Consider the following 161526-nt stretch of genomic DNA (forward strand, 5'->3'; position numbering starts at 1 on the left):
TCGTTTGAAGATGGCCGGTTATGACATCAAGGAAACGTTCCCAAAGACGGAACAAATCATCGATGCCATCGAAGAAGCCCCAACGAAGAAGGTTTACCTTGCTGCTACTTACACGGCCATGCTTCAAGTGCGTGCCGTGTTGATGGACAAGGGCTACATCAAGGAGGAGTTCTAATGACGGAATACAAGTTGAATTTAGCACACCTCTATGGTGACTTAATGAACACCTACGGCGATTACGGAAACATTATCGCCCTGCGTTACTATGCCAAGCAAATCGGCGTTGAGATTGATGACCAACTGATTTCGTTGAACGATTCTTTCGACCCGGACGCCTTTGACTTTGTCCTCTTCGGTGGTGGTCAAGATTACGAAGAAACCATCGTGGCAAAGGACCTTGTCGGCAAGAAGGACGGATTGAAGAAGTACATCGAAAACGATGGACCACTTTTGGCTGTCTGTGGTGGTTTTCAACTGCTCGGGCACTACATGGAAATGGCCGACGGTGAACGTGTTGATGGCATCGGGATCATGGACCACTACACCACCAATATGACAAACGATGAAGTGCATGCCGAAAAAGGCAAGCGTTTGACCGGGGACATCGTGATTAAGAACAACGAAACCGGCGAAACCTACCACGGCTTTGAAAACCACCAGGGACGAACGTTCTTAGGTAAGGGTGAGAAAGCCCTTGGGACGGTCACTCAAGGTCAAGGAAACAATGGAATGGATCAAAGCGAAGGGGTTATCTACCACAACGTATACGGTTCATACTTCCACGGTCCTATCTTTACGCGTAACGGTAACTTGGCCAAGCGCGTCTTGGCCACGGCTTTGGAACGCAAGTACCCGGACGTTGACTGGTTTAAGAAGCTCGAAGGCGTTAAAGCCGAAACATTTTAAGTAAATGAAAAAGTCCGCGCCGAGGGCGCGGGCTTTTTGCTTGTCCTAAACGACCTCAATTGTTTGAAAATCTTTTCGGCCGTGGTAAACTATGTACGAAAAGAGGAGAGTTAATCCTCTTCTCGGATAAAGCCGCCCAAGGCGGTGGCAAGTTATAGTGGCGACGGACAACCATCATCACCCGCTAAAGCGAGATGGTTGCCCGTTTTTTTAGTTCTTGTCGTGCAACGACATTAACTTCTTCATGATCCGTTCCATCTTAATGGCCAGGTTTCCCAAGCGCACCAAGGTGTCGTACCAATCCCAAAAATCGGGCATGGCGTTCCTTTCAATCGGAATCATGCCCATGAATTTCTCCATAGGCCTTACCTCCTTTTGTCGGTCAACGCCACCGTCTCGGCTTCTTTATCGCCACCATCATAACGAGTCGTTCAAATAGAACCGACAAAAGAGTCCAAAAATTGTCGATTAGGTCACGATATTGTCCTAACTGACACCTATACAAAAAGTCCGCACCTTGGCGCGGGCTTTTTGCTTGTCCTAAACGACCTCATTTGTTTGAAAATCTTTTCGGCCGTGGTAAACTATGTACGAAAAGAGGAGAGCTAACCCTCTTCTCGGATAAAGCCGCCCAAGGCGGTGGCAAGTGATATTGTTGACGGACAACCATCATCACCCGCTAAAGCGAGATGGTTGCCCGTTTTTTTAGTTCTTGTCGTGCAACGACAGTAACATCTTCATGATTCGATCAAGCTTAATGGCTAGGTTTCCCCAGCGTACCAAGGTGTCGAACCAATCCCAAAAATCGGGCATGGCGTTCCTTTCAATCGGAATCATACCCATGAATTTCTCCATAGGCCTTACCTCCTTTTGTCGGTCAACGCCACCGTCTCGGCTTCTTTATCGCCCCCATGATAACGGGTTGGTCAAATCATTTCGCTAAAACAGATGAAAACTTGTCGATTAGGTCAAGAAAATGGCCCTAACTGACATCCCAAAAAAGACCGCAGTCAACACTGCGGTCTTTTTATTTACAAACTTACTCTGACAAGTGGTAGTAGTAAGTTGAGATTGAAATGTTATCCATTCCTGAAAGCGCGGTACGCAAACGGAAAGATGATTGGTTGTGTAAGATATTTTGCCATGGCTTCTTTGGTACGAACTGAGGAATGATGACCGTAACGGAGTGGTTCACCTTCTCAGACTGCTTAGAAACCTTCTTCACGAAGCCGATGACCGGCTTTACGATTGAACGGTAAGACGTGTGGACGTCAACGTAGCGGACGTCGCCAAAGTCTTCCTTGAACTGCGCTTGAATCTTCGCTTCACGTCCAGGATTCTCATCGAATGAAACGTGCATGGCGACGACTTTGGTAGCGATTGATTGTGCGTAATCAACGGCTTCAGACGTCACGCGGGTCAAGTTTGAAACCAAAACAATGGCCGTTGATCCGTCGTATTGGTGACGAACGGATTCAACGTTGTTCACGTATTGCAAACGCAATTGACGGGCGATGGCTTCGTAGTGGCGGTGAATCTTGAAGAAAAGCGCCAGAACCAAAGGCATGATGACCAAGTATGGCCAAACGTGGGTCAAACGCGTAACGAACAAAACCACCACTAATCCGGCTGACATCGCAGCACCAATGAAGTTGATGATGGACTTAAACCACCAAGCCTTTTCATCATGACGGTTGCGGAACCAGTGAATGATCATACCAGACTGTGACAACGTGAATGGCACGAACACACCGACGGCGTACAACGGAATCAAGTTATCCGTTGAACCGTGGAAGACAATCGTCAAAATGATGGCTCCAATTGAAAGGGACAAGATTCCGTTTGAGTAACCCAAACGATCACCTCGGTCCAAGTAAAGGTGTGGTAAGTACTTGTCACGAGCCAGGTTAACAGCCAACACTGGGAAGGCTGAGAATCCGGTGTTCGCAGCGACGGCCAAAATCAATGCCGTTGCCAACTGAACGAGGTAGAAGAAAATGTTGTGACCACCAAAGGTTTCGGAAGCGATTTGGGCCAAAACCGTTGAGTGGCTGTTTGGTTGGATTCCATACCAGTAGGAAAGGAACGTGATACCGAGGAAGAAGAAGGCCAAGATTCCGGCCATCATCGTCAACGTCGTGGCGGCGTGTTTTTCCTTTGGTTCCTTGAAGTTAGGCACAGCGTTTGAAATGGCTTCAACACCGGTCAATGATGAGGAACCAGATGACAAGGCACGTAGGAAGAAGATGATGGAAAGTCCTGAGAAGTCCGTACCAATCTTTGCTGCCTGGTGGGCCGGAATAGCACCCGTTGCTGCCTGGAAGAGTCCAAATCCAATCGTGATGAACATGACCACGATAAAGAAGTAGACAGGAACCATCAAGAAGTTGGCGGATTCACGCAAACCACGAAGGTTCAACGCCGTCAAAACAATGATGGTGAATAGTGACAACGGCACCGCAAAATGGTAAAGCGCTGGAACGGCGGCCGTAATTGCGTCAGCGGCGGCTGAGGCAGAAACCGCAACCGTCAACATGTAATCGACAAGAAGCGATCCCCCGGCAACAAGCCCAGCCTTTGACCCCCAGTTCTGGCTGGCAACCGTGTAGGCTCCCCCACCGTTTGGGTAGGCTTTAATAATTTGACGGTACGACAAAACGATGGCCGCCAGCAAGACCATGATGATCAAAGCGATTGGCAATTGCAGCCACAAAGCCACTGCCCCGGCAGCAATCAATACAGAAGTAATTGATTCCGTACCATAGGCAACAGATGACAAGGCATCGGATGAAAGCAAGGCCAGGGCCTTGGACTTCGTCAATGACTGACCAGCTGCTTCAGAGGTCTTCAATGGTTTTCCAATAATGACACGTTTAAGGTTACGAAACATGGTTTCTCTCCCGTTTTTCTCTTGATAAGTCTCTATTGTACGCCTTTTATTTGAATAAAAAAAGACCCTAGAAAAGCTTTTAAATCAGCTTTCAAAGGACTCATATTTTCATTTTTCTTTAATCCATTCCAAAGTAATGGAAGAAGCCGAAACCGGACTTATTTAGTCGCTCTTTCAAGCGTTTGTTAAAGGCAACGGGGTTTTGTCGAAAGTCCATCGGGACGGTAATACCGAGCACGCATTCAATCCATCCCACCTGCTTTTCGGAAAGACCGCTCACCAATCCGGGAACAATAACCGCATCGTTTTCTAACTTTTTTCTTAACCCAATCAGCATCTCCGGTTCGAAGAAAATCTGAGTAATGGCAAAGTCCGCCCCGCACTCGTTTCTTTTCTCCCACTCCTCCAACAGCATAGTGGCCGTCCGCCCGGCAGCTTGATTCACGTCGATTGTTGAAGCGAGCGTGATCTCATCACCGGCTGCATCCCGGAGGGCGGAAAGTAACGCCAGTCCAGTGGAAAAACCATCATCCAACCGTCGTTTATCCCCGGTGATGATCAAGAAGTTTGATAGCTCCAGAGCTTTCACGCGCTTCAAGAATTCCAAAACGCCAACAGCCGATATATCCCCGGCACGCAAGTGAACGAGGACCGGCCGCCCAGTAGCCCGCTGCAGATGAGAAGCCGTCTCCAGTAGCTCACAAAAATCTGATTCGCTTTCTCCTTGATTAACGACGGAGAAAAAAGTGGCCTCCATTGCTTTCCGGTCCAGACCATTTTCCAGCAAGGTTTTGACTTTACCTACCGTCAACTCGACTGAAAATCCGTCTAAATCACTGATTTCGTGCGGGTCAATTCGATATTCTACCATCATCTCTTTCCTTTCTTAGTCAACTTTACTCAACTCGACCAATTTATTTTTCTGTGTTAAAATTGAATGCAATTGGAGGTGCTATGATGTACAAACCTGAATCAAACACAAACGAGGAACTCGCCGCATTCATTAAGCAACCGGGACGTAACCTGGTCTTCATGTCAACGGAATGGTGTGGTGATTGCAAGGTCATCAAGCCTTTCGTTCAAGGTCTGAAGGATGAAATCGTCAAGACGTCAAACTGGATGGATGCCGACCGCGACGAAAACCTCGACTGGGCCGCAGAACACGGCTTGAAGGGAATTCCAACCTTTGTCTTATTCGAAGACGGTAAGAAGGTTGACCAAATCGGTCACGGTGAGCGAATCACACCAAACCAAATCAAAGAATGGTACGAAAATACCCTTTCTTAATCTCACCTATTTTAACAAATAAAAAGCAGCTCGCCTCGATATTGAAGCCAGCTGCTTTTTTATTGACCTGTTTAGCGTGAAGAAGCGTCCCAAAAGCAGTCCCACACAAGCACAGCCCCTATTAACACACCGCACTAACACAGCTGCCCACACAAGCCCTTCACTTTCCTTCAAAAAAGCCCGCTCTTTCGAGTGGGCTTCTTTATTAACCGATCGTTATTTTCCAATAAATGCCAACACCTGGTTCGATGGAATGGCAAAGCCCATTCCTTCAATGTTGGTATTTTGAGCAGAAGCGGTAATCTTTGAGGACGCAATGCCGATAACCTGCCCAGATTCGTTGATCAAAGCCCCACCAGAGTTCCCCTGGTTAATGGCGGCATCGGTCTGGATGACGGTAACCTGGTGGTTGTTTGTTTCCGTTGACACTAAGCTACGCTTAGCAGAGGAAACGATTCCCTTGGTCATCGTGGACTGGTAGGCAGCACCCAATGGTGAGCCCAAAGCCATGACGGCTTGTCCCGTTTTCACTTTATCCGAGTCAGCAAACTTCGCCGCTTTCTTGAAATGGCTAGATGAGACGCGAATCAAGGCCAGGTCCTGACTGCTATCTGAACGGATGAGCTTTGCGTTCACCTTGTCACCGTTTGCATCAATCACCTGGATTGATGCGGAATTCTGGATAACGTGTGCGTTCGTGACGATGTCGGCGGACTTCTTGTTAATGTCGACAACCACACCGGATCCTTCGGAAGCCGTGTCGTAACTGCTTTCTTGGGTGCTCTTGTTTTGGCTGTCGAAGGCATCGGCACCATCAGACAGGGAAGCGGATTTCTGAAGGTTTTGAACGGTAACAACGGCGTCCTTCATGTTATCAAAGGCTTGCTTAGCTTTGCTGTTCGACACGTAGGCAACCGGTGCGACCGTGGTAATTCCAGCGGCGTTTGTGTGCGTCGCTTTCGCCAGACGATTCTGGTACCAAGAATTTGGCAATGCACTGGCCATAACAACCGCACCACCGACAACAAAGGCTAGCAGCAAGACAAGCACAATGCGAATGTGGCGCCGCAGCATTGAAATTTCATTCTTCATCATCCACTCCCTTCTTTGTATTTGAATTAAATGGGAAGACTAACCTTAAAGATTGTTCCCTTTGGATGGTTATCACTCACGCTAATTTTACCATTGTGAGCGCTCACTATCCATTCGGCGATGGACAGTCCAAGACCGGTTCCACCAGTCTTTCGGTTTCCCGTTTTGTCTTCGCGGTAGAAACGGTCAAAGATGTGCTTCTTTGCTTCATCTGAGATTCCGCGACCAGTATCAGCCACTTCAATCTGTAACCACTTCTTGTTAACGGAAGCAGAAACGTTGATTTTGTCGCCCTCTTCCGAGTACTTCAAAGCGTTATCCATCAGCAAAACCAAGAGCTGGTGAATCCGCTTTCGATCGATGGAAACCTTCTTGTCAACGTTTACGTCGACCGTCACGTCTTTACCAGAAATTTCACCCATTTCGATGTATGGCGAAAGGGCCGAGCCCAAGAAGGACTTCACGTCGGTCTTTTCCTTTTCAACCTTCGTCATGTTTGAACCGGTCTTGGCCAAGGTCAACATGTTGTTGGTCAAGGAATTGAGTCGCCTAATTTCTGATAGGGATAAGATGACGGCATCGGATTCTTCTCGAATCGTGGACGTCGGTCTTGTCAGTAGGTTCTCGAGCTTTCCTTGAATAACGGTCATCGGTGTCCGAAGTTCGTGGGCAGCGTTGTTAACGAAGTCTTGTTGCTGCTGCCAAGCACGAATAACCGGCTTCATTGACTGTCTTGCGATGTAAAAGGCGAAGAACAGCGCAAAGATGAAGGCAGACAGGAAGGACCAAATCAGCACGTCCTGGAACTTCTTCAGATTGACAACGGTGTCGGTTACATCGACGAAGACATAACCGTAAGCAGCGGATTGCAAACCGTTTTCTCCAGGAGCCAAAACGGTCCCCTTCTTAAACTTAACGGCTTGAATGCGCAGGTAAGTTTCGTTTTTTCGAATGGTCTGTGGTCCTTCTCCCAAATCACTCTGGTTGAAGGTCAGTTTGAACTTCCGAGTCAACACGTTTTTTGTTCCAGTGTTAACCTGGTTTTCAATTTGTTTTCCTGCATCATCAAAGTAGAGCACGTTCCCACGGAACACTTCAGGATCGCGGCCAAAGCCGGCACTATCCTTTCCCATCCCGTTGTTTACCTTATCCGTTGCCTGCTGGTAGTAAGAGACGTACTGGTTGATGACGCGGTCGGAATTATCGTAAATCGTGGATGTGTAAATCCAGAAGATAACCCCGGCGAGGAAAGTAAAGATCACCATTAATCCAAGAGCCAAAGTCGCAAAGTTATCAACTTGCTGTTTGCGATTAATCAGCTTGGTCATCTGGCACCTCTAAGATAAAGCCGATGTTACGAAGCGTCTTGATCAAGCCACCTTGACCAACGGCCTCGAGCTTACGACGGAGGTTGTTCAAGTAGATGTTCACCACGTTAATCGTCGTATCGGAATCAACACCCCAAACGCGATCAAAGATTTGGTCACGGGTTACGATGATGTTCTTGTTTTGACCAAGGTAAGTTAAGATGTCGAATTCTTTTCCGACCAACTTAACGGCCTGACCATGTACGGTCACGCCACGGTTTTCTAAGTTGATGCTTAATTCACCAACGGTCATGGTGTTGTCTTCGGAGTACACACCCGTTCGGCGAAGCAAGGCCTTCACGCGCACAAGCAACTCTTCGCGGTGGAAGGGCTTGGTCAAGTAGTCGTCTGCTCCAACGTTGAAGCCTTCGATTTTGTCGTCGAGGGAAGCCTTCGCCGTCAGAATCAAGACGGGCGTCACCACCTTGGCTTCACGAACCTTTTTGATGATGTCCAATCCGGATTGACCGGGTAACATCAAGTCACAAATAATCAGATCAAAGGGTGATTCCTTGGCCTCAAACTCACCGTCCAAACCGTCTTGAACGGAAGTGACGTCAGCAAAATCCTTCAGTGAATCAACCACGTTGTCCGCCAAGTTCACATCATCTTCGATTAGTAAGATTTTAATTGCCTTTGCCATGTGTACACCTCTTTTGCTAAGCTTTCGCTTTTTAATTCTCTTAAAATTAGCAGGATTAGATTAAGGCTAAATTAAAGCAGAACTTTTAATTTAGCGCAAGGCTAATCTTGAGTGCTTTTTCCACTGCCTTCATAGTAGCACTATCTGGTTCAAGATGGCCAATTCGGTCTCTTAAACGGAGCTTGTCAATCGTTCGCACCTGTTCGCCCAAGATAACGGAGTCCTTCTTAATGATCCCGAGCTCGGAAGGCAGGTTCACGTGCGTTGGTAACTTCGCCTTCATCATCTTTGACGTAATGGCGAGTACGATCGTTGTCGGTGCGTTCTGGTTTCCCCGGTTATTTTGAACAACCAGGACGGGGCGAACACCCCCCTGTTCGGAGCCAATCCCCTGTTTCAAATCTGCAAAGAAGACATCACCTCTTTGCACGTTTTCATAGTCTGCAGCCATGTTATCCTCTTATTTATGTACGGGCCAAGGCCCTTTATTAGTCGACGTCAACCCGTGGCACGCGGCTTGAAATGCCCGTGAGCAATTCGTGCGGAATCGTGTCGCCGTATTCAGCAACGTCTTCGATTTTGATCTCTTTTTCTTGGTCTTTTCCTATAAAAGTCACTTCCGAACCAACGGCAACTGGCTCTCTTAAGGAAATAATGATTTGATCCATCGTGACACGACCGAGAATCTTTTCTTCCTGTTCGTTCACTAAGACGGTCATGCCGGAAAGCGTTCGCTTCAAACCGTCGGCGTAACCAACGGGAATCGTTCCAACCCATTGGTCTTCATTTGCTGTATAGGTTGCCCCGTAAGACAATGATTCGCCCTTTAACAAGCGGTGCACACCCCAGATTTGACCAACCAAAGAACCAACCGGTTCGAGCTCAATTGGGCTCGGACGGTCCGGTAAGGCCGGATTATACCCGTAAAGAACGGATCCAACGCGAATCGTGTCGGTCGGCACCTCATCGTGGTGGTAAAGAGCCGAACCGGAGTTTGCCACGTGGCAGTACTTTTCGGGAATATCGAGTCCCTTCACCATGGCCATGAAGTCGGCCAACTGTTGATCGTAGTATGGCTGGTTGTCTTCATCCGCCGTAGCAAAATGGGTCATCACGCCAGCTAATTCGAAACAGTCCTCTGCACAAACAAAGTTGTACATGGAAGCGAGCTCTGCTCGCGTTTTCGCACCTAAACGACCCATACCCGTATCCACCGCCAAGTGAATCTTCAGAGCCGGGAGTTTCTTATCTTTTTCATCAATCGCTTTCTTTGCAGCAAGCAACCAATCAAAAGAGCCTGCCACTGGCGACAGATTCTTTTCAGCCATCTCGTCGGCCAAGAAGGCGGGCTGAACCCCGAGCAAAATCACATCGCAGTCGTCTGGCAGAGCCGAACGGACACGGACCCCTTCATCAAGTGTCGCAACGGCGAAGTCCTTCACGCCAAGTTCTTGGTTCAGCGTCTTTGCTGCCCAGGTATCGCCATAGCCGTAGGCGTTTGCCTTCACAACGGCGATTAAGCGCTTTGCATTGGCGACTTCCATGACGGCCTTGGCGTTATGCACCAAGGCTTTTTTTGAGCGAAAAAATGCCAGCCCACGGCGCTTTAAGGCTGCACTTGTTCTTGTCATTTCTCTCTTCTCTCCCAGCGTTTCTTTGAAATCTTTTGCCACAAGGACAACTTCTCAATGGTGACAATCGTTGAGACATAGTCACCGGAATGGGTAATGGCAACGGACAATTCGTTCTTCTGGCCTAAAACTTCGATGACTGGTCGGCCCTTGTCATCGTTTAAGATGCAGATATCCTGCCAGGATACAGCCTTTCCAATGCCAGTCCCCAATGCCTTTGAATAAGCCTCCTTTGCTGAAAAGCGTCCGGCCACGAATTCAAGGTAGTGCTTGCCTGAGCGTTTGTTTGCCACTTCAAGCTCTTTTGGGGTTAAAATTGTCGACAAGAAGTTCGGGCGTCGATTCAAAACTGCTTCGATTCGACTAATCGACTCCATGTCGTTTCCAATGCCTATAATCATATTCTTATTTTAACAAAAAAGCACCGACAAGGCATTTATTTCGCCAGTCGGTGCTTTTTTACTTTATTTATTGAAAGTCAGAAACGTTTTGTTCTGAAGGCTTCAAGTTCTGCCAGTCAGTTGACAAGAAGCGATCATTCATTTGGTAGTTAGGTGCTTGGTAGCTACCGGACAAGAATGGGTTCAAGAACTGATCCAAGGCCAACCAACCACGCCATCCAATGTGGATCGTGTCTTGCATGAAGAAGTCTTCTCCTCCACGGCGAGACAAATCGGCGATGTTGTTAAATCCTTGGCTACGCAACTGGTGCTTGATCTTAGAAACAGACTGCTGATACATGTCGTTGTCCAAGCCAGTGTATTCCGTCCAACGCTTGTTAACAGGCGTAATGACGAATTCCACTTCCGTGTCGTTCTTGGCAAAGGTTTCCAATACGGATTGGAAGTAAGCGTACTCAACGGATTGCGTGTAGTCATAAGACTTCTGAACACCCTTCAACGCACCCTTTTCAGGCATGATTCGTGTGCGGTAGAAGGAATTCTTAATATGGAATTCGTTGTTTGTCGTACCCTTTTCACCTTCGTCGTAACCAATTCGGTCCAAAGCATTCTTTGAGTAAACCTTTGGCAACGGACGGTCATCCTTTTGAACTTGGTTCTTGTAGTTTGATGATGAAGAATCAAGTCGTGAGAACAAGGCGTCTTGGCGTGACAAGACTTGGTGCTTTACCTTCAAAGCAGAACGGTCAGTGTTAGATAGTGACTGTCCGTCTGCCACCTTGGTCAACAAGCGGTTGTAGAAGGAGCTGTTTTTAACAATCGATTCCTTCTTCACTTGTTTGGCCATGAACTGGTCGGTTTCAGATGGCGTGTTGCCTTCCAAGTTCAACAACCAGTCCACCACTTGAAGTGGTGAGTAGAAGATATCAAAGGCAGCGTCCGTACCAGTCTTTGTGAACCACTGTGGTGAGATCACGAAGACGGCCTTCTTTTTCTTCAAACCGTTGGGCATTTCTTGCATGTTCAAGAAGTGCACCATTGATTCTGACCCAGCCTTCCCCAACATGAATGGGCGGTAGTTACGGTTGTACTTTTCCGCCAAAACAGATGGGTGGAGAGAGTCAAAGCGAGAAAGTTCTGAAGAACCAAAGAATGGTACGTAGTTGACTTTTTTATCACTGAAGGCTGCGTTTTTAACCGCTTCACCCTTCACAATTTTTGCTGAGAAAGAAACCGAAGCTTCTTTTAAGTCTTTTTGACTGTAATTCGTCAAAGAGAATGGTAGAAAGAAGACCAATGCTAACAAAACAAAGGCTGCAAGCACTGGACCAAAAATCTGCCAGAGTTTTTTCTTGTCAGACATTTTGTCTTATCCCATCAATGATTCTACTTTAGCGATGATCTTGTTTGCAGTGTCCCAGTCTTCACGGTTGAATTCTGAAACTGGAGCTTGGATACCAAAACGGCCTTCCAATTCCAAGAGCAATTCAACAGTGGCCATTGAGTCCAACAAACCTGAGTCAAAAAGGTTTTCGTCCATTTGATCAGCCATGTCTTCGCCGATGATGTTGTTCAATACTTCTAATACGCCTGCTTTTACGTCCATGAGTGTTTCTCCTCTTAAATAGTGTGTTTATACAATCTCGATTTTAACGGTGGAACCAGAATGTGTCCAGGAAGCCACAGAAGACCAAAAAGGTCAAAATGACAAAGTGGAAAGTCAAGACCACAGCAAAAGCTTCCGTGAACTTGTTGTGTGGAATCTTATCCTTGTGCTTTCGCTTGAAGCGAATCCATGCGTCGTTTACCGCCATTCCAGTGGCGTGCATCAAACCGTAAACGATGTAGAACCAAGTCAAGCCGTGCCAGAGTCCCATGGTCAACATGTTAACAAAGTAGGCAATCGTTGAAACGGTGTTACGGTTCTTAATCCACTTGTTCTTCAAGAACAAGAAGACAAAACGCATGAAGACGAAGTCACGGAACCAGAAGGAAAGTGACATGTGCCAGCGATTCCAGAATTCCTTGATGTTCTTTGAGCCGTAAGGCTTGTTGAAGTTGATTGGTGACTCGATTCCCATGACGTATGAAATCGCCAAGGCAAAGAGTGAGTAACCAGCAAAGTCAAAGAACAAGTACATTCCATATGAATAAGCAACCGGAATCAACCACCATGACAAGAGCATGCCGTGGTGGGCGTCAGACATTGCTTGGTTTTGGAAGTATGGGTAAATGATTTCGCCGAAGTAGTAAGACAAGATGAACTTGTATACAAATCCTAAGAACAACTTCTTCGTTGCTTCACCCAAAAGCTCAATGTAACGTGAACGCTCTGGGGCGACGGCCGCATCCTTTGCAAAGCGTGAGTAGCGGTCGATTGGTCCAGAAGACAACGTTGGCATGAAGAGCATGAAGCGCAAGAACATGATTGGGTTGAAGTCGTGGGTCACACCGTCACGTGTTTCGATGATCATTCCAACTGAACGGAAGGTCAAGTAAGAAATTCCGAGGAATCCAAAGAGTGACAACTGTGGCTTAAACAAGCCCGTTCCTGAAATTCGAACCAAAATAATTGGCAGAATGGAAAGGAAGGCTGCCAGGTAAAAGACCCAGGCCTTGTTGGCTTTCTTCCGGTAGGTGATGTATCCCCAAACCAAGAAGAACTGCCAGATGGAATAGCCGATTAAGGCGATTCCTTGATTAATGTAGTGCCCTTCGTCAAAGATTAAGAAGATAAAGGCCAGTGAGACCAGAATTTCATAAGTGACAAAGCGCTTTCCAAAGTACAACCCGATAGCAAGTGGCACGAGAGCGGCCAAGAGGTACAAGAAGTAGGTCGGATCTGCGTAAGGTTGTAAATTAAGCATTGCCATTCACCTCGGCAATCAATCCCTTAAGATCAATCTTACCGTTTTGAGTCAACGGCATTTGTTCACGGTAGATGAAGCGGGATGGCATCATGTAAGGCATGATGATGTCCTTCAAGTCTTCCTTGATGGCATTCGTTAAGTCCATTGGCTTTTCAAAGTCGTTGTCCTTAGGAACAACGATGGCCAAAAGTTGCTTAACATCCCCGTTTTGATCGTAACGTGGAACAGCGGCTGCTTGTTCAACCCATGATGATTGGGTCAAGTGCTGAGCAACTTCTTCCAATTCGATTCGGAAGCCGTGCAACTTGATTTGGAAGTCCATACGTCCCTTGTAGTGCAAGAGTCCGTCTTCATCTTCGAAACACAAGTCACCAGTGCGGTAACCAGGCTCACCGTTTACTTCCAAGAAAGCAGCCTTTGTCTTTTCAGGGTTGTTCAAGTAACCCTTTGAAACAGCTGGTCCAGAAAGAACCAACTCACCGGATTCACCAGTTGGCAAGGTGTTTCCTTCCTTGTCCATGATGGTTGCCTTCATGTCTTCTTTCATGTAACCGATAGGCAACTTGTCGTACTTAGCAAGTACGTCATCCGTAATTTCCAAGGCTGAAACGGCAACGGTTGCTTCCGTTGGACCGTACGTGTTGTAAATCTTTGCTTGTGGGAAGCGTTCACGCAACTTCTTTGAAGTAGCAGAAGTCAACACTTCTCCACAGAACAAGAAGGTCTTCAAATTTGGATAGTTATCCGCGTTGAAGTCTGGTGAAAGCAAAGCCACGTTTGCAAATGATGGTGTTGAAACCCAACGGTCCAATTCCATCTTTGGCAAAGCTTCAAAGAGTTGCTTAAAGTCGTCAGCCACTTCCTTTGGCAAGGCCTTCATAACCCCACCAGCCAATAAAGCGCCGGCCCATGACATAACGGATACGTCAAATGAGAACGGTGTTTGGGCCAAGATGTTTTGACCATCCCCCAAATCGAAGTCGTCAGACAACATCCAATTAATGTAAGAAAGTGCATTCTTGTGTGAAATCTGAACACCCTTTGGCTTACCGGTTGTACCGGAGGTAAAGATGATGTAGTAGTTATCATCTCCCAATACAGGGTGTGTGAGTTCGTAATCCTTACCAGCAGTAAAGGCTTGCTTCAATTCGTCGCCCTGGAAGACAGGAACGGAATCGATGGCCATTGGCAATTCGTCCAATGCAATCACTGCGGCTGGTTGACCGATTTCCAAAATGTTTTCGATTCGGTCATTTGTTGAGTCCTTGTCGACTGGCGCATAGGCGTGACCAGACTTAACAGCTGCCAAGAAGGCGGCAACCATTTCAAATTGGTGACCACCAAAGACCATGATTGGCGCCTTAGGAGCTAAGTTTTGTTCATCTAAGTACGCAGCAAGTGAATCTGAGTAAGCCTTCAATTCACCGTAAGTGTGCGTGTTACCCATTTCGTCATAGGCAATTTTGTCGGGGTTTTCGAGCGCGAAAGCGTCGATATGCTTGTAAATATTTTCAATCATTATTTAAACCTCTTAGAACTCGTTATAAATAAAGTGTCCACCGGTTACACCAGAGTAGCCGTATAAGTATATCAAAAACAACATGATCAAAAAGTAGACCAGGGTTTTCGTGACAAAGGCAACCCAAGGCCTTTTTATGAAGCGTTGAAACATCGCGTCATGCCCCCAAATTCAATCTAATTAGTGTATAATTAGCGGCATAAGCACCACTAAGTTACAGTAAAATACTCCGCCTATTATAGCACAAATTAGATTGCTGTATAGGCGGTCTGATTAGCTCAAGGACAAAGAAGGTACCGATGTTTCAAAGAAGTTTCAAAAAATTGGCCGAGTTGGATTTGACTTTTTCAAAACTACTGCCTGTAAACACTTTATTTGCAGCTTTTAAAAAAATGGTCCCGCTCGTTATTATTAACGTTTACTTACATCTTTTCTTAAAGCTGTTTTTGGATCGAAGCGCGTTGATTCCCGCTGTCTTCCACATTAAGTTACGGCCAATGCCCTTCTACCAAGGAATGCTCTTTTTGACCGCTGCCTTCGACTACTTGGTCATCGCCTTCGTCATGGCTTTGTGGACAAAGAGCTACTTAAATCGGAAGTTACAAGTTTACGGTTATCAAAAAGACGAGCTGCTGCCCGTCTTAATCAACTTCGCTCTGGCGCTATCATACGGCTTTGCAACTTATAGTTACGCCAGCCAGTCAGCCATTCACATCATTATCGTCATCGCGCTCACTTATTTGGCTAACCTCTCTTTTGTTGGACTGACTCGTTTGACTAAGGGAAAGCTCGCCGACTTCGGCTTTGCCTATCTCTTGTGGGGCGCCATCGTTCTTGGCCTCGTTTCCCTCTTATATAGCCACTTGCCAAAGTTGCTGATTTCAAACAGTTATGCGGACTTCTTCTCGCAGACCTTCTTTGCGCACTGGTACGGCCTGTTACTCGCTGCCATTGTCGCCCCAATCCTCTTTGTGCTCGGCTTTGCCGTTCCGATGGATTTAACGGCTGCTTCCATGGATCTTTCCCAAGTAAACAGCAACATGAACGCCGTTTACCAGGCAGTGATGGCCCAGTTACCATACCCAGCAAACCCCTACTCCGTTTTGACAACGGCCGCCATGCTCGGCGGAACGGGAGCGGCTTTGGGATTGGTCATCGTCTTGGTTCTGCAACAAAATAAGAAGACAAGGCGACTCGGTCTCTTTGCTTTCTTACCTGCCATCTTTGATTCATCAAAAATCTTGGCATACGGTTACCCGCTATTTCTACGGCCACTCATGCTCGTTCCAATGATTTTGGCCTCCGTCTTCGGCACGGTGTTCACCACCTGGTTCATTCTAGCCGGATGGGTTCGCCCAACCGTTTTTGCCGTGCCGAACAGCACGCCACACATTCTTCTGTCCTTCTTCGCATCACAGACGCCCTACCGCTCACTAGCGGTGACGCTCATTGTTTTACTCGTGTCGGTACTCATTTACTGGCCATTTGTAAAAGCGGACAAGTTAGGAGGCCAGTATGAATAAGTTGAAAGCTTTAATGAAGAAAACCGTTACTTCTATTCATCGCCTGCCAAAATCCGGCAAAGTCGCCTTAATTTTGGCCATCGCATTCGTGGCCGTTCTTGGTATTCTTGGCCGCATGTGGATGTTAACGGAGCACCAAAACGACCGGGCCATCCAGAAGGCGCGAATGGAACCGGTTATTTTCATCCCGGGTTCTTCAGCAACCATCCGTCGTTTCGACGATTTAATTGATACGTTGAACTCACAGGATAAATCAAACGACAACCACTCGGTTTTGAAGGTTCAGGTCGAAAAAGATGGTTCGCTCACCTATTCCGGTCACTTGACCAAGTCCAACCGACAGCCCTTCATCGTCGTTGGTTTCGTTAATAACGATGATAACTACCCAACCATTCAGGCCGATTCTCAGGCCTTGGGCCGCGTGATGTCTGACCTGCAAAGCAAGTACCACTTCCGTAACTTCTCTTCCATCGGTCACTCAAACGGTGGCTTGATTTGGACGGACTACCTGGAAAACTACTACTCAAGCCAAAGCTTCCACATCCGTACGTTGATGACCTTGGGAACACCATTTAACTTCAACGAATCATCAACAACCAAGAAGACGACGATGTTAAACGACTTCATCGAAGGATCAGATAACCTACCAAAGGATTTGAACGTATACTCCGTTGCCGGATCCGATGACTACACAGACGATGGTACAGTCAATGTCCAGTCGGTCTTGACCGGTAAGTACATCTTCCAAAAGAAGGTGGCCAAGTACACGCAAACCACGGTTTCCGGGGACAACGCTTCCCACTACTGGTTGCCAGAAAACCCCGAGGTCGTGAACTTAATCCGTGAGCTCATTCTTCAAAACAAGGGAAAGAACCCACGAAATAACACCAACAAGTTGAAGGATGAATCCAACAAAAACGATCGTCCAGAGAACTAATCAAGCTCGAAGGGAGGGTTTGACTTTGACAGTAAAAAACAGCGGATGGAAGAAAACCCTTCTTGGTATGGTGCTTTCATTGTTCGTTCTACTGGCGTTCGGGCCATTCGCCTCGGCCGACGACCCGAGTCAGATTAAGCCAGATGGTGAAAACCCGTTCATCACGGACCGAGCCAAAGTACTGACAGCGGATACAAGCCAACTTATTAACCAGCAAAACCAACGGGCGGAAAGTGACGAAAAGCAACCGCAAATCGCCATCTTGACCGTTGATTCGACTGATGGCATGTCGATTGCGGACTTCACCAACGAACTGACGCTTGGGAAAAATTGGAAGGTCGGATCGAAAAAAGAAAACAACGGTATCCTGATTGTCTTTGCCAAAAACGGCGGCCAGAACAAGATTCGCGTGGCCACCGGGACAGGTGCTGAAGCTTACCTGCCCGACGGAAAGATTCACCAGCTCTTCGTCAAGAATCAGGACAATTTGAAGTCCCAGGACATGGCCAAAGTCGACCAAGGGATTCGCCAGCTGATTCAAGACATCGAAGCTTCGTACAACCAAGCCCTTGGTGGTGAAACGGAGAAGAAAAATCCCTTCCAATCAGCGCCCTCAGGATTGATTGCCTTCATTCTCGTCATACTTGCCATTCTGCTCGTGATTGTGATTGTCTTGGTCTTGAAATCATTAGGCCGCTATCAGGGCCAATCTCAGCGCCCCGGTTCTGCAAGACACTCGAGCGGAGCCAGCGGTTTCTTCTGGGGCTGGTTGATTGGTGATTTACTTTCATCCGGAAGCCGGCACAGCTACTATGACGATGACGACGACCACTTCGGTGGTGGCGGTGGCTTCGGCGGAGGCGGCGACTTTGGCGGTGGCGGGTCTGACTTTTGACTTGCTTAACGTAAAAGACTTCCAATAGAATAAACGCGTATCATCATTCAAAAAGAAAAGGAAAATACTATGACTGTGATTAACGAAAACACACCCTTCTACAAGAAGCGCGGTGTTCAGGTAACGGCCGGAATCGTGGCCGTCTTCTTGATCCTCATCATGATGTTCGTTTCATCATCAAACGGATTGAACAAACAAGAACAAAACGTCGATGCGGCAACCGGTGAGATTCAAACCGCCTTGCAAAACCGTGCGGACTTGATTCCAAACCTGGTAAACGCCGTTAAGGGTGCCCAGGGACAAGAATCGGCCATCTACGGTAAGATTGCCGATGCACGTACCCAGTACAACCAGGCTAAGCAGTCATACGACAACGCTTCGAGTCAAGATAAGAAGACCTCTGCCATGCAGGGACAGGACCGTGCCTTTAACTTGATGGTTTCAACCATTCAAGAAAACTACCCGGATTTGAAGTCTTCTGACCAGATGGGGACGTTGATGGCTCAAATTGAAGGGGCAAACAACCGCGTCACTTACGAACGTAAGAAGTACAACCAAGCGGTTCAAGATTACAACAACAAGGTTGTGTCCTTCCCATCATCATTGGTTGCTGGTATGACCGGTCATTCTAAAATGGCTTACTACCAAGCGGACGAAAGTGCACAGAAAAATCCAACGGTTGACTTCAGTAAGTAAGTCAGTACAATTCTAAGAAACCCGCTTTATAGCGGGTTTTTCTAATGCAGTTGAATTAAAAATGAGAAAAAAAGCCCGGACCATCTGGCCCGGGCTTTTCCCATTCTCTCATAAAGAATAATTCTACTTTACTAAAGAAAGCTTAAAAAGGCAAGGAAATTTTAAACGAAAATTAAATAATGCAGGATTAGGAAATTCAACACAATGAGTAAACTCTGCCACTATCAGTTTCTTTTGATTGTAAGTCCCCCATCTGTGCTTAAGTAAACCTAATTTATCTTGCTTATTTTAAAAATTTTAACTTATTCCGAATAGTAATACAAAAAGTGGATTTTTATATAGTAAAATGCTATAATTATTTGTCTAATATTTGACTAATTCATAACAATAAGAACGCTATTGGAGGCTTTTATGAATATTGTAGATTCAATTCAAAAAGTCGTAACCAACGCCTCAATCATCGGTGCCATTGTTGCAACAATCGGTACGATTTTGTTGGGTTACTGGTTGCGCAAGACGGACCGTTTGAAGGAAGGTGCCGTTAAGACGTTGACTGCTGTCACAATGACAGTTGCATTGCCACTCTTGGCTTTCAACTCATTCATGACGCCCTTGAACCAAAAGACTTTGGAACAAGGAATGTCAGTTTTGATCTGGGGATTGTTGATTTACATCATCTTGATCATTACGATGCCTTGGTTGTACGCCAAGTACGGTAAGGACGAAAAGGATGTCTTGGGTGTCTTGACGTCATTTGGTTCAACGACCTTCTTCGGAATGCCAATTGTTGGTGCCGTTTACGGTGCTAAGGGTGTCATGTACGCCTCAATCTTTAACATTGGTTACCGTGTCTTCTTGTACTCATACGCTTACATCAAGATGTCAGGTCAACAATTGAAGGGTGAACACATCAAGAAGATGTTGTTGAACCCAATTGTTATTGCAACCTTCCTCGGACTCTTCTTGTGGTTGGTTCAAAACGCCGCACCACAAGTTGCTGTATCCGTAACGAACGCTACAACTGGAAAGACGGCAATTCAACACGTTGCCTTCTTCCGTTTGGACGCGACGATGCCATACCTCTACTCATGGTTTAAGATTTTGGCTTCATTGGCCTCACCACTTGCCTGGTTGGCCATCGGTGCAAACTTGGCACAAATGTCATTCGGTGAAGCATTGAAGAACAAGACGGCTTGGTACTACTCATTTAACAAGGTCATCATCGTTCCTGTTATCATGATTGTTCTCTTGGTTGTGACGTCATCAATGGGCATCTTGCCAGTTGACCACATCGCTTTGGCAACAATGGTTATTATGATGGCAACGCCAGTTGCGACCGTTGCGGTTAACTACGCAATGGCCTTCAACCGCCAATCATTGATGGCATCAAACACGTCACTTATTTCAACCATCTTCGCGACGGTTGCTATCCCAGTTTGGATCATCATTGTTCAACTCTTGGGTGACATGCCACTCTTCAAATAATCAAATAAACTCTCTCATTTAAGAACTTTCATAGGAGGCCAAAATGGCTTTTAAGATTATCTCTTTTGGAACTCGTGATAACGAAATTTCACACTTTGACGCTTTGAACAAAGAAGGCTTCGAGCTTACTTACAAGGCTGAAAACTTGACCCACGAAAACATCGAACTCGTTAAGGGCTTTGATGGTGTCTTGCTCCGTGCAAACAACGTGGCAGACAAGCAAAACTTGGACCAAATGGCTGAATGGGGCATCAAGTATGTCTTCACTCGTACCGTTGGTTACAACCACATTGATTTGGATGCGGCAAAGGCAAACGGGCAAATCGTTGCTTACGTGCCTGCATACTCACCATACGCCGTTGCTGACTTGGCATTCGGTTTGGGAATCATGCAAAACCGTAACTTGTCTGGGGCCGTTGCGAACTCACAAGAAGGTGACTTCCGTCCAAACCCAGCGTCATTCGTTCCTGAATTCCAAAACTTGACGGTTGGAATCGTTGGTACGGGTAAGATTGGTTTGGCCGAAGCAAAGCTTTGGAAGGGTGTTGGTTCAAAGGTACTCGGTTACGATCCATTCCCTAAGGACGGTATCGAAGATATCTTGACTTACGCTTCTTTGGAAGACTTGCTCAAGGAATCAGACATCGTTTCTTTGCACGTGCCTTACTTCAAGGGTACAAACGACCAGTTCTTTGCTGAAAAGGAACTCAAGATGATGAAGTCATCAGCTGTGTTGGTTAACACTGCCCGTGCTGAAATCACGGACGAAGAAGCCATCATTGAAGCTGTTAAGAACGGCGAAATCAAGGGATTTGCAACGGACGTTATCTCAAACGAACGTGCCTACTTCGGTCAAGTACAACCGGAAGCGGCAAAGGATTCTGCCTCAATCATGGCGCAGTTCCACGCCCTTTATCCTAAGATCGTGTTGACGCCACACATTGGTTCATACACGGAAAACGCTTTGGATGACATGATTTCAATCTCATACCAAAACTTCAAGAACGCCATTGATGGTAACTTTGAACAAAACTTCTTGGTTTCACGAGAAGCTTAAGTTCATCATTTTAAAAGTCGGACCCGAACCGGGTCCGGCTTTTTTATTTTGGCTTTCGCCCTTCCTAAAAAGAAGGCCAAAGATAACGCAAATTTTGTTTGAAAGTACCCCTTTTTGTACGTTACCATGGCTCTACAAGAAACGAACATGCAAGAAAAAAGGAGGATGACACATGGCAAAGACATGGTTTATCACGGGAACATCATCTGGATTCGGTAAGGATTTGGCCATCCGTTTGGCAAAGCAAGGAGACGTGAACGTGGTGGCAACGGCCCGCCGCCCCGAAACACTGTCATACTTGGACGAATTCGACAACGGTCAAATTTTGAAGGCGCAATTGGACGTGACAAAGCCAGAGGAAATCAAGACGGCGGTCGAAGCAGCGATAGACAAGTTCGGTGCCATCGACGTTTTGGATAACAACGCTGGATTGGGCTACTTCTCCACGTTCGAAGAAGGAACGGACGCTGACATCAAGAAGATGTTTGACGTGAACGTCTTTGGTTTGATCAACGTGACGAAGGAAGTGTTGCCAATTATGCGCAAGCAAGACTCAGGAATTATCATGGGCTTGTCATCGGTGCTTGGACAGGTTGGGTTGCCTTCCCTCTCCTACTACGCCGGAACGAAGTTTGCGGTTGAAGGAATGTATGAAGCGCTCCAAAAGGAACTTTCAAAGACCAACATTAAGGTGATGTTGATTGAGCCGTCAGGATTCCGAACGGACTGGGCAGGACGTTCTTCAAATAAGACGTCAACGAAGCTCCCAGAAGTGTACGGCGACGTGCAGGCAGGAATTGATGCGGTGGGTAACGGTGACGAACCAGGTGACCCAAAGAAGGCCGCAGAAATCATCGTGAAGACGGTGGAAAAGGACGAGGAATTGCCATTCCGTTTGCCACTGGGTCAAGCGTCAGTGGAAGGAACGGAAGCGAAGTTGAAGGCTGACTTGGCAGAAATCGAAAAGATGCACGACCAGGCGGTATCAGCGGATTTCCAAGACTAAGATACTGGAAAAACGGCGCCCCACGGGGTCGCCTTCAAAACACCATAAAGGGCGGGCATCACAGCCCACCCTTTCAAAACAAAAAGCACCCCAACCTGGGGTGCTTTTTTTAATCCTTCTTCTATTGTAATTCCTTTTGGTGCTTCACCAAGAAATCGATGAAGTACTGACTGGCAATGGGGAGCGTTTCCTTCTCACGGTAAACGACGGCGACCGGACGTTTCACAGCTGGAACCACCGATTTGGCGACCACGTCAAAATCGGTACGGGAATCCACCAGCTCAGATAGAATGCCAATGCCAAGGTCGGCTTCCACCATGGCCATGATGGTGTAGTCATCTTGAATGCGGTAACGCACATCAGCGTGGGCACCTGCCTTCTCAAAGGCGGCTAAGGGCTCGGAGTAGCCTCCTCCTTCAACAAGGATGAACGGATCGTCTTGGAGCTTTTCGATGGGCACTTCGTCCAACTCGGCAAGAGGGTGATGACTTGGTAAGAAGACTTTCATCTCGGTTTCGTGGAGGACCACTTTGTTGAAGCCATCCCCGTACTCCGAGGTCATCAAACCGAAATCGATTTCACCGCGTTTCAACCAGTCCAAGATCATGCCGAAGTCCCCCTGCTGGAGAACAAACTCAATGTTTGGATACTTCTCTTGGAAAGCTTTAAAAAGTGGTGGGAGCCAGTAACAAGAAACCGACGTGATGGCTCCGATTCGAACGGTTCCCTTGTCGAGTCCCTTCAATGAAGCGGCTCGTTCTTCTAAGGCTTGGTACTGGCGCAGGGCTTGAACGATGTAGGGGTAGAGCTCTTCTCCTTCGGGCGTTAGGCTGACCCCGTTTCTTGAGCGCTTCAAGATTTGAATGCCGAACTCCTTTTCGAGGGCGGCCATCATCTGAGAAACGGATGATTGCGTGTACCCCAAGGTTTCGGCCGCCTTCGTAAAGGACTTAAGCTGTATGATGGTTTCTAAGACAAGTAGACGATTCATCTTATATCACTTTTCCTTATGCATGTATGGTATTTATTAATTTTACTTATCATATCATAGGACTTATGATAAATGTAATCAATAAAGAAGTTTGGAGAAGCTCCTATGGATATATTTAAGAAAGAATCCGTTGCATCATTTATGCAATCCGATTCAAAACTGAAAAAAACACTCCGCACAAAGGACCTGATTGGTTTGGGTATCGGTGCCGTTATCGGTACTGGAATCTTCATCTTGCCAGGTCACGAAGCCGCAACCCACGCTGGACCAGCCGTGGCCATCGCCTTCTTGTTAGCAGCCTTGGTATCTGGTTTGGTTGGAATGGCCTACGCTGAATTCTCATCAGCCATGCCCGTTGCCGGTTCGGCCTACTCATTTGGATCCGTTGTCTTCGGTGAAATTATCGGTTGGATCTTGGGTTGGGCCTTAATCCTGGAATACTTCCTGGCCGTCTCAGCCGAAGCAACCGGATTTGCCGCCTACTTCAACGACAACTTGTTAACGGCAGTTGGTATTCACTTACCAAAGGCATTGCAAGCTGGTCCGATGGAAGGAGGTGTCGTGAACATCACGGCCGTCCTCGTCGTCCTGGTTATCGCCGCCATCATCATGAAGGGTTCCGCCCTCTCAACGAAGGTTGAAAACTTTGCCGTTGTGGTCAAGGTTGCCATCATCATCTTATTTATTGCTGTTGGTGTCTTCTACATTAAGTCCGATAACTACGTACCGTTCTACCCATCACAGTTCCACGGTACACCGTTCGGCATGGGTGGTATCTTAACCGCCGCCGCAACTGTGTTCTTCGCTTTCATCGGATTCGATGCCTTGGCAGCCAACTCAGCTGAAACAATCAACCCAGGTAAGACGGTTGTCCGTGGTGTCTTGGGAACGGTTGCCATCGCCGTTGTGCTTTACGTGGCCTTCTCATTTGTTTTGACTGGAATTGTTCACTACTCAAAGCTTGGTGTTGATGACCCAGCAGCCTTCGCGCTTCAAGTTATCCACTTGAACATGTTCAACAAGCTCATCACGGTCGGTGCCCTCTTTGGTATCTTCACAGCCATGATGACAATGTTTATCGGTGGTTCACGACTTGTCTACGCATTAGGACGTGACGGTCTTCTTCCAAAGGCAATGGGTACGGTTTCAGAAAAGTACCACGTGCCAGAAAAGGCCATTATCGTGGCAACAATTGTTCAGGCCTTCTTCGCTGGAATGGTTCCTCTTTCACAACTGGCATCACTGATTAACGCCGGAACGTTGATTGCCTTCGCCTTCATCTCATTCGGTGTCATCAAGCTCCGCCGTCGAAAGGATATCAAAAACGACGGCTTCAAGATGCCTTGGTACCCATTCCTCCCAATCGTGGCTGGACTTTGCTCCGTTGGATTCATCTTCATGCTTCCAGCCGTGACAAAGATCTCAGTTACGATTTGGTTGGCCATCGGTTTGCTGTTCTACTTCACCTACGGTGTCCACCACTCAAAGCTTCAACAAAAGAAGTAATTTTAATAAATATTCCCCCTGTAAAAGTCGCCCCCGGACCAGTCCGGAGGCGGCTTTTTATATTTTAATCTTCACTTGATTCTCATTTAATTTTAATATAGACATACCAATCTACAATAAGTCTCAATCAAATAAAGGAGGCTTATCTTTTGAAAAAATTATCTTTCAAAAAGCCTGACTGGTATCTAACCAGTATTCTCCTTCTCGCCGCCTTCTTGTACGGCTGGGGAATCTGGGATGCCGGTTCTGCTAACTCATATTACACCGCTGCCATCACCTCGATGACTCAGTCATGGCATAACTTCTGGTACGGAGCATTCGATCCTGCTGGATTCATCACCGTTGATAAGCCACCCATCGCTCTCTGGTTCATGGCCATTTCGGCTAAGATTTTCGGTATCCAAGGTTGGTCAATCGTCCTCCCTTCCGTTCTAGCTGGAATTGGTTCCGTCTACTTACTCTACCGTCTTATCAAACCACGCTTTGGACTATGGGCAGGCCGAACGGCGGCCTTGGTCATGACCATCACTCCGACGGTCGTCGCAAACTCAAGAACCAACAACATGGATGCCATCTTGGTCTTCTTCCTTCTCTTGGCGGTTTTTACGTTAACGCGAGCGGTCAAAAAAAGAAGCTTGTGGCTCGTCTTTCTCGCGTTTGCCACTATTGGAATTGCTTTTAACATTAAGATGCTGCAGGCCTTCATGGTTCTGCCAGCAATGCTCTTCTACTACTGGATTGCGAGCCGGAAAACGTTCAAGAAGAAAACGGTTGGTCTTCTAACCGCCATCGTTTCCTTAACCCTCTTCACGGTGGCTTACCCAGTGGCGGTTGATTCCGTTTCATCAAATAACCGACCTTACATCGGCTCTTCACAGAGCAACTCGCTCTTGGAATTAGCCTTCGGTTATAACGGAACGGAGCGCTTACTTGGTCAAACTTCTGGAACTGGTGGTACTTTCGGAGGCATGGGAAAGAATAACCAAAAAACGAAGCAAAACCAAGCGCCAACTGGTGGCCAACCAGGCAACCAAAGTAAGAACGCCACAAAGCAAGTAACGACAAATAACCAAAACACAACAAATAACAACGGCGCACCAACGCCGAAAACGAAAAACTCGACTAAGCAATCATCTGGAAACGGCGCACAAACGCCGCCATCCGGATCAGGAAAGAATAACCAAACGCCACCTTCTGGCTCAAAGAACGGGCAACCAACACCGCCTTCTGGCTCTGGAAAAAAGAAGAGTATGAAACAGCCGGGTGGTCGAGGTAAGAATGGCCCAACCGGTGGCGGAAATTCCGCCTTTGCCATTGGAAGTGCCGGTCCGTTCCGACTCTTCCAGTCAGACCTTGGTTCTCAAATTGGATGGTTCTTACCATTCGCCTTCCTAGGTATGGGAACGGGTCTTTGGGCCTTCCGAAAGAAAGGTAACAAGTGGTACCAGCTTTCAGAAAAGCAAAAGGACGTCATCCTCTGGTCCGGTTGGTTCGTACCAGTTTATGGCTTCTTCTCGGTGGCTTCCTTCTTCCACCCTTACTACACCATCATGTTAGCGCCAGCCATTGCTGCATTGACTGCTATTTCAGTCGCTGCAACGGCTAAGGTTGTTAAGGAAGGTTCTGATAAGGAAAAGATCGTTGCCAAGGTTCTTCTAGCCCTCACCATCATTGGTACGGGCGCCCTTCAAGCTTACTACGCATGGTCAACAACACCGGTCGTTGCCATTCTCGTGTTGGTATTGAGTATCGTATCGGCTTTGCTATTCTTCCTCAAAATAAGCTTTGGTAAGCAAGCAGCCATCATGACCACGGTGACGAGTCTCGCCATTCTTTCAGGATTCTGGGCACTCACACCAACCCTTTCACACAACTCGGCAGCCATTCCCGCTGCTAGTCCAAGCCTCCTCAGTCAGAAGGGTTCTTCTGACATGGGCGGTCAGGTCGACTCAGCCCTTCTTTCTTACACAAAAAAGAACCAGGGATCTGCGAAGTACCTCTTTGCAACAACGGATTCCAACTCCGCTTCCGGATACATCATCAAATCAAAGAAGGCCGTGATGGCCATCGGTGGTTACAACGGAACGGATCCAACGATGACACTTTCCCAATTTAAGAAACTCGTAAAAAGTGGTCAATTGCGTTACTTCGTTGTTGGAAATACGAAGTCTTCAACGGGTAACGTGGCTAAGATTCTCTCCTGGGTTCAAGAAAACGGAACGAAGGTGAGCTACTCAACAAAGAACAACACATCGACTAATAGCAAGCAACAAGGGCCTGAATTTGGTGGCCAAAGCGGCAACCAAACCCTCTACGACCTTTCGTCTCTTGCAAACTAAGAACAATGAAAGGAGCACTTTATGAACTCTAAAAAACCTGTCTTAGCGCTAATTCTTCCTGCTTTCAATGAAGATGAAGCACTCTTAAAAACCGTTACAAAGCTCCGCCAAATCAAAATGGATTTAATTGAAAGACAAAAAGTAAACGCTGCTTCTTTCATATTAATTGTCGACGACGGATCAAAGGATGACACTTATGAAATCATGACCCGTCTCTATGAATCCAGCCAGGACATTCGAACGGTTAAGTTGTCCAGGAATTTCGGACACCAAAACGCCTTGATGGCTGGCCTAAAAGAGGCGATTAAGGTATCGGATTTAACGATTACTTTAGACGCTGACCTGCAGGACAACCCGGATGTTATTAGTCAAATGGTGGAGTGCTACCTGGAAGGAAAAGACATTGTCTATGCGGTTCGCTCAAACCGAGAAAGTGACTCTTGGTTCAAAAAGAATTCAGCCAATGCTTTCTACCGTGTTGCTTCATGGCTCGGTGTTGAGCTCATACCAAACCACGCCGATTTCCGCTTGATGTCAAAAAGAGCCGTCGAAGCGCTCCTTAAGTTGCCCGAACGAAATCTCTTCTTGAGGGCAATGGTGCCACGCGTCGGTTTCCCGTCGGATACCGTTTCCTACGTTCGGTCCAAACGCCAAGCTGGTGAATCAAAGTATCCACTCAAAAAAATGCTTTCATTTGCGGTCGACGGCATCACGTCGTTTTCGGTAAAACCACTTCAACTCCTCTTCTACCTAGGTATCCTCATTTCTTCCGTTGCCGGAATTGAAATCACCTACACGCTCCTCGAAAAAGCCTTTGGTGATCCAACGGCTGGTTGGTCCTCACTCATGATTTCCATCTGGTTGCTCGGCGGTCTCAACTTAACGGCTTTTGGAATTATCGGGACCTACATCGGAAAAATCTTTACAGAAACCAAGAGGCGTCCCCTCTTCTTCATCGAAGAAGAACACATCGAAACAAAAAGCACGCAGCGTTTCCAAGTGAAACAAGCACAATAGTGCTTTTGCCACATTCCACGGAATGTGGTTTTTTTATTATCTTTCATGGCACAAAAAAAAGCTTCTCATTCGAGAAGCTCTGAACCATTAGGGCTTTAGTTCGACTAAGGCCTCTTTTGAATCTTTGATGGCGCTACGGTAAATCGCTTGAGCACATTCTTCCATGTACGCGAGCTTTTTACGATCGTCCTTCATCTCACACATTCCGGTTAAAATGCGTGTTTTTTGTAACTTGATGCCGACGCGACCTAAAATGTCACGTCTCCAATGCGTCACGATGGAACCAAAGCGACGTTGGAAGTAAGCAGGACGGTCTGACGTCAAAAATAAGTCAGCACTCCGTCCCTGCAATAACCCTTCAAGGTTTCGGAAGTTGGGTTGACGGTAGGCAAAGCCCGGCGTCAACACACGGTCCAGCATTCCCTTCAGGACAGACGGTTCTGCTCCCCACCAAATGGGGAAGAAGAAGCAGAGCTTATCAGCCCATGCAATCTTTTGCTGCAGCTTGGTGATGTAATCCATTTCGGGCATCCGAACACGATGTCCATAACGCAAAACGGGGTCAAAATCGGCGATAGCCAAGTCAATGAATTGAACTTGCATGCCTTCTTCAACTAAATGTTCATAGGAATGCATGGCATTCGCATGCGTAAATGACTGATCGTCTGGATGACCTTGAATGATTAAAATGTTCATTGTACGGCTCCTCAATTTTTTTAGGAGCTGCTTGTGTTAATGAAGCTTTAAGCAACTCATCTCAAACAAACCATTTAAATATAGCGTATTGTTACAAATATGTCAAGAGTCAGATTCTCAAAAAGACTGTCATAATAACCTTTTAGACAATTTTCTAATCTTTGTGTATACTTTTGTTATCATTCTAAAACACAAAGGAAGTCTCGCATTATGAGTCAACATTTAAAGATCAAAAATGCATACCGCCTCTTTTTGGTTATCATTGGAACCATCGGGTTGATGGTTAACACGCAGTTTCAAGCATCGTCTCTGCTCTACTACACGACGCTGTCAAACCTCCTTTGCCTGCTGTACTTCGCCTACCTGCTAATTGTTAAGAAGGGTGAAAAGGCTAACTTCAAAGGAGCGGTCACGCTAGCCATCACCGTCACCATGTTGATTTACTGGTGCATTTTGGCTCCCTACAGCTTTAACGTACACGGCTTTACAGAATACTTTGGCGCTTTAATGGTGCACCTCTTCGTTCCACTCATGGTCATCTTGGACTGGGTCTTCTTCGATGAAAAAGGTCGCTTCAGCAAGAAGGCCCCCATCTTCTGGTTAGCCATTCCTTTGACCTACTACGCCTTCACGGTTATCGCCGCGACTTTCAAGGTTGTCTACCCGCTCACCAACACGCACTACCCCTACTACTTCATCGACTCTAACATGTACGGTTGGCCAACGGTCTTCCGAAACGTCATTGTATTAACACTCTTCTTCCTCATTTTAGGTTACGGTTTCTACCGATTGGATAAGAAGCTTGGAAAGAAGTAAAGAAAAAGACGACTCCTTGAAGTCGTCTTTTTTGTGTTTATTTTTCTTGTCCAAAGCGTTGGAGCAACTCCGTCATGTAAGCTGCTGGGCTTTGTCCGAGCAGATCATTCTCCTGCTTTGAGAGCGTGACATTAACATAGTCGTACTCGTCCATCTTTTCGAGGTGGACGGCAAAGGTGCGACTGTACTCACTGTCCTGCTTAATTTTATAGCTCTTAATACTGTCAAAGTCGGATTCGAGGTAGGCGTCTTTTTCGCTTTCATCTAAGATGAAGAGCAAGCGCTGACGTGCCTGATCCACCCAGAGTCCGTCACCCAGGTTAACCGCCTGGTTCTCCTTGAAGTCTGCCAAAACACGGTCCAAGAAGAGTTTCTTGAAAGGCTTCTTCTTTTCGCTTGCTTGCGTATCATCGACATCTTCGTCAACCGAACGTGGTCCTTCGTCTTCAAAGGCCTTCTTCAGCTTTTCCTCACGCTTTTTACGACCGATTCGAGCAAATACCCAGCAGATTAGGATGAAGCCCAGAATCCAGAAAATATGCGTTAAAAGGAATGCCAGAATTAAAATGCCGAGCAAAACTAAAATGATTACTGGCGCCCAAGCGATGAATTCAAAGCAGAGCCAGAAAAATAAGATCATTAGAACAATTAACGATAATAGCAACATTTTCCTTACCTCGTTTCTTAAGGGTAGAGTTTAACACTATCTCTTTTAAAATACTAGCTCCTAAATTGATTCTAATATAGAAGAGGTCTACAATAAAATCGATTGGAGGATTTTATGAAATTTGGAATGCGAACACCATCATTGAAAAAATCTTTTAGTGCCAAAACGACCGGTCGTGCCAATCGAGCCTTGAAGTCTGCCCTTATTCCCGGCTATGGAAAAAAGGGGACGGGGATTTACAAGAACCCGAAGAAGGCCCTGTACAACAAGGTGTACAACAAGACCTCATTTAGCGTAACCGATTTATTTAAATAGAAGATTAAAAAAGCACAACCACTGGTTGTGCTTTTTTTATGGACCTGAGGGGAGTCGAACCCCTGTCCAAACCATCCGCCACATAAGCGTCTACATTCATAGGGCAATCATTGTTACCGCAACCAAAGCAGCCATTGTCCAGAACTTGACTTTGGCCGGGACCTAATTCGATTTAAATCCAATCGCGCAGGCATCGTCATTGAATCGAGCTAACCATTTATAAAAGCAAACTCACCATGTTAGCCTAGCAAGCATGCCCACGAGTCACTGGTTTTTAGGCAGCGACAGCGTAAGAGTTATTGTTTTTTGCAGTTAAATTTCTGCCCGCTTAACGCCCGGACGGCGGAATGCAGCTAATGCTCGTAATAGCCTGTCGAATTCCGGAAACAAGCCCAAAACAAAAAGTGCTGAAGAATGACTCTTCAGCACTAATTATAGCAGATATAAATTAGGCTTTAAACGCCCTTTTATGCCATTTTAGAATGCTCGGTAACGCGCGCGACGGTTGGCGACCAATTCGTCTGGTGCAAGAGCTTGCATCTCACGGATTTCTTCATCCAACTTTGTTTGCATACCAGCAAAAATCTTTTCATGACGGTGGTTTTCAGGAATCACCTGATCAATGACCTTCTTTTCCAAGAGATCAGCAGGCGTAATGCCCATGATACCAGCAGCTTCGTCGGCGCGCTTGGCATCCTTCCACAAGATGGAAGCAAAACCTTCCGGTGACAAGATTGAGTAAGTGGCGTTTTCAAACATCCAAACTTGATCAGATGTTGCCAGAGCCAAAGCACCACCAGAACCACCTTCACCGTAGATAATGGCAATCATTGGGACCGTCAGCTTCATGGATTCAAGGATGGATTGCGCAATGGCATCCCCCTGACCATTTGCTTCCGCATCCTTACCAGGAAAGGCTCCTGGCGTGTTAATAAAGGTGATGATTGGGCGGTTGAACTTTGAAGCTTGTTCCATCAAGCGTTGAGCCTTACGGTATCCCCAGGGCTGTGGTGAACCGTTTCGCTTTGACAATTTGTCATTAATGTCCGTTCCCTTATCGATGGCAATAACCGTTACCGGTTGTCCCTTCAAACGGGCGATTCCACCAATGACTGATTTGTCATCGGCACACAGACGGTCCCCGTGAAATTCGATGAAATCAGTAAAGATACCATTGATTAATTCACGGGCCATGAAGCGGTCTTCACGAGACTTCTTAACAACTTCGGCCGGGTTAACGTCTTTTTTAAACATCGTTTTTACAAACTGAAACATCTTAACCCTCCTGTTGGTGCATGGCAACGATTTTTCCAATCATTTCTGCCATGTCTTGTCGCTTTACAATCTTGTCCACGAATCCGTTTTCAAGCAATGTTTCAACGCGCTGGAAGTCCTTTGGCAACTTTTCATGAATCGTTGATTCAATGACACGGGCACCGGCAAAGCCAACCAAAGCGTGTGGTTCTGCCAAAGTGACATCCCCCTGCATGGCAAAAGAAGCCGTGACACCACCGGTTGTTGGATCGGTCAAAACAACCAAGTACAACAAACCAGCTTCTTGGTGAGCGGCAACCGCGGCTGAAACCTTAGCCATTTGCATCAAGGAATTGATACCTTCTTGCATCCGTGCCCCACCAGAAGCGGTAAAAAGCACGACTGGCAACTTGTTTTCTGTCGCGTGTTCGAAGAGTCGAGTAATCTTTTCACCCGTCTTTGAACCAAGTGATCCCATCATGAAGTAAGAATCCATGATTCCAAGGTCGACTTGTTCTCCGGCAATGCGACCAGATCCAGTCAAAACAGACTCTTTCATATCGGTTTGCTTCTTGGCGCGGTCAAGCTTTGCTTGGTAGCCTGGGAAGTCCGTTTGATCGATGGTCAATTCAGAATCGAATTCAACAAAGTCCGTTGCAAAAAGGGCAACGCGTTCACGGGCCTGCAAACGGAAACCGTAATCACAGTTTGGGCAGACACGGTAGTCACCCAATTCCTTGTTGTAAATTTGCTTACCACAGTATGGGCAAGCTAAGAAGAGACCGTCGGGGATTCGGTCACGAACGGCGTCCGTAACTTTAATTTTGGTATTATCCTTTTTCTTAGAAGAAAACAAATCCATATTGTTTTGGGCTAGGCCCTCTCCCTTCGTTGGTTGGTCCAATGATTTAAAAGAAACGTCTTATTCCGCTTCGTCTGCTGAAAGTGAGGCTTCCCACTTTGGCAAGAACTTGTTTTCCAAGTACTTCGTCGTGAAGACGTCGTTTTTGATTCCTTCGTCTTGCAACAGAGCTAATTGGAAATCCTTTGACGTTGAAACACCGACAACGGTCGTTTCTTCAATAACGCGTTCCAACTTTGCCAAGGCTTCTTCACGAGTATCGTCGTGGGCGATCAATTTGGCAATCATGGAATCGTAGAATGGTTGAATCATATCCCCGTTGTAAAGGGCTGAATCAATACGAACGCCAGGTCCACCGGTGGGCAAGAAGACGAAGTCAATCTTACCAGCAGATGGCGCGAAGTTTGCTTCTGGCTTTTCGGCCGTCAAACGCATTTCAACGGCGTGTCCCTTAATCTTCACGTCTTCTTGCTTAACTGGCAATTCCTCACCAGCGGCAACCAAGACCTGCAAACGAACAAGGTCCAAACCAGTAACCATTTCTGAAACAGGGTGTTCAACCTGAATTCGTGTGTTCATTTCCATGAAGTAGAAGTTACCTTCTTGGTCCTGCAAGAATTCGATTGTTCCTGTGTTTTCGTAATCGATGGCGTTAACGGCCTTCGTCACAACTTCCATCATGTCAGCACGCAAAGCTGGCGTCATGGATGCGGCTGGTGATTCTTCCATCACCTTCTGGTTACGACGTTGCAAGGAACAGTTACGTTCTGGCAAACATACGACGTTTCCAAAGTGGTCACGAACCACTTGCATTTCAATGTGGCGGCAGTCCAACATCACCTTTTCAAGGTACATGTGTTCGTCACCGTAGTTCAACTTTGCTTCGGCCTGGGCGTTTGTAAAGTTTTCTTCTAGCTCTTCATCCTTGAAGATGAATCGCATTCCCTTACCACCACCACCGGCAGCGGCCTTCAACAAAACCGGGTATCCGATTTCATTGGCCACTTCCCGGGCTTCATCAACGTTGTGGATATCGCCGATTGAACCAGGAATAACCGGAACGTTAGCCTTGCGCATCTCAGCGCGAGCGTGTTCCTTGTTTCCCATCAGGTCAATGGTTTCTGGACGGGGTCCGATCCACTTGATGTTGACGTCACCGACCATTTCGGCGAACATGGCGTTTTCTGACAAGAAACCATAACCGGGATGAATGGCTTCAGAACCAGTCAAAACGGCGGCTGAAATCACATTCTTCATGTTGATGTAGGAATCAGCTGGCTTAGGTCCTCCAACACAGATGGCTTCATCAGCAATCTGCACGTGGAGGGAATTCTTATCTGCTGTTGAGTAGATGGCCACCGTCTTGATGCCCATTTCCTTCAACGTCCGGATGATTCGCACTGCGACTTCACCACGGTTTGCTACCAATACTTTTTTGAACATTTTAGTCTCCAACAATAAAGGTGAGTTCTGCGGTTGTTGCCTTCTTACCATTTACCCAGGCGATTCCCTTACCGGATCCAACAGGGCCACGCAAGCGGTCCAAGACCACTTCAAGCTTCACTTGGTCACCAGGGCGAACCATCTTACGGTAACGGGCCTTCTTGATTCCACCGAAGTAAGCGGTCTTTCCCTTGAATTCTGGCATTGAAAGCAGGGCAACGGCGCCGGCTTGGGCGAGTGCTTCAACAGTCAAAGCACCTGGGAAAGTTGGGTTTCCAGGGAAGTGTCCTTGGAAGATTTCCTCGTTGATTGAGATGTTCTTCAAAGCAACACACTTTTCACCAGGAACTAATTCTTCAACCGTGTCCAACATCAACATTGGGTAACGGTGTGGCAAAATTTCTTGAATTTCTTGGGCGTTCATTAAAGACATGTTTTCTCTCCTTTTAATGCCTATGTATGCAAAGTAGGCCTTTGACAACCCACTTTGCGTAACAGCAGGTCATTTCATCCTACTGTTGGACAATTAGTCCGTTGTTACTCGGTAAAGTGGCTTATCGAAGTCAACCACTTCTTCGTTTTCAACCAAGATTTCGGCGATCGTTCCAGTAACGTCCGCCTTGATTTCAGTCATCAACTTCATCGCTTCGATGATGGCGACCGTTTCACCCTTTTCGACGTGGTCCCCCACTGCCTTAAAGTCTGGTTGATCTGGCTTTGGCTTCAAGTAAACCGTACCGACCATTGGTGCCTTGATTTCCTTACCAGCTGCGGGTGCGGCTGGTGCTTCAGATGCAGCAGAAGCTGAAGAATCAGCAGGTGCTGCCGTGTTTGAAGCTGCCGGAGCGGCTTGAGTAGCTGGAGCAGTGGCTGCAGGAGCAACGGGTGCCTGCACGGCTTCGTTCTTAGACAAGTGCAATGAGAAATCACCGTCTGAAATAGCAATATCGCGGAGGGATGACTTTTCCAAGTCCGCCATAAGTTCACGAATTTCTTTTACATTCAAGTTCATCGATTATTCACCTTAAAACTTCTTGAAGATAACGGCAGCGTTGTGACCACCGAAACCGTAGTTTGCTGACATAACGTATTCAGGGGCAACGTTTTGGTTGTCCTTGTTAACCAATTGAATCTTAGCCGTGTGTTCGTCTGGTTCGTCGAATCCAACGTTTTCTGGCAAGATTCCACGGTCGATAGCACCAACAGAAGCAACGGCTTCAACGGCCCCAGCGGCACCGAGCAAGTGACCCGTCATACCCTTGGTTGAAGATACCAAGACCTTCTTTTCACCAAAGACAGAGGCGATGGCTTCCGCTTCACCTGAGTCGTTTGCACCAGTTGCCGTACCGTGGGCATTGATGTATGACATTTGTTCTGGCTTCATGTTGGCGTCTTCCATGGCCAACTTAAAGGCACGGATAGCACCTTCACCATCAGGAGCTGGTGACGTCATGTGGTATGAATCGGCCGTTGCACCGTAACCGACGATTTCGGCCAAGATGTTAGCACCACGAGCTTTTGCGTGTTCCAATGATTCGATAACCAAGATTCCGGCACCTTCACCCATGACGAAACCGTGACGGTTCTTGTCGAATGGCTTTGAAGCTTGCTTAGGGTCTTCTTCCTTTGACAAGGCAGTCAATGAAGCGAAACCGGCGATTCCGATTTCGTTGATCGTGGCTTCGGCACCACCGGTCAACATCACGTCTTCACGTCCGGCCTTGATACGCCAGTAAGCTTCACCAATGGCGTTCGTCGCTGAGGCACAGGCCGTTACGATGGTAAGGTTTGAACCCTTAGCACCGAAGCGAAGGGAAACGTTTCCAGAAACCATGTTAGCAATTGATTCAGGAACGAAAAGTGGTGACACACGTTGTGGTCCCTTTTCGTGCATCTTAATGATTTGTTCTTGGATGGTCGTCAAACCACCAATACCGTTACCCAAGATAACGCCGAAACGGTTTTCGTTTTCGACCTTTGACTTCTTACCTTCATCTTCGTCAGCAAGCAAGCCAGCTTGTTCCATGGCTTGCGTTGCAGCGTCAATGGCGTACTGTGAGAAGAGGTCCAACTTACGTGCGTCTCGCTTTCCAACGCGGGCAGCGGGGTCGAAACCATCAACTTGTCCGGCAACGGAAATACCAGTTTCCGTTGCGTCGAACTTCGTGATTGGCTTAATTCCTGATACTCCTGCAAAAGTGGCATCCAAGAAGCTCTTGGTGTCAATTCCGTTTGGGGCGATTGCACCCATTCCTGTAATTACAACTCGTGTCATCATGTTTCCTTTCGCAAATGCTATTGCATCAATTCTGTTAGATGTACAAACCACCATCAACCGTAATTGTTTGTCCCGTCATGTAGTCGTTTCCGGCTAAGAACAAAGCAACATCGGCGACGTTTTCCACCGTACCGAAACGGGACAATGGGATTTCGTTCAAAATCATTTCCTTGGCCTTGTCTGACAAAGCGTCGGTCATGTCTGAAACGATCATACCAGGGGCGATGGCGTTAACACGGATGTTACGCTTGGCACCTTCCTTGGCGAGGGACTTGGTCATTCCAATAACACCGGCCTTTGAGGCTGAGTAGTTGACTTGACCCGCGTTTCCCATTTGTCCAACAACGGAAGCCATGTTGATAATGACACCGTGCTTTTGACGAATCATCTTCTTAAAGATGGGTTGCGTCACATTGAACGTTCCGTTCAAGTTGGTGTTCACAACGGCGGCGAAGTCTTCCAACTTCATTCCCATTGCTAATTGATCCTTCGTGATTCCGGCGTTGTTGACCAGAATGTCGATTCCTTCAAAGGCTTCTTCTTTGTAGAGGGCCTTCAAGGCTTCTTCGGCAGCTTCACCGTCAGCAATGTCGAATTGCAACGTCTTTGGCGTCTTGTTGAAAGAAGAGATCACTTCTTCTTTCAATGGTGAACGACCGTGCAAGATAATGTTGGCACCGGCGTTATCAAAGGCGTGGGCAATGGCCAAACCGATTCCTCGTGAAGAACCGGTTACGAGAACTGTCTTTCCTGAAAAATCCATGTGTCTTATCCTTCCTTAATTAAAGCAGCGACTTTTTCAAATGATTCGAAGTCTGTAGCAGAGTATCGAGCCACTTCCTTTGGAGCTACCTTGCGGGCAAACTTTGACAAAGTAACGCCGGGTCCGATTTCGATGAGCGTATCGACACCGAGGTCAACCATGTTTTGCAGGCAGTGAGCAAAGTAGGTTGGGGAGACGATTTGCTTTTCGAGCGTGTCGGCCAAGGCGTCTTTAGAAAAGACGTCCTTGGTGGTGTTTGAGAAAACGGGGAACTTTGCTTCCGCAAAGGATTCCCCTTCAAAACGTGAAGCCATCTTTGTGGCTGCTTCTGTAAGCAATGGGGTGTGGAACGCACCTGAAACCGGCAAGGGAACCTGTTTCTTTACGCCCGCTTTTGTCAAAGCTTCGACAGCTGCATCAACGTCTGCTTCTTTTCCACCAATCACCAATTGAGCGAAGGTATTAAAGTTTGCTGGGTAGACTTCCAAGCCCTTGGCCTGCAAGTCCGTGATTGTTTCAACAATCATGTCTTGGTTATCGTCTAAGACGGCGACCATTTTACCGGGGTTTTTGTCCCCTACTTTTTGCATGTATTGCCCACGATCCTTGACCAAGGCAATTGCTTGGTCAAAAGTGAGCATGCCGTTGGCGACTAAGGCCGGGTATTCCCCAAGCGATAGTCCCAAAGCAGCAACTACATTCGTCAATCCTGCTTCAACTAAGCAGGCCGCCAAAGCCGCATCAAAGGCGACGATGGCTGGTTGTGCCCACTTTGTTTGGCTAATCTTTTCTTCATCGTTGAAGACTGCAACAAGGTCGTAGCCTAAAATGTCTGAAGCTTTGTCGATATAAGCCTTAAAAGTTGGCAAATTGTCGTACAGGTCCTGGCCCATTCCGGCCTTTTGTGAACCTTGTCCGTTGAATAGAAGTCCGACTTTCATAGAACCTTCCTTATTACTTTGTTGTGTTTGGAATTCCAAGGATGTCTGTTGCTTGTGCCCAGATGTCTTCAAGGATTTCGGCAACTGGCTTTTCGTCGTTGATCATTCCAGAGATTTGACCGGCCATGAAGGCTCCGCCGTCCTTGTCTCCTTGTTGAACAGCGGCACGAAGTGTACCAGATTCCAACTTTTCAACCGTTTCGTAATCAGGTGCTGGCTTTTGAAGTTCTTCAACTTCGCGCTTCACGTATTCCTTAGCCATCTTGTTCTTCAAGACACGGGCACGTGAACCAGAGATGTTACCAGTGATAATCGTATCGATATCGCGGGCCTTCAAGATCTTCTTCTTGAAGTTTTCGTGGATTTCAGATTCTTTAGCAGTCAAGAAACGAGTTCCCATCTGAATTCCTGAAGCACCAAGCGCCAAGGCTGCGGCAGCTCCACGTCCGTCGGCGATTCCACCGGCGGCGATAACAGGAATGTTAACGGCGTCCACAACTTGTGGAACCAAGGCCATCGTCGTCATTTGACCGATGTGACCACCAGATTCCATTCCTTCTGCGATAACGGCGTCGACACCCTTACGTTCCATCATCTTTGCGAGTGAAGTTGAAGGAACGACTGGCATAACCACGATGCCGGCGGCGTGCAATTCTTCCAAGAATGGTGATGGATCACCGGCTCCCGTGGCAACGACTTTGACACCTTCTTCAAGAATAACGTCGAAGACTTCGCGGATGTGGCGTGACATCAACATCACGTTCACACCGAAAGGCTTGTCCGTTAATTCCTTGGCACGACGTACTTCGCGACGTACGTCTTCTCCGTGCCAGTAACCAGTACCGATGAATCCGAGTCCACCAGCTTCAGAAACGGCGGCTGCCAACACACCGGTTCCTGCCCAAGTCATTCCACCTTCGACGATTGGGTACTTCATCCCCAACTTATCAAAAATAGGATTTTCCAATTTAATTGTCATAATACTACTGCCTTTTCCCTTTATTTTTATGTACGCGGCGACATAGCCGCCTTGAAAGAAGATTACTTCTTGTCAGTTTGTTCCTTGATCTTGTTTACCAAGTCAGCAACAGTTGAAACTTCTTCCGTGTCTTCCAACTTGATGTCAAAGTCGTCTTCCACACGGTTCAAAACTTCGAACAAGTCCAATGAATCGGCATCGATGTCATCCGTCATGTTCGTCGTCATTGAAACTTCTGAGTCTTCCAAATCGAATTGGTCAACCAAAATTTCCTTTACCTTGTCAAAAATTTCTTCTTGTGTCATGAGCACGTTCTCCTATAGGTGATTTCGTATTGCAATACGTTAGATTTTTACGGTGCAGTCTACTACACCGCAATTTAATAATGTTATTCATGTCGAGCAATGCGCATTTGCTCTTTTTAAGTCAAATCTGGATTAGACCTTCCAGATTTGTGCCCCGATGACGAGTCCGCCACCAAAACCAACAAAGGCAACCGTCATACCCGGCTTAACCTTACCATCTCGAACCAATTCATCCAAGAGAATAGCCGGTGAGGCGGCGGAAGTATTTCCGTATTCTTCCATGTTGGTTGGGAACTTTTCCATTGGCTGCCCGAAGTTCTTAGCCATGGATTCAATGATGCGGTGGTTGGCTTGGTGTGCGATGTACAAATCAACATCGTCAGCAGCCACGCCCGCCTTTGCCAAAGCCTTGTCCAAGACCTTTGGCACTTCCCGGGTCGCAAAGGAGTAAACCCCGCGCCCGTCCTGGTGGAAGTAAGGGTCAAGTGGCGAAATTTCACCAGCAAAGGCGTTCTTGTTAGCGAAGCGACCAGTTAAGATGGCTTCACCGCGGTCACCGAAGGCTTGAAGTTCTTCGCCAAGAAGGCCTTTGTCTTCGTCCGTTGACTGAAGCAAGACACCACCAGCCCCGTCTCCGAAGAGAACAGAAACCGTTCGGTCCTTCCAATCGACAAGCTTTGACAAAACTTCGGCTCCGATGAACATCCCCTTCTGGTAGCGGCCAGAAGTAATGAAGGATGAGGCAACGGACATGCCGTAAACAAATCCGGAACATGCCGCGTTCAAATCGAAGGCAAAGGCATTTTCTGCGCCGATGTTTCCTTGAACAATTGCTGAAGTATGTGGTGACAAAGCATCCGGTGACATCGTGGAAACAATGATGAAGTCGAGGTCGTTGGCATCCCAACCGGCTTCTTTTAACAACTTCTTTGCAACGCCGGTTGCCAAGTCAGAAGTGTTTTCGTTGTCGACAACGTGGCGGTTGTGGATTCCCGTTCGGGGGTAGATCCATTCGTCAGAGGTCTCCATCAATTCTGCTAAGTCATCGTTTGAAACAACACGCTCTGGAATTTCGCGAGCGGTCGCTGCAATTTTCATCTTTTCCATAATCTCGTCTTCTTTAATCCGCGAGTAAGTCCTGCAAGTACTTCCGCAAATTCTGTAATGCCTTCTCTAAAATATCAGCTGCTTCATCTGAAAAGCCAGTAAACATTGCTTTTGTCAGTTTCAGGTGAAAGGCTCGGTGCGCACGGAACAATACTCGTCCATGGTGCGTTAAGCCAAGATACACAACGCGTCGATCAGCTTCGGAACGCCTTCTCACAACGTAACCCTTCTCAACCAAGCGATCAATTGCCGTGGTCATTGCTGACGGTGACAAATGAACGGCTTTAGCAACCTGGGAAGCTGTCTTCTTCTCATACATCGAAATCGCGTAGATGGTATGAACATCTTTAACTGTCAAAGCCGAGAAAGGCCCGCTTTTGAGCTGACTCTCCTCGACCCATACAATGTTTGCCAAAAGCTCGATTAAAGCTTGGTTGGCATCTTTCAGATTTACTTTTTCAACTGTCTGATCAGTCTTGTTCATCAGGAGCCACCACAAACATTAGCTCCGCACTCGTTGCGACCTTGCCATCAACTTTGGCCGTTACATTCACAGATCCCATGTTTTCGCGAACCTTACCGAAGGTTACGTGCAACTTCAAAACGTCACCAGGGACAACCATCTTCTTGAACTTGGCATCGTTGATACCAGTCATGTATGCCGTCTTGCCACGGAACTGTGGGGAAGACAAAATCAAGATTGAGGCGGCTTGAGCCAATGATTCGATAATCAAGACACCAGGCATCACAGGGTTACCAGGGAAGTGTCCTTGGAAGAACTGTTCGTTAATCGTCACGTTCTTAACGGCTACGATTGATTCGTCCGGTACCATCTCTTCTACATAATCCATGTAGATGATTGGGTAACGGTTTGGAATCAAATCCATGATTTCAGTGGTTGTTAAAACTGGCATTGCTTGTCCTTTCACTAATCGATACTATCGATTGCTTAAAGTTATATTAGGATAAAAACAGTTTAACAATAAATACTTCGATAGTCAAACTATCTCGCCTTGGAAATAAAAAAAGCCTGTTATATTAGGCTTTCCTTTGCTTTTATAGGTCTAAAATAAGCATTCGTTTCGTCACTTCTTGGTAAAAGTCAGAACCGGACCATTCCATGATTCGTCTGCGATTATAGCCAAGCGCCACGTTGTAAAAGCTTGTTTGTGCAACTTGTTGTTTTTCTGGGTGTAGATGCAAATGACCAGAAATCGAACTTTCCACACCCCATTTAACAAAGTCTCGTCCCAAAAAAGCGGAACCCAAGAAGGCTTTTAAAATCGTCATTTTACTTTTACGGAAAGGAATCTGGTCAACAAATGCCTGAAGTGGGGAAAAGTGATTGACCATCACAACCTTTTGCCCAGCTTTCTTCGCCTCTTCCACCATTGTTTCCATTTCGGCGATAGCTAGCGCCATTCTTTCTTGGTCCGTCATCGGCTGTTTGATCCGCCGGTCATACCAATTTCTCTTCTTAAAAGAAGCAATTTCTTCTATTGTATGTTGGTTTTTATCCATTGAATAATCGTACCAACCATTATGACCAATCAAGCGGTGGGAACCGATGTCCAAATACTTCTTATGCAAGTAGTGTGGATCATCAAAGTCTTCAATCGTTTCAAAGCTTTCACCACTCCCCATCTCATGGTTACCGGCGAGATAAAAAAGGCGTGGTCCGGGTCCGACTTTTACAGCCAGCGTCTGAACAAAATCAGACGTTTTCTCAAGTGAATTAAAGGTGTCACCCGCCAAAATGAGGACGTCGATGGCTTGTCTTTTAATCTCAGCTTCAAAAAGGCCCAGCGCTTTTTCTGGGTCGATTCGGTTCACATCCAAATGTAAGTCTGAGATAAAAGCGACTCGCATAGCATCCCCTTTTCTTTCTATGGGTCAGTATAGCACAGAAAAAAAGAGCAGCCGAAGCTGCTCTTTTTGCATCAATTAGTGATGCTTCTCTGTGAAGAAGTAGGTGATACCAACCAACACCAAAACGATGAATGTGCTGAGTAATCCAGTCTTCACGAAGCGCTTCCTTCCCGTGTTTGGTAAGGTAAGTGGCTTTTGCATGGTCATGTAATCGTTTTTCCGTGTCGATTGGTTCTTACTTGGTGCTACAGATGGCGTGTTATTTTGATTATTGCTTGGTTGTGCTGGCGTGCCAGGATTGACAGGCTTTGCGGGATTAAACGGCTGAGGCTTAGGGGGATTAACCGGTTTGGGCTTAGGAGGATTAACGGGATTTACTGGAACGACTGGCTTATCTGGCTTATCGTGGTGGTAAACAACAGTAATCGTTTCATTCTTGGAGTCAGCCGTTACAGATTGTTCAGGAACCTGGGCGTTTTCCGGATCTTTCTTGAATCCATCGGCCGTCTTATCAGGCGCTGTGAAGGCTGGCCAGTCTTTTGCATCCGATGTCGTCTTCCAACTACCGTAGACGATTTGATTAGTGTATGCATCAAAGTCAGTAGCATCGCGTTCAAACTGAACACTTTGTGTCACACTACCAAGCGGACTGTTATTCTTATCACCGTCAACGAAGTTAATCGTACGAGTAACTGTCCGCTTCGTATCCGCATTATCAGCTGGTGTAACAGGGCGGGTCTGGTGTTGGTAAGTAACGTTAACCGTTTCCCCTGGATCGTTGAACTGCACATCTTTCGTAACAACCGCTTGTTTTTCAACCTTTTGCATACTTGGGTTAATCAATTTTTTACTGCTCAAGTCAGGAACGGCCACTTCGTCAAAGGCACTCGTTCCGCCCACGGGATTTCCGTTCTCTTCAAGCGCGTAAACACCCCAATTATCAACTTTATGAGCCGTTTCATCGTAGGTCGCCCAACGAACTAGATTAATCGACTGAGTAATTGCTGTGGCAACATCAGCACCGTTTGGATTATCAGCATCCTTAAAGTGAATGGTTCGCGTGTAAGTCTTATAAAAGTCACTTTTCTGCAAACCCTGCGGAATGCCCTTCGATGGATCGATGGTTACAACTTGATTTTTAACAACCGGACTCGTTCCCGCGTTAACCATCATCTTTGTGTGGCTAACCACTTTCCCTTTCATCGTGGCGTGAACGGCAATACCGCCGGCCAGAACCAATAAAACGAAAGCTAAAACGGCCCATGTCGCCTTCAGCCCTTCGAAAATTTTCTTTTTAGTAACATCCTTAAGGAAACGATTGTTTTGACGCATCCGTTGCCCCCCCTTTCATCTCTACTCGTTTTTATTATAGCTCTTTCAATTTAAAATGTTTCTAATAAAATGGGGAAGAGCCTTTTTTCTTTTGATTTTTTCAACAAGAATCGATGCGAAAAAGAAAAAAAGAGCAGCCGAAGCTGCTCTTTTATTTAAAATTAGTGGTTCTTCTTAGTAAGAATTGCCAGTGCAAAAGCGCTCACCAAACCTGCAGCAGCGAGAACGAATGGCAACGAAGTCTTAACGTTCTTTGACGTGTTTGGCAAAGTCAATTGACTACCAGCACGCTTTGATTCGTTTGCCTGTGCAGTTGATGTGCCAGCCTGCTGTTCACCATTAAAAGCGGTACTTGGAAGAACGTCATGACCCTTAGGATCAACAGGATTGACCGGGTTTACAGGATTAACTGGATTTACAGGATTGACTGGGTTTACAGGGTTTACAGGGTTAACGGGGTTAACGGGGTTAACGGGGTTTACCGGTCCTGCATGGTGGTAGATAACCGTTTGACTATCATTCTTGGTATCAACGTTAACTGCCTGCTCTGCAATTTGTCCGTTATCAGGATTTGCCTTAAATCCTTCAGCGGTCTTATCAGGCGCCGTGAAGGCAGCCCAATCCGCGTTACCAGACTTCACTGTCCAGTCTCCATAAACCACTTGATTCGTCTTTTCATCAAAGTACTTTGCTTCGCGTTGGAAGGTAACCGTTTGTGTCACATCCCCGAGTGAAGCGTTATTCTTGTCACCGTCTACCAGGTGAATCGTACGCGTCACGTCGCGTGTCGTCTCTGCCTTGTCAGCAGGAGTTACGGCACGATTCTTGTGCTGGTACATGACGTTAACTTGCTCGTCAGGTGCATCAAAGGCGATGTCAGAAGTTTTAATGTCTTCTTCATTTACTTTCGTAACGCTTGGATTAACCAAATTTTCGTTGGTTAAGTCCGGAACAGTCACTTCGTCAAAGGAGCCGGTATCAGCAACAGGCTCACCTTGGTCTTCACGAGACAACGTACCCCAATTAATAACTTTCTGTGTTGTCTTATCGTAAGTTGCCCAACGAACCAAATTCATCTTTTGTACAACTGGTTGTGCGACATCGGGGCCATTTGGATTTTCGGCATCCTTAAAGTGGATCACACGTTGGTATGTTTTGTAGAAATCACTCCTTGAGTAGCCACTTGGAATACCCTGTGCTGGATTAAGTGATTCATTGTCATCTTGAACAGTAGTCGTTTGTCCAGCAACGCTTTGAGTATCAGCGTGAACCGTGCTAGGAGCAATTCCAAATCCAGAACCGCCAAGAATCATCAAACTAGCTAAGGAGGCAACCGCCCACTTCTTACCAATAAGCTGCACTTTCTCACTATTTAAATTATTCTGTAAACGATTGTTGTATAGCATTCGTTGCCTCCTTTCTTTTCTTCAACACTTATTATAACACTTTTGTTTCGAATGTTTCTAATTTATTTAAAAATAAATCGCTTTATTTCGAGTGTATTGGAAATGAAAAAGACACAAAAAAAAGAGCAGCCGAAGCTACTCTTTTGATTAATGATTATACGTTTGCGAAGTGCAACAACGTACGGATCATGTTTGAAGTAAATCCGTATTCGTTATCGTACCATGAAACCGTCTTAACCAATTGCTTGTCGCCAGCTTGGACGATTTGCGTTTGGGTTGCATCGAAAGTAGCACCGTGAGTGTCACCGATAACATCTGATGAAACGATTTCATCTTCGTTGTAACCGAATGAGTCTGATGATGCAGCCTTCATAGCAGCGTTGATTTCTTCAGCAGTAACGTTCTTGTCCAATACTGAAGTCAATTCAGTAACAGATCCGTCAACAACACCAACACGTTGTGCGTGTCCGTCAATCTTACCGCTCAATTCTGGGACAACAAGACCGATGGCCTTAGCAGCACCAGTTGAGTGAGGAATCGTGTTAACTGAAGCCGTACGGTTTGAACGGAACTTCTTTGACTTTGGTCCATCCAAGATCATTTGCGTTGAAGTAAATGCGTGGATAGTCGTCATCGTTGCAACTTGAACACCGAATTGGTCTTGCAATACACGAGCCATTGGGGCCAATGACTGTGTCGTACATGAACCAGCAGAAACGATCTTGTCGTCTGCCTTCAAGATGTCTTGGTTAACACCGTAAACAACAGTAGGAACATCACCGGCTGGGGCTGAGATCAAAACCTTCTTAGCACCTGCATCCAAGTGGGCTTGTGACTTTTCGGCTGAAGTATAGAAACCAGTAGCTTCCAATACGTATTCAACACCGTCGTTCTTAACCCAAGGAATGTTCTTTGCATCGCGTTCTGCGTAAACAGTGTAGTGCTTACCGTTAACGATGATTCCAGTTTCATCAGCAGAAACTTCGGCGTTCAAAGTTCCGTGCGTTGAGTCATACTTCAACAAGTATGCCAACATTGATGGAGACGTCAAATCGTTGATGGCTGCGACTTCAACATCAGCTGCTGAGTCACCCAATTCCAAAATACGACGGAATGCCAAACGACCAATACGACCGAATCCGTTAATACCAATCTTCACAGTCATGTGTGTAGACCTCCAATTAATTTTTTGACCTAAGTCAACACAAACATTATAACACAAATGCGCTCCTATCAGTGTAGCCTGACTGTCATTTTTTATCACAAAGAAAACCGTACCATTTTTATTGATACAGTCCCATTTAGTCGTAATCATGGTAAACTGATAAACAATTAGAAGAAAAAATATTTTTTATATTCTTATTTGGAGGGAAAATGACGGATCAATCGAGCAGAAGAATTACGACTATCGCCGTTCTCGTTGCCCTAAACGTGGCCATCTCTTATTTCATTCACATCCCCGTCCCCGCCACGTCCGGTTTCATCAACCTCGTGGAAGCCGGTGTTCTTTTTGCCGGTCTCTCTTACGGTCGAAAGTCCGGTTTTATTGTCGGTGCTTTATCCGGCGCCCTCTTGGATTTGTTAGCCGGCTATCCGCAGTGGCTTCTCTTCTCCTTTTTAATTCACGGACTTGAAGGTTACATTGCTGGAATCGCTGTTAAAGGAAAGACAAGTAAAAAAATCCTTTTCGCCGTTCTTTCCATTATGATCATGCTGTTGGGTTACACATTAGCCGGTTCCTTCCTATATAATTGGCCGGCCGGGATTGCTTCGATTCCAACAAACACCATTCAAGGGATTGCCGGTGCCTTGGTGGCTTTCTTCTTATTAAAAGCAATCAATCAGTACCAAAAGTGAGTATGGAAAAAGCGACGAAGACGTCGCTTTTTATTTTTAATTTTTTAACGTTTTTGGTTTTCTTACAATTGTGTGTGATAATTGAACTGAATAAACAAGGAGGAAGAACATGTCAACACAATACGATTACGATGTCATTTTCATCGGTGCCGGTCACGGTGCCTTTGATGGGGCGCCTGCTTTAACTGCCGCTGGTAAGTCCGTTGCTTTCATCGAAGAAGACAAAGTTGGTGGAACCTGTCCAAACTGGGGCTGCAACGCCAAGGTTATTTTGGAAGCACCGGCCAAGCTCACGCAGACAGTCAAGCAATCCGACGGTGTCATCGCCGGTGACGCCTACATTGACTGGGAAAAGGCCATGGCACGGAAACAAGAAATCGTGAACATGTTCCCCGGTGCCATTCAGTCCGGCATGGAAGAAGCGGGAATCCACTTCATCTTCGGACACGCTTCATTTAAAGATGAGCACACAGTAACGGTCGATGGTAAGACGGTCACAGCCGATCAATTCGTCATCGCAACTGGTCAACATTCTCACCGATTGGATATTCCCGGAAAAGAGTACCTCCACGACTCAAAGGATTTCTTATCCATTAACCACGTACCTGACAGAATGGTCATCATCGGTGCTGGTTACATCGCTTTAGAAGCCGCTTCCATCATGCAGGCGGCTGGTTCGAAGGTCACGGTTATCATGAAGGGCGACCAAGCTTTGAAAGGCTTTGACCGAGATTATACCAATGAGTTGGTCAAGGCACTGGCTGATCAAGGCGTGCTCTTCATTAAGAATGCCGATGTTCAGGGTGTCGAACAAAACGGCGCCGGTTATACGGTAAGCGCAAGCACCGGTTCATACCCCGCTAATTACATCTTGGATGCGACCGGCCGCGTTCCAAACACGAAAAATCTTGGATTAGAAGGCCTCGGCATTGACTTTGACGAACAGGGAATCGTCGTGAACGGTTATCTCCAAACAACAAAGCCAAACATCTATGCAACGGGTGACGTGGTTAAGAAGGACCAGCCAAAGTTGACGCCAACGGCCACCTTCGAGTCTCAGTATGTGGCTGACCACATTTTGGGTAACGATAACGCTGAAATCAACTACCCTGCTATCGCAACGACTGTCTTTACCACGCCTCGTTTAGCCCAGGCTGGTATCACTTTGGAAGAAGCGAAGGCTAACGAAGATAAGTACACCATCGTTGAACAAAACGTCATGGACGACTGGTACCGTTTGGTTGACTTCGAAAAGACTGGTAAGCGTTCGTTGATTTATAATAAGGACGGTCAACTGGTCGGTGTTATCGAATTATCCGATAAGGCAGAAGACGTTGTAAACGCCTTGTTGCCAGCCATTGAATTTGGTTATACACAAAAGCAGATTAAGCGTTTGGTCACCATCTTCCCATCAATTGGTTACTCAGCTTTGGATAACTTGCAGTAAAACGAAGTTTTATCGACATAAAAAAGGCTAGCGCCGAAAGCGCTAGCCTTTTTATTTAACTCAATTATTCGATTCCTGAACCAGGTTCAACAGCTTCTGGCAAAACCGTCACCGTGACGATGCCGTTCTTTTCAGCTGACAAAACCATTCCTTCAGAGAGTTCTCCGGCCATCTTACGTGGGGCCATGTTGGCAACGATAGCAACCGTCTTTCCAACAAGAACTTCTGGTTCTGGATACCACTTTCGAATTCCAGAAAGAATTTGGCGTGGCTTTTCTGAGCCATCATCCAACGTAAACTTCACGAGCTTCTTTGACTTAGGAAGCAATTCAGCCGCCGTAATCTTAGCTGCCAAAATTTCAACCTTGTCGAAGTCGTCGTATTCGATCAACGCCTTGTGTGTTGCTTCTTCTGTCATCTCGTTATCCTTCTTCTGGGCTTCGTTCTTCTTTGCTTCCTTTGCGGCGCGTCCCTTACCCTTCGTATCCTTTGATACCAATGAGGCGATGAAGGCGACTTCTTCTTCCACATCCAAGCGTGGGAAGATTGGCGTTCCCTTCTTAACGACGGTTCCGCCGGCTGGCAAAGCAGCCATTGAAAGATCATTCAAATCAACACCGGATTCTGGTTCTTCCAAACCGAGTTGTTCGAAGATTTGCTTTGGCGTTTCAACCATGACAGGCTGAAGCAAAGCCCCAACGACGCGCAAAGTTGCGGCCAAGTGGGCCATTACAGATGCCAAAGCTTCTTTGGCGTCGGCGTTTTCGCCCGCAGACTTTGCCAAAACCCAAGGTTCTGTTTCGTCGATGTACTTGTTAGCACGGCGAACGATTGACCAAACGGCTTCAAGTGCGTCAGCGGTATGAACCCCCTGCATGTTTTCTTCGTAAACAGCGATTTGTTCGGCAACCAACTCTTCCAATGAAGAATCGAATTCAGTCACGTCTGAAGTAAAGGCTGGGACAGTTCCGCCTTCGTACTTGTTAATCATGGCAACCGTTCGGTTCAACAAGTTACCAAGGTCGTTTGCCAAGTCATAGTTCACACGGGAAACGAAGTCTTCTGGTGAGAAGACACCGTCGTTTCCAAATGGCATGGCACGGAGCAAGTAGTAACGGACCGCATCCAAACCATAGCGTGACGTCAAGTCTTCAGGGTAAATCACATTTCCCTTTGACTTGGACATCTTACCGTCCTTCATGACGAGCCAGCCGTGTCCGATGATTTCTTTTGGCATGTCCAAACCAAGGGCGTGGAGCATGATTGGCCAATAGATGATGTGGAAACGAACGATTTCCTTACCAACCAATTGAACGGAGGCTGGCCAGAACTTCTGGAGCAAATCGTCGTTGTCTGAACCGTAACCCAAGGCCGTAATATAGTTGGCCAAGGCATCGATCCAAACGTAGATGACGTGCTTTGGATCACCCGGTACAGGAACACCCCAGTCAAATGACGTACGGGTCACGGCCAAGTCTTCCAAACCAGGCAAGATGAAGTTTTGAAGCATTTCGTTCATTCGTGATTCAGGTTGAACGAAATCAGGGTGTGACTTGTAGTAGTCGACCAACCAGTCCGCGTACTTAGACATCTTGAAGAAGTATGTCTCTTCTTGAATCTTCTCCACTTCGTGACCAGATGGCGCCTTACCACCCGTCATGTTACCGTCAGCGTCGCGGTAAACTTCGGCCAACTGTGATTCCGTGAAGTATTCTTCGTCGGAAACCGAGTACCAACCTTCGTACTGCCCCTTGTAGATATCGCCTTGGTCCAAGAGCTTTTGGAAAATCTTTTGAACGGCTTCTTCGTGCTGCTTATCCGTCGTCCGAATAAACTTGTCGTAAGAAATATCCATCAAAGACCAGAGGTCCTTGATATCCTTGGCCATCTTGTCCAAGTATTCCTTTTCGCTCTGCCCAGTGGCAGCAGCTTTCTTTTGAATCTTTTCACCGTGTTCGTCCGTTCCCGTGAGGAAAAAGACGTCTTCACCTAACAAACGGTGGTAACGCGCAGCGGCGTCAGCCAAAACCGTCGTGAAAGTGTTTCCCAATTGCAACTTCCCAGATGGGTAGTAGATGGGGGTCGTAATGTAAAAGTTCTTGTTTTCTGACATATGAGTCCCTTTCTGGCAAATGTGCCGATACCGCCTTTCATTATAGCAAAATGCCGTCCTCCTAACCACTTGCCTTCATATGTAAAAGTCTGACCCGTACCAGCCAACAATTTTTCGCCTTTTGTTCAATAAAGCAACAATACCGGTTTTATTTAATAAACAGAATGTAAAGCCATTATCGCCCATGCCATCGAATTTTTAAGGGATTTTATTGACAAAAAAATACCCCACCGGTACACTTGAGAAAGAATATAAGGAGGCAACTATGAACGCAAACACTAACTTTCACAACCAAATCGCTTTGACTTTCACGGTTTGCTGTTGCCCACCGCTTTTTTAGGGTGGCGTTCATAGGTTAAAAGCCACCCTCGGTCTCTGTCTTTTTCGAGACCATGGGTGGCTTTTTCTATAGGCTCAAACAGTTGAACAGTTAATCAATAGTAGAAAATAATTAAATTGCATTAGGAGCAAAAAAATGAATAAGAAGATCATCATTATCTTGGCCGGCTTGGCCGTTATCATCGCAGGAATCGTCGGTTTCAATAAGTTTGCCGGATCAAAGGATAACGGCATGACCATCAAGAAGAATACGCTGACGGTTGGTGTTGAAGGAACATACGCTCCCTTCTCCTTCCACGATGACAAAGGAAAGTTAACCGGATTCGAAGTTGAAATCGCCGAAGCGCTCGGTAAGAAGATGAACATGAAAACGGAATTCGTCCAAACCAAGTGGGATTCATTGATCGCAGGTTTGAACTCAAAGCGTTACGATGCCGTGATTAACAACATCGGTATTTCAAAGGAACGTGAAGCAAACTACCGCATGTCAACGGCTTACCTTTACCCACGCGCCGCTTTGATCAAGCGTACGGGCGACACGTCATTGAACAATTTGTCAGACATCAAGGGCAAGACGATGGCCCAGTCCGTTACGTCAAACTATGGAAAGCGCGCCAAGGCCGAGGGTGCTAACATCAAGGCCGTTGCTGGAATCATCGAATCAATGAACTTGATTACAACAAACCGTGCCGATGGAACGTTGAACGATCTTGGTTCATTTGAAAACTGGAAGCAATCAAACCCTGACGCCAACGTCGAAGCCGTTGACGTCTCAAAGGAAATGGGTTCAACGCCTGATGGTGTTTTGATGAACAAGGATAACGCTGAACTTCAAAAGAAGATCAATAAGGCAATGAAGGAACTCCGTGAAGATGGCACGCTTTCAAAGCTTTCAAAGAAGTACTTCAACAAGGATTTGACGAAGGAATAATCAGCCCGGTCTTCTTCTGACTTTTATATAGGAAAACAACATGACAGAATTTTTCGACCTGGCAGTTAAGTACCTGCCGGAACTATTCATCACCGCAATCAAATACACGCTGCCACTCGCAGCCATCTCATTCTTCTTCGGATTGATTTTTGCTTCGATGACAGCCCTCATTCGCGTGGCCAAGTTGCCACAAAACGAGTGGGCGGCCGCCTTCTTGCAAATCATGAAGTGGATTGCAAACGTCTACGTCTGGTTCTTCCGTTCAACACCGTTGTTGGTCCAACTCTTCATCGTGTTCTACGGATTGCCAAACGCACACATCGCCTTTTTCCAATCTGCTTGGGTATCAGCCATCACCGTGTTCTCATTGAACACCGGAGCCTATGCCTCCGAAACGATTCGCGCTTCCATCAACTCCGTTCCAGAAGTGCAAAAGCAAGCCGCTGAATCACTCGGAATGACCCGCGCACAAGTATACTGGAACGTGGTCTTGCCACAGGCAGCCCGCATCTCCATCCCGCCGTTGTCCAACTCATTGATTGGTTTGTTGAAGGACACGTCATTGGCATCCGTCATCACGATTGTTGAGATTTTCTACCTCTCACAGCAGATTGCCGCTGCCAACTACAAGGTTTTGTCCATGTACGTCTTAGTCGCCATGGTCTACGCCTTCTTCACGACTATCCTATCAATCGGACAACACTACCTAGAAAAGTACACATCGAGGTTCGCCCAATGATCTCAGTTAAAAACTTAGTGAAGCAATATCCTGATAAAAAGGCCTTGGACGACGTAAGCGTGACTTTCAAGGCGGAAGAAACGACGGCGATCGTCGGTCCTTCTGGTTCTGGTAAATCCACGTTACTCTGGGCCCTTAACCTCTTGGAGCACCCCACATCCGGACAACTTCAAATCGATGATTTGACGGTGGATTTTGAAAAGTCCCTGTCGAACCAGGAAGTTTTGGAACTGCGCCAAAAGACGGCAACGGTCTTCCAGGAAAAAGCCTTGTTTACGCATCTAAACGTTTTGCATAACTTAACTGAAGGACCGGTGAAGGTTCAAAAGAAGTCAAAGCAGGACGCTGAGCAGCAAGCCTTTGACCTCTTGAAGCAGTTCGACATGGAAGAGCTTGCTGATCGTTATCCATACCAATTGTCTGGTGGGCAACAACAGCGTGTGGCCATCCTCCGTGCCTTGGCAATGCAACCAAAGTACTTACTCTTGGATGAACCAACTTCAGCCTTAGATCCTGAATTGGAGGCACAAGTCCTCCGCGTCTTGAAGGACTTGGCTAAGAAGGATACGTCCATGGTTGTGGTCACGCACAACATGGCCTTCGCCGAGCAAGTCGCTGACCAAGTTGTCTTTATCGACGGCGGTAAGGTCGGATACGCAGGTGAAACAGAAGGTTTCTTCCACTCTGACAACGAACGCATCAAGAAATTCTTAGGAGCAATGTCTTTCTAATGGCTAGAAATTATAGTAAGAAAGCCCGGCAACGTAGTTTTAGCGCAACCGTCACCGTACTCATCGTCATGGTGGCGGTTTTGTCGTTTCAACACTTTACGTCACCTGACAACGGCCAAAAAGGAAATAACCAAGCAAACCAAGAAAAGGTTTGGAAGCAAAACCAAAAGGCAGATAAGAAACGGACCAACGTGCAAACCGTTTCTTCTTCCGACCAAGAACTCCTAAACATCAATTGGGACGGAACACTCGATGGTGACATCGTTCACCTGAACGACAACAAGGCCACTTTCTCAGATGCTGAACTGCACCAGACTTTCCCCGGTAACGGAAGCAAGTTAAACCCTACAGACGGCCTCGCCCTATCGCCCTTAGACGAACTTGGCCGTTCGCAACAAGGAAACTTCCTTGCCTCTAAGAAAGCCATGGACAAGGTCACAAAGCGTCCGAGCCAAATCGGTAAGAACGTCCGACCATCCGGCTGGAATCAAGGCGACCACTTCAACGGAACAGCCTGGGTCGGCGGAACGCACTCAAACCCACGCGTGAAACTAGGTGGAAGCGAACAAGCGTTGTGGAATAAGTCCCACATTGTTGGTTACCAGTTCTTCGGTATGCCGACGATGGTGACGGAAAACATGACGACTGGGACGCGTGTCGAAAATGCCTACCCTGGTCAACTTGTTCCGGAAGACGACATTCGCTATGCGCTAAAGGAACACCCAAACATCACCATTCGCGGCCAAGTAACGCCCGTTTATAACGGCAACGAACTCGTACCTCGCGGCGTGCACTACATGGCGAAATCAGTTGAAGACAACGGTCAAACGCTTGATTTGAACTACTGGATTTTCAACGTTCAACCCGGTGTTCAAATTGACTACAACACAGGTGCTTCAAAGATCAATTAACATATAAAAAGAAAAGAGGACTTCGAAATCAATCGAAGTCCTCTTTTTTTGCAATAAAAAAAACGACTACCAGAGTCGTTCTCTCATGAATGCCCTCGGTGGGAGTCGAACCCACACGGTGTTGCCACCACTGGATTTTGAGTCCAGCGCGTCTGCCAATTCCGCCACAAGGGCAGGCATGTTGTTTTTTTCAACTATATAAATATACCAAGGACGACCGTCCCTGTCAACAACATACCGAGAAATTGTTTAATTAATTTGCGGTGGCAAAAATAACCCTAGATTGGTTGCCTGGTCACGTGCTTCCCGTGGTCCATGGCACTGTCTAACAAGTCTGAAAGATGTTCATCCTTTAACATGTAATGCACTTGGCGCCCCGTTTTTTCAATCTGAACCACCTGTTCATCACGCAAACGACGCAATTGGTGCGACAAAACAGACTGCTCAATCTGCAGTTCTTCCCCAAGCTCATTCACTGTGTAGGCCCTATTTGACAACTTATCTAAGATTGCGAGCCGTTTCTCTGATGCCAAAATCTTAAACAATTGTACTAATTCTGCTCTTGTAACTTTATCCATATTTTTATTATAGCAAAATATTCACAAAGTTGTATAGTTGCATTCTAAATTTCGTTAGTTTTTTTAAATAAAAAAAATACCGGACAATGTCCGGTACTTTCTTAAATCTAAATTAGTCTTGAACAACCAATACAGAAATCTTTGCGTTACGTGCAATGTAAGCAGCTTGTGATCCGATTGAACCCCAGAAGCCTTCACGTGAGTGAGCACCAACAACGATAAGGTCAGCGTTCACTTCAGGCGCAATGTTTTCAACCAATGCTTCTCCAGCCTTAACGCTGTCGTCAAACACAGTTTCAACTTGCTTAACGCCTTGTTCTTCAGCGTAAGCCTTGTACTTGTTCAAGTTCTTTTCGATTTCAACACGCTTTTCCTTGATGACATCAAGGTGCAATGCTGAGATAGCTGACAAGTCACCCATTTCCAAGATAGAAGCGATAATCAACTTTGAGTCGTCTTCGCGAGCTTGGTGAATGGCGTTTGCCAAGGCGTTGTAACCTTGTTCAGATTCATCAACACCGACCAAAATAGTCTTAAACTGCTTTGGTGTTACGTTTAATTTCAATTCAGCCATGATAGCCTCCTAATTACTTTCTTATCCTGCGAAGGTGTTCCAAATAAGGAATACGTTGATCAAAGTCAATGCAACGAATGACAACCATCCAGCCCACTTAACCCATGCTGAGTTAGCGTAAGGACCCATAATCTCCTTAGATGAAGTAAAGTAAATCAATGGTGCCATTGAGAATGGCAAGGCAATTGACAAGAATACCTGAGTTGATTCAATCAAGTCATCCATTTGTGCTTCGTTACCACCATAGATAATCGCGATGATCAAAACTGGCGTGATAGCGATACCACGAGTAATCACACGACGAAGCCACATTGGGATACGGAAGTGCAAGAAACCTTCCATGATGATTTCACCGGTAAGCGTACCAGTGATCGTTGAGTTCTGACCAGAAGCTAACAAAGCAACGGCGAACAACGTTGACAATACAGGTGAAGCGATTGCTCCAGCAATGTTCTTGTCGTTCAATGCGTCGTACAATTGGTGGAATCCTGACAATTCTTGGGCGTGACCGAAGAACAAAGCAGCACCAACAATCAACAACATTGAGTTGATGAAGAAGGCCAAAGTCAATTGGATGTTTGAATCCCAAGTCATCAACTTAACGGCTTCCTTCACTTCTGCAGGATTGTCATGGTTAACCTTACGAGTTTGTGCAATTGATGAGTGCAAGTAAAGGTTGTGAGGCATAACCGTGGCACCAATGATACCAGCAGTCAAGAACAATGGGTTGTCCAAACCTTCTGCAGCCTTCAATGACATCGTTTGTGGACGAGGTACGTAGTTACCCATCACAGCTGCCCAGTCAGGCTTTGACAAAATTGTCAAGTAAACAAAGACAACCAAGATGGTGATGATAAAGGTCATAACGATTGCTTCGATCTTACGGAATCCGAACTTCATCAAAAGAAGAAGGATGATAACGTCGAAGGCAGTCAAGAAGACCGTGACCAACAATGGCCAACCGAAAAGCAATGACAAGGCAATGGCACCACCGACAACTTCCGCGATATCCGTTGCAATCAAAGCTAATTCAGTCATGATCCAGAGTGCGTAACGTCCGAACTTGTTCGTACGGTTACCCGTTGCTTGGGCCAAATCTTCTTGCTTAACAATACCAAGCTTTCCAGCCATGTACTGCAAAAGCATGGCGATCAATGATGAGATCAAGATGATTGAAAGCAACAAGTAGTGGTATCCAGCACCACCGGCAATTGATGTAACCCAGTTACCTGGATCCATGTAACCAACGGCAACCAAGGCCCCTGGTCCTGAGAAGGCAAAGAGACGACGCCAGAATGACGCGTTCTTTGGCACTTCGATACTTCCGTTCACTTCTTCAAGTGACTTACCACCCGTGTGCTCAATCAATGAGCGGTGGCTCTTTTCGTTCATGGAATTGTCCATAACTATGTCTCCTTTGGGATTTCTCCTCAGGAGGCCGATTGAAAAAATACGCATAAAAAAGTTCTCAAGCAAAAAAGGCCGGACGAATCCCTAACCAATTGCTCGATTATTCTAATCTAGAAAAGTACACTCTTTACAACGCTAAATAATTTTCATAAAGGATTTCATTCAACTTGGTTGTTGAAAGCTTATGAAAGCTACTTAACTCAATGGCTCTTCCTAAGTCTATTCTCAATATTACACGAGGATTTTCGGAGGTCAAGCGTTATTTTTGTAACAAATTACATGTTTTGTCTAACTTTTAAAGCAAAAAGGCTTGGTAGCAACGACCAAGCCTTTTTTATGATTTAATCTTAATTTAATTTATTTTTTAAATATTTGAACTAAAACCAGAACCATTCTAAACAAATGATATTTATTCGTATTTATTATGGTTAAATAGCATTACAATTTTCATTGTTTTTTTCTGCTTCAACTTGAATGGTGACGTGGTTAATCTCAAAATCATTCTTCAGCGTGTTTTCGATTTCGTCTAATAACTTTTGTCCGTGAGCTTGATTCAAGACATCCTTTTCAAAAGTCAGGTGAACGGTCAGCGCCGTTTCAGTTGTGGACAACGGCCAGATATGCAAATCGTGAAGGGCGATGACACCGGTCTTTGTTGCCAAATAGTTATAAATGGCATCCGCATCGATGGCATCAGGCACGCCGTTGATGGCAAGCGTGACCGTTTCCTTCATGACGGGCCATGCTGATAAGATAATGACCACACCAATAATCAAGGATACGATTGGATCAATGATTTGAATGCCCGTCATCTTGATCAACCAACCAGCGATAATCACACCGATTGAAACGGCAGCATCTGACAGCAAGTGCAAGTATGCCGTCTTCGCGTTTAAGTCCTGATCATGGTGGTGCCCGTGTTCGTCTGGAACACCGGACGCCTTAAACAAAGCGGCCGTGGATAGGTTAACAAAGATACCAATCGTAGCAACGATGGTAATCATCATACCGTTCGTCTGGACGTCTCCCGGGTTAAACAGGTTGTGGAAACCTTCGACAAAGATTGTTCCAACTGCAAAAATCAGTAAAACCGTATTGAAAATGGATGCCAAGATTGAGACATTATGCCAACCATACGTCTTGTTTTTTGTGGCTTGAATCCCGAAAACTAAAACGGCTAACCAAGCGATGACGAGTGACAAAACGTCTGATAAGTTGTGGAAGGCATCGGCGAACAATGCGGTTGAATTCGCCAACTTCGAAAAGACCAGCTCGGACAAAACGAAGATGAGGTTCAAGGAAATCCCCACCAAGTATGGCCGTTGTGCCATTTGTCCGGTTTGATGCACGTGTTCGTGCCCTTCTTCAGCTCTACTTCTTGTTGAGGAGTCTTGTGAATGAGACTTCTCTTCTTGTTTCGACATGTTTTCTTCCTCCTTTTTGTATCATACCTTTTTTCTAAATAAAAAAAAGCCTTTCGGCTTAATTTTTTAATTCACTGAAGAAGTCACCGGCGTCCGTGACGATTTGTTCGACTCCTGAAAGCGAATCCAATTCGACTTTGTTAACGGAGAAAACGGGCACGGATGGATTGGCGTATTCAAGCAAACCAGCAAACGGGTAAACCTTGAAAGAGGTCCCGACGACACAAACTAAATCAGACTGTCGCATCCATTGAATGGCCTCATCCACACGGAATGGCATTTCCCCGTAGAAGGTAATGGCGGGACGGATTTTAGCACCGTCAGCATCGCGGTATAAGGAGTGTTGATACTCAGCTAACGTCTCTTTTTTGCCATCCTTTGGCGTGTAGAGATTGTATAAGGAACCGTGAAAACGAATCAACTGATCATCATTTAAACCAGCTTGGACGTCTAAGTCATCGATGTTTTGTGTGATAACTTTGGCCCGTCCAGACTTGGCAAACGCGGCCATTTTTTTGTGGACAACATTTGCCTTTGCTTCAGGGAAATACAGGTTTTTTTGCATAAAATCGTACTGAATCTCAGGAATCTGATCAAAAGCTTGATCTGACAACAAGTATTCTGGCGCGTAGTCCAGGCCTTGATAGACCCCAGTTTTCGAACGATAGTCCGGGATACCGGAAAGCGTTGAAACCCCCGCTCCAGTCAAAAAGACAATGTTTTTCGCCTTGTCAAAGGCTTCTTGTACGCTTTGCTCGACAACCATTAATTCCCTCCTCATTCCTTACTTCCGCAAAATGTATGGCAACGCCAACTTTTCAAGTAATTCTCGGACAGGAAGTTCGTAGAGTTCCTTGAAGAACTGTGGACGGTCGTCCGGGTTCTTCGGTGGCGCGATAACGAAGGTGTTTTGCTGATCTTGCTTTCCCAACCCAACGTAGGCCTTTTCCTTAGAGGCAAAATCATTCATTTCAGAGTGGAAGACCTCAAAGAGATTCTTCACGGGACCGTTCAACTGACGTTCTGATAATACAGGAGTCAACGTGACATACTGCTTTGCGTTAACAACTGGCAATTCTGCCTTCACGAGGATTTCATCGAGTCCAGCAAACACTCGAACAACAGCCTTTCGAATGGAACGTGAATCCTTCAGGTCTGCGGATACGATGGGATCAGCCAAGGCTTTTGCAGCTGCAAAAGCTTTTGGATAAGTCTTTTGATTCTGGCTATCCATTTTCTTAGCTAGATCCTTTAAGCCATGCTTCTTCATGGTCGTCGTAAAGACGGCAGCGTCAAGCATCGTTAGGATACGGAAGAGGTGTTGCTTATCAACATCGTCTTCTTCTGGATCCAATTCGTCATCGATACCCGCTTGGTAAGCATTGGCGGCACTTTCAGTCATCAGTCCCTGCTTTGCCAATTCATTAAATGAGATGGCGTGAAGAACCGAACGGTGCAAACGCGTCGCGATGTTAACCAACTGCGCGTCCAACCCTTCGTCTTCAAAAGTTAAACCGAAGAAAATTTGTGGCACGATACCGTTCAATGACAAAAGCAAACGAACAAGTTCGTCCCCGATAACGAAGTCTGCTTCGGTCTTATCCGGCACTTCAACTAGCAAACGATCAGCCAAACTTGACTGCTTTGCCCGGTCCAAACGCATCGTTTTGTCTTCTTCATTTCCAACTCGAACCATAACAGTTCCAGGGAAAGTTTGATTCACTTGCTCTAATAAAGTTTCAATTTTGGGTGTCATTTTCAATCGCTCCTAAAATGTCTTCTGCCGTTTTTTGATCAATACGCGGGCTCTTAATTAAGCGATTCGCAACGGTTTGTATATCAGCCCCTGAAGCCCCTGCTTGAACCGCTAGTGTTCTTGCTTGCATCTTCATGTGTCCGGCTTGAATGCCTCGACCTGAGACGGCCTTCAAAGCGGCCAAATTGTTTGCTAATCCCGTGGCGAGCATGACGCTTTTCAGTTCTTCCACCGTCGGATTCCCCAACAGTTCAAGGTTCTTTTTGGCCGTTGGCAGAGCAGCAATCGCCCCACCAAGAACACCGATGTTTAAAGGCATTTCAATTTTTCCAACCAACGTTTCGGCCGTTTCGTCAACCATCCACTTTGAAAGTGAACGGTACTTCCCGTCGCGTGAAGCGTAAGCATGGCCGGCTGCTTCGACGGCGCGGTAATCGTTTCCGGTCGCAAGGACAACGGCCGCTAAACCGTTAAAGATTCCTTTGTTCTCCGTCACGGCACGATCAGGGCTTACTTGGCCAAAAGTCGAAAGCGCGCTTATCTTTTTTGCTGCTTCTAAACCACCAACAGCGGCCACGGGAAGTTTGGTTTCGACCGATACAACGGCGTCGTGTCCGGCGTTTGTGAGAATGGCGCCGACGATGTTTTTCTCATAGGAAGAAAAGAGCATCTTTACAGCCTCTAAAATCGTGTTCATGGCGTTTGCGCCCATCGCCTTACCAGTCTTTACCGTTAGGTTTAAAACAGCACGATGGTCCGTCAAATCTTCCAATTGAACAGCCTCTAATCCATCACCGCGCGAAACCATCGAAGGTTTAGCCTCTTTAGCAGCTTGGAAAATATCGTCGACATGATCAACCACAAAACGATTCAACTCTTCATAATCTACATGATCAAATAGAATTTGCCCACCCAAAACAGGCTCGCCAACTTGGGTAGTTATAAAAGCACTTCCTAGGTTAGTGATGGAAGCACCATTATTTGCAGCCGCAATCACAGAAGGTTCTTCTGTCACCATTGGCACTTGGTATACTTGGCCATCCACTTGAAGATTTCGAAGGATTCCTTCAGGAAGACGGTAATCCGTCACGTAGTTTTCAATTAACTGTTCGGAATCTTTACTCTGATTACAAGCATAAAAAGCCTTGATTGATTCATCTAATCCAAGAGCTTCAAGGCGTTCTTCTGCTGTTAATTGGTAAAACTTCTTGTTCATTCTTCCTTCATTTCTTTTGCAATCAATTCAAAAATGAGACCTTCTCGGACACCTGACTCTGAAAAAATAACGGATGGTGATCTCAAAACACGGGTCAAATTAAGTACTGGAAGAAGCCCCGAGATGATGATGTCCGCACGGTTCTTTTCTAAACCAGCCAAGTGTTCACGCTCTTCACGCGTCATGTGTGAAATCGTATGGAAGATTTCTTTTACGTGTTCTTGGGTAATGGATAGTCCGTGGAGCTGGTCCACTCCACAGCTTGTCCATGCGTTCTTTTCAGCCATTTTTGCGAGTGAACGATTGGCGCCTCCAAGAAGAATAACTGGCCATCCCTCGTACTGTTTTTCAAAGGCTAATTCTTGAAAGCTCTTTTGAATCTTCTCACACGCACGGTGAATGTTTTCTTCCTTGACCTTATCAGCCAATTCGAACTTTTCTGAAAGGTTAACGGCTCCAAAGGGTAGGGAAACCTCAAGTTCTGCCTTTTTATTTTGATAAGGAACAACTTCAACGGATGCCCCGCCAGTGTCCAAAATCACCGCACGTTTCACATCAGGAAGACAATCTAACACACCTAAGAAATCATAGTGCGCTTCTTCTTCACCCGTCAAAATCCTGAGTTCAATCCCAACCTCTTCTCGAACACGGTCTAAGAACTCTTTTTGATTCTTCGCCGTTCGAACAGCAGCAGTCGTGATGCCGTGGATTTCAGTGATGCCATTTTTATCAATCACTGCTTTGTATTTTTTCAACACTTCAATGGTCTTATCCATCTGTGAGACTTGCAAAAGCAGAGTTTCGCCCATCCCTTTAGATAGACGGGTATCCTCTTTTTCGCGGAGCAACTCTCGGTAAGTTCCATCACTATTAAATTGTTCAAGAACTAACCGAGCGGAGTTGCTGCCCAGGTCAATGATTGCAATTTTCTTTTTCTGCATAGTAGCCTCGATGAACGATTATTTTCCAGTATAACATGGAAACAGAGGAATGAAAAAAGCGCCAGAATGGGATTCTGGCACTTTTTCAATTTAGTATTCTAATGTTTCACCGATTTGAGAAAGTGCGCGTTGTGCAATAGCAGTATCCTTTGATGGAACATCACCTGCAAATTGCAAACCTGTCTCACGTTCCTTCAAATCAAGTTGCTTTCGAAGCATGTCGGTGACCCGTTGCTTTTCGCTCTTCTTAACCATTTGGTAAGAAGCATCGTAAGAAATACCAGTACCTTGAAGATGATCAGAAACCAAGTTCTTGGAAGCTGCGCGGTACTTTTGTGCAACCTTAACAATGTCGTTGAATGACAAATCAGTCTGGGCGTTCTTTGAAACCGACTTAATGAATGAAGAATCAAGAAGTGTTTGTGCGCTAACTGCCTTCTTCACCAGAGCCTCAAGAACCAATCGTTGACGTTGTTGTCGTCCATAATCTCCCTGTGGATCGTCATAACGCATCCGTGAGAAGGCCAAAGCTGCCTTACCAGTCAACTTTGTCTTCGAAGCTGACCAAGTAACCCCATTATCGTCGGAGTGTTCCCACTTGGTTGAACCCTTGTGGAAGCGGTAAAGGTCTGGACCATATGCGTGGGCAGTGTCTTGACTGTAAACGAAGTCAAACGGTGCCTTAACAGAAACTCCATCAACCTTGTCTACCAAGGTTTCAAGACCTTCCATGTTAACCAATGCATATGAATCAACTGGAACGTTCAAATAATTTTGAACGGCTTCCATGGTTGCACCAGCTCCTCCGTAAGCAAAAGCGGCGTTCATCTTTTGTGGGAAAGTTTCAGAGTAACCCGGAATAACCGTCATGATATCACGAGGAATGGATACCATCGTTGTTTTCTTTGTCTGAGGGTTAATCGTAACGAGCATCATGGAGTCGGTGAGCCCATTACGGTCACGTCCCAAGTCACCAACGTCCGTTCCCATAAGCAAAATGGAAAATGGCTTTCCACGCGCAATCAAGTTGCTGACATTTCGGGTTTTGTTAAACTTCGCCGTTTTCTGAATGTCATCAATTGAGCTCTTGTACTGGGCGTAAAGGTAAGTTCCCCATCCAGCTACACCCAAAATGATGATCAAAAGAATGGATAGAATCCAGCGCTTTACGCGACTTTTCTTTTTACGGTTTGAACGAACACCATCATAACGTTCTTTTCGTGAAAATTGATTTGGTTCTTGTTCAGACATGAATTACTGCTCTGCTTTCTAACGTATTGTGTTTTACCACTCTCATGTTCTTTATTCTATCATAGGACTTATTAAACAGAAGTTAAAAGCGGACGAAAACGCGTCAACTTAGCAAAAGCTTTACTTTCTTAGGAAAAATGTATAAAAAAAACGACTGCAGAAGCAGTCGCTTTTAAATTTAATTAATTAGAATTAACCAGCGATTCCAACGATCGTACCGTCAACGATTCCGAATCCAACCTTCGTGAATGAACCGTTTATCAACCAGTTGTGGTGTGCAGGTGCTGCAACCATGTTCGTTTCGTTGAACCATGCATCAACAACGGCTGATGGTGAAAAGTCGATAGCAACAACTTCAGGACCAGCAACTTGTTCGAAGTGACCAGTTGGCAAACCACCGTTTGCAACGGCGTTAGCTGCACGACCTTGTGCGACTGAAGCCAATGATGCATCGTATGATACAGGTGCCAAACCGTATGCGGCACGCTTAGCGTTCATCGCATTAATGATCGTTTGAACTGCACCGTTTGAACCAGCTGAGTATGCTGAGTAGTCAACGTTTTGGTTAACTGCGTCATCAGCTTGCGTGTTGTTGTTTGTAACAGCTTCAGTGTTAACGTTGTCTGATGATGCAGCAACATCTTCTTGAGCAGAAGCAGTAGCAGAAGCAGAAGCAACACCGTCAGTTGAAATAACATCACCGATGTAGATCATGTCGGCATCAGCAATGTTGTTGTGTGATACCAATTCTTCAACAGTCGTGTTGTTATCAGCAGCGATTTGTGACAACGTGTCGCCGGCCTTAACCGTTACATCGTTAGCAGAAGCTGAAACGCCAGCACCTGCAAGTGCAGTTGCACCAGCAAGAGTAGCCAAAATTGTCTTAGTCAAGTTATTCTTCATGAGAGACTCTCCGTATTTTTGTTTTATATTGGATATTAGTAGGTTACGCGCCTACGCTCAATCTATATTCCTATTGTAGGATACTGTGTTTACCACAAGATTTCCCGTAGGTTACACTCATATTACAATAAAAGGAAATTTATTGCAACTCAGAAGGTCAATAAAATCGAACCATATGTGAAACCAGCGCCAAATCCGGTCAATAAGACCTTCTTTCCACTCAAATCAACTGAGGAATTTAGTTGGTCAAACGCCATTGCAATACCGGCTGATGATGAATTTCCATATTCCTCAACGTTTGTGATGAACTTAGTCATTGGCTGCTTTAGTGATTCCGAAATTTTTTCAATCATCCGTAAATTCGCCTGATGCAAGATGATGTAATCAACGGAATCCAGCGTCACGTCCTGTTCTTTTAAGAAGTCTTGAATGTGGGTTGGGATGTTACTCGTTACCTCTTCGTAGACCATGCGTCCCTCTTGGACAAACGCATCAATCTGAGGGTAATTATCAGCCGAAAGGCTTGTCAGAGGTGCAATGCGACCGGAGTGCACGACTTTTTCGTCACCCTTTGTGTGCATTTCTTCACCAGCGATAACACCCTCTTCACTCGTTGAAAGTAAGACGGCACCAGCACCATCCCCAAAGAATACCGTAGACGTTCGGTCAGAGAAGTCCATCATCTTTGAGTTAACTTCAGCCGATATAACAAGCCCGTACTTGTAATCACCTGACTTCATGAACTTATCAGCGGTCGCTAATCCGAACACAAAACCCGCGCAGGCGGTTGAAAGGTCAAAGCCCCAAGCCTTTGTTGCACCAATGTTCTTTTGAACAAGGGCAGCTGTTGATGGGGCCAAACCATCTGGTGTAAAGGTGGTCACGATGATGAACCCAACTTCATCCGCTGAAACCCCCGCTCTATCCAAGGCAATCTGAGCTGCTTTTGTCGCCAGGTCAGAGGTGTTTTCCCCCTTCAAGGAAACGCGCCTTGTTTTGATACCGGTGTGGGCGACAATCCATTCATCAGTTGTATCGACAACCTTTGCGAGGTCATCGTTTGTGACAATGTCTTCTGGCACGTAATGGCCAGAGGAAAGAATCTTCGATCCAATCATATTTTTACCTATTTGTTTTATTTATTAATAGAAGACAAACGCTTCCTTTGGCTTGCAAAAAGCGTAACCAGTCTATATAAAACTAACATAAAAACCTCACTCTTTGGTGAGGTTTTTTGAAATCAGATAGAAAAGTCGCTTCCTATCATTAAAGATTTAATTAAGCTTTTTTAAGGTCAGCCAAACGTTTCTTCGTCGCTTCGGCCTTTTCTTGCCAATCAGCTAACTTTTCCTTCTCCTTAGCCACAACAGCTTCGGGAGCAGATGAAACAAACTTTTCGTTTGAAAGCTTTCCGTTTCCACGGGCAACTTCCTTTTCAAACTTAGCCAATTCGCCTTCCAAACGTTCGATTTCAGCATCGATGTCAATCAAACCAGCAAGTGGTACGTAAACTTCTGCACCAGTAATCACTTGTGACATAGCCAAATCAGGCACTTCAACGTTTTCATCAATCGTGAGTGACTTAGGCTTAACGAAGCGGTTAATGTAGTCCGCGTTATCGTTGAAGATGGATACCAAGTTAGCATCCTTGACCTTGATCATCACGTCAATTTCCTTAGACATTGGCGCCTTTGCTTCGGCACGAATGGTACGAACGGCGACAATCAAATCTTGCAAAGACTTAAATGAAGCCGCCGCTTCTTCGTTTGAAAGTTCATCCTTATAAACTGGATAAGCTTGGATACCCAAGTGAGCATCCTTACCAGCTTGTTCTGGCATTTCTTGCCAGATGGCTTCAGCCATGAACGGCATGATTGGTTGGAGCAAACGCAATGTTTGATCCAAGACGTAGGCAAGTGTTTCTTGCACGGCTGTCTTGTCGCCATCCCCGTTCAATGATTCCTTGGTCATTTCAATGTACCAGTCGGCAAAGTCAGACCAGATGAAGTTGTACAAGTCACGTCCGGCTTCACCGAATTCGAACTTGTCAAACATCGCGGTAACATTCTTCACCGTCTTGTTCAAACGGTCCAAGATCCACTTATCAGCAAGGGACAACTTTGATGCATCTGGGATACGGGCGACCGTATCTTCTTCCAAGTTCATGATAACGTAACGGGAAGCGTTCCAAATCTTGTTAATAAAGTTCCAGGCAGCGTCCATCTTTTCGTAAGTAAAGCGGACATCTTGACCTGGCGTTGAACCCGTAGCCAAGAACCAACGCAAGGCATCGGCACCGTACTTTTCGATGACATCCATTGGATCAACACCGTTTCCAAGTGACTTAGACATCTTGCGGCCTTCACCGTCACGAATCAAACCGTGAATCAACACGTTCTTAAATGGACGTTTTCCAGTGAATTCCTTTCCTTGGAACATCATACGAGCAACCCAGAAGAAGATGATGTCATATCCCGTAACCAACGTGTTGGTTGGGTAGTACTTCTTGTAGTCTTCCGCGTTTTCGTTTGGCCAACCCATGGTTGAGAATGGCCAGAGGGCAGATGAGAACCAAGTGTCCAATACGTCTTCGTCACGAACCCAGTCGTCACCAGGCGCTTTCGTCCCAACATAGATTTCTTCTTGGTCCGTTCCCTTGTTCTTGTACCAAGCAGGAATCTGGTGACCCCACCAAAGTTGACGAGAGATAACCCAGTCGCGGATGTTGTCCATCCAGCGGGTGAACGTGTCTTCAAAACGGCCTGGTACGAAGTTGACTTTTTCGTCTTCGTTTTGTTGCATGGCCAAAATTTGCTTAGCCAATGGCTCCATCTTAACGAACCACTGCGTTGAAAGACGTGATTCGATGGCAACACCCGTACGTTCTGAGTGACCAACGGAGTGGACGTATGGCTCGATGCGGAGCATGTCGCCCGCCTCTTCCATGTCCGCTACCATGGCCTTGCGCGCTTCAAAACGGTCCAAGCCTTCGTACTTGCCAGCGTTAGCGTTCATGTGCGCGTCTTCAGTCATCGTGTTGATGCGTTCCAAATCGTGACGGTTACCAACTTGGAAGTCGTTTGGGTCGTGGGCCGGTGTAATCTTCACCATTCCAGTTCCGAAGTCCTTTTCCACGTATTCGTCGGCGATGATTGGAATTTCGCGACCAACGAGCGGCACCTTAACCGTCTTACCAACGATGTCCTTGTAACGTTCGTCAGATGGGTTTACAGCAACAGCAACGTCACCAAAAATCGTTTCTGGACGAGTCGTTGCAATTTCGATGTAGTCCTTACCGTCCAAGGTCGTACCATCCGTGAATGGGTACTTGACGTGGTAGAAGGCCCCTTCATCGTCTTGGTAGATAACTTCGATGTCAGACAAAGCAGTACGAGCCTGTGGATCCCAGTTGATGATGTATTCACCACGGTAGATCAAGCCCTTGTTGTAGAGGTCAACGAAAACCTTGTTAACGGCTTCGTTCAAACCAGAATCCAAGGTGAAACGTTCACGGTCGTAGTCCAATGAAAGTCCCATCTTACCCCATTGTTGCTTGATGGTTGAGGCGTATTCGTTCTTCCAGTCCCAAACTTGTTCCACGAACTTTTCGCGACCCAAGTCGTAACGGGAGATCCCTTCGTCGCGCAAACGTTGTTCAACCTTCGCCTGCGTTGCGATTCCGGCGTGATCCATTCCTGGCAACCAGAGCGTGTCGAATCCCTGCATGCGCTTTTGACGGATAATCATGTCTTGGAGCGTCGTGTCCCAAGCGTGACCCAAGTGCAACTTTCCAGTGACGTTTGGCGGTGGGATAACGATTGAATATGGTTCTGGTTCGTTTCCTTGGATGGCCTTGTTTGCTTCAGGCGCAAAGAGCTTTTCATCCAACCAGTCTTGGTAGCGACCGGCTTCGACCGCTGTTGGGTCGTATTTCGTTGACATGTTTACATCACGCATGCGCTTCTCCTTCTTGTTCCCGGCGGTTTTTATACATAAAAAAACGCGCCCTAATCTTTCGATTAGGACGCTTAACACGTGGTACCACCTAAATTGCGCTCGAGAGACCCGAGCACCACTTCATTATTAACAGTTTTAAACGCTAGCAACCTTCGGCATTAACTCTCCCGCTTTTCACCAAACAGCGGGTCTCTAAAAGTAGCGCTTGCCTACTCCTCTAGTTCACTTAAGTTTACAAAGCTTTTAAAGGTTAGTCAAGCTTTTGTTACTCTGTTAAAAATGCATCGAAAAAAGACTCCTGAAAGCAGGAGTCTTTTATCTACCAATTAACCCAAAGCTGCCTTTGCAGCATCAAATGCCTTTTGCGCAGCATCAACACGTGACTGGGCGGCATCGATTGCTTTTTGCTTATCCGCGTCATTATCGTAGTGAGCCCCTTGTGCTTGTTGCAAACCTGCCTTAGCATTTGACAAAGCACTTTCAGCATTATTAAAGTTTTGTTGCTTTTGGTCCTTCACTTTGTTGGCTTCATCCGTAGCCTTCTTTTGAGCGTCAGAGGCAGCCTTCGCGTTTTCTTCAGCCTTCTTCTTAGCAGCGGCTTCAGATGATTCACGTTCAGCCTTTTCGGCATCCGTTTCTTCATCGGAATCATCATCAGATTCACTCGTTGAGCTTGTCTTGTGCTTCTTTGATGAGTATGAGATGTCAGGCGTTGGAGAATCATCATCCTTGTTTGATGATGAGGCACCGATAGCGTACAAGGCACCACCCAATACGATGATGGCCAAGATCAACCAGAACCACCACTTCTTATAAAAAGGCGTCGCCTTTGCTTCGCGCGCATCATTCTTGCGCTTTGTTGAACGTGAATACATAATTTGTTTCCTTTCTTAATTCAAAATCTTAACGACCAAGTCGATTCAGCAAATCACGAATCTCGTCTCGGTAGTAGATGATAAATCCAGTAAAGACAATTGGCCAAGGTGACTTCGTCACCGCCGCCATCAACAAGTCTCCTAGATACTTGAAGGCATCGTTGAAGATGGAGCCAAAGATAACCCGCAAAGCAATCAAGAATATGATAACGAGCAGAACGGTTTCAAACAAGTTCGTCCAGTTGCCCTGCTTGGCGTCGTCATATGCCTTCTTCGTTGAATCAAGCGCGTTCTTTGCGCTTTCCTGGGCCGTCTTCTTAACGTCTTCAACACGGTCCTTGTTACTTTGTTTTTCAGTCGTTTCTTCTGAAACTTTTTTTTCGTTCTCTGGCTTTGCCATTTACTTGAATTCCTTTCCAAAAATGTTTTTGGTTCTCCTCTATTTTATCAGAATTTCCATAAAACACCAATTAAAGCAAAAAACCAGCCAGGGGGACAGCTGGTTCTTTAAAATATAAAAAACGGCCCAGAGGCCGCTTTTCAACCGGTCTTTTTACCAAACGAACAATCCAACCATTGCGGCTGAGAAGAGCGATACCAAGATACCTGACAAGATCAAGTAACCAACGTTCTTGGCAATCAACTTGCTCTTGTCGTCTGAAACCATTCCCTTGAAGCATCCAACAATCATTCCAACCGTTGAGAAGTTGGCAAATGACGTCAAGAATACCGTCAAAACAGCTGTGTAGTGAGCTGGGAAGTGGGCAACCTTACCCGTTACAGAACCCATGACAACGAATTCGTTTGTAATCAACTTTGTTCCCATCAATTGAGCCATGTCAAATGAGTGGGCCCCGACACCAAGCAACCATGCAAATGGATACATGATGATTCCCAAGATGTGTTCGAGTGACAACCATGGGTTAATACCACCCAAAAGCTTATCAATCATGGCAGCCAAGGCAACGAAGGCAATAACGTTGGCAGCGATGATTAAGATCAACTTACCCGCGTTTAAGATTGAGTCACCCAAGAACGAGAAGAATGGTTCACGTCCTTCCGCAACAACTTCATCCTTCACTTCGTCACCAAGTTCCTTTGAACCTGAATCAACGTTGTCAGCGGCTGGTGTAGCAGGTCCCATCTTAGCAATCGTGTCCTCTTCTTCAGGAACATCAACTGGGTTCAAGATAGCCGTTACAATCAAGGCGTTAATCACGTTGATTGGCACAGCAGTTAAGATGAAACGACCTGGCATCATTTGCGTGTATGATCCAATAACAGAAGCCGTCACACAAGACATTGACATCATGGCCAACGTCAAGTTACGCTTCGCGTTCATGTTCTTCAATTGCAATCCAGAAACGGCCAAGGCTTCCGTGTTACCCAAGAACATCATTTCAATTGAGAAGAAAGATTCGAACTTTGGTTGTCCGGTAATCTTTGACAAACCCTTTCCCAACCACTTAATAATGAATGGCAAGACACCGAAGTAAGTCAGAATGTCAAACAATGGCACAACGAGCAAGATTGGCAACAAAACGTTCGTCATGAACGTTGGTTGTAGGCTTGCACCCGTAAGTGGCTTCAAAGCAAATTCAATTCCGACTGATGCAACGGAAACCAGTTCGTTGAAACCGTTTGCTGCCGCATCGACCATGTCACGCCCGATTGAAAACGACGTCAAGAACCAAGCCAAAACCAAGTTCAATACGGTCATAATTCCAACTGAACGCCACTTAATGGCGGACCGATTCTTTGAGAAAAGGAAGGCAAGTCCAATAAAGACCACCAACCCCAAAACGTTAACTAACAAATACATGTCGTTACCCCCTGTATATCTCCGACACAATTCACAATACTTAAATTATACCATTTGAAAGAATAGTAAAATATAAAAACAAGGGCTATTTTTCGTTAATTAGCCGAACTATTCGATTAAATTTCTTCTAATGTTCGTTTTTGTTTAATAATAACATTTACAAAAGTAAACAACTGTCGGATTTAACAAGACAACTGTTGGATTCAATCGCTATGCTATAATAGGTCCGTTTATCAATTAGATAAACGAATAAACACGGTGCGTTGCTTCCGATGACGGCACTTAAAAAACAATAGGAGAATTCATCATGAATCAAACAAAACACACGCTGGCTCTCACGTTCTCGCCAAAGGCAATCGTGAAGGACCTCGTCACTTTGAACAAAGCAACTTGGACCATGCTAGCCATCATGGTTGGCGCACAGCTTTTGACCTTTATTCTTTCTTCCGACCGTTCTGGTTTGGCCTGGTTAACCTTAGCCACCGGATTAGCCGCGGTCATTAACTTGGCCTTAGTTGACCAAGGAAAACAATCAAACTTTTTCTGGGGGTTGATTTGTACGGCGGCCTGGATGATGGTTGCTTTGCATTCCCGGACTTTCGGAGACGTCTTTGCGCAAGGCTTTGCCTTCCTCATGCAGTTCTCCGGAATCTACTTCTGGTCGAAGTCGCGTAACAACGAAAGGGGTGAGCTTGAGTTCAAGCAGATGACAAAGGCGCTTGCATGGGCGGTATTGGCCGTCACTATCATCACCTACTTAGTGGTTTTGACCATCTCAAAACATCTGAACGGCTTGCAGGTCTACCTCGACTCAGCGGTTTTGCCATTAAATATCATCGGGCAGTTGCTCATGACCTATGGTTACCGCTCCCAGTGGTTTGCCTGGATTGCCGTTGACATCGTGCAAGTGACGGTTTGGACGCAAAACTTTTTTGTGCTCGACGGCTCTTACGCCGTTTCCATGCTCACGTTACAAATTGTGATGTTGATCAACGCTTTGTACGGGGCTTGGTACTGGTACACAAGAGAAATTTAAACACATAAAATAAAAGCCTTTCTTCTTTAGAAAGGCTTTTTTATTTATCGGATATTTTAAGCGCCAGCTTTAACAGCTCGACATCTTTTTCGTATTTCTCCTAAAAGGCAGCCACTTCATTTGCCTATGCCCGACGGCCAATTTCATCTGACTTAATGTTCAAACGCAAGCTGACTGGCAAACGGTTCATCTTTAATCCATCCCCGAAATAAGCGGTGCCAACCAGTGCGCCACCATTCGTGATACGAAGTACCCGCGGTTGGATCCAACAATAACCGCAATCCTCATGAAACGTCCTTCTTTCTTCCATTGTTCTGCGCAAACAATCAGGAACAAAAATAAAGGTTTTTATGGAGGGCGCAGCCGGGATTGAATGGTGCCTTGCAATTGACACATGCTCCCTCTTGGTATTCGATGTAGGTTAGCAAAGTCAAACACGAACCACACAAGACTGGGTGCCCTTCTTTAGTCGAAGATGGGGCAAAGCTGTGGTTGGTTAATTCATCATGACATTTAAAGCAGGCGTAGTATTTTTCACACCGCCCACAAAGCAATCCAGCAATGTCGACGTCTTTGTGGTAATGCGTGCAGGTCCCTTTGGATCCTAAACCAATACCGTGCATGACGACAGGTGAGTTTTTTATCATGGGTCGCCCTTTCATGATCATCAATTAATAGCTAAATGCTTGAAGATAAAATCCTTGCTCCTGCTTAATTTTAACTGGCGCATGATGTAAGCGGTAATTGGCATCCAGTCGAATCATGATTTCGGCACTGCCACCAACACGTTGTTGAATCTTCGCTGCCAATTCAGCTGACATGAAAATCTTCTTTTTTTAAATCAACGTTAATTGTTCTTCTGTTATTTCAACACGTTTTGCTACTTCATCATTCGAAAGTCCGAAATATTCCATTGTTTCTTTCAAAACATCTGCAGCTGAAGTTTCACCAGCATCTGAGAGGACAATTGTATTTTCTTTATTTAACATATCTATCTCCTTATTAATGATAATCGATAACATCGATTAAGTTAACACTCACAATTTTTCGTTCATTTACACTTAGTTTGTCGTCGGAATCATATCCTTCAAAAATCAAACGGTAATTTGGACTAACCGTTACCGCGAAGTAAGCGTTCCCTTTTAGCTTGTGTAAACCAGAGGCTGGCATGTCTCTTAAATCCGCCAACTCATCCGCATAAGCAAACTGTTCCATACGAGATCGAATTTGATTCGAGATTTTCTTTCCATATTCTCTATTACGAAGACGCTCATCTTTGAATATACGAGATAGTTTTTTCTTTTTAAAATAACATTTCACCTCCCCACCTCAAATCTTTTGAATTAAGTTATGAAAGGATGAAGTGCATGGGAAAATATAAGTAAGTCAGTTATAAGGCTTAAGATAGTACAAATCTAAGCACTCTTCATTGTAGTGAGCGCTTATATAGCCCCCGTCCAAGTTCAGCAATAATTTCGTTGAAATTCCAGTTATCCGTTCAAAACTGTAAGCTAATTCTTGTGACATAAAAACTTGCTTATTTAAAAGCTTATCTAGTTCTGCAATCGGGACCGACAAGGCTATGGCCATATCCACTTTACTAACAGAAAAATCATCAATTAATTCTTTAATCAAATCTGCGCCAGACGATAGTTGCTTTGGATCCAATTTTATTTCTAAATCTGTATTCAGCATACATTTCTCCCTGTTCATTGTTTTAAATGCGTCAATTTCTAGGGTCAATATACAACGGTTTCCCGAATGATACTATTTTTTTCACGAAAATATGTCGTTTAGGGCACGCAGTTTTAATTAATAAAAAAGTTCATCATGTCAAAACTTAGAAGATTCGCTTAATTTAAAAATGATAGAATAAATATAAATATTCACACAATGAATCAGGAAGTACATTCTATGCTAAAAACCATTAAATTCTTAAAAAAAGAATCCTTAGGATTCGACACTTATACTTTCTATTTTGAGAAACCTGAACAATTAACATACACCGCTGGGCAATTCGCCCTTTTCATTCAGGGCGGTCTAACCAGGCCCCATCCATTTTCAATTTCTTCGGCTCCCTCCGAGAAATATTTGGCCTTTACGACGAGCATTAAGAGTCAGAGTCGTTTTAAGAAGCGTTTGATGAACCTGACTAAAGGAAACAAGATTTTATTCATTGGACCAATCGGTACAATGAATATCGATTATCAAAAAAAGAACCTCTTTATCGCTCAAGGAATTGGGATAACACCATTTCACGCCATTTTAGAAGAACAAAACAACAAGGGCAGTTTCTCCGAAAACAGCCTAATCCATGTTGCGAAAGGAGACCATCCTTTTAAGAACGTAACAGGCAAATTAGCATCAAAAGCTAGTTATCCAGAATCAAAAGAACAATTTGAAACGGATTTACTTGATCAGTTAGATAATGATGTTTTCTTCATCTCTGGCAGTTCATCCTTTGTATCTGACACTAAGCAGACCCTACTGGAGAACGGAATTCAAGAAGATCAAATTAAAACTGATGTTCTTTTTGGTTACAGGTATTAAAAAAGACGACCATTCTGGTCGTCTTTTCTTTTTATTAATTTTCAGACTAGCCTACAACCAATATCATTGAGGAATATTTTTAAATCATTCCCAACAGCAAAGCCATCACAGCCAATCCTGCCTGTTTGAAGAACAAGCTCGCCTTACCGGAAGAGTACCCACCATAAAGTGCAACCAGTACGATGTAAATCAGAATTGGTGTAACAAGCGATTTTTGAAAAAGAAGACCGTAGAGCATTCCAAAACCGATCAACGCGTTGTACACCCCTTGGTTCTTCAAAAGCAGTTGTACCTTTTCAACCTGAACGTCTTCTTTTGATAGTGAAAACAACGTTGCGGTCTTTTCAGATTTAGGCTCAATGGTTTCTCGATAGAAAATATAAAAGAATTCGATCGCCACAAGGACGTTCAAAACTGTTGTTAATTCAGACATAACTGTCTCCTTTATTTTTTAAACAAAAAGAGGATGACGCAAGCGGGAATCTTTGTCATCCTCTTGTTATAGTGGAGAAGAAGGGATTCGAACCCTCGCACGCTTTAACACGTCTACACCCTTAGCAAGGGCGCCTCTTCAGCCTCTTGAGTACTTCTCCATAACAGATAATACTATACCAGATTATCCGCATGACGGCAAGCATCGCGGGCGGTGCGCCGCCGACTTTTAAAGCCTGAAAAATACGAACTTAACGCGCCACCAGTGACATGATGGACAAGTTAAAGTGGTCCCAGATGCCCTGGTCATCCGCCTTGAAGTCTTCAATCAAGGAATCCTTAATTGGCTTAATAGTTCCGGCCTTTTCCTTGTATACATCAAAGAGTTCGAGGTTGCCCTCGTCGTCCCACTTCACGGTGTAGAAGGTGCCGTCCATGCGGTAGTCCAAAATTTCTTCCAAACCACGCTTCAACGTGCGCTTAATCACCTGATCTTCCGTGACGTTTTCGCCACGGGCGTTCAAAATGGCGACTTGGTCCTTTACTTGTTGATAGTCGTCTGCGACATCCATGCTATCCATCATGACCAGTCTCCTTTTACATGTAAAATCTTTGTCTTTATATTATAATAACTATAACTATTATACTAAGGTGAAAAACATGACACAACTGGTAACTGGCGATGAACAACGGGCCATTGAAACCTACACCATGGATGAAGTTGGTTTGGGTCAGGCCGTCTTAACTGAACGAGCTGCAATGGCGACGATGAATGTCTTAGCGGCCGGAAACTACGACCTCTCCAAAGTCTTAGTTCTTGCTGGACTCGGAAACAACGGATCAGACGGCGTGGCCTTAGCCCGCCTCTTGCACCAGGCAAAGATTCCGGTCACCCTCCAATTCGTTGGAAACGTCAAGCGGGCCAACGATAATGTGAAGGCCCAGCTCAAGGCTGCCGAAGCCTGCGGGGTTGAGCGCGCCGAGAAGTCCGATTTCAAGGAACCATCCTTGATTATCGACGCCATCTTCGGAACGGGCTTAAACGCTGATCTTCCGGATGGTCTCCAAAAGATGGTGAAGGCCGCAAACCACATCGACAACACGGTCGTCGCCTTAGACATCCCAACGGGGATTGACGCGACATCCGGTGAAATACGTGGAGCGGTTCTGAAGGCGTCAACTACCATTGCATTCGGTTTCCAAAAGGTTGGAACAAGCCGTGGCGCCGGCAAGAAGAATTCTGGTCGTATCATCGTCCAAGACATTGGCTTGATAACCCCAGAAAACTTTACCTTCTCAATTAAGTAAACAGACAAAAAGACGAACGGTTTTGCCGTTCGTCTTTTTTATTTGTGGTAAGGCGATCCCTGAGCAATCATATTGGCCCGGTAAATCTGTTCCACAAGCACCAAGCGCATGAGTTGGTGTGGCAGGGTCAGGAGTCCGAAGGACAAAAGCAGGTCAGCCCGCTTCTTAATCTTAGGGTCCAGTCCTAATGATCCACCAATGATAAAAGTCAACGTCCCATGCCCAGCAGTTTTTGCGGCTTCAAGCTTTTGGGATAACTTTTCAGAAGGCAATTGTTTTCCCTCAATGGCTAAGACGACCACGTAGTCGCGTTCACCAATCTTGGCCCAGATGCGTTCCCCTTCCTTAGCCATGATTTCTTCGTTTTCCGCCTCAGACGCTTTGTCTGGGGTTTTCTCGTCTGCAAGCTCCACCTGTTCCACTTTGGCAAAGCGCGACAGACGTTTTACGTACTCGGCAATCCCGTCTTTGAGGTACTTTTCCTTTAATTTTCCAACCGTAATAATCTTTATTTTCATTTAAATTTCAACCTTTCATTTTGGTCTAAGCAGAAAAGTTATCCCCCAAAAACGGACTTATCCACCTAGTTATCCACAGTTATACCCACGTTCTAAGCTATATAAAGGCGCTTCTTGTGCTATTTTACATCTTTATCCACAGGAAATGCTTTTTTCACCCGGTAAAAGTCCAAAAGATATCCAAGTTCACGAATGTTGATTTTAAGCCTTTTATCCCCAAATGTCCAACTTTATCCACAACCTTATCCACACCTGTTGATAAGCACATTTGTTCGCTTCTTTTTTCGTTTAAAATCTTCGGTTTTTTCTAAGTAAAGCGACGAAGAATCGCAATTTTTCGTTTAAGAACTTTATAAAACGAAGATTAAAGACGAACAAGACATACGAGCATCTCTCAATGCATAGATTTTACCCTAAAACAAGCGAACATGCATTCTTTAATTGGTCTAGTCGAAATTCGATTATGGTGATTACTTGACTTTTACAGGAACATAACAACTAAAAAAAGCAGCCGTAAAAACGACTGCTTTTTCTTTAGCGTCCATCCGCCTTCAAGCCTGCTATGTAGGCTTCGAGCGTCAAGTTATGCTTTTTCATGTACTGGGCGTTTTTGACACCCACGTAACGGAAATGCCATGACTCATAATCGATACCCGTCTGCTTAATTTGTTCTTTATCATTTGGGTAACGGAGAATAAATCCGTAATCGGCTGCGTGGTCGATCAACCATTTCTGTGACGCAAAGGTGTCCATCTCTGCTTCGAGGTTTGGATACTTTTCAAAGGCATCGCGTCCAGCCAAGTCGACGGCCAGTCCCGTTTGGTGTTCAGAAGAACCAGGATACTGCACAACCTCAGCGGTCTTCTTTTCCGCTTCAGCATCAGACATCCCCTCCGCCATGTTGTTTTGCTTTACACCAGCAAAGACTTCCTTTTGATACTGGATGGAGCGGTAACCAGAAATCAACTGCGTTTGGTAACCAGCAGCGCGTGCCCCCGACTGGAAGTCCAAGAGCGCTTGCTTAATTCGGGTATCCATTGCAATTCCAGAAACCTGCGTCTTATCGAAGTTAATTTCCTTATCGCGCTTGTTCCACTTATTGACGAGGACCAAATCCCAGTCAGAAGAAGAAACCCCCTTTGGGAGATCCTTTAGTTTCGTTTGAGTTTGCTTGCTACTCTCTGTTTTTCCGCTGCTTTCGTGCCGCTGCGGTTGCATGAAGTAGGATACTGCAAACGACAAGACGAGTGCGAGTAACAAACCACCAAAGGCAATCAACAAATGTTTTTTCTTTTGCGTCATTTCATCCTCCAATGCATAGAAAAAGGACCGGGAATTTCCCGGTCCTTTGAGATGGTCAGTCAGGGGCTCGAACCCTGGACCCACGGATTAAGAGTCCGTTGCTCTACCAACTGAGCTAACTGACCATGATGTCCTTATCAACAAGAATTATAATACCATAGGAACAAGGGAGTGGCAAGCGATTTCCCCATCTTTTTGAGAATTTATTCCAAAATTGGCATTGGTTTTTCCGTCAACGAAGGACGAATCAAAAAAGACCGTTTTTATTTTCAATCAAAACGAAAAAAGCAGACCTTCGCCTGCTTTTTAATCAATTTATTTCTTATCGTTATAACCGTTTGGGTTCTTTTCAACCCAGTTCCAGGCCGTACGGATAATGTCTTCCACGTTATCGTACTTTGGCGCCCAGCCCAAGACTTCGCGGGCAGCAGTTGAATCTGCAACCAAGATGTCCGGATCCCCGGCACGGCGGGGTCCGACTTTGGCTTCAATGTTCACACCAGTGGCCTTACGAGCGGCTTCAACCATTTCCTTCACTGAGAATCCAGTGGCTGAACCAAGGTTGAACTGAGCGGATGGGTTGCCGTTCTTCAAGTAATCCAATGCCAAGATGTGGGCGTCTGCGAGGTCAACAACGTGGACGTAGTCACGCACGTTGAATCCATCAGGCGTATTGTAGTCATCCCCGAACATTTCGATGTAGTCACGCTTACCAGAAGCGGCCTGCAAGATGATTGGGACCAAGTGCGTTTCTGGTCCGTGATCTTCACCAATTGAACCGTCAGGCATTGCACCGGCAACGTTGAAGTAACGAAGCGCAACCCACTTGATGTCGTAGGCTGAATCGGCCCATGCCATCATCTTTTCCATCATCAACTTTGATTCACCGTAAGGGTTGATTGGGTTTTGTGGGTCCGTTTCCTTGATTGGGATGTTAACTGGGTTACCGTAAGTGGCAGCCGTTGATGAGAAGACAATCTTCTTCACGTCGTGTTCCTTCATCACTTCAAGCAAGGTCACCATGCCGGCCGTGTTGTTATCGAAGTACTTCAAAGGTTCCGCAACGGATTCGGGAACGATTGAGAACGCAGCGAAGTGCACAACGGCTTCGATGTCTTCCTTGTCAAAAACTTCAGACAACGCCTTCTTATCACGGATGTCGACTTCATAGAACTTTGCTTCGGGTGCCACCGCCGCACGGTGCCCCTTTACCAAGTTATCGACAACAACAACGTCTCGACCATCCGCCAACAATTGACGAACCATGTGTGAACCAATGTATCCAGCTCCACCCAATACTAATACTGACATTCTTTTATTCCTCACTTAAATGATTATTGCTTATCCCAGCTAATCAAGGCCTCTGCTGAGACCTTCTCACCGTTTCGAATTCGATGCTTCGTTTCATTATCTAACACTTTAGCCTGCGATTCAACCTGGTGGCCGTAGTGCACCTCGTTCTCATAACGGATTGAAAAGCCCGTTGGTTCGTGCTCTTTCAAGAAATCGAGCGGCAAGACGTCTAACATCCACTCCATGTACTTAGAGTTGTTCACGTGCTTGTTCCCGTCAATGTCTAGGAATCGAACTTGATAGTTTCGGTCGAAGTCTGGTTCTTCATCCTTAATCTTAGGGATTCGAACCATCTTTTCAAGACGTTTTTCCTCGTGGCCACCGTATGGCTCCACGAGGTCCAATGGTAGCTTAATCATGCGTCGACTCTCGAGGTCAATTAAGGCCCAGAGCGAATCCATATCGATGATTACTTCACCAGAGGCGTCCTTGAAGTAGAAACCACGGTTAGCAAAGTAGGAGCTCCACTCGCCCGCCTTCGTTTCGATGGTGATGGTTTCACCGAGCTTGGGACGGCGCTTAATGCGCACGTCGTATTGTAAGATAACCCAGCCAAGCCCCCGTTTGTCGGTTTCTTTATAGCCGACATTGAGGTATTCTCCCTGCTTACGTGAGCATAGGATGGCCAGGTTTAACATCATGGAAAGCGACAGCTTTCTTGATAAATCAACCTGGTAGTATTCGATTGGCTGCGTAATTGAAAAAACGTCTGCCATAATTATTCCTCGATTTGATGATAAATTTTGTACACTTCTTGGCGTGCCATGCCCGTGGCCTTCGCCACTTGCTTAATCGCCGTGTTGGGCTTCATCCCACCGTCGACCAACTTTTGAACGGCGGCCTTCGGATCTTCCTCGGCTGCCTGGATGTCGTCTTGCGACTGCCCGTTTGCAACGGGCATCCCCATTGGCGCCTGCTTATCCTTTGATCCTTCGATCAAAACGACGAACTCGCCGCGAACCTCTTCTTGGTCTGCCCATTCGAAGGCTTCCTGAGCTGTTCCACGGAGGAACTCTTCGTAGCGCTTGGTGAGCTCACGTGCCAAAACGACCCTCCGGTCGGCCCCGAGCACTTCCACGACGTTTTCCAAGGTCTTCTTCAAACGGTGGGGCGCTTCGTAGAAGATGATGGTCTCAGGACGCCAGCCGAGCGTGGCTAGCTCTTCTTGCTGTTCCTGCTTCTTTCTAGGCAAAAAACCATGGAAGTAGAAGGGTTGTGGTACGAGACCCGAGGCGATCAAAGCCGTGATTCCGGCTGATGCACCAGGAACGGGAACAACGGGAATACCTGCTTCGATGGCTTGCGCCACGAGTTCTTTTCCAGGATCGGAAATGGATGGCAATCCAGCATCGGACACCTGGGCAATGTTGGTTCCGGCAAGAAGCTTGTTAACCAACTCCGGCGCTTTTTCCTGCCAGTTGTGCTCGTGCAAAGAGGTCTTCTCATTTTTAATCTCAAAGAAGTTCAAGAGCAACTGCGTGTGACGAGTGTCTTCGGCCGCAATCAAATCCACGTCCGTCAGGACTTGGATGGCACGGTTGGACATATCCTGAAGGTTACCGATTGGCGTTCCGACTAAGTAGAGCGTTCCAGTATTCTGTTGTGCAAAGGATTTTTGTGACTGCATCTTATTTCAAAACAATGGCCATTTCGAGGGCTACTTTTTCAAGTTTGGACTGGAAGGAAACTTGGACCTTCTTGAGCTGGTCGAAGACCAGCGTTTTTTCAAGGGCTTTTTGCAGTTGGTCGGTGCTGTAACGCTGTCCAATCTGTTTATAAAAACCGGCAAGTTGTGGGAAGTAAAGCGTCGCGTTCGCCCCGGACTTGTTCATGAAGACATCGCGGGCAAGCTGTTGAATCCAAAGCATAACCTCGTCTTCTTCGGCCTTCTCGCTCACCTTTGGTAACAGGGTGCTTTGCGTGTAGGCCATGACGGACACATCACGTACCATCGCCGTTTCAAACCACTTGAAAACAAGCGGTTGAACATCGTCTTTGAATGCGGCGAGTCCAGCCTGCGCCTTTGCTTCCACTTCCGGCGTTGGTGTCAGGTGAACGACCTGCGCACGCGAAACAATGGTTTGAAGCACGTCTTCGGCGCGGTCGGCCAGTAAAATGATCAACTGCGGACCGGCGGGTTCTTCGATGAACTTCAGCAAGGAGTTCGCAGCGGCCGTCGTCAGCGTTTCCACGCGGTCGATGATAAAGACCTTCACGTCGGATTCTAAGGCGGTCGTCGTCAGCTCCGGAACGATGGCACGAATCTGTGCAATCTTAATGGCTGCTCCTGGTTTTTCAGGTAGCACCGTGACCAAATCTGGATGGTCGAATAGCCCGATTCGCTTGGTGGTGTCCTCGTCGTCTCCGAGCACCATGGAAGCAAAGCGGAGGGCCAAAGCCAGTTTTTCTTCTTCTCCAGCACCAGCTAGAAGGTAGAGGTGGGAACGGCGGTCCTCTTTAACCGCCTGTTCAAACTGTTCGACGTTTTTTGGATAGGACGCTTCTGCTAATTCCAAAAAATCGGCCAACTCAAAGGCGGCCGATTCTTCTTGTTTCGCCTGTTTAATTGTTTTCTTAGCACCAGCCATTAGAAGCGGTAGAAATCGTCGATGGTTTGCGTGAAGACCGTGGCTCCACCAACCTCAACTTCAACTGGGAACGTGGCACCGCGATCCCCTTCAACACCCATTGGTGGCACCATGAACTGCTTACGTTTCTGTGATACTTCCTTGATGATGTCGAGCACTTCTTCGACGCGGTCGTCATCGATGGCGACCAAGAACGTCGTGTTACCAGAACGCAAGAATCCACCAGACGTTGACAAACGAGTGGCCTGAATCTTGTTCTTAACTAATGCGTTCGCCAACTTCGTGGCATCTTTGTCTTGCACAATCGCGTTAATGAGTTTCATGTTTTTACCTCCAATTAGCAGTTAAAATATCTTTTACTTGTTGTAAAACGTCTTCCTTGGACTGGCTCGCGTCCACGACCTTGATGCGGTCGGGATTTTCCTTGGCCAATTCCAGGTAAGTTTCACGAACCTTCTTGTGGAAGGACACTTTTTCGTTGTCCATCCGGTCAATCTTGTCCGTGCGGTTTTGGTGAATCCGCTCAAGACCGATTTCAACGGGTAAATCTAAGTAGATGGTCAGCTCTGGAAGAACTTTCTCACCTTCTGTTTCCCCTTGAATGGCAAAGTCATTGACGGCCATGATGGCGTCTTTACCGAGCCCGCGACCCCCACCTTGATAGGCAAGAGAGGAATCTAAGTAACGGTCCGAAAGGACAATTTTACCGGCCTTTAGGGCGGGCATGATGGTATGCACCACGTGTTCACGCCTTGAAGCGGCAAGAAGAAAGACTTCCGTCCAAGGATCGACTGGTGTTTCTCGGTCCTTTTTCAAGATGTCTCGAACCTCTTCTGCCAACGGATTTCCAGTTCCACCAGGCTCCCGGGTTAAGAGAACGTCTTTTCCAGTGAGCTCTTTCAAAAATGGAATCGCAGCGTTGATGACCGTCGTTTTTCCGGCACCTTCCGGACCTTCAAATGAAATAAAGTTTCGTTGGTTCATCGACTCCCTCACTTCTCTTCCGGATGGAACAACTTTGGCCCGTTTGCCGTCGTTCGACGACGCTTGGCCTCCTTATAGAGATAAGAAAAGCGGGCTTTTTTCAAAGCCGTTTGGGCCTGGACCATGTGACCATTTACCCGGGCGTCGACAAGTGCCGTCTCCGAGTCCTGGGCCTGTAAGTAATCCAGGCGAGCATGGTCGACCTGCTCCAAGAGAATCTGGTCGTACTTGGCCTTTAAATTGTTATGCTTTCTTTCTTTTTTCTTGAAAATCACAGTTCGTTTCGTCCTTCGATTGACTTAATTAACGTTAGTTGATCGGCATAATCGATATCGGATCCAACCGCGAGGCCTGAGGCCAAGCGGGTGACTTTGATATTCGCAGGCTTCACCAAACGGGCGATGTACATGGCCGTGGCCTCACCGTCCGTATTCGCGTTTGTTCCAACGATGACTTCCTTAATTTCATCATCCTTAGATAAACGACGGATTAAAGAAGGCAAGTTAATATCTTCTGGGCCCGTTCCCGCGGACGGTGAAATCACGCCGTTCAAGACGTGGTAAAGGCCGTGGTATTCCTGAGTCTGTTCCATCGCCATAACGTCCTTTGGATTCTGGAGAACCAAAACCACGGAGCGGTCACGGCTCGGATCCTGACAGATGAAGCAAGGATTTTCGTCCCTACTGGTAATGTTACCGCAAATCTCACAAAAAGTAATGGAATCCTTTGCGTTTGAAAGGGCGGAAGAAAAGTTCTTCACGTCCTCTTCATCCATCGACAGGGTGTAGAAGGCCAAACGAGAAGCGGTCTTTGCACCAATCCCTGGCAACTTTGAGTATGAGTCGATTAATTTGGCAATCGGTTCTGGATACTGCATCATCTTCCCTTAGTTTTTCTCTGGTTCAACTCGTACAAGGTCTTCACCGAAGAGATCCTTGGCTTCCTGTACGAGGTCATTTCTTTCTTCCGTCTTAGCAGCTGGTTGTGCTTGGCTTGCCCCAGCTGGCTTAGCAGAAGCAGCGCTTGCTTCTGGCAAAACCGTTGGCGTCAAATCAGACAAGGCAATCTTGACGGTGTTTCCCGCCTTCAAGGCCTTCACGTAATCGGCGCGGTCGTTTTTCCACTCATCTTGGCTACGCAGCACAAGGGTTGCGGGTAGTTCGGCGTCTTGCAAAACTTGGGCCAACTCAGCTTGGAGGTTGCCGTTCTTCAAGGCATTATCCTTCATGGCTGGGTAGTCAAAGGCCAAGACCAAGGCATCCATTGAGGCGGCCACCGGTTCGGCCGTTTGCAAAATGGCCTGTTCCTTAACCGCGAAGTCAGCAACCATGTCCGGCCATGCTGACTGAGCCTTGTTCAACTGGTCGCGCTTGGCCTGTGACAAGACAGCCTGAACCGGTTCGTTACCGGTGTAGACCGTGAGCTTGTTTTCGGTGGGAGCGGCACTTGATTGGGCAGCGGTAGCTGAAGATGGCGCTTCAGTTGCTGGTTGAGCAACAGGCGCTGGTTCTGAAGCTAGCGCTTCATCGACAGGTTGAGCGGCCGAATTGGTTTGTGGAGCCGGTGTTCCGGTTTGTGGCTTAGCTTCACTAGCCATTTGAGCTGAAGCGCCTTCAGCCGGCGTTTCTGCCACTGGTGTTTCTTCAGCGACCGGTTCTTCAACTTCAGGAACGGGTTCTTCTTGAACGGCTTCTTCTGGACGTGGTGTAGCCACTTCAGATCCTGGCGTTGCTTCTGGCTTTGGTGCGCTTGCTTCTGGAGCGTCCGTTGTTGGAACCGCTGTTTCAGCTGTTGGCTGGTTGGCAGCGGTTTCTGGTTCAGGCTGCTTGGCAGGCTGGACAGGAGCCGACTGCTGCGGCGCCCGTGGTGCCGTTTGTCCAGTGGTTGATGTGGCTGCAGTCGTTTGAGCCATCGGAGCAGCATTGCCCACCGGCGTCGTTTTCTGCGACAACTGCACCGTCAGGATTTCCAAGTAGATATCCGACTGCAAGGACTGCGCCAAGGCCGTCTTGACCTTGTCGATCACCTGCAACATCTCCTGAATCTTTTCCTGGCTTGTCTCCGCCAAAAAAGCCTTCAACTCCGCCTCCTTGGACTTCGCCTTCACGAGGTCCGGCGCCATGTCGACCAACATCACGTCACGCAAGGTTGCAATCAGGTCGGACAAGAAACGGTTGGCGTCCTTTCCGGACAGCAAAATTCCTGACAGGGATTCAAGCGCTTCGGCCGTCTGGCCCGCAAGCACCTGGTGCAAGTAAGAAAGCACCTGATCGATGTCAACGGAACCCGTAACCGTCAATGCGTTTTGCAAGGTTACCTTGTCGGGACCAAAGGCAATCACCTGATCCATGATGGACAAGGCGTCACGCATCCCACCTTCGGCAGCCGTTGCTACGACGTCCAAAGCGGCTTCTTCGTAGGCCTGGTCTTCTTGCTTCAAGATTTCTTCCAGGCGGTTTTTAATCGTTTGGTTTGAAAGACGCTTGAATTCGAAGCGCTGCGTACGAGACAAAATCGTCGCTGGCATCTTCTGAATTTCAGTCGTCGCAAGGATGAACTTCACCTGGGCTGGCGGTTCTTCCAAGGTTTTCAACAAAGCGTTGAAGGCACCGGTGGAGAGCATGTGCGCTTCATCGATGATGTAAATCTTGTAAGGGGCCTCGATTGGGGCGTAGTTGGCGGAATCACGGATGGAACGGATTTCGTCAACACCGTTGTTGGAGGCGGCATCGATTTCGATGATGTCCGGTTGGGCAGAACCCGCCTGATCGGGTCCGATACCGTTGACTTCACGCGCAAAGATTTTGGCGGCGGAAGTCTTTCCGGTTCCACGAGGGCCTGCAAAGAGGTAGGCGTGTCCCGTGGTCTTTTTGTCGATGGCATTTTGCAAAGTCTTTGTGATGACTTCTTGTCCTACCATCTCTGAAAAAGTCTTTGGCCGGTAAACCCGGTACAATGCTTGATACGCCATCGTTTCTCCCTTACAAAAAAAGCCGCCCCAGGGCGGTTTTGCTATGTACACAAGCACAAGGTCAAGCAATCTTAGAGCTGCTACATCTCTGTCCTGACTCGGTTCGAAAGAAAACCCTTGCCTGCTCTATTATTATATCGAAGATTTGAACCCTGCGCAAACAATTACGGCTTATTTTTTACCTATAAAAACGAGCGCCCCAAAGGGCGCTCTCCCCACGTGATGCCAACGGCTTAACGGCCATCCTCATCCGCTTCATCCACGTTCAAAGCTTCCGCCTTCTTCGCTGCTTTCTTCTTTGCTTTCGCCTTCTCTCGAAGGCTCTTAAAGAAGTCCTTTAACAAGGAAGCGGATTCGTCCTTCAGCACTCCTGGCACCACCTTCACTTGATGGTTCAAGCGGTCGTCCTCAAAGACAGAGTAAAGCGACGTTACAGCCCCCGCCTTTTTATCTTGGGCTCCGAAGTAAACCAAGGGAATCCGCGCGTTTAAGATGGCACCGGCACACATTAAGCAGGGCTCCAACGTCACAAAGAGCGTGGTTTCCTCCAAACGCCAGGTACCAAGCTTGGCATTCGCTTCTAAAATCGCATGCATCTCGGCGTGCGCATCCGTTTTTTGATCTTCTTCCCGGCGGTTACCAGCAGACGCGATGACCTCGCCATCCTTTACGATGACCGCCCCAATTGGGACTTCCCCACGCTCACCAGCAGCCTTCGCCTCTTTCAGCGCAAGCTCCATGAAGCGCTTCACGTCTTCACCTGGAACAGCTGGAACAACGGCCATTAGTTCTGCTCCTTCTTTGGATTCTTTGCCATCAAGATGAAGTAACCCTTCTTCTTTTCGATGACAGACACATCGTTAAAGACGGCTTCCAAGTTCTTTTGAGCAGATGGCGCCCCCTGCTTTTTTTGCAAGACGGCGATGATCGCTCCACCCTCTACTAGGTGGTCCGTTGCCCCTTGTAGCATGGCCGTCACGACTGGCTTTCCCGCGCGAATTGGGGGATTAACCAGGATAACGGCGTACTTATCCACAATGCGATCGTAAATAGAAGATTGGAATACGTTCGTTAAAGAAGCCACGCCGTTTCGATCAGCGTTGTGCTTGGCCAAGTCCAAGGCCCGGTCGTTGACATCGACCATGTCGACCTCACGGCCCCAAGCTTTGGCAACGGCGTTACCAACGGGGCCATAACCGGTTCCTAAGTCCAAGACCTTACCGGCAACAAATTCCTGTTGATCAGCCGCATCCAACATGACACGTGTTCCGAAATCGATGGTCTTCTTGGAGAAAACACCGGCATCGGTCTTAAAGTGAAGGTTGTTCCCCAGCAACTCAAAATCAAATTCTTGGTAGTCATGGGCGGCCGATGGGTCAGCCGTAAAGTATTGTTGACCGGAAATTTTGTCTGTCATGGGTGGTCCTTTCGAATAACAAGCGCATTTTGGTTAAGCGATGGGGCCGCGGCTTTCTGATTAATCATCAGAAAACATCGAGGGAAACGCGATTAAAACCGCATTATCCCCCATCGCATTTATGTACAAAAAAAGAGCACTGATGTGCTCTTTTAATATGAATTACTTCAAAGTAACTGAGGCACCAGTTTCTTCCAAAGCTTCCTTCATTGCTTCGGCATCAGCTTCGGCAACGCCTTCCTTAACGATTGAAGGTGCGTTGTCAACCAAGTCCTTAGCTTCCTTCAAACCAAGACCAGTTGCTTCGCGAACTGCCTTGATAACCTTAACCTTTGCAGTACCTGCAGAAGTCAATTCAACATCGAATTCTGACTTAGCTGCGGCACCGTCGCCACCAGCTGCACCAGCTGCGGCTACAGGAGCTGCTGCTGAAACGTCAAATTCTTCTTCAATAGCTGAAACCAAGTCAGCCAAGTCCAAAATCGTTGCATCCTTCAATGATGCGATAATCGCGTCTTTATCAAAAGCCATGATTAAATTCCTCCATTTTAAATGTTTAGTAAGTAATAGTTGTACTTATTATTATTCGGCAGCTTCGGCAGTTTCGCCTTCAGCTTCCTTCTTTTCTTGCAATGCCTTAACAGCATATGCAAAGCTCCGGATAGGGAACTGGAACTCGGCCATCAATTGACCAAGCAAACCTTCACGTGAAGGCAAAGTAGCGTACTTGTTAAGGTCGTCAAGTGATACGATTGATCCATCGATAACACCACCCTTAACAACCAACTTTTCGTTGGCGTCAGCGTACTTCTTCAAAATGCGTGCAGGTGCAACTGCGTCGTCTTCAGAGAAGGCAACGGCCGTAGGACCAGCAAACAATTCGTTCAATTCTTCAAAGCCGGCTTCCTTGGTAGCGCGTACAAGAACCTTGTTCTTGATAACTTCCAAGACAACACCTTCTTGACGTAATTGATGACGCAAGTCAGTTGATTCCGCAACAGTCAAACCACGGGGGTTAACCACAACGGCTGAAGTAGCGTTCTTAAATTGATCAGCAACTTCTTGAACCTTTTGCGCCTTCAAGGCAATAGCTTGTTCACTCATGTGAGATATTCTCCTTCCTATATATTTTTTTGCAAAAGAAACCCGCCTGCCAAAAGACAGACGGGTAGTTAGTTGAATAACTTCCTCGGCAGGAGATTAAGGCAAAAGCGCCACCTGAGTCTTAGGCAAAATTGATTTAATTTACTTGTTTAGTCTATCAGGTTAATCGACGGCTGTCAATTAAAGTGATGAGACGTCCAAGGTAACGGCTGGAGACATCGTTGAGGCAACAGCTACGTTAGAAACATAAGTTCCCTTAACAGCGGCTGGACGAGCCTTCAAGATAACAGCAGCGATGGCCTTGATGTTTTCAGCCAACTTGTCTTCGTCAAATGATACGCGACCAACAGTAACGGCAACGTTTCCGTCACGGTCAGTACGGTAGGTAACTTGACCACCCTTGGCATCTGAAACGGCCTTCTTAACGTCCATCGTAACCGTACCCGTCTTAGGGTTAGGCATCAATCCCTTAGGACCCAATGCACGTCCAACACGACCAACTTGGGCCATCATGTCAGGCGTTGCGATGGCAACGTCGAAGTCCAACCAACCGTCTTGGATCTTTTGAACCAAGTCAGCGGCACCAACGAAGTCAGCACCAGCGGCTTCAGCTTCCTTAGCCTTGTCTCCTTGAGCGAAGACAACAACCTTCTTCGTCTTACCAGAACCGTTTGGCAAAACCACGGCTCCACGAAGTTGTTGGTCAGCTTGACGCGTGTCAACGTTCAACTTGAACGTCAATTCTACAGATGCGTCGAAGTTGGCGTATGAAACTTGCTTCAACAAGGAAACACCTTCAGTCAAGTTGTAAGCCTTTTCGGCTTCAATCTTGGCTGCAGCTTCTAAATACTTCTTTCCGTGCTTAGTAGTCATTATTCTGCGTCCTCCTTGATTGCTGTACCTTCAACAGTCAAGTCCACTCCGTTGACCGTAACACCCATTGAACGGGCAGTTCCTTCGATCATCTTCATGGCAGCTGTGACGTCGTTGGCGTTCAAATCGGCCATCTTGTTTTCCGCAATGGCACGGATTTGGTCAAGAGAAACGTCTCCAACCTTCTTCGTGTTAGGTTCTCCTGAACCCTTACCAACAATCTTACGCAATTGGTCAGCTGCTGGTGGCGTCTTCGTAACGAATTCGAATGAACGATCGTCGAAAACAGAAATTTCAACAGGGATCGTTGAACCTGCTTGGTCCGCCGTCCGTGCGTTAAATTCCTTAGTGAATTGGGCAATGTTAATACCCGCTTGACCCAAAGCAGGACCAACTGGTGGAGCTGGCGTTGCTTTGGCCGCTTCGATTTGAAGCTTTACAACATTGATAACTTTTTTAGCCACGATATTTTCCTCCTCGTGTTGTGGTATCGCGTAGCTTCAGTGCTACTTCCACGCACGTCTTTGACATGCCCTATTATCATAACAAAAAAAGCCCCTCTCGTAAAGGGACTTTTCTTACCAAAGTCAGACCCGAACCGGATTCTAAGCCACTTCCCCAATTGAAAGTGAGCACAGCAGCATCCGAGTTCGATTCGACTCAAGAAATTTAAATTAAATGTTTGTGTCGATGTCGTTGAAGCCAAGTTCAGTTGGCGTTTCACGTCCAAAGACTTCAACCGTTGCTTCAACTTCTTGCTTTTCAGGGTCAATGGCACGGATAACACCTTCCATACCGTTGAATGGACCGGCAACGATCTTGATTGTTTGACCAACTTCAACGTCAAGGTCAACAACCTTTTCACCAGTCATGCCCATGCGCTTCATCAACAAGTCAACTTCTTCAGGCAACAATGAGTTTGGCTTTGAACCGGCACCGTGAGAACCGAGGAAACCAGTAACACCTGGCGTGTTACGGACAACGTACCATGCTTCGTCGGTCATGTTACCGTCTTGTGGGGTTGCCATTTCAACCAAAACATATCCAGGGAAGTCGTTTTCAATTGACGTCTTTACTTCACCGTCTTCAACGGTTGAAACTTCTTGTTCTGGAACCAAAACACGGAAGATTTGGTTCGTCATTCCCATTGTTTGCGTACGTGATTCCAAGTTTGTTTGAACCTTGTGTTCGTAACCTGAGTATGTGTGCACAACAAACCATGCTTTTTCGATTGAATCTGACATATTGCCGCGGGATTTTTCCCGCCCTCCTTTAATTAAATGATGGGTAAATAAAAAAGAGTCGATTTGACTCTTTTTTCGCTGTCTTAAGTATACTACAGGTCAGCTTAGTGTGCCAACAAGAAATTAACACCTTGCTTCAAGACCCAGTCAAAGGCCCCAATCAACAATCCAAACATAATGGACATGGCAAGAACGGCCACCGTTTCTTTAACGGTTTGGTCAAATGAAAGCCAAGTAACCTTCTTCATTTCTGACGCGACATTTTTAAAATAAGTAATCATGCTAGAACCTCACTTTGTTTCCCGGTGGAAGGTGTGCTTTCCACAATGGGGACAAAACTTTTTAACGCCAAGACGATCCGTTCGCCCCTTCGAAAGGGTGACGGTGTAGTTTCTTGAACCACATACATCGCAGGCTAATGATGCTTTTTGACTTGCCATATTCTGACCTCACTAGAGCTCATTATAGCAGGGAATCCCTACCATCACAAGCTAGCCCTCCTTCAGGGCCTTCAATACATTTTTCTTAAATCGATATAACACTTGAGCCGTCGACCGGTTTTTCCGGAGCCCCTTATCCTCTCCTCTTCCAATGAGAAAGGCAACGACGTCTCGGTAGTGTCTTCTGTCGGTGCTACTCACAGAAAGCAGCGCCTCTTTTAATTGGTAAATCTTTTCTGGATTATAGCTATCCGTTTGGAAGTTGGAATCTTTATCGAAGCTATTATCAAAATCGAGCATCTCTGAGTAAAAACGTCCTTTTTGACTGACCAAACCTCTTTTTATATCGCGGGCTTTATTAAACAAAGCCTGCGTGTAATAAGTCGAAAACTTTGCACGCGTATCTTTCACCGAATAACATCGGACACAATCCGCCAAAGTCAAAAGCGCTTCGGACTCCCAGTCATCTGGTCGAAATTGACCAGCCAACTGTTCGTCGTAAACCTTAAAAACCAACCCCCTTGTCTTAACGTGCAGAACGGTAAAGGCACAATCATGCCCGTTTTGCCCCGCCAAAACAGCTGCTAACATCTTCTCTCTCACCAAGCACCCTCCCTATATCAGAGGGTGAAAAGACCCCCTGTTATTTTGGGTGTCTCTTGCTAAAACCTTGGTAGATCAAAAGGGAAGCAGCGACCGAAGCGTTCAATGATTGAACGTGACCAATCATTGGAATCGTCAGCATGGCATCCACCTGCTTCTTCAAAAGAGGCGAAATTCCCTTTCCTTCGTTTCCAATGACCAAGGCCGTGGCACCGGAAGCATCCCAGGTGCGGTAGTCTTGACCGTTCATATCCGTCCCAAAGACCCAGAGGCCTCGGTCCTTCAAGGTCTTAACCGTTTGAACTAAGTTCGTCACACGGCAAACCGGGACGTGTTCAATGGCTCCCGTTGAAGCCTTAGCAACCGTTCCCGTCAATTGTACGGAACGACGCTTTGGAATGATGATTCCATGAACGCCGGCTGCATCAGCCGTACGCATGATTGAACCAAGGTTATGAGGATCTTCGATTTCGTCCAAGATCAAGAAGAATGGTTCTTCTCCTGCTTCTTTGGCCTTATCAAAAAGGTCGTCTAATTCGGCATAGTCATAGGCCGCAACCGATAGGACCAATCCCTGGTGATTGCCGCGGTCAGCAAGTTCATCCAATTTTCCCTTTGGTCCTTGCGTAACCACAAGGCCACGGTCCTTAGCCAGCTTCGTCGCCTCTTGGGCAACGCGGGGATTCAGTCCCGTTTGCAGCCAAAGCTTGTTCAGACTTTGGTCACCCTTCAAGGCTTCGATAACGGCGTGGTGACCGTAGATAAAGGCTTGATTACTTTGTTTTGGCATCGTCTGTTCTCCCTTGTTCAACTTGGTCATAAATCCAATCCATCATTTCGTCTAAGCGTTCCATCTGACCAGAAAGGTACAAGTACCCCACCATGGCTTCCACACCTGTCGAAATCCGGTAAGCCACCACGTTCGTGTTTTTAGCTTTCGTGTAGGACTTCGCGTTGCGGCCACGCTTGAAGTAGTGCGTCTCTTCATCCGTCAAGTAGTCGTCTTCACGCATCAAATCATAGATTGCGGCGTGTGCCTTAGCTGACACATAGTGCCTTGACTTCTTTTGGAGATCATTTACTTTCGTCAAACCAGTTTTTACGAGGTGTGTGCGAACCTTGATTTCATAGATGGCGTCGCCAATGTAAGCAAGAGACAACCCATTCATTTGTTCGTAGTCGAGTTTTTCCATAGTCTTTCCAATGGAACGTGTCGTTCGAACACGTTCAGTCTATATTCTAAATCGTGGTAAAGCATGCTTAGCTGTCAGTTAGGGTCGTTTTTTATCCTAATTAACCGCTAATAGACAAATGTTGACGCATTCTCTATTTTTGTAGGTGCTTTTCAAAAAAAGAACCCGGCCTCTGGATAAAGAAGACAGTGCCGGGATTCGATTTTATTTACTTTGCTTGTTTCTTTGCTTTCATCGCCTTGTACCAGCGCCAGCTCCACATGACAACAAAACCTAAGATAACGGTTCCCATCAAGTGAATGGCAATGGCCCCTTGGTTTTGGGGTGGCCATATAAGGAGCGTGAAGATCAAAAGAACAAAGGACGTCATCAAAGCTTGCAACCACTGGTTCCAATTCGTGACTTGGTAATCATTGTGCGGAATGGCTTGAGGGAAAAGACGGTATTGAATCTGTTCTCCAGCTGGTGAAAACGCAGCGATGTAATAAACCGCTAACGCAAAGATGAACCAGTTGGCATCGTAAACAGAGTTTCCAGCCTTTATTCGCCAAATCAACAGTCCAAGTACGATGAGGGCTGGCACGATGGCAATGGCGTAAAGTTGCTTCTTTGACAACTTCTTGACCCATTCCATCCAGTTAATTTTCACTTCTTTCATAGAAGCCTCCTTGAAATACTACTTACAGTTTACTCTATTTTAGGGCTTCTCACAATAAAAAAAGCCAGTTGCGAACGCTTATCAACAAGCATGGTTCGCAACTGACTTTTCTAATTGTACCTTAGTCTTCGTGGTCCATCTTTTGGGCTACGTCGTCTAATGTAGGCATTTCTTCTGCTGAATCTTCTGGCTTTGCAACCACTTCACCAACAACTTCTGGCTTAATCTTGCGGTATTCCGTCATACCCGTTCCGGCTGGGATAATCTTACCAATGATAACATTTTCCTTAAGTCCGACAAGTGGGTCGTTCTTTCCGCGGATAGCGGCATCCGTCAAGACACGAGTCGTTTCCTGGAAGGAAGCGGCTGACAAGAAGGAGTTCGTTTCCAAAGCGGCCTTCGTAATTCCGAGCAAGACAGGACGAGCCGTCGCTGGAATCTTACCAGCAAACAATGCTGGTTCGTTAGCACGCTTGAAGTCAGCGATATCAAGAAGTGTTCCTGGAAGAAGGTCAGTCTGACCTGGATCCATGACGCGCACCTTACGAAGCATTTGACGAATCATAACTTCGATGTGCTTGTCGGAAACTTCGATACCCTGCAAACGGTAAACCTTTTGGATTTCTGACAACATGTATGATTCAGTTGTCAACGTATCCGTAACGGCAAGCAATTCCTTAGGATCGATTGGTCCTTCGTTGATTGCTTCACCACGCTTGATGAAGTCACCTTCGCCAAAGCGCATGCGAGCCGTCAATGGCAACGTGTACGTACGAGTATCCGTTTCACCTTCAATCGTGACGTCCTTTGTACGTTCAGCTGGGTTTTCTTCGATTGCAGTAATCTTACCCGTAACTTCTGAAAGTTCGGCACGTCCCTTAGGAATACGTGCTTCAACAATTTCTTGCACACGAGGCAAACCTTGCGTGATATCGTTTCCACCGGCAACTCCACCCGTGTGGAAGTTACGCATGGTCAACTGAGTACCAGGTTCACCGATTGACTGAGCGGCAACAGTACCAACTGCTTCACCAACCTCAACTTCTTCACCAGTGGCCAAGTTACGACCGTAGTCGAGAACGGACACACCGTGTTCAGTAGTTGAAGTGAAGACAGAACGAATCGTTACTTCTTCAATACCAGCAGCAACAATCTTCTTGGCTGCAGCTTCATCAATCATTTCGTTACGTGGCACAATCTTTTCACCAGTTTCTGGATCAAAGATTGTCTTCATGGCGTAACGACCGAGGATACGGTCGTACAATGGTTCAACCACTGAGTTACCATCGGTGATGGCAGAAACCGCCACACCGCGGTCAGAACCGTTGTCGTATTCACGAACAATAACGTCCTGAGCCACGTCGACCAAACGACGAGTCAAGTAACCAGAGTTGGCCGTCTTCAAGGCCGTATCGGACATTCCCTTACGGGCACCGTGGGTAGAAATAAACATTTCCATAACAGTCAACCCGTCACGGAAGTTAGACGTAACTGGCAATTCGATAATCTTACCACCAGGTCCGGCCATCAATCCACGCATTCCGGCAAGCTGAACGAAGTTAGAGATGTTACCACGGGCTCCAGAATCCTGCATCATAAAGATTGGGTTCTTCAAATCGAAAGTCGTAACCAATTCGTCTTGGATGACATCCTTGGCCTTTGACCAGATTTCGATAACACGTTGGTAACGTTCCGCATCCGTGATCAAACCACGACGGAATTGCTTTGTAACCGTAGAAACTTCCTTGTGAGCGTTAGCCAAAATTTCTGGCTTGTCAGCAAGTTCCGTAACGTCGGTCATGGCAACAGTCAAACCAGACTTGGTTGAGATGTCATAACCGATGTCCTTCATACGGTCCAAGAGAAGTGACGTTTCCGTCACCTTGTACTGCTTGTAAACAGCAGCGATGATATCTGACAAGAAGCCCTTCTTGAATGGCTTGATCACGTCTTGATCAGCCAAGAAGTCCTTGATGTCTTGACCAGGTTCCATGAAGAAACGGTCGTCGATACCATTGAAGTTTTCTTCTGAAGGTTCGTTGATGTATGGGAAGTCAACTGGCAAGATTTCGTTGAAGATAATCTTTCCAACTGACGTAACCATGATCTTTGAACGTTGTTCATCAGTAAATGGCTTTTCTGATGGGTATGAAGACGTTTGAATTCCAACACGCGTGTGGAAGTGAACCAACTTGTTTTCGTAAGCCAAACGGGCTTCGTCAACAGAGGAGAAGATCATACCTTCTCCTTCGCGGTCTGCTTCTTCAGTGGTCAAGTAGTAGTTACCAATAACCATATCCTGAGAAGGGGCAACGATTGGGTTTCCATCCTTAGGTGCCAAGATGTGACCTGCGGCCAACATCAACAAACGAGCTTCGGCTTGCGCTTCATCAGACAAAGGCACGTGAATGGCCATCTGATCACCATCGAAGTCGGCGTTGTACGCTTCACAGATCAATGGGTGCAAACGCATGGCCTTACCTGAAACCAATACTGGTTCGAAGGCCTGGATTCCAAGACGGTGCAAGGTAGGTGCTCGGTTCAAAAGAACTGGGTGTTCCTTGATAACGTCTTCCAATACGTCCATGACGTCCTCGTCGGCCTTGTCGATCTTACGCTTAGCAGACTTAACGTTGCCAGCCAAACCACGGGCCGTCAATTCCTTCATGATGAATGGACGGAACAATTCGACTGCCATTGGACGTGGCAATCCCATTTGGTTCATCTTCAAGAATGGACCAACATCGATAACGGAACGACCAGAGTAGTCGACACGCTTACCAAGCAAGTTTTGACGGAAACGTCCTTGCTTACCCTTCAACATGTGTGAAAGGGACTTCAATGGACGGTTACCAGGACCGGCAACTGGACGTCCACGACGACCGTTGTCCATCAAAGCATCGACGGCTTCTTGAAGCATACGCTTTTCGTTTTGAACGATGATACCTGGAGCGTGCAAGTCGAACAAACGCTTCAAACGGTTGTTACGGTTAATCACACGACGGTACAAATCGTTCAAATCGGAAGTGGCGAAACGACCACCTTCCAATTGAACCATTGGACGCAAGTCAGGTGGGATAACAGGAATAACATCCATTACCATCCATTCTGGCTTGTTTTCTGATTGCAAGAAGGCCTCAATGATGTCCAAACGGCGAACCGCACGGACACGCTTTTGACCAGTTGCTTCTTGCAATTCTGCCTTCAAGGCAGCTGCTTCACCAGCAAGGTCAACGGAAGCCAACAAATCCTTGATGGCTTCGGCTCCCATACCAGCCTTAAAGTTAGCACCGTATTCCTTCTTCAAATCGCGGTATTCGCGTTCTGTCAAAAGGCGCTTCTTTTCAACGGGTGCATCACCTGGATCAGTTACAACGTAAGAAGCGAAGTAAATGATTTCTTCCAGTGAACGTGGTGACATGTCCAAGACCAATCCCATACGTGAAGGGATTCCCTTGAAGTACCAGATGTGCGTTACTGGGGCAGCCAATTCAATGTGACCCATTCGTTCACGACGAACCTTTGCAGAAGTTACTTCAACTCCACAACGATCACAGACGATTCCCTTGTAACGGATCCGCTTGTACTTTCCACAGGCACATTCGTAATCCTTGGTAGGACCAAAGATACGTTCATCAAACAAACCGTCTTTTTCCGGCTTGAGTGTTCGATAGTTAATCGTTTCAGGCTTCTTAACCTCACCATGAGACCAGTCATGGATTTGATCAGGAGAAGCGAGACCGATTTGCATAGATTCGAACTTGTTAACATCGATTGCCATCTATTCGGTCACCTTTCTTTAATTATTGTTCTTCATCGCTAAAGGTGCTTTGTTCTTGTGGGGCCTTTGGGCCGTCAACCTTATCAAAGGCAACCTTAACTTCATCGTCTTCACGGTTCAACAAGTCAGGATTTGTACGAGCCAACTTTTCCAAAGCATCAACAGGCAAGACTGAGTCGTCTTCGTCCATTTGCTTCAATTGAACGGCTTCACCTTCTTGGTTCAAGACACGCATGTCAAGACCGAGGGCTTGCAATTCCTTAACAAGAACACGGAATGATTCAGGAACACCTGGCTTAGGAATAGCATCACCCTTGATGATTGATTCATAAACCTTAACACGACCAGCAACGTCATCAGACTTGTAAGTCAAGATTTCTTGCAAGGTGTAAGCGGCACCATAAGCTTCCAAAGCCCAAACTTCCATTTCTCCGAAACGCTGTCCACCGAACTGAGCTTTTCCACCCAATGGTTGTTGCGTAACAAGTGAGTAAGGACCGATTGAACGAGCGTGAATCTTGTCATCGACCATGTGGGCCAACTTCATGTAGTGCATAACACCAACAGCAACACGCTTGTCAAAGGCTTCTCCAGTACGTCCATCGTAAACAACAGACTTACCGTCGGCTGGCAAACCAGCTTCAGCCAATGCTTCTTCGATTTCATCATCGGAAGCACCGTCAAAGACAGGAGAAGCAACGTGGATTCCCAACTTCTTAGCTGCGTAACCCAAGTGCAATTCCAAAACCTGTCCGATGTTCATACGAGATGGCACACCCATTGGTGACAAAAGGATGTCAATTGGGGTTCCATCAGGCATGTATGGCATGTCTTCTTCCGGAACAACGACTGAAACAGTACCCTTGTTTCCGTGACGACCGGCCATCTTGTCACCAACTTGGATCTTACGCTTTTGAGCGATGTAAACACGAACCATTTGGTTGACACCCGGTGACAATTCGTCACCGTTTTCTGGCGTGTAGATACGTACAGACTGTACGACTCCACCACCACCGTGTGGCACCTTCAATGAAGTATCGCGAACTTCGCGAGCCTTTTCACCGAAGATGGCGTGCAAAAGTCGTTCTTCGGCTGAAAGGTCCGTAACACCCTTAGGCGTAACCTTACCAACAAGGATGTCGCCATCCTTAACTTCTGCACCAACACGGATAATTCCGTTTTCATCCAAATCACGAAGTTGTTCTTCTGACGTGTTAGGGATTTCGCGGGTAATTTCTTCAGGGCCAAGCTTCGTATCACGGGCCTCTGAGTCATATTCTTCAATGTGAATTGACGTGTAAACGTCTTCACGGACCAAACGTTCGTTCAAGATGATGGCATCTTCGAAGTTGTATCCTTGCCAAGTCATGAAGGCAATCAATGGGTTTTGTCCCAAGGCCAATTCACCGAGTTCCATTGAAGGTCCGTCGGCCAAGATTTGGTCTTCTTCGATTTGCTCTCCAACCTTAACGATTGGCTTTTGGTTGTAGTTCTTACCACCGTTTGAACGACGGAACTTCATCAATTCGTAGGTGTCCAACTGTCCATCTTCACGACGGATACGGATTTCCTTCGCATCAACGTATTCCACTTCACCGGCAGCAGTTGAAATCAAAGCAGCACCAGAATCATGGGCAGCCTTGTATTCAACACCAGTACCAACGATAGGCGCGTGCGGATCCAACAATGGAACCGCCTGACGCTGCATGTTGGCACCCATCAAAGCACGGTTGGAGTCATCGTTTTCCAAGAAAGGAATAACTGAAGTTCCAACAGAAACAACTTGCTTTGGTGAAACGTCGACGTAGTCGATCTTTTCAACTGGCGTTTCGATGTTTTCTTCACCGTAGCGGGCCATGGCCGTGGCGTGAACGAATGAACCGTCATCTTCCAATTCCGTGTTGGCCTGCGCAACGATGTAGTTATCTTCTTCATCGGCCGTCAAGTAATCGATCTTTTCGGTAACCTTGTGCGTACCCCAGTCAACACGACGGTATGGCGTTTCGATGAATCCATACTTGTTGATGCGACCGTAAGTGGCCAAGGAGTTGATCAAACCGATGTTAGGACCTTCGGGCGTTTCGATTGGGTCAATACGGCCATAGTGGGTGTAGTGAACGTCTCGAACTTCAACTCCGGCACGGTCACGAGTCAAACCACCAGGTCCAAGGGCTGACAAACGACGCTTGTGGTTCATTTCCCCAAGTGGGTTCGTCTGATCCATGAACTGTGAAAGTTGTGATGAACCGAAGAATTCCTTCAATGATGCAACAACCGGACGGATGTTGATCAATTGTTGTGGCGTTACCGTTGCGGCATCTTGGATGGACATGCGTTCGCGAACAACACGTTCCATACGAGTCAAACCAATACGGAATTGGTTTTGCAACAATTCACCGACAGAACGGATACGACGGTTACCCAAGTGGTCGATGTCATCGACTGAACCAACACCTTCTTGCAAGTTCATGAAGTAGTTCATTCCTGCAATGATGTCGGCTGGGCGAACGTTGTGTTCTTCTTCAGGCAAGTGACCGTTACCAATAACGAGCAACGTCTTGTCTGGGTTTTCAGGTGATTCAATCTTGATCTTTTGCAAGATAACTGGGTCTTGCAAGACAGCGTCACCAGATGGTGTGTACGTTACCGTCTTGAAGTCAGGGTTATCCAAGAATGGTGCCAACTTAGCCATAACAGCCTTGTCCACAACCGTTCCCTTTTCGGCGATGATTTCACCAGAATCTGGATCAGCCAATGTTTCGGCCAACGTCTGGTTCAACAAACGCGTCTTCAAAGACAACTTCTTGTTGATCTTGTAGCGACCAACAGGAGCCAAGTCGTAACGCTTTGGATCGAAGAAACGAGCAACCAAAAGAGCACGTGATGATTCAGGCGTCTTTGGTTCTCCCGGACGCAAGCGTTCGTAGATGTCCTTCAATGATTCTTCAACACGGGAATCGGACATGTTCTTGTGAACGTCCTTTTCCAAAGTCATGTTCAAAGCATCGTATTGGTCTGAGAAGATGTCGATGATGTCTGAGTCAGAACCGAATCCGAGGGCACGGACCAATTCAGTCATCAACAACTTACGCGTACGGTCGATACGAACGTTGGCGATACCCTTGGCATCCGTTTCGTATTCCAACCAAGCACCACGGTTAGGGATAACCGTTGCGCCGAAGTGTGGACGACCATTCTTGTCAGCTTCTTGGTTGTAGTAGATACCAGGAGAACGAACAAGCTGTGAAACGATTACTCGTTCCGCACCGTTAACAATGAATGTACCTTCTTTGGTCATCAATGGGAAGTCACCGAAGAAGACGTCTTGAGACTTAATTTCTCCGGTTTCCTTGTTTGTCAAACGCAAAGTTACGTGCAAAGGTGCTGAGTAGTTTGCATCGTGTTCACGGGCTTCATCGATCGTGTACTTTGGTTCCATCAACTGGTAGTCGACGTATTCCAAAGACAAGTTACCGTTGAAGTCTTCAATTGGCATGATGTCGTTAAACATCTCCTTGATTCCTTCATCCAGGAACCACTGGTAAGAAGCCGTTTGTACCTCAATCAAGTTCGGAAGATCTAGCACTTCTTTGATGCTAGCATACGAACGGCGGGTACGGTGTTTACCATATTTTACTAAATGTCCTGCCACACTTATCACCTCATCTAAAATTCCACTGTTTCAATGAAAATAAATATTACAATTTCATGAAAAATTGCCAAAAAAGTCCTTATTTTTACCAGCTAAGGCACAAAAAAAGCAAGTCTCGCGTCTTTAAAAAACGCGGACCTTGCCTTCTATAAGGGCTTTGATGGACAATAGATCACCAAACGCCATATTTATTTACAGTGTTACTGTTTAAAATTATACGTGAAATTAGCAAAATTGCAAGGGACAACCTTGACAAAATTCTTCTGAAAGGGTAATAGGTACAGACCACTTCAAAATATCTTATTGTATATAGAAAAAAGTCCCAGCCGAACCGGCTGGGGCTTTTAATTCTTAGTTTTTCTTTTCTTTATCTGAATGCTTAGCAATAAAGGCAGATACCAAGTTCATCAAGATGAAGAAAATCACCGTTTCAATGATGTCCTCGGTTAAATTACCCGTCCCAAAGGCAAAGTGAATCACCAAGAAGAACACGACAGCTCCAACTAGGTTTGCTACGATATTTGCTTTCAACTTTTCAATCATTCTTATTCTCCCTATTTAATATCAACCAGTAGTATACCTGATTTGTTGCCCCTTTTCGATAGTGTATAATAGGGATTAACTAAACCAGCCGAAGCTGGCTTTTTCTTTTCATAAAGTAAGATGCATTTATATAGTAGAAAGTTGCAAAATGACCGAGCGTATTTTCATCGTCGAGGACAATCAAGAAATCGTAGACCTGTTAAAAAAAGGCCTAATAGGATGGGGATTTGACGTCGCCTCCTGCCAGGACTTCCACGACGTCGTCTTGGAAGTCACTGACTTTGCCCCTAGTCTCGTCCTAATGGACGTGAACCTTCCCTTCTTCAACGGTTTCTACTGGACGCAAGAGATACGTAAGAAAAGTTTGATGCCAATCATCTTCTTATCATCCCGTGATGCCGACACGGACCAGATCATGGCCATGAATCTCGGTGCCGACGATTACATCACAAAGCCATTTAACTTGGATTTGTTAATCGTGAAGATTAAGGCCCTGCTCCGACGAACCGCCGATAGCGGCCATGGGGCCCCAACTTCAAAATTGATGTACAAGGATTTTGCCTTGAACATTCTTGAAAACCAGTTGGAAAAGGGTGAAGAAGCGGTCGCTTTGAGTAAAAACGAAACGAAACTGCTTTACCCATTGTTTGAAAACGCGGGTGAAGTCGTTGCCCGCGAAACCATTATGGAAGATCTCTGGGATGACGAGCTTTTCGTTGATCGAAACACACTCTCGGTCATGGTGAACCGAATTCGAACAAAGACGAAAGATATCGATTTCGGGCCACATCTAGAGACCGTTAAGGGAAAGGGGTTGAAGTTAGATGATTAAAAGCTTCTTTTCTTTCTTGAAAGACCAATGGTCGACAATCACGCTATACGCCTTGACCGCCCTTTTCTTGTTTTGGACCATTTGGCTTCGTAACCTTTCGTTGGGGATTTTTTTCGATATCCTTTGGCCTTTGACCTACCTCTTGTTTATCATGTTAGCCTTTCAGGCCTTCACTTGGCATCGAAAGCAAAAAGCATTAAAGAAAATGCTTGCTGAAGACGACCTTGAGTTCATCCCCGACTTCCAAAATCTTTCGAGCCTCGAGCACTCTTACACCGAGCTTTTGGAGCAAGTTGTTTCTCAAAAGAGTAGGCAAAAGGAGAAAAACCGGTTACAAACGGCAGACTTGAAGGACTACTACGCCCTTTGGGCCCACCAGATCAAGGTTCCCCTCTCCGTTTTGGATTTGATGAACCAAACGGGAACGGTCGATCAAAAGCAGACAAAAGAGCAACTTTTCTTGGTCAACCAATACATGGAAATGCTTCTCTCTTTCATTCGACTCCAGGACTTTAATCAGGACATGAATCTGAAAGAAATTTCCGCCCGCTCTTTGGTGATGAAGACGCTTAAAAACTATAAGGTTTGGTTCATTCAAAAGGAGCTCACGCTTTCGGTGTCCGAAAGCGACTTTACCTTCGTGTCAGATAGCAAATGGTTAACCTTTGTCTTAGAACAGATCATTTACAACGCCATTAAGTATACGAAAACCGGTGGTTTGACCATTGACTGTACCTCTGATCAAAAAATCATCATCCAAGATACGGGAATCGGGATTGATCCGGCCGACCTTCCTCAAGTTTTCCATAAAGGCTACACTGGTTTCAACGGTCGCGTTCAAGACAACGCCTCCGGCCTCGGCCTCTACCTTGTTAAATCCGTCCTAGACAAGTTAGGTCACCAGGTAAAAATCGAATCGACCGTGGGTGTCGGAACAACAGTCACGATTGATTGTCGACAAAAACAAATGCGCTAACTTACAAGACTGTTAGCCAAAAGAAGTTCCCTGTAAGTGCGGGAACTTCTTTTTTCTTATAGAATAGAGTTATTGATTACAAAAGGAGCTACAAGATGACCCTGTTATCCGTTAACCATCTCAAAAAAGAATATAAGTCAAAGCGTTCGTCGCAGAAGGTCGAAGCACTTAGAGACATTGACTTCCAGGTTGAAGAGGGCGAATTCATTGCGATTATGGGTGAGTCGGGTTCTGGTAAATCAACACTCCTAAATTGTATTGCGACACTTGATCGACCAACGGCTGGTCAAATTCAAATTCAGGGCCGAGACCTCGCTGCCTTTAAGGATAAGGATCTAGCCTCTTTCCGTCGCGAGCACTTGGGCTTTGTCTTCCAGGAGTTCAACCTCCTCGATACCCTTTCGGTTAAGGACAACATTTATCTTCCACTGGTTCTTTCGAAAAAAACGCAAGGCAAAGAAGAAAAACTCGCGAAGCTCGCCATTCGACTTGGAATCGAAAACTTACTGGATAAATACCCCTACGAATTATCCGGTGGTCAACAACAACGCGTTGCCATTGCTCGCGCGTTGATAACGAATCCTGAGATTCTTCTCTGCGATGAGCCAACGGGTGCCCTCGATTCAAAGAACGCATCAGAAATTTTGAACCTTTTTGACGCTTGCCATCAAAATGGCCAAACCATTCTGATGGTGACTCACTCCCCTTTGTCCGCCTCCCACGCCAAGCGTGTCCTTTTCATCAAGGATGGCATGGTCTTCCATCAGATCTACCGTGGTGATAAGAGCGAACAGGAAATGTTAGTGGCCATTAACGATGCGATGACAAACTTACTTGGGGGTCAGTCTTAATATGTTTCACCTTAAACTTGCACTCGACTCCCTGAAAAAAAATAGCTCGACTTACATCCCCTTCCTTCTCGCTTCTGCAACAGCAGTAGCGCTGAACTTCTTGTTCCAGCTTCTGATTTACTCAAAGGGCGTGAAGGACCTCTCGATGGCAGAAGTTGTGATTCTGCTTCTTGTGTTAGGCCAAATCGTCATTGGGATTCTATCTGTTGTTATCCTGATTTATACCTATTCTTTTTTGAAAAAAGGGAAGCAAAAAGAGTTCGGTCTTTATAGTATCTTAGGGCTCAAAAAGTCGGATTTGGTCAAAATTTCATTAATTCAGCAACTCTTCTCCTTCTTCATTGCCATTGTACTTGGACTCGTGACTGGTTTTATCTTCGCCAAGCTCATGATTTTACTGTTAATCCATTTGATCGACGGAACGACCTTTAACCTCGCCTTCTCCTGGAAGGCCCTTTTCTTCACAGTCCTTTTCTTTCTCGTTGCCTTTCTCATTCTTGCCGTCATCGACGCTGTTTCATTCTACAAAACAAACACGTTGGCTCTTTTTCAATCGGAAAAGAAAGCGTCAACGGCCCCTAAAAATCGTTGGGTTCTCTTTGTCATCGGCTTAGCCTCACTCATTGTTGGTTACTGGCTTTCTTTGACGGTTCCTGGCCCTGTAGATGCCATTCTCCGTTTCTTCCTCGCTGCCCTTTTAATTATCATTGCCACCTACTTCTTGTTTATTGCGGGTTCGACTCTGCTATTAAAGATGCTGCAAAAGAGGGAAAGCTACTATTACAAGAGCCAGCACTTCATCACCGTTTCCAACATGCTTTTTCGAATGAAGCAAAATGCGGTGGGACTCGCTTCAATCGCCTTACTGTCTACCATGACGCTTGTCGTGACGGTAACAACTGCCTCCATGTTCTTAGGTAAAACAGACGTTGCTAACCGCATGCTCCCACGTGAGACAACGGTCTCTGTATCGGAGAACTTATTGTCAAAGGAAAAAATCGAAGAGACCGCAAAGAAGCACCATCTTTCGACGGATTCTTTTTACACGATAAGAGCCAGTTCAAAAGCCGTTGCCTACTTATCAAAAGATAACGAGCTCACCCGTTGGCGGTATGGCAGTGAGAGTGAAAAAAAGCAAAAGAAGACGAGGCCTGGTGAGCGAAACGTCCAATTCATGACGCTAAAAGATTACAATGACCTCACTCATCGAAAAGCAACCTTGGACAAAAACGAAGTGCTTATTTACTCCCTTACAAACGATCCTGGAAACAAGAAGGCCATTTTGACACCAACAAAAAACGTGCGCCTCAACAGCAAGGATTACAAGGTCAAAGAAAACATCTCTTCCATACCTGGTATTCCATCGATGACTTCTCAATTAATGCCATCACTTTTCATCGTCATGCCGGATGAAAAAACAACGGAGCATACAGCCGAGCACTATGTACTAGCAGATGACTTAGAGAATAATTCATTAATGATGGATACCTTCTACTTTAACCTGGAAGGAAAATTTGATGATAAAAATGCTTTCCTTGATGACCTTGAGCAATCTTTGCCATCAAATTCCGATAGCTCCCTCATGAATAAAACCATTTTGAAGAAGCTGATGAACGCCTTTTACGGCGGGTTCTTCTTCATCGGTATTCTCTTCTCCATCTCCTTTATGTTTGTGACCGGTCTCATGGTCTACTACAAGCAGATTTCGGAAGGAAAGGCCGATAAGGCTCAGTTCGATATCTTACAGAAGGTTGGGATGTCCAAACCAGAGATTAAAAAGACAATTCACTCGCAGATTTCTTGGCTCTTCGGCTTACCCGTTATTGTTTCAATCATTCACCTCTCATTCTCGATTGTGATGATTCAGAAGCTACTGCTGGCCTTTGCAATCCCGATGTCGTCATCCGTATACATTATCATGGCTGTCACCGTTTTCTTGATGGTCATGATCTACTTATTCATTTACCAGTTAACCTCGAAGACTTACTTCAAACAGGTTGCGTCCCTTAACAATTAAGGCGTTGGTAAAAAAAGCACCCGCTACTCATGTAGCGGGTGCTTTTTGTTTTTTCATTTTACTTTTCGTCCAAGTCAGACAAGTCCACTTCTGAAAGCGGAATGATCTTTGTCTTCTTCGTAAACTTGTAACCCAAGTACGGAATCACGAAGATTGGCACTGACAGGTAGGTCACTGCAATTTTTGCCCAATCAAAGTGAGCAAATGCTTCTGGGTCTTGGAACAAGACCACGACCGCACAGAGCACCAAAGCCAAGATTGGTCCGAATGGGAATAACTTCGCTTTGTAAACCAAGTTGTCCACATCGTGCCCCTGCGCCACATAGGCTTTCCGGAAGCGCAAGTGGGAAATCGCAATTCCCATCCATGCGAGGAATCCAGTCAAACCAGATGCCGAAACCAGCCATCCGTAAATGACGTTTCCACCCTTCATCTCTGAAGTGAAGGCCACGAGTCCAACGGCCATCGTGAGCAGAAGCGATGCCAATGGCACCCCGTTCTTCGTCAACTTAGCGAAGATTTTTGGTGCCTGACCCTTTTGGGCCAGCGAGTACAACGTACGCGTTGACGCATACGTTCCTGAATTTGCCGCCGACAAGACTGAGGTCAAAATCACCGCGTTCATCAAGGATGCTGCAAAAGCAATTCCGGCGTTTTTGAACACAATCGTAAAGGGTGACATCAAGACGTTTCCAGAATCAGCCGCCGACATCAACCGTGGATCTTGGTAGTAAACCAAGGCTGAAATCACGAAGATCGCTCCGATGTAGAATAGCAAGATCCGCCAGAAGACGGAGTGAATCGCCTTTGGCACTGATTGGCTCGGATCCTTTGCTTCCCCAGCCGTGATTCCGATCAATTCCGTTCCCTGGAATGAGAATCCAGCAACAACGAAGACGGACAAGACACCGCCCCATCCCCCGACGAGTCCGTGGTTTCCAACATTCAAGTTGCGCATCACGTCCGTATTCGAGTGAATGATACCAAAGATTGCTAAGACTCCAATGAACAAGAAGAAACAGATGGTCACAACCTTAATTAATGACAACCAGAACTCCGTTTCACCGAATGTCTTCACAGAAAAGAGATTAATCAAGAAGATTAACGTCAAGGCAATCGCTGAGAAAATCCAAGATGGTACCTGCGGTAACCAGAACTGAGCGACAAGCCCAACTGTTACCGTATCGACCGCCAGCGTAATGGCCCAGTTAAACCAGTAGTTCCAGCCAAGCGCAAAACCGAAAGCCGGGTCCACGAAGCGGTTCCCATATTCTGAAAATGATCCAGACGTTGGTGCAAAAGTCGCCATCTCACCAAGTGACGTCATCAAGAAGAAGACCATCACTCCGATGGCGAGGTAAGCTAAGATAGCGCCCAGTGGCCCGGCCTGGGAAACAGACGCCCCAGAAGTTAGAAATAGCCCAGTTCCAATGGAACCACCCATAGCAATCATGGAGACGTGCCGGGTTTTGAGCTGGTGTTTGATTTCGTTTGGTTCTGCCATTTGCAAAAACCTCCATTTTTGTTTTTTTACAAACAAAAAGCCTCCTCTTGTTCAAAACAAAAGGAGGTGTTATCACATTTCTTAATCATGATAGCAAAGCGCACCGTTTAAAAAACGACAGTCCAACGGGTATTTCCCGAAGTCCCAAGTAATGTATCCCCCGATACACTACTTTCGGCAACCGCACCTTTAACACTGGGTCCTCGTCTTGGGGAGACTCACCAGTGCGACTGATCTTGGTCGCAACCTCTTTGTTTGTTGATTTTAGAATAGCACAGTTAAATTTTACCGTCAACTCCGAAGAATTGCTGCCAGTGCTTACCCTGTGTTATGTAGAGCGTGGCGCTCAAACGGAAGAAGGCGTATCCAAACAAGACCGAGCCAAGAACCGTCGATGATGACATGTCGTATTCCACAATGGATGCCGTCGCACAGAGCACGAAGACAAGGGCCAGTAACCAGCCGATGACCTTCTTTACCCAAGCAGCAAGGCGTAACCGAACGACCAAAATTTGCTGTACTTGGAAGAGGAAGAACACCCATGAAACCAAGGAAACGGATGGCATCATTTGAAGCATAACCGGTCCGTCATCCCAATAAAAGAAGGTCAAAAGTGACCAGCCCCAGCTGATACCAATCAGAATTGTCACACAGGCCAAAGTCCACCAGAAGCCAACCTTATACCCCAACGCCCGTAAAAAAGCGGCCCAGATTAAGTAGAGAATCCAGATGAACCAGAAATCTTTCAAAACGTAGGCGGGAATTAAGAGTAGGCCGATTTTCGTCGAAGCCAGCGCTTGGATTCCGATTGAGAAAATCGCATCAACCATCGTCAACAACGATACGTTGAAGCGCAACATAATGGATAGAATGAAGAAAATGATCACCGAAAGAACCGGCAAGTATTGTCTTTTTTTAAGTGGATAAATCAAAAAATAACACACCTTTCAACTATCTCAACGGCTAGTATGTTTAGCCGAAGTAATTGATTCCCATTGCAGCGCGCACTTGAGCCATCGTCTCTTCAGCTTTGGCGTTTGCCTTCTTAGAACCTTCTTCTAACATGGCCATCACTTTGTCCATGTCCTTTGCGTATTCCATGCGGCGTTCACGGATTGGGGCCAATTCAGCTTCCATCACTTCTAACAAGTGCTTCTTCAACTTCATGTCACCCAAACCACCACGTTGGTAGTGGTCCTTTAATTCCTGGACGCGCTTCTTATCTGGATCAAAGATATCCAAGTAAGTGAACACCACGTTTCCTTCAACGTGACCTGGGTCTTCGACCTTCACGTGGGTTGGATCCGTGTACATCGACTTCACTTTTTTAGCGAGCGTTTCGGCATCGTCAGAAAGGTAGATGCCATTGTTCAATGACTTTGACATCTTAGCGTTTCCATCGATACCAGGCAAACGCCCCTGTCCCTTGGGTGGGAAAACACCTTCTGGTTCAACTAAGATATCCGTGTTGTAAGCGTGGTTGAATGAGCGAACCAATTCGCGGGTCTGTTCAATCATTGGCTTCTGGTCGTCTCCAGCTGGAACCTTCGTTGCCTTAAATAAAGTAATGTCTGCTGCCTGTGAAACAGGATAAGTTAAGAAACCAGCAGGCACACTTTCTCCGAAGTCCTTTTGCTTGATTTCCGTCTTCACCGTTGGGTTTCGTTCCAATCGGCCGAGTGAAACCAAGTTCATATAATACATCGTCAATTCTGCCAATGCTGGAATTTGCGATTGAACAAAAATCGTGGACTTGCTTGGGTCGATTCCTACAGCCAAATAGTCCAAAGCGACTTCGGCCAATGAACGTTGAATCTTTTCTGGGTCACGGGCGTTGTCCGTAAAGGCCTGCGTGTCTGCAATCATAATGTAAGGGTCGTAAATCCCTTCGTTTTGCATTGCCACGCGGTTCTTCAATGAACCAATGTAGTGACCAATGTGTAGCTTTCCGGTTGGACGATCACCGGTTAAATAAATTTCTTTAGTCATGCGGTTATCCCTTATTTTATTAACCCTTTCATTATAACGAATTACGGGCATTCTTGCAGGTTCCAATCCCTTTATCCGCCTTTTTTATGAAAAAAGCAAACAAAAAAGCCGCAAGCATAAATGCTTGCGACTTTTTAGTAGCCCGTGAGAGAATCGAACTCTCGATTCCGCCGTGAAAGGGCAGCGTCTTAGCCACTTGACCAACGGGCCATGGTCAGTTGTTGCTTCATATCTCTATCAAACAACATATGTTATTGTAGCAAGGCTTAGGCTACCCGTCAACAGAAAATCTAAAAAAATTTATTTTTTTAGTACCAGTGATACTCACGGTGGTGTGCCAAGGCATTTTGAGCCGTTCCGTAGCGATCCGCAATGTATTGCTTCATCGCACGAAGCTGTTCGTTGTAGTCCGTTGAATCAAAAACACCGTATTGGGCACGCAATGAAGGTGACAATTGTCCAATTCCGAAGTAAATTCCGTTTCGGGCATTTGTACGACCTGATGATTCAAGCATGATAATGGTTTGCAAAGCATCGTTTTCAGCTTGATCATTGTTTGCTTGTTCGGCAGCTGCGTCTGCCTGGGCTTGTGCTTCTGCATCAGCTTGAGCCTTTGCATTTTCAGCAGCTTGGGCGTCAGCCTGAGCCTTTGCTTGGGCAGCAGCATCGGCATCAGCCTTTGCCTTTGCTTCTTCTGCAGCCTGGGCGTCAGCTTGAGCCTTTGCTTGAGCAGCGGCTTGGGCATCGGCATCCGCCTTTGCCTTCGCAGCGTTTTGTGCGGCTGCTGAGTCAGCTTGAGCTTGTGAATCTGCCTGACTTGCTTGGTCGTTTTGGTTGTCGTTTGCTGCAGGAGCCACTTGACCAGACGTCTTCAAAACTTGACCAACTGAAAGTTGGTTAGGGTTTGAGATGTTATTCAACGAAGCCAAGTTTGCCACTGACGTGTTGAAACGTTGCGCCAACGTCCACAAGTTGTCGCCAGCCTTCACCGTGTATGAAGCATCGGTTGCTGACTTTTCTTCTTGCTTTGAATCCTGGTTTGCAGGTTGATCTTGTGATGCCTTTTGACCAATCACCAAACGCTTCCCAACAAAAATTTGGTCAACATTATCGATGTTGTTGTCCTTTGCCAGTTGCGCAACCGTCGTTTTGTACTGGCTGGCAATGGCTGACAAAGTGTCCCCCGCCTTAATCGTGTATTGGTCAGTCGAGTCAGCTGAGGCAGCACTCTGCCCCAATGCCACTGATCCGGCTAAACCGAACGCGACTAACAATTTATTTTTTATTGCCATAATAATCTCCTTTGTCTATGACATAAAGTAATCGTGAGTATTGCCCCAAAATTACTCTTACTTCTATCATACACACCTAAAGTTTAAGGCCGAATTAAAAAACGGATAAAAAAGTATTAAAAAAGAGCCAGTCAAAACTGGCTCTTTCTATGGATTACGAATGATCGCGAAGAGAGGCAACCTGAATTCGGTTAACGGCACGCATCAAAGCGACGTGCGCCATGTCCATCTCACGCTTGTTCTTGACCTGTTGAGCATCTTTCAATCGAGCTTCTGCTCGCTCTTTTGCGCTCTTTGCACGGTCAACATCAATATCATCAGCGATTTCAGCTGAATCCGCAATAACCGTTAAAAGGTTGTCGGAGAATTCCGCAACACCACCATTAACAGCTAACGAACGCTTTTGGCCGTCTTTTTTAACCAATAGTTCGTTGATGGCAAGGGCCGCCATGATTGGTTCGTGACCAGCCATGATACCCATTTGGCCTCCCCGCGTATTGATCACAGCGATTTCAACACCAGCGTCATCAAATACCTGACCGTCTGGCGTCACAATCTTCACCGTAATACCATTTTGCTTTTCTTGTTCAGCCATGAATTACCCCCTTATTGGGCCATCGACTTGGCCTTATCAACCACTTGTTCAATGGCACCGACGTTACGGAAGGCGTCTTCTGGAAGGTCGTCATACTTTCCATCCAAAATTTCCTTGAAGGAACGAACCGTTTCAGAAACAGGTACGTATTCACCCTTCACACCAGTAAAGGTTTCGGCAACGGAGAATGGTTGTGACAAGAAGAATTGAATACGGCGAGCGCGGTTAACAGTCACCTTTTCTTCATCAGAAAGTTCGTCCATACCCAAGATAGCAATGATGTCTTGCAATTCGCGGTAGCGCTGAAGGGTACGTTGTACTTCTGTAGCCACTTCGTAGTGGTCTTGTCCAACAATGTCGGGATCCAAAGCAGAAGATGTTGATGCCAAAGGATCAACGGCCGGGTAAATACCTTGTTGCGTCAATGAACGTTCCAAGTTGGTCGTTGCATCCAGGTGGGCAAAAGTTGTTGCTGGTGCAGGGTCGGTGTAATCATCGGCAGGCACGTAAACGGCCTGGATTGATGTAACGGCACCCTTCTTTGTAGACGTGATACGTTCCTGCAACTTACCCATTTCAGAAGCAAGCGTTGGTTGATATCCAACCGCTGAAGGAATACGGCCCAAGAGGGCTGAAACTTCAGAACCAGCCTGCGTGAATCGGTAAATGTTATCGATAAAGAGCAAAACGTCCTTACCTTCGTTATCACGGAATGATTCAGCCATCGTCAAACCAGTCAAGGCAACACGCATACGGGCACCTGGTGGTTCGTTCATTTGACCATAAACCATGGCTGTCTGAGCGAGAACACCAGATTCCTTCATTTCGTAGTACATGTCATTACCTTCACGGGTACGTTCCCCGACTCCAGTAAAGACAGAAATACCATTGTGTCCTTGGGCAATGTTGTGAATTAATTCTTGAATCAAGACGGTTTTACCAACTCCGGCACCACCGAACAATCCAATCTTTCCACCACGAATATATGGTGCCAAAAGGTCGATAACCTTGATTCCAGTTTCCAAGATTTCCTTAGAAGTGGCCAAGTCATCGTATTCAGGCGCTTCACGGTGAATTGGATTACGGGTCACTGATTCATCAATTGGCCCTTCGTTATCCACCGGTTCACCCAAGACGTTGAAGACACGACCAAGTGTCGCTTCTCCCACGGGAACTTCAATTGGCTTACCAGTGTCAGTAACGGTCATTCCTCGTTGAAGACCATCCGTTCCGTCCATGGCAATGGTACGGACAACGCCGTTTCCCTTTGCAATGGAAACTTCAACGGTCAGAGTCTTGCCTTCTCCCAAATCAACCAACAAAGCGTTGTTGATTTCTGGAATTTCGGCTCCTTCTCCGAAGGCCACATCAACGACTGGTCCGATCACTTGTACGACTTTTCCAGTAGTCATGTTCTTTCCTTTCTATCTCAAACGGTTAAAACCGTCATTAAATCCTTATTCCAACGCGACCATACCACCGGTAATTTCGGTGATTTCAGTCGTAATTTGTGACTGACGAGCCCGGTTATACTGCAAGTCGAGCCGACGAATCAAATCGTCCGCCGAATCGGTCGCAGAAGACATCGCCGTCGATGACGCCGCGTGCTCTGCAGTCTTAGCATCCAAGACCGCTTCGAAAACCAATGATTGGATATACTGTGGCAAAACAACGTTCAAAACCGCTGTTGAGTCAGGTTCTGAATAGTAGGCTGACTTCGTTTCAAAAGTCTGTTCCTGACCATCCTTTTTTTCATCGATTTTTGCTTGTTCGACAACATCCTTTGTCAACGGGAGCAACTGAATCGTTTGTTGATCCGATTGCAAGCGGTTGATGAAGTGGTTGTAAACCAGGTGCAAAGCATCAAAGGCTTCGGCTTCATACAACGAAATCACAGTCTTCAAGACTTGACGAATTTCGTTGAAGTTTGGCACGTCAGACAATCCACGGTGCTCCAAAGCAATCGTGAAACCGCGCTTCTTATAGAAGTCCGCACCGTTTCCACCGATCGCTAGAATAACCGTGTTTTCCGGCGTCAAGTTTTTTTCTTTCATCAAGGCATTTGTTTTCTTGATGATGTTGGCGTTATAGGAACCAACAAGACCACGGTCAGAAGTGACAACCAGAAGACCAGTCTTTTTAACTGGTCGTGCGTCGACCATTGGCAAGTGACTGGAATCCACGTTGTCTAGAACGTGGTTTTCAATCAAGTGCGAAACAACCGCTTTAATACGGTAGGCGTATTCGTGGTAGCCAGTCGTTGATCGTTGAATCTGGCTTAACTTTGCAGTCGAAACCATCTGCATGGCAGAGGTAATCTGCCGGGTCTTTTTCGTCGATCCAATCCGCCGTTTAATATCTTGTAAAGAAGCCATGCTGCCTCCTTTTATTGATCAGCTGATGAACCGCTGTAGCTATCCTTGAAGGCCTTCACTGCTGCATTCATCTTGTCTTCATCAGGCAAGTTCTTCGTTTCAACGATTTCTGACAGCAAGTCCTTTTGACTAGAGTTCAAGTATGAAATGAATTCATCTTGGAAGTGTTGGATGTCTTCGACAGCAACGTCATCCAAGTAACCGTGAGTCAAAGCAAAGAGTACGAAAACTTGGTGTTCGACAGCCATTGGCTTGTGCAATGGTTGCTTCAAAACTTCGACCGTTCGCTTACCACGGTTCAACTTTGCCTGGGTTGCGGAATCCAAATCAGATCCGAACTGAGCAAATGACTCTAATTCACGGTAAGAAGCCAAGTCCAAACGAAGTGTTCCAGAAACCTTCTTCATGGCCTTAATCTGTGCGTCTCCACCAACACGGGAAACAGAAGTTCCGGCATCGATGGCAGGACGTACACCAGCGTAGAACTGATCAGAATCCAAGAAAATCTGACCATCGGTAATGGAAATAACGTTGGTTGGAATGTAGGCGGAAACGTCTCCACCTTGCGTTTCAATGATTGGCAAAGCCGTCATCGAACCCCCACCGAGGTCGTCTGACAACTTGGCTGCACGTTCAAGCAAACGTGAGTGCAAGTAGAAGACGTCACCAGGGTAGGCTTCACGACCAGGTGGACGACGAAGAATCAATGATATCTCACGGTATGCCGTCGCCTGCTTTGACAAATCATCAAAGACAAGCAAAACATGCTTTCCGTTGTACATGAATTCTTCACCCATGGCAGCACCGGCATATGGTGCCAAGTAGAGCAATGCGGCTGCTTCAGCAGGTCCCGCATTCACTACGATGGTGTAATCCATGGCACCCATTTGCTTCAATGTTTCCACTTGGGCACGAACCGTTGAATCCTTTTGACCAACCGCCACGTAAATGACGATCATGTCTTGGTCCTTTTGGTTCAAAATCGTGTCGACCGCAATTGACGTCTTTCCAGTCTTACGGTCTCCGATGATCAACTCACGCTGACCACGTCCAATTGGAACAAGGGAATCAATCGCCTTGATTCCGGTTTGAACCGGTTCAGAAACTGACTTACGAGCCATGACACCTGGTGCCTTCGCTTCAACCGGCCGTGTTTTTGTAGTTTTAATGTCGCCCTTACCGTCGATTGGTTGTCCCAATGCGTTAACGACGCGCCCAATCAGTTCTTCACCAACGGGAACTTCCATAACGTGTCCCGTGCGCTTAACTGTGTCACCTTCGCGAATTCCATCAGAGGAACCAAGAATGATGATTCCCACTTCAGATTCTTCGAGGTTTTGGACCATTCCATAGCCACCGTTATTAAAGGCGACCAATTCACCAGACAAGGCGTTTGCTAATCCGGTTGCCCGGGCAACGCCATCTCCAATGTAGGTAACGGTACCAATTTCTTCAACAGTCAGCTTTGTATCGAACTTTTCGAGCTGCTGCTTAATTAAAGCAGAAATTTCTTCAGCTTGAATCGCCATATTTTCCCTCACTAACCTAGTAACTCTGCCTTTAATTTGGCAATCTTTGTCTTCAATGAACCGTCAATCAGAATTGACTTCGATTTCATGGACACACCGGCCACCAAGTCGGGGTCGACCCGGTAGTCAGCTTCGACCTTCTTAGCCCCACTTTGCTTTTTAAAGGCTTCTTCCAGGCGCTTCTTTTGATCGTCATCAACGTCAACCGCAGAGGTGATGGTCACGGCTTCAATGCCCTGACTCTGCTGATAAAGTTCCAAAAAGCGCTTGGTAATTGCTTCAAAGTAAGAAAAGTGATGGTGGGCCAAGAGGACTTTTGCCAAGTTCACGACACCCTGATTAGCACCTTTGGTCAAAGAAGAAACCAGTTTGTCTTCTTCCTTTGTACTAATCGTTTGGGCTGAAAGTAATGCGGTCAACTTTGGTTCTGCTGCAATGACTGAGGCAACAACTTTTGAGTCGTTGGACAAGTCTTCTAGCACACCTTGGTCATCGCCATATGAAAGCAAAGCTTTAGCATATTGCTCAACCACTTTTGCTTTATTCTTGGCCATTTCCCCTCCTTACTGCTGACCCAACTCTGCCAAGTAGGCATCGATAAGGGCCCGCTGGTCGTCTTCAGATAATTCTTTTTGAATTAACTTAGAGGCAATGTTGACGGACAATCCCGCCACGTCCTTTTTAGCCGTGTTCATTGCTTCAACCTTCATGGAGTCCGCATCTTGCTCAGCGGTCTTACGCATGCCGGCCACTTGGTCGTTTGCTGCTTGAATCAAAGAATCGGATTGTTCCTTAGCCGTCTTCTTAGCAGCTGAAATTAATTGGCTGGCCTGTTCTTTTCCAGCAGCCAATTCCTTTTCGCGCTGATCAAAGAGGCTTTGTGCATCCTTGTTCTTCTTTTCAGCACCGTCCAAGTCGGAGTTAATCTTATCTGCACGTTCGTCCAAGACCTTTGTTAAAGGACCCCAAGCAAAGTGCTTTAAGACAACCATTAAAACGAGGAAGGCGAAGATAATAAAGAGCATGTCACCGAGTGGCATTGCCTTTTCCATTGATAATGTTTGGAGCATCATCTATTCCTCCCGTGGACTGTTCTTACTTGTTAATCAAAGTGAAGGCCATACCAACAACGATGATTGGCAAGGCTTCGGCCAAGGCCAATCCCAAGAAGGCACGTGACAAAAGCTTACCGGCCAATTCAGGTTGACGAGACATTCCAGCCAAGAACTGTGAGAACATAACTCCAACACCAATACCACCACCAATGGCGGCTCCGGCGAAGGCGATTCCAGCTGCAATTACACCTAAGTTCTGTAAATCCATTTTCTTTCTCCTTTTGATACGAAAAAGTTTCTGTCTACTACTGGATGATAACGGTCCCCCGCGACTGCATGAGTCTTACGAGGCTTACTCTTGGCCAGATAACTGTGCGGTAAAGACCGCCGTTAGCATGACAAAGACGTAAGCCTGGATGCCACCGATTAATAATGAAAAGGCTTGCCAAGCCATCTCAAGTGGCAAAGCCGCAATCCACCCAAATCCGTTCAGTGAAAAGGCAAGTTGTGCAAGCAAGTTCAACATGAGCTCACCGGCAAAAATGTTTCCAAAGAGACGGAGGGCCAAAGTCAAGAAGTTCGTAATTTGCTCCACAACATTTAATGGGAACATAGCGGCGTATGGCTTGAAGAACATGTTCTTCAAGTAACCACCGAATCCAAGAACTTTGACTCCGGTTCCGTGGGCAATCATGAGTGACATAATTGCCAATGTGAAGGCGATCAACGGATCGGCCGTCGGTGACTTAATGAGTGTCACATCCGCTCCTGTTTTAACCTGAAGCAACAACCCCATCTCGTTAGACACCACGAGGAACAAGAAGAGTGTGAATGCATAGAGGCCGAGCGACCGCGCCAGATTACCTGGCAACTGATCCCCCAAGATTCCGCGGACAAAGTCCAAAACGTATTCAATCACGTTTTGGCCTCTGCTAGGCCGGATGGCAACTTTTCGTGTTAAGCCAACTGCCAGCAAGACAACAATGGTCATCGCCAATAATGTTGAAACTACTGTTGTCCAGGTGAAAGTCAGACCCAACAACGAAAAGGTTGATGTCGGTTCATCCATCGGTTTTCTCCTTTCTGCAGTTTTCTATTTTGACGGCAAGACATCTTTGTTACTACCTCAAAATATTAACCCCATAATACGCCCCCTATTTTCTAAATACAAGAGACTTTGTGGATGTTTCACAACTATTCTGAACTTTTTAACTTAGCTAGTCAAATAATGGTACAGATTTAAACTTCTGTTGGATAAATGCGATAAAAAGGCTTTATATAGCTTTTTATGTAATATTTATTAAAATTGGACCTGTCAAAAAATCATTAATTTACTATCAATAACAAGATTTTTTTCTTAATTTTGTGAAATAAACACCAATTGTAGTTTCTAATTATTCTAATTTATACGGTAATGAAAAAGCCTGCTAGAAAATTTCTAGCAGGCTTTATAAATTACTTCAAAGTCTTCTTGTCGTTAATTGACAAATCAGCAGCCAAGTCATAAACGATTGGTTGTCCGTTTGCGATTTCAACGTTCAAGATGTCGTCGTCTGAAATGTTTTCCAAGTGCTTAACCAATGCGCGGAGTGAGTTTCCGTGGGCACCGATAACAACGTTCTTTCCAGCTTCCAAGTCCTTCTTGATCTTAGCTTCCCAGAAAGGCAATACACGTTCCAAGGTTACCTTCAAGTTTTCACCCAATGGCAATTCACCGTAAGGAACATCTGCATAACGTGCATCAAAGGCTGGGTAAGTCTTACCTTGCACTTCGACATGTTCTTCGTAGTTTTCAAGCAATGGAGGCAAAACATCGTATGAACGACGCCAGATGTGAACCTGGTCGTCTCCCCACTTCTTAGCTGCGTCGGCCTTGTTTTGACCTTGCAAAGCACCGTAGTGACGTTCGTTCAAGCGCCATGACTTTTCTTCAGGCACGTAAAGTTGACCTGCTTCTTCCAAAGCGTAGTGCAAAGTCGTGATTGCACGAGTCAAAACAGAAGTGTAAGCCTTGTCAAAGACAATGCCTTCTTCCTTCAAAAGTTCTCCAGCCTTCTTTGCTTGTTCGATTCCCTGGTCAGACAACTTTGTGTCCACCCAACCGTTAAACAAGTTTAAAGCGTTCCATTCACTTTGACCGTGACGGATCAAAACTAATTTTGCCATGTTCTAGCTCCTTTGTTTGCATGAATTTGATTCTTGCCTATTATACAACATTCAAGGTAAGTTCTGCATACTTGGACTAAAAAAGCGCACAAAAAAACCTCGAGGCAACCCTCGAGGTTTTTAAAAGACTATGAATTAGTCCTTTACGATGTTAACAGCTTGCAAACCGCGGTCTGAGTTTTCAACATCAAACGTTACGTTTTGTCCGTCTTCAAGTGTCTTGAAGCCGTCGCCTTGAATAGCTGAGAAGTGAGCGAATACATCTTCACCGTTTTCACGAGTGATGAATCCGTATCCCTTTTCGCTGTTAAACCATTTTACAGTTCCTTTTTCCATGATTGTTTCTCCTTTGGGTCATCCCATTACATTACTAAAATTAAGGTGTTTTGGTATGACGCTTCCCGAAAAAAACAAATCAAAATCAAAATCAAATACTTAATTTACTTTTTAAGTATAGCATGGGAACCAAATCATTACAATGTTTTTTCACTTATTTATTACTACTGTTACAAACGAGTAACAATTGTATCAATATTCTATTTAGTATTTAAGATGTTTTGATAGTAAGAAACCGCGTCAGTAGCAGCTTCGTCAGGATTTTCCTGAGCCTTTTGCTTATTTGCTTGAATCCAAGAAATAAAGTCCTCAGAACCAGCCATTTGTGAAAGCACCGCCTTCAACTTAGCGCCATCTTCCATTGATAAAGCCAACCAAGTTGATGGCACTTGGTAAGTGACTTGCTTTTCCTTAACATCGTTACCGTTACCAGACAAACCGAAGAGGAAACTGTAGAAGCCGTTTTCATAAACATAAACCTTCTTCTTCGTAATTTGGAAGGCTTGGTTTCCATCAATGTGCTCAATGTTTGTGGTCGTCTTCAAATCAGGCTTAGCAACCGTTGTCTTTTTATCAGCGGCGTTCTTCTTGTAGATGAAGACCTTTTCCTTGCCTGACTTGCCAAGGTTTTGGTAAGCCAAGACACCGTAAGTGTTTTCTTGAGCAGAATAAATTTGCGTCTTTTGCGTCTTTTCTTGGACTTTCATACCAAAGTGATCATGCATGTTAGCTGTAATTAAAAGAAGTGATACAGCAACCATGACAAAGGAAGCGATTGTCGCAATGAGACGCTTCTTCTTGTCTTGAATCAGCATCAGTGACAAGAAAGCCAAGACAACGAAGAGAACTAACAGAAAGATAATCATTTATTTCTCCTTTCCGTTTGACGGATTCACCTTACCACTGTGTAAGAAGAAGGCAAGGATGAAGGCAGCCAATGCAAAGATTGCCGCAACAAAGAATGACGTGTGAAAACCATCGAGCGTTGCAGAGATTGCCTTTGAGCCATAAGCCAAAGGATCTGCTTCCTTCAATGAAGCTGATGGCATGTTGTCATTTGCAACGGATTGCATGACAGAAGCCAAGATAGCCGTTCCAAGTGACGCAGCAATCTGACGGGCCGTGTTGTTAACAGCCGTTCCCTGAGCATTTTGTTCCTTTGTCAAAACACCCATGGCTGATGATGTCAAAGGCATCATCGTGAAGGCAACACCGGCCATTCGAACCATGTACAAAGTCGTGATGTACAAAGAAGGTGTATCTTCTGTCAAGAAGTAGTATGGCAAAGTGGCCATCGTGACCATGGCGAATCCGAAGATGGCCAAACGCTTTGCTCCGTACTTATCGTAGAAGGAACCGGCAATCGGTGAGATAAGTCCCATCATCAATGCCCCTGGAAGAAGTGTTAAGCCAGAGTCCAAAGCAGACAAACCGCGGACGGTTTGCATGTAGGTCGGCAAGACCATTTCAACACCCAGCATGGCAATGAAAGTAAGCGAAACTAATGTCGTTGTAATTGTGAATTGCTTGTTCATGAAGACGCGAACATCCAAGAATGGCTTTTCCATGTGCAATTGGTGGCGGACAAATTCAGCGATGACCATCGCACCCACGATAATTGGTGCAATGACATAGCTAAATGATCCCCAACCGTGGTCAGAAACCATGGCAAATCCAAAGAGCAACAATCCAAATCCAATTGTTGATTCAATCAATGAACGAATATCAAGGGCGACCTTCTTCGTTTCCAATACGTTCTTAAAGAAGAAAATGGAAAGTCCGAAGACGATGATGGCTAATGGCAAAACGATTCCAAAGATGGAACGCCAGTCACCACCCCACGTCAAACCAAGGAAGTTGTGCTTACCATCCAAGATCCAACCGGAAAGTGTTGGTCCAATGGCTGGGGCCATTCCAATGACCAATCCGATTGACCCCATGGCCTTCCCACGGGCGTTTTCAGAAAAGAGGGTCAAGGCCACAACCTGCATCAACGGCATCACAATACCCGCAGCCATTGCTTGCAAAGCACGGGCAACCAGCATGAGCCAAAAGGCACTCGTTGGCGCTGTGTATGCAATAAGCGTACCGACAATGTAGACAGCCAAAGCTGACAAGTACAGGTACTTAGTTGGAATACGCGTCGTCATGTAGGCTGAGACCGGAACCATGATTCCGTTTACCATCAAGAAGATGGTTGTCAGCCACTGCACCGTCGCAGCATTCACGTTAAAGGCCGTCATCAAAGCGGGTAAAGCCGTCCCCAATGAGGTCTGCATCAAGATGATCACGAACGAACCGATCATCAGCAAAGCCATCATGGCAATCTTATTCACCATTTCAGGACTAAGCTTATCTTTCAGTTTAGCCATGTGTTCCTCCTAAAATTACAAGAAATATACTAGATAAGTATGTTACGTCTAAAAAAATCAAAAGTCAACAAGGCGCACTTCTGAGCAAGTGCGCCTTGGACTTTTCTACTATATTATACGCCTTGGACCAACGGTCAGGTTTTGGGGCTGGTGGTAGTAGTCTAATGACAACACCCAATCCGCTTGTTTTCGACTCGGCAAAATGAAGTCATCGTAGTTTTTCTGATTCGTCTTTTCCCAGACGTCCATGGCCACTTTATAGAAGTCCGCCAAAGACAAATTAACGTACTGGTTCCGCCATGAGTCAGGTTTGTCGACTGACTTCACGGTGGCCATCAGGTTGCGCTGCAAGTACCAATCCTTCACGTGCTTCATGTCTGCTTCCAAGAAGACCGTTAAGTCAAGTAGCGTTGGGTCCAACTGCAAGGCTACAACCCCCTCCAAAATCAAGACGTCTGGTTTTTCAACCGTCTTCGTCTTTTCCGGAATGATATCCGCCATATTTTGTGAGTATTCGGCAAGCGTCTGCTGCTCCATACCGTTTTGATAGTTTTCAATGAAAGAAGAAAGTTTTTCGAGGTCATAACTAACCGGAAAGCCTTTCTGTTCAAAAATCCCTTCCTGGTGCAGACGGTCGTTTGATTTCAAGAAGTCATCGGTTGACACGATGGCCGTCTTCAATCCCGCTCCCTCTAATGGAACGGCAATCATCTCTGCCAAAGTCGATTTCCCGGCGGAAACCGAACCCGTAATGGCGAGTGTAAAAAAGGCTCCTTGATGAGCCTTTTTTACTTCTTCGATTAATTGTTCAATCATGATTCGTCCTCCATCGCGTAGAGGTTAGCTGGCACGTCGGCGATCAATGGTGAGATGGCACCGGAACCAATCAAGGTCAAACGGTGCATGGCACGTGACGTTACCGTGTAAAGTAAACGTGACAGGTCCGTGTTTTGGTAGTGCTTTTCATCTGCTTCCCAGACGATAACGGCGTCGAACTCGAGACCCTTTGCCAGGTAGGATGGCAAAATGACGGCACCAGGTGCCAAACGTTGGTTTTCTGAACGAATCAACGTGATCTTTTCATCTTCCATTTCCTTGGCCAACTTCTTGGCTTCGGCTAAGGTCTGCGTGATGATGGCTGTTTGTTCACCATCTTCTTCGTTTTGTGCCAATTGCTTCTTAGCGGCTGCGATTGCAGCAGTCTCGTCCTTTTCCAACTTCATGACTGGCACGTCACCGCCACGGTTAAAGGCCTCGATTGTCTTACCGGAGCTAAGGAGTGCCTTTGAAAAGTCCGTGATTTGCTTCGTCGAACGATACGTTTGCGTAAGTTCCACGAAGTCGACTTTGTCAGCATCGAAAAGTGAAGCAAAGTCTTCTTCCAATGAAGAGGCCCAGTCCTGCGTGAAGATGGCCTGGTTCAAATCACCCAGCACCGTGAACTTGGCGTTTGGGAATGAGAACTTCAAGAACGCCAACTGGAATGGTGTGTAGTCTTGAATTTCATCGATAAAGAGGTAGCGGATTTCGCGCTGACCGTGCTTTCCAGTGATGAGATCATACAAGTAGAGGTAAATCGTCGTTGCAGGCAATGACAACTTGCGCTCCTTCAAGTGTTCAATCACGGAATCGACATAGGTCGTCCATTCGCCTTCAGAGATGTGGAACTTATCTAAGTCCAAGTACTTTGGCATGGAGCGAAGAAGGTCTGCGAACTGAGCGTTGATGTTCAAGAAACCAGCCCGGCGAACGCGCTTAGCGAGCGGACGCATAGCAGCCGTCACAATCTTCTTTGCCAAGAAGTTTCGTTCGGCCTTGTCAGAATCGAAGGTCCGTTCCTTCGGTCCGTCACCTAATTGATGACGACGGGTAGCGTCCCCAGCATCCTGAACTTCGTCGTCACCGAGGCGAACCTGACCAGCGCCAACCATTTCATCGTATTCCTGCTTTGACAGGTTTTCGATTTCAAGCTCGACCCAGTCCTTCTTCATTTGAATTCCAACTTGGGAACGCAAGGAACGCATCAGCGCTTCCTGGGTTGCGTCCAGGCGTTGGGACAACTTGTAATTTTCATTATATTGGTAGTAAACCGACTGAATCTTTTCCTTTGAGATCAAAGGTTCGTTGCGGAAGTTCAAATTGCGCAACTTGATTCCTTCTTTATTCAAATCCTGTGCGTAATCCTGCACGGCTTTGAACATGTCGAGTGAGCCCATGGCCCGGTCGATCTTTTCGTTCTTGTTGTTTTCTTCAAAACGTTCTTCCAAGGTTTGCACGGAGAAACGTGGCAAACGGTGGGAAGCATACTGGAAGAAGGTCAACTGAACCAAGTTTTGTTCCCCGAGTTCAGGAAGAACTTGGTCGACATAGTCGTTGAACAATTGGTTCGGTGAAAACATGACCACTTGACCAGAGTTCAACTTGCCGCGGTAACGGTAGAGCAAGTAGGCAACACGCTGCATGATGGCAGCCGTCTTACCTGAACCAGCGGCTCCTTGAACAAATAGCAAATCAGCATCCGTGTTACGAATGATCTTGTTTTGCTCCTTTTGAATGGTGGTAACGATGGACTTCATCTTTGTCGTGGACTCACCAGACAAAGCGTTCAAAAGCATCTGATCACCGATGGCTTCTTCGGTATCAAAGAGCGTGACAATCACGCCGTCTTCGATTTCAAATTGGCGTTTCAAGGTCACGTCGGCCTGTTGTGGGCCGGCGGGTGTCAGGTAGTCGACCTTCCCGAGTCCCCCGTCGTAGTAGATAGAGGCCACGGGCGTACGCCAGTCGTAAACCCAGAACTTACCGTCATCGTCGTTAAAGGAAGCAAGGCCGATGTAGACCGTTTCCTTTTCACGACCTTCTTCAGCTAAATCGTTGAAGTCGATGCGGGCGAAGTATGGCTTTTCTTTTTGCTTGGCCAAGGTCTTGTAGCGATCTTGCGCACGGTGCTTGGCGGATTGACGTTCCTGGATGGCCTGCTGTTGCTGGCGGATGGACATGGCGGTCTCGACAATTCCAGAGTAAGTGGAAGTCTTGACGCGGACGTCATCCCAGGCAGCCGAAACGTCTTCCAAGGAACCGCTGGACTTCTTAACTTCTTCAGCGGCTTGAATCTGAGAAAGATCAATCTTCTTCAGCATTTCGTCTAGGTATTCTTGTTCGCGGACTTTTTGCTCGTTTGACACAGTACACCTCTTCTTATCGAATTACGTTGTATCCATTATACGCCTATCCAACTTAGAAAGAAACAACTTTAAATAGAATATCACAATCTTTTTTCTTACTAATTAAAAAACGCCGGCATAGCCGGCTTAAAACAAAGCGTTGTTTTATCCCTCTTTTTATTTATGTACTAAAAAAGTCGGCTTCCGCCGACTCTTAAAATGATTTTACTTGTTTGTAAGTGATGAGATACCTGGCAAAGTCTTACCTTCCAAGTATTCAAGTGATGCACCACCACCAGTTGAGATGTGTGACAACTTGTCAGCAACACCCAACATTTGAACAGCGGCCGTTGAATCTCCACCACCAACGATAGTCGTTCCACCGTTTTCAGTTACGTTAACGAGGTCGTTACCAATGGCCAACGTACCCTTGGCGAAGTTTTCCATTTCGAACACACCCATAGGTCCGTTCCAAACAACCGTCTTGGCGTCAGACAACACGTCCTTGAACAAGGCAACTGACTTAGGACCGATATCCAATCCCATGTATCCGTCAGGGATACCAGCAGCTGAATCAACCGTTACCGTCTTAGCATCGTTCTTGAAGTCGTCTGCAGCAACCGCGTCGATTGGGAGAACCAAACGGTCGCCAGCTTCTTCCATCAATGACTTAGCCAAGTCTACCTTGTCAGCTTCGAACAATGACTTACCAATCTTGTTACCCTTAGCAGCGTCGAACGTGTAAGCCATTCCACCACCGATGATAACCTTGTCAGCCTTCTTCAACAAAGCTTGAACAACTTCGATCTTGTCAGAAACCTTCGCTCCACCGATGATGGCAACGAATGGACGCTTAGGATTTTCAACTGAGTCACCCAAGAACTTGATTTCCTTTTCCATCAAGTAACCAGCAGCTGCTTGGTCAACGTTTGATGCAATTCCAACGTTTGATGCGTGTGAACGGTGGGCCGTTCCAAAGGCATCGTTGATGAACAAGTCATCCCCAAGTGAAGCCCAGTACTTACCCAATTCAGGGTCGTTCTTTGATTCAAGCTTTACTTGTTCACCATCCTTAACGTCTTCAAAACGCGTGTTTTCGACCATCAATACTTGACCGTCTTGCAAGTTGTTGATTGCTTCTTCCAACTTAGCACCACGAGTTTCAGGAACGAAGATCACGTCTTGTCCGAGCAATTCACCCAAACGCTTGGCAACTGGGGCCAATGACAATTCCTTCTTGTCGTCTTCAGATTTGATACGACCCAAGTGTGAGAACAAGATGGCACGTCCGTTTTCCTTGATAACGTGCTTAATCGTTGGCAATGCAGCCACGATACGGTTGTCGTTTCCGATCACACCGTTCTTAATAGGGACGTTGAAGTCCACTCGCATCAATACTTTCTTACCGGCCAATGCCAAATCTTCGACAGTTAACTTTGCCATATTTGCCTCCCAAATATTCTTTATTTAACAAGACCAATTATAAAGCAATTTTTAGCAAATGTCTGCAGGCTCTGCTAATTTTCGCGATTTTCTTCACGATTTAAAAAGCGCTGCCAGGGATAGACCACTTTAATACCAAATTCATCGTTGAAATCTTGAATGATGTTGTAAGAATCGCAAACCAAGAGAAAAATTGCAATACCCATAACGCCATTTACAAAATCCGTCACACCCGATGCATAGCCATTAGTAAAAGCAGAAATCGTTGAAGTCACGTCGCGGATTAACAATAGAAGAAAGGCGTAAGTTAACCTTTTTGAAAGCTTTACCAATAGTTTTTTAACCGGAGCAGCCTCCAGGCTTTCTTGAACTTTTCCATCCTCCTTCAAGAAAACATCCAAACTGATACCAAAGAAATCAGAAAGACGAATCAAATCCTGCATGTTCGGATAAGTCTTGGCGTTTTCCCAGGATGAAATGTTTTGGCGGCTGGTATGGAATTCCTGAGCTAATTGTTCTTGGGTCAGTCCCTTATCTTGACGAGCCTTCTTGAGGTGTTCTGAAAATTGCATTTGATGTTTCTCCCTTATGACGAATTGACTCTAGCGTACGTGCTTGAAGCTCAAAAGGAAAGCAAGAATTTGTTGCCTACCGATTATTCCAAACATTCATCAGAATGATGGAGAAAATTTGATATGGTGTGGATGGATTTCAGAAGTAAAAACTCCTAGCAACCAAGCGGTGTTTAAATTGGCAATCACGTTGCTAACGATTCCGATTAACAATTGCAAAAAAGCAGCCTTCCCGGCTGCTTTTTACTTTTCTTATAAAGGCTTCTCTTTTTGTTGATCCGGGATTTCTTCCTCGATGGTCACTTCCGTTGTCTTCTTTTCCATTTTTGGCTTCAACTTTATGGTTGGATTCTCTTTTACATGACAACAATCTCGCTTACTAAGATAAGCAGCAGCAATGACCGTCGATAACAAAAAGAGAAGTGCTGAAAACAGTCGAAGCCGCTCCTTCCAACTTAACTTCTCAGGTTGTTCTTTCTTTTTCATGACGCAACACTCTCTTCACCAATGTTTTCTCGTTTATCTTCTCATTCTCATAACTGTTTTAGTAAAAACACAATTAAATACTATAGCAGGATTCAGAATTGATGGGTAGTGTCACAAGGCTGGTATAGCAGGTAGTCAACCTTTATAACTTTCATCTGTTTTACTTTACATCTATAAAAGTGGTGTTATACTTTAGTTAGTAAATCGACGAGAGTTAATCTCAACTCTCAAAGCTCATCGCATGCCGGCGTTGAGCTTTTTATTTTATTAAAAGCGTTAAAAAAGCCCCGCCAATGACGGGACTCCTCTCATTACTTCCAGAAGAAAGCAATGAACTTTTGCAAGCAAACTAATACCTTATCAGCTGCCAACTGAATCAATACGGCTAAAAGCACTTGCAACAGTAAATCGACAAGAAGCATGTTAATCTCACCTCCTGACTAGCAGTAGTTTCCTGCTACCGATAGTGTACTCCGCAGGCGCAATACAAAACTAGGTGGTAACTGTATAACATCACAAAAAAAGCAGACCTTTCGGTCTGCTTTTTTCTTAAACATTGATTGCCCCTGCTGGGATCGAACCAGCGCATGGAGGTACCAAAAACCTCTGCCTTACCACTTGGCCAAGGGGCAATGCTTCAAACTTGCCTGAAGCGAGGCAATGGGGGCGGTAGGATTCGAACCTACGAACCCGAAGGAACGGAGTTACAGTCCGTCGCGTTTAGCCAGACTTCGCTACACCCCCATATCAAACAACTTCTCTATATTAACAAGATTGAAGCTGCCTGACAAGGATTTTTCTAAGATTTTTTCGAGAATTTTTACCAGATTTGAATGCGCTTTTCGGGTGCCAAATACATACCATCCCCTTCTTTCACATCATATGCCTCAACAAAGGCATCGAAGTTCTTCACAATCACATTCGTCCGCAGTTTGGCCGGCGCGTGAACGTCGATGGTTGCCAGTAATTCCTTGTACTTTGGCTCTGCCTTTTGCCGCCAGAGGGTTGCAAAGTTTTCGAAGAATTCCTTAACATCAAAGTCCGACCCGGACCCGGCCGCTTGTAAGGCCGCCGCGACTCCACCAAGGTCGGCAACGTTCTCCGATACCGTCAAGTGACCATTGACCTTAGCCCCAGCTGATTCTAATCCGTCGAATGCCGCCACAACGGCCGCCGTCTTTTCTTCAAAACGGTCAAAGTCGTCTTTGGTCCACCATTCGTTTAGGTTTCCCTTTTCATCATAGCGTGCCCCGTTGGTATCAAAAGCGTGCGTAATTTCATGAGCAATCACCGTTCCGATGCCACCGAAGTTTTGCGAAGCCGTCTGCTTAATATCATAGAATGGCGCCTGCAGGATGGCCGCCGGGAACACGATTTGGTTGAAATCCGGTGAGTAGCAGGCGTTCACCGTATCCGCTGACATGCCCCAGCGTGATTTGTCTGGTTGTTGTCCCCACTTCTTAAAGTGTTCTTTTACTGATTCGGCAGAGAAGAGCTTCACGTTTTCAAGCAGGCTTTTTGTTGAATCAACCGTGCGTTTCTCAATCATTTCGGGCAAGGTGTCTGGATAACCGACCTTCACTTCGAGGGCGTCCAACTTCACCTTTGCCTTGGCGCGAGTCTCATCAGACAACCAGTCGATGTCATCAAAGCGCTTTTCGTAAACAGCAATTAATTCTTGAACCTTTTCGTACACATCGGCCTTTGCCTTTTCGCCAAAGTAGGTCTGACCGTACCAACGGCCCACCTTTTGAGAAAAGAAAGCACGGGCCTGACGGAAGGCGGACTTATCAGAATCGATGGCTTCCTTTGTACCTGACAAAGAGCGTCCGAACTGACCAGCTAACACGCGGGTATCATTACTCAACAAACCCGCTACATCCAAGAGGTTTTGAATGATTAACCAGCCCTTTATGGCCTGGAAGTTCTTTTCTGAGTAAACTTCAGCAGCGCGTTCGTAGAACGGTCCGTCGTAAATGATTACCTTGTCGATGTCGTTTCCAACCAAAGCCTTCAAGGATTGATCCAATTCGACTTCTGGAATCTTTGCATTGGCCTCTTCCAGACTCATTGGGTGGTAGTTCTTCCATGAATCCGAAAGTTCTTCTGAAGAAGAGCGACGATCAGCAATCAACTGATCAAAACTGAGCGCCTGTTCAATCCACTCATTTGCTTTGCCTTCGTAACCGAAACGTTCGAGCAAGGCTTGCACCATGTTCTTCCAAGACGACAGCATCGCCTCTTTTTGTTCCTTATTTTCATAGGAGGTCGTGTCGGGCAGAATCAAGGACGGGCTGTCCATCCACAGTTCGTTTCGATCCGTGTTCTTTGAGTCCGGCGCAACGCCAACCTGCAGGATGGTTTCGTAACCGGCCTTCATCAAATCGGCTTCTTTTTCTTGCAAATCCTGCCAGGACGACAGCGCAAAGATGGGCGCCAAGTGCTTTTGTAACTCGGCCTTCTCATCCGTAGCGCGCTTGTCCCAGTCCTTGGTCAAGGCGTGCATCTTAACAAACTCTTTCAAGTCGGCCGGCACTTCCTTCTTGCCTTCTTCCAATGCCTTCAAGACTTTACGTTCTTCCTTTTCAACCCCTTCGACCAGGTCATAGAAGCCACCCGTCACCGGACGGTCCTTTGGAATCACGGCTTGTTTAATCCACTCACCGTTCACGGCTTCGTAGAAATCATCTTGATAACGTGTTGTTGCCATCGCTGCCTCCTTTATAGCTGTTCTTATGCACATTATCTGGTAAGGCAGCGACTTTTGCAAGGCGCCCTTAACGAATTGCCAATCCGGACACCTTTTCTTCAATTATTAATGCCCAAGTCAAACCCGCACTCGCCCCCTTTCCTTCCGTCACTGGACTTTTGAAACAGAAAGAACAATAATGCATATGTATCCCATTTGGAACCAAGATGATTTGAATGCAAAAAGAGGAGTATTATGTCTAAGAAAATCATTCTGATCAGTTCTCTGGTTGTTGTCGCAGCGGTCGCCGTCTTAGGCGGTGCGTACGCACTCGGCACGAACCACCCAACGCAGGAAAAAACGAGCCACGTTGAAAAGAAAGCTTCATCAAGCAGTAAGAAGACGGATGGCGATAACGCGTCAACAAAGGATGCTGACAAAGTCCAATCAAGCGCCTTTTCCGCCCTTCCGCAGAAGGTACAGGTTGCTTTACTCGCATACAATGAGCTGCCTACAAACTACGGTACGCCACTCAAGACGCACTACTCCGTCTACATGGGCGACAAAGATAAAATCGTGATTTACGACGACGGTGAAGGGGCCGGTGGCTTTGCCGAACACACCGATATGTTCACGGATAACCATAACGGCACCTACGACCTATCCTTCATTGAATCAAGTTCAACTGACATGGCCGGCGTTACTGCTTCAAACTCCTACTGGAAGAAGTCAAAGACGATTACCGAAGATGAAATGATGCAAAACTATCAGGACCACAAGGACGAAATCAACTTCTCAGCAAACGAGCTCGTTGACTTGTCAAAGTCTTCTGACGAGTTCACTCTAGTTCCAACAAACCAAGTCACACCACAATAAAAAAGAGACCCGAAAGGGTCTATTTTTTTGACTTTAAAAGAAGTGCATGAGCAGCACGTATGTGGCTGTCCCAGCTAAGATGGATAACAGCATGTTTTTCTTCCAGCTTTCCAATCCAATGGTAACCAGTCCAGCCAAGAGGCCAAAGGCAGCCTTTTGATCAAAGCTAAAAATCTGTTCCTTGTAGCAGTAAATCACCAGAATACCGAGGATGGCCGGTGGAAGCTTATCGCCTAAGTATGACACGAAAGCAGGCAACGGTTTATTCTCTCGAAAAATCATGAAAGGAAGAAAGCGTGTTGCCATCGTTGCCAATGCCGCAAGAAGGATGGTGATGACTTGTTCGGTCAATGTCATGCGCGCACCTCCTTTTTATAACGGAACCACAAGATGACGACCATGATGATGAGCGCAATCAGCATGAAGAATTCCTCTCCGAAAAGTAAAAGCGAAAACAAACCGACGGCTAATCCCGTGAGTGAAGAGAAATGGTTTTCTTCCCCGTTAAACTGACTGACAAAAAGCGTCAAGAACAAAGCAACCATAACGAAGTCCACACCTGGAATTTGGAAGGTAATCAACGAACCAAGCAAGCCACCGAGCATGGCACCAAAGACCCAGCCGACATGGTTAAACATCGTCACGTAAAGCATGAACTTCTGACGGTCGAGTCCCTCTGGTATTTTTGACGAAAAGTTAATCGAGAAGGTTTCATCACACATTCCAAAAATCAGGTAAAACTTCTTCCAACCCGCGTTTTTGAATGGCTTCAGCATCGAGATGCCATAAAACAAGTGGCGGGAATTAATGATAAAACTCAAGAAGAGCACCAGCCAAGGGCTGAAGTCTTTCAATAGCAAGTTCGTTAAAATAAATTCTAAGGATCCAGCAAAGATGCTGGCCGCCATCAACGTCGGAAATAAGAAGTTAAAGCCGAGTTGGTGCATAAAGATACCGTAGGTAATGCCTAAAAAGGTGAAACCCGTCATAATCGGCATGGCCTTTTGCATGGCCAATTTCATTTCTTGATTCATTGCGTTTCCTTTCATTAAATGTCATTCCTAACATATGATAACAGGTCTAAGCAGCCATGCAAGGTCGTTTCAGCAAGTTCGCAGGAAGGTAAAAAAACGCCCGGCCGAAAGGCTGGGCGTTTTTGTTTTTACATCATTTTTTAAAGCGTCTTCGATCCGACGTTCTTATCCAAGGTCAGCACCTCAAACAATGGGTAAAGCGACAGCACACCCACAACAAACAGCGTCACTTCGTACGCCAACGTGACGGTGAAGGCCTGTGAAAAGAGTGACAGCAACGTCGCCGCCAGTCCCACACCAAATGCCTGGGACAGCATCTGCACAACCGACTGCAACGTGTTCGCCGCGTTCTTCTCCTGCTTGCTCAACTCCGAAAAGGCAAGTGAGTTGTATGACGTCAGGGCCAAGGAACGTCCCACTCCTGAGACGAAAGCGACAAAGGCAATCCATGGCTTTGCGCTATCCACGTTAAAGGCGGCCATCAAGAAGGTCGACATGGAAGCCAGTCCCAAGGCGAGCACCAAGGCGTACTTGTAGCCAAGCGCGCGGATGATTGGCGTCGTAAACGGCTTAATTCCAAGGTTTCCCAAGAAAATGAAGATCACGTACGTTCCCGCTTCCACCGGTGACCAGTGGAACGGCACCTGCAAGAGCAGCGTCAGCAAGTATGGCAGCGCCCCAATCGTCATCCAGAAGATAGAGCCACCCGTTTGGTAAATCCGAAAGGACTTCACCTTCAAGGCGTCCAATGAAAAGAGCGGTTCTTCCGCCTTCTTCAAATGCTTCCAAGAAAAGACCGCAAGCACCAAGCCGGCCAAGAGGATGCTTCCTCCGAGCACGAGCGTTTCCACACCACGTGACAACACTTCGGCCGCAATCAAAACAAGGCCGGCTGCCGCAGCCACGAGCACGAAGCCGAGCAGATCAAAGGGCGCATCTTCGGCCGGGTTATCATCGTGAATCAAGAAAATCCCGGCAATCAAAATACCGATTCCAATTGGTAAGTTGAGGTAGAAAATCCACTGCCATGACAGTGCTGAAATCACATACCCACCCAATAGTGGTGCGATGGCTGGCGCAATCAAAGCCGGCCAGATCAAGAAGGAAAGGATGGAAAGCAAGTTCTTTGCTTCCACGTTTTCCAAAATGATGAGCTTTCCAACCGGGACCATCAAGGCACCCGCAAATCCTTGGAGAGCTCGCATCATCAGGATGTAGGCGAGGCTGTTGTAAAAGCCAACCGCAACGGAGGAGAAGGTGAAAAGCACAACCGCGAAGAGGAATAAGTTCTTACGGGGTAACTTCTTAGCCAACCAACCGGAGAGCGGAATAAAGATGGCCGCAAAAAGCATGTAGACGGAAACCAAAAGGGATGCCGATGACTGGTTCACCTTCAGGTCTTCTGCAATTTCTGGCAAGGCCGTCGTCACAATTGTGGAGTCCAGCATCTGCATGAACAGGGCCGCGGCCACCACGAGGGCGGCTTTTTTTAGTACGTTATCTTTCATCATTCTTCCTTTAACGAAAAAAGAAGCCGGCGCTTTCGCCGACGTCTTTTAAACTAAATTCTTACTTATTAAACTACCCTTTCAGGTCTGCCCTGTCAATTAAACCGAGCAGATGTTTCGAAGCAAAACTTCTCTTCCGTTCAATGGTTGAACCGAGCGAACATTGTGCGGGTAAGCCTGTGCAAAAGCCGCCACATCCACCGGGTTAATCCCCAGCTTTTCCTTCAACAACACCCAGTGCACGTCTTCTTTCAACGGTGGTGTCGTTAACGTTCCCGTGTAGGTATAAACCGATTTCAGGTTTTTGGGAACCATGTCCATCAATTCAATGGTGTTAGACCGGCCCAAAAAAACGGGTTCAAAGAGAATTGGTGCCTGTTCGTCTAGTTTCGTCCAGATACCCAAAACCATCGTTCCCCCATCGGGGCGTTTAAAGACCAGGTGAATTTCAGCCGGTCCCGACTGACCATCAATCAAGTGTTCATACCCCTGGTGGGTGTGGAAGCGTTCGAGCTGGTATTGCTTTTCCTCCAATGTAAGCTGACCCTCACAATAGTATTGATCACCAATCACCTTCTCTTTAACGGTTAGGGCGCTTGGGCCAATCCCCTGCCAATCGACGTTGATGCAATCGCCCTTTTTCAGGTTCTTTGTTTGAATGTCGATTGGGGATTGGTCCACTTCCTTGGTCGTGTGTTGCCAAGCATCTTGATACAAATAGTCGAGTTTATCCATAAGTATGATCCCCTAAGGGTGGCTTGGCCACCCGTTTTTATATAAGACAAAACAGTTCTTTATGCATTCATTAAATTGTCATGTAAATCGATGCGTACATCAATCCCGCGCCCACCAGCACAAACACGTGCCAGTACACATGGCCCATCGGGATTTGCGGCACCAAGTAGAAAATTGTTCCGAGCGAGTACACCACGCCTCCTGCTAAGAGCAGCCAGAACGCCATCGGTGACAACGCCGCCCAAATCAGCGGCATCGCGAGCACAATCATCCAGCCCATCACCAAGTAGATAATCACCGCCAACCACGGCCAGCGCCCCACAAAAAACAGGTCATAGACCAATCCCGCGCACGTCATCAGCGCAATCGTTGTCCAAATCGCCCATCCCGGAAAAGCTGGCAACACCAGCCACGTGTACGGCGTATACGATCCCAAAATCACGAAGTAGATGCCGGCGTGATCCATAAACTGGAAGATTTTTGCCGCCTTCGTAAAGACCAATGAATGAAAAAGCGTCGACGCCAGCAAGAACAGCGAAATCGAGCTCACGTAAATGACGATGGCCCCGATTTCCAGTCCCGTCATCGGCTGCTTTGATGCTTTCAATACCAAAAAGACGCTGGCAATCACCGCCAAAACGAAGCCCAAGCCGTGCGTGACAGCGTTCAAGACTTCGTATACAATTTGATAAACTTTTCCTCGTTTAGTCATTATAAATCCTCGTTTTTCCTAAAAAGTTGCTTCTAAATGGGGGTTCTTCGTTGATTTCGTTCATAAATATGTCGTTTTAATCATAAAATTAAAACTAGACCAATTTGACATCTAGGATTTTATCTCATACAATATAAGCATAGATAGATATTTAGAACGAATTGGAGGTTCTCATGAAATTAACATTTACTGATGAAGCCAAGGCACGTTTGGAAAAGTTCACGGGTCCTGACAAGAAGATTGTTTTGGACTTCGATGATGGTGTTGGACCATTCTCGAACGAAGCAAACTGCACGCTTGCCTTGTCCTTCAACCTTGTGTTTGTTAACAAGGATGCGGACTTGTCCGAATTTGGTGCCACGATTGATTCAAACATGGGTACGATTTACGCAAAGCCATACTCACTCGACCAAATGGACGATGACATGACCGTTGATGTTAACGAAAAGTACCTCCGCTACGCCTTGAACGGTAAGGGCGGAACTTTGGATCCAGCTCTTGGCATCAAGCAAGTAGGCTAATTTAACATTCTAATAAAAACAGTCGATCCTTTCTTTTAGTCAAGTTATTCGGGTCGGCTTTTTTTATATGTAAAAGTCAGAACCGGACCAGATGACTTTGGTTCGGTGCTTTTGTTTAATGCACCGTTGCCCATTTTGTATCATTAAATGCTTGATATATGCTTGCTTGAAGTGCGTTAATTTCTAATTAAAGCGCGTTAAATGCTCGATTGAAGCACCTTAATTGCTTAAAGTGCTAATTAAAGCGCGTTTTTATACAATTCTTGTATTTGCTTTAACAAAAAGCCAGCCCGAGCGGCTGGCTTTTTTACTGGGCCATTCTATTTTAATCTAAGTAAGAGTTATAGTCACGGGCCCAAATGATGGCCATGGACTTATCACCAGTGTGAACCGCAACGACTGGGTCCAAAGCACCGCGTTCAAAAGTTACGGCTGGGTACTTTGCCTGGAAATCCTTCATCCACTTATCTCCAACCTTCTTATCGTTGGCGTCCAAGATGTATGAACGAACTGGATAATCGGCTTGTGCCAGGTATTTTTCGAAGGCTTCTTGAATCAATTCCTTGGCACCAGACATCTTACGTGCCTTACCGATGGCCGCGATTTTTCCATCACCTGGAATATCGAAGGTCAACACCGGCTTGATGTTCAACAAACCACCAACCAAAGCTTGTCCACGGGACAAACGACCCGTGCGCTTCAAGTGGGAAATGTCGTTTACAACCAATCGAACGCCAAGGTTTTCCTTGTAGTTTTCGATTGCCGCCAACACCTCGTCCATGGTCTTGCCTGCTTCTGACATCTTCGATGCCAGGATGGCTTGGTCACCCGCTGCCATGTTGATCAACTTTGAGTCGACAACTTCGATTCGGTTCAATCCTTCAAAGGATTCGGCTACTAAACAAGCCGTGTTGTAAGCACCTGAGATACCGGAAGAAAGCGTGATAATCAACGCTTCTTCGTATCCGGCATCCTTTGCTTGCGTCAACGCTGCTTCCCACTGTGCTGGGGAAGGCTGTGACGTGTTACCAGGCAACTTCTTTTCTTCAATCACCTTCAACAATTGTTCAACTGTTTGAAGGTCTTTTCCACCCATGAATGTTTCTTCGCCAAAAATAATTGGGATTGAAACTTCAAAGATGGAATATGAGTTCTTAATTGTTTGTGGTAAGGCTGCTGAGGAATCAACAATCACCGCAATTTTTGTCATGGTTAAATCTCCCTATAAGTCTATTTACTATAACATATTTAACGTGGCAAAAAGACGGTAAATCCTAGCCACCCGATGTAAAAGCTAAGGAAGCCAACAGCCACTTGAATCAGTAGGTAGAGGCATTCTTGCTTGAGTGAATCCTGCTCTGCTCCCTCGGTCATCATGGTTGAAAAAGTGGTGAAACCACCAAGGAGTCCCGTTTCCAAGAACAAGGCTAACGTGGCAGATAATTGCAGGTGCACGAGTCCCCCTAACGTGAAGGATCCAAGTGCATTGACCAAGCAGACCGCCGTGATGAACGGCGGGCGGCTTGGGATGAGCCGCAAAACCCAGTAGCGAAGTGCTGCTCCGATGCCGGTGCCAAGCATCACAAATAGAAGCGTTTTAAGCATGCGGTCCTCCTGTAAGACTCGCCTTCTTCACCGTGGTGAAGTGGGCGAGTCGTTTTCCTAAGAGCACCATGAAGTATGCCAAAAACAACGATCCAGCAATCAGCAACACCGACAATTCCGGTTCGCCCTTCCATCCCAAGTCCATCGACTGAGAAATGAGCGCCCCAAAAGTCGTAAAACCACCCAATATCCCCGTTCCGATGAAGGCCTGGCGATACTGGAGTGGTTTTTTACTCTCTTTGATATAGGTTCCGAGGTATGCGAGCAAAAGCGTTCCCAGGCAGTTGATGAAAATGGTCGTCAGCGGCCACTTCCCAATCATCGGCAGTTCCCCCAGCAAATACCGGGCTGCTCCACCAATCATGCCGCCTAAAAAGACGACCAACGTTGCAATCAAGGAATTTTCTTTACTCATTCAAATCCTCTTATTAAACTATTTTTTCTTCGATGTTTAGGGCGTCGTCCCCAATTTCTTCAAATCGCTTCAAAATGTCTGAAAACTGCATATTCTTCATTAATTGAAGCAAGTGTTCTTCCATCTGTGTGTAGTAGAAGGACAAAGTTGGATTAATCTTCTTTGCTACTTCGCAGTCATCACTGACCTTGTTATCGAGCGAGAACACCTTCGCATCCTCGTTAATCGCATCCAAAATCTCAGCCAACGAAATCTCTTCCGGCTTTTTTGCTAGAACTGGACGACCTAGTGCCTCGTCGCCTTCTGTTGAGAACGGAGGCCGAAAACAAATCAGACATCAACGCTCTCACCCGTGACGGATTCGTATTCACCGATTGAGCGATATCCTTTGATACCACTCGATCACCTGGCTTCGTATTTGCGATGTACACCAAAATGTGTACCGCATTAGTCAGCTTCAATGACGGTTTCATTATTCATTTCTCCCAATATTTAATACTCTCTCGGGAATTAGTATAGCATATTTTACGATGTTTTTAGGATAAAAAGGTCGCTATGTTCGCTTTTTAGGGCAATTGTTACCTTCTTATTTTCTTTTCATTCTCTTTTTATTTTTTCATTTTCCTTGACAGATACCTGACCCTCTTGTATGCTTAAGTCAACTTTTAAATGTTTTAGGAGCAATCACATGACTGCATTTTCCCTTCAATTGAACCGCCAATGGTGGCGCCGGTAGGAAAGCAGCTTTTCGGAGACGGACAAGCTGTGACGACAGCTTTGTCCCAACCGGCTTCTTAGTAATGCATGAAAAAGTCTGTTTGGGTATATCACTTCACCCAAGCAGGCTTTTTTCTTGCCCAAAAACCAAAACCTCGCTTGGGTGCTCACGTATTTAATAGGAGAAGAACATGAATAAACGTCTACTTTCCGTCACTTCTTTAATTATTGGATTTCTAGTCGTTGCTTTCTTTTTCGGGAATCAACAGGAAAAGACTAAGAACAAGGACGTCGTTTCTGTCGGTATCTTACAATTAGTGACCCATCCTGCTTTGGATCAAATCCACGAGGGTGTTGTCAAAGGTTTAGCCGACTCAGGGTTTAAAGAAGGTAAAAACCTTAAATTAAACTATCAAAACGACAAGCAAACCAAGCCAACTTGGAAACGATGGCGCAGGACTTTGAAAACAAAGGCACTGACCTAACCGTTGGTATCGCGACGCCCGCCGCCCTTTCACTTGCGCAAGCCGCAAATAAGAAAACCCCCGTTATCCTTGCTGGTATTACAAACCCAGTTGGCGCAAAGCTCGCTGATTCCGTTGAAAAACCAGGTCATAACATCACTGGGGTAAACGGTGACTCACCTTACGATAAGCAGGCTGACCTCTTTAAGGAAGTAACACCTAACGCCAAGAAGATTGGAATCATTTCAACAACTTCTGACTCTGGTGGAACATACAATGCGAAGATGATGACGAAAACGCTTCAAAAGAAGGGTTACCAAGTCAAAAACTACACGATTTCTTCTACTAACGATATGCTTCAAGTGGCGAACACGATGGCCGGTGAAGTGGATGCCGTATACGCACCACAGGACAATTCAGTGGCCACGGCCATGAAGACGCTAGTTGGTGCATGTCGCGCAAACAAAGTTCCCGTTATCCCATCAAACGATACGATGGTGAAAGACGGCGGGCTCGTTTCTTACTCACAGTCGCAATACGAAATCGGTTACCAAGCCGGTTTGATGGCGGCTCAAGTATTGAAGGGTAAGAAACCAGCAACCTTCCCTATTCGCTCTGTGGAAAAAGGTACCTATGCCGTCAACTTACAAACAGCCGACGCGTTGGGAATTTCATTGCCTGACCAAATGGTTCAAGAAGCCAAAGCACAAAAGGAGGCCTTCTAATGCCAATTATCGTTTCTTCTATTTCCCAGGGAATCCTCTGGGCAGTGTTGGGGGTAGCCCTCTACCTCACCTTCCGAATTTTGAACTTCGCCGATATGACGGTTGAAGGTTCTTTCCCTCTTGGTGCTTCCACGGCTGTTGCGTTGATTGCCCACGGGGTAAACCCCTTCATTGCAACCGGTGCTTCCCTACTTGTTGGAGCAGCTGCCGGTCTTGTGACTGGTTTGCTCTATACAAAGGGTAAGATTCCAATCCTTTTGGCCGGAATCTTGGTCATGACCGCTTGCTTGTCAATCAACTTGCGAATCATGGGTTCAGCCAACATCTCATTGTTGGATCAAAAGACGATCTTCTCACTTAAGATTTTTGAGAATTTGCCTAAGTACTTTGACGGTGTCTTCTTAGGACTCATCGTCATCACAATTATGTTGGCTTTCCTCATCTGGTTCTTACAAACGGAACTCGGTCAGGCCTTCATCGCAACTGGCGATAACAAGACGATGGCCGCAGCCTTCGGAATTAAGACAGACAAGATGACAATCATGGGGCTTATGGTTTCAAACGCCCTCATCGCCTTTGGTGGTGCGGTCATTGCCCAGAACAACGGCTTTGCTGACATTAACATGGGAATCGGAATCATCGTTATCGCCCTCGCCTCCATCATCATTGGGGAAGTGGTTTTCGGCGATTTGTCCTTGAACCAACGTCTTATTGCCGTTGTCATCGGATCAATCATTTACCGCTTGGTACTGTTGGCTGTTTTGCAACTCGGATTCCAAACCAATGATTTGAACTTAATCTCATCCATCATCTTGGCTTTCGCTATGGTATTGCCGCAGGTGCGTCACTACCTCAAGTTAGACCACATTCTTTCATTTGGAGGTAAGGCACATGACTAACCCTGTTTTTTCATTAAAAAACGCCACGGTAACCGTGGCTAATGGGACCACGATTCTTGATCACCTCAACTTCGACATTGATAAAGACGACTTCATCACCGTTCTTGGAACGAACGGTGCTGGAAAGTCGACCCTCTTCAACGTACTTTCTGGGGACTTAATGTTGACGGAAGGTTCCATTGAACACAACGGCGAAGACATCAGTCACTTGCCAGCCGTAAAGCGAACATCATTTTTGGCCCGTGTTTTCCAGGATCCAAAGCTTGGAACGGCGCCTCGAATGACGGTCGCTGAAAACTTGTTGCTCGCTGAAAAGCGTGGTGCAAAGCGGACGTTGAGGAACCGTAAGCTTTCAGCTGAAAAGTTGAAGCACTACTACGAACTCACGAAGACGATTGGAAACAACTTGGAAAACCGTTTGCAAACGGCAACGGGTTCACTGTCAGGTGGACAGCGACAAGCCCTCTCCTTCTTGATGGCGACACAGGTCAAACCCGGTTTGCTTCTCCTGGATGAACACACGGCGGCCTTGGATCCCAAGACCTCTGACCAGCTCATGGCAGCAACAAACGAACAGGTTACTCAAAATAATCTAACCGCCCTGATGATCACTCACAATTTGGCAGACGCCCTCACATACGGAAACCGTTTGATTGTATTGAACGCTGGGCGCATCGTCTTAGACGTTAAGAACGAGGACAAGGATGCTTTGACTGAAGCTGAATTACTCAAGTACTTCGTGCATTCCTAAAATAAAAAAGCCGTACCGGGCAAATGCTCGGTACGGCTTTTTGTCTTAATAGAAGAAAGGATTCTCTTCTGAATTAATTTTATCGAATAGCTCAAACAAGTGATCCCTGTTCGTAATCTTATACTTTTTAAGCTTTCGGTCGTAGACAACTTCGGACTTTACTTCCTCGTTAATTTGAAGTTCTGAGAGGAACTCACGAATTGCCGCGATGTCTCGTTGAACGGTCTTTTGACCAATAAAGAAGAGGTCTTCGATTTGGTCAACAGACATTGCCTGCTTTGAAATCAAGATGGAATATAAGCGAAGAATTCGCTGTTTATCGTTAAATACTGCTTTTTGTCTAGACATTCGGGTAACTCCTTTGCTCATTGTACCAAAAGAATGAGGAGGAAGTACTTAAAAAGCGTATTTTTTAAAAATAAAAGGAGGCCTTCAAGCCTCCTTTTTATGAACTTATACAGAACGGCGTTGGAAGATCGCAAACGTTCCAATGTAAATCAAAACCAGGTAAATGGTGTACACGAGCCAAACAACCCAAATATCCGCACCAAAGTAGTTTTGAATGAACTCATTTGACGCTGAACGACCATCAAAGATTGATGAGAGCATTCCTTGAACCGTGAGCGGATTCCACTTCAATGGTTCCCAGAAGCGGACCAAGAAGGTCGTGATGCTTGAGATGATTGGTGTTGCAATGGACAACACCACACCGATTGAAATGGCAGCTGCTGAACTCTTTGCCATGTTTGATACCAACAAAACGATGGCGAAGTAGAACAACATCATCAACACGTCCATTACCTGCGCAAAGAGGAATGGTTGCCAATCAATTTCTGTTCCAAATGAGCCGTTCAACAAGGTGAAGACTCCTCGTCCAGCCAAGGTTCCAAGGATTCCAGCGATGAGCGTCAAAACATATTCAACAAAAATGATGATGATTTTTGAGATAAAAATCTGCAACCGTGAATATTGACGGGAAAGCAAAGGACGGATGGTTCCAAAGCTAAATTCCTGGGTAAAGGTCAAGGCCGCAAAGACGGAACCGGCGATAGCAATGACAATGCCCGCCCCACCGAGCGCTGAGTATCCGAGTTGCTGTTGTTCGGCTGGAACGATCCAAGTCAGCGTTGCAACCGGCAAAAGGAAAGCGATGATTGCCCAGATGTAGAAACGGTTCTGCTTAACAGCCTTCATCCATTCTTGTTTTAATAACGTAATCATAATTTCTCCTTTAAATCTTCTTATGCGCGGGTGCTTTTATCAGAAAGCACTTCCATCAAGTGATCTTCAAGGTTTACGGAACCGGTTTGGATGTCCAAGACGTCCAACTTTTCTTCCGTGGCCTTCGCCAAGACGGCTTGGGCGTTCACGCCTTCTTCGACGTTAATCAAAACTTGGCTATCATCGCCAAGCTTTGCCGTCCATCCAGCAGCCTTTGCGGCTTCAAGCATTGCTTCGTTATCAGAAGTCTTCACCTTAACTTGAGCCTTATCTTCTGACAAGAATTCATCCATCGTTGCCTTACGGACAACCTTTCCCTTGTTAATGATGACAACGTCATCTGCCAAACGTTGGAGTTCGTCCAGCAAGTGGGATGAGATGACAAAGGAAATGCCCTTTTTGGCCAAGTCTTGAATGAGTGAACGAATTTCGCGGACGGATTGTGGGTCCAAACCATTCATTGGTTCATCCAAAATAACAAGCTTAGGTCGACGAATCAAAGCAATAGCAATGCCCAGGCGCTGCTTCATTCCAAGTGAGAAATTCTTTGCCTTACGCTTACCAAAATTTTCGCCATCAATCCCAGTCAACTTCATCAATTCGTTGATGTCTTCGGGATTTTCTGAATCCATGGCGTAGTACTTCATGTGGTCTTCTGCCGTGAAGTTTGGGTAGATGGATGGGTATTCAATCAAGTTTCCCATTTTGGCCAATGCCTTGGTCTTTCCAAATTGAACCGGTTCGTTGTCGAAAATAACTTCACCGGAGTCAAAACGCATCAATCCAGTCATGGCCCGCATTGTCGTGGACTTACCGGCTCCGTTTGGTCCAATCAATCCAACGATGCGACCTTCTTCAACTGAAAATGACACGTCGTCCATGGCCTTGTATGAGCCAAAGTGTTTTGAAACGTGACGCAATTCTAATAATGACATGTGCGCTGTCTCCTTTTCATTTCATACTAGCGCTAAAACGCTACTTTAGATTAATCCTTATCTATGTCTCTTTTATTATAACAAAGTCAGGGGCGGACCTTGCTTTTATGGCCCATCTTTACCATTTTATAAAAACCATAAAAAAAAGCTCCCCATCGCTGGAAAGCTTTTTTATAGATTGGATACCTAGTCGGGAGAGAAGGTATAAATTAGGTTTAGAGAGAAGTATTTATAGTGACTAGATATCCAACCATCGATATATTACGCTATCGATGTTTCTATTATCTATCGTTCAGATTAAGCTAACATTAAATTGAATCACAAATATTTTAAAACTTTTTGTAAGTTTCAAACTTCTCCTAAAAATCCCATTCTAATCACTTATTTTACCGTTCCTAAGAAGTACTTCTTCTTACCACGACGGACCAAAACGTATTGTCCTTCATAGGATTCCTTAGGATCAACCACTGCCTCAACATCTTGAATCTTTTCACCATTGATTCGAATGGCACCGTTTGTAACGTCTTCACGTGCTTGACGCTTTGACTTCTCAATTTCTGAATCGACTAAGAAATCAACAATGTTCACTGCTTCCTTTGACGTTTCAAATCCTGGAACACCGGAAAAGACATCTTGAATCTGTTGTACTGACAAGTCGGCAACGTCACCCGAGAAAAGGGCCTTAGACAATCGCTCAGCTTCTTCAACCGCTTCTTGTCCGTGAACAAAGGCCGTTACTTCTTGAGCTAAACGCTTTTGTCCAAAACGTGCGCCACGATTTTCTTCGGACTTCGCAAGAATTTCTTCGATTTCGTCCTTTGAAAGGAAGGTAAAGTACTTCAAGTACTTCTCAACATCAGCATCAGCCTGGTTGAACCAGAATTGGTAGAAAGTGTATGGTGATGTCTTTTCGGCATCCAACCAGATGGCGTTTCCTTCGGACTTACCAAACTTCTTCCCCGTCGAATCAACCATCAAAGGAATGGTCAAACCAAAGGCAGGCGCATCGTTTCCTTCAACCGTGTGAATCAAATCAACACCCGATGTGATGTTTCCCCATTGGTCGGAACCACCAATTTGCAATCGAACGTTTTCTTCTTGCCACAAGTGCAAGAAATCAATGGCTTGAAGAATTTGGTACGTAAATTCCGTGTATGAAATTCCCGTTTCCAAACGTGAGGCCACAACGTCCTTTTTCAACATCACGTTGATTGAGAAAAGCTTTCCATAATCACGCAAGAAAGCGGGCAAACTCATCTGATTCAACCAGTCAGCGTTGTTTACAATCGTTGTTCCGTTCGCACCGAAAAGCTTTTTAACTTGGGCAGCAATTCCCTTTTCGTTTTCCTTCAACTTTTCTTCTGAAAGTAACTTTCGTTCCGTTGTTGGACGTGGGTCCCCGATGGAACCAGTAGCCCCACCAACAATAATAACGGCCTTCCCACCAGCATTTTGGAAACGCTTCAACACCATGAAAGGAATCAAGTGTCCAAGGTGGAGGGAATCAGCTGTTGGATCCGTTCCAACGTATGCTCCGATTTGCCCTTCGTCCATGGCTTTTAGCAAACCCTCTTCGTCTGTAACTTGGTTTATGGCACCACGCCAATTTAAATCTTCAATGAAATTCATGATTCAATTCTCCTTTATTAATAGTAGAAAACCGAAAAAAAAGCCCTAATCAATATTTGATTAGGGCGAAGTTTCCGCGGTACCACCTAACTTACCTCATATCGAGGTCGCTCAAGTAGCCTTAACGCGGCTTCACGTCATCTCGGTCTTGTTGTGTAACAAAAAAGTAGTTGGACTAACTTACAGCAACCGTTAGCTCTCTTTGTACCAGCGCCACTTTTCTCTGCAACAAATGATAGGTCTATTATAGCAAGTTTCGATTTTTTTTGCTTTTTATTTCATGACTCTGTAAGCTTCGTTATTTTTGACATAAACTATTACACTCTTTAAAATTAAAGATGTATAAAATTTTTAAATACTACCATAGTCGGAAGGTTATTTAACCTTTATGATCGCTAACAGATTTTTCTTTTAATTCTCATTTCAGATTGGAGTCACTATGAAAATCGCTCTTATTGGTGCAGGGCCTAGAAACCTCGCCATTTTGGGCCGACTAATCTTTTTAGCCGACAAAACAACATATCTTGATATCGATATGTATGACCGTTCCCCCATCGGAGGACGGGTTTGGGATCCATTTTTGGAGAACAACCACACCTTTTTGATGAACACTGCACCTAATCAAGTGACTCTGTTCGATGATTTCGAGATGGATGACCAAGAATTACAAATCGAGCGACCTAACTTGCTTTCGTGGGCACAAACGATAGCCTTTGATTATTTGAAGGATCATCCTGAGTACCCTTCCATCTACCAAGATGAGGTCTTATCACTTGTCTCTTCAAATGACTTCGCATCCCGCGGGCTTTTCGGAATTTACGCGGCTTGGTTCTTTGAACTTTTGCAATCCGTTTCATCGTCAAACATCAACATCAATTTCTACGAGGATTACGTTGTTGACATGGAAAAGGGAAAGAAGCGTTTCGCTATCCGAACTGAAAGTGGGGCCGAAAGGAAGTACGATCGCGTTGTTTTCGCACCGGGACACATTGATAATAAGCCGAATGAAAAGCAGCAGAATTTAATCAATTTTGCCAATGATAAGGGGCTTCAATACTTCCCTGCTTCACATCCCGCGGAAAATAATTTTGAAAACATCGACGAAAATAATCAGGTTCTCATTGAAGGGCTTGGTCTTTCCTTCTTTGACGTTATTCTTTCTCTCACCGCGGGGAAAGGCGGTGTTTTCATCACAGAGACAGATGGTTCTTTGACTTACCACTCTTCCGGACATGAACCACGCATCGTTGCCGGATCCTTTAACGGACTTCCGCCTCGTGCAAAAGGAATCAACCAAAAAGAAGCTTCTCAACTTTATCAACCTCGTTTTTTCACTTTGGAAAATCTAAAAGCGAAAGCGAACTTAAACATGGGTCACCTTCCCTATGATGTCTTCATGAAGACCTTAAAGATGGAGCTGACCTACAAATCTTTGTATAACCAAATTATTCAAGCTGATTTCCCAATTGGCACCCTTCGATCAAAGGTAGCAAAGTTTATAGAGGATCCGGATAATTGGCCAAAGATAAACGATACGTTTGATTTAAACTTTGATGTTGAAATTGATTGGGATTCAAAGGTTTTCCCTGCAATGAATCAAACGGATGCTTCCACGTACAAAGAATTTGTCATTCAACACATTCAATCTGATATTCGTTCCGCCGAATTAGGTAACGATTGGTCACCACTGACTGGTGCTTACGATATCTTACGGGATGTACGAGACATTGTTCGAACACTTTATAATGATGGTTATTTCACTGATTCGGATTATCAACTCATGCTTACTAGCTTCAAGCAGTTTGATAACCAACTATCCGCTGGTCCCCCTTTGATTCGAATGCGACAACTTCTTGCATTAATTGAAGCAGGTGTTATTCAGATTGCTGGTCCCGGATTCAAAACGGGGCACAACGAGCAACTTTTTACGGCCAGTGATTCCTTACATCAGCACTTCGAAGCTGACGTGCTAATTGAGGCACGTCTTTCAACCATCGATTTCCGAATCGCCAAATCTTCATTGGTTCAATCATTAGTTAAAAAAGGTCTTATCACTTCAAACGATCGTCTCGTTAACACCAATGGCGACTTAGTATTAGCTCACACAGTTAAGGTTGATCTCGACACACTAACCGTTGTGGACAAAGACAATCATCCCGTCAAAGGGTTCTTCGTCTCTGGTATTCCATTGGAAGGATCACGATGGTTTAACACTGTTATTCCTCGACCTTACGTACACACGTTACTATTTCAAGAATCAAAGCTGTTGGTCAACGAACTATTATCCCGAAAACACAAAAAATAAAAAAAAGGCGCTGAATAAATTAGCGCCCTTTTTTATTCATTTAAAAAAGATAACTTTAGTTCTTTTACATCGTCCGTATCGAAGTCATTAATTCCATGATGACCACCTTCAAGCCAATAAGTTTTTGCTTTCTTTCCAGTCATCTTTTCATAACGCTCGACCATCTTCACGCTCTGTTGAAACGGAACAACTTGGTCAGCAGTTCCAGCCATTGCAAAAATTTCCGGCATTTTCTTGCTGAAATAATTAGCGGGGTTTCCTTGCGCAATCTGAATTGACGCTTCTTCAACCGGAAGTCCTGCTACAGCCAGCCCCTCAAAAGACTTAGGCGATCCTGATTCTGAATATTTCGGTTGAATATGGCCTTCCTCAAATTGTTCTTTAAAGACATCAAATTCATAGGGACCATAAGAGGCAATCACCTTTTTAATTTCTGGCATGTCTTTCAAATTATCATTCAAGCCTTTAACGTAGCCGAGCTTTACACCTGCTGTTGCTGAGGCACGGTTAGCATCGCTAACTGTGCTCCAGAAGATTCTCCAGTCAGATAGAAGCGATTAACGTCTAAACCAAATTCATTTGCTCGTTTTTTCAACTGGATTAATACAGCCCTCACTTCGGCAACCTGTTTTGGAAAAGCGTAATTTGAATCTGAAATCAAAGCATAATTCATCGAGGCCAACGCAAAGCCTTCAGTTACCAATTTCATATTAGGTTGTAGTTTATTAGTCGATTTTTCACCCCTGACAAGACCACCACCCTGCAAATCTAAAATAAGAGGGTGCTTTCCATCACCTTTGGGAACATACAAGTCGTACAATTCCCATTCATTTGGTCCATAAGATAAGTTGGCAACCTTCTTTTCAACATCTTCAGGCACCTTGACAGCGTCAAAAGTCATCTTTAAATCTTTAAACAACATCATTCCTCCTTTCATTGTTTCACGTGAAACACCAAAACAAAATTGTTTCACGTGAAACAATCCTAAAGAAAAAGCCAAGAGTCTCCTCTGGCTTAATTACTAGTTAACTTTCTTTAACTTTCCTTAATCTTTTCCGTTCTTGCGATTGTCCCACAAATAAACAACTAACAGCATAAAGCTAGCTAATTCAGCTGTCAAAATTGCTGTCTCCATTGCACGAAAAACCCAAGATACAACAGAAATAAACAAAAGAACCAAAGCAATAATCGCCGTGTAAACTGTCGTTACTTTCATCGTCGTTCCTCCCCTAATCTCTTTCAGATTAACCTTTTCTCTTTAAAAGTTCAATTATTTCCTTTTGCAAGGTAATATTTTGTCGAACCAATTCGTTATTTTCCTTTTGTAAGGCTTGCTGGTCGAGAGAATCTTGGTGCGGCTCATCATAACCCCACTTCTCTTCTTCAGTTCCGATTAACCAATTGTTGATGAATTGAATAAAGTAAAAGACAGCCAACGAAATTGCTAAAAGCGTCAATGATGAAGCGATAAAGGTCGACAACGACTCACTAGTTTGTTCCATCTTGAATTGGTGATCTGCACGAATCAACCAAGACCACAACGCCTTGAAGAAATTAAAAGTTAAAGACACAAGATCTTTAACCGTCGAACCGAATGCATTACCAACAACAACCGAAATTACGAAAGTTAGTAAATTAGGCGCAAAAATAAATCGACGAAAGGCAATCATACCTGCGGATGACCTTTCAACGAATTCGTCACGCTGAATCTTTAATTCCTCTTTTGTCTTTGTTTTAAATAACATAAGCCCTCCGGGGATTTTAATGATTTCATTTCTTTCTATTATACGTCAGAATGTAACAAGAAAAAAGTCTGACGCCCTTTGTAGCAGGAAAAAAGAGCAATAAAAAAAGGACAGCCGAACTGTCCGTTAAATTTACTTTTTTAAGAAACCATAACGGTGGAAAAGATAAGTTGCTCCAGTCATCATAGCGACCATAATGATAATCGTTACCCACCATCCAGAATGGTGTGCGGCGAATGGAAGATAATCAACGTTCTCTCCGTAGAATCCAGAAACGATTGTTGGAATCGTGAAGACAATCGAGTATACCGTCAACACTTTCATCGTCCAGTTCAGGTCTCGATTACCGAGTGTGTCTGTCGCTTTCGTAACGGCATTAATCACTTCCATTGCTAAGCCAGACATATCCCGGGCCTGCTCAACCTCAACGCGTACTTCATCAAGAAGATCCAAGTCTTCAACTGATACGTGAGCTTGATATGACCTTCTGATTTGTTCCAACATGATCAAGTTATTAGCCAGTGAATTCTGAAGATAAATCATCTGAATCTGCAAATGAAGCAAATCGTTCGTTTGTTTCGTTAACTGCTTTTGATTACCAAACTGTGCTTGAATGGCGCGACGTTGACGATTAATCTCGGTGATTTCTTCACCATACATTGTCATTAATGGATAGATACCCGTAAAGAGGAACTCAAAGACTGATAACTTGTCATCATCATCTCTTTTCGTATCGTGGCGACCAGCTAAGATTTCTTTCTTTACGTAATCAGTTGGTCGGTGTGAAAAGGTATAGATGTCACCGTGAACCAAGACGATTCCAATTGGGCGCGTCAAAACCGGTTCAGGTTCAGCAGAAATCACATCAAGAATGATTAAAGCCTCATCAGCATCGGGATCGAACTCCATTCGAACCGATTCATTCCGATCGTTTGCATATCCTAACATCTGCTCGGTCAAACCATGCTCTTTTAAAAGAACGGTGTGGTCCTCTTCCGACATGTTGGTGATGTGAAACCAACGAAAGTTGGGTGTTTGTTTTAACATTTCAATCATGGTGAACCACCTTTTTTGAAAACATCAAGGACAAAAAACCAACCCTTAGCGCTTCTTTTTCTTTGAGCGAGTAGCCTTGCGAACCTTACGAGCCTTTGCCTTTTCAAGTTCACGTGCGGCCTTACGTTCCGCGCGCATCTTGAATGGGTTTTGCAAGAAGAAAGTTTGAATCATCTGGAAGAGGTTTGAAACCACCCAGTACAATGAAACGGCAGAAGGCAAAGCCAATGAAGTAAAGAAGATAATGAATGGGAATACGAAAGGCAAAACCTTTGTAAAGCCATTCTGCTGTGGGTTAGCCATGGTTGACAAGAATGAAGACCCGAAAGTAAACAGGGCTGCCAACACAGGCAAAATGATGTAAGGATCAGATTGCCCAAGGTTCAACCAAAGGAATGAACCAGAACGAAGAACAGGAGAATTATGAATTCCTTGGTACAAGGCAATCAAAACAGGCATCTGTACCAAAAGCGGCAACATTGAAGCAAAAGGTGAAACCCCGTGCTCCTTATACAATGCCTGTTGTTCTTGGGCCAACAATGTTCTTGTTTCGGTATCCTTAGAAGAATACTTTTCCTGCAAAGCTTTAATTTCGTCTTGCATTCCTTGCATCTTCTTCATGGAATCCATTTGATAGACCATCAATGGAAGCACCAAGAAACGAACGAAAATTGTAAAGATGACAATCCCTAATCCGTAAGAAGTGTTAAACCATGAAGCAACACCAAGAATAGAACGAATAAAGAACGCAACAAAAGTTCCCCAGATTCCAGAACCAGCAATGGGTGCTGAATAGGAATGGTTAGCTGTAACAATCCCTACTAAGGCCAGGATCGCCAAGAGTAGCGGGAACCAACCGATAATTTGATACCATTTTTTGAGTCGTGCCATTTTAATCTTCCTTTAGTAGTTTTGCTAAGCGGAGAACGTGGATGATCTGCTTTTTAATGAAAGCTTGCGATGCACCCGCGACATTTGGTCGTGCTATTACTAGTATATCTGTCTTTTGATCAATCTGCGGCTTTAATTCGAGAATTGACTGTCGAATCCGCCTTTTGACGTGCACACGATCATGGGCCTTTCCAACCTTTTTTCCAACGGAAAGTCCAAGACGGAAGTGCTTTTGATCTTTCTTTTGTAATCGATAAACCACGAAGTACTTATTGGCCACCGACTGATGACGATCAAAGACCTTTTGAAACTCCTCTGGTTTTTTTATCCGAAATGACTTACGCATAGCTATACCGAACCTTTATGTACGCAGAATAACTTCTGCATGAAATTTTATGAAAATAAAAAGGCCACTGCAAGCAGCGACCTGTTTAGGCAGATAATACCTTGCGGCCCTTCGCGCGGCGGCGAGCCAAAACCTTGCGACCGTTGCTCGTTGACATACGCTTACGGAAACCGTGTACGCGTTCGCGGTGACGCTTCTTTGGTTGGAATGTACGTTTCATCAGGATTTACCTCCATTAATAATTTGTCTGCAAAATCTTTGCAATTCGAGAATAATCATACCATGGATACCCCGGCCTGGCAAGCAAGACAAGGCAATAAACAAAAGATTATTATATATAGGAAAAAAGATATCCCCTGATTTATCAAAATCGAATCCAAAGGGCTGGTAAAACTTTGAAAAAAGAAAGTGTTTTCCATGTCTTATCCAAAAGTTATCCACATATCCACAGGTTGTTCTTTAAGGATTGGGGAAAACGTGGATTTCTTGTTCATAACTGATAAAGCCAGTCTTTTCTTTGTGGATAATCTCTTGAATAACTGTTTTTAGCGAATTTTTGTTCCCTTTTTCATCCACAAGGCCCTATTTTTTTACCAACACCTGGGGGTTTTTACTCCTCTCGATTCTTTTCTGGGGAAAACTATGCCCAACTGTTTTTTTTTGCTATACTAATTCTGTATTTAAATCTTTCTTATTATGATTTTAGTTTGGAGCTTTCGATGTCTGAAAACTTAAACCCAAACGAACTCTGGGATCAAATCTCGAGTCGTCTATTTCCACAAATTGGCCCAATTACTTTTGATGCCTTTGTTGATCCATTAAAACCAATCGGATTCACAGAAGATAATAAGCGTCTTATCCTTTCCGTTCCGGACGACAACGCCTCTGCCATTACTGAAAAATGGAAGACGGAGCTTGAAATGAATTTCGTCGAATATGCGACTGAAATTACGGGGCGCTTCATTCGGCCGGACTTGCGGACGACTGAAAACACGGATGAGAAAAACAGTTTTGTTTCTGCTCCGGTGACTTCCGAACAACACATTCCTTTCTCGCAAGATGCAGGATTGAACCCTGACTATACTTTCGACAAGTTTGTTGTTGGGTCTGGTAACGAAAACGCCCGTGCCATTGCTAAGGCAGTCGCTGAAGGACCGGGTAAGGTCTATAATCCATACCTCATTTATGGAGGCGTTGGTTTAGGTAAGACCCACTTGATGCAAGCCATCGGAAACCAATTCGCAAAGGATAATCCAAACGCACGTATCAAGTACGCGACTGCAGAAGACTTCCTAAACGACTTCACGAATTCTCTTCGTGAAGGTAACCAAGACAACAGTAACGCAACAGCCCTCTTTAAGAAGACGTATCGTTCGCTCGATATGCTGCTGGTCGATGATATCCAGTTCTGGGCTGGTAAGCCACAAGTTCAAGAAGAATTCTTTAACACTTTCAACGCTTTGACCAAGGCCAACAAGCAAATTGTCATGACGTCTGACCGTTATCCAAATGACATTCCGGATTTGCAAGATCGTCTTAAATCTCGTTTCGAGCAGGGAATCACATCAGACATTCAAAAACCTGATGTTCAAACGCGTGTGGCTATCTTGAGAAACTTACAAGACCAAAACGACTTGGATATTCCAAACGATGTCTTACAATTAATTGGTGAAGCAGTTGACGACAACGTGCGTACATTGGAAGGTGCTTTTCATAAGTTTGAAGCAAAGATTCGCTTCATGAATAAACCAGCAACCATTGAGACGGCCAAATCAATTTTGGCTGAAATCAACGCCAACAAGAAGGCGGTTGTTACAGTGCAACGCATCCAAGACGTTGTCGCGACCTACTACATGCAAACGGTTGAAGACATGAAGTCCTCTCGTCGCCAAGCTAACCTGGTCGAGGCACGACACGTGGCCATTTACTTGACTCGAACGATGACCGATAAGTCCCTACCAGAAATTGGACGGGCCTTCGGTGACCGAGATCATTCTTCCATTTCGCACGCCTTCAACAAGATTGAAGAACAGGTTGAAAAGGAAAGTAGCATAAAGGAACTGATTCAGGACTTAGCTGAAACCATAAAAAATGGTTAGTCCCCCTGTGGATAAGTCATAAAGTTACGAGCAAATCTTACCCAGGTTTATCCACAGGCAAAATGTGATGGTATCAAGTTTAATGACCTAATCCCCAGAACCCACAGCCCTTATTATTATTACTAGTTATTTATACTAACTATATATATATAACTGCACCCGCCACAAAGGAGGCTATGTGCTATGAAATTTACGATTAATCGCCAAGCATTCATCAAAGCTTTAAATGATGTTTCAAGAGCTATTTCATCTAAGACAACGATTCCTATTCTGACCAACTTAAAATTAGACCTTCAAGATGATCAGTTGGTACTTACAGGATCTAACGCAGACATCTCAATTCAAATTACAATGACTGCGGAAGATACTGCTAATGAATTGAACATCGAAAGTACTGGTGGAATTACCTTACCAGCTACTTTCTTCATCAATATCGTTAAGCACTTACCTGCTAACTCAATGACTTTGTCAGTTGAAGGATTGCAAGCTTTGATTACTTCAGGTTCAGCATCCTTTAAGATTAATGGTCAACCTAGCTCTGCTTACCCTAAGTTGCCAGAACTTTCTGAATCAAAATCATTGAAGATTTCTGCAGCACAATTAATTGAATTGATTGCTCAAACAAAAATCTCAGCTTCAACTCAAGAAAGTCGTCCAATTTTGACGGGTATTCACCTTTCATTGAACGGGAACCAGATCAAGGCTGTGACAACTGACTCACACCGATTGTCACAACGCATTATTACTTTGGTTGCGGAAGAAAATGAAGAAGCGGCATCCGTTATCATTCCTGCCAAGGCCTTTAATGAATTGCAGTCTTTGCTTGAAGGTCAAAACCGTGTTGAAGTAAAATTGTCTGCTAACCAAGCTGTCTTTACTTTCGGTAACACAACCTTCTACTCACGTTTGCTTGAAGGAAACTATCCTGAGACTGATCGTTTGATTCCATCAGAAGCAAACACTGAAATCGAAATCGATGCTGGTGTCTTGTCTGGAGCCATTGATCGTGCTTCTCTTCTTTCTCACGAATCTCGAAACAACGTCGTTTTGTTGACGATTAAGGATCAGCATGCTGAACTTTCTGGAAACTCCCAGGAAGTTGGACAAGTGAAGGAAGAATTATCAGCGGATAAGATTGTCGGTGACGACCTTGAAATTTCATTCAATCCTGATTACGTTCGTGATGCACTCCGTGTTTTGCAGGGTAAGACAGTTGAATTGAAATTCACGACGAACTTGCGACCATTCATCATCATTCCTGAAGGTGAAACAGACAATAAGCAGTTACAATTGGTAACGCCGGTTCGAACTTTCTAAATAAAATCTTGAAGAGACCCTTTATGGGTCTTTTTTTATACTATAAAAGCAACCTGCCCTTTTTAAGTGATTTAGACGAAACAGACTGCTTAAAGAAAAAAACGCAAATAAAGCCTCTTACGGGCAAATAGCGCTAAATGTGTTATAATATTAGAGTAAGTCTTACAAAAATTTGGGGAAGTTTTATGGCTGAACGTTTAGCAATTACAACTGATTTTATTACCCTGGCTCAGTTGCTTAAAATCACGGATATTATTAAGTCCGGAGGACAAGCAAAAGCCTATTTAGCCAATGAAGAAGTATTGCTGAATGGTGAACAAGAAAACCGCCGAGGAAAGAAACTATATCCTGGTGATTTGATTGAAACGGCCGGCGAAGCCTTTGTTATCGAAGAAGAGTCTGCTGAAGAAGCTGCAGAACGGGCTGAAAAAGCTGCGATTCTGGCTCGTTTTCAAGCAAAGGAAAAGAAGGCTGCTGTAAAAAAAAGCCAGTCGACACCTTCCAAAAAGAAGAAGCCGGCTAGAAAGAAGCCAACGGGTCCTTCTTCTTGGAATTAGAGAATCTTGAACTTTCCCATTTTCGTAACTACGAAGAAGCATCCCTTACCTTCCAACCGGGTGTTAATGTTTTTCTCGGGCAAAACGCGCAAGGAAAAACAAATCTGTTGGAAGCAATCTATGCTTTAGCCTTAGCTCGATCTCACCGCAGTAAAATCGACAAAGATTTAATTCAGTGGGGAGAAAATCAGGCCCGGGTGTCTGGTTCAATTAAAAACCGTTTCGGTAAGACGCCGCTTTCACTCTCCTGGTCTAACAAGGGAAAGCAAGCGCGCGTTAACCATTTAGACCAGAGTCGCTTGTCGACATACATCGGTCAATTAAATGTGATTTTATTTGCACCAGAGGATTTGGATTTGGTTAAGGGCCCACCCGCAACACGCAGGCGGTTCATCGACATTGAATTTGGTCAGATGAATAAGACTTACTTACAGTTATCATCCCAGTACAAGCAAGTGCTTAAAGATCGGAATGCTTACTTGAAGGCATGGTCCTTTGGAAAAAAACAAGACCAGGTTTTCTTAGCGGTCTTGACCGATCAGTTGATTGATTTGGCAGCAAAACTCATGCTCCTCAAGAAAAAATTCTTAAAAGAGTTAGAGGAAACGTCAAAAATTATCCATAAGGATGTCGCTGATCAAAAAGAAGAACTCGCTTTGCACTATAAAACGTCGGTTCCAATGGCGGAATTAAATGACGTGGAAGCCGTTAAAAAAGCTTTGGAAGAAGCTTTTCAAAAGCACGGTGACCGAGAAAAAAAGCAGGGTACGACGTTAATCGGCCCGCACCGGGATGACTTTATGATTGAGGTCAATGGAACCGATGTTTCGACATTCGGATCCCAGGGTCAGCAGCGAACGGCTGCATTGGCCCTAAAACTGGGAGAAATCGACCTGATGTACCAGGAAACTGGTGAATACCCAGTCTTACTACTCGATGATGTGTTATCCGAGTTGGACGCCTCACGGCAAACCCACCTCTTACTCACCATCGAAAACAAGGTGCAAACCTTTATCACCGCCCCCTCTCTTTCCGAGGTTGCTCGGTCGTTGATCAAAGAACCGAAAGTCTTTTTGGTCAAAAACGGAACGATCCAGGTGGAAGAGTAAGAGAAGGCAAAGAGGAGAACCATGGCAGAAGAAGAACAAGAAAAAGCAGCGATGACGCCAGAAGAACTGGACGAAGCTAGCAAGATGAACACAGATGCCGACGCCTACAACGCCGATCAGATTCAGGTCTTGGAAGGGCTCGAAGCCGTTCGTAAGCGTCCTGGAATGTACATTGGAACGACAACGGCGCAGGGATTGCACCACTTGGTTTGGGAAATTGTCGATAACGGAATCGATGAAGCCTTAGCTGGTTTTGCCTCCCACATTTCTGTTGCAATCGAGAAGGATAACTCCATCACGGTAACCGATGATGGTCGTGGAATCCCTGTCGACATCCAAACAAAAACTGGAAAACCAGCTCTAGAAACTGTCTTCACGATTTTGCACGCCGGAGGAAAGTTCGGTGGTGGCGGATATAAGGTTTCTGGTGGTCTGCACGGGGTTGGAGCCTCCGTTGTTAACGCCTTGTCAACAAGCCTGGACGTTCGCGTTGTCCGTGACGGTCAACAGTACTACATGGATTTCCAGACGGGTCGTGTTAAGACGGGTATGACAAAGAAGGATGGTCCACTTCCAATCGAACGTGGAACAATCGTTCACTTTAAGCCAGATCCAGATATTTTCCAGGAAACAACAGTATTTAGTTATGAAACGTTGTTGGGCCGTGTTCGCGAATTAGCTTTCTTGAACAAGGGATTGAAAATTTCAATCACGGACAATCGTCCAGACGAACCAGTTTCTGAAACGTTCCACTTCGAAGGTGGAATCAAGGAATACGTTTCCTATATGGACGAAGGCAAGCAGGTTCTCTTTGACCAACCGGTTTACGTTGAAGGTGAAGAAAACGGCATTGTCGTTGAAGTTGCCCTTCAATACACCACGGAAGTCAAAGAAAACCTCAAGACTTTTACAAACAACATCAACACCTATGAAGGTGGAACTCACGAAACTGGGTTCAAGACTGCTTTGACTCGTGTCATTAACGACTACGCTCGAAAGCAAAACATTATCAAAGAAAACGGTGATTCATTAACGGGTGAAGACGTCCGTGAAGGAATGACTGCTATCGTTTCCATCAAGCACCCCGACCCTCAATTCGAAGGTCAGACGAAGACGAAACTTGGTAACTCCGATGCTCGTCAAGCGGTGGATCGGATGTTCTCCGAGACTTTCGCCCGCTTCATGATGGAAAACCCAACGGTTGCTAAGCAAATCGTTGAAAAGGGAGCCCTGGCTCAAAAGGCTCGTTTGTCTGCCAAGCGCGCTCGTGAAATGACACGTAAGCAATCCGGTTTGGAAATTTCAAACTTGCCAGGTAAGTTGGCCGACAACACGTCAAAGGAACCTGAAATTTCAGAACTTTTCATTGTCGAGGGTGACTCGGCCGGTGGTTCTGCAAAGCAGGGACGTAATCGTTTGACTCAGGCCATTCTGCCTATTCGAGGTAAGATTTTGAACGTTGGTAAAGCATCATTAGATCGCGTTTTGGCCAACGAAGAAATCCGTTCCCTCTTTACGGCCCTCGGGGCCGGCTTTGGTAAGGACTTTGACGTTGAAAAAGCCCACTACCACAAAATCATCATCATGACTGATGCCGATGTCGATGGTGCTCACATTCGAACACTGTTGTTGACGTTGTTCTACCGATACATGCGTCCAATGATTGATGCCGGATACATTTACATCGCCCAGCCACCTCTTTATGGTGTGTCATTGGGAAACTCAAAGACCATGACTTACTTGGATTCTGATGAAGAATTGGACCAATACTTGGCTCAATTGCCTTCAACGGCCAAGCCAAAAGTCCAGCGTTATAAGGGTCTTGGTGAAATGGATTACGACCAGTTGGCCGATACGACCATGGATCCAGCAAACCGCCGTTTGTTGCGGGTTGACCCAGCCGATGCTGAGGAAGCAGATTCAGTAATCGATATGTTGATGGGTGGCGATGTGCCTCCTCGTCGTCAATTTATCGAGGATAACGCAGTTTACGTACAAGACCTTGACGTCTAAGCACTGCTTGATTCGGAGTTAGAAATGCCAGAAGAACAAGATAGTCGAATTAAAAATACCCATTTGGCAGCGCAAATGAAGACATCCTTTTTGTCTTATGCGATGTCAGTTATCGTGGCCCGTGCCCTTCCCGATGTTCGAGATGGATTGAAGCCGGTTCACCGCCGTATTCTCTACTCAATGATTGAACAGGGAAACACGCCGGATAAGCCACACAAGAAGTCCGCTCGTATCGTTGGAGACGTTATGGGTAAGTATCACCCCCACGGTGATTCTGCCATTTACGAATCAATGGTTCGTATGGCCCAGGACTTCTCATACCGTTACATGCTTGCTGATGGACACGGAAACTTTGGTTCTGTCGACGGTGACGGAGCTGCCGCCATGCGTTATACTGAGGCCCGTTTGTCTAAGGTTGCCATGGAAATGGTTCGTGACCTGAACAAGGACACGGTTGATTTCGTACCAAACTACGATGGTGAAGAACGCGAGCCTGAAGTTATGCCTGCCCGTATTCCAAACCTCTTGGTTAACGGTGCGACCGGAATTGCCGTCGGTATGACGACAAACATCCCGACGCACAACCTGGGTGAAGTCATCTCTGCTTTGCACATCTTGATGGAAAATCCTGATGCAACGACTGCAGATTTGATGGAAGCTTTGCCTGGACCCGATTTCCCAACTGGTGGAATTGTTATGGGTAAAGCGGGAATCCGAAAGGCCTACGAAACGGGACGTGGAACAATTACGGTTCGTGCCAAGGTCGATATTGAACAAACAAAGACGGGGAAGGAACAAATTATTGTTACCGAACTCCCCTACGCCGTTAACAAGGCTCGCTTGATTGAACGAATCTCTGAATTGGTTCGTGACAAGAAGATTGATGGAATTACGGGAATTCGTGATGAAACTGATCGTGACGGGCTTCGTGTCTCAATCGACGTTCGTCGTGATGCTTCCGCATCCGTCATCTTGAATAACCTTTACAAGCAAACGCTTTTGCAAAGCGGATTCTCCTTCAACATGCTCGCCATCTCAAATGGTGCGCCTAAGACTTTGTCATTGAAGGAAATCCTTGAAGCCTACTTGGATCACCAACGTTCTGTTATCCGTCGCCGTACGGAATTTGATCTGAAGAAGGCTGAAGCACGTGCACACATCTTAGAAGGTTTGCGCATTGCTTTGGATCACATCGATGAAATCATCCATATCATCCGTTCTTCAAAGACGTCAGATGAAGCCAAGGGACGATTGATTGATGGTTACGACCTTTCAGACAAGCAGTCACAAGCCATCTTGGACATGCGCTTGGTCCGTTTGACTGGTTTGGAACGCGACAAGATTGAAGATGAATACCAAAAGTTGGTCGCATTGATTGCCGATTTGAAGGACATCTTGGCTCACCAAGAACGAATCGATCAATTGATCTACGACGAATTGCTTGAAATTCAACACCGCTTCGGTGACGAACGTCGCACGGAACTCCAAGTGGGTGACGTGACAAGCATCGAAGATGAAGATTTGATTGAAGAAGAAGACATCATCGTGACGTTGACGCACAATGGTTACATCAAGCGCGTGGCGGCCTCAGAATTTAAGGCCCAAAACCGTGGTGGTCGTGGTGTTCAAGGAATGAACTTAAACGATGAAGACTTCGTTGCACAATTGGCGAACCTTTCAACCCACGATTCCCTCTTCTTCTTTACCAATAAGGGTAAGGTTTACCGTTTGAAGGGTTACGAAATCCCTGAATACGGTCGTGCTGCAAAGGGAATCCCAGTGATTAACTTGATGAACTTCGATCAAGACGAAGCCATCCAATCACTGCTTACGGTACAGGGAAACCCTGCTGAATCGGAAGATAACCTCTTCTTTGTCACTCGTAAGGGTGTTGTTAAGCGTACGAAGGTTCAAGATTTCGCTAACATTCGAACTTCTGGTTTGAAGGCCTTGACGCTTCGCGAAGACGATGAAATCCTGAAGGTTTTGCAAACTGATGGTGTTCAAAACATCATTATTGCGACCCACAACGGTTACTCAGTAACCTTCGCCGAAGAAGCCGTCCGTCTAATGGGACGTGCCGCTGCCGGTGTTCGTGGAATTAACTTGCGCGAAGGTGACGAAGTTGTTGGTGCTGATATCTTAATGGACAGCCAAAATGTCTTTGTTATCACGGAAAAGGGTTACGGAAAGCAAACCGAAGCAAGCGAATACCCTGTTAAGGGTCGTGGTGGAAAGGGAATCAAGACCGCCACGATTACCGAAAAGAACGGACCACTTGCCGGAATGGTTACAGTTGACGGTGATGAAGACATCATGGTTACGACCGACCTCGGTGTGATGATTCGTTTCGGTATCGACACGGTTTCAAAGACCGGTCGTTCAACACAAGGTGTGCGTTTGATTCGTTTGGAAGACGACTCAAAGGTTGCTACCTTTACAAAGTTGGAACCAGTTTCGGACGATGATAACCCTGAAGAAGCGATGGCAGAAGAAGAACAAGGTGCAGAACCAGTTTCTGACCAAGTTCAAGACCTAGTTGATCGCGCTGAATCAGAACAAAACGATGACTCAGAAAAGTAAACTTTCATCCTGATAGTTTCAAAATAAAAAGCACGGACGATTTAATCGTTCGTGCTTTTTTTCTATTCAACTGCTGCTGGTGGATTGGAAACGGCGACTTGCTGGCTCGACCAAATCGGAACGCCCTTTTTTGCGGTCGGCCACCGTAATGCCTCGCGAAGTGCCCCGGCGTAAAGTCGAGAGACCGGTAGGCGGTGTCCGGTTACCATCGTGACGATGTGAGTACCACAGTCATAGTCGTGCAAATAAGCAATGTTGATGGTAAAGGATGCGTGGATTTGGAAGAGTGAGTCGTGACAGTCAGGGATGGAGGCCATCGACGCATGGATTCGGGAAAGTCGATCCGCCTCGTGGACGAATAGATGGTGAGTCCCCTTGTCCGTTGTAATGTAGATAACGCGTGTTAAATCAAAAACCTTACTCGTTTTACCATGGGGTAAACGAATCGGGATTGGTCGAAGTTCTAAGATGCGACGTAAGTTTAAGTTTGCTTTCGCAATGGCGCGAAGCAGGCGATCTAAGAAAGCAGAGCTAAAGTCCTGCTTAATGATAAAATCTAAGAAGCCCACTTGGGCTTCGAAGCACTGACCAACCAAAGAGGCGTTATCAGAGATCATGATAAGTTGAGCATCTGGATCCTTTTGGCGAATGAGCTGTGCCGTTTTCAAACCAGCTTTGTTGAATCCACGAATTGTGGAATCTAGAATAACGACTTGGCCGTTCTTCACCTTCCGTAAAGCAGAAATTAATGCAGAAGGTGTTTCATAAAAGATTGGGTCCAATAGTGTCTTCTTAAAGAAGCGCTTGTCCTGGGCCTTGTCGGTGAGGATGTAGCATGGCATACATGTCTTCCTTTCTGCGTATTTGATAATATAATTATACGAGCTTTTGCAAGAAAAGACTCTATTTTATTTAAAAAAATAAAGAATGGTCTAGATATCAAGAAAATATGAAAGCAAAAAGTGTATTTTTGTATAATAAGTACAGATATCTCCCCCTCTCAAAGAAAGTAAAAGTAAAAAGTCAAAAAAAGCAAAAAAAAGCATTGACGAAACCTGGGCAAATCCGTATACTAATTATTGTTCCTTACGAGGAACGG

The 161526-nt window shown here is 45.8% G+C and carries 169 protein-coding genes, 6 tRNA genes, 2 other RNA genes, 1 pseudogene, 1 riboswitch and 1 other annotated feature (1 of these 180 running past the window's edge); of the genes and pseudogenes, 40 read left to right on the top strand and 138 right to left on the bottom strand.

Annotation, left to right across the window (positions count from 1 at the left end; genetic code table 11):
* Positions 1-175 carry the end of a Mur ligase family protein gene (locus G6R29_RS02785; protein WP_213808844.1) on the top strand. It extends 1184 nt beyond the left edge of the window, so only the last 175 of its 1359 coding nucleotides appear in the window; its start codon lies off the left edge, out of view; its stop codon occupies positions 173-175.
* The gene (locus tag G6R29_RS02790) at positions 175-906 is read left to right on the top strand and encodes a type 1 glutamine amidotransferase (RefSeq protein ID WP_213808845.1); all 732 of its coding nucleotides are present in this window, start codon (positions 175-177) and stop codon (positions 904-906) included. Before G6R29_RS02785 ends, G6R29_RS02790 begins: the two co-directional genes overlap by 1 nt.
* Positions 907-1116: 210 nt before the next feature.
* Here the strand turns inward: G6R29_RS02790 and G6R29_RS02795 are convergent, their stop codons facing one another.
* From G6R29_RS02795 to G6R29_RS02810, 4 genes are all read right to left on the bottom strand, one after another.
* Entirely contained in the window at positions 1117-1266 is a 150-nt protein-coding gene (locus G6R29_RS02795; RefSeq protein ID WP_213808846.1) for a hypothetical protein, read from the bottom strand.
* Between the two features lie 345 nt (positions 1267-1611).
* Positions 1612-1761, bottom strand: a complete 150-nt coding sequence (locus G6R29_RS02800) for a hypothetical protein (protein ID WP_213808847.1) — start codon at positions 1759-1761, stop codon at positions 1612-1614.
* 184 nt (positions 1762-1945) lie between these two features.
* Positions 1946-3796: an APC family permease gene (locus G6R29_RS02805; RefSeq protein WP_213808848.1), complete on the bottom strand. Its 1851-nt coding sequence runs from the start codon at positions 3794-3796 to the stop codon at positions 1946-1948.
* A gap of 118 nt (positions 3797-3914) precedes the next feature.
* Positions 3915-4667, bottom strand: a complete 753-nt coding sequence (locus G6R29_RS02810; RefSeq protein ID WP_213808849.1) for a methylenetetrahydrofolate reductase — start codon at positions 4665-4667, stop codon at positions 3915-3917.
* Between the two features lie 86 nt (positions 4668-4753).
* Between G6R29_RS02810 and G6R29_RS02815 the strand changes: the two genes are divergently transcribed.
* Positions 4754-5083, top strand: coding sequence for a thioredoxin family protein (locus G6R29_RS02815; protein ID WP_213809007.1), 330 nt, complete (start codon positions 4754-4756; stop codon positions 5081-5083).
* Positions 5084-5299: 216 nt separating this feature from the next.
* Here G6R29_RS02815 and G6R29_RS02820 read toward each other — a convergent pair whose 3' ends face one another.
* The 11 genes from G6R29_RS02820 to G6R29_RS02870 all read right to left on the bottom strand — a co-directional run bounded on the left by G6R29_RS02820 (position 5300) and on the right by G6R29_RS02870 (position 14759).
* Positions 5300-6178 carry a S1C family serine protease gene (locus G6R29_RS02820; protein WP_238476865.1) on the bottom strand — a complete coding sequence of 293 codons (879 nt, stop codon included), beginning with the start codon at positions 6176-6178 and terminating at the stop codon, positions 5300-5302.
* A 23-nt stretch (positions 6179-6201) separates the two neighbouring features.
* Positions 6202-7503, bottom strand: a complete 1302-nt coding sequence (locus G6R29_RS02825) for a sensor histidine kinase (RefSeq protein WP_213808850.1) — start codon at positions 7501-7503, stop codon at positions 6202-6204.
* Entirely contained in the window at positions 7487-8185 is a 699-nt protein-coding gene (locus G6R29_RS02830) for a response regulator transcription factor (protein ID WP_213808851.1), read from the bottom strand. The genes G6R29_RS02825 and G6R29_RS02830 overlap by 17 nt, the downstream gene beginning before the upstream one ends.
* A gap of 85 nt (positions 8186-8270) precedes the next feature.
* Complete coding sequence (locus G6R29_RS02835; protein WP_213808852.1) at positions 8271-8636, bottom strand: type II toxin-antitoxin system PemK/MazF family toxin; 366 nt, start codon at positions 8634-8636, stop codon at positions 8271-8273.
* Positions 8637-8673: 37 nt separating this feature from the next.
* Entirely contained in the window at positions 8674-9816 is a 1143-nt protein-coding gene (gene alr, locus G6R29_RS02840) for an alanine racemase (protein ID WP_213808853.1), read from the bottom strand.
* Positions 9813-10217 carry a holo-ACP synthase gene (gene acpS, locus G6R29_RS02845; protein WP_213808854.1) on the bottom strand — a complete coding sequence of 135 codons (405 nt, stop codon included), beginning with the start codon at positions 10215-10217 and terminating at the stop codon, positions 9813-9815. The genes alr and acpS overlap by 4 nt, the downstream gene beginning before the upstream one ends.
* A gap of 67 nt (positions 10218-10284) precedes the next feature.
* Positions 10285-11580, bottom strand: a complete 1296-nt coding sequence (gene dltD / locus G6R29_RS02850) for a D-alanyl-lipoteichoic acid biosynthesis protein DltD (protein WP_213808855.1) — start codon at positions 11578-11580, stop codon at positions 10285-10287.
* A gap of 6 nt (positions 11581-11586) precedes the next feature.
* The gene (gene dltC, locus G6R29_RS02855) at positions 11587-11823 is read right to left on the bottom strand and encodes a D-alanine--poly(phosphoribitol) ligase subunit DltC (protein WP_213808856.1); all 237 of its coding nucleotides are present in this window, start codon (positions 11821-11823) and stop codon (positions 11587-11589) included.
* A gap of 43 nt (positions 11824-11866) precedes the next feature.
* On the bottom strand, positions 11867-13084 hold the full coding sequence (dltB, locus tag G6R29_RS02860; protein WP_213808857.1) for a D-alanyl-lipoteichoic acid biosynthesis protein DltB: 1218 nt from the start codon (positions 13082-13084) through the stop codon (positions 11867-11869).
* Positions 13077-14606 carry a D-alanine--poly(phosphoribitol) ligase subunit DltA gene (gene dltA / locus G6R29_RS02865; protein WP_213808858.1) on the bottom strand — a complete coding sequence of 510 codons (1530 nt, stop codon included), beginning with the start codon at positions 14604-14606 and terminating at the stop codon, positions 13077-13079. The genes dltB and dltA overlap by 8 nt, the downstream gene beginning before the upstream one ends.
* A 12-nt stretch (positions 14607-14618) precedes the next feature.
* Positions 14619-14759, bottom strand: coding sequence for a teichoic acid D-Ala incorporation-associated protein DltX (locus G6R29_RS02870; RefSeq protein ID WP_213808859.1), 141 nt, complete (start codon positions 14757-14759; stop codon positions 14619-14621).
* Positions 14760-14905: 146 nt separating this feature from the next.
* Between G6R29_RS02870 and G6R29_RS02875 the strand changes: the two genes are divergently transcribed.
* The 7 genes from G6R29_RS02875 (at position 14906) to G6R29_RS02905 (ending at position 22205) form a co-directional block, all read left to right on the top strand.
* Entirely contained in the window at positions 14906-16129 is a 1224-nt protein-coding gene (locus G6R29_RS02875; RefSeq protein ID WP_213808860.1) for a hypothetical protein, read from the top strand.
* A 13-nt stretch (positions 16130-16142) separates the two neighbouring features.
* The gene (locus tag G6R29_RS02880; RefSeq protein ID WP_213809009.1) at positions 16143-17066 is read left to right on the top strand and encodes an alpha/beta hydrolase; all 924 of its coding nucleotides are present in this window, start codon (positions 16143-16145) and stop codon (positions 17064-17066) included.
* 25 nt (positions 17067-17091) lie between these two features.
* A complete protein-coding gene (locus G6R29_RS02885; RefSeq protein ID WP_213808861.1) occupies positions 17092-17961 on the top strand; it encodes a TPM domain-containing protein in 870 nt (289 codons plus the stop codon).
* Positions 17962-18030: 69 nt separating this feature from the next.
* Positions 18031-18657 carry a LemA family protein gene (locus tag G6R29_RS02890; protein ID WP_213808862.1) on the top strand — a complete coding sequence of 209 codons (627 nt, stop codon included), beginning with the start codon at positions 18031-18033 and terminating at the stop codon, positions 18655-18657.
* Positions 18658-19068: 411 nt separating this feature from the next.
* Entirely contained in the window at positions 19069-20142 is a 1074-nt protein-coding gene (locus tag G6R29_RS02895; RefSeq protein ID WP_213808863.1) for an AEC family transporter, read from the top strand.
* Positions 20143-20185: 43 nt separating this feature from the next.
* Positions 20186-21199 (top strand): NAD(P)-dependent oxidoreductase, encoded by a 1014-nt coding sequence (locus G6R29_RS02900; RefSeq protein WP_213808864.1) that lies wholly within the window; start codon positions 20186-20188, stop codon positions 21197-21199.
* Between the two features lie 172 nt (positions 21200-21371).
* Positions 21372-22205 carry an SDR family NAD(P)-dependent oxidoreductase gene (locus G6R29_RS02905; RefSeq protein WP_213808865.1) on the top strand — a complete coding sequence of 278 codons (834 nt, stop codon included), beginning with the start codon at positions 21372-21374 and terminating at the stop codon, positions 22203-22205.
* Between the two features lie 121 nt (positions 22206-22326).
* Here the strand turns inward: G6R29_RS02905 and G6R29_RS02910 are convergent, their stop codons facing one another.
* Positions 22327-23196 carry a LysR family transcriptional regulator gene (locus G6R29_RS02910; RefSeq protein WP_213808866.1) on the bottom strand — a complete coding sequence of 290 codons (870 nt, stop codon included), beginning with the start codon at positions 23194-23196 and terminating at the stop codon, positions 22327-22329.
* 105 nt (positions 23197-23301) lie between these two features.
* Between G6R29_RS02910 and G6R29_RS02915 the strand changes: the two genes are divergently transcribed.
* The 3 genes from G6R29_RS02915 to G6R29_RS02925 all read left to right on the top strand — a co-directional run bounded on the left by G6R29_RS02915 (position 23302) and on the right by G6R29_RS02925 (position 28058).
* Positions 23302-24702, top strand: coding sequence for an APC family permease (locus G6R29_RS02915; RefSeq protein ID WP_213808867.1), 1401 nt, complete (start codon positions 23302-23304; stop codon positions 24700-24702).
* A gap of 149 nt (positions 24703-24851) precedes the next feature.
* Positions 24852-27041, top strand: a complete 2190-nt coding sequence (locus G6R29_RS02920; protein ID WP_213808868.1) for a glycosyltransferase family 39 protein — start codon at positions 24852-24854, stop codon at positions 27039-27041.
* Between the two features lie 21 nt (positions 27042-27062).
* The gene (locus G6R29_RS02925; protein WP_213808869.1) at positions 27063-28058 is read left to right on the top strand and encodes a glycosyltransferase family 2 protein; all 996 of its coding nucleotides are present in this window, start codon (positions 27063-27065) and stop codon (positions 28056-28058) included.
* A gap of 87 nt (positions 28059-28145) precedes the next feature.
* On the opposite strand, the gene G6R29_RS02930 is transcribed toward G6R29_RS02925, so the two are convergent.
* Positions 28146-28754 carry an NAD(P)H-dependent oxidoreductase gene (locus G6R29_RS02930; protein ID WP_213808870.1) on the bottom strand — a complete coding sequence of 203 codons (609 nt, stop codon included), beginning with the start codon at positions 28752-28754 and terminating at the stop codon, positions 28146-28148.
* A gap of 210 nt (positions 28755-28964) precedes the next feature.
* Between G6R29_RS02930 and G6R29_RS02935 the strand changes: the two genes are divergently transcribed.
* Entirely contained in the window at positions 28965-29570 is a 606-nt protein-coding gene (locus G6R29_RS02935; protein WP_213808871.1) for a Pr6Pr family membrane protein, read from the top strand.
* A gap of 37 nt (positions 29571-29607) precedes the next feature.
* Here G6R29_RS02935 and G6R29_RS02940 read toward each other — a convergent pair whose 3' ends face one another.
* Positions 29608-30237: a hypothetical protein gene (locus tag G6R29_RS02940; protein WP_213808872.1), complete on the bottom strand. Its 630-nt coding sequence runs from the start codon at positions 30235-30237 to the stop codon at positions 29608-29610.
* Between the two features lie 114 nt (positions 30238-30351).
* Between G6R29_RS02940 and G6R29_RS02945 the strand changes: the two genes are divergently transcribed.
* Complete coding sequence (locus G6R29_RS02945; protein WP_213808873.1) at positions 30352-30552, top strand: hypothetical protein; 201 nt, start codon at positions 30352-30354, stop codon at positions 30550-30552.
* Between the two features lie 36 nt (positions 30553-30588).
* Here G6R29_RS02945 and ssrA read toward each other — a convergent pair.
* The 18 genes from ssrA to gap form a co-directional block, all read right to left on the bottom strand.
* Positions 30589-30946: a transfer-messenger RNA gene (ssrA, locus tag G6R29_RS02950) on the bottom strand.
* A gap of 83 nt (positions 30947-31029) precedes the next feature.
* Positions 31030-31827: a carboxyltransferase subunit alpha gene (gene accA / locus G6R29_RS02955; protein WP_213808874.1), complete on the bottom strand. Its 798-nt coding sequence runs from the start codon at positions 31825-31827 to the stop codon at positions 31030-31032.
* A 1-nt stretch (position 31828) separates the two neighbouring features.
* On the bottom strand, positions 31829-32668 hold the full coding sequence (accD, locus tag G6R29_RS02960) for an acetyl-CoA carboxylase, carboxyltransferase subunit beta (RefSeq protein WP_213808875.1): 840 nt from the start codon (positions 32666-32668) through the stop codon (positions 31829-31831).
* Positions 32669-32728: 60 nt separating this feature from the next.
* Entirely contained in the window at positions 32729-34111 is a 1383-nt protein-coding gene (locus G6R29_RS02965; protein ID WP_213808876.1) for an acetyl-CoA carboxylase biotin carboxylase subunit, read from the bottom strand.
* Position 34112: 1 nt separating this feature from the next.
* On the bottom strand, positions 34113-34544 hold the full coding sequence (gene fabZ, locus G6R29_RS02970; protein ID WP_213808877.1) for a 3-hydroxyacyl-ACP dehydratase FabZ: 432 nt from the start codon (positions 34542-34544) through the stop codon (positions 34113-34115).
* A 93-nt stretch (positions 34545-34637) separates the two neighbouring features.
* Positions 34638-35123, bottom strand: a complete 486-nt coding sequence (gene accB, locus G6R29_RS02975) for an acetyl-CoA carboxylase biotin carboxyl carrier protein (protein ID WP_213808878.1) — start codon at positions 35121-35123, stop codon at positions 34638-34640.
* A gap of 12 nt (positions 35124-35135) precedes the next feature.
* Complete coding sequence (gene fabF / locus G6R29_RS02980; protein WP_213808879.1) at positions 35136-36386, bottom strand: beta-ketoacyl-ACP synthase II; 1251 nt, start codon at positions 36384-36386, stop codon at positions 35136-35138.
* A gap of 37 nt (positions 36387-36423) precedes the next feature.
* On the bottom strand, positions 36424-37152 hold the full coding sequence (locus G6R29_RS02985; RefSeq protein ID WP_213808880.1) for a beta-ketoacyl-ACP reductase: 729 nt from the start codon (positions 37150-37152) through the stop codon (positions 36424-36426).
* Positions 37153-37157: 5 nt separating this feature from the next.
* On the bottom strand, positions 37158-38093 hold the full coding sequence (locus G6R29_RS02990) for an ACP S-malonyltransferase (protein WP_213808881.1): 936 nt from the start codon (positions 38091-38093) through the stop codon (positions 37158-37160).
* A gap of 13 nt (positions 38094-38106) precedes the next feature.
* Positions 38107-39072, bottom strand: a complete 966-nt coding sequence (locus G6R29_RS02995; RefSeq protein ID WP_213808882.1) for a DUF561 domain-containing protein — start codon at positions 39070-39072, stop codon at positions 38107-38109.
* 62 nt (positions 39073-39134) lie between these two features.
* On the bottom strand, positions 39135-39377 hold the full coding sequence (locus G6R29_RS03000; RefSeq protein ID WP_213808883.1) for an acyl carrier protein: 243 nt from the start codon (positions 39375-39377) through the stop codon (positions 39135-39137).
* Positions 39378-39509: 132 nt separating this feature from the next.
* Positions 39510-40484 (bottom strand): beta-ketoacyl-ACP synthase III, encoded by a 975-nt coding sequence (locus G6R29_RS03005; RefSeq protein WP_213808884.1) that lies wholly within the window; start codon positions 40482-40484, stop codon positions 39510-39512.
* Between the two features lie 13 nt (positions 40485-40497).
* On the bottom strand, positions 40498-40968 hold the full coding sequence (locus tag G6R29_RS03010; RefSeq protein ID WP_213808885.1) for a MarR family winged helix-turn-helix transcriptional regulator: 471 nt from the start codon (positions 40966-40968) through the stop codon (positions 40498-40500).
* Entirely contained in the window at positions 40955-41398 is a 444-nt protein-coding gene (gene fabZ / locus G6R29_RS03015) for a 3-hydroxyacyl-ACP dehydratase FabZ (protein WP_213808886.1), read from the bottom strand. The genes G6R29_RS03010 and fabZ (G6R29_RS03015) overlap by 14 nt, the downstream gene beginning before the upstream one ends.
* A 142-nt stretch (positions 41399-41540) precedes the next feature.
* Entirely contained in the window at positions 41541-42353 is an 813-nt protein-coding gene (locus G6R29_RS03020) for a metallophosphoesterase (protein ID WP_213808887.1), read from the bottom strand.
* Between the two features lie 75 nt (positions 42354-42428).
* Positions 42429-43685: a mucin-binding protein gene (locus G6R29_RS03025; protein WP_213808888.1), complete on the bottom strand. Its 1257-nt coding sequence runs from the start codon at positions 43683-43685 to the stop codon at positions 42429-42431.
* A 161-nt stretch (positions 43686-43846) separates the two neighbouring features.
* Positions 43847-45091 (bottom strand): mucin-binding protein, encoded by a 1245-nt coding sequence (locus G6R29_RS06600; RefSeq protein ID WP_213808889.1) that lies wholly within the window; start codon positions 45089-45091, stop codon positions 43847-43849.
* A gap of 154 nt (positions 45092-45245) precedes the next feature.
* A complete protein-coding gene (gap, locus tag G6R29_RS03035) occupies positions 45246-46256 on the bottom strand; it encodes a type I glyceraldehyde-3-phosphate dehydrogenase (protein ID WP_213808890.1) in 1011 nt (336 codons plus the stop codon).
* 209 nt (positions 46257-46465) lie between these two features.
* Here gap and G6R29_RS03040 point away from each other — a divergent pair, with 209 nt between their 5' ends.
* Positions 46466-46948, top strand: a complete 483-nt coding sequence (locus G6R29_RS03040; protein WP_213808891.1) for an ECF transporter S component — start codon at positions 46466-46468, stop codon at positions 46946-46948.
* Positions 46949-47057: 109 nt separating this feature from the next.
* Positions 47058-48395, top strand: a complete 1338-nt coding sequence (locus G6R29_RS03045) for a dihydrolipoyl dehydrogenase family protein (RefSeq protein WP_213808892.1) — start codon at positions 47058-47060, stop codon at positions 48393-48395.
* Positions 48396-48459: 64 nt separating this feature from the next.
* On the opposite strand, the gene metG is transcribed toward G6R29_RS03045, so the two are convergent.
* On the bottom strand, positions 48460-50508 hold the full coding sequence (metG, locus tag G6R29_RS03050) for a methionine--tRNA ligase (RefSeq protein ID WP_213808893.1): 2049 nt from the start codon (positions 50506-50508) through the stop codon (positions 48460-48462).
* 475 nt (positions 50509-50983) lie between these two features.
* Between metG and G6R29_RS03055 the strand changes: the two genes are divergently transcribed.
* Genes G6R29_RS03055 through G6R29_RS03070 form a run of 4 tightly spaced genes read left to right on the top strand, consistent with a single transcriptional unit; the run spans position 50984 to position 54159 of the window.
* Complete coding sequence (locus G6R29_RS03055; RefSeq protein WP_213808894.1) at positions 50984-51778, top strand: transporter substrate-binding domain-containing protein; 795 nt, start codon at positions 50984-50986, stop codon at positions 51776-51778.
* 40 nt (positions 51779-51818) lie between these two features.
* Positions 51819-52517 (top strand): amino acid ABC transporter permease, encoded by a 699-nt coding sequence (locus G6R29_RS03060; RefSeq protein ID WP_213808895.1) that lies wholly within the window; start codon positions 51819-51821, stop codon positions 52515-52517.
* Entirely contained in the window at positions 52514-53248 is a 735-nt protein-coding gene (locus G6R29_RS03065) for an amino acid ABC transporter ATP-binding protein (protein WP_213808896.1), read from the top strand. The genes G6R29_RS03060 and G6R29_RS03065 overlap by 4 nt, the downstream gene beginning before the upstream one ends.
* Positions 53248-54159, top strand: a complete 912-nt coding sequence (locus G6R29_RS03070) for a DNA/RNA non-specific endonuclease (protein WP_213808897.1) — start codon at positions 53248-53250, stop codon at positions 54157-54159. Before G6R29_RS03065 ends, G6R29_RS03070 begins: the two co-directional genes overlap by 1 nt.
* Positions 54160-54249: 90 nt before the next feature.
* Here the strand turns inward: G6R29_RS03070 and G6R29_RS03075 are convergent.
* The 16 genes from G6R29_RS03075 to G6R29_RS03150 form a co-directional block, all read right to left on the bottom strand.
* A tRNA-Leu gene (locus G6R29_RS03075) sits at positions 54250-54333 on the bottom strand.
* A 104-nt stretch (positions 54334-54437) separates the two neighbouring features.
* Positions 54438-54737, bottom strand: a complete 300-nt coding sequence (locus tag G6R29_RS03080; protein ID WP_213808898.1) for an ArsR/SmtB family transcription factor — start codon at positions 54735-54737, stop codon at positions 54438-54440.
* 112 nt (positions 54738-54849) lie between these two features.
* The gene (locus G6R29_RS03085) at positions 54850-55311 is read right to left on the bottom strand and encodes a universal stress protein (protein WP_213808899.1); all 462 of its coding nucleotides are present in this window, start codon (positions 55309-55311) and stop codon (positions 54850-54852) included.
* Between the two features lie 21 nt (positions 55312-55332).
* Positions 55333-56715, bottom strand: coding sequence for an Nramp family divalent metal transporter (locus G6R29_RS03090; RefSeq protein WP_213808900.1), 1383 nt, complete (start codon positions 56713-56715; stop codon positions 55333-55335).
* 434 nt (positions 56716-57149) lie between these two features.
* Positions 57150-58052, bottom strand: a complete 903-nt coding sequence (locus G6R29_RS03095; protein ID WP_238476868.1) for a cation diffusion facilitator family transporter — start codon at positions 58050-58052, stop codon at positions 57150-57152.
* Positions 58053-58203: 151 nt separating this feature from the next.
* Positions 58204-58911 (bottom strand): Sir2 family NAD-dependent protein deacetylase, encoded by a 708-nt coding sequence (locus G6R29_RS03100; protein ID WP_213808902.1) that lies wholly within the window; start codon positions 58909-58911, stop codon positions 58204-58206.
* A gap of 18 nt (positions 58912-58929) precedes the next feature.
* On the bottom strand, positions 58930-59901 hold the full coding sequence (locus G6R29_RS03105) for a nitrate ABC transporter ATPase (RefSeq protein ID WP_213808903.1): 972 nt from the start codon (positions 59899-59901) through the stop codon (positions 58930-58932).
* Positions 59885-61117 (bottom strand): hydroxymethylglutaryl-CoA reductase, degradative, encoded by a 1233-nt coding sequence (locus G6R29_RS03110; RefSeq protein WP_213808904.1) that lies wholly within the window; start codon positions 61115-61117, stop codon positions 59885-59887. The genes G6R29_RS03105 and G6R29_RS03110 overlap by 17 nt, the downstream gene beginning before the upstream one ends.
* The gene (locus G6R29_RS03115) at positions 61114-62058 is read right to left on the bottom strand and encodes a Ppx/GppA phosphatase family protein (protein ID WP_213808905.1); all 945 of its coding nucleotides are present in this window, start codon (positions 62056-62058) and stop codon (positions 61114-61116) included. The genes G6R29_RS03110 and G6R29_RS03115 overlap by 4 nt, the downstream gene beginning before the upstream one ends.
* Before the next feature lie 90 nt (positions 62059-62148).
* On the bottom strand, positions 62149-63309 hold the full coding sequence (locus G6R29_RS03120) for an LCP family protein (protein ID WP_213808906.1): 1161 nt from the start codon (positions 63307-63309) through the stop codon (positions 62149-62151).
* Between the two features lie 192 nt (positions 63310-63501).
* Positions 63502-64212, bottom strand: a complete 711-nt coding sequence (locus G6R29_RS03125; protein ID WP_213808907.1) for a CAP domain-containing protein — start codon at positions 64210-64212, stop codon at positions 63502-63504.
* Positions 64213-64361: 149 nt separating this feature from the next.
* Positions 64362-65330 (bottom strand): beta-ketoacyl-ACP synthase III, encoded by a 969-nt coding sequence (locus G6R29_RS03130; protein WP_213808908.1) that lies wholly within the window; start codon positions 65328-65330, stop codon positions 64362-64364.
* Between the two features lie 160 nt (positions 65331-65490).
* Positions 65491-68169, bottom strand: coding sequence for a valine--tRNA ligase (locus G6R29_RS03135; RefSeq protein ID WP_213808909.1), 2679 nt, complete (start codon positions 68167-68169; stop codon positions 65491-65493).
* Positions 68170-68495: 326 nt separating this feature from the next.
* Positions 68496-69044, bottom strand: coding sequence for a hypothetical protein (locus G6R29_RS03140; protein ID WP_213808910.1), 549 nt, complete (start codon positions 69042-69044; stop codon positions 68496-68498).
* Between the two features lie 28 nt (positions 69045-69072).
* The gene (locus tag G6R29_RS03145) at positions 69073-69444 is read right to left on the bottom strand and encodes a hypothetical protein (protein WP_213808911.1); all 372 of its coding nucleotides are present in this window, start codon (positions 69442-69444) and stop codon (positions 69073-69075) included.
* A gap of 153 nt (positions 69445-69597) precedes the next feature.
* The gene (locus G6R29_RS03150) at positions 69598-70866 is read right to left on the bottom strand and encodes a NupC/NupG family nucleoside CNT transporter (RefSeq protein WP_213808912.1); all 1269 of its coding nucleotides are present in this window, start codon (positions 70864-70866) and stop codon (positions 69598-69600) included.
* A gap of 307 nt (positions 70867-71173) precedes the next feature.
* Here G6R29_RS03150 and pnuC point away from each other — a divergent pair, with 307 nt between their 5' ends.
* Positions 71174-71902: a nicotinamide riboside transporter PnuC gene (pnuC, locus tag G6R29_RS03155; RefSeq protein WP_213808913.1), complete on the top strand. Its 729-nt coding sequence runs from the start codon at positions 71174-71176 to the stop codon at positions 71900-71902.
* Positions 71903-72228: 326 nt separating this feature from the next.
* On the opposite strand, the gene G6R29_RS03160 is transcribed toward pnuC, so the two are convergent.
* The 5 genes from G6R29_RS03160 to G6R29_RS03180 form a co-directional block, all read right to left on the bottom strand.
* Positions 72229-72570 carry a CHY zinc finger protein gene (locus G6R29_RS03160; protein WP_338017262.1) on the bottom strand — a complete coding sequence of 114 codons (342 nt, stop codon included), beginning with the start codon at positions 72568-72570 and terminating at the stop codon, positions 72229-72231.
* A gap of 3 nt (positions 72571-72573) precedes the next feature.
* Positions 72574-72723 (bottom strand): hypothetical protein, encoded by a 150-nt coding sequence (locus tag G6R29_RS03165; RefSeq protein WP_213808915.1) that lies wholly within the window; start codon positions 72721-72723, stop codon positions 72574-72576.
* 15 nt (positions 72724-72738) lie between these two features.
* Entirely contained in the window at positions 72739-72891 is a 153-nt protein-coding gene (locus G6R29_RS03170) for a hypothetical protein (protein WP_213808916.1), read from the bottom strand.
* 13 nt (positions 72892-72904) lie between these two features.
* Entirely contained in the window at positions 72905-73222 is a 318-nt protein-coding gene (locus G6R29_RS03175) for a type II toxin-antitoxin system RelE/ParE family toxin (RefSeq protein WP_213808917.1), read from the bottom strand.
* A gap of 66 nt (positions 73223-73288) precedes the next feature.
* Positions 73289-73597: a hypothetical protein gene (locus G6R29_RS03180; protein ID WP_213808918.1), complete on the bottom strand. Its 309-nt coding sequence runs from the start codon at positions 73595-73597 to the stop codon at positions 73289-73291.
* Positions 73598-73816: 219 nt separating this feature from the next.
* On the opposite strand from G6R29_RS03180, the gene G6R29_RS03185 reads away from it, so the two are divergent.
* Positions 73817-74452 carry an FAD-dependent oxidoreductase gene (locus G6R29_RS03185; protein ID WP_213808919.1) on the top strand — a complete coding sequence of 212 codons (636 nt, stop codon included), beginning with the start codon at positions 73817-73819 and terminating at the stop codon, positions 74450-74452.
* A gap of 79 nt (positions 74453-74531) precedes the next feature.
* On the opposite strand, the gene G6R29_RS03190 is transcribed toward G6R29_RS03185, so the two are convergent.
* The 3 genes from G6R29_RS03190 to G6R29_RS03200 all read right to left on the bottom strand — a co-directional run bounded on the left by G6R29_RS03190 (position 74532) and on the right by G6R29_RS03200 (position 75468).
* The gene (locus tag G6R29_RS03190; RefSeq protein ID WP_213808920.1) at positions 74532-74885 is read right to left on the bottom strand and encodes a DUF1304 domain-containing protein; all 354 of its coding nucleotides are present in this window, start codon (positions 74883-74885) and stop codon (positions 74532-74534) included.
* A 72-nt stretch (positions 74886-74957) separates the two neighbouring features.
* Positions 74958-75045 (bottom strand) — tRNA-Ser (locus G6R29_RS03195).
* A gap of 90 nt (positions 75046-75135) precedes the next feature.
* A complete protein-coding gene (locus G6R29_RS03200) occupies positions 75136-75468 on the bottom strand; it encodes a hypothetical protein (RefSeq protein ID WP_213808921.1) in 333 nt (110 codons plus the stop codon).
* Between the two features lie 76 nt (positions 75469-75544).
* Between G6R29_RS03200 and G6R29_RS03205 the strand changes: the two genes are divergently transcribed.
* The gene (locus G6R29_RS03205) at positions 75545-76192 is read left to right on the top strand and encodes an NAD(P)H-hydrate epimerase (RefSeq protein WP_213808922.1); all 648 of its coding nucleotides are present in this window, start codon (positions 75545-75547) and stop codon (positions 76190-76192) included.
* Positions 76193-76230: 38 nt separating this feature from the next.
* On the opposite strand, the gene rlmH is transcribed toward G6R29_RS03205, so the two are convergent.
* The 29 genes from rlmH to G6R29_RS03350 form a co-directional block, all read right to left on the bottom strand.
* On the bottom strand, positions 76231-76710 hold the full coding sequence (gene rlmH, locus G6R29_RS03210) for a 23S rRNA (pseudouridine(1915)-N(3))-methyltransferase RlmH (protein WP_213808923.1): 480 nt from the start codon (positions 76708-76710) through the stop codon (positions 76231-76233).
* Between the two features lie 534 nt (positions 76711-77244).
* Positions 77245-78012 carry a M15 family metallopeptidase gene (locus G6R29_RS03215; RefSeq protein WP_213808924.1) on the bottom strand — a complete coding sequence of 256 codons (768 nt, stop codon included), beginning with the start codon at positions 78010-78012 and terminating at the stop codon, positions 77245-77247.
* A 52-nt stretch (positions 78013-78064) separates the two neighbouring features.
* Positions 78065-78137: transfer RNA gene (locus G6R29_RS03220), tRNA-Lys, on the bottom strand.
* Positions 78138-78327: 190 nt separating this feature from the next.
* On the bottom strand, positions 78328-79323 hold the full coding sequence (gene galE / locus G6R29_RS03225) for a UDP-glucose 4-epimerase GalE (protein WP_213808925.1): 996 nt from the start codon (positions 79321-79323) through the stop codon (positions 78328-78330).
* A 23-nt stretch (positions 79324-79346) separates the two neighbouring features.
* Positions 79347-80081 (bottom strand): acyl-[acyl-carrier-protein] thioesterase, encoded by a 735-nt coding sequence (locus G6R29_RS03230; protein WP_213808926.1) that lies wholly within the window; start codon positions 80079-80081, stop codon positions 79347-79349.
* A 2-nt stretch (positions 80082-80083) separates the two neighbouring features.
* On the bottom strand, positions 80084-80992 hold the full coding sequence (gene rsmI / locus G6R29_RS03235; RefSeq protein WP_213808927.1) for a 16S rRNA (cytidine(1402)-2'-O)-methyltransferase: 909 nt from the start codon (positions 80990-80992) through the stop codon (positions 80084-80086).
* A gap of 1 nt (position 80993) precedes the next feature.
* On the bottom strand, positions 80994-81953 hold the full coding sequence (locus G6R29_RS03240; RefSeq protein ID WP_213808928.1) for a DNA polymerase III subunit delta: 960 nt from the start codon (positions 81951-81953) through the stop codon (positions 80994-80996).
* On the bottom strand, positions 81953-82276 hold the full coding sequence (locus tag G6R29_RS03245; RefSeq protein WP_213808929.1) for a cyclic-di-AMP receptor: 324 nt from the start codon (positions 82274-82276) through the stop codon (positions 81953-81955). Before G6R29_RS03245 ends, G6R29_RS03240 begins: the two co-directional genes overlap by 1 nt.
* A 4-nt stretch (positions 82277-82280) precedes the next feature.
* Positions 82281-82937: a dTMP kinase gene (gene tmk / locus G6R29_RS03250; RefSeq protein ID WP_213808930.1), complete on the bottom strand. Its 657-nt coding sequence runs from the start codon at positions 82935-82937 to the stop codon at positions 82281-82283.
* 8 nt (positions 82938-82945) lie between these two features.
* Positions 82946-83212: a DUF2508 family protein gene (locus tag G6R29_RS03255; protein WP_213808931.1), complete on the bottom strand. Its 267-nt coding sequence runs from the start codon at positions 83210-83212 to the stop codon at positions 82946-82948.
* Positions 83209-83814, bottom strand: a complete 606-nt coding sequence (gene recR / locus G6R29_RS03260; RefSeq protein ID WP_213808932.1) for a recombination mediator RecR — start codon at positions 83812-83814, stop codon at positions 83209-83211. The genes G6R29_RS03255 and recR overlap by 4 nt, the downstream gene beginning before the upstream one ends.
* A 9-nt stretch (positions 83815-83823) precedes the next feature.
* Positions 83824-85908, bottom strand: a complete 2085-nt coding sequence (dnaX, locus tag G6R29_RS03265) for a DNA polymerase III subunit gamma/tau (RefSeq protein ID WP_213808933.1) — start codon at positions 85906-85908, stop codon at positions 83824-83826.
* A 42-nt stretch (positions 85909-85950) separates the two neighbouring features.
* Positions 85951-86037, bottom strand: an RNA gene (gene ffs / locus G6R29_RS03270) — signal recognition particle sRNA small type.
* Between the two features lie 104 nt (positions 86038-86141).
* Positions 86142-86693 carry a tRNA adenosine(34) deaminase TadA gene (gene tadA / locus G6R29_RS03275; protein WP_213808934.1) on the bottom strand — a complete coding sequence of 184 codons (552 nt, stop codon included), beginning with the start codon at positions 86691-86693 and terminating at the stop codon, positions 86142-86144.
* Positions 86693-87325, bottom strand: coding sequence for a class I SAM-dependent methyltransferase (locus G6R29_RS03280; RefSeq protein WP_213808935.1), 633 nt, complete (start codon positions 87323-87325; stop codon positions 86693-86695). Before G6R29_RS03280 ends, tadA begins: the two co-directional genes overlap by 1 nt.
* 162 nt (positions 87326-87487) lie before the next feature.
* Positions 87488-87856: a 50S ribosomal protein L7/L12 gene (gene rplL, locus G6R29_RS03285; RefSeq protein ID WP_213808936.1), complete on the bottom strand. Its 369-nt coding sequence runs from the start codon at positions 87854-87856 to the stop codon at positions 87488-87490.
* Positions 87857-87907: 51 nt separating this feature from the next.
* Positions 87908-88429: a 50S ribosomal protein L10 gene (gene rplJ / locus G6R29_RS03290; protein WP_213808937.1), complete on the bottom strand. Its 522-nt coding sequence runs from the start codon at positions 88427-88429 to the stop codon at positions 87908-87910.
* A 26-nt stretch (positions 88430-88455) separates the two neighbouring features.
* Positions 88456-88573, bottom strand: a sequence feature (ribosomal protein L10 leader region).
* Between the two features lie 36 nt (positions 88574-88609).
* Positions 88610-89302 (bottom strand): 50S ribosomal protein L1, encoded by a 693-nt coding sequence (gene rplA, locus G6R29_RS03295; RefSeq protein ID WP_213808938.1) that lies wholly within the window; start codon positions 89300-89302, stop codon positions 88610-88612.
* Entirely contained in the window at positions 89302-89766 is a 465-nt protein-coding gene (gene rplK / locus G6R29_RS03300) for a 50S ribosomal protein L11 (protein ID WP_213808939.1), read from the bottom strand. The genes rplA and rplK overlap by 1 nt, the downstream gene beginning before the upstream one ends.
* A gap of 210 nt (positions 89767-89976) precedes the next feature.
* The gene (gene nusG / locus G6R29_RS03305; protein WP_213808940.1) at positions 89977-90546 is read right to left on the bottom strand and encodes a transcription termination/antitermination protein NusG; all 570 of its coding nucleotides are present in this window, start codon (positions 90544-90546) and stop codon (positions 89977-89979) included.
* Positions 90547-90650: 104 nt separating this feature from the next.
* Positions 90651-90827, bottom strand: a complete 177-nt coding sequence (gene secE / locus G6R29_RS03310; RefSeq protein WP_213808941.1) for a preprotein translocase subunit SecE — start codon at positions 90825-90827, stop codon at positions 90651-90653.
* Positions 90828-90836: 9 nt separating this feature from the next.
* The gene (gene rpmG, locus G6R29_RS03315) at positions 90837-90986 is read right to left on the bottom strand and encodes a 50S ribosomal protein L33 (protein WP_213808942.1); all 150 of its coding nucleotides are present in this window, start codon (positions 90984-90986) and stop codon (positions 90837-90839) included.
* Positions 90987-91037: 51 nt separating this feature from the next.
* Positions 91038-91589, bottom strand: a complete 552-nt coding sequence (locus G6R29_RS03320) for a hypothetical protein (protein ID WP_213808943.1) — start codon at positions 91587-91589, stop codon at positions 91038-91040.
* A 40-nt stretch (positions 91590-91629) separates the two neighbouring features.
* On the bottom strand, positions 91630-92379 hold the full coding sequence (gene rlmB, locus G6R29_RS03325; RefSeq protein WP_213808944.1) for a 23S rRNA (guanosine(2251)-2'-O)-methyltransferase RlmB: 750 nt from the start codon (positions 92377-92379) through the stop codon (positions 91630-91632).
* Positions 92363-92782: a Mini-ribonuclease 3 gene (locus tag G6R29_RS03330; RefSeq protein WP_213808945.1), complete on the bottom strand. Its 420-nt coding sequence runs from the start codon at positions 92780-92782 to the stop codon at positions 92363-92365. The genes rlmB and G6R29_RS03330 overlap by 17 nt, the downstream gene beginning before the upstream one ends.
* 208 nt (positions 92783-92990) lie before the next feature.
* Positions 92991-93440 carry a hypothetical protein gene (locus G6R29_RS03335; protein WP_213808946.1) on the bottom strand — a complete coding sequence of 150 codons (450 nt, stop codon included), beginning with the start codon at positions 93438-93440 and terminating at the stop codon, positions 92991-92993.
* A 121-nt stretch (positions 93441-93561) separates the two neighbouring features.
* A complete protein-coding gene (gene rpoC, locus G6R29_RS03340; RefSeq protein ID WP_213808947.1) occupies positions 93562-97221 on the bottom strand; it encodes a DNA-directed RNA polymerase subunit beta' in 3660 nt (1219 codons plus the stop codon).
* Positions 97222-97243: 22 nt separating this feature from the next.
* Positions 97244-100873: a DNA-directed RNA polymerase subunit beta gene (rpoB, locus tag G6R29_RS03345; protein WP_213808948.1), complete on the bottom strand. Its 3630-nt coding sequence runs from the start codon at positions 100871-100873 to the stop codon at positions 97244-97246.
* A 351-nt stretch (positions 100874-101224) separates the two neighbouring features.
* On the bottom strand, positions 101225-101416 hold the full coding sequence (locus G6R29_RS03350) for a hypothetical protein (protein WP_213808949.1): 192 nt from the start codon (positions 101414-101416) through the stop codon (positions 101225-101227).
* A gap of 148 nt (positions 101417-101564) precedes the next feature.
* Between G6R29_RS03350 and G6R29_RS03355 the strand changes: the two genes are divergently transcribed.
* The 4 genes from G6R29_RS03355 (at position 101565) to G6R29_RS03370 (ending at position 106092) form a co-directional block, all read left to right on the top strand.
* Positions 101565-102248, top strand: coding sequence for a response regulator transcription factor (locus G6R29_RS03355; protein ID WP_213808950.1), 684 nt, complete (start codon positions 101565-101567; stop codon positions 102246-102248).
* Positions 102241-103224: a sensor histidine kinase gene (locus G6R29_RS03360; RefSeq protein ID WP_213808951.1), complete on the top strand. Its 984-nt coding sequence runs from the start codon at positions 102241-102243 to the stop codon at positions 103222-103224. Before G6R29_RS03355 ends, G6R29_RS03360 begins: the two co-directional genes overlap by 8 nt.
* A 95-nt stretch (positions 103225-103319) precedes the next feature.
* On the top strand, positions 103320-104075 hold the full coding sequence (locus tag G6R29_RS03365) for an ABC transporter ATP-binding protein (RefSeq protein WP_213808952.1): 756 nt from the start codon (positions 103320-103322) through the stop codon (positions 104073-104075).
* Between the two features lies 1 nt (position 104076).
* Entirely contained in the window at positions 104077-106092 is a 2016-nt protein-coding gene (locus G6R29_RS03370) for an ABC transporter permease (protein ID WP_213808953.1), read from the top strand.
* 58 nt (positions 106093-106150) lie between these two features.
* Here the strand turns inward: G6R29_RS03370 and G6R29_RS03375 are convergent, their stop codons facing one another.
* The 25 genes from G6R29_RS03375 to G6R29_RS03495 all read right to left on the bottom strand — a co-directional run bounded on the left by G6R29_RS03375 (position 106151) and on the right by G6R29_RS03495 (position 129680).
* Positions 106151-107596 (bottom strand): amino acid permease, encoded by a 1446-nt coding sequence (locus tag G6R29_RS03375; protein WP_213808954.1) that lies wholly within the window; start codon positions 107594-107596, stop codon positions 106151-106153.
* 88 nt (positions 107597-107684) lie between these two features.
* Positions 107685-107856, bottom strand: a riboswitch (Lysine riboswitch).
* Positions 107857-107874: 18 nt separating this feature from the next.
* Entirely contained in the window at positions 107875-108528 is a 654-nt protein-coding gene (locus G6R29_RS03380; protein ID WP_213808955.1) for a hypothetical protein, read from the bottom strand.
* A gap of 40 nt (positions 108529-108568) precedes the next feature.
* A complete protein-coding gene (trpS, locus tag G6R29_RS03385) occupies positions 108569-109585 on the bottom strand; it encodes a tryptophan--tRNA ligase (protein ID WP_213808956.1) in 1017 nt (338 codons plus the stop codon).
* Between the two features lie 138 nt (positions 109586-109723).
* Positions 109724-109795 (bottom strand) — tRNA-Glu (locus G6R29_RS03390).
* A gap of 98 nt (positions 109796-109893) precedes the next feature.
* Positions 109894-110877: a LysM peptidoglycan-binding domain-containing protein gene (locus G6R29_RS03395; protein WP_213808957.1), complete on the bottom strand. Its 984-nt coding sequence runs from the start codon at positions 110875-110877 to the stop codon at positions 109894-109896.
* Positions 110878-111031: 154 nt separating this feature from the next.
* Positions 111032-111472, bottom strand: a complete 441-nt coding sequence (locus G6R29_RS03400) for a F0F1 ATP synthase subunit epsilon (RefSeq protein ID WP_213808958.1) — start codon at positions 111470-111472, stop codon at positions 111032-111034.
* A gap of 11 nt (positions 111473-111483) precedes the next feature.
* Complete coding sequence (gene atpD / locus G6R29_RS03405; protein WP_213808959.1) at positions 111484-112884, bottom strand: F0F1 ATP synthase subunit beta; 1401 nt, start codon at positions 112882-112884, stop codon at positions 111484-111486.
* A 45-nt stretch (positions 112885-112929) separates the two neighbouring features.
* A complete protein-coding gene (locus G6R29_RS03410) occupies positions 112930-113847 on the bottom strand; it encodes a F0F1 ATP synthase subunit gamma (RefSeq protein ID WP_213808960.1) in 918 nt (305 codons plus the stop codon).
* Positions 113848-113858: 11 nt separating this feature from the next.
* Positions 113859-115376 (bottom strand): F0F1 ATP synthase subunit alpha, encoded by a 1518-nt coding sequence (atpA, locus tag G6R29_RS03415; RefSeq protein WP_213808961.1) that lies wholly within the window; start codon positions 115374-115376, stop codon positions 113859-113861.
* A gap of 11 nt (positions 115377-115387) precedes the next feature.
* Positions 115388-115930: an ATP synthase F1 subunit delta gene (gene atpH, locus G6R29_RS03420; protein ID WP_213808962.1), complete on the bottom strand. Its 543-nt coding sequence runs from the start codon at positions 115928-115930 to the stop codon at positions 115388-115390.
* Positions 115931-115939: 9 nt separating this feature from the next.
* Entirely contained in the window at positions 115940-116446 is a 507-nt protein-coding gene (gene atpF / locus G6R29_RS03425) for a F0F1 ATP synthase subunit B (protein WP_213809010.1), read from the bottom strand.
* 25 nt (positions 116447-116471) lie between these two features.
* Entirely contained in the window at positions 116472-116699 is a 228-nt protein-coding gene (atpE, locus tag G6R29_RS03430) for an ATP synthase F0 subunit C (protein ID WP_213808963.1), read from the bottom strand.
* Positions 116700-116783: 84 nt separating this feature from the next.
* Positions 116784-117500, bottom strand: coding sequence for a F0F1 ATP synthase subunit A (atpB, locus tag G6R29_RS03435; RefSeq protein ID WP_213808964.1), 717 nt, complete (start codon positions 117498-117500; stop codon positions 116784-116786).
* A 386-nt stretch (positions 117501-117886) separates the two neighbouring features.
* Positions 117887-118597, bottom strand: coding sequence for a 2,3-diphosphoglycerate-dependent phosphoglycerate mutase (gpmA, locus tag G6R29_RS03440; protein WP_213808965.1), 711 nt, complete (start codon positions 118595-118597; stop codon positions 117887-117889).
* A 135-nt stretch (positions 118598-118732) separates the two neighbouring features.
* Entirely contained in the window at positions 118733-118933 is a 201-nt protein-coding gene (locus tag G6R29_RS03445) for a cold-shock protein (RefSeq protein ID WP_010691409.1), read from the bottom strand.
* Positions 118934-119133: 200 nt separating this feature from the next.
* On the bottom strand, positions 119134-119799 hold the full coding sequence (locus G6R29_RS03450; RefSeq protein WP_213808966.1) for a DUF4811 domain-containing protein: 666 nt from the start codon (positions 119797-119799) through the stop codon (positions 119134-119136).
* Entirely contained in the window at positions 119800-121305 is a 1506-nt protein-coding gene (locus G6R29_RS03455; protein ID WP_213808967.1) for an MDR family MFS transporter, read from the bottom strand.
* A gap of 108 nt (positions 121306-121413) precedes the next feature.
* Entirely contained in the window at positions 121414-122121 is a 708-nt protein-coding gene (locus G6R29_RS03460) for a nucleoside/nucleotide kinase family protein (protein ID WP_213808968.1), read from the bottom strand.
* Positions 122118-124490 (bottom strand): RNA polymerase recycling motor HelD, encoded by a 2373-nt coding sequence (helD, locus tag G6R29_RS03465; protein WP_213808969.1) that lies wholly within the window; start codon positions 124488-124490, stop codon positions 122118-122120. The genes G6R29_RS03460 and helD overlap by 4 nt, the downstream gene beginning before the upstream one ends.
* A gap of 204 nt (positions 124491-124694) precedes the next feature.
* A complete protein-coding gene (locus tag G6R29_RS03470; RefSeq protein ID WP_213808970.1) occupies positions 124695-125912 on the bottom strand; it encodes a phosphoglycerate kinase in 1218 nt (405 codons plus the stop codon).
* Between the two features lie 74 nt (positions 125913-125986).
* Positions 125987-126484 carry a helix-turn-helix domain-containing protein gene (locus G6R29_RS03475; protein ID WP_213808971.1) on the bottom strand — a complete coding sequence of 166 codons (498 nt, stop codon included), beginning with the start codon at positions 126482-126484 and terminating at the stop codon, positions 125987-125989.
* Between the two features lie 252 nt (positions 126485-126736).
* Positions 126737-126970, bottom strand: coding sequence for a hypothetical protein (locus G6R29_RS03480; RefSeq protein ID WP_213808972.1), 234 nt, complete (start codon positions 126968-126970; stop codon positions 126737-126739).
* Positions 126971-127530: 560 nt separating this feature from the next.
* A tRNA-Gln gene (locus tag G6R29_RS03485) sits at positions 127531-127602 on the bottom strand.
* Positions 127603-127631: 29 nt separating this feature from the next.
* Positions 127632-127714: transfer RNA gene (locus G6R29_RS03490), tRNA-Tyr, on the bottom strand.
* Between the two features lie 76 nt (positions 127715-127790).
* The gene (locus tag G6R29_RS03495; RefSeq protein ID WP_213808973.1) at positions 127791-129680 is read right to left on the bottom strand and encodes a M13-type metalloendopeptidase; all 1890 of its coding nucleotides are present in this window, start codon (positions 129678-129680) and stop codon (positions 127791-127793) included.
* Between the two features lie 234 nt (positions 129681-129914).
* Here G6R29_RS03495 and G6R29_RS03500 point away from each other — a divergent pair, with 234 nt between their 5' ends.
* Entirely contained in the window at positions 129915-130535 is a 621-nt protein-coding gene (locus G6R29_RS03500; RefSeq protein WP_213808974.1) for a hypothetical protein, read from the top strand.
* A 33-nt stretch (positions 130536-130568) separates the two neighbouring features.
* Here G6R29_RS03500 and G6R29_RS03505 read toward each other — a convergent pair whose 3' ends face one another.
* The 5 genes from G6R29_RS03505 to trhA form a co-directional block, all read right to left on the bottom strand.
* On the bottom strand, positions 130569-130892 hold the full coding sequence (locus G6R29_RS03505) for a branched-chain amino acid transporter permease (RefSeq protein ID WP_213808975.1): 324 nt from the start codon (positions 130890-130892) through the stop codon (positions 130569-130571).
* Positions 130889-131569 carry an AzlC family ABC transporter permease gene (locus G6R29_RS03510; RefSeq protein ID WP_213808976.1) on the bottom strand — a complete coding sequence of 227 codons (681 nt, stop codon included), beginning with the start codon at positions 131567-131569 and terminating at the stop codon, positions 130889-130891. Before G6R29_RS03510 ends, G6R29_RS03505 begins: the two co-directional genes overlap by 4 nt.
* Positions 131570-131709: 140 nt before the next feature.
* Entirely contained in the window at positions 131710-133077 is a 1368-nt protein-coding gene (locus G6R29_RS03515) for an MFS transporter (protein ID WP_213808977.1), read from the bottom strand.
* A 99-nt stretch (positions 133078-133176) separates the two neighbouring features.
* Positions 133177-133812 carry a carbonic anhydrase family protein gene (locus G6R29_RS03520; protein ID WP_213808978.1) on the bottom strand — a complete coding sequence of 212 codons (636 nt, stop codon included), beginning with the start codon at positions 133810-133812 and terminating at the stop codon, positions 133177-133179.
* Between the two features lie 70 nt (positions 133813-133882).
* A complete protein-coding gene (gene trhA / locus G6R29_RS03525; RefSeq protein WP_213808979.1) occupies positions 133883-134524 on the bottom strand; it encodes a PAQR family membrane homeostasis protein TrhA in 642 nt (213 codons plus the stop codon).
* A 173-nt stretch (positions 134525-134697) separates the two neighbouring features.
* Here trhA and G6R29_RS03530 point away from each other — a divergent pair, with 173 nt between their 5' ends.
* On the top strand, positions 134698-135045 hold the full coding sequence (locus G6R29_RS03530) for an iron-sulfur cluster biosynthesis family protein (protein ID WP_213808980.1): 348 nt from the start codon (positions 134698-134700) through the stop codon (positions 135043-135045).
* 325 nt (positions 135046-135370) lie between these two features.
* Here the strand turns inward: G6R29_RS03530 and G6R29_RS03535 are convergent, their stop codons facing one another.
* From G6R29_RS03535 to G6R29_RS06635, 5 genes are read right to left on the bottom strand one after another with little or no spacing between them, the layout of a single operon-like run.
* Positions 135371-136255 (bottom strand): DegV family protein, encoded by an 885-nt coding sequence (locus G6R29_RS03535; RefSeq protein ID WP_213808981.1) that lies wholly within the window; start codon positions 136253-136255, stop codon positions 135371-135373.
* A gap of 38 nt (positions 136256-136293) precedes the next feature.
* Positions 136294-136650, bottom strand: coding sequence for a fluoride efflux transporter FluC (locus G6R29_RS03540; protein WP_213808982.1), 357 nt, complete (start codon positions 136648-136650; stop codon positions 136294-136296).
* Positions 136643-137065 carry a fluoride efflux transporter FluC gene (locus G6R29_RS03545; protein WP_213808983.1) on the bottom strand — a complete coding sequence of 141 codons (423 nt, stop codon included), beginning with the start codon at positions 137063-137065 and terminating at the stop codon, positions 136643-136645. The genes G6R29_RS03540 and G6R29_RS03545 overlap by 8 nt, the downstream gene beginning before the upstream one ends.
* A 13-nt stretch (positions 137066-137078) precedes the next feature.
* The gene (locus G6R29_RS06540) at positions 137079-137399 is read right to left on the bottom strand and encodes an Rrf2 family transcriptional regulator (RefSeq protein ID WP_274381046.1); all 321 of its coding nucleotides are present in this window, start codon (positions 137397-137399) and stop codon (positions 137079-137081) included.
* The gene (locus G6R29_RS06635) at positions 137305-137538 is read right to left on the bottom strand and encodes an Rrf2 family transcriptional regulator (RefSeq protein ID WP_213808985.1); all 234 of its coding nucleotides are present in this window, start codon (positions 137536-137538) and stop codon (positions 137305-137307) included. The genes G6R29_RS06540 and G6R29_RS06635 overlap by 95 nt, the downstream gene beginning before the upstream one ends.
* A gap of 435 nt (positions 137539-137973) precedes the next feature.
* Here G6R29_RS06635 and trpX point away from each other — a divergent pair.
* The 3 genes and pseudogenes from trpX to G6R29_RS03570 all read left to right on the top strand — a co-directional run bounded on the left by trpX (position 137974) and on the right by G6R29_RS03570 (position 140621).
* Positions 137974-138971: pseudogene (gene trpX, locus G6R29_RS03560) on the top strand (tryptophan ABC transporter substrate-binding protein).
* Complete coding sequence (locus G6R29_RS03565) at positions 138971-139870, top strand: ABC transporter permease (RefSeq protein WP_213808986.1); 900 nt, start codon at positions 138971-138973, stop codon at positions 139868-139870. The pseudogene trpX and the gene G6R29_RS03565 overlap by 1 nt, the downstream one beginning before the upstream one ends.
* The gene (locus G6R29_RS03570) at positions 139863-140621 is read left to right on the top strand and encodes an ABC transporter ATP-binding protein (RefSeq protein WP_213808987.1); all 759 of its coding nucleotides are present in this window, start codon (positions 139863-139865) and stop codon (positions 140619-140621) included. The genes G6R29_RS03565 and G6R29_RS03570 overlap by 8 nt, the downstream gene beginning before the upstream one ends.
* A 45-nt stretch (positions 140622-140666) precedes the next feature.
* Here the strand turns inward: G6R29_RS03570 and G6R29_RS03575 are convergent, their stop codons facing one another.
* The 4 genes from G6R29_RS03575 to tyrS form a co-directional block, all read right to left on the bottom strand.
* Complete coding sequence (locus G6R29_RS03575) at positions 140667-140969, bottom strand: kinase (RefSeq protein ID WP_213808988.1); 303 nt, start codon at positions 140967-140969, stop codon at positions 140667-140669.
* A gap of 105 nt (positions 140970-141074) precedes the next feature.
* Positions 141075-141842: an ABC transporter permease gene (locus tag G6R29_RS03580; protein ID WP_213808989.1), complete on the bottom strand. Its 768-nt coding sequence runs from the start codon at positions 141840-141842 to the stop codon at positions 141075-141077.
* A gap of 20 nt (positions 141843-141862) precedes the next feature.
* Positions 141863-142777 (bottom strand): ABC transporter ATP-binding protein, encoded by a 915-nt coding sequence (locus tag G6R29_RS03585; protein ID WP_213808990.1) that lies wholly within the window; start codon positions 142775-142777, stop codon positions 141863-141865.
* 381 nt (positions 142778-143158) lie between these two features.
* Complete coding sequence (gene tyrS, locus G6R29_RS03590; RefSeq protein WP_213808991.1) at positions 143159-144406, bottom strand: tyrosine--tRNA ligase; 1248 nt, start codon at positions 144404-144406, stop codon at positions 143159-143161.
* Positions 144407-144845: 439 nt separating this feature from the next.
* Here tyrS and G6R29_RS03595 point away from each other — a divergent pair, with 439 nt between their 5' ends.
* A complete protein-coding gene (locus G6R29_RS03595) occupies positions 144846-146711 on the top strand; it encodes an FAD/NAD(P)-binding protein (RefSeq protein WP_213808992.1) in 1866 nt (621 codons plus the stop codon).
* A 32-nt stretch (positions 146712-146743) separates the two neighbouring features.
* Here G6R29_RS03595 and G6R29_RS03600 read toward each other — a convergent pair whose 3' ends face one another.
* The 8 genes from G6R29_RS03600 to rpmH all read right to left on the bottom strand — a co-directional run bounded on the left by G6R29_RS03600 (position 146744) and on the right by rpmH (position 150975).
* Positions 146744-147151, bottom strand: coding sequence for an alpha/beta hydrolase family protein (locus tag G6R29_RS03600; RefSeq protein WP_213808993.1), 408 nt, complete (start codon positions 147149-147151; stop codon positions 146744-146746).
* 41 nt (positions 147152-147192) lie between these two features.
* Positions 147193-147711: an alpha/beta hydrolase gene (locus tag G6R29_RS03605; RefSeq protein WP_213808994.1), complete on the bottom strand. Its 519-nt coding sequence runs from the start codon at positions 147709-147711 to the stop codon at positions 147193-147195.
* Positions 147712-147756: 45 nt separating this feature from the next.
* A complete protein-coding gene (locus G6R29_RS03610; RefSeq protein WP_213808995.1) occupies positions 147757-147927 on the bottom strand; it encodes a hypothetical protein in 171 nt (56 codons plus the stop codon).
* A 28-nt stretch (positions 147928-147955) separates the two neighbouring features.
* Complete coding sequence (locus tag G6R29_RS03615; protein WP_213808996.1) at positions 147956-148456, bottom strand: MscL family protein; 501 nt, start codon at positions 148454-148456, stop codon at positions 147956-147958.
* Positions 148457-148588: 132 nt separating this feature from the next.
* Entirely contained in the window at positions 148589-149512 is a 924-nt protein-coding gene (locus G6R29_RS03620; protein WP_213808997.1) for a magnesium transporter CorA family protein, read from the bottom strand.
* Positions 149513-149557: 45 nt separating this feature from the next.
* Complete coding sequence (locus tag G6R29_RS03625) at positions 149558-150403, bottom strand: membrane protein insertase YidC (protein WP_213808998.1); 846 nt, start codon at positions 150401-150403, stop codon at positions 149558-149560.
* 1 nt (position 150404) lies between these two features.
* Entirely contained in the window at positions 150405-150749 is a 345-nt protein-coding gene (rnpA, locus tag G6R29_RS03630; RefSeq protein WP_213808999.1) for a ribonuclease P protein component, read from the bottom strand.
* A gap of 85 nt (positions 150750-150834) precedes the next feature.
* Positions 150835-150975 (bottom strand): 50S ribosomal protein L34, encoded by a 141-nt coding sequence (gene rpmH / locus G6R29_RS03635; RefSeq protein WP_213809011.1) that lies wholly within the window; start codon positions 150973-150975, stop codon positions 150835-150837.
* Positions 150976-151468: 493 nt separating this feature from the next.
* On the opposite strand from rpmH, the gene dnaA reads away from it, so the two are divergent.
* From dnaA to gyrA, 6 genes are all read left to right on the top strand, one after another.
* On the top strand, positions 151469-152848 hold the full coding sequence (gene dnaA / locus G6R29_RS03640) for a chromosomal replication initiator protein DnaA (protein WP_213809000.1): 1380 nt from the start codon (positions 151469-151471) through the stop codon (positions 152846-152848).
* A 183-nt stretch (positions 152849-153031) separates the two neighbouring features.
* Entirely contained in the window at positions 153032-154165 is a 1134-nt protein-coding gene (dnaN, locus tag G6R29_RS03645) for a DNA polymerase III subunit beta (RefSeq protein ID WP_213809001.1), read from the top strand.
* Positions 154166-154350: 185 nt separating this feature from the next.
* Positions 154351-154722, top strand: a complete 372-nt coding sequence (yaaA, locus tag G6R29_RS03650; protein WP_213809002.1) for a S4 domain-containing protein YaaA — start codon at positions 154351-154353, stop codon at positions 154720-154722.
* The gene (gene recF / locus G6R29_RS03655) at positions 154713-155831 is read left to right on the top strand and encodes a DNA replication/repair protein RecF (RefSeq protein WP_213809003.1); all 1119 of its coding nucleotides are present in this window, start codon (positions 154713-154715) and stop codon (positions 155829-155831) included. Before yaaA ends, recF begins: the two co-directional genes overlap by 10 nt.
* Positions 155832-155882: 51 nt before the next feature.
* A complete protein-coding gene (gyrB, locus tag G6R29_RS03660; protein ID WP_213809012.1) occupies positions 155883-157844 on the top strand; it encodes a DNA topoisomerase (ATP-hydrolyzing) subunit B in 1962 nt (653 codons plus the stop codon).
* Positions 157845-157868: 24 nt separating this feature from the next.
* Complete coding sequence (gene gyrA, locus G6R29_RS03665; protein ID WP_213809004.1) at positions 157869-160427, top strand: DNA gyrase subunit A; 2559 nt, start codon at positions 157869-157871, stop codon at positions 160425-160427.
* Between the two features lie 62 nt (positions 160428-160489).
* Here the strand turns inward: gyrA and G6R29_RS03670 are convergent, their stop codons facing one another.
* Positions 160490-161269 (bottom strand): LytR/AlgR family response regulator transcription factor, encoded by a 780-nt coding sequence (locus G6R29_RS03670; RefSeq protein WP_213809005.1) that lies wholly within the window; start codon positions 161267-161269, stop codon positions 160490-160492.
* Positions 161270-161526: the final 257 nt, after the last annotated feature.

Origin of the sequence: Fructobacillus broussonetiae, assembly GCF_018437275.1 — a bacterium.
Taxonomy (GTDB): Bacteria; Bacillota; Bacilli; order Lactobacillales; family Lactobacillaceae; genus Fructobacillus; species Fructobacillus broussonetiae.

Bases quoted from the DNA above. Each gene is read 5' to 3' on its own strand.
- G6R29_RS02790 (WP_213808845.1), top strand. From the start codon at position 175: ATGACGGAATACAAGTTGAATTTAGCACACCTCTATGGTGACTTAATG.
- G6R29_RS02795 (WP_213808846.1), bottom strand. From the start codon at position 1,266: ATGGAGAAATTCATGGGCATGATTCCGATTGAAAGGAACGCCATGCCC.
- G6R29_RS02800 (WP_213808847.1), bottom strand. From the start codon at position 1,761: ATGGAGAAATTCATGGGTATGATTCCGATTGAAAGGAACGCCATGCCC.
- G6R29_RS02805 (WP_213808848.1), bottom strand. From the start codon at position 3,796: ATGTTTCGTAACCTTAAACGTGTCATTATTGGAAAACCATTGAAGACC.
- G6R29_RS02810 (WP_213808849.1), bottom strand. From the start codon at position 4,667: ATGGTAGAATATCGAATTGACCCGCACGAAATCAGTGATTTAGACGGA.
- G6R29_RS02815 (WP_213809007.1), top strand. From the start codon at position 4,754: ATGTACAAACCTGAATCAAACACAAACGAGGAACTCGCCGCATTCATT.
- G6R29_RS02820 (WP_238476865.1), bottom strand. From the start codon at position 6,178: ATGATGAAGAATGAAATTTCAATGCTGCGGCGCCACATTCGCATTGTG.
- G6R29_RS02825 (WP_213808850.1), bottom strand. From the start codon at position 7,503: ATGACCAAGCTGATTAATCGCAAACAGCAAGTTGATAACTTTGCGACT.
- G6R29_RS02830 (WP_213808851.1), bottom strand. From the start codon at position 8,185: ATGGCAAAGGCAATTAAAATCTTACTAATCGAAGATGATGTGAACTTG.
- G6R29_RS02835 (WP_213808852.1), bottom strand. From the start codon at position 8,636: ATGGCTGCAGACTATGAAAACGTGCAAAGAGGTGATGTCTTCTTTGCA.
- alr (WP_213808853.1), bottom strand. From the start codon at position 9,816: ATGACAAGAACAAGTGCAGCCTTAAAGCGCCGTGGGCTGGCATTTTTT.
- acpS (WP_213808854.1), bottom strand. From the start codon at position 10,217: ATGATTATAGGCATTGGAAACGACATGGAGTCGATTAGTCGAATCGAA.
- dltD (WP_213808855.1), bottom strand. From the start codon at position 11,580: ATGTCTGACAAGAAAAAACTCTGGCAGATTTTTGGTCCAGTGCTTGCA.
- dltC (WP_213808856.1), bottom strand. From the start codon at position 11,823: ATGGACGTAAAAGCAGGCGTATTAGAAGTATTGAACAACATCATCGGC.
- dltB (WP_213808857.1), bottom strand. From the start codon at position 13,084: ATGCTTAATTTACAACCTTACGCAGATCCGACCTACTTCTTGTACCTC.
- dltA (WP_213808858.1), bottom strand. From the start codon at position 14,606: ATGATTGAAAATATTTACAAGCATATCGACGCTTTCGCGCTCGAAAAC.
- G6R29_RS02870 (WP_213808859.1), bottom strand. From the start codon at position 14,759: ATGTTTCAACGCTTCATAAAAAGGCCTTGGGTTGCCTTTGTCACGAAA.
- G6R29_RS02875 (WP_213808860.1), top strand. From the start codon at position 14,906: ATGTTTCAAAGAAGTTTCAAAAAATTGGCCGAGTTGGATTTGACTTTT.
- G6R29_RS02880 (WP_213809009.1), top strand. From the start codon at position 16,143: ATGAAGAAAACCGTTACTTCTATTCATCGCCTGCCAAAATCCGGCAAA.
- G6R29_RS02890 (WP_213808862.1), top strand. From the start codon at position 18,031: ATGACTGTGATTAACGAAAACACACCCTTCTACAAGAAGCGCGGTGTT.
- G6R29_RS02895 (WP_213808863.1), top strand. From the start codon at position 19,069: ATGAATATTGTAGATTCAATTCAAAAAGTCGTAACCAACGCCTCAATC.
- G6R29_RS02900 (WP_213808864.1), top strand. From the start codon at position 20,186: ATGGCTTTTAAGATTATCTCTTTTGGAACTCGTGATAACGAAATTTCA.
- G6R29_RS02905 (WP_213808865.1), top strand. From the start codon at position 21,372: ATGGCAAAGACATGGTTTATCACGGGAACATCATCTGGATTCGGTAAG.
- G6R29_RS02910 (WP_213808866.1), bottom strand. From the start codon at position 23,196: ATGAATCGTCTACTTGTCTTAGAAACCATCATACAGCTTAAGTCCTTT.
- G6R29_RS02915 (WP_213808867.1), top strand. From the start codon at position 23,302: ATGGATATATTTAAGAAAGAATCCGTTGCATCATTTATGCAATCCGAT.
- G6R29_RS02925 (WP_213808869.1), top strand. From the start codon at position 27,063: ATGAACTCTAAAAAACCTGTCTTAGCGCTAATTCTTCCTGCTTTCAAT.
- G6R29_RS02930 (WP_213808870.1), bottom strand. From the start codon at position 28,754: ATGAACATTTTAATCATTCAAGGTCATCCAGACGATCAGTCATTTACG.
- G6R29_RS02935 (WP_213808871.1), top strand. From the start codon at position 28,965: ATGAGTCAACATTTAAAGATCAAAAATGCATACCGCCTCTTTTTGGTT.
- G6R29_RS02940 (WP_213808872.1), bottom strand. From the start codon at position 30,237: ATGTTGCTATTATCGTTAATTGTTCTAATGATCTTATTTTTCTGGCTC.
- G6R29_RS02945 (WP_213808873.1), top strand. From the start codon at position 30,352: ATGAAATTTGGAATGCGAACACCATCATTGAAAAAATCTTTTAGTGCC.
- accA (WP_213808874.1), bottom strand. From the start codon at position 31,827: ATGTTTCAGTTTGTAAAAACGATGTTTAAAAAAGACGTTAACCCGGCC.
- accD (WP_213808875.1), bottom strand. From the start codon at position 32,668: ATGGATTTGTTTTCTTCTAAGAAAAAGGATAATACCAAAATTAAAGTT.
- G6R29_RS02965 (WP_213808876.1), bottom strand. From the start codon at position 34,111: ATGTTCAAAAAAGTATTGGTAGCAAACCGTGGTGAAGTCGCAGTGCGA.
- fabZ (WP_213808877.1), bottom strand. From the start codon at position 34,544: ATGTCTTTAATGAACGCCCAAGAAATTCAAGAAATTTTGCCACACCGT.
- accB (WP_213808878.1), bottom strand. From the start codon at position 35,123: ATGAACTTGAATGTAAAAGAAATTCGTGAACTTATGGCGGACTTGGAA.
- fabF (WP_213808879.1), bottom strand. From the start codon at position 36,386: ATGACACGAGTTGTAATTACAGGAATGGGTGCAATCGCCCCAAACGGA.
- G6R29_RS02985 (WP_213808880.1), bottom strand. From the start codon at position 37,152: ATGGATTTTTCAGGAAAGACAGTTCTCGTAACCGGTTCTTCACGAGGA.
- G6R29_RS02990 (WP_213808881.1), bottom strand. From the start codon at position 38,093: ATGAAAGTCGGACTTCTATTCAACGGACAAGGTTCACAAAAGGCCGGA.
- G6R29_RS02995 (WP_213808882.1), bottom strand. From the start codon at position 39,072: ATGACAATTAAATTGGAAAATCCTATTTTTGATAAGTTGGGGATGAAG.
- G6R29_RS03000 (WP_213808883.1), bottom strand. From the start codon at position 39,377: ATGACACAAGAAGAAATTTTTGACAAGGTAAAGGAAATTTTGGTTGAC.
- G6R29_RS03005 (WP_213808884.1), bottom strand. From the start codon at position 40,484: ATGGAAAAGATGAAAATTGCAGCGACCGCTCGCGAAATTCCAGAGCGT.
- G6R29_RS03010 (WP_213808885.1), bottom strand. From the start codon at position 40,968: ATGAACAAGACTGATCAGACAGTTGAAAAAGTAAATCTGAAAGATGCC.
- fabZ (WP_213808886.1), bottom strand. From the start codon at position 41,398: ATGCCAGTTTTAACAACCACTGAAATCATGGATTTGATTCCAAACCGT.
- G6R29_RS03020 (WP_213808887.1), bottom strand. From the start codon at position 42,353: ATGCGAGTCGCTTTTATCTCAGACTTACATTTGGATGTGAACCGAATC.
- G6R29_RS03025 (WP_213808888.1), bottom strand. From the start codon at position 43,685: ATGCGTCAAAACAATCGTTTCCTTAAGGATGTTACTAAAAAGAAAATT.
- G6R29_RS06600 (WP_213808889.1), bottom strand. From the start codon at position 45,091: ATGCTATACAACAATCGTTTACAGAATAATTTAAATAGTGAGAAAGTG.
- gap (WP_213808890.1), bottom strand. From the start codon at position 46,256: ATGACTGTGAAGATTGGTATTAACGGATTCGGTCGTATTGGTCGTTTG.
- G6R29_RS03040 (WP_213808891.1), top strand. From the start codon at position 46,466: ATGACGGATCAATCGAGCAGAAGAATTACGACTATCGCCGTTCTCGTT.
- G6R29_RS03045 (WP_213808892.1), top strand. From the start codon at position 47,058: ATGTCAACACAATACGATTACGATGTCATTTTCATCGGTGCCGGTCAC.
- metG (WP_213808893.1), bottom strand. From the start codon at position 50,508: ATGTCAGAAAACAAGAACTTTTACATTACGACCCCCATCTACTACCCA.
- G6R29_RS03055 (WP_213808894.1), top strand. From the start codon at position 50,984: ATGAATAAGAAGATCATCATTATCTTGGCCGGCTTGGCCGTTATCATC.
- G6R29_RS03060 (WP_213808895.1), top strand. From the start codon at position 51,819: ATGACAGAATTTTTCGACCTGGCAGTTAAGTACCTGCCGGAACTATTC.
- G6R29_RS03065 (WP_213808896.1), top strand. From the start codon at position 52,514: ATGATCTCAGTTAAAAACTTAGTGAAGCAATATCCTGATAAAAAGGCC.
- G6R29_RS03070 (WP_213808897.1), top strand. From the start codon at position 53,248: ATGGCTAGAAATTATAGTAAGAAAGCCCGGCAACGTAGTTTTAGCGCA.
- G6R29_RS03080 (WP_213808898.1), bottom strand. From the start codon at position 54,737: ATGGATAAAGTTACAAGAGCAGAATTAGTACAATTGTTTAAGATTTTG.
- G6R29_RS03085 (WP_213808899.1), bottom strand. From the start codon at position 55,311: ATGGCTGAATTGAAATTAAACGTAACACCAAAGCAGTTTAAGACTATT.
- G6R29_RS03090 (WP_213808900.1), bottom strand. From the start codon at position 56,715: ATGGACAATTCCATGAACGAAAAGAGCCACCGCTCATTGATTGAGCAC.
- G6R29_RS03095 (WP_238476868.1), bottom strand. From the start codon at position 58,052: ATGGCACAACGGCCATACTTGGTGGGGATTTCCTTGAACCTCATCTTC.
- G6R29_RS03100 (WP_213808902.1), bottom strand. From the start codon at position 58,911: ATGGTTGTCGAGCAAAGCGTACAAGAAGCCTTTGACAAGGCGAAAAAC.
- G6R29_RS03105 (WP_213808903.1), bottom strand. From the start codon at position 59,901: ATGACACCCAAAATTGAAACTTTATTAGAGCAAGTGAATCAAACTTTC.
- G6R29_RS03110 (WP_213808904.1), bottom strand. From the start codon at position 61,117: ATGAACAAGAAGTTTTACCAATTAACAGCAGAAGAACGCCTTGAAGCT.
- G6R29_RS03115 (WP_213808905.1), bottom strand. From the start codon at position 62,058: ATGCAGAAAAAGAAAATTGCAATCATTGACCTGGGCAGCAACTCCGCT.
- G6R29_RS03120 (WP_213808906.1), bottom strand. From the start codon at position 63,309: ATGTCTGAACAAGAACCAAATCAATTTTCACGAAAAGAACGTTATGAT.
- G6R29_RS03125 (WP_213808907.1), bottom strand. From the start codon at position 64,212: ATGAAGAATAACTTGACTAAGACAATTTTGGCTACTCTTGCTGGTGCA.
- G6R29_RS03130 (WP_213808908.1), bottom strand. From the start codon at position 65,330: ATGATTGGATCGAAGATTCTTTCCTCTGGCCATTACGTGCCAGAAGAC.
- G6R29_RS03135 (WP_213808909.1), bottom strand. From the start codon at position 68,169: ATGCGTGATGTAAACATGTCAACGAAATACGACCCAACAGCGGTCGAA.
- G6R29_RS03140 (WP_213808910.1), bottom strand. From the start codon at position 69,044: ATGTATTCACGTTCAACAAAGCGCAAGAATGATGCGCGCGAAGCAAAG.
- G6R29_RS03145 (WP_213808911.1), bottom strand. From the start codon at position 69,444: ATGGCAAAGCCAGAGAACGAAAAAAAAGTTTCAGAAGAAACGACTGAA.
- G6R29_RS03150 (WP_213808912.1), bottom strand. From the start codon at position 70,866: ATGTATTTGTTAGTTAACGTTTTGGGGTTGGTGGTCTTTATTGGACTT.
- pnuC (WP_213808913.1), top strand. From the start codon at position 71,174: ATGAATCAAACAAAACACACGCTGGCTCTCACGTTCTCGCCAAAGGCA.
- G6R29_RS03160 (WP_338017262.1), bottom strand. From the start codon at position 72,570: ATGATCATGAAAGGGCGACCCATGATAAAAAACTCACCTGTCGTCATG.
- G6R29_RS03165 (WP_213808915.1), bottom strand. From the start codon at position 72,723: ATGTCAGCTGAATTGGCAGCGAAGATTCAACAACGTGTTGGTGGCAGT.
- G6R29_RS03170 (WP_213808916.1), bottom strand. From the start codon at position 72,891: ATGTTAAATAAAGAAAATACAATTGTCCTCTCAGATGCTGGTGAAACT.
- G6R29_RS03180 (WP_213808918.1), bottom strand. From the start codon at position 73,597: ATGCTGAATACAGATTTAGAAATAAAATTGGATCCAAAGCAACTATCG.
- G6R29_RS03185 (WP_213808919.1), top strand. From the start codon at position 73,817: ATGCTAAAAACCATTAAATTCTTAAAAAAAGAATCCTTAGGATTCGAC.
- G6R29_RS03190 (WP_213808920.1), bottom strand. From the start codon at position 74,885: ATGTCTGAATTAACAACAGTTTTGAACGTCCTTGTGGCGATCGAATTC.
- G6R29_RS03200 (WP_213808921.1), bottom strand. From the start codon at position 75,468: ATGATGGATAGCATGGATGTCGCAGACGACTATCAACAAGTAAAGGAC.
- G6R29_RS03205 (WP_213808922.1), top strand. From the start codon at position 75,545: ATGACACAACTGGTAACTGGCGATGAACAACGGGCCATTGAAACCTAC.
- rlmH (WP_213808923.1), bottom strand. From the start codon at position 76,710: ATGAAAATAAAGATTATTACGGTTGGAAAATTAAAGGAAAAGTACCTC.
- G6R29_RS03215 (WP_213808924.1), bottom strand. From the start codon at position 78,012: ATGACGCAAAAGAAAAAACATTTGTTGATTGCCTTTGGTGGTTTGTTA.
- galE (WP_213808925.1), bottom strand. From the start codon at position 79,323: ATGTCAGTATTAGTATTGGGTGGAGCTGGATACATTGGTTCACACATG.
- G6R29_RS03230 (WP_213808926.1), bottom strand. From the start codon at position 80,081: ATGGCAGACGTTTTTTCAATTACGCAGCCAATCGAATACTACCAGGTT.
- rsmI (WP_213808927.1), bottom strand. From the start codon at position 80,992: ATGCAGTCACAAAAATCCTTTGCACAACAGAATACTGGAACGCTCTAC.
- G6R29_RS03240 (WP_213808928.1), bottom strand. From the start codon at position 81,953: ATGGCTGGTGCTAAGAAAACAATTAAACAGGCGAAACAAGAAGAATCG.
- G6R29_RS03245 (WP_213808929.1), bottom strand. From the start codon at position 82,276: ATGAAACTCATTAACGCGATTGTGCAAGACAAAGATGCCACGAAGTTG.
- tmk (WP_213808930.1), bottom strand. From the start codon at position 82,937: ATGAACCAACGAAACTTTATTTCATTTGAAGGTCCGGAAGGTGCCGGA.
- recR (WP_213808932.1), bottom strand. From the start codon at position 83,814: ATGCAGTATCCAGAACCGATTGCCAAATTAATCGACTCATACTCAAAG.
- dnaX (WP_213808933.1), bottom strand. From the start codon at position 85,908: ATGGCGTATCAAGCATTGTACCGGGTTTACCGGCCAAAGACTTTTTCA.
- tadA (WP_213808934.1), bottom strand. From the start codon at position 86,693: ATGGCCGTTGTTCCAGCTGTTCCAGGTGAAGACGTGAAGCGCTTCATG.
- G6R29_RS03280 (WP_213808935.1), bottom strand. From the start codon at position 87,325: ATGACAGACAAAATTTCCGGTCAACAATACTTTACGGCTGACCCATCG.
- rplL (WP_213808936.1), bottom strand. From the start codon at position 87,856: ATGGCTTTTGATAAAGACGCGATTATCGCATCATTGAAGGATGCAACG.
- rplJ (WP_213808937.1), bottom strand. From the start codon at position 88,429: ATGAGTGAACAAGCTATTGCCTTGAAGGCGCAAAAGGTTCAAGAAGTT.
- rplA (WP_213808938.1), bottom strand. From the start codon at position 89,302: ATGACTACTAAGCACGGAAAGAAGTATTTAGAAGCTGCAGCCAAGATT.
- nusG (WP_213808940.1), bottom strand. From the start codon at position 90,546: ATGTCAGATTCAATCGAAAAAGCATGGTTTGTTGTGCACACATACTCA.
- secE (WP_213808941.1), bottom strand. From the start codon at position 90,827: ATGATTACTTATTTTAAAAATGTCGCGTCAGAAATGAAGAAGGTTACT.
- rpmG (WP_213808942.1), bottom strand. From the start codon at position 90,986: ATGGCAAGTCAAAAAGCATCATTAGCCTGCGATGTATGTGGTTCAAGA.
- rlmB (WP_213808944.1), bottom strand. From the start codon at position 92,379: ATGCCAAAACAAAGTAATCAAGCCTTTATCTACGGTCACCACGCCGTT.
- G6R29_RS03330 (WP_213808945.1), bottom strand. From the start codon at position 92,782: ATGGAAAAACTCGACTACGAACAAATGAATGGGTTGTCTCTTGCTTAC.
- G6R29_RS03335 (WP_213808946.1), bottom strand. From the start codon at position 93,440: ATGAAAGAAGTGAAAATTAACTGGATGGAATGGGTCAAGAAGTTGTCA.
- rpoC (WP_213808947.1), bottom strand. From the start codon at position 97,221: ATGGCAATCGATGTTAACAAGTTCGAATCTATGCAAATCGGTCTCGCT.
- G6R29_RS03350 (WP_213808949.1), bottom strand. From the start codon at position 101,416: ATGATTGAAAAGTTGAAAGCAAATATCGTAGCAAACCTAGTTGGAGCT.
- G6R29_RS03355 (WP_213808950.1), top strand. From the start codon at position 101,565: ATGACCGAGCGTATTTTCATCGTCGAGGACAATCAAGAAATCGTAGAC.
- G6R29_RS03360 (WP_213808951.1), top strand. From the start codon at position 102,241: ATGATTAAAAGCTTCTTTTCTTTCTTGAAAGACCAATGGTCGACAATC.
- G6R29_RS03365 (WP_213808952.1), top strand. From the start codon at position 103,320: ATGACCCTGTTATCCGTTAACCATCTCAAAAAAGAATATAAGTCAAAG.
- G6R29_RS03370 (WP_213808953.1), top strand. From the start codon at position 104,077: ATGTTTCACCTTAAACTTGCACTCGACTCCCTGAAAAAAAATAGCTCG.
- G6R29_RS03375 (WP_213808954.1), bottom strand. From the start codon at position 107,596: ATGGCAGAACCAAACGAAATCAAACACCAGCTCAAAACCCGGCACGTC.
- trpS (WP_213808956.1), bottom strand. From the start codon at position 109,585: ATGACTAAAGAAATTTATTTAACCGGTGATCGTCCAACCGGAAAGCTA.
- G6R29_RS03395 (WP_213808957.1), bottom strand. From the start codon at position 110,877: ATGGCAATAAAAAATAAATTGTTAGTCGCGTTCGGTTTAGCCGGATCA.
- G6R29_RS03400 (WP_213808958.1), bottom strand. From the start codon at position 111,472: ATGGCTGAACAAGAAAAGCAAAATGGTATTACGGTGAAGATTGTGACG.
- atpD (WP_213808959.1), bottom strand. From the start codon at position 112,884: ATGACTACTGGAAAAGTCGTACAAGTGATCGGACCAGTCGTTGATGTG.
- G6R29_RS03410 (WP_213808960.1), bottom strand. From the start codon at position 113,847: ATGGCTTCTTTACAAGATATTAAACGGCGGATTGGATCGACGAAAAAG.
- atpA (WP_213808961.1), bottom strand. From the start codon at position 115,376: ATGGCGATTCAAGCTGAAGAAATTTCTGCTTTAATTAAGCAGCAGCTC.
- atpH (WP_213808962.1), bottom strand. From the start codon at position 115,930: ATGGCCAAGAATAAAGCAAAAGTGGTTGAGCAATATGCTAAAGCTTTG.
- atpF (WP_213809010.1), bottom strand. From the start codon at position 116,446: ATGCTCCAAACATTATCAATGGAAAAGGCAATGCCACTCGGTGACATG.
- atpE (WP_213808963.1), bottom strand. From the start codon at position 116,699: ATGGATTTACAGAACTTAGGTGTAATTGCAGCTGGAATCGCCTTCGCC.
- atpB (WP_213808964.1), bottom strand. From the start codon at position 117,500: ATGGATGAACCGACATCAACCTTTTCGTTGTTGGGTCTGACTTTCACC.
- gpmA (WP_213808965.1), bottom strand. From the start codon at position 118,597: ATGGCAAAATTAGTTTTGATCCGTCACGGTCAAAGTGAATGGAACGCT.
- G6R29_RS03445 (WP_010691409.1), bottom strand. From the start codon at position 118,933: ATGGAAAAAGGAACTGTAAAATGGTTTAACAGCGAAAAGGGATACGGA.
- G6R29_RS03450 (WP_213808966.1), bottom strand. From the start codon at position 119,799: ATGATTATCTTTCTGTTAGTTCTCTTCGTTGTCTTGGCTTTCTTGTCA.
- G6R29_RS03455 (WP_213808967.1), bottom strand. From the start codon at position 121,305: ATGGCTAAACTGAAAGATAAGCTTAGTCCTGAAATGGTGAATAAGATT.
- G6R29_RS03460 (WP_213808968.1), bottom strand. From the start codon at position 122,121: ATGATTGAACAATTAATCGAAGAAGTAAAAAAGGCTCATCAAGGAGCC.
- G6R29_RS03470 (WP_213808970.1), bottom strand. From the start codon at position 125,912: ATGGCAAAGTTAACTGTCGAAGATTTGGCATTGGCCGGTAAGAAAGTA.
- G6R29_RS03475 (WP_213808971.1), bottom strand. From the start codon at position 126,484: ATGCAATTTTCAGAACACCTCAAGAAGGCTCGTCAAGATAAGGGACTG.
- G6R29_RS03480 (WP_213808972.1), bottom strand. From the start codon at position 126,970: ATGAAAAAGAAAGAACAACCTGAGAAGTTAAGTTGGAAGGAGCGGCTT.
- G6R29_RS03495 (WP_213808973.1), bottom strand. From the start codon at position 129,680: ATGGCAACAACACGTTATCAAGATGATTTCTACGAAGCCGTGAACGGT.
- G6R29_RS03500 (WP_213808974.1), top strand. From the start codon at position 129,915: ATGTCTAAGAAAATCATTCTGATCAGTTCTCTGGTTGTTGTCGCAGCG.
- G6R29_RS03505 (WP_213808975.1), bottom strand. From the start codon at position 130,892: ATGACATTGACCGAACAAGTCATCACCATCCTTCTTGCGGCATTGGCA.
- G6R29_RS03510 (WP_213808976.1), bottom strand. From the start codon at position 131,569: ATGAATCAAGAAATGAAATTGGCCATGCAAAAGGCCATGCCGATTATG.
- G6R29_RS03515 (WP_213808977.1), bottom strand. From the start codon at position 133,077: ATGAAAGATAACGTACTAAAAAAAGCCGCCCTCGTGGTGGCCGCGGCC.
- G6R29_RS03520 (WP_213808978.1), bottom strand. From the start codon at position 133,812: ATGGATAAACTCGACTATTTGTATCAAGATGCTTGGCAACACACGACC.
- trhA (WP_213808979.1), bottom strand. From the start codon at position 134,524: ATGACTAAACGAGGAAAAGTTTATCAAATTGTATACGAAGTCTTGAAC.
- G6R29_RS03530 (WP_213808980.1), top strand. From the start codon at position 134,698: ATGAAATTAACATTTACTGATGAAGCCAAGGCACGTTTGGAAAAGTTC.
- G6R29_RS03535 (WP_213808981.1), bottom strand. From the start codon at position 136,255: ATGACAAAAATTGCGGTGATTGTTGATTCCTCAGCAGCCTTACCACAA.
- G6R29_RS03540 (WP_213808982.1), bottom strand. From the start codon at position 136,650: ATGCTTAAAACGCTTCTATTTGTGATGCTTGGCACCGGCATCGGAGCA.
- G6R29_RS03545 (WP_213808983.1), bottom strand. From the start codon at position 137,065: ATGAGTAAAGAAAATTCCTTGATTGCAACGTTGGTCGTCTTTTTAGGC.
- G6R29_RS06635 (WP_213808985.1), bottom strand. From the start codon at position 137,538: ATGAAACCGTCATTGAAGCTGACTAATGCGGTACACATTTTGGTGTAC.
- G6R29_RS03565 (WP_213808986.1), top strand. From the start codon at position 138,971: ATGCCAATTATCGTTTCTTCTATTTCCCAGGGAATCCTCTGGGCAGTG.
- G6R29_RS03570 (WP_213808987.1), top strand. From the start codon at position 139,863: ATGACTAACCCTGTTTTTTCATTAAAAAACGCCACGGTAACCGTGGCT.
- G6R29_RS03575 (WP_213808988.1), bottom strand. From the start codon at position 140,969: ATGTCTAGACAAAAAGCAGTATTTAACGATAAACAGCGAATTCTTCGC.
- G6R29_RS03580 (WP_213808989.1), bottom strand. From the start codon at position 141,842: ATGATTACGTTATTAAAACAAGAATGGATGAAGGCTGTTAAGCAGAAC.
- G6R29_RS03585 (WP_213808990.1), bottom strand. From the start codon at position 142,777: ATGTCATTATTAGAATTGCGTCACGTTTCAAAACACTTTGGCTCATAC.
- tyrS (WP_213808991.1), bottom strand. From the start codon at position 144,406: ATGAATTTCATTGAAGATTTAAATTGGCGTGGTGCCATAAACCAAGTT.
- G6R29_RS03595 (WP_213808992.1), top strand. From the start codon at position 144,846: ATGAAAATCGCTCTTATTGGTGCAGGGCCTAGAAACCTCGCCATTTTG.
- G6R29_RS03600 (WP_213808993.1), bottom strand. From the start codon at position 147,151: ATGCCAGAAATTAAAAAGGTGATTGCCTCTTATGGTCCCTATGAATTT.
- G6R29_RS03610 (WP_213808995.1), bottom strand. From the start codon at position 147,927: ATGAAAGTAACGACAGTTTACACGGCGATTATTGCTTTGGTTCTTTTG.
- G6R29_RS03615 (WP_213808996.1), bottom strand. From the start codon at position 148,456: ATGTTATTTAAAACAAAGACAAAAGAGGAATTAAAGATTCAGCGTGAC.
- G6R29_RS03620 (WP_213808997.1), bottom strand. From the start codon at position 149,512: ATGATTGAAATGTTAAAACAAACACCCAACTTTCGTTGGTTTCACATC.
- G6R29_RS03625 (WP_213808998.1), bottom strand. From the start codon at position 150,403: ATGGCACGACTCAAAAAATGGTATCAAATTATCGGTTGGTTCCCGCTA.
- rnpA (WP_213808999.1), bottom strand. From the start codon at position 150,749: ATGCGTAAGTCATTTCGGATAAAAAAACCAGAGGAGTTTCAAAAGGTC.
- dnaA (WP_213809000.1), top strand. From the start codon at position 151,469: ATGTCTGAAAACTTAAACCCAAACGAACTCTGGGATCAAATCTCGAGT.
- dnaN (WP_213809001.1), top strand. From the start codon at position 153,032: ATGAAATTTACGATTAATCGCCAAGCATTCATCAAAGCTTTAAATGAT.
- yaaA (WP_213809002.1), top strand. From the start codon at position 154,351: ATGGCTGAACGTTTAGCAATTACAACTGATTTTATTACCCTGGCTCAG.
- gyrB (WP_213809012.1), top strand. From the start codon at position 155,883: ATGACGCCAGAAGAACTGGACGAAGCTAGCAAGATGAACACAGATGCC.
- gyrA (WP_213809004.1), top strand. From the start codon at position 157,869: ATGCCAGAAGAACAAGATAGTCGAATTAAAAATACCCATTTGGCAGCG.
- G6R29_RS03670 (WP_213809005.1), bottom strand. From the start codon at position 161,269: ATGCCATGCTACATCCTCACCGACAAGGCCCAGGACAAGCGCTTCTTT.